Here is a 230,686-nt window from a genome sequence, read left to right as displayed (position 1 = left end):
AGGCTGTCTGAAATGGTGAAATGATATCAAGTTTTGCTACAGCAAATTATTTTGGTTGTTGGTTTCCACTGCAAGCATTTCTTTAAGTTACATTAAAATTGGGATTATACATAGATATAGGCAGCGTTCTGATAATCCTGCTAGGTTGATTTCTGCTGCAGGCGCTCGCTTTCCTTTGGGAGTAGCGGAACCACATTGGGTATTAGTATGTCTGCTCCGCGCTATTCGTTCTACCTGTTCTTTTCTGCTCAAATAAAATTACAACAGAGATCCATGCTACTGTTCGCTCCAAATGTTCTTCTCTCCTTTTCCTTTTTCTGTCCTAAAATAAAAAAGAGGTGACTCAAAAGGCTGTTTATCATCGCCATTTGAGTCATCCTCTGGATTAACTGTTTATTAAACTGTAATTTCTCCGTGAATCAGTACAGGTGCAGGAACTTTTTCTTTTGTTATTTTAAGGTTTTCATACAATTTTTGTTTTACTTCTTCAATGTTTTCCGTATTGGAGAAGATAGTTAAAAGAGATTCTCCTTTTTTTACCTCGTCCCCTATTTTCTTACGAAGAACCAATCCGACAGCCAGGTCTATGGAGGATTCTTTTGTTGCTCTTCCAGCACCCAGCATCATGGCAGCAGTACCAATCTCATCTGCCACAATTTCCGCCACGTAACCATCTTCCTTAGCCTCAAGCTCAAAAGCATAAGCAGCCTGGGGAAGTTTATTCGTATCATCCACAACGGATGCATCTCCACCCTGTGAGCGTAAAAAGGTTTTAAAAGTCTCAAGTGCTTTTCCGCTCTTTATTGAATCCTGCAGCATATTTCGCGCTTCTTCTAAAGTCGAAGCTTTTTCTGCAAGATAAACCATATGGCTTCCAAGTGCCAGGCAAAGTTCTGTGAGATCTTCCGGCCCATTTCCCCTCAAAGTATCAATGGCTTCTTTCACTTCCAATGCATTTCCGATTGCATAGCCCAGAGGCTGGCTCATATCAGATATGACTGCCATTGTTTTTCTGCCTACATTATTCCCAATTTCAACCATTGCTTTAGCCAGGCTTTTGGAATCCTCTAATGTTTTCATAAACGCACCAGCGCCGGTTTTAACATCCAGACAAATGGCATCTGCCCCAGCCGCAATCTTTTTGCTCATTATGGAGCTGGCAATTAAAGGAATACTGTTTACGGTTCCTGTCACATCTCGAAGGGCATACAGCTTTTTATCTGCAGGAGTAAGATTACCACTCTGTCCAATTACCGCAATTTTGTTTTCATTTACAAGCTTAATAAATTCATCATTTTCTATTTCTACATGGAAGCCAGGTACAGATTCCAATTTGTCAATCGTACCGCCTGTATGGCCAAGCCCCCGCCCGCTCATCTTTGCTACGGGTACTCCAACAGAAGCAACAAGCGGCCCTAAAACCAATGTCGTTGTATCGCCGACTCCACCGGTTGAGTGTTTATCTACTTTTATTCCTTCAATTTTTGTTAGATCAATTGTATCACCTGAGTTCACCATTGCCATAGTCATATCTGCCCGTTCCCGGTCATCCATATCCTGAAAATAGACAGCCATTGTGAGTGCACTCATTTGATAATCTGGAATCGAGCCATCTGTATAGCCTTTAATGATAAATTGAATTTCTTCCGTGGTAAGAGACTCTCCATCTCGTTTCTTTTCAATCAGGTCTACCATTCTCATTGTATATCACCTGCTTTAATAGAGTTTACCAATTCCTTAACATAGGTAAGGAAATTTTCCCGAACCTTTTCGGTCGTTTCCATTACTTCCTGATGAGTTAACGGCTGATCCAAAATGCCTGCAGCCATATTGGAGATGCAGGAAATGCCCAGAACTTTAATAGAAGAATGCCTTGCTACAATGACTTCAGGTACCGTTGACATCCCCACTGCATCAGCACCGAGTACTCTCAGCATCCTTACTTCTGCAGGAGTTTCATAAGAAGGGCCTGTATTCCCTGCGTAAACGCCGTTTTGTACTTTTATTTGAAGATTTTCTGCTACTTCTTTTGCCAGCTGCCTTAATTCTTTGTCATATGCCTCCGACATATCTGGGAACCTGGCTCCCATCCTTGAATCATTTGGTCCAATTAATGGATTTGTCCCCATGTTATTAATATGGTCACTAATGATCATTAGGTCTCCCGCTTGAAACTGCTCATTTACACCACCAGCAGCATTCGTAACAATCAGCACTTCAATTCCCAGCTCCTTCATAACCCGAACCGGGAAAGTTACCTGATCAAAATGATAGCCTTCATAATAATGGAAGCGTCCCTGCATAGCGACAACTTCCTTATCGCCAAGGCGCCCAAATACCAGCTGGCCTGCATGGCCTTCTACAGTGGAAACCGGAAAGCCGGGAATCTCTTTATAAGGAATTCTAACAGGATTTTTAATTTCATCTGCCAAAACCCCAAGGCCAGAACCTAAAATCAGACCAATATTCGGCCTGCCAGTATATTTATTTTTCAAAAAATGCGCTGCATCTTCTATTTTTGTATAATCCATGACTTTAATCCCCTTTTATTTCAATTCATTCAAAAAGCTGGTTCCGTATTCAGGCATTTTAACATGGAAATTTTCCGCTACAGTCGCCCCGATATCTGCAAATGTTTTTCTTAAAGGAAGCTCACTGCCGCCATTAAAGCGTTTTGAATATACAAGAAGGGGCACATATTCCCTTGTATGATCAGTGCCTGCATGAACCGGGTCATTTCCATGGTCAGCTGTAATAATAAGGAGATCATCCTCTGTCATCTTCTTGAATACTTCAGAAAGGCGTGCATCGTACTCCTCGAGAGCCTTTCCATATCCAATTGGATCGCGGCGATGTCCATACAGCGCATCAAAATCCACCAGGTTTAAAAAGCTTAATCCAGTAAATGTTTGATCAAAGGTTTCAATAAACTTATCCATGCCATCCATGTTGGACTTTGTACGGATTGCCTGTGTTACACCTTCCCCGTCGTAGATATCGGAAATTTTCCCAAGTGCAATCACGTCAAAATTTTGGTCTTTTAATTCATTCATGACTGTTCTGCCAAATGGCTTTAAAGCGTAATCATGGCGATTAGGGGTTCTTGTAAATTCTCCAGGTTTTCCAATGAATGGGCGCGCAATGACTCTGCCAACCATGTATTTTTCATCCAGTGTCAGCTCACGAGCAATTTTGCAAATCTTGTAAAGCTCCTCAAGCGGTACAATTTCCTCATGAGCGGCAATTTGCAGCACTGAATCCGCAGAGGTATACACAATAAGAGCTCCTGTTTCCATATGCTCTTTCCCCAGTTCATCCAAAATCTCGGTTCCACTTGCTGGTTTGTTTCCAATTACCTTACGCCCCGATTTTTCTTCCAGCTTATGTATCAATTCGGATGGAAATCCTTCAGGAAATACTTTAAATGGAGTTTTGATATTCAGTCCCATTATTTCCCAATGTCCTGTCATCGTGTCTTTTCCATTTGAAGCTTCCTGCATCTTCGTATAATAAGCCAAGGGTTTTTCCGCTTTTTCAATTCCTTTTAATTCCCGGATATTTGATAGGCCAAGCTTCCCCATATTCGGCATGTTTAAGCCATTCATTTCCTCTGCAATATGTCCAAAGGTATCCGAGCCTTTATCACCAAATTTCTCAGCATCCGGAGCTTCCCCTATTCCAACTGAGTCCATAACAATTAAATGAATTCTCTTATATGTATTACGATCCATTTCTAATCCTCCTATTTGATAAAAATTCCCGTCATTAAAGGAAAATATGATGAAGCGTTTACAAACCGCTCCTATTAAAGTAAACGAATTTTCTTAGCTATCATACCCTATTTTAGAAGGTTTAATAGCTAAATCGATTTGTAAGAGGTCTGACATCTATAGTTTACTAAATTAAACCATAAGAAGACAAGAAAAAACCGCTCCCATTAAAGCGGTTTTCTTTTTAAGCCCGCGGATGATGCTTTGAATAGACATCCTTCAGCCTTGTTCTCGAAACATGCGTATAGATTTGAGTGGTCGAAATATCAGCATGTCCCAGCATTTCCTGTACTGCCCTTAAGTCAGCCCCGTTTTCCAATAGATGTGTAGCAAAGGAATGCCTCAAAGTATGGGGTGTGATTTCTTTTTCGATATTAGCCTTTTTGGCAAGCCCCTTTAATATTTTCCAAAAACCCTGCCTTGTTAGGCGATTTCCATGATGATTCAAAAACAGAGCATCTGTTGAATGATTTTTAGATCTTAATTTGAGCCTTCCTTCACTAAGATATGTTTCGAGAACAGCTGCAGCTGTTTTTCCAATCGGTATAATTCTTTCCTTGTTCCCTTTACCAATGCAGCGTATAAATCCCATCATAAGATGCAGGTCATCCATATTAAGCTGGATCAGCTCGCTTACCCTGATTCCCGTAGCATATAAAAGCTCTAGCATGGCACGGTCTCTCAAGGCAAAAGGATCTGTGCCCTTTGGAGCTTCCAGCAAGGCTTCCACTTCTGATAGACTGAGTACCTTCGGAAGGCTTCTTTCTGTTTGTGGAGTTTCTATATGTACAGTAGGATCCTGTTCTACCGCTTTTTCCCTTAAAAGGAATTGATGAAAGGACCGTATGGAAGCTACATGCCTTGCCATTGTTTTTGCAGATTTCCCCTGCTGTTTTAAATGATTGAGAAAATGTAAAATATGAAAACGAGTAATGTCATTTAAAGAAGATATTTGTTCTACATTTTTACTATACGTTAAATAATGATTCAAATCTCTTTCATATGATACAATCGTATTTTTAGACAGTCCTTTTTCAACCACCATAAAGTGGATAAAATCTTTTAGCCTTTCTTCCATTCCTATTACTCCCCATCTGAATAGTACAAAAGCAGCCGGTTAAACCAATTTTGATTTTCCTGCGGTTCCGTACTGACTTTTACAGCAGCGCCGCTCGGCTTATCATACTGGTGATAGCCTTCATACTCCTGGTTTACCCACATGATACCATAATAAAAAAGGAGCGTGCAGCCTGTAAACAATATAAATACCTTAATAATTCCAAAAATGATCCTTATCCCTGCCATCTAAACCGTCCCCTTATCAAATCTTTGAAAAAATATCATTAATACAAGCTATGACAGAGAATCAGAAATTTATACCTTAAAGAAGAAAAGCGGAGGGCGACGTTTAGCGGCGTACAGACTTTTTAGGCTTCGACTGAGATAAAGGATACACGAAAAACGATAGTTTTTCGATGTAGAATTATCGCATGGAGAAGACGGAAAGTCTGCTAGCCGCTGGAGCCTGGAGCTAGACACAATAGAAAAGCGGAGGGTCCCTGCTTATCGGTGACCAGCATAAGACGAGCCGGCATGAAGGTTTGTTATTTTAACCTTCTTGACGGATTGGCTTATGACCTCGAGCCGATGGGACCTGGAGCTAGACAAATAGAAAAGCGAAGGGACACTGCTTATCGGCGGCCAGCATTAGGGGCAAAGCCATAATAAAAAACCTTTTCTGGTTTCGAAAAGGTTTCTGGTTACTCTTCTCCCCTGTCATCGGAATGTTTTTTCTCCTGGCAACGAAAACATATCCCATGAAAGGTTAGACGGTGATCTTTTATTTTAAAGTTCCAGCGGTCTTCTACAATTTTCTCAACATCTTCAAGCAAGTCTTCCTGAATTTCATCGACTGCACCGCACTCAATGCAAACAAGATGATGATGGAAATGTGCAGCACCCTCCTGACGCAAATCATAGCGGGACACGCCATCGCCAAAATTTATTTTATCTACTACCTTTAATTCCGTTAAAAGTTCAAGCGTACGATATACCGTTGCAAGTCCAATCTCCGGCGATTTTTCTTTTACAAGGAGGTATACATCTTCTGCGCTCAAATGATCCTCTTCATTTTCAAGTAAGACCCGAACCGTTGCTTCTCGCTGGGGAGTCAGCTTGTAGCTTGCTGAGTGCAATTGTTTTTTTATTCTTTCAATACGATCTTCCATATATGTTCCTCCCTCGCCACTCTCTGTCCTATTATAGCAGAAGGAATATATTATTCAAACTAAAATTATTTTAAACTACTAAATAGAATGATTATATTTTTAAATTAAATACCTTTTAATAATTATTATAATTAATTTACGTTTTACTCTTTAAATTGTACTGTGTTTTAATTAGGATTTTTTTGTAAACTTTGTTAATGGACACAAAAATAATGATTGAAATTTAGGAGAAAAACCTGGCTTAAGAAAAGATGCCGCGAAGACAGACACATCGTATTGATTCTTTGTACGTAAAACAGCAATCTATGCGAAAACGCCTATTTAACATGTGCCATCACCGTCTTCATTAAGGAAGGAGAAAGATAAGCTTCTACTCCTGCAGCTACACAGACAACTCCCATTGCAATGCACAATGCTGCTGCATACCCCCAAAATGCCGGGAGAATATGGAAGCTGGCTGTTTGCTTTATAAACACTTTACGAATTAGCTTTAAAGAAAAGCCAACCGATACAACAGCAATGAAGACAAACATAGGAATGATAAACATGTTTTGAGGGAGTACAGAGACAAATGAAAGGAGAAAGCCTCCCCAGCCCATTTGGTTAACCAAGAATCCGACAGAGAATCCTACTACTACACCCTTTAAAAAAAGCAAAATCAATATTAAAGGAAGACCAATAATGGATATTCCCAGAATCCACATAAACCCGAGAAATTTTGCATTATGAAGAAAACTTAACTTAAAAAGATCCTCAGAGGAAGCCATTTTCCCTGCAGAAATTTGTCCAAAAAATTGATTCAAATAGTAAAAAAGATCATCCTTTTGAGAGACTGATAAACTATTTACGATTACCGCACCAAATATGACCCCCATTAAAAACAACACCATTATGAACCAATAAATCGAGGAGTATTCTAGTAAGTGACGATTGATAGGATTAGACAACGACCATTTTTTCCTCATTTTTGACTTCCTCCCGCTTTTCAAGTACATATCCTGACATTAAGAATGCTGTACTAAACTCTATGCCAAAAAAAGAGAGGTTATTCTAATTCTAGCAAACTCTTTATAGAGAAATGGCTGCTGCAAAGAAAAAGGAAAAAGGAATCGGGTACTGCAAATCATTGCAAAGTACCCGAGTCCTTAGGGTCTATTCTTCTACCAGCTCGTCAATGGAAACCTGTGATCTTTCTTCAAGCGGACCTCTCAAATGAACCGTAGCTGTTTTACCATCTGCCTCTAATTTATCTATCCAGACGGAAGTCCCTTGGTAGGAAACCTTAATATCCGCCGGAGAAGAGATGATTTGTTTTACGCGGTTTACATCCATTTATTACCCTCCCAAAACAGTCGTCGGTATAGTTTGTGGCAATAAATTATATCTATACAGCCGTTTTGGGTTGATTTTGAATTTTTTCTGTAAGTATACAAATTCCTCACATGCAGAAAACGGCAGAATTAAAACCCGCTCCATTCAATCTCTTTAAAGCGGTGAAATCCTGCCGTAGCGTCCACCACCGCCGGATAATACATGAAGTCTTCCCTCTCTCGCCATTATAATCAGCGCTGCCAGCTCAGGCTTAATGATTTTTTTCAATTCTTCTTTCGGAACACAGTGGAGGATATGCATTTCTGTCCCAAAGTGATTTAACAGCTCATCCATTGTTTTTTTGCCTAGTCCAGGCAGAAAATCAAGTGGTACTTGATGAATGTACGGAGGTCTCACAGGCCCATTTTCAGAATCTGAAAGCTCCGAAATCCTTTCGGAAACCCCTTTTGTAAATTGCTTTGACCCACAACGCGGACATATATCTCCTTCTTTAGGGGTAAGGCATTTTGAGCAAACCGTTTTATAATATTTACCTAATAGAGGATTAAGTCCATAGTTTGCAACTACTTTATGACCCTTTTGCCTATGCAGGGCCTCCTTAACGGCATTAAAGTCAGGAGCGTTTAAATGCATTATTTGGTACTCACGAGCCATTTTCCCTAGTGAATGGGCATCTGAATTAGTCACAAAAGTGAAGTCATGAAGCTCGCTGATGTGATCTGCCATGGCAGAGTCCGAACTTAACCCCAGCTCTACTGCGTCTACTAATGAAGGATTGAAAATCTCTGTTAGAGAGGTTTTCACACCTTTTCCATAAACGCTTTTAAAAGGAGTGAATACATGTGCTGGTATAAAAATACCGCCAAGTGAGATGATCTTCTCCTGAAGAGTACGTGCATTTTCACGTATTCGTTGGGTGCTTAAATGTACATTGGTGACTTTATCTCCATACCATTTTGAAAAATGCTTTAATGACTCGAGATTCGGAAAATAACCGAGAACATGAATGGGCCCTTTGCAGTTCTCATCCTTTACTTCAATTTCAACACCTGGAATCAGCGTAACTGATTCTTCAAACCGAAATCCCCCCTCTGAAAGCTCTTCAAGAAGGCTTTTTTCTAATAACTCTTCCATCTCCATTATTACTTCCGGTGAATGGCAATCTATAACCCCTACAATGTCAAGGCCCTTTGGAAACTTCGCCGCTTTTAAAATATTGGACAATGTAAGGGATTTAGATCCTGTTATTTTGACAGGTTTACCCGATTTTGTACGCCCAATATGAATATGAAGGTCTACAAAATAGTCTTTCATTTTGCATTTAAAACCTCTTGTAATTGAGCATACTGGATAGCAAAGGTTGTTTTGGCATCACAAATTTTATTCTCTGTTACCAGCTGTACCGCTTTCTCCAAGGTAACTTCCATTAACTCTACAAATTCGTCCTCGTCAGCTGTTTTTGGCTCTTCCAGCTTTTTCAGCCCCGTCGCTTTATAGATGTGCAAAATTTCATCTGCAAATCCGGGAGCCGTATAAAAGGAAGTAATAAACTCAAGCTTTTCACATCTATAGCCAGTCTCTTCCTCAAGCTCTCTTACTGCTGTAAGCTCAGGCTTCTCCCCTGGCTCAAGCTTACCTGCTGGAATTTCTATTAACGCTTGATTCGCCGGCTTCCGATACTGCTCTACCAAAACAATCTTTTTATCATCTGTTATTGCCAGAATAGCTACTGCACCTGGATGCTTAATCATTTCGCGCTTTGAATATTTTCCATTTGGAAGTTGGACTTCGTCTACCTGAAGACTAATCATTTTTCCTTTAAAAATTGTTTCAGACTTAACCGTTATTTCTTCAAATTTATGCATGGTTTCACACTCCTTGTTCTAATCCACATATCACTTTTCATACACATTTTAACACAAGTGTTTCAGAAAGCTGCATTTTGCCCGTCTATTCAATCTTGAAGTAAAATGGAGGAATTTTATGAAAGTCTACGTTTACGATAAGAAAATCGTTTTAGCAGGAAAAGCCTGGGAAGTAAGAGAACAATTAAAAGCCTACGGAAAGCATTTTACCTATGTAAAGGATTGGATTAATTCTTCAAACTCCTAGCCTTTTTCTTGTCCTTTGGCTCTTGCTTTTAATAAAATAGACGAGAGATTAAATGAAAGGCGGGAGCTCATTTGGAAAAAAGAAAACTGGGAAACTCGGACCTATATGTTTCTGAGCTGGGTTTAGGCTGCATGTCCATTGGAACGGATGAAACAAAAGGGAAAGCAATTATTTCTGCTGCATTGGAGGAGGGCATTAATTATTTCGATACAGCAGATCTTTATGATCAGGGCATTAATGAAAAAATTGTGGGAAAAAGCTTAAAATTCGTAAGAGAAAAGGTTGTTATCGCTACGAAAGCAGGCAATCGCTGGAATGAGGATGGTAAGGGCTGGCACTGGGATCCATCTAAGAATTATATAAAAGAAGCAGTTAAATCAAGCCTGCACAGACTTGGCACCGATTATATCGACCTCTACCAGCTTCATGGCGGAACGATTGAGGATCCTATCGACGAGACCATTGAAGCCTTCGAGGAATTAAAAGAAGAGGGCCTCATTCGATATTACGGAATTTCATCCATTCGTCCGAATGTTATTCGGGAATATGTCAAGAAGTCTTCCATTGTCAGCGTGATGATGCAGTACAGCCTTCTTGACCGCCGCCCGGAAGAAACGGTTTTCCCTTTGCTTTCAGAACATAACATTAGTGTTGTAACAAGAGGACCTCTTGCCAGAGGAATTTTAAGTGATAAGATGCTGGAAAAGGCATCGGTACAAGGCTACTTAAATTATTCCTATGAAGAGTTGAAAGATTTGCTTCAAATCATACAGCAAAAGCTGCTAACTCGGGACAGATCCATGACGGAACTGGCTATCGGCTTCAACCTTTTCACAGATCCAGTCGCATCTGTTATTGCGGGAGCAAGCTCTGTTGAACAGGTAAAAGAAAATGCCAGGGCCGCAAATGCAAGCAGATTAACGGAGCAGGAACAGGAAATGTTAATGGCCTTGTTCACAGCCAACAAGTACGAAGATCATCGCTAAACACAGATACGCTTACCAGTGGTATTTAATGTTTATGTCGATAATCCTTTTATCTCCTCGACAAATTATACGAGATTCATACGGCTGTTTTCCTTATACTTTTAGTACAAAGGAATTAGACTGGTGGATGAGTCACCTGTTTATATTGGTCGGATCATATTTTTATAAGGGGAGAAAAGAAAGGACATGAAAAAAGGAAACCAGAGAGTATTGGACAAAGATTGGTTGGAATTAATTTTATCTGCAAAACAGCTCGGCTTAAGCATCCAAGAAATTAAAGATTTCCTCAGCATTGAGACTCATGAACAAAGAAAAGATAATAAACAGATCATTTAGGCCTCTACATGTTCTCAATAATTTCAAATGAATAAGGTGGACATGAATTACTTTAAAATTTTTATTAATATAAAAAACAACACTTTCGTTCTGTGCTATAATGAGACGAAGGAGTTGACACTTGGATGATTGGCCAACGAATTAAAAAACATCGTTTACAAAGAGAGCTCTCTTTATCTGAACTTGCTGAAAGAGCCGGAGTAGCGAAGTCATATCTTAGCTCCATTGAGCGAAATTTGCAATCCAACCCATCTATTCAATTTCTTGAAAAAGTTTCGTCTGTTCTCGGTGTTTCTGTTAAAATCCTTTTAAATGATGAAGCTGAACAAGAAACTCAGCAACTTGACTCTGATTGGGAAGGACTTGTCGTGGAAGCGATGAATTCCGGCATCTCTAAAGAAGAATTTCGTGAATTTCTTGAATTTAATAAGTGGAAATTAAAAAACAAATAAAAGCGTTTACCAGGTGACCCTGTCATCAGGAACGCTTTTTTACGTTAATGAAAGCAGCCAAATACTATGTAAAATGACTACAAACGTATAAATGGTTGCAGCTCCCACCGTAATGGCTTTAAACATATTTTTTACAGGGATTTTTTCAAAATAGAGTAAGGAATATAAAATCACTGATAGCAATAACTTTGCAGCTAAGAAAAACAGCGGTTGAATATTGTACAAACTTTCCATTAAAGGATTCATTTCTCTTATATAAGAATGATTAAGCCCAAAATACGTGGCAAGCGCATCGATGATATTTAGAAAAGCCAAATAATGAATAATCCATTTCAACGTAATCACCCCCTGCACTCTTACTATCTTCCCCTCTCTCCTTTGTTTTAAGACTAGCTCCCCTTACATTTTTTTAAAATTCACAACTGAATGTCAACTTTTTCAAAACAGGCATTGCTTTTATTATTATATGAAAAGAATCCCGGTAAATACTTGGTGCCTTAGTTCAAGGATGAAAAAGTATTTGGCAAGTTCAATGTGCTATACAATAACAAAGGTGTGGAAATATATCATTTCCACACCTTTGTTATTGTATAGTGAAGCCTATTTAAAGGCGCAATCATTTCTAATCCTAATGTTACTGTTTGATAACAATAAAACTTATTTAAAGCTTTTCCAGTCCATACTGCTTTCAGCCAGAAGCTCCTCAAAGGATTTGTTTTTCTCCCGTTGTTTCCTTTCCAGTCTTTTTCTTTCTTCTTCTTGAATCTTCTTTTTCTCTTCTGCTTCTTTTAGTTGATTCTGGGCTTGCTTTAGCTTTTCAACAATGTTTTGATCCAGCGCATCCTTTAGCGTTAATTTTTCTTCCGGTTTATTTTTTTTCACTACTTGCTTTTTTTTCGCCATTATTCTTTCTCCTTTTTAAAATGTAAAGAAGGAGAACCCGCTCTCTCTGAGGGATTCTCCTTTCATTCTACTATACTTCCTTAGTAGGCTTCTAGTTTTACATCTTCCTGGATTGTTAATCTCGGCTCTGTCGAGGCGATAATCTCTTCTACTGTGTATCCTTTTGCTACCTCTCTAAGCATAAGCCCTTCTTTTGTCACATCAATGACGGCTCTCTCTGTAATAATGCGATTTACAACACCTTTCCCTGTCAAAGGAAGGGTGCACTTTCGAAGGATTTTTGACTCGCCGTTTTTATTCACATGGTCCATTATCACAATGATTTTGCGGGCACCATGAACAAGGTCCATTGCTCCGCCCATTCCTTTGATCATCTTACCTGGAATCATCCAGTTTGCCAAATCTCCGCCTTCTGAAACCTCCATGCCTCCAAGAATAGCAATATCAATATGACCTCCCCTGATCATGGCAAAGGATTCAGCACTGTCAAAATAAGAAGCTCCCGGTATTGCCGTTACCGTTTCTTTTCCTGCATTAATTAAGTCGGCATCTACTTCTTCCTCAGCCGGATACGGACCGATTCCAAGCAGTCCATTCTCCGATTGAAGGACTACCTGCTTATTTTCAGATATATAATTCGCTACTAGAGTCGGCATTCCAATCCCCAGGTTTACATAAAAGCCGTCTTCAATTTCCTTTTCTGCTCTTATGGCAATCTTTTCACGGACTGCCGCTTTCGTTTCTGCCATCATGTCAGCCCTTCCTTCTCTATATATTTACCTGTTTTTGAACGGTTCTTCTTTCAATTCTTTTTTCCTGGTTTCCCACAATAATACCTTGTATATAAATGCTTGGTGTATGGATAAAATTTGCATCCAGCTCGCCAATCTCATATAACTCTTCAACTTCTGCAATGGTGGTTTTTCCTGCTGCAGCAATCATGGGATTAAAATTTCGTGCTGTTTTGTTATAAACCAGGTTCCCCATTTTATCGCCCTTCCATGCCCTGACTAAGCTAAAGTCAGCCGTAAGCGCTTCTTCGAGGACGTAGTCTTTTCCATTAAATGATCTTATTTCTTTGCCTTCAGCAATGGGAGTTCCAACGCCTGCAGGGGTGTAAAAAGCCGGAATGCCAGCGCCCCCCGCCCGGATTTTCTCTGCCAGTGTCCCTTGCGGAGTAAGCTCTACCTCAAGCTCGCCAGCTAGTACCTGGCGTTCAAATTCCTTATTCTCCCCAACATAAGAGCCAATCATCTTTTTTATTTGCTTATTTTGCAGTAATGGACCAAGTCCCCAATCATCAATTCCGCAATTATTAGAAATAATGGTTAAATTTTTTACACCTTTTTCAACTAGCGCCTGTATAAGGTTTTCGGGAATTCCGCAAAGGCCAAAGCCCCCTACCATTAACACAGCACCATCAAATATATCCTTGACTGCCTCTTGAAAGGATGTATAAACTGTTTTCAATTTGTCTCCTCCTTTTCTTGCATTTGAAAAAGAAAGGCTGTTATGGAAGCTAAAAGCTCCATAAGAACCGCCTTTTCATTAATGAATTTATTTATTGCCTTTTTACCTGACACGATCCTGGCATCAGGCTAACTCTACTACTGTCGCAACTCCCTGGCCTCCGCCAATACACAAAGCAGCTAACCCATTTTGCGCTTGACGTTTCACCATTTCATGAATCAACGTCACAAAGATTCTTGCACCGCTTGCACCAATTGGATGTCCAAGTGCAATGGCACCTCCATTTACGTTTAAAATATCGCGGTTCAATTTCAGTTCACGATCGACCGCTAAGGATTGAGCTGCAAAGGCTTCATTCGCTTCTATCAACTGAATATCATCCAGTGACAACTGAGCTTTTGCCAGCGCTTTTTTTACAGCTGGAACCGGACCAATCCCCATGATGCTCGGGTCCACTCCTGCACTTGCATTTGCCTTAACCGCAACCATTGGTTTAATGCCCAACTCTTCTGCTTTCGCCCTTGACATCACCACAACTGCAGCTGCTCCGTCATTGATGCCGGATGCATTCCCCGCTGTTACGGAGCCATCTTTTTTAAATGCAGGACGCAGCTTGGAAAGAGACTCTGCTGTTGTCCCATTTCTTGGATGCTCATCCCGGTCAAAAACAATATCGTCTCCCTTTCGCTGAGGAATGGTTACCGGAACAATCTCATCTTTAAACCTCCCGCTTTCGATCGCCCTTGCAGCCCTCTCTTGGCTGACTGCTGCAAACTCATCCTGTTCTTCACGGCTGATCTCATAACGGTCACAAAGATTTTCTGCGGTGATTCCCATGTGATAATCATTAAAAGCACACCATAAGCCGTCCCGGATCATACTGTCAACCAGTTTTTGATCTCCCATCTTAAATCCGTCACGGGCATTCATAAGCAGATACGGGGCCATACTCATATTTTCCATGCCGCCTGCTACAATGATTTCTGCATCTCCTGCCAAAATGGCCTGGGTTGCCAAATGAACCGCCTTCAGCCCAGAACCGCATACTTTATTTATCGTTGTCGAGGAAACGCTTTCAGGAACACCCGCTTTTATGGCTGCCTGGCGTGCCGGGTTTTGCCCAAGTCCTGCCTGCAGCACATTGCCCATAATGACCTCATCTACTTTACCTGCCTCAATGCCGGCTCTTTTCAATGTTTCTTTAATTACCACAGCTCCCAGTTCAACAGCTGTTACATTTTTTAATGCGCCATTAAAAGTACCGATTGCTGTTCGCACAGCACTCACGATGACTGCTTCCTGATTAACCATCTGATTTCCCCCCTGCTGTATTTAGTCCCGCGAATAAGCTATATCCACAGTCCCTTTATCTACCTTTTTCGTCAAGAGACCTTCTTTTCCCTCTTTTTTTCACAGATTTTGAAAGCGCTTTGCAAAATTTATCGTTTATAGATGACCTCCCTGTCTTTATTTGGCTTCCATTATTTGTTTTGGTTTTTTATAATAAAAGGAGAAACTCTTTAAGAGCTTATTCGTATGTACTAATGATCAATGGAATTGTCGAGCTTTTTTATCATCAATTCTTTAGATAGGAGCCATGAAAATAATGATAAATCCTTTCCTTTCTTTTTTTATACGTGCCGCTGCAGCCGTACCCGTAATGGCCATAGTTTGGATGATATGTTTTTTCCTCTACAGCCAAGGGGCAATGCTTGCTTCCTTGATTGCAGCCATAGCCGGTATTGCTGTTTCCTATATAGCAAAATGGGTAACTGTTAGAAAATGGGTGAAGAAGCATGGACTGACCCGCAAGGATTATGCTTATATTTATAGAAACCTTAAAGAATCCAGAAAAAAGATCAAACGGCTTCAAAAGCTTTTCTTCCGGGTTCGTAATATCAAAGCGTTTAAACAAATTTTTGATTTAAACCGCCTTGTTTCTAAAATTTATAGCATCGTAAAAAAAGATCCTAAGCGTTTCTTTCAAGCTGAGAAATTTTTCTTTTATCACTTAGATTCTATTGTAGAGCTATCCGAAAAATACACCTTTCTTCTGGCCCAGCCAGTCAAAAATGATAAACTCTACCATAATCTATACGAAACACGCGATACACTGGAGGAATTAACAGAGTCCCTTGAAAATGATCTTTACCATATTCTTTCAGATGATATAGGTCATTTAGAATTTGAACTCGACGTTGCGAAGCATTCTTTAAAAACAATGACACATCCACATCTTGAGGATAAAAGGAGTCCGATAAAATGAGTGAAGCCAAGCATTCTTTATGGCAGGAAGATACCGGTAATGAGTTGGACGATCTGCTCTCCAATCCCTTTGGGGAAAAAGAGATGATGATTCATGATACACCTCTCCAAACAACTGAGTCTAAGCCTTCAAAACTAATTGATGTCCTTCCGGAGGAAAATCGTAAAAAAGCTATAGAGCTTGCTGAACAAATAGATCCCAAAAACCAGCAGGCTATTATTCTGTACGGAACTCAGGCTCAGTCCAAGCTTTTGAATTTTTCCCACGCAATGCTGGACCATGTTCAGCAAAAGGACATTGGCGAAATAGGCTCTATATTAAATGACTTGATGGGCAAGCTTCAAAATGTAAACCCCGATGAACTTCTTCCTGAAAAGAAAAACTTATTTTCACGGATGTTTGGGAAGATTTCGCATTCGGTTCAAGAAATTCTTTCTAAATATCAGAAAACAGGCGCTCAAATTGACCGGATCAGTGTGAAGCTTGCTCATTCCAAACGGGCATTAATGGAAGACATTAAAATGCTGGAACAGCTGTATGAAAAAAACAAAGATTATTTCCATGCTTTGAACATTTATATTGCTGCAGGGGAAATAAAGCTTGAAGAACTGCATGAAAAAATCATTCCTCAATTAAAAGAGAGCGCACATGCCACTGGCGACCAAATGGCTTTCCAAGAGGTAAATGATATGGTCCAATTTGCAGACCGTTTAGAGAAACGTCTGCACGACCTCAAACTCAGCCGCCAAATCACGATACAAAGTGCACCACAAATCCGATTAATCCAAAATACCAACCAAACACTGGCGGAAAAAATCCAATCTTCCATCATGACGGCGATTCCTCTCTGGAAAAACCAGGTGGCAATCGCCTTAACGCTGATCCGCCAGCGCAGTGCGGTTGAAGCTCAAAAGCTGGTCTCCAAAACAACCAATGACCTTCTTTTAAAAAATGCAGAGATGTTAAAGGTAAATACGATTGAAACGGCAAAAGAAAACGAACGGGGACTTGTAGATATAGAAACGTTAAAGAAAACGCAGGAAAATCTGGTTACGACCTTGGAAGAAACCCTGCGCATTCAGCAGGAAGGCCGTGCAAAACGCTACCAGGCAGAACAAGAGCTTGCCACAATGGAAAACGAATTGAAGCAAAAGCTCTTAAACCTGAAAAGCAGGGAATAATGAAATGCAGCGGGTCTTTATGAAAATTGCAAACGCCTTGCTTTTCGGCGAATGGCTTTGTTAAGATACTATATTGTTATTTAGCTCATTCGTGTGAAAAAGAAGTTTCACACGCCTTTCAGCACAGCTGAAAGGTTCCTTTTTTTACTGTAAAATGAGCTAAAAAACCTTTTCTTGTTAGAAAAGTCACATAAGTCTTGCATTTCTTTCTCTTCTCTTTCTACAATAGAATACGGGGAGGGAGAATAATGAATTTACCAGAAAAAGTGACCATGGTTGAGGTAGGCCCGCGTGATGGACTTCAGAATGAAAAAAATTTTGTGCCAACGGAAGTAAAGCAGCTTTTTATCCAGAAACTTAAGAATGCCGGAATACATGAAATGGAAATCACATCCTTTGTTTCACCCAAGTGGGTGCCTCAAATGAAGGATGCAGCTGATATTGCAGCAGCCCATATCCATAACGGCCATACAATTGTTTTAGCACCAAACCGAAAAGGCGTAGACCTTGCGATTGAACAGGGTGCAAAAGCCATCGCTCTTTTTGTCGGGGTAAGCAACCGCTTTAATCAAAAAAACATTAATAAAACGACCAGGGAAAGTATGAAAGAAATACTCCCAATTATAAAGGAATTGAAACAGCGCCGTATTTTTGTCCGTGCCTGTATCTCCACAGCTTTTTACTGTCCGTTTGAAGGGAAAATTTCTGAACAGGCTACATTGCAATTATGCGAGGAGTTTGCAGCAGCGGGAGTGGATGAATTAAGCGTTGCAGATACGATTGGACTTGCAGCACCAACTGAAGCCTATTCCCTTTTTTCTCAGTTAAAAGACCGGCTTCCGGATGTTCTGTTAACTGCCCACTTCCATGATACGAGGAAAATGGCTCTCGCCAATATCTATGCGGCTCTCCAAGCCGGCATTGATCGCTTTGACTCTTCTGCCGGCGGTCTTGGCGGCTGCCCATTTGCTCCCGGAGCAACAGGAAACGTCGCAACCGAAGACGTTGTTTTTATGCTGGAGAGAATGGGAATCAAAACCGGCATTGACCTGCCTGGGCTGGTTGAAGCCATTGATGTTGTGGCTTCTTCCCTTTCCCGCACTATCGATACAGGCTACTATACACTATTAAAAAAGTTGACTTCAGCCGTATAAATTTTCCGGTTTAGCTCATATTAAAATGATCTTACTTTAAAGGAGGTCTTTAAATGAGCCAGAAACGGGATAAAGGATACAGTCAAAAGGGAAAAAATCATTCTGACAGCGTCCATCCTGTAATAGCTGCGGAAGAATTAAAAAAAGCCATTCACCCGACTAAACGCAGCAACAGTGAATCTTAATTCTATTTTTTTTGACAGATTTTTCAAGATGCGCCTCTCAAGGCCGCATCTTTTTTTATTGTTAGTGCAAATTTATTGACGTGAATATTTTTCTTGCCAAGTTCCATACGGTTTTCCCTTTTTTTATATGATAAAATAATCAAAAAGAGGTTGGAGGGATAGCTGCTTGAAGAAAATTCTTTCAGTGTTCGGCGGGGCTGCGCTTGCTGCTGCAGGCTTAGGCTTGTACATGTCCCAGCGTCTGCTTTATATGAGAAAAAAAGATGTTGATTTCATTTATCAGCGGGAAGTAGATGCTATGCGCCTGGATCCTCTGGCCTTGGAATCACTTCCAAAGTCAGAATTATGGATTCCGTCCCCTCATGGGTATTCTTTAAAAGCGATTGTTTTTCGGCCGCATCCTTCTTCTAATAAATATATGGTTTTTTGTCACGGTGTGACAGAAAACAAGTTAAACTCTATTAAATATATGAATATCTTTATTAAAAGAGGGTTTAATGCGATTATTTATGACCATCGCCATCATGGAGAAACCGGCGGTACAATGATCAGCTACGGATATTATGAAAAGGATGATTTGAAAGCGGTCATTGATTACTTGGTTGATTTGGAAGGAAAATCTCTCTTTATTGGTGTGCATGGTGAGTCGATGGGTGCAGCTACATGCCTTTTGTATGGAGGATCACCTGGTTCACGTGCTGATTTTTATATTGCTGATTGTCCATTCTCCGACTTCAGTGAGCAATTAGCTTATCGATTTACGAAGGAAATACGGCTGCCTGGTAAATACTTTGTTCCCCTTGCAAATTTTTTTGTCCGGCTCCGGGCCGGTTTTTCTCTAAAAGCGGTATCCCCCATCGATGTTATCGAAAATATTACAGAGCCTGTTCTCTTCATTCACTCTGAGAAAGATGACTACATCCTTCCCTCGATGTCAAAATCTTTATACGAGCGAAAACAAGGACCTAAAATGCTGTTTATAGCAAAGAATGGTGTCCATGCAGAATCACTGAATGAGAACCGTGAAGAATATGAACAGATCATTGATGAATTTTTAATTTCGCTTGTCTTTAAGGATCAGCCATCTTAAAGAATAATAATGTAAGGCAGACGTTCTTGTACTGAGCTTATTCAGCTTTTTGCCCTTTTCTAACAAAAAGGAAAAAACTGCAAAATAACTCTTGTTACGTTTTTTTCTAAACATTTGCCCTACCTCTGAATAGAATATCTTTAGAAATCATTTAGGAGGAGATCGAGATGCAAATACATAGTGTTGTAAAGGGTGAAACATTGAGCAGCATATCCAGAGACTACGGTGGAGATCTCAGCCAGGTTATTGCAGCTAATCAGCTGGCTGATCCCCATAAACTTACCATCGGCCAGGCTATCATGATCCCTGCCCCGCATAGAGAGTACATTGTTCAGCCTGGCGATAATCTTGGAACAATCGCTCAGAAATTTCACGTGTCAGCCCCCGCCCTTGCTGCCGCAAACCAGCTTCGTCCCCAGGATAGTCTTTATCCAGGACAGCTTCTCATCATTCCGATTTCTTACCATATTGTGCGTTCCGGAGATACTCTGGTGAAAATTGCCCAGCAATACGGGGCCACAGTGAATGCGCTCATAGAACTCAACCACATTTCCAACCCTTCTGCACTTGCTATCGGGCAATCAATCAGAATTCCCGATTACGCCCGGCCTACAAAAGAAATGAATGCCTATATTGTGAATTTTAATCAATCAGGAGCAGCTGAAACCCTAAAACTCGGACGTGACCTTACTTACCTTTCTCCCTTCCGATATTCATTTTCAAAAGATGCCAGCCTTTCTCAATTAAGGGAAGAACCTATTTTGGCTGCAGCTCGTTCCAGCAGAACAGCAGCCTTGATGGTGCTTGCCAACATTGGGGATAATGATGATTTTAGTTCCGATCTTGCTGCCACTGTTTTGCGGAGTTCAGCTCTCCAAAATCGCTTAATTACCAGCATATTGGCCGTTTTAAAGCAAAAAGGCTATTCGGGCGTCAATTTTGATTTTGAGTATATTTATCCTGAGGATAAATTAAATTACAACAATTTTCTAAAGCTGGTGGTTTCGCGCCTTCGTCCGGAAGGCTATGTTGTTTCTACCGCTCTTGCCCCCAAAGTCTCCGGCACCCAGAAAGGCATCTTATACGAAGCGCATGATTACCAGGTTCACGGAGAAATTGCCGATTTTGTTATCCTGATGACCTACGAATGGGGCTGGGCTGGAGGGCCACCTTTGGCTGTCGCCCCGGTGAACGAAGTGAAGAGAGTATTGGACTACGCGGTCACGGTCATTCCTCCCAATAAAATTTTAATGGGCATGCCGTTGTATGGACGAGATTGGGAAATTCCCTGGAAGCAAGGAACAACCGCCCGGACGATCAGCCCGCAAACAGCCCTTTCGCTTGCACTGGAATACAATGCAGCTATTCAATATCACCCTACTTACCTGGCCCCTTATTTTCAATACACTGAGAAAACTGGACAGCAGCATGAGGTTTGGTTCGAAGATGCCAGAAGTGTTCAGGCAAAATTTAATGTGATGAAGCAGTACGGTCTACGAGGCGGCAGCTATTGGGTGCTGGGCTATCCCTTTCCTCAAAACTGGGTTATGCAAGAGAGCAATTTGCTCACTGAAAAAAAGCTTTAAAAACCCTCTTTTTTTAATAAGCGACGCTGCAGCCTGCCCTCTGAAGAGGGTGACTGCAAGCTTCAGCTGCCGTCGGCTAAGCGAATGTCAGCAACCCTTTTCAATAAAATAGAATGGACCTCATCAAATTTGTCTGTTACTCTCAATTCCTGCTTGTATGGATCAGCATAATGAATCGTACCAATTACCAATTCATGCTGAAAGCCATTGAAATGAGTGATAGCTACCTCTTTATTTTTTTCCATTGCCTCTGCTGCAATTTCATTCATCCATTCGAGCTGCTGTTCATCCAGCTGCTTCGGCTGTTCATAGCTGTCCTCCTTTGCCCAGTTCCGCAGCATTTTAACATGCTCAGGAAGCATTAATGAATTCCATTTTATTCGTCCGCGATCCCGGATCATACGTCTTTTCCTCCAATTGCGTTCAGATTTTTTAAGTTTTCACATAGATTGCTGTTTTTCGTACAATGGGTGAGTATTTTTGTCCGTCTTTACGGTACCTTTTCACGCTTCAAAATTTGCATACAAAATCATTTATTTTCTTATTTTTTAGTTCAAATAACTGCAAAGCCCACGAAAAGTACCTTAGGCTTTATGTCCTCCGACTAGCGCTGCTCGCTTCCTTGCCGTTCCAGCCTCCGTATAAGAGACCGCTCTTAGTAAGGAAGCAGAACCAAAACGATTCCGAATACCGTCTACCACATAACCGAGTTCATGCTCTTTTATCCTGTTTGGATCAAACAAACTGAGCTGTATAAGGTTGTCATCTTGAATATTGGATAAGGCAATCGAAATTTGCCGGACATGCCTTCCTGTATAATGCTTCCGGAACAGCTTTAAGCATGTGCGATACAGTTCCATTGTCACATTTGTTGACTCCTGAATCGTGTGGGAGCGGTAAAACCCCCCTCCGAAATCCGATTCACTGTAGCCGAGCCCAAAGCTAATGGTTCTTCCGGCCTTGCCATGAGCGCGTGCTCTTCTTGCCACTTCCTCGCACATTTCAAGAATGACATGCTTGATTTCATATTCCTTCTTGTAATCCCTCAATAAAATTTGGCTTTTTCCAAAGCTGATCTGCCCTTCCATAATAGGAGCTCCTATATCTGATAAATCCACGCCCCATGCATGGTAATAAAGCTGATTGCCCATGACACCAAATGCAGCCTCCAGTTTTTCTAGATCATAATGGGCAAGCTGACGGACTGAAAAAATCCCCATACGGTTCAGCCTTTTCTCTATTCTCCTTCCAATGCCCCACATTTCTCTTAATGGAGAAATAGGCCAAAGCTTTTCGGGAATATCAGCATACGTCCATTCGGCAATTCCTTCTTTTTTGGCTTCAAGATCAAGACACAGCTTTGAAAGAAGCATGTTGGGGCCAATACCTATAGCACACGGCAGCTGAAATTCACGCTCCAAATCGTTTTTAATCTGAGCTGCGATTTCTTTTGCACTGCCCCACAGAAGGTCTGCCTTATCCACCTTTATAAAGCTTTCATCCACACTGTATACGTGAATCGCTTCTTTTGGTACATACCGGTTAAATAAACGCGTAATCTCAGTGGAAATCCGCAAATAAGAGGCCATTTTTGCTTCCTCCAGATGAATTCTCGGATCATCCGGAATTTCAAATAATCTGGAGCCTGTTTTTATTCCAAAATCTTTTTTCAACCGGGGTGATGCCGCCAGCACTACGCTTCCTTTCTGCTCCAAATTCCCTACAACAGCCAAATAGCAATCCAATGGATCCAAGCCGAGCATGACTGCAGAGCAGCTCGCATAAAAGCTTTTCATATCCACACATAATATTTTGTGCTGCGGCATAGCCGTATAATCTACAGCCATACTATCCACTCCTCTCGATACGAACTTTTGTTCTTATTATATTCCTCATTTTATTCGAATATACGTTCTGTATCAATCATATTTTTTTTGCAAATCCGTTACTCCTTTCCATCGTTAGTAAAACCTGTATAATAAAAAGGAGTTAGGATGAATGCTACTTTTGAACGGAGCAAGAAATAATGCAGACACAATTTACGGTAAAAATGATTCGGAAGTGCTTTGAGCAATATCAATATGAATTTGAGGTGCCCCCTTTAAGCAAAGAAGAATACGAAACTCTCTCAAAGCGGGCATTGGCTTCATTACAGGAAGATCCCGATACAAGCAACTAAAGTATTTAGCCAATGTAATCTCTGTATAACTCCAGCGCCTATGAGCAAGGCGCTTTTGCTTTCTTACGTTTCCTTTTTTTGAGCACTGCTACTGTGTAAGATACTCATAAATTACGTCATGTATATGGTCCGAACTGTTAAAATTCTATATTGAAAACTGCTCGTTTTTTAGCTCATTATTCAGCTGAGCTGAAAGGCGTGTGAAACGGAAGTTTCACACGAATGAGCTAAAAAACAACAGAACCCTTTACAAAGCCATTGATAAAAAAGACAGACAATCTGCAGCTTCAATGAGCTTGGAGCGTACAATAAAAAATCCATGCACGGATAATACCGGCATGGATTTTACTATATGAAACCTATGAATGTTTTTTTGGTAAAGACTGCCCGCTGTCCAAAACGGTGCTGCAGGCTGTCTGGCAATTGTCCTGTAAGGAGCAATGGGCACAGGCGCCCTGTTTGCTCTTTTTAAAGAACTTAAATAAAGTAAAAGCGGCATAGCCAAAAATAAGTAATCCAAGAATAATGCTTGCAGCCATCTTATCGCTCCTTTTCAGCGTTTTCTTTCAAGCAGCAAAAACTTATAAACCCAATAGCCATTTTCCTCCTTGATAAATCACCAAAGAAAGACCATAGGCAATAACGAGAGAATATCCGACCCCAAACCAGGTCCATTTCCTCGAACCCGATTCATTGCGTATTGCTGCAACTGTCGCAACACAGGGAATATACAGAAGTACAAACACCAGAAAGCTGTAGGCTGAAAGCGGTGTAAAATAATGCCCCAAAGCTCCCTGCAGAGCAGCTGTATCCGGCATGTGATAAATAATGCTCATAGTGGAAACGACTACTTCTTTAGCAAGAAATCCCGGTATTAAAGCGGCACCTGCCTGCCAAAAACCAAATCCAAGCGGAGCCAGAACAGGAGCAAGGATTCCGCCAATGAAAGCCAAAAAACTGTGATCCATATCGACTCCAAAACCGCCCGGTCCCGTATAAGAGAGCAGCCATATCGCAACAGACCCTCCAAAAATAAAGGTTCCTGCTTTGCGTACAAACCCTTTTCCTTTATCCCATGTGCTTCTCCAAAGAGTTCCCGCATGAGGAATCCGGTATGGAGGCAATTCAATCACAAACATGGAAGGATCATTTTTCATCAGGACTTTCGAAAATAATTTTGCCAATACAAGCGCAACTATAATCCCCAGCACATATAGTGAAAGGACAATGATTGCCTGATTTTTATGGAAAAAGGCGCCTACAAATAAAGCATAGATGGATAAACGTGCTGAGCATGACATCAAAGGAGTCAAAAGAATCGTCAGCAGCCGTTCTTTCGGCTGTTCAATCGTCCGTGCAGCCATAACTCCTGGTACATTACAGCCAAACCCGATAATCATGGGAATGAAAGCTTTGCCGTTTAGTCCTACACGTTCCATTACGCGGTCCATAACAAGAGCAACCCTTGCCATATATCCGGAGTCTTCCAAAAACGATATAAAGAGAAAAAGGATAAAAATCTGTGGAACAAAAACCAGTACACCGCCTACTCCTGCAACTACTCCATTCACCACCAGATCGCGAATAAAATGGCTTGTGCCGACCGCTTTGAGACCAGCCTCAATCCAGCCGCTTACAGGACCGGATATAAATGCATCAAGTGTATCAGACAAAGGGGTTCCAATCCAGTTAAAGGTTGCCGTGAACATGAGATACATAAACAGCAGGAAAATGGGTATCCCCAGCCAGCGGTTTGTCACGACTTTATCAATTTTCTCTGTCCAATTTTGCTTTAAGTTGGTGTATTCGACCTTGCTTTCTTCAATAACCTGCTCAATCCATCTTTTTCGCTGTTCGAAAATAAAACGGGAAGCAGACGGGAAATCCGTGTTATTTTTTATGCTGTTGTTTACAGCTTCCAGTATTTCATCGATCTTGCCGTGATCTGCAAAATCCTCCAGATACGTCCGGGCAGCAGGATTTCCTTCCAGCACCTGCAGTGCAAGCCAGCGTATTGGAACATCCAGCTTTTTCCCAATCAGCAGCTGAGTAATTCTCATAATTCCATTTGTAATATCCGGTCCGTATTGAATGGGCGGGACCTGGGAATGAGGCACTTGGTTTGCCGTCAGCTCTTTGATGAGCTCGCTGCAGCCCTTTCCATTCCGGGCGGTAATGGGTACAACAGGCACACTTAACTGCTGAGAAAGTGCAGCAGGATCGATACGTAATCCGCGCCTTTCTGCGACATCTATCATGTTCAGTCCAATCAGCATAGGTTTTCCGAATTCCAAAAGCTGAATGGTTAAGTGAAGGTTTCTTTCCAGCTGTGATGCATCAACAATATTAATAAGGTTTGTAAAAGAGTCATTCAAAAGAAACTGGATGACAACTGCTTCGTCCTTTGAAAAAGGATAAAGGGAATAAACCCCCGGCAAATCAATAAGTCTTCCGCTCATTCCTCTAAATTTGCCTACCTTTTTTTCTACGGTTACGCCGCTCCAATTCCCTACATATTCATAAGAACCGGTTAAATGATTAAATAAAGAGGTTTTCCCTGTGTTGGGATTCCCCACTAAAGCAGTATTCATTGTTCACTTTCAATCCTAATCATTTTTGCGTCTTTTTGGCGTATACCAATTAATTGACCCTGGCACTCTACCATACATGGACCGCCAAATGGCATCCGGTTTTTCAATTGAATTGGACAACCTTCACAAACCCCAAAATGCAACAGACGTTGCTTTAACGAATCATTTAAGTGAGAAAGATCGGCAATGCATGCAGTTTTTCCTTCTGTTAATTCTAATAAAGTCGCCATCTTTGCTTCCCCGTTCCATAATGTTATCTATATAAATATACTCTACTTGAGAATGATAAACTTTCTCATTTACAAATTTATTTTATCACGAAAATCTGCCCAAGTCTCGGTATTTTACCTATTTTTCATAATTTTTTATTTTTAGGCAGCCTGTTAAAATTCTATATTGAAAACTGCTCGTTTTTTAGATCATTCGTGTGAAACGTAAGTTTCACACTCCTTTTAGCACAGCTGAAAGGTTACAGTAAAGAAAGAATCTTATGTATTCTAAAAAGCAGCTGCGCTAGTGATGAACTTTGGAAATGAAAGCAGAGAAAGCACATTCGAAACAGAATGTGCTTTCTCCATTATTTTATTCTAATTTTCACATTCCCACTTATATAGGAAGGGTAATCCAACAATTTCAGCGTAATAGGTTTCTTTGCATCCGGTTCCGTTAATGAATAAGGGAAGGCTACAGAGTCATTTGTGTCCATAAAGGATTGAATGGCATGAACTTTCCCCGCGCCATCCGTATACTGATTGAATAATTGGCGATGCCATCCCTGATGTTTAACATTAAGCTGAAGGTATCCGGGTAAATCAACCGGATTCATTACAACGTTCAAGATGCGGCCGTCACGGGGAGACTTAAGTATCTTTTGGTGTAAAGGATCCACCCTGACCAGCAGTTCATCTTTATCGAGAGCACGAATAAGATTAAACTCTAAATAAAGCTTTTTAGGCTTTTCAAAATAGTTGCTTTGTAAATAAAAGGTCTTTTCTTGATCCCCTCCCGCAGAAACAACCCCTTCCTTTCTCCGCCCCCATATCTGGTTATGTTCATCCACCAGCCTCAAATCTTCCAGGTCAAAAATTTGTTTTGAGTTTCCCTTAGAAAAATTTACCGTCACTCCTATCTGAGTGGGTGACGTTGTAATGCTTTTCACCGTTATTCTTTGCTGATCGACTGTCACAGTTTTATGAATGGCGACCGTTCTTTTGCTGCCGATTTTCTGCTGATTTATCTTAAAGGGAATTCTCCATACTGTCTTGTTTAAATCAAGAGATTTCGGCCCTTCAAGCGTCATGACCAGAGTTAGATTCTTATCTTTAATGGGAGACATAAGACCAATTGGATTCGAATAAAGGCGAGATTTTCCTTTTAAACTGGCGTTTTCCCCACCGACCGTCCAAGAACCAAGTTCAACCTTTTGACCGTTCGGCCTTTCCAGCGCCAAATTTTTAACGGATACTTCGCCTGACTCCTTTTTATCCGACTGAAAGGAATAAAACAGCACAAGCTGTTCCTGGTCTAGAATAATAGAATCCAATGTCACCTTGATTCCCTTATGGCTGTCAGATACATTTATTTTCTGAGCATAATCATTTTGGATAACAGACACCAATCCTTTATCACCACGAACAAGCTCTACTACTTTTTCCAGACCTGGAATAGCACTTACATAGTCGGCAAACGTATCAGATGTTCGGAGCACAACAAAGAACAAAAGCAATAGTGCCGCCGTCGAGACAGATAACTTCATCCAAAAGGTATGCTTTTTCTTTTCCTGCTTGGCTTTGTGAATTCCTGCCATAATCGCAGCGTCCAGTTGATCATTCGGAACCGTCTTGCTATATAGGTACTGCTTGAACCCGAGAAATGAATTTTCATCCAAATTAGGCAATTGTATCTCCCCCTTCCTCTGTCCATTGCTTTCTTATTAACTGCAGTCCTTTTTTAAGCCAAGTTTTGATGGTGCCTTCAGGGCATTCCAATATCCGGGCTATGTCAGCTATTTTTAAATCATGGTAATATTTCAGCATGATGACATCCCGATATTTTGGATGTAACGCCTCCACAGCTTCATACAATTCAATAAAAGAGGTATCTTCTTTAGCACCGGCTAATTCTGCCATTTCGCTGCTCAGTACTATCCTCTTTTGTTTCCGGAGTTCATCGTGGCAGTAATTTAATAAAATCCGGATAAGCCATGTAGAAAAATACTCTGCTTTCTTAAGCTTTTTTAGAGATTTATAACAGCGGTATGTGATTTCTTGAATGGCTTCTATTGCCCCTTCCTCTGTTTTCAAATACGAGATCGCAATTCGGTACAGCTGTTCTTTATGCAGCAGCATAGCCTGATAAAATGCTGTCTCATCCCCCTTTTTTGCTTTCTCTACTAGGGAAACCTCATCCATATGTTTCCTCCTCTAATGTTCCTTTTCTATTAGACGCTCACGAGCTAAAAAAGGTTTTATCGTTTTGTTATTTTTTTGATTCAATTACAGTTCAATGAAGCTGTCCCAAAAGGTCAACTGATGTCAGATGACCTTGGATACAGCATCTTTTTTCCTGCTGGTTGATTTCCACTTCAGGCACTCGCTTTCCGCGGGAGATAGCGGAGGCAGGATTTAAGAAAAGCTAAAACGCCTTGCTCATCGGCGTACGGATTTCAGAGCCTTCGACTGGGATAAAAGTAACTAGGTGTTAACTTATCGCCGGGAGGAGACATAGAAATCGGCTAGCCGATAGGCGCTGGAGCTAGACAGAAAAAGGCATAAAAAAAGCCTGGACATTTTTAATCCAGACATTCATATCGTGAAGGACTCTTTTCTTAGCCCTTTATCATTATATATGGTTTGCTCCAACAAAACGCGGTTTCCAATAAGGATTGCTCAAGGATGCAATGGAAACGCCTCTTGATGAGGCAGCATTGATAAATTCATTGTTTCCTATGTATATCCCTACATGTGTCGGCTTTTCGGCACGGATTGTTGCAAAGAAGACAAGATCTCCTCTTGTCAGCGAGTGAGTACGATAGCCTACATAAAACATATCGCCAGCTGTACGCGGCAAGTACTTACCTGCTACATTGTAAGAATATTTTACAAGACCAGAGCAGTCAAATCCTCTTGGGCTCATTCCGCCCCAAACATATGGAACTCCAAGATTACTTTCAGCAACCGATATAGCCTTTGATCTTGTGTAAGTGGAAGTTGAAGCCTGCGACAAGACTGGTGCAACAGAACCAAGCATAGCAGCTAGTGCTAAAGCGGCAAAAATTTTCTTTAACAAAGTTGTATACCCCCTGATGGCTTTTGATAAACCTATCATAATGAAAGCGTATAACAGCTTCATAACAGAAATATTACAATTGTGTTAAAAATTTAAATAATAGGTCTAAAAACCTAGAAAAAACCATAAAATAATTGGTTATACTTGACCAAAGAAGCAGAATTTTGTCGGTTATTAACAAATAACGCTAAGGATTTGGTCGTATTTTAATTCCACGTTCAGGAACAGAAATAAAAATGTAAAAAACCTTCCTTTGCTAGGAAGATTTTTTCTCGTTGTTTATTGTATTTCAAATTGATTAATTCCAAGAGAATGGATGGCTTTCTTTTTATAGGAATAATGAACTCGTTTTTAATTCCTATAAAAATAGGCCGTTCGCTTTTGGCGAATAGGCCCATGTTCACTATAGCCGCCGTTAATTTACACAGTATAACGGATAGATTTTATCTTCCTTTTTCTATTCTATAAATGTTGAATTTAAGTTATATTGGAGCGGAAGGCACGAGACTCCTGCGGGACAAACAGGCTTCAATTTATATAGTAAACCTTTTACTTTATTAAAGAGCCCTTTTGTTTTTTAGCAAATTTGTGCGCTACGCTAGTTTCATACGACTATTAGTCCAGCCTGAAAAACGAGCTGAACTTAGCCTATTTTTTAAAAAAAGCCCTTTTCCCCACTTTTTCCACCAGCTTAGGAAACAAGGTATAAAAAATGCTCCCCGCATTCATCCATCCTGGTGCATTGATTTCCCTGCGGTTTGTCAGCATGCTGTCGACAATTTTATCAGCCAGCTTATCTGGCTGAAGCATAAAGCGATCAATATTTTTTATATACTCCCCCGATTTATCAGCAATAGTAAAAAAGTTGGTAGCAATCGGCCCGGGATTTACAGAAGTGACATACACCCCATGCACCGACACTTCCATTCTGAGGCTGTTGGTAAAACCTAATACTGCATGCTTCGTTGCGGAATATATACCGGATTTTGGTGTAGCAATTTTGCCTGCCTGAGAAGCGATATTAATGACATGTCCTGATTTTTTCGCTTGCATATCTGGAATAACGGCCTTCGTACAAGCAATAAGACCAAGGACATTTACATTGAACATGCCTGTAATATCCTCCATGGATGCCTTTTCCACCTCATCAAAAATGCCATACCCGGCGTTATTGACAAGAACATCTATCAACCCCAGTTCTTTCTCGATTTGTTTAAAGTATCCAGGGATGGATTCGTACTTTGAAACATCCAGGCTAATGGCAATACATCGAACAGAATATTTTTTTTCAATATGATCTTTAATTGCGTTTAGCCTCTCCGTATTTCGTGCTAGCAAGGCAAGATTGGCCCCGCTTCTGGCACAGCTATAGGCAATTTGCTCGCCCAGCCCTCCTGAAGCACCTGTGATGACAATATTTTTGCCTTTAATTCGGTCATTTGCCATTTTGCCGCCCCTTTTCTTTATTTTGCAGAGAAGTACATAACCTGATCATTGACCTGGCATTCCGCCTGTTCAATGGAAAGAAGATAATCCAACTGGGCCGTTGTTTCAGATATAGTTAATCCTATTTCTTTTTGATAGACAGCCGGGAAGAGCGTCCGGCAGATTTCAAATGTCGTCATCGGCTTTTCTGCAATCATTCTTTTTACCTGCAAAGCCCTTGAATGCTGCCTCTCAATTCTTCTGTTAACAAGATCATGTACTTTAAACACCTCATTCCCATGTCCCGTGTAGGCGAGCTGAATTGGATATTCCAGAAGCTTTTTCAGAGAATGATTGTATTGAAGCTGCGGCTTTGGCCTAGGCTCTTTCTCACCAAGAGGGGGCTCCAGCAGCGGATTGGAGGAGATGGTGGCCAAAATATGATCTCCTGCAATCAGGCATGCATCCGATTCTCTGTAAAAAGACAAATGGCTTTGCGCATGTCCTGGAGTTTCAAGGACTTTCCACTCATTCAATCCAGGAATAAACTCGCCTTCCTTTAAAGTCTGAGTCAGCGGTCTATGCGAAGCAAACTTCAAGGCGGATTTCATATTGTCTAGATACCGCTGCACATCTCCTTCCACGCCAGACTCTTGGAATCTGTCAAAATAAAATTGATCGTGCCGCTTGAAAAACTCCGTGTCACGTTTTAGCCAGGGTACACAATAGGCATGGCCAAGAATGTGAAGTTGATCTGGCAGCCATTCAAGAAATCCCACATGGTCCGGATGATGGTGAGTTAAGACGACCTGGTCAATATCCTCTACAGCCATTCCCAATTGTGCCAATTGAAATTGAAAGACCTCCCATGCCTCTTTAGTTTTTACTCCAGCGTCTATTAAAGTGAGTGCGTCCCCCTTCACAATATAAACATTTACATCCCCTACTGCAAAGGGAGTAGGCAAAGAAATTTTTGCTATATTACCATTCCAGCCTGACATTTCTCCATCCCCTTTACTCTATGAAATACGTTTTTTCCTCATCATGTGCTACTGTACATTTTAACGATTAATCAGCCAAATGTCATTATATTGGTATAAAGTAAACAAAATACAAAGTATCCGATTTTCTTCTCCCTAAGCAAGTTTCTTTTATTCTCATAACACCAATTGTATAATGAAGCATATTTATTCCATGCATTGCCTATCCTAAAAGGTACTTATCTTTAACCACTCGTGTTAAAAGCAATGCATGGATACATAAGGGAGGATAACAAGTTGACAGTTAAATTATTTGAACCCTATACCATCAAGGGCCTTACATTAAAAAACCGGATCGTCATGGCGCCAATGTGCATGTATTCTTGCCCTGATGAAGACGGAAAAGTACAGGATTGGCATTATACCCACTATACAAGCCGGGCTGTCGGCCAAGTTGGCTTAATTATCTTGGAAGCAACAGCTGTAACCGAACAGGGGCGAATTTCTCCGAATGACCTCGGTATCTGGAGCGATGATCACATTGAGGGGCTTTCAAAGCTTACCGGTATGATTAAATCCCATGGAGCTGCGGCTGGAATTCAACTTTCCCATGCTGGCAGAAAAGCAGAATTGGAAGGAGAAATCCTTGCCCCTACTGCTCTTGCTTTTAATGAAAAAAGAAAAACACCAAAAGAAATGAGCAAAGAAGACATTCGTGAAACCATTGAAGCTTTTAAACTGGGGGCAGACCGCGCCAAAAAGGCTGGATTTGAATTAATTGAACTCCACGGGGCTCATGGCTACTTAATTAATGAGTTTCTCTCTCCTGTTTCCAATCAGCGTACAGACGAATATGGGGGATCAGTTGAAAATCGTTATCGCTTTTTATCCGAAGTGATTGAAGCCGTAAAAACAGTATGGGATGGACCATTATTTGTACGGGTTTCGGCTAATGACTATCATCCTGAGGGCCTTCGCCCAGAGGATTACATTCCATATGCTAAGTGGATGAAGGAACAAGGCGTAGATTTGATTGATGTAAGCTCCGGTGCTAATGTCCCTGCCCGGATTCCTGTTTTTCCTGGCTACCAGGTTCCATTTTCTGAAGTGATCAAAAACGGAGCAGAAATTCCAACAGGTGTTGTGGGACTCATTACCGAACCAAAGCAAGCCGAAGAAATATTGCAAAACGGGCGGGCTGATTTGGTTTTATTAGCACGTGAATTATTAAGAGATCCGTACTGGCCGCGTACGGCAGCAAAAGAACTTGGTGAAGAGATTAAATCTCCTGTCCAGTATGAGCGCGGCTGGAAATAAATAACACAAGAAACCCTCCATGCATATTTAGCAGGCGGGTTTCTTGTTTTTTACTGCAGCCAAATCCGTTTCCATTGACGGCCAGTTTCGTCTATATTAATTTCATATACATCAGGATTGGTTAAGGAAAACAATTCAGTTACACCGAAACAGCTATCTATATGCCGTAAAAGCAGGGTCATCAAATTCCCATGTGTAACAAATACAATGTTCTCGGATTTCCCTGTTATCGCCTCATCCAAAATGGACCCTGCACGCTCAAATCCGCTTCCGCAGGATTCTCCTCCATCATATACAAGAGTAAAGTCTTCAAAGCTTAAACGCAGCATTTCTTTCCAATCAGGATGCATATTAGAAGAAAGCACCCTTTCCTCCAGGCGTTTATCTTTTTTGACCTCCAGTCCCTGTAATGCTGCGAACGGCTGGATTGTTGAAAGAGCCCGTTCAAAAGGGCTGGAATAAATGCAATCGATCTGTTTATCATTTAAAAACTCTGCGAGCTGCTGCGCCTGCTCTTCGCCTTTTTTTGTCAGCCGGGCTTCTCTTGGCTGCCCTTCTGCTTGCGCATGCCGTATAAAATAAATCGTCTTCATTTCCCCGCCCCTTAACTATCTTTTTTAACAGGCTTGTTTTTAGCTCCTTCGTGTATGAAATATCCGTTTCACTCACCTTTCATAATCACTTAAAAATGAGCTGAAAAACGAGTCATTACAGTATAAAATTCTAACAAAGACTTTTAGTAAAATCAGCCAATAGGAATCTCTATAAAATCATGCACAATCATTGAATGGAGGAAAACGTTTTTGGCTTCCTGTTCTAGCTGCGCCCATTCTTCTTTTCCATAACGCGAGCTGATATGTGTTAAACAAAGCTGCTTTACATTCGCCCTGACGGCAATCTCAGCTGCTTGAACCGTAGTGGAATGAAAATAATCATACGCCATTTTTTCGCTATCCCCTGAAAAAGTTGCCTCATGTACAAGGCAGTCAGCCTCATTAGCAAGAAGAACAGAATTTTCACATGGGCGAGTATCGCCAAGAATAGTAACGACTCTCCCTTTTTTATCAGGTCCCACATAATCCTTTCCAAAAACAACCCTGCCATCTGCAAGCTGTACCTCTTTGCCTTCTTTCAAAAGCGAGTATACAGGGCCTGGAGGAATTCCGTCTTTCCTAAGCTTCTCAGCATCCAATGTTCCCGGTTTGTCCTTCTCCACTACACGAAAGCCAAAGGTTGGCAGCGCGTGTTGCAAAAGTCTTGCCTCCACGATAAACTGGCTATCCTCAAAAATAACACCAGGTGAGATTTCCACGATGGTGAGCGGGTATTGAAGATGGGTTTCGCTTACCTGAAGAGATACTTCAATAAAGGATTTGATCCCCTTTGGTCCGTATACTGTCAGTTCAGTATCACCCGACTGGAAGGATCTGCTTCCGAGAAGTCCAGGCAGCCCGAAAATATGGTCGCCATGCAAATGAGTAATAAAAATTTTTTCAATTCGCCGAGGCTTAATTGATGTATGCAAAATCTGGTGCTGGGTGGCTTCACCGCAATCGAACAGCCAGATCGCTTTTCTTTCTTCCAGCAGCTTTAACGCAATGGAGGTCACGTTTCTTAATTTTGCCGGAATTCCTGCCCCTGTACCTAAAAATAATAGTTCCAAATGTGATTCCTCCTATAGTAAAAAGGGATATGCTCCCTTTCGCTAACTTAAATGCATACGCAAATGTCATTGTATGTCCTCCAAAACTGATGAAATGTCCATGAACAACATGAAATCTCTCTTAATAGGGTATGCAGTGGAATAGGACGGATAACCAGGACAGCATGCATTTTTTCCAATATGTACAAACCCAAACCATTATGTATACATTTTTAATACTATCATATCATTTTTGTCAAAATATTTGCTAATTCAAATATGAATCGATAGAATGAAAATCTAGATGGATTCATTTTATCATTTTTAACAAGCACAGGGTTTCAAAGAAGATAATGCAATGACTAGATTGGTATCCAAGGATTACATCTTAAAAAAAGAGAGGTCTTTTAAACATGATGAAAACTAGTGAAACTCCAGCCTCATTGATTATGATTTTCGGTGCAACAGGCGATTTAGCTAAAAGGAAGCTGTTTCCCTCTTTGTATAATTTGTATCAAAAAGGCAAGCTTTCTGAAAACTTTGCCGTGATCGGGACAGCAAGAAGAGAATGGTCCCATGAAACATTTCAATCCCATGTCTATGATTCAATTAAAAGTGCTGGGGGCGAAAATGAAGGCATTGATCAATTTGCTTCCCATTTTTATTACCAGGCCCATGATGTAACCGATTCTGATTCTTATCTCGGACTGAAAAAACTGGCAGACCAGCTTGATAAAAAATATGAGCTTGAAGGCAACCGGATATTTTACCTATCCATGGCGCCCGAGTTTTTTGGAACCATCGCCAGCCATTTAAAAACAGATGGTTTGACCGACACAAAGGGATATAAACGGTTAATCATCGAAAAACCTTTTGGCCATAACTATCCTTCTGCAAAAGAATTAAATGACCAGCTCCGCCATTCCTTCTCTGAGGAGGAAATTTATCGAATTGACCATTACTTAGGAAAAGCCATGGTGCAGAATATTCAAGTTATCCGCTTTGCCAATGCTTTATTTGAGCCTTTATGGAACAATCGTTATATTTCCAATATCCAAATTACTTCAAGCGAAGTGCTTGGTGTAGAAGAACGAGGCGGATATTATGAAAAAAGCGGTGCTTTAAGGGATATGGTACAGAACCATATGATTCAAATGGCTGCCCTTTTAGCCATGGAGCCTCCTATTAATCTTTCTACTGAAGAAGTCAGAAGTGAAAAGGGACGGGCTCTCAAATCCCTCCGGCCTGTAGAGGGTGATGAAGTAGAGAAGAATTTTGTAAGGGGACAATACGGCAAGGGGACAATCGACGGAAAAGAATTGCCCGGCTACCGGGAAGAAGCCAATGTGGATCCAGCGTCCAATACTGAAACCTTTGTTGCCGGGAAGCTTTTATTTGACAACTTCCGATGGGCCGGCGTTCCTTTCTATATCCGTACAGGAAAAAGGATGAGTTCAAAGGACACTAAAATTGTTGTTCAATTTAAAGATATTCCCATGAACCTTTATTATAAAGCGAAAAACGAGCTTGCTCCCAACCTATTGGTCATCCATATACAGCCTGATGAAGGCATCACCCTCCATTTAAATGCAAAACGCATTGGCCAGGAAATGGAAACAACACCTGTGAAATTGAACTTCTCCAATAAAGGACTACATGGTATGAATACACCTGAGGCTTACGAAAAGCTGATGTATGATTGCATGAAAGGAGACGCAACCAATTTTACCCACTGGGACGAGGTCTCCCTTTCCTGGAAGTTCATTGATAATATCTCTGCTGTATGGGAAACTAAAAAAGCCGATGATTATCCAAATTATGCATCAGGCACTATGGGACCAAAGGCGTCAGATGAATTGCTTGAAAAAGACGGTTTCTTCTGGTGGCCGGTAACCAGCCTGGATGTGAAGGATTACTGAGCTTGCTAAAACATGTGTTTTCCTTTAAAGTAAAATGCGAAAGCTCGTGCCAAAACGGCATGAGCTTTTCACGTTGTTTACTACGAATTATTCAATGATGTCCAGCTACAGCGCCTATCGGCTTGCGTATTTCTCCGTCTCCTCCCTGCGATAAGTCTACATCAGCTCGTTCCTCGCTGTGTTTCCTTTATCTCAGTCGGAGACTCTGAAATCCGTACGCCGATGAGCAAGGCGCTTTCGCTTTTCTTATTTGGAACACATTCAACGTATTTCGCTTATGTTGTAACAGAGTGATTAAGGGGTGAAAAACATGGCTCAAAAGCCCGATATAGAAGATTACCTGCAAAAAGGGATGTATGGAACAAAGGAAACGAAGCCGGAAGAACGCAAGAAATTTTTAGGGACTCTGCGTGAACGAATTGTCATCGCCCTTTTAAAAAACCAGATCTACGAAAATGGAACATATCCTGAAATTGAAGAAAATATGAAAAAACATAAACAGGCAACCCTCTATCTCAATGGAGATGTAAACTATAATTATTTATCAAAATATATTGCCATAGCAAAAAAACACAGTATCCCCTTCTCCATTGTTTCCAAGCATACAGGCGATACCAATATAGGCCTGGTGCTTGCATACAACTATGCCATCGATCAGGAGGAGATATACCTTACGAAAAAAAATCAGGCAGCCAGCACGGCACCCATCAAAAAAGGAGGAGTGCTCTCCTCCTTAAAAAAAATGATAAAAAAACCCAAAAAAACTACTTAAAAGGCTTTTCAGATGAAGGTTTCTGTCTTTCTGTTACACCATTTTGAAGGGCTTTTACGCCAAACCTTTGCCTAATATCATCTATAGCGCGGTAGAGCGGTTCTTTTTTGGCCGCTTCTTCGTAGGAAAAGAGATCAAGCTGTTCCACTGCATCCTGTTTCTCAACCAAATCCTGTCCTGTCACACCTAACAGACGGACGGGATTCCCGTTCCAATGCTTAAGAAACAAAGCCCTTGCTGATTGAAAAATAGCCTCTTTGCTTTGAATCGGATTTTCTAATTTTCGGCTTCTTGTAATTGTCTTTCTGTCTTTGTATCGAATGGCAACCGAAACATTCGCAGTTAAGTAGCCTTTCCTTTTTAAGCGCTGAAAAGTTTCTTCAGACAATTTTTCAAGCTGCTGCAGGAGTTCTGCTTGATTGGTCATATCTCTGGGCAAGGTGCGGGAGCTGCCAACACTTTTAAACTCACTGGCAGAATCAGGATCAACATGACGATTATCAATGCCTCTTGCCCGTTCCTTTAAAAATGCTCCCCTAATTCCCAAAAGCTTTCGAATCTGAATATCATGGACTTCTGCCAGATCACGAATGGTTTTAATACCAGCCAATTCAAGTTTTTCAGCTGTTTTTTTCCCCACACCATGCATTTCGATAAGCGGGAGCGGCCAGAGGACCTCTTGAATGTCCCTTTTTCTCAGGATTGTAATCCCCATCGGTTTCTTCATGTCCGATGCCATTTTTGCAAGAAATTTGTTAGGCGCAATCCCAATGCTTGAAGGAAGATCGAGTTCTGAAAGCAGCTGCTCCTGAATCGTTTTTGCAATCTCTATAGGCGTACCCAGCTCAAAGCAATCTGTGATGTCTACATAGCCTTCATCAATGGATACAGGCTCCACTAATGTAGTAAATTCACGCAGGACTTCAAACAATGCATGCGATGCATTACGGTACCTCTCAAATGTTGGCGTCCGTATAATCAGCTGTGGGCAAAGCTTCTTAGCTTCCCAAAGAGGCATGGTAGTTTTTATGCCGAATTTCCTGGCCTCATAGCTACATGTCACAATAATCCCTTTTCGTTCCTCCGGGTTGCCGGCAATGGCAAGCGGCTTCCCTTTTAACGATGGATCATATGCCATTTCGACAGAAGCAAAAAAACTGTTCATATCAACATGCAAAATGACCCGCCCATTTTTGGGATAGTATTCTTTCAAGGTTCTCACTTCCTGTATAATCTCTCTTTATTATATCAGGGATAGAAAAAAAGGAAAATATTTTAGAAACAAACGTTTGGGTCGATTCTTTTTAAGAGGCACTTCAAAAAATGGGGATGGAGATAACTAATCATTGATTTCATGCACTATGACCATCTGATATTCACATATAGCCTTCATTTTGCACTTGGAAAATGATTTTACGGGCGAAAATATTGGGTTTACGGGCGAAAAACAACACTTTTTGGGCGAATCAGGCACAAATACCTATGCACACACACAACACACCACCCTATTTACTTTACTCGACTAAAGGGGTCAGACCCCTTTAATGAACTACCGTGTAAAAGTAATCAAAAATGCATGTATCCCTACATGCATTTTTCTTCGCAATTATACTTCTTGTTCTGCCCGATATTCGCTCATGTAATGTTTGATTTCCTTAATTCCATCCAAAGCTTCTATGAATTTTTCTGTATCCACCATGGTGATAAGACGGCTGTCTAAATTGGCAATGCCTGATAAGTAGCTTGTTTTCTGATAGGCAATCAATCCGATCTGCTTAAGCTGATGTTCGGAAATGTCAATAATCTCCTTTGCATCCTTTACAAGTAGGCCATAAACGAAGGATTGGATATCCAATACAATTATTCGGGAAGAACCCCCGATATCCAATTGATGGCCATACAGCACATTTTCAAAGTCAATAGCCGGTATCAACTCATCCCTCACCTTTGCAACGCCCTTCACAAAACCAGGAAGCTGCGGAATGGGAGTAATATTTTCAAATTTTTCTATAGAAATCACATTCGGGATAGGGATGCCATATTCTTCATTCCCCGCTGTAAAAACAAGTGCTTTGCTTAAACCCTCCACACACTTTCCTCCTTCATTCTTTCCTTTTGAATAAGGAAACAGACCGCCTAAACGGTCTGTTTGTAAATACTTATTGTTCTGCAACTTCCTTAATGATGGCTACAACCATTTCTGAAAGCTTTACAAGCTCTTCAACCGGCATACGCTCGTTCGTTGTATGAATTTCTTCATAGCCGACAGCCAGATTGACAGTCGGGATGTTGAATCCGGCAATCACGTTAGCATCACTTCCGCCTCCGCTTTGTTCCAGCTTGCTTTCTCGGCCAATCTTAGCCGCAGCTTTTTTAGCGATTTCCACTACCTGGTCACCATCTGCAAATTTAAAGCCTGGATACATTACTTGCACATCCACTTCCACTTTGCCGCCCATTTCATCTGCTGCTTCATGGAATGCTTTTTTCATTTTTTCTACCTGTGCTTCCATTTTTTCAGGGACAAGCGAACGTGCTTCTGCCAGGATATCTGCACGGTCTGCCACAATATTCGTTGCCTTCCCGCCTTCAAAACGGCCAATATTGGCAGTTGTCTCAGAATCGATACGGCCAAGCGGCATTTTAGCGATAGCTTTGGAAGCAATGGTAATAGCAGAAACACCTTTTTCAGGAGCTACGCCTGCATGTGCTGTTTTCCCATAAATAGCAGCTTTAACTTTTGCTTGAGTAGGAGCCGCAACTACAATAGTTCCAACCTTTCCGTCACTATCAAGGGCAAAACCGTATTTTGCTTTTACAAGAGAAGGATCAAGTGCTTTTGCGCCGACCAGACCTGACTCTTCCCCTACTGTAATAATGAACTGGATGGTTCCATGCTCGATGTTTTCTTCTTTCAGTACACGAAGGGATTCAAACATTGCCGCAAGGCCTGCTTTATCATCGGCACCCAGGATTGTTGTTCCATCTGTTACAACGTAGCCGTCTTTAACAGATGGCTTTACCCCTTTGCCAGGTACAACTGTATCCATGTGGGACGTAAAATAAATGACATCCGCCTCTTCTTTTGTTCCTTTTAGGGTACAGATCAGGTTGCCGGCACCATGTCCGGTTTGAGCAGTTGTATCGTCCTCATAAACCTCGACGCCCAGGTCCTCAAATTTTTTCTTCAGTACTTTTGAAATTTCTCCTTCATTTCCTGTTTCGGAATCAATTTGAACAAGTTCTAAAAATTCATTAAGTAATCGTTCTTGGTTAACCATCTATAGGACCTCCAGATTGTATGTATTAACCATACTAGTATACTGCTAATTTTTTCAATGGACAAATATTCGTATTTGATGGCGGTTTTTCGAGCTATTTATATGTGGTTAAATTCTGCAAACCATATTACAACGGGATATTCCCATGCTTTTTCCATGGGCGCTCTTCCTGTTTATTGCGAAGCATTTCCAAAGCCTGGATGAGTTTAATCCTTGTATCCCTAGGATCAATGATGTCATCTACCATGCCGCGTGCTGCTGCAACATACGGGTTGGCGAATTTTTCCCTGTATTCTTCAATTTTTTGTGCCCTTGTGGTTTCCGGATCCTCACTTTTTTGAATTTCTTTGGCAAAGATAATATTGGCTGCACCTTCAGGACCCATAACGGCAATTTCTGCATTTGGCCATGCAAAGACCAGGTCAGCCCCGATGGACTTGCTGTTCAGCGCCACATATGCCCCTCCAAATGCTTTTCTCAGAATCACAGTAATTTTAGGAACGGTAGCTTCAGAGTATGCATATAGAATTTTAGCTCCATGGCGGATAATGCCTCCGTGCTCCTGCTTGATGCCTGGGAAAAATCCTGTAACATCCTCAAAGGTTATGATTGGGATATTAAAAGAATCACAGAAACGGATAAACCGAGATGCCTTGTCTGACGAATCGATGTCAAGCCCTCCCGCCATCACCTTAGGCTGATTGCAGACAAGACCAACGACTTCACCGCGGATTCTGGCCAATCCAATGACCACATTCCTTGCAAACTCCTCCTGGATTTCCATAAATGATTGCTCGTCCACCACCTGTTCAATAACTTTTCGGACATCATATGGCCGAATCGCATCAAATGGGATGACATCTGTTAAATTTGCCCGGTAATCATCTTCCCCAGGAAACTTCTCTATAAGAGGCTTTTCCTTATTGTTTTGCGGCAGATATCCTAAAAGCCTGCGAACCTTTTTCAGTACTTCTTCTTCGGTTTCTTCACGAAAATGGGCATTTCCGCTTATCGTGTTATGGACCCGTGAGCCGCCGAGGTCTTCAGACGAAATCTTCTCACCTGTTACGGTCTCAATCACCTTTGGTCCTGTAATAAACATTTGGCTGGTTTTGTCCACCATGAACACAAAATCCGTAATAGCAGGTGAGTACACTGCTCCCCCTGCGCATGGTCCCAAGATGACGGAGATTTGAGGAATAACTCCTGAATAAATCGAATTTCGGTAAAAAATCTGCCCGTATCCGTCCAGAGAAACAACACCTTCTTGGATGCGCGCTCCTCCTGAATCGTTTAGACCAATAAAGGGTGCACCATTCTTTGCTGCAAGATCCATCACATTGGCAATTTTTTGGGCATGCATTTCACCAAGCGCTCCGCCAAAAACGGTAAAATCCTGCGAAAACAAATAAATAGGGCGTCCATAGACCTTAGCATAGCCTGTTACAACACCATCACCCGGTCCTTTGACCTGATCAAGGCCAAAATCGTGGCTCCTATGCTCCAAAAAAGGGTTTAATTCAATGAATGAACCTGGATCGACAAGTAATTCAATGCGTTCACGCGCAGTAAGCTTCCCCTTTTCATGCTGTTTTTCAATTTTTTCATCGCCGCCGCCAAGCTCTACTTCACGCCGTTTATCATAAAGCTCATTTAGTTTTTCATAAATGTCCGTCATTTCCATCACCTGCTTTTTAAATTGACTTTGTTAAAGGAGTGGAACGGCCTTTTCATCCGCCTTTCAGATAAACTGAAAGATTATGTGCAAAAAGCCGCTATCAACATAGAAATTTAACAGAGCCTTTAAATTAAGTATCTTTTTCCATTCAGTGGCTTTTGTTTTGTTTCTCACAAAGCTCATACAGGACTCGATGGCCTGATACGGGATGCATAAAAGCAACTAATGCTCCGCCTGCACCCGTTTTTGGTTTATCCTGAAGCATTTTAATGCCCTTTGTCTTTAATTCCTCAATTCTTTCCTCAATGGACTCCACTGCAAGTGCAATATGGTGGATTCCTTGTCCCCTTTTAGCCAAAAAGCCCGCGACAGCGCTTTCTTCAGATAAAGGCTCAAGCAATTCAATTTTCACATTTCCTGCATCAATAAAAGCAACCCTAACCTTCTCAGAAGCAACTTCTTCGAGCCCTATACATGAAAAACCCAGTACTTCTGTATAAAAAGGCAATACTTCCTGGATGGATTGAACTGCTACACCAATATGATCCACTTTTTTCATCCCGCGTCCCCCTTGGAGTGTACTTGCTGACAAAAGAAGGCTCTATTTATTCATCCCGTTGATTGCAGCTTTAGACAGACGGTAATAAAGCCCTGGTATCTGCTTCCATCACTATTGCGCCAAATCAACCTTAAGCAGAATAAAGCCGATAGATAAAACATATATGTATTCTCTATAGAAGGACAGAAATCCTTCTTTTTAGACAAAGAAATCCATTTCCTTCACAAAATCATCACTTGTTAGAAAAACGCATTCCCGATACAATATATAGAAAGAATAAAATGGACAAGGAGTGGTCTCTATGTCTAAAAAAACCACAAGAATAGTGGTATTTATTATGCTTTTTGCTATGCTTGCCACAACCATATTATCAGGCATTGCCATGTGGCTATAAAGGCTGAAACCCCCTAGGACAAATAAATACTGAAACATGAAAAACCCCCGTACATACGGGGGTTTTGTTCATTTAATAACTCCTAGTTCCTTTCCTAGCTGCTCCAATGTTTTGGATGAACGGGTAATGAAAATCTTAGTCCCAAGGGGAACTTCATCATAAATGGTTTCCAGTTCTTTTTTGGGGAGCCGAATACAGCCATTTGAAATATACTTACCAATAGACCAAGGCTTATTCGTACCATGAAGACCATAAATTCTCCCATCCGTGCCGCGTGCATCAAAACCAATCCACCTTGAACCAAGAGGGTTTCTGGGATCTCCGCCTGGAATATTCTCCTTTCGGAAATAAGGGTTCTTCGCTTTCACGATAATCGTGAAAAATCCTTCAGGCGTCAGGTCGTCTGTTCTCCCTGTCGCAATTCTCGTTTGAACAGCGATTTTCCCATCGCGAATCCAGGCAAGCTCATTTGTTTTTTTATTGACAATGATATACGGATCTCCCAGCAGGGCCCTGTCACCTAATGGCCAGGTTGGTGATCCAATCAAAAAAAGGATGGCTAAAAATAGTTTCATTATGATCACCTGAAAAACAATTTTTGTTTAGTTTGCTTTCCCCAGGCGAATTTCATTCCTTTTTTGTTTTTCCTTAAAGGTGCTTTTAATAATTAGATAATCTTCCATTTCCCGCAGAAATTGAAACAAAGCTGCCCTCGCTTCAAATTCCTCCCGCGTTTTTGGCAGCTCCATATCCTGAATGGATTCCTGCAGCTGTTCCAATTTTTCAAGCCTCTTTAAAGCAGTATTGCGGGGTTTTATATTCTCTTTTAGCTCTTCAATAAAGTCAGCAACCATTTGGCGCTGCTCCACCATGTGTGAAATAGATGTGATCAGCCTTAAATTACGCTCAATAATTTCAAATTGCTGCTGCCGCATTTTAAAATAAGTATAGTAATAGGATTCATTTGTCATTAAATGATTTTCTACATCCCGAAAAGCTAGCTGAATGCCCTTTTCAAGCAAATCGCCCGTTTCTGTTATTTCACGGCCGTCCCACGACATACTGTTGGTTCGCAGGTAACAGATGATTTCCTCAAAAATCTTGCGAAAATCGTCTTCAATTTTCTCCTGATACTGTTTTAGCTTAGCCTCAATACTTGGCATATACAAGTTTACAATTAGTGCTACACTGAGCCCAATAACCACAATAGAGATTTCATTGATGATAAAGTGCAGTGAAATGCTTCCTTTTGCAAAAAAATGCAAAATAATGACACTGCTTGAGACAACCCCCTCTTTTGCTTTTAACAGGACTGTTGTCGGTATAAATAGAAGAAGCTCTATCCCAATGGCAATGGGGTTATAACCCAATATTTCAAAGAACACAGTGGAGAATATCATAGCTGTAATACAAGCTACAAAGCGCGTCCATGCAGCATGAATAGATTTCTTTTTCGTATTCTGTATACAAAGTATTGTAAGAATTCCTGCTGAGAGGAAATTTTGAAGATGGAAAAGCTCTGAAATAAAAATCGCAATAGGTGTTCCCAGCGATGTTTTTAACGTTCGGTATCCAATTCTGAACATAAATCTCTCCTGTAAATAAAGCTTTTGGTGACTACTATACCATAATGAAAGGCATAAAGAACAAAAAAAATCCGGCTGAATGGACCGGATCTTCTTTGTAAGCATTTACTTTTTATATTTCTTCACAATATTTATCAAAACTGTCTTGAAGCTTGTTCACAACAGACATTGGATCATGCCCTTCAATTTCATGGCGCTCAACCATTGTAACAAGCTTGCCGTCTTTTAATAAAGCAAATGAAGGAGAAGATGGAGGGAAGCCAGTAAAATAACTGCGTGCTTTTGCTGTTGCTTCTTTATCCTGTCCTGCAAAAACGGTTACTAAATGGTCAGGGCGTTTGTCTGTATGAATGGCATGTGCCGCAGCAGGGCGGGCGATTCCGCCTGCACAGCCGCAAACGGAGTTTACAAGCACAAGGGTTGTCCCTTTTTGATTAAGTGCATTATCCACTTCTTCAGCGGTTTTCAATTCCTGATAGCCAGCATTTACAGCTTCTTCGCGCGCCTGGCTAACGACATCATTCATAAAAAGATTGAAGTCCATGTTCATCTTCTATCTTCCTTTCCAGTTCAATATAATACTATTTAATCATAACAGGAGAAAAACACAAATGACAAATTTTTAACCCGAAACGTTTATAAAAATATTGAACTGGGTAAACTGGTATTACATCTAGATCCATACCCCTAAACTCCCTAGATGTTTTGGATAGCGTTTTGTGGTACGCTGTCCTTTTTTATTGCCGCTTGCTTATTGAGGCAGCCTTTTGTTAGAGGCTGTTTTTTTTCGTTCTGTTTATGTTTTCGTTTATTGATGTGTAAAAGGCATCTTTAAACACGCCTTTTAAAAAGTGAAAAGGCTAGAAATGAATGTAAACCAAAGAGGCTGTCCAAAATGGTGCGATGATATCAAGTGACCTTGGCTATAGCAACTTTATTTGCTTGTTGCTTTCCACTGCAAGCACTTCTTTTCACTTCAATTAACCTTTGAGTTAATTCCAAATTGGGATTGTACATAGATAAAGGCAGCATTCTTATCATCCTCTGCTGGGTTGATTTCCGCTGCAGGCGCTCGCTTTCCGCGGGCGGCGGGGAGCCTTATCATAGTAAGCTCCTGAGGAGGTCTCCCTATAGCCAGCTAATCCCGCAGGAGTCTTTTACCTTCCACTCTAATTAACGTTGAATCCAAACGATCATTGGGTATTACTAGGTATGTTCGGCGCTATTCGTCCTGCCTGTTCATTTCTGCTCAAAGCCATAGAGACACCTTGCTAATATTCGCACCAATTGTTCTTCCCCCTTTCTCCTTTTTCTGTCCAATAATAAAAATGAGGTGACTCAAAGCAGCTTATAACCGCCTTTTGAGTCACCCTCTTTTGTTCCTTCCTTTACTAAAATGAGCTATATTCATAGAAACTGGAGCATTATGTTGCCTGGAATCACTGTCTCAAACTTCCGGTTTATTCTGCTGAAACTCCTGAAACAATGAATCCACCGCTTTAGAAACAGGAACATCCCCCTTGATGACAGATGCTTGCAGAGATGGAAGAATGCGTTTAACACCGGGATGATCAAAAAAGGCATTTTCAAGCTTTTCTCTAATCATCGAATAAAGCCATTCTTTTTCTTGGAGATGGCGCCTTTCTGTAAATACACCCGATTCTTCCCCTTTTTCCTTAAATTTCTGAATAACAGACCAGAGCGCTTCTAATCCTGTTCCATGGAGTGCAGAACAGGTAAAAGCTCTTGTTTGCCAGCCTTTAGTTGCCGGCAGCAGAAAATGGAGAATTTGATTATATTCGCGGCAGGTTTTTCTGGCCAATGTTACATTTTCACCATCTGCTTTATTAATAACAATGGCATCAGCCAGCTCCATAATTCCCTTTTTCATCCCTTGCAGTTCATCTCCAGCTCCAGTCAGAGCAAGCAGCATAAAAAAGTCAACCATTCCTCTGACCATTACTTCGCTTTGCCCAACACCAACAGTTTCAATCAGTAAAACATCATATCCTGCTGCTTCGCATGCAATCACCGTTTCGCGAGTTTTCCGATGCACTCCTCCAAGTGTGCCCCCCGATGGAGAAGGACGGATAAAAGCATTTGGATGTCTCGCGAGATTTTCCATTCTCGTCTTATCGCCGAGTATACTTCCGCCTGTCACCGTTGAGCTGGGATCCACAGCTAAAACAGCAACTTTATAGCCCATTTCACATAAGAGAATACCAAAAGCTTCAATAAACGTGCTTTTACCAGCACCAGGCACTCCTGTAATTCCAATCCGGATGGATGGGACAGCCAGTGGAAGCAGATAGGTTAAAAGCTCCTGGGCTTTTTGATAATGGTCTTTGGCATTACTTTCTATAAGAGTAATCGCCTTAGAAAGGGCTATTCGGTTTCCACCCACAAGTTTAGCTGCAATTTCTTGAATGTCCAGCTCTGCATTATCTTTTTTTTGAAATCTTTTCCGATTGGTTTGTTCCATTCCATCGTGCTTAGACTTTAATCCTGGCATGTACGTTGTGGTAAAATTCTCTTCTTTTTCTGGGTCTGTCCATTCAGGACGGTTCTGGTCACCCATTCCCATCCACTTCCTCATATCCCAAGCGGCGATAAATTTCTTCAATCACCCTTTGCGCAGCAACTGGAATGACAGTACCGGGGCCAAAAATAGCAGCTGCACCACTATCCAGCAAATAAGCGTAATCCTGTGCAGGTATTACACCGCCAATGACAACGACAATATCTTCACGGCCAATTTCGTTTAATTCCTTTATCAGCTGGGGAAGGAGCGTCTTGTGGCCAGCCGCTAAAGAACTGAACCCTATTACATGGACGTCGTTTTCCGCTGCCTGCATCGCTGTTTCTTCGGGTGTCTGGAATAAAGGGCCGATGTCCACATCAAATCCAAGATCGGCAAAAGCAGTCGCAATAATTTTAGCTCCCCGGTCATGGCCGTCCTGACCCATTTTTGCAATCAGGATGCGCGGCCTTCTGCCTTCGTTTTTTAAGAACTCCTCCGCCATCTCTTTCACTTCTTCAATCTCTTCCTCATTCGAAAAGCTTGAACTGTATACACCGCTCACAGACCGGATCACCGCCTTATGTCTTCCGGAAATCTTTTCAATAGCTTCCGATATTTCTCCAAGCGTGGCTCTGGCGCGTGCAGCTTCCACTGCAAGCTCTAAAAGATTGCCTTTCCCTGTAGAGGCCGCTTCTGTCAAATCAGCCAATGTACGGCTCAACATAGCAGGATTCCGTGTCTTTTTCAGCTCATCCAAACGCTCAATTTGCTTTGTTCGGACAAGGGTGTTGTCGATATCAAGAATATCAATAGGCTCTTCCTCGTCAAGCCTATATCGATTTACCCCAATAATGGTTTCCTTACGGGAATCAATGAAAGCCTGCCTGCGTGCAGCCGCTTCTTCAATTCTCATTTTCGGAAGCCCTGTTTCTATGGCCTTTGTCATTCCTCCCAGCCCTTCAATTTCCTCAATATGCCCCCATGCTCTCTCCATGAGTTCATTTGTCAAGGACTCTACATAGTAAGAGCCTCCCCATGGATCTATCACATCAACGATACCCGTTTCCTCCTGCAAATAAAGTTGTGTATTGCGGGCAATCCTGGCCGAAAAATCGGTCGGCAGTGCAATGGCTTCATCCAAAGCATTTGTATGCAGGGATTGTGTATGGCCCATAGCAGCCGCATGGGCTTCTATAAGAGTTCGAATGACATTATTAAAAGGATCCTGCTCTGTTAAACTCCAGCCAGAGGTTTGGGAGTGTGTTCTTAAAGCCAATGATTTTGGGTTCTTGGGCTCGAATGTCTGAATCAGCTGTGCCCAGATTCTTCTGGCAGCCCTCATTTTAGCCACTTCCATAAAATAATTCATCCCTATTGCCCAAAAAAACGACAAGCGCGGTGCAAAGGAATCAATATCTATGCCTGCTTTTAAACCAGTCCTCACATACTCCAGCCCATCTGCAAGCGTATAAGCAAGCTCAATGTCAGCAGGGGCTCCTGCTTCCTGCATGTGATACCCTGAAATCGAAATACTGTTAAACTTTGGCATATGCCTGGATGTATATTCAAAAATGTCCGCAATGATTTTCATTGAAATTTCAGGAGGGTAAATATATGTATTCCGAACCATATATTCTTTTAAAATATCATTTTGTATGGTACCTGACAGCTGGCGCTTCTCTACTCCCTGCTCCTCGGCCGTAACAATATAAAAAGCCAAAATAGGCAGTACAGCACCATTCATTGTCATGGAGACAGACATTTTGTCCAGCGGAATGCCGTCAAAGAGAATTTTCATATCCAAAATCGAGTCAATTGCAACACCCGCTTTCCCAACATCTCCGACAACTCGGGGATGATCGGAATCGTATCCACGGTGAGTGGCTAAATCAAATGCGACGGAAAGCCCTTTTTGTCCCATGGCAAGATTTCGCCTGTAAAAGGCATTGCTTTCTTCTGCAGTGGAAAAGCCTGCATATTGGCGAACTGTCCAGGGACGGTTCACATACATGGTTGAATAAGGCCCTCTGGTATATGGAGGAATACCAGGCAAATCCTTTAGATGCTCAGCCTTTTCAATATCTGCTTTCGTATAGATGGATTTTATTGCAATGGATTCATGCGTTTGGATGACTTTCGGATTGACATTGGACGCATTCCATTCAGTTTTTTTCTCCACTAGAGGCTTAATAGCATGGAAATTCGGTTTTTTATTCATGTACTTGCCCCTCCCATATACCTAAAAGTGAATCCAGTTTTTCAATCATGTTTTGCCTTATATAAATAGAGCCGTTAAACCCGGCTTCCTGAAGGTCTTCCCATTCATCTGTAGGAAACAGACCCGCAATATCAAGTAACACTCCCTGCTTGTTCGACTTCAGCCACTCAGCTGACTGCTGCGCAAATTGTGCATAGCTTTCATTCTGGCCGCAAAGGCAGTAATAAGGGTAAGAGTGCTGTTCAATAAACGAAGTGATATCCTGCATCGATAAGCATGGACCGCTGCAGTCTGCTTCGATTCCTCCTACAGCAAGAAATCCGCTGACATAATCCAATCTTGCCTTATGATCCTTTAGTGCTCCCAAACAAATGATGCCGGCTTTTGGGTTTTTGCCGTTTTCCCTAAGCTTCAAGGAACGGCGCCTCAGCTGCTCAAACGCCTCAGAGCGCCTTGTTTTCGAAAGAGCGAGCGGATTGTTTTGCTCACTAAAGTGCTCGGAAGGATGATCCTGTATGAATGTATCCTGGAGATTTGCATAAACATTTGTACCAATAATGGAGGACTTCCGAGTGTAAGAATCTTCCATTCTTACATTTAGCGTTTGTTTAATATCCGCCTGGATCCCCCCAGACATCAACGACTCCAGCAGGCCCCCTTGCTTCTCAATCTTTAAAAAATAATCCCATGCTTTTTCGACTAGCTCAGAGGTTAAGGCTTCCACATAATAGGAACCTCCGGAAGGATCCGTTACGAAACCTAAATGAGCTTCTTCACGTAAAATAAGCTGCGTATTGCGGCCAAGGCGTTCTGATAGACTGCCAGGATTTTTGTATACTCCATCAAAAGGAGCTACATGCAGATAGTCGACACCGCCGATAATCGCCGCAAAAGCCTCGTTTGCAGACCTCAGAATATTGACATGGGGGTCAAGGGCAGATTTGGTAAAAGAAGAGGTTTCGCAGCTAACTGTTACCTTGGATTCTTTTTGTGTTAAACCATATGCAGACGCTGCTGTTGTCCAAAGCCTGCGAAAGGCTCTCAGCTTAGCTGCTTCCATAAAAAACTGGCTTCCCATTCCAAAATGAAACACCATTTTTTGAACCGTTTTCGCTGGCTCCCAATTCGATTCCTTCATAGCTTCCATATATGTGACCGCAGCCGCAAGGGAGATTCCCAGTTCTTGAACTGCATTTGCACCGGCATTATGATAAGGTACCGTATCAATTAAGATGGTACATACATTCGGTAATAATTGATGCGCCCTTTCAATCACTTGCCTCCAATCGGCTATTTCTTTACTGCCGGCACGGACAATATGCCCCTTAGAAAGTTCATATGAGATTAAATCAGAGGCTGCTGTACCTCTCAGAACAAGGGCTTCCCTCTTCTCTCCCAGCTCCTTGAGCCATTTACTGAAGTTTTCATGGATTCTTAGAAAGATTGGAACATTCTTTTCATTAGCAAGCTTTATCAGTTCTTGGGAGTCAATTTTCTCTGCTTGCAGACTCTCAGTCTTAAAAGATATTGCATCCTGCCCATTTTCAAGAGCTGCTGTAATGTTCTTCATAAGCTCGTCTTCATTGTTTATCCATATTTCTTGTGCGATAGCCCATGTTTTTTGGCCGGTTGAAAATCCTCTTAGATTCGTATCTCCACCGGGAAGCTGTTCCATTTCCTCTAAATTAATATCCTCATGTGTGTATAAAGGCTGCAGTTTGATGCCTTCATAGGTAGAACGGCTGAGAGATTCAAATGGCTTTCCTTTTAAAGCTGCTTCAACAGTTTCTTTCCACGTACTTTTTGAAGCCTCTTTAAAGGCATGCCCTCTAACCGGCTGAATAGGTGATGTCATAATGCTCCTCCTTTCCATATGTAAACGATTGCAGTTTTTTGAAAAAAATTTTTGTTTTAATTATTCAATATTATTTTAGTATAAATAAAGAGTGGAAGCTAGAGTTTTAAATAGTCTTTTGGCAGAAAATGTGCTTATAAAAAACATCAGTAAAGAAAGAATTTATGTGGTTGTTGCGGAGGATGGAAAAACAATTTCTTTTAAAAAGGCACTGTTAATCTTGCCTGTTGATTTCACTTTCAGGAACTCGCTTTCCGCGCGTGGTTGGCATGCAGTTATAGGCGACAAGCAGCCTAGAAGGTTAAGAGGCAAATCTTCTAGGCTGCAAGGCTTAATTTTATTATTTCATAAACTATAAAAAACGCCTGATAAAGGATGTACCCTTTACCAGGCTATTTGAGATTAATAAATGGATGTTGTTTCTTTAGATGTTGCTTCAAGAATTTCTTTCACTCGCTTAAGGAACTTGCCGCAAATTAAGCCGTCCAATATGCGATGGTCAAGAGACATACAGAGGTTGACCATATCACGAACAGCAATCATGCCATTATTCATCACCACAGGGCGTTTAACAATAGATTCAATTTGCAGAATTGCCGCCTGAGGATGATTGATGATTCCCATGGATTGCACAGAGCCAAAAGAACCTGTGTTATTGACTGTAAACGTACCGCCTTGCATTTCATCGGCTTTTAATTTTCCAGTGCGGACTTTTTGGGCCAGCTCTGTAATTTCCCTGCCAATGCCCTTAATCGTTTTTTCATCCGCATTTTTAATAACGGGAACGAACAAGGCATCATCTGTTGCTACAGCAATGGAAAGGTTAATTTCTTTCTTCTGGATGATTTTATCGCCTGCCCACATGGAATTAATCTGCGGGAATTCCTTTAAGGCTTGGGCGACAGCTTTCACGAAGAACGCAAAATAGGTAAGATTAAATCCTTCTTTTTGCTTGAATTCGTTTTTAAGACTATCACGATAGGAAACCAAATTGGTGACATCTACTTCCATCATCATCCATGCATGCGGAGCTTCATGTTTGCTTTTTAGCATATTGGCTGCAATGGCTTTTCTCACGCCCGTAACGGGAATTTCGATATCGCCAGGCATCGTCGGAACGACCGGAGCAGGTGCAGACGGTGCTGCTTTTGGCTGAGAAGCAGCTGCAGAAGATTCTGCAGGTTCTGCAGCAGGCACAGACGGCTTTTCTTCTGTATGCGCAGCAGGTGCCGGAATAGCTCCCGTTTCAATTATTTTTAATAAGTCTTTACGTGTAATGCGACCTTCTCTGCCTGAACCTTTCACCTGTTGAAGATCGATATTGTGCTCTTGGGAAAGTTTCAGTACAGCAGGGGAATAACGTACCTTGCCCTGTTGTTCAGAAGGAGGAGCTGGATTAGCAGCTTCTTGAATCCCAGCCTGAGCACTGCTTGCTGCCGGAGCAGGAGCAGGTGATGCTGCAGCCTTGGTTTCTTCATGTGCAGTTGTGCCCGCAGGCTCGCTTCCTTCCACTTCAATCGAGCAAATTACTTCCCCCACCGCCAAAGTGTCTCCTTCTTCAGCAATCAGTTCTTTTATCACGCCCGAAAAAGAAGATGGTACTTCCGCATTTACTTTATCAGTCATGACTTCTGCGAGCGGATCATATTTATTTACTTTATCTCCAGGGGACACCAGCCATTTGCTGATCGTTCCCTCTGTTACACTTTCACCCAATTGAGGCATAGTAATCTTTTCAATTGCCACTATTGATTCCTCCTTAAACCATCCTTATCCGATCATCAATCCTCTAATTCTTGCCTATACTTAAAATTCAGCAAGCTCACGAATAGCTTTTTCGACTTTGTCAGGGTTTACCATAAAGTACTTCTCCATTGTCGGTGCATAAGGCATAGCAGGGATATCAGGACCGGCTAGGCGCATTATCGGTGCATCCATGTCAAAAAAACAGTTTTCAGCAATAATGGCAGCTACTTCTCCCATGATGCTTCCTTCTTTATTGTCTTCTGTTAAAAGCAGGACTTTTCCTGTTTTCGATGCAGCTTCCATGATGGCTTCCTTGTCAAGCGGATATACTGTACGAAGGTCAAGAATATGCGTCTCAATTCCATCCTGGGCCAATCTTTCGGCTGCCTGAAGTGCAAAATGGACACATAAGCCATATGTAATAACCGTTACATCATCGCCTTTTCGTTTAACATCCGCCTTGCCAATTGGCAATACATAGTCATCCTCAGGCACTTCTCCCTTGATTAAGCGATACGCTCTTTTATGCTCAAAGAACAACACGGGATCTTCGTCACGAATGGCTGCCTTTAACAAGCCCTTCACATCATAAGGAGTAGAAGGCATGACAATTTTCAGGCCTGGCTGGTTGGCAAACACGGCTTCAACGGATTGTGAATGATAAAGGGCGCCATGGACACCGCCGCCATAAGGCGCACGAATGACAATCGGGCAGCTCCAGTCATTGTTCGACCGGTAACGGATACGTGAAGCTTCTGAAATAATCTGGTTTACAGCAGGCATAATAAAATCAGCAAATTGCATTTCAGCAATCGGCCTTAAGCCATACATGGCAGCTCCGATTCCCACTCCGGCAATCGCAGACTCCGCCAGCGGTGTATCAATGACTCTCTCTTCTCCAAATTGTTCATACAGGCCATGAGTCGCTTTAAAAACTCCGCCTTTTTTCCCAACATCTTCACCTAACACAAATACTTTAGAATCGCGTTCCATTTCTTCGCGGATGGCCAATGTTACTGCATCAATATAAGATATTACTGGCATGCTTTTTCCCCCTTACTTCTCAGCGTACACATATTTTAACGCATGCTCTGCATCTGCATATGGAGCATTTTCCGCATAATCTGTTGCTTCGTTAACTTCCTTCATGACCCTGTCGTTGATTTCTTTTTCAAGCTGGTCATCCATTACGCCCACTTCCTTTAAATAAGCGCCGAACGTAATGATCGAATCCTTTGTTTTGGCTTCTGCTACTTCATCAGGTGAACGGTACGTACGGTCATCGTCGTCAGAAGAATGGGCAGTTAGACGATAAGAAACAGCTTCAATTAATGTCGGGCCTTCACCTCGGCGTCCGCGGTCTGCTGCTTCTTTAACCGCTTTATATACCTCTAACGGATCATTGCCGTCTACCGTTACGCCAGGCATTCCATAACCAATCGCACGGTCCGATACCTTTTCACACGCAAGCTGCTTTTCAATCGGTACGGAAATGGCATATTTATTATTTTCACACATAAAAATAACAGGAAGTTTGTGGACACCTGCAAAGTTCGCTCCTTCATGGAAGTCTCCCTGATTGGAAGATCCTTCTCCAAAAGTAACAAAGGTAACAAGATCCTTCTTCTCCATTTTGCCTGCAAGCGCAATCCCTACAGCATGAGGAACCTGGGTCGTAACCGGAGATGACCCTGTTACAATGCGGTTCTTTTTCTGGCCAAAGTGGCCTGGCATCTGGCGTCCTCCGGAGTTTGGATCTTCAGCTTTAGCAAATCCTGAGAGCATTAATTCCTGTGGAGTCATACCGAATGCTAAAACCACTCCCAGATCACGATAGTAAGGGAGGGCATAGTCTTTTTCTCGGTCAAGCCCAAAGGCTGCTCCAACCTGTGCTGCTTCTTGTCCCTGGCAGGAAATAACAAATGGAATTTTCCCAGAGCGGTTCAACAGCCACATTCTTTCATCAATACGGCGGGCCATCAACATGGTTTCATACATTTGAATTACTTGTTCATCGCTTAAACCTAAAGCTTTATGGCGATTCTCAACCATTTTTTTACCTCCAAATAGTAAATTTATCGTCATCATCCAATTAGCATTTTACATAATAATCATGCATGAATTGCTTTGCCGTCAACAGCCAATGCCGCTTCCCCAATTGCCTCACTTAATGTCGGATGAGGGTGAATTGTATGAGCGACTTCCCATGGAGTTGCGTCCAGCACTCTTGCAAGTCCTGCTTCGGAAATCATATCCGTAACATGTGGACCTATCATGTGAACTCCAAGGATATCATCCGTGTCCTTATCAGCAATGATTTTAACAAACCCATCTGATTCACCATGGACAAGTGCTTTTCCAATTGCCTTAAATGGAAATTTTCCCACTTTAAGATTTAAGCCCCGAGCTAAAGCTTCTTCCTCTGTATAACCAACGCTTGCCATCTCCGGATTGCTGTAAATACATTTTGATATCATAAAATAATCGATCGTTTCAGGATTTTTTCCAGCTATGTGCTCAACAGCCATAATTCCCTCATGAGAAGCTACATGGGCTAATTGAAGGCCCCCAATAACATCCCCAATCGCATAAATGTGAGATTCTTTTGTTTGATAGTAAGGGTTGACCTGAATGACCCCTCTATCGACCACAATGTCTGTGTTTTGCAGGCCGATGTTTTCTGTATTGGCCATTCTTCCTACAGAAACAAGCAGTTTGTCAGCTGTAAAGATTCTTTGTTCTCCCTTTACTTCAGCGCTAATGGATACTGTGCCATTCTCAATATTCAGCGTTTCAGAGAGAACTTTGGCATTTGTTACAATCGTTACGCCCTTCTTTTTAAGAAGACGCTGCATTTCTTTTGAAATATCTTTGTCTTCAGTAGGAACAATTCGATCTGCATACTCTACAACCGTTACATTAACCCCAAAATCAGAAAGCATAGAGGCCCACTCAATACCAATTACACCTCCGCCAACAATGATAATGGAATTCGGCAGCTCCTTCATGGAAAGTGCATCATCAGAAGAAAGAACAAATTCCCCGTCAAACTCCATTCCAGGCAACGATCTCGGTCTTGAGCCAGTGGCGATGATCACATTCTTTGGAATGAGCATTTCGTTTTCTTCCCCTGACTCGAACTCCACTGAAATGGTTCCAGGCATAGGAGAAAAAATAGATGGCCCCAGAATTCTTCCAAAGCCCTCATAGACATCAATTTTCCCTTGCTTCATTAAATGCTGGACCCCTCTGTGAAGCTGATCAACAATACCTTGTTTTCTTTCCTGCACACGTTCAAAGTTAAGAGTGACATCAGATGCGATTACCCCGTATTCCTCGCCGCGTTTAGAGGTTGCAAACACTTCAGCGCTTCTAAGCAGGGCTTTACTCGGAATACAGCCGCGGTGAAGGCATGTTCCGCCAAGCTTTCCTTTTTCAACGATGGCCGTTTTTAATCCAAGCTGAGATGCACGAATGGCTGCTACATAACCGCCGGTACCACCGCCCAAAATGACTAAATCATATTCGGTTGCCAATTTGTTTCCTCCTTTTCAAATAGGTTTTACAATTCTTATTTTGCTTAAATGTCTTTTAAAGGAGCATCCTAAAGCTCTATGTATTTATCCTTAGCACATTTACAATGGCTGTTTTCTCAAAGATTGTTGTTTTTTCGTACAGATATCTAAACCCGTATTTAGTTAGTCATCGTGACATCTTTTCGTCCACTTTTCAAAAGTATACAGGCTGAACCTTTTGTTTTACTTGGTTATTTGTGCATATGGCAACAAAGTTTACAAAAAGAGCCTTCACAATTTAAAAAGAGGGCGCTTAGCTTCTACGCATGAGCGGTCAATAAGCCTCTTCCATGCATATGAGTAAGACTCATTTAGAAGCAAAGCGCCCTAATGCAGCATTAAATTCTATTAGAAAGAGTATGCTTGCTGTTTAATAAAAACTGGCTTCTAGATTTTGAAACCTTCGCTATTCTTTCTTCAGCCATGCGGTCTGCAGCCACATAAGTTGGAATACCGTCGCGTTTGGAAATGCCGATAATCTTTTCTATGCTGTTATAAATTTGTTCAACTTTCTTCATAGCGCGGTCACGGTTATAGCCATACAGCTCGTCCGCGACATTAATAACACCGCCTGCGTTAATAACATAATCAGGTGCGTAGACAATACCCATTTCATGGATTTGGTCGCCGTGACGTGTTTCTTTTAATTGGTTATTTGCAGATCCTGCAATCACTTTAGCTTTTAGTTGCGGAATGGTTTCATCATTAATAATGGCACCAAGAGCACAAGGAGCAAAAATGTCACAGTCTACTCCATAAATTTCATCCGGATCTACGGCTTTTGCACCGAATTCTTCAACTGCTCTTTGAACTGCTTCCTTGTTGATATCCGTTACAATCAATTGTGCCCCTTCTTCATGAAGATAACGGCACATTGCATATGCAACATTTCCCACTCCCTGTACTGCTACGGTAATTCCTTCAAGAGAGTCTGTTCCGAAGGCTTCTTTCGCTGCTGCCTTCATCCCCACATAGCATCCATAAGCTGTTACTGGAGATGGGTTTCCTGATGAGCCGAATGCCGGAGAAATACCGGTTACAAAGTTTGTTTCTTCATGGATTAAATCCATGTCTTCAACCGTTGTACCTACATCCTCAGCTGTTATGTAACGGCCGTTCAGCCCTTGAATAAAGCGGCCAAAAGCACGGAACATTTCTTCATTTTTATCCTTGCGCGGATCTCCGATAATAACCGTTTTCCCGCCGCCAAGGTTAAGGCCAGCTGCTGCATTTTTATATGTCATGCCTTTAGCCAGACGAAGAGCATCCTCAATGGCTGCATCTTCAGAAGCGTAAGTCCACATTCTTGTTCCGCCAAGCGCTGGTCCAAGAGTTGTATCGTGGATAGCGATAATGGCTTTTAATCCTGACTGTTCGTCCTGGCAAAAAAGCAATTGTTCATAATCGTATTTACCCATGTATTCAAAAATTTTCATTTGTTGATCCCCCTTAATAGTCTAAAGTTGCGGTGTTACAATTTATCTGTGTGTAAATGATTTTACTATAAGCACAGATATTTCGGAAGACAGGATATGGAAGCGTCTGCCTTAAGGACTATCTCCCCTTTAGTATTTTATATAAGATTTACTATGCTTGCACGTTTTACGTAAGGAAATCTCCCCTATTTAATGTTTTCATTTCCATTTAGAACAATACCAATTTAGAGAAGCACCAATAAATTCAGATATAAATACAGCTATCCGCATCCATATAAAAACTTTCTACATTTTCGAAAAGACTAACTTTAAAATGCTTCATCCATAATAAAAGCAAGAATCATGCCAACAAGAAAAGCGGAAGTGCCTTGGTCATCGGCGTACGGATTCCGTAATAATTCTCACTAAATAGTGTGCATTTTTTTGCATAGTGTGCAATTTATTGCATGCTGTTATTTTCAAGATTGAACTTCTCCAGCTTATAATAAAGATTTCTTACAGAAATGTTTAACTGCCTGGCAGTTGCTGTTTTATTTCCTTTTTGATGGCGAAGTACTTGTTGAATTACTTTTTTCTCATGTTTTTCCATAATGGAAGCAAGATCCTGATTTTCTATTATATTATGAGGCTCCTCTATTCCGATTCTACCGTGGCGATTAGCCGTCATGATGAATAGATGTCTTGAATCAATGAATGTTTCACTGAAATTCATAAAAATAATGGCTCTGCCCAATATATTTTCAAGCTCACGCACATTGCCCGGCCATTCATACTCCATCAGCTTTTGAATAGCACTTGCCTTCAACCCTTCCACATTCCTGCCGTAATCCTGATTAATTTTTTGAATCAGCCTTTCACACAAAGCTGGAATATCCGACTTTCTTCTATTTAGCGGCGGAATATAGATGGGCATTCTGTTCAACCGATAATATAAGTCTTCACGAAAGGTGCCGTCTGCTATACCTTTTTCTAAATTTACATGGGTCGCCGCTATAATTCGTACATTGATCGGAATGGGTTTGGTCCCTCCAACCCGGACAATCTCATTTTCCTGTAGCACTCTTAATAATTTAGCCTGGGTATTGGCATTAAGCTCACCTATTTCATCCAGAAAAATGCTGCCATTATGGGCCTCTTCAAACAACCCTTTTTTCCCGCCTCTTTTGGCTCCGGTAAAAGCTCCTTCTTCATAACCAAACAGTTCGCTTTCCAGCAGCGAATCCGAGATTGCTGCACAATTAACCCGGATAAAGGCATTGTATTTTCTCTCACTTGCATTATGGATGGCATGCGCAAAAAGTTCTTTTCCCGTACCAGATTCCCCCCTCAGTAAAATGGTAACAGGGGTTCTTGCCGCAAGCTTTGCCTGTTCAACGGCAATGTTCATTTCTGAAGAACCGCTGATAATATCTTCAAAGGTATACTTAGCTTCCAGCTTTCGGATAATCTGCCTTGCCCGGTCCAATTCATTTGTTAGACGCTGGATTTCAGATACATCATGGACAACACCGACACTGCCTTTTAACTTCCCATTTACAATAACAGGAGCCACATTTACGATTACTTCTTTTTTTGCCGGCCCTAATCTCATTTTCACACCGCGAACAGGCTTCTTTGTTTGGAGAACTTTTAAGTGTACACTTTCTCCTTCAGAAATATCAGCAGTCGCAGGCTGACCGATTACACCTTCCTGTGTCATTCCAGTAATTCTGGTATAGGCAGGATTAATTAATATTCCTTTCCCCTTTTCATCGACAACCGATATTGCATCATCACTTGACTGGATAATAGCTTGAAGCATCGTTTGAATTTCTTTTAAGTTGGTAATTTCTTCGGCCAGCTCTACTACTTCCGTAATATCCCTAAAAACCGCAATGGCCCCGAGAAGTTCTCCTTTATCATTGATCATCGGCATTCTAGTGGCAATGATTTTCAATCCATTTTTGAGGATTACTTCCTGATGAGATTCTATTTTTTTTGTGCGGATGACTCTTGGAAGCTGACTGTTGGGAATGATTTCAAGAATGGGTCTTCCTACCGCTTCATGGGAAGGTACATCATTCATCCGCTCTGCACTTTTATTTAGAAAAATGACCTTCCCTTCCTTATCTATTACAATCATTCCTTCATCCGTCGAATTCAGGATTAAATGATGCTTATACGTTTCATTTTGAAGCTGTTTTATCAGTTCTTCTTTTTCCTCTATCAGCCTTGCTACCATATAGGCTACGCTGCCAGGAATAATCAGCGTATTTTTATCAGTAGCAGAAAGCATCTCTCGAAAAACATCCTCATCCCCTGTTACATCTATAATGATATCAACTGAATCATTTATATAGTCCTGCCAACAGGTGCCGGTTGCAATGCCCAGTTCCTTTGCAAAAAGAATTCCTTCTGCTGTTTCTTTTTTATCCAACACCGCCTTAATAGTCAGGACCGTACTTTCCTTTAATATTTTCACAAGAGCCTTCCCGCCCTTGCCCCCGCCCACGATTAAAACGCTCTGCAAAATAATTCCCCCTTACCATGCAAACCTTTTCATACTTATTTTAGGGGAAAAGCGGCCTCTTGACAAACCAATACCAGAATCTATATGATTTTGGAAAAGAAGGTAACCTATCTGCGTGAGGAGAATTCAGATGATTCGGATAATCGCTCTTCTTATTTTAGTCATCCCTGGTTTTTGTGCAGCATTAGGGATTAAGCTTATGCGGGATATGATGTTTGGTATCCTGCAGCCTCCATTTATTTATTTGTGGACGCAGTTTTTAACAGGCTTTTTGCTGTTTGCAGGCGGTTTATTCTTTGTAGGGGGATTTATTTTTTATCGGGACAGAAAGAGAAATAAGGTACAAAAACGATTTAAAAGGGGCGCCTGATATAAATTAGGAGATCACTCCATGTTCACAAGCACACTTTCAGCCGGAAAGTGTGTTTTTTATTCAGATGGTCTATTCATCATGCTTGTTAATCATTCACCCGCCAATGAATTAGGTTCAAACAGAAAAGCCCCATTAAAGGGACTTTTTCCTGTATGGATATCATATCGTCTAAATTCTGATTCTAAGCTCATAGGCTTTTTCAGGAAAGTCTGTTATTAACGCAGAGCATCCAACTGAAAAAAGCCTCTTCATCATTTCTTCTTTATTTATGGTATAGGGGCGTACGGCAATCCCTTCCTTCATCGCGGCAATAATGATTGAATCCGGAGTTATTCTTATATGGGGATGAATCCCTTTAGCGTGCAAGGACTTTGCATATACCCATGGCATATACAAGCCATTTGAATATAATGGTGCAATTTCTATCTCAGGATCAAGACGATAGCTATGTATAATGGAATAATGGTTAAAAGAAGAGATTATAATGCGATCCTGAAAACCATATTCATGAATTAATTGAATGACTTTTTCCTCCAGCATGGGATAAGCGATAATGCCTGTTTTTAGTTCCACATTGCATAAAAGGCGGTTTCCGCTCATCCATTCGAATACCTCCCTAAGAGACGGGATCTCCGTATGTTCTATAGAAGTAAATAAAGAATGGGCATTCAGCTTTTTTAATTCACTAAAGGAATAATCCTTTACAAACCCTTTGCCATTCGTCGTTCGATCGACCGTTTCATCATGAATGACGACTACCTCTCCATCCTTTGTCAGCTGTACATCCAGCTCAATGCCATCAGCCCTGCTTTTTTCTGCAGCGAAAAAAGCATCCATCGTATTTTCGGGAAAAGTCCCTGATGACCCGCGGTGGGCAAAAATAAGTGTCATGCTGTCACGTCCTTTGAATGATTTCACTCATTATAGGATATTTTGAATCTCCTTTGTCCTAAACCATCCTTTTTCAACTGCCTCTTTTTTAGATAAGTATCATACTTGAAAAGGCAAAGCTGAAATTAGTCCTCCTTACAAATAAAACTTATCGATACCTTATTTTATCAAATTAGAAATTATTATCTGTCTTTTTAAATATTATTTACAACTTCTTAATCTTTTCTTTAAATTCAGGCTCTGTTCTTGCTATTGATTTCAGATTCAGGTGCTCGCTTTTAACAAAATTAAAGAAAGGATTTCTGAAGGAATATTTCTGCCTGTTCATTCATATTGTCAAAATAGAATGAGTGAATAAAGGGGCATTGTATGAAAACGATTATTGTTAAAGCAGTTGTACTTATTTGCCTAGTGTTCTTACTTGTTTTCCTGCTATTTAAACTCCATTATTCAAAAAATAACTACCATTATGTAACGATTACAGAAAAATATTATTCCCAGCATACGAATGGCGCAGCTAGGGGGGTTATATCAGGAAAAGAGATTAAGCTTACAATCATTAAAGGGGAAAAAGAAGCGTGCGGGATGGAGTTTAGCAACGGAAAAATTTTCACATTAAAGTGTGAGGATTATTTGGATTATCGGATTGGCCAAAAAGTTTACATTTATTATAAGGGTTCACAATTGATAGACATTCGAAGCAAACAGTAAAGGACAGGAAAGATCTTTTCCCCGCCTTCACTGTTGCTCAATAGTTTATTGAACCATCTTAACTAACATATGGGAAAGCTTATGCTGCTCCTCTTCTGTTCCTGATTTCCATAGTTCTTGAAGCAGCTTTTCTTCCCTATTGCGCGGTTCTTCATGCTCAGCCAGGAAATTGGCAACTTTTTGAGCTGTTTGCGCAAGCTTTTCTTCATCCATGCCCAATCTTTGTCCAGCTTCGACTTTTTTTCCTAGATAATCCTTGAAGGAATCAAAGCTTGATAAAATTTGGTCTTTTTGGTCTTGTCCAAGGTCATTTAATTTGTTATCTACTTTTTCTTCAGCATTCACATTTTGATTGGTTTCAGTCATCGCCATCATTCTCCTTTGTAAGTGGAATACTCTTTTTTATCCGTTTATCTGCCTGCTCAAACTTTGTTTCTAAAAATGGAATAATTAACCGCTTGATTTGTATTAAGAGATGAAGAAGATCAGCTTTAAGCCTTAAAGATTTATTCTTCAATTTTATGGAGCTTCTTATTTTTACGCCATACACTATCTTCATACTCCGTCCAAAAAGATAGCTGTAGACTTCACTATAATGATTGAACTTAGAGTTTTCTTATAAATTGGCTATTGATTTCTGTTTCAGGCACTAAACGCGCCTGTTGAGTCTCCCTTTGCCTGTAAGTCTTGTTGGAGTCTCGTTTATTCGCTCCAATTAACAGAGCAGAAACCAGAAATATTTATATTTTTAAGTTCAACAAATATAGATGAAAAAAACAAGAAAAAACCACATAAAAAAATGTCTTATCCCTTTTGGATAAGACATTTTAATTAGTTATGTAAGGCTGCATGTTGCCGTATGAACAGTAAGAAAGTTTTAAACCACCACTCCTCAAAGTGGGTGTTCGCAGAAACGTTCTTGTTTACCTCCATGTCTGATAGACAGAGGCCTAACATTCCGGTTTCGATGTAAAACTCCCTATTACAGCTTAAAGGTTAAAACTTTATTATCAATACGTACAACGCAGCTTGTAGATTAATATTACTACCCGATACCCCAGAATGCAAGTGAAAAAAATTCCATTTTATTATTTTTTTGCAGCAGTCAATGTTTTTTGTGTTTTATCTGCTTTATCCACTTTCCATTTCTGTACACCGTCATCCTCATCGAATTCAATGATAACATCTGTGACACTGCGCTCCTTCATGATTTTATCTTCCAGGCGATCCCGTATGTCATCTGCTTCCTCTATTGTTAGTTTAGGATCCACTTCAATCTCCAGCTCAACATGAAGAGCTTCCCCTTCCTTAAAAACACGGAGCTCTTGAATATCACTCACATCAGGATCATCAATCAGAAGTCCGCCAATTTTTTCTTCCATCTCCTCATGTGATTCCCCCAGTACGCCTGCTGCATTATCCATGAACACTTTCCCCACCACGACAAACATCATGAACCCGATTAATGCAGAAGCAATTCCTTCAGCCTGATGAAAAGCCGTAAAATGAGAAATAATAATCGAAATAATAGCAAGCAAACCTCCTGATGTTGATACTGTATCCTCTAAAAAGACCAGCTTGGTTGCAGGCTTTGCCACTTTAATATTCTTGATGCTTTCAATAAAGATCCTCATTCCCTTCGTTTCCACTCCTGCTTCGTGTATGATTTCTCTCATCGCTTTTGACAAAACAAATGACTCAAGCAAAGTAGCTGCAGCCAGCACTGAGATATTAATATAGAATCCTGCTGACTGTGTCGGATGAAAAATATGCTGGAAGCCTTCTTTTACCGTTTCAAATGACATAATTCCTACTATTAAAACGGCACCTAAAAGAACAAGATTAACCAGTCGGCCAAATCCATCCGGAAAACGGTTTGTGGGCGGCTTTTTACTTAAAGCCGATCCGACAAAAACAAAAAGTTGATTGGCTGTATCCCCAAGACTATGCATGGTTTCCGCAAACATGGCAATATTTCCGGTATATAAATACGCAATTAATTTAATTATAGCTACCGCAGCATTCACTACTGATGCCAGAAAAGCTGAACGGCTCCCCTTTTTTAATAAAGGAAATAGCTCCTTCATTCCAAATCTCCTCTTTCTCATTCAGAAATGATTGATTCACTTTTTAAAAAATCTACCCTTTTCATCATTTTTTAACCATGTTCAAAGAAGGATTTAACAATGATGCATTATTATTTTTTGTGTAATGTTATTACAAAAAATCTATATGTATGCACGGGAAAGGTCTGGCGGATGCGCCAGGCCTTTCCTTAAAATTGTCAGATTTCCATAATGAATCATCTAATATCCTGAATTCACTTGTGGAAAAGTAAAGGAAAATAATGAATAATAGATGGAAAAGGATTGATGAAATAGCGATGAGCATACAAACGGAATTGGAAACAATAAGCCGTAGGAGCTTTTTAAAAAAAGCGGGGGCAGCCTTTATGGCAGTCTGTGCATCCTTACCAGTCTACTCCTTTTTTTTAGAAAGATTCTGGCTTGATATCACTTCAGTCCACATCACATTTAATGGGCTTCCAAAGGCTTTTTCTGGAATGCGCATTGTACATATCAGCGATTTGCACATGGGGAATTTTTACCACACCAATCATTTGAAAACAGTGGTTGAAAAGGTTAATCAGCTTAAACCTGATTTAATTTGCTTTACAGGGGATTTAGTAGAGGACAAAATTGATATGTTAAAAGATTGTATTCCACTTCTCAAAGAATTGACTGCACCCTTAGGTAAAATTTCCATTTTAGGAAACCACGATTACAGAATTGGAAAGGAAAGAGAGATAATTAAATGCCTGACATCCAGCGGTTTTATTTTTTTAAAAAATAGTCATACTTCCATTACAAGGATGGGTGGCACGGTTTTCATTGCCGGAGTGGACGATATGTTCGGCGGAGATCCCAATATTCCAGAAGCTCTTCAAGGAATCCCTAAAAATCAGTTTACTATTTTACTAGCTCATGAACCTGATGTAGCTGATACAGCTTCCAAACATCCTGTCCACTTACAGCTTTCTGGACACAGTCACGGCGGTCAAATCCGGCTGCCAATTGCAGGTCCTCTTTTCACTCCAGCTGGAGCACAAAAATATGTAAAGGGCCTTTATTCTATCAACTCATCAAACTTTCTGCTTTATGTAAATAGAGGAATTGGAACCACCTATCTTCCCTTTAGATTCGATTGCCGCCCGGAGATTACAATGATCACATTAACTTCTGCTTTTCATTAATTAAGCCGGCATTCTATAGCCGGCCATTCTGTACTATGTTTATCATTTTTTCTTTATTAGGGTAGTCTGATTGTGCCCATTGTTCGATTACTTTATTAATATCATAACGGACACGGATAATTGAAGCTTGAACAGCTGCATCTTCTATATCGAGTAATGCATACGATGCTTTATTTAAGCCATCAAACGGCAAGCCAATACTTCCAATGTTCACAACACATTTGCCGTTTAAATATTTTATATATGATCGGTGAATATGACCGTACACATATACATCTGCTTCTTTTTTCATCAGTGTGCTTATGATTTTTTCTTCTTCATTTGATTGAATGACATCAAATAAATTATCAGGTGCAGCGTGAAAAGCATGAAGTTTCATTCCATCATAGGATTGTTCAATTTCAGCAGGCAAGTGTTTAAGATAATGGATACTTTCTTCATCCAGGCGTGAACATGCCCATTCTCTCTCTTGCTGCATCATAGCAAAGTCACAATTTGGAACCTCCCCCTCTTTTATACCGCGAATAATCCACTCATCAGCATTCCCTTTAATTACAGTGGCATTAAGAGATTGTACTAGCTGCAAACATTTTTGTGGATTTGGACCGCGAAAACAAATGTCTCCTAATACAAAAATATGGTCAGTCCTTCTTTTGCGTAAATCTTCTAAAGCAGCTTCAAGCGCTATCGAATTCCCATGAATATCAGAGAGGAATGCCAATCTCATTTCCAACACCTTCTTAGGTTTTTAGTCTTTCGAATCATCTATTAGTTTTAAATACTTTTTTATTTATTAGTGTTAAATTTTAATGGTAATATTTGCTCGTTTTTAGTGTCAAATAGCAACAAAGTTTACGAAAAGAACCTTTATTACAATATGACTCAGATATTAAAGCCGGCAAATAAACGAAAGAAATCTGCACTTACCCTAGTAAAACAGATCGTTAATCTTTCTTTTTCTTATTACTCTATTCTTTCTTATCTTTCCCTGTAACTTAATCACAGCATTTTTGCCCATTTTGAGTGAAGGAGTTTCAATAAACAGCCATGCATAATAAGCTATAAATAAAGTGACAGGTATAGAAATTGAAAAAATGAGCCAAAGCGGCAGCCGATTGTATAAACTATAAATTAATGTAAATAGAACAGGCAAATGATACAGGTATAGACTATATGATATTTTTCCTAAATGACAAAGAGGTTTAAAAAGCAATAGCATTTTAGCAGTAGGAGAAAATAGTGCAATTATAATCAAAATACCTGTACCCAGTGCAACAGAATAATCACTCGCTGCTTCTCCAAAATAATAAATCCTTGCATAGTTGGAAAGAATGGTGGCGAATTGATTGTAGTTAATAGAGATAAAGCTTATGATCAGTAAAATCATTTTCGCATACTTTGTTAAAGCACGATAAAATTTCTCCAAATCATGTAAGTGTTTTGCGACTATACTTCCCACAATAACCATATTTATATACTGCAAGGTAAAAAAGAAAGTAGTATGGTAGCCAAAGCTTTTTTCCCAATGAAACAAGTTATTCAGCCCGCTTATTATAGACAGAGAAAAGCCTATAAAAAAGACGAGCTTCCAATTATAACGAAAAATTATAATTGCGATGAAAGGATATACAATTGATATTCTCATATCTTGTACCAAGTACCAAATAGCATTATTAAACAAATCCGAATTAAAGTTGCCAATCAGTATGATATGTTCAAAAAAATTGTGCAGGGTTAAAGGATGTGTCCACATCGCGTTAAACCAGCTGCTTAATTGCGGAATTCCTCCTTTAGAAAAACAAACATATAGAATCATAGAAATCACTATAGCAAGTAAATAAGGCAAATATACTCTGAAAAATCTTTTGACTAAGTATATTCCATAAGGAGGAGCATCTCCATATGTATAAGGCAAAAAAAGAACGAATCCACTTAAAATAAAGAATACATTGATAGCGGCATCTCCCTGGAACAGCATATTGAGGGGAAAATAAAAAGAAAAAAATAAAGCTATAAGCGGTGTAACAGTCACCATGGAAATATGGTTAAAAAAGACTAGTATTGCAGCTATACCGCGAACTGAGTCCAATTGATCATATCGCATTTTTATACTACCTCTCCCACCTTTTTAGTTGAATGCGCTGTTCTTATTACAGATGACTTCCACTCTAATCTCTTGAGTTTATGGAGGCGGCTTTTTTTAGCGGGAACCCCTTACTCTCAAAAAACTATGGAGGCAAAATCAATATTCCAACGTAAAACAGGGCCCTAAAAAATTAATAAACTCTTTTTTCAGAATGTCGATGAATGCGGCAATCTTTCCAGCCGTTATGCCATTTTCAATCAGACTATACTTTTATTTGCCGTTCTCAGGCTATTAAAATAAGACTATTTCAAACTTTGACTTTTTCTGAGAAAAACTCAATGACCGGACTATCAACCTGCTGGTCAAATTTTCTGGCAAAAAACTGATTGGAGCTTTGGATCGTACTAATATGTTCCATCCTTAAGGTAACTGGATTATTCCTTGATTTTAATGAAACGCCAAACTGAATATACATTAAATTATCATTCACTACCTGGGACTTAAAGTGTGAATTCATAATAAGCGTTTGAAAAAAGAATTCATCTGGACACAAGCTATCGATAAAAGCCTTGTAATACCAGTCGTTTTTCTCTATAAATTCAATAATATATTTCACTGCCTCCAAAGGCATACAAAACCAGTTGGAACCATTAAAAAGCTCAAACACCTTTGGTAATATGTACCTATTCGGCAATAAATTAACCCCATAGCCATACAGCACCATAATTGACCTTCTAAATAAACGCTTTGGATGAAGCGGGTTAATATACAGTTTTCTTGCAAATCTTGGCCATTTAACATTCGCAAAAGCAGCGTGCGGTTCTTTTTTATCAACAGGATATGCATTCATAAAAATCTTATCGCTATTTTGAAATAAAAACTCACTAAATCCATTTTTAACTAGTAAATCCTGACCGCTTCTAAAGCATATCTGATTATAGGGAATTCCCTTCTTCATAACTTCCTTCATTAATAAAAGCGTTGCATCTACCTGTGTAATATCTCCCCAAATCACCTCAATACTCTTTCTTAAAATGAATACATTAGGATGTTTAATAATTCGATCCTTTATTTCATCAAAACTTTTTTTATCTATATGAATATAGACATCCCCCTGATTTTCAGACACCATTTGCATAATGAACTTATTTACTTGCTCTGGATTCTTATGAATAGCTAAAATGTACGCAGTCTTAGTCTTAGCATGCGGGCCCATCAATATCTTCTCCTTCTTTATTGTTTAAGTTGTGTTAAATTTCAATGTTAATAACTGCTCGTTTTTTAGCTTATTTTACAGAAAAGAAAGGAATAAGCTAAAAAACAACAATATCACTTAACACAGCCATTTTTATAATGAATATTCCCAAATACAAACCAGTCTGATAAGGACTAAAAATAAAAGCTGACTTAGCAGTCCCAGGTTTCTTTTTTGCAGCTTTTTACTTGTACCCACATTCTGAACCGTCATTATTTTTTTTAGTTTTGGCAATTGCATTAACAATCTTAAGTCACTAATTTGATTTTTTTCTATATTAATTTCCTCTAGATTCAGGAAATATTGAACCCCATCCAGGTTTGAAATATTTTTATCAAATAAATTCAGCTTCTTAATCTCCAATAGTTCCGATATTTCGATCCACTTTTTATTTGGATCAGGCAGTAACTCCCGCACTGCTTTTTCAAAATTTACATCAATAAAATTGGCGATCCCGGCGATTTCAGATGCTGTATAAAACTCTAAGTCATTTTTTTTGGCTTCCTTTATTATGGTCTTGAGAACACGGGGAGATATTCGCCATTTCCCTGATTTTGCTGCTGTTTCTCCCCATCCAAATTTATCCCATTTCACCTCTTCGGGAAGAATAGAATGACAAGTAAACATGATATTTTTCCCTGATTTTTTCGCGAATTTCATTATTTTTTTCAAATAAAAAAGGTTACAGGAATAGTAACCGTCTAAACTAATAGATGGCGTTAATCCAGAACTGTTAAAATTACATAGATTGTCATTTTCCAAATGTCCCCTTACTAGTTTAAAATAGGAAGGAACAAGAGCATTTACGTGTTTTTTGGCGTACATAAAATTTGGAAAGGCAAAAGTAACGGGCTTCCTGAATCTTTCTTTTGTTGTAGAATGCATCTGATCTTTCATCCAATGGAATAATGATTCGACTTCATCTTCCAGCCATTTATCAATTCCAAATTCCCGAGAATAAGTTGTTGCTTTTCTATGATTAAATCCGTGGTGGGCGATTTCATGACCGTTGGATTGCAATTCTATCAACATATCTATTTCATTTTGCGTATGCTTTCTTCTTTCCTCAAATGGGTGAATACCATTTATATTAAACGTTACCTTCACATCGTAATAACCAAATAATTCTTTTCCAAATACGGTCCAGTCCTTCACGCGATAACTATCATCAAAAGAAAAAGCAATACCTGGTTTATTTATGTAGGGTATTAGCTCCTCTTTTTTTCGTTTTTCAGTTTCCTTCTCCGTATACATCACCATATTTTTATAAATGCAATGCCAATACCTCCATCGAAAATATGATTTCCTTAGGCTTGTAAAAGGATGGGCAAGTTTTATTTTCATGGCTTATTCCCCCATATTTCTTATTATGCCCGAAATATCTCGGCTAATTTTGTTACAACACTATCCAATTTCCATAATAGATAATTCTTATATTCCAATTTGTGTCCATCCACTGCAATTAACCATTTGTTTTCATCAATTTTTAATTGATCGATAGAGTGCATGCCGTCCTTTCGCCAATCTAATTCCTTCTCAGTACCTTTTAATATTAAATTGACTTCTTTTTCTTCATATTCTTTTTCGCTGAGAAGGGTAATCTCAAATGCTCTTACAGCACTTCCATAGGCTGGGGTGCCATCTTGTGTGTATCTATAAATTCTTTTCCCCTCCTCAATAACTCTTCCACCAGGCCTGGTAATAGTAAAATCATCGGTAATAATGGGGCTTTTTGGGTGTTCTTTCCAACCACTTTCAAGATGGTCGGAAAGAAATAAATGCAGCTTGCCATTTTCCCCTGAGAACATCCACCATTTATCCATATATCGAAAGAGACTGGAATCAACATATTTACCTGTTAGCAGTTCACTTGTTTTTTCCCAATCATAGGGAAAATTTTTTGATTTATACAAAAAAACACCCGAAGCTTCACTTGACTCAGGTATCATGTAAAAATCCCCATTATGTTTAAAAACATAAGGGTATGATAGATGATAATTCTCTTTTAATACAATTTTGTCATATGTCCATTGTTCTCCATTCATACTTTTTGCTACACTTATAATTCCCTTTCCTCTCGCTTTGTCAAATACTTCGAAAAACATGAAATACGTATTTTCATTTTCGATGATAAAGGGATCTGCAATAAATTCAGCATGAACATCTGTAACATTGGCAGCTTGAATTGTAGGCATTTGAAAGTGATTTGAATCCGGGGGATCGGATATAATCGAAGGAGAGTGAAATACCTTAATGGACCATATCCCCAACTCGATCTCTTTACTTATAAGCTTCATAAAAAAAACAGCCAATACAATTAGAAGAATGCTGTAAAAAAAAACCAAAAAATCACCCTTTCTAACAATTTTCCCTAAATCTTTTTACATCAGCTTTCATAAGACTTGGAAGCAATCGTATTACTTCGCAGTTTGAGATAATTCAATGCAGCATTTTTCAAATATTGGAATTCCTCCGTTCTATAGAAAGAAATAATATAGAAAAATGAAGGTATCAATATGCATATAACTCCTTTTAATGACAAATTCACAAGTTCATTATCAACCCTTACCCCCTTACAAATAAAAGTTGTAAAAAAACAGGTGAATAGGGTAATCAGAAAATAATATACATATTTTTTAAAATAGGCACTCAAAGGAACCTTGAATAAATATTTATAAACCAAGCGCGGAACGTTCCAAAATCCAATGCTGAGAGTACTTATGGTAGTTCCAAGAAAGATACCGGTTATTCCTAAATAATGAGCTAAAATAAAGGCAGCCCCTAAATTAATAAATGCCTCCACCAGAGGCATATATTTATCCTGGATAAAAATCCCGGCTTTCGTTTTAAATGTTGCAATAGATGATCTTAAACCAGAAAGATAAAAATTGAATAATAATATGAGAAAAGTAGCTGAACTTAATAGATAATCGGTTCCCAGCCACCATGTGATGAATTCCTCCAGAATATTGTACAAAAAGATTAATGAAATCGAATAAGTGCAAAAATTCAAGAAGTAAATGACGTTAAAAACTAAATAACTTTTATCCTTGCTTTCAACGGCTATTAGATTGCCTACACTTGCACCTATTCCATTTACCACAGATGATAATAAGGAAGCTAACTGCCCCATAATCATAGAATAATTTGAATATAAACCAACCGCTACCACTCCAATAAAGGAGGAAATCAATAAATTGTCTGTTCCAAAGATACAATAAGTGCCCACATTATATAAAAAGATCGCTTTAACATTCTGAATAATGATCTTTTTTTCTTTCTCATCAATCTGAAATCTTGCCTTTGTTTTAATATAGCTATACTGCTTATTCACTATAAAACCATTAAGCGAATACTGAATAACAAATATCATGAGTTCCAGCAATAAAAACAGAATATAGTTTTTGGTTGTAACCAAAATAATTATTTTCAGAACGGTTGTCAATAATTGGAAAACAAAATTTATTCTTGCCAATATATATCCTTTTTGATCTGCATTGATCAACGCAACCTTATGGGCATTAAAATAATATGGCAGGTTTTTTATGACAAAGATGAAATACATCAGGTTCAAAAATGAAATATTTTGGGTTCCCTTCATCAAAAACCCAAGAAATGGATACAGACAAAGAGAGAGGACTAATAATAAAATGGCAATGACTGCATACGCTTTTTTGAAAATATGAATTAAGGCAATGATTTTGGGCCTATCGTTTTCGGCCAATGGTTTGTAAAGGTTAAAGATAATGCTGGCACCGATTCCCCCTTCTATTAATGATATCATTGATAAAACATTATCAAATAAGCCATTTATACCGAGATAATTTGCGCCTAAATTATCTAAAAATACTTTACGTGATATGAAACCGAGCAAAGTGATTATTAATTGAGAGCAGATGGCTATTGATATATTTTTAATTGAATTTTGTGTCCTCATATTTTCCAACCTTCTTTTAAAATTTTGGCACGTTAAATTTCTTTTTTTGAAAACTGCTCAAAAACTTTGTTGCTATTGGACACAGTAATATCATTTAATATATATTCAGTATTAAAACTTCGGAATAGCACACGAAAAGATGCCACGAAGACAGACAACATACGGAACAACCCTTTGTACGTAAAGCAACAATCTATGAGAAAACAGCCTTATTAAAAATATATTCAGTAGCCGATAATCTCTTTTATCTCCATTTCTGCACTTATCTCGGCTTTCACATCATATATCTATTTATTTATCGAAGAAGATTTAAAAAGAAATAAAAACTGATCCAATTCTTCGAAATGCCTATGCGCCTGTAAAAGAATGTTCTGGTCCACTTTATTTAAGCATGCAGCCTGAAAAACTTTTTTACTTTCCAATTTATGAATGTCTTTTATAAAAATACAATTTTTATCCATTTTCAAATCCACTAGCGTATGATAGGTCTTATCACTGTATATGATTGGATATACATTCTGATTGAATAAAAAAGCTAAAATAATAGAATGAAATCTGGCTCCTATGATCAGTTCACACGTTTTATATTCCTCTAAAAAAGGGTCTATCTGGCCATCGTAATTGATAATCCTGATCATGTTTTGATCTTCTTGGGGAAATTTCGCCAATATCTGCTGGCATGCTTTCAAATCACCTTCATATTGGCAAAATGAAAATAGTTTAATTTTATATCCTTCGGCTATGTACTCATTCATTAAGTCAACCATTTTTTTGTTGTAAGCATGATTGTATGCTTTTAATTCCTCTCTCTTTTCCAAATTAATCAAGGATAGTCCTACACATTTTTCTTTCACCTGAGCCTTTTTTACCTCTAAACTTAATACGGCATCGGGAGCAAGTCTGACATTTTTTAAATGTTTAAATAGCGTATAGGAATAGCTGTCTCGAAAGCATATATCATAACATTGTGAAAAAAGAAGGTCATATTTTTTCATAAAACAATAATCCTCATATGGACCAAAATTGGCACTTATGATAAACACCTTTTTATTCAATTTTGAAAAAGAATGTAATATATTCCTGCGCTCCTTATATCTGTTTTCCCAGCCTTTATTTTGTTTAAATATTGAGCCGCCAATAAGAACTAATGCTTCATACTTTTTATACTTCAGTAAAACATCATTCATTTTTATAAATAGATTTACTTCCCGTTCTCCCCAAAAAACTCCTCGGTATGAGTAAAGAATATTTACATTTTTATAATTTCGAAAAACCTTTTTATAATTCCTATTTGCCGTTAATAAGTCCCATTTCACTTCTGGATATCTGTCGAATAATGTTTTTAAAAACAAGTCATCCCCTATATTGACCGAAAAATATGCCCATACAAGTATTCGTTTTTTCACTCCATTACCTCCGGCCACTCGGATTGTCTTATCGGTTACCCTCTATAGGAGCCATTTTTATTCTATTTCTTTATCTTCTCCATTAGAGAAGGGTGGAAGACAAATACAAGAATTGCAATTTTTTGTCTCCACCCTATGAAAGGATTTCTAATTAAACCAGGAAGGGTTTTGTTAAATGATTTTTTTATGTATATCAATTCCGCGCGAACACCTGACAATTCATGCTTAGCCTTAAAATAATTCCAAAAAAATGCATTCATATAAGACGTTATTGCTTGATAATAAAGTTCCATATGATTAATACACTTGAAAAACTCTGCTCGTTCCCTTAATGCATCCACTTTGTCCAATCTTTGAATGGTAAAATGAGAATGAATAATGCTGGAGCTTCTTTGAACATAAAAATACAGTTTAGAAGAAATGAAGATGATTTTTTTACTGGAATACAAAAGTTTGTGTATGATAAATTCATCTTCACAAATCCTTCCTTCTTCAAAGCGAACATGTTCAAAGAGCTTTCTCCTAAACAATTTATTACAAACAATAATCCAGGTTATATTATTACCTGCACCGGTAACATATGATAAATCATTCTTGCTAAATAATTGCTGTAAAGCTTCTATATTTGTAAAATACTTGACTGGACTATTCCCCTCTGACTCTGACACTATGGAAGGTCCCTGGTCTTCTACTTTTAAAAAATTACAGATTGCGATATCTGCTTTATACTCTTCAGCTTGATGATAAAGAATACGGTACATATCTTCATGTATATAGTCATCACTGTCCACAAATCCAATATAGTCGCCCTTCGATGCCGCAAGGCCAGTATTTCTCGCACTGGATAACCCTTTATTTTCCTGGTGAATAACCCTTATCCGTTTGTCCTGTTTTGCGTATTGATCACAAATGTGTCCGCAATTATCCGGAGAGCCGTCATCTATAAGAATCAATTCAAAGTCACTGAAGGCTTGGCTCAATATTGAATCAATACACTTATTTATATAATTTTCCACTTTATAGACGGGGACAATAATGCTTATTTTGGGATTCATTTGATTTATGCAATCCTTTTCTTTTTATCTTATTATGAAAATATTTTAGTTGACGAGAGACGATTATAAGCCTGTAATCAAAATAAAATAATGTGATTACATTTTTGTACGTCATAGAAAGCGAAGGATTTTTGATAATTGGCCTATAGTACTTCCTAAGACATTTTTGTATTTGCTTTAAATGATAATAGATTTCTTTTTTTTCTCTCACTTGATTTAAAACATAATAGATATTATCGACTGCCCAATAAGCAAAACAAGAGACAGCCTCTCCATACAAGGCTGGATATTTTTTCTCTATAAATGGTAATATTTCATCCCAGGCAAAAAAGGCATCGAGCCGTTTTGCATTATAATTAGAAGTCAAGATGCTGTTTGGACGTTTAATGTAAATGTATCCCTTCATACTTGTAAATACAGCCTTTTTAGAGTTTGCAAAAAGCTTGTAGGTAGTGGCTAAGTCCTCATGAATATGTCCGTTTGGGAAACGCACATTTTTAAAGCAGCTTTTTTTAAATAGTTTATTGCATAAAGAGAACCTGTAAAGCGTTCCCTTAAAAAGCTCCCTAATAGCTTCCTCATGGCTTAGCTCTTTCATAATCACTTCTTTTGGAGCATTATCCACAATCCCATTTTGTTCTCTCTTCAGCCCGCAAATAGCAATGTCACTTGCTGTGTTAACAGAAAGCCTATATAGCTCGTGAAACATATCTTTTTCGATACGGTCATCCCCATCTACAAAGCCGATATATTCCCCTTCTGCTCGATCTAGTCCTGCATTTCTAGCCACACTTACTCCGCCATACTTCTGATGCAGGACTTTGACTCTTTTATCGATGGCTTTATATTTTTCACAGATTTGGCCGCTTGCATCTTCAGAACCATCATTCACAAGGATTATTTCAAATGATGTAAAACTTTGATTCAATATACTCTTAATACAATCTTCAAGATAGCGGCAAACGTTAAAAACAGGAACAATAATGCTTATAGTTGGCTTCATTTCCCCTTTATTTAATTCCCCTTTCTTTTCTAGCATTGTTCATTTCAACAAAACTCGTTCGCGAAGAATTGTCGATGAAACTCCTTTTGTATAGGGCAGATAGACAAGCGCTATACCTCCTTCACTAAATTCTTTATCCAATTGGTTAAAAAGGGGGGTGCCTTTCCAATCATCGCCAACAAACATGGCGTCAAATCTAAGCTCATTCCAAGCTGACCATTTATCCCTGTTTATTTGCGGAACAACTCGATCTACATATCTAACACCATCAACGATTGCCATTCGATCCGCGTGTGAAATAACTGGTTTTTTCCCTTTATATTCTACAACTAGTTCATCAGTACTGACCCCGACAATTAACGTCTCGCATAGCTCTTTTGCTTTTTGTAAAATATTTAAATGACCGACATGAAATAAATCAAAAACTCCAGTTGTATAACCCGTTTTAAACTGCTTCATTTTGCTTCCTCCCATCTTAACTCCCACAAACTTTAGTTATAATGTTCACAAGAGATTCACACGCTCTTCCATCCTCAAAAGTTCCGGTCCATTCCATAAAGGCTGCCAGTGTCTCTTGATAGGTCTTTTCGTCAAAAAAGTGAATTCGATTGAGCATTTCTTCATTATTGAGCGCTGTTACAAATGGTAAATCATTTAAAGAAAAATACAGCTTTCTATCATTAGCTGTGTACTCCTCCTGATCGGGAATATAAAGAAAACACGGACGCCGAGTAATGGCATAATCAAAAATAAGGGAAGAATAATCTGAAATCAGGATATCAGAAGCCATTAATAATTCTTGAGTATCATGATAGCCAGTTACATTTTTAACATGGGAATTTCCAAGAAGTTGTTGCGATAGTTCATGTAAATGCGGGTGCAGCTTTACAAGAAAGATCCATTCACCTCCAAACTTTTCATTTAGTTTATCTAAAACAGCCTGGTAATCGATATTATAAGCTTGTAAACTATGATTCTTCCTAAATGTGGGAGCATAGAGCACGATTCTTGTATCACTGGAAATATTTAATTCATTTTGGACGTTTGCCTTTGTATCTTCAGTATTAAGAAAGAATGCATCATTTCTTGGAGTTCCTTGCTCAAGAATTTCACCATCATACCAAAAAGATCTTCTAAAAATACTTGTACTCAATTGGCAGCCTGAGATTAACAGATCAATTTTTTGTGAATCTTTCTTTGCCATTTTGATATAGCTTGATGGCAGATTTGCTTCTGCATCTTTTTCAATTTGCTTTAATCGTAAGGAACTATGCCAGGTTTGAATATAAAATTGATGTTTTCTTTTGATAAAGAATTCTGTTGTTCTAAAATTTGTAATAATGACTTTTGATGTACTTAATTCAAATAAGTATTTAATCGACATCATTTTAACCATGCGGATACCTGATAAGTGTTCCTTGCCAGATAGATCATTAAACCCCCAAACAATATCAAAATCGTTTTTCTTATGTTTCTGTATATACTGTGATATATATTTTGGATTGCAGCCGTATTGGCTGCCATAATAACTTAAGAAGAAAATTTTATTTTTCTTAATTGGCAGCAGATTAAAAAGCCATATACATATTAGTAAAATATATTTTTTCATTTTTATAGCCTGTAATCTTGACATACCAGAATAACTCCCTTTACATTGCATTTTCTTTACAGATTCGCTTTTTCCATCCCTATTTCTTTAGAACGATACCTCAGCTTATTTGTAAATTTGCATAAGGCTAAATAAAAAATATTAATATAGGGATGCTGTGCAAATAACTTAAGCTGATTTTCAAGGTGTTTCTCATTATAAGAAGCAAGCAAAAAGGTTTCATAATCCTTTAATATAGCCGTTTGTATTTCCTTTCGATATCTTCCATCTTTATCTTTTTTCTTATTCATGACGAGAAGGTTATAATGAATGAGCAAAGCTTTTAAAAGAACTTTGTACGCCTCCAGTGATAAATCCTTGTAATGCTTTTCAATAAATTTCTGCCTTTCCTGCAACCCTTTAATCATGTCCAGATGCTTCAAGCTATATGTTGCAACAATACTGCTGTTTCTTTGGAGATAATAATAATAGGGCTGCTGCACCATGGCATATGTGCCAACCCGATGCAGCACTTGATGTGACCAAAAGACATCTTCAAATAATACGCCTTTTTTAAATGGAAGATCCCGAATTAATTCCGTTTTATACAGCTTTCCCCAGGCAAAATCTTTAACTCTTTCATTTATCACCAGTTCTTTCATTAATTGATGATTATCTAATAGAATAGGCGGAAGCTCCTGTCTGAAATTCCTATTATCAAAAAGAGTATAATGATTATAGGCATAATAAAAAGCAGACTGGACAACATCTGCGTTCCATTTATTCGCTGTATAAAGCATTACTTGTATCATGTCAGGTTTTATCCAATCATCACTATCAATAAAACAGGTAAATGCTCCTGTCACCTGTTTTATCCCCGTATTTCTAGCATCTGATAATCCTCCGTTCTTTTGATGCAGTACTTTAATTCTGCTATCAGCTTTAGCAAAATTCTCTGCGATCCGTCCACTGTTATCAGTTGAACCGTCATTTACCAATATGATTTCCAAATTAGAATATGTCTGGTGTAAAATTGATGTAATGCATCTGTTTACATAATCTTCAACGTTATAGATTGGAACCACAATACTGACTTTTTGATCCATTTTTAAACCCCTATTTCTCATTTTTCCATTTAATAAATTCGATCAGCGTTTTATATTCTTCAATCTGCTCCTTCTCGATTCCTGTTTCCTTCATCTTATTTACAATTTCCATCCATTCATTGTCAGGAATATCTTCTTTTTTTGGCCGGCTGTTCACATCATTTCCAACCAATGTTACGAGATCCACTTCCAAGATCTTAGCAATTTTATTCAAAACCTGAATGGATGGATTTTGATGCACATTTCTCTCAATATTACTTAAATAGGATTTTGAAATTCCTGCCCGCTCGGCAAGACTTGAAAGTGACAATTTCTTTCTCTTTCTTATCTCATAAATATTTTTTCCTATCATACATTTACCCTCATTTATCATATTTTTTTATTTATAGATACATCTCTTCTTTCGTTTCTATATTTATCCTGTTTTGAATACAATGGATGATTCGTACTTGATCTTCTTTTTGCAAATTGGAACCGGATGGCAAACATATTCCTGTAATAAATAGTTCTTCACTAATACTTTCTGAATCACTGTGCCGATAATACTTGTTCTCTTTAAAAAGGGGCTGCATGTGAAGTGGTTTCCAAATGGGTCTTGCTTCTATATTTTCAGACTCTAATATCTTCAGCATTTCAGCTGCAGATACACCGCATACTTTTTCATCAATGGTCAGTGCTGTTAGCCATCGGTTTGAAAAGGTACCCTCTAATTCGGGCATAAACTGAATACCTGGCAAATGCCCTAGATGCTCCTTATAGAATTCAAATACAGATCTTCTTGCAAACACACGGTCTTCAATCACTTCCAATTGGCCTCTTCCAATACCCGCTAAAATGTTGGACATCCGATAATTGTAACCGACTGAGCTATGTTGATAGTGCGGAGCCGGATCTCTTGCCTGAGTGGATAAAAAGCGTGCCTCTCTGATTGCTGAGTAATTATTTGAGAGAAGCATTCCGCCCCCGGATGTAGTAATGATTTTATTTCCATTAAAAGAATAGACTCCAAATGTTCCTAATGTTCCACTTGCTTTCCCCTTATAGACAGATCCTAGCGATTCTGCAGCATCTTCAATTATTGGAACATCATACTTCTCACAAGTCCGTCTAATTTCATCCCATTTAGCACTTTGACCGTATAAGTTCACCACTATAACAGCTTTGGGAAGCACTCCATTTTTTAAACTATCCTGAAAAGCAAGTTCAAGTGCTTGTGGAGACATGTTCCAAGTATCGGGTTCTGAATCAATAAAAACGGGCTCAGCTCCCTGATATAAAACGGGATTGGCGCTTGCAATAAAAGTTAGGCTTGAACAGAAAACCACGTCTCCCTTGCCTACCCCCAATAAAATCAGTGCCAAGTGAATGGCTGCAGTACCTGAAGTAACAGCAGCTGCTTCCTTTACTCCAACGTATTGACACATCTCTTTTTCAAAAGCATCCACATTAAAGCCAAGCGGGGCAATCCAGTTCAGCTCGAACGCTTTTTGGACATATTTTTCCTCATTGCCGCTCATATGAGGAGGTGATAAAAATATCCTTTCTTTGGTCATATCTTTTCCTCCCATCTACCTAAGGGCATTTAATTTTCGTTCCTGGATTCCTCGATACAAAGGGAAATAATCATGATTCAATATAAAATCCTCTTGGATACTTTCAATCAACGATCTGTAACGGCTTTGATCATGTATTTTTTTTCCCATAAAGTAAAGAAAACAATTATTATTTGTAAAAGATGTTTTAAATTTAAATAGTCCATCTAATTCCTTATATCCCCCGCCCAAATGAAGAAGCTTCGTGTTTTTTTGTTTACAAAACTCTATCATAAAATCAAAGAGGAGATTGTTGGGCTTTAAATGTAAGTACTCTGTTTTAGAAGCTCCTAAATGATAATGAGCATATTCTTTTCCTATAAAGACCAAAACACCTGCAAGGACATCCCTATCTTTTTTTGCAAAAAGTAAATAGGTCTTACAAAACTCATTGTCTTTCAATTGATTGTTGAAATACGATTCATTAAAATAGTAAAAACTGTTTGCACCATTACGATCCATTGTCTCTTTATATAGGTCCATAAAAACACGAATGTTGTCATTGCTCTTTTCAACAACACTGCAAGTAAGATGATGCTCGCTTGCTTTATGAATATTTCGTTTATTCATGGTTGAATAATTTGATCTTATCTCCTCAATTGAACGGGATAAATCCACTGCTGTAGTCTGCCGTATATAATCTACTTCCATATCATGAACAAAATATTGATAATTTTGATATAAAGGATGGAACCGGATTGTTTCTGTAATAATGTTATTTTTTTTGCAGTATTCATTAAACATTTGACAAAACCGTGTTACAGAGCCTTTTTGCCCCTGGATAAAGGGCCCTCCATATCCGTAAGGAGTGACAATATCAAAAATTTCCTCCTTGGCTGAACTAATTTTTCTTTTGATCACAGGATAAAAGATTTTGCTTTGTTCTTCTTCAAAATAGGCGCCTAATAGGACTCCATCCTCCATTTCAGCAAATAATTGACCGTATTCAAAAGAATAGTAACAATCAATTGAAGGGAAAAACTCCAGGATTTTTTTCCACTCTGTATGATCTTCAATGATCTTGAATGTTCTCATTTAATTATCCTTTCTCAGATTACAACAGATTTGTTTCGCTTTTTTCCTTTTGTTTCAGGCTGCCTGTAAATAAAGGCATGGTAACCTGTTCACTGCTTTGAATACCGTCAGACCTCAGTACTTTTAACAGGGTAATAGCTATTATTTTTAAATCTAAAAAGAAGCTCCTGTTCTCTACATACCAAACATCAAGTTTGAATTTTTCATCCCATGATATGGAATTGCGTCCATTAACCTGAGCCCATCCGGTTATTCCAGGCTTTACCTTATGCCGTTTGGACTGTTCAGGACTATATAGGGGAAGGTATTCCATTAGTAAAGGCCTTGGCCCTACAAGACTTACATCTCCTTTTATGACATTAATCAGTTGTACAAGTTCATCGAGACTGTACTTCCTTAAGAATATCCCCAAGGCAGTCAGTCTTACATGATCCGGCAAAAGCTCACCGTCGCTCCCCCTTTCGTTTGTCATGGTGCGGAACTTATAAATATAAAAGGGTTTCTCATTAAGACCTGGACGCTTTTGTTTAAAAATGATCGGTGAACCTAAATTAATTCTTATAAGTAGAGCAATAATAATCATGATTGGAGAAAAAAACATGAATATAAGGAGAGAGATTGTTAAGTCGAATAATCGCTTCATAAAGAAATTCTACCTGCCTTTTTCAGGATATTTAATAAAGCTTTATCAGCTCTCATCCTTGGTTAAGCTTAATACTTCCTGCTTAATCACTTCTACCAGCTCTATTGCATTGATTTTCTTTGATTCTGTTCCCTTTTCATAACAATCTTTAAGTAATTTTAATAATCTTTCTTGTGTCAGCTTTCTCGTTATAGGCTCCATGACTTCATCCTTGGTTTATTTTTAGGGTGTGATAAAAGCACCATACGTCGATACGGTGGTTGTAGAACATTTTCAATGAGCAACTCTTTAAAGATGTAAACAAGAAATCTCTGCAGCTTCAGACAACACTCTTTACTTTCAAATATTTGGAGGCTAACCTGGAATAGATAGGGATTTTAAAATTCATCTTTATCATTTCTTCTAATATCTCTTGCATGTATTCATCTGAACGGTGGCGTGCTAATATCTTTGCTATATACTTCTGCCTTTCCCGATAATAGTTTTGAAGATTAAATATTCGAGAAAACTCATTTAACTTTCCGAAAAGCTCCAGTGTAAAAAGAGTCCTTACACATTTTTCACAGCCGCCGCAGTTTTGCCCATCACGAATGCAGACATTTAGATATTTATAGGCCAGTTTAAATTTTGATACCATTTTTGTTTTTTCAACCCTTGTATGATATGGGCATGCTGAAAAGAAACTCATGCCCTCTGTTGACAGCATATTCATATTGAAAAAATCATAGTGTCCACAACTGTTGGGTTTTAATTCAAAATGTTTAAGCGAGTAGGAAGAGGAATAATAATATGTTTTGAAAAGCTTTTGCAATGCTAGACTGGCAGATAGATTTCTGTATGTATGGGTTTCATAAAAACCCAGTTCTAATACTTCACTTATGTTGCTATCTACCGTGATAAGCTCTAACCCAAGCTCCTGCGCACATGGTTTTACCATTTCCACCCTCTTCTTAAATAGCCTTCTCGCTTTTTCTCCTCCAAGACTTCCATTTGATCCAGCATTAAAAAAAGTAAAATGTGTAATTTTGTAGTTGGGGGGACATTGCTCCGTTAAATGATTGCAAATCGTACTAAATGAATCAATGCCGCAAGAAAGCCCCGTTCCTACAGCTTCTAAATTATCCAACGGTTTATTTATCGCGAAATCACAAAAAATTTTGATTGGTTTTAAGTTGCGGACGTCCGCTGTCAATGGAAGCAAGTATGTATTAAATGTATACATAAGCCTTTCAGACAGCGGTGCTTCCACACGAATATCACATTGATTTTTAAAAGCTAATAAAAACAAGGCGACAAGAAATGCATCCGCCCTTTCATACGTAAGGCAATGTTTATACTGTTTATCAACTTCATACCATAGAGTATCTTCTTTGCCATTTATTTTGAAAGAGGCCTGCAATCTGAATCCGTTTTTACTTTCTAAGATCTCTGGCTGATAAATGGTCAGCAATCCCATATTCGTGCTCCTTTAGTTCGACATCTATAAGTCAACCCTCTATTAAATGGATAAAATTTGGTAAAATTTATTTAATTCTTCCTGGTTTCTTTCACTGTTTCTTTGCAGATTTTCCGTAAACTCCCACCTTAGCTCCTTTGAATCAATAAGTCTCCTAACTCCTTCCGCAATGCCTCTGGAGCTTCCCTCTGCAATAATGCCAGTTTTATTATTCTGTATCTGACTTTGAAAAGAAGGAATATTCGTTACTACTATTGGACGGAAAAGTGCAATGGCTTCTTCCACCGCCACACAATGAGCTTCCGTTTTGGACGGCTGCACATAAATATCAGCCATCGCCATAAAAGGATAGGGATTCTCTTTCTCTCCCAGCAGGACAAAATGGTGTTCAATTCCCAATTCCACTGCTTTGAAGCTTAATTCATCCAAAAGCGGTCCCTTGCCGATAAGATACCAGATAATAGGATAATTTTGTTTCACAAGTATCTGGCAGGCTTCTAATGCCCAAAAGACTCCTTTTTCATCAACGAGCCTGGCAACTGTTACGATTTTGATTTTATGAGGATCTTTCATTAAATGCGTATCGTTGGATTGCTTTGCCATTTCTTGTACCGTTTTTTTCGAAACCCTATTATGAATCACACGGATTTTCTGTGAACACTCCGGAAAAAATTTTTCAAGAGTTTTCTTTGATGATTCTGCTACGCTCACAATATGGTCGCTGGCAGCAAAGCATTTTCGATCAAGGGAAGGCGATGGCCACCCCTTTTCTTTGCTATAGGCATAATCCAAATGGTTATACACAACTTTTTTTGTCGCACTCACCATTTCTGTTACATAGTAATTGCAGAAAAAATCAATATAACTTATGGCAACATCATATCTTTTTCTTTGGCATTCTAATATTCTGCGATATACTTTCCATCTGATTCCTGTCCCAACTCCTGGTGCAAGCTTTGATAAAACACCAGCCAAAAGCTTTCCAATCAGCAGACGATAGTTTTTGGATCTGATTAATGTTGGTACTGCCTTTATAAGAGGGGTAGAAAAAGTTTCAAATAACGGAGGCAAAATGTTAACTTCTCTCGGAACCTCCTTTAAAAGTAAACCACTGTAATCAAATAGCAGGAGATCTACATCATATTGTTCATAGTTAAGATCTGAAAGAAGGGTTAATAAACTTTTTTCTATTCCTCCTGTATGCAAATACTGGGTTACAAAAAGCAATTGTTTTTTCACTCTGGAATTCTCCTTCTTTTTACATGCTTCATTTAATAAGGCTCTTTTTGTAATGTCTGATGCTATTTGACTTAAAAATTGATTAAGACTGCAGATTTAGCATAAAAACTTATAATAGCTTACAAAAAGATGCCATAAAGGCAGGCAACATACAAAACGTCCTTTGTACGTAAGCAACAATCTATGCGAAAACAATCTTTAATAGAGTGAAAGCCATTTTGTCATGTTGTCCTGAATGCAGTAGTTGCTTTTCTGAAAATAACTCTGGATGGTTTGAATGGTCGGCTCCGTAACCTTCATTGCCTTTTTGATCTGGAAAGCCCATACTGAAACATCATCTGAGAGATCCAAAAATGTCATTAATCCCAATCCAATATCGGTTTTGGCAGGCACCTCTTTGGATGCAACACAAGGAGTGCCGGCACATTGAGCCTCTATAGTAACCATTCCAAATCCTTCAAAGAGAGAAGGAAACAACAAAACATCAAATGCTTTCATTAGCCTGGGGATATCTGATCTTACTCCCAGAAATCGAATATTCTCTGTAAGCCCTAATAATTTTGCTTCTTTCTCAATTTTTGCTCTTAATGGACCATCCCCTACCAACAGTCCTACAAAGGATGAATCCTGTTTCACTAAGTGTTTTAATACTTTCAAAATAAAAATATGATTTTTGGAAGGAGAAAGCCTGCCCACATGACCAATTATTTTTGCATTTTCAGGTAAATTGCATTCCTGAATAAGCTCTTGCCGCTTGTTTTCCACGCTAAGAAAATCTTCTATATTGATCCCATTTTCGATAATTTCGACTTTGGATCGATTCACTGCTTTTTCTCCGTATAAAAATACTCCAGCTTCATTGCTGCAGCTGCAAAGCTTGGTGGCTGATAATTTGATCATCACTTGTAAAACCTTTAATGTCAGAGGATATTGAAATCCGCTGCTCTCCGGCCAATTACTGCTATGAGAATGGCTAATTCTATTATTTATACCGCTTAACCATGCAGCAAGTGCAGGAAATCCGTTTTGGTAGTCAGTATGTGAATGAACAGCAATGTAACGGTTATTCTTCATAATATCCATTAAAGCTTTTATATACTTGACAGGTCCCTGAGATCCAAGACTCTTTATTTTGTGGACATATCCGCCAAGCGATTGAATTTCCTCATCAAAGTCTCCGGCAGCATTGGTATGTGCAATAAAATCAAATTGATGCTTAGTTTTATCCAGATTTCGATAGACATTCATTAACAGCGTTTCCGCTCCACCTCGGTCCATTTTGCTTACAACATGGAGAATGCGCTTTGGCTGTGCAGCTTTTTCACTCATAGATTCACCCCCTTTTTTATTTCTTAATTTACTAATAAATTGATAAAGGAACTGGAATATTGAATATTTAGGGTAATGACATTTTCGTAGTAATGGTAGATAAAGTAAAAGAAAATAATTAAATAGTATATGAATCTTTGATTATTTGATTTAAACAATTTAATAATCCAGGAAATTAATATAAGCTGATATAAACTGAAATAAATAGAAAATCTCGCAAAAATCCAATCTTGTGTCGATACAATCATAAAAACGATTCCGATAATTGATAGATTTACAATACAATCACTATTGGGTAGAATTTGTCTGAGACGGTGCCTGCCCAAAAATGCAATTAATAGTGGGGCTGCGTCAACTGCTACCCTTAAAATATTTGCGCCGCCCTCTGAAAAATTATTATAGCCTCCATACTGGGTATCCTTTATTACAGAGTATAAGACTTCAGAAAACTGGTTAAAACCTAATACAATCACGATCGCCATCATAATAATGACAAGTGTCGTCCATGTCCATGCTTTTCTTCTGACTATGAAATAAAGAGGCAAAAGAATGAAGGCAGTTTCATGAATAGTTGATGCCAGAAGCACAACAATAAAATATTTTTTCCAGCTGCCATCAAATAAAAATTTTGTAGCAGCAAAAATAATGGCAGCTGCCAAACATTGCCTCATGCCATTCATGGAGGTTAGAAACCAGCCATTCGTAATATAAACATATAAACTTAATTCAAATAGCCTAGAATATTTGTATAAAACAATTATGATCAGAACATTGGTTATCAAAGCCGTAAGAAATATTAAAACCTGAGCATTATTTGTAAAGTGCTTTAATATTGCTTGAAAAATTCCAAAGCCAATATCTTTTTGTGATGTAATGTATCCCCAAGTAAAATTATTTATGGTATAAGCATGCCGGTAAGCCCCGGTATCGCCAATCCCTTCTCTCAGCCCTGACACGATCACTAGTGAAAATAATGCGCCTGCCACCAGAAGTTTATTGGGTTTTATGAATTCTATTGTTCCTTGGCTTGGTACTGCAATAGCAAAGTATCTGGCTAAAAATGCCAAAAAAAATACTATGGCTAAATTTATCCATAGAATCGTCATCTTATCTTTTCCTTTCAAAAAAATACATTCCATCATCGCAGTGCATTTTGTCTCATAAGAGAAGTATCGCTAATATGCAGGATTTTCCTGGTGTTCCATTAGAATTAAAACTTACGATAAAAGCCTCGACAATTGTTGGATATATACATACAGTAAAAAACCACAAGGAATGGCTAACACAGTTACGGCTTTTCTAGGCGATTCCGAAATGAATTTTTTGTTTCTGGAAAGAATACTGCTTGATACATAATGTACGGCCTGCCTGAAAATAAATAAAAAATCGGTAAAAGGAAGTTTCATTAACTCACATCGGTAAAAGGCAAAGCCTTTAGGATTTTTACGGTACTGATTCAGCATATTACGGGAGGATCCATCCTCTAAGTATTCGACATAACACAGGACCTCATTCATGAGAAGCATATCAAAATCCTTGTCCAGCATGTAATACTTATACGCTAATCCAACATACTTCTCTCCTTTAAAAATGGGATAGGGGTATTTTTTAGTCAGCTCTGTTCGATAAACAAGCTTTTTATCTCCTGTGACTTTATGTTTATAATATAGGTCAAATAAAGTGGATGTCCTTACATCAGCAGGCAGCTCTGTTCCAATAATTGTATGGTCCTTAAAGGCATCCAGTCCAATGATTCCACTGATATTTTTTGACCCGTGTTGTTCCCAGAAAGCCAAAATTTTTTCAACTGCTTGCTCAGGCATAAAATCATCTGAATCTATGCATACGTTTAATTCTGTATCAATGGCTTCATAAGCAGTATTATGTGCCCCGTGCATGCCCTGGTTTTCCTGCCATATATAATGAATTTCCAGCCTGCTCTCCCTCATCCATCGGCTAATTAACTCTTTTGTATTATCTGTTGAACCATCATCAATAATTAACCATATAAAATTTTGATTTGTTTGTTTTAAAAGACTGTTATAACAGTTTTCCAAACAATATCCCCGATTATAAGTAGGAGTAAATATTGTTAGGGCTTTCAACCGCTGTCACCTCCGATTTTATCCAAGTAAAATTGTTCCAGTCGGCTGGCGGTTTTTTGGATATCGTAGCCTTGGCCTGCAATCGTCTCCGCGTCTGAAACCCGATTCAAATTTGTTTCTTTTATCTTTTTCAATTTTTCTGCCCAATCTGCATGATCATTCAAAGCCGCAAACTCGACTAAACCTAAATGTAAATCTGCTTCTTTAGAAATAACGTCAGATATTACACAAGGTAAACCCGCGGCCTGTGCTTCAATCAAAGAGACGGGGATACCCTCATGCAATGAAGGAAAAAGAAAGATATCAAATGCCTGCAACAATAAATGAATATCACTTCTAGGTCCCAAAATGATGACACGTTCTTCAAGCTGGAAATCCCTTACTTTCTTCTCAATGCCATTACGTAAAGGACCTTCTCCCACTAATATTAGAATTGAATTTTTATCTTCTTTTTGAAATTGAGCAAATAAATCAATTAAGAATGAATGGTTCTTTTGCTTGTTAAAACGACCGACATGTCCTAAAACAAACGCTTCATCTCTGATATTTAGTTCCGTACGGATCTGTTTTTTCGTTTTTATAGAAAACACAAATCTTTCAGTTTCAATTGCATTTTTCAGTATTTCAGCAGTCCCGGATTTTTTAAAAAGCCATTTTGCAGCATCAGTAGAACATGCCATTAAATGGGTTGCATTTTGTTTAATAAAATGGCCAGCATACCATTTATACAGCCTCACTGCACCATTTCCCTCGCTTCTGGTATTATGGCTATGGGCAATTCTGACTGCAACACCCTCAGCCTTTGCCACTCTTAGAACAAGGCCGCTCATGCGATCCATATGGGAATGTACAACTTTATAGTTGTTATGTTTCTTAAAAAAAGTGTGTAAGTCCCTTAAATACTTAATATGGCCGCTCTCTGATATGTAGGGAATTTTATAAATTGTTCCGCCTAAACTCCTAATTTCTTGATCAAACTCACCTTCTTTACTGGTAAGAAAATCAAATTGCACCTTTGAACGGTCGATATTTCTGTATGCATTCATAATGAGCATCTCAGCCCCGCCCCTGTTCATATTAACTACGGCGTGGAGAACTCTTAATGGGCTGCCCATTGGAACTCCCCCCATTCCTTCCAGTACTGGTCATATATTAATGATTGTTCTACTAGCACTTTATCCACAGCGTATTTATTTAAAATCCTCTTTCGCCCATTTTTTCCAAATTGCATTCTCAATTCCTCATGATCATAAAGCAGCTTTATCTTTTCAGCAAAATTCACCAGATCCTTTTGCTTCACTGTCCAGCCATTTATACCATTTTGTATTAATTCGTTATGTCCTCTATTTTCACTGGCAATAACGGGGAGCCCGCATGACATTGCCTCCATGATATTGACTGGAAGGCCTTCGCGAAAACTCGATCCTAAAGCAGCATCAGACATTTTTAATAGCTTTTCCACATCATTCCTGTAACCAAGGAAATCAATATGGTGTTGAAGTCCCAATTCAGCTGCCAAATTTTTGCACGTCTCTACTAATGGTCCATGCCCTGCAAGAAGCAGCTTGACATGCGGTATATCTCTTTTTATTTGACCCATCAATTTTATTAGGAGCTGCTGATTTTTATTTTTGTTGAATTCCGCAGTGTAAATCATTAAAAAGTCATGAGGCTTATACCCATACTCTGAACGGAGTAATTCCTTCTCATTCCTTTCTGCAGGACGATAGATGCGAGTATCTACTCCCACTCCATGGACATGTTTGATCTGACATGCAGTAAAAGGATGCTTTTTAGCCAGTTCATAATCTTCCTTATTAATAGTAATTAAACAGTCTGTAAAAGATGAGAGATAGATTTCAATTGGATAATAAATGAACCAGTTTTTAAGAGGTGCCCCCTTACTAAAGTGGAATCCATGGGCTGTGTAAAGTATCTTTGTTCCCAGTTTCCTGTTTTGACGTGCTGCCAAACGGGTGATCACACCGCCCATGGGGGTATGGCAATGAATGATTTGATATTGATTTTTTTCGATAATTCCCTTGAGTTCTTTATAGGCTTTCACATTATTCTTGCTCAATGGCGATCGTTCAATGGGAATATGGTACTTTTTATCTACGAACGGAAGCTCCATCTCTCCACATGCAGCAACATGAACTTCCCAGCCCTGATCCTTGAACCATTTTAAATAGGGTAGATGAAAGGCTTTAAAATGCAGATCAACCGTTGCAGTGAATAAAACTCTTTTCATATTCTCAACATCCATTCATACAGTATTTACTCTTTTGTCTCAGTTTTTATTTGAACTTAAAACACCAAACTTCTTGAACAAAGCCAGTATTCATTTCACTAAAACTTAAATTTACTAGGAAACAGACATTGAATATAAGGCAGCCTCAGATTCTTTCTTATTAGCAAGCATTATCAATCTATGTCTTAACTCTTCCTCATCGAGTTGTCCATAGATAGATATCATCTCTTCAATTTCTTGCATATATAAACTTGCTGCTTTTCCTATATAAATATTAGGGTGAATTTGTTTTTCATGGACTTCTTCATTATTCAGCAGCTCTTCAAATAACTTTTCTCCCCTCCTCATTCCAGTGAATAAAATACCTATATCATCCAGCGAATTTCCTGATAGCTTTATTAAGTTTTTTGCAAGGTCAACAATTCTAACTGGTTCTCCCATATCTAAGACAAATATCTCTCCGCCTTTTGCAAGAGCCCCGGCCTGAATTACTAATTGTGATGCTTCTGGTATAGTCATAAAATATCGAACCATTTCCGGATGGGTAACCGTTACAGGACCTCCATTTTCAATTTGCTTTTTAAAAAGCGGAATCACAGATCCCCTGCTGCCCAGAACATTTCCAAAACGTACAGCAACAAATTTAGTCGGGCTTTCTTTATCCATATGTTGTATAACCATTTCTGCTAACCTTTTTGTTGCACCCATCACACTGGTTGGATTCACAGCTTTATCTGTAGAAATCATAACAAAGGTCGTTACATCATTCATTTGGGCAGCTTCTGCTGCATTCCATGTTCCTATAATGTTATTTTTTATTGCTTCCTCTGGATTTTCCTCCATTAGAGGAACATGCTTATGAGCAGCAGCGTGATACACAACATCCGGTTTGTATTCTCTCATGACTGCCATCATTTTTTTAATATCCTGAATATCTGCAATAACAGGAATAAATTGAATGTCGCTTTCAGCATATGCATCTTTAAGCTCATAATGTATGGAATAAATACTGTTTTCTCCATGACCCAATAGTATTATTTTTTTCGGATGAAACTTTGACACCTGCCGGCAAATCTCTGATCCTATCGACCCGCCAGCACCAGTTACTAATACCACTTTATTGCTAATGTTTTCTGAAATACTCCCGATATTTAATTCGACGGGTTGTCTGCCTAATAAGTCTTCTACCCTGACATCACGAAAATGGCTTAATGAAACTTTTCCTATGAGTAAATCCTCTAACATAGGCAGTATTTGTGTTTTTGCAGTTGTTTTAGCACATTCATTGAAAATAGTATTTAATTCCTTCTTATGTAAGGAAGGAATAGCTATGATAATATGATCTATTTCAAACAAACGTACAATTTCACCTATTTTATCCACTCCGCCCAACACTGGAATTCCTAAAATGTCCAGTTTTTGTTTTTTGCTGTCATCATCTATAAAACCAATTGGCATTAAATCAGCATCGTTTCTTTTTTTCAGCTGTCTTGCGACCATCACACCTGCTGAACCTGCACCAATAATTAATGTCCTTTTTATACTGCCTGGTCTATTAAGAATGGTCTCACGAAAAATTCTAACGCAATATCTAGAAGCTCCAATCAGCATAATTGTAACTAGCCATGCTACAACAATCTCCCGAAGATAGAGACTCTGTGTGATCAATGTCTGAACTGAACCGCCTGCAAGGATTGATAAACTTACCGCTTTGCAAATACTAAGGATTTCTCCTGCACTGGCATACTCCCAGGCTTTTTTATATAACTTTAAATGAAATGACATCACATGATAGCAAATCAATATAACGAAAAAACTATTCATGACTGGAAACGTTAATTTTAATAAGGCATTAGAAACTAATAAATGACTGAAAAAAAAAGCTATAATAATGATAAACGTATCAATAAGCATGAATAATGATATTCTTTGTTTATACGTCACTGTCATCACCCTTTTCAATTACTTTTTTCTTGACTTCGTTAAATTCCTTTGATGATAACCACTCATTTTACAGTTAGGCTCTTTTTTGAAAACGTTATTGCTATTTGTGTAAATAAATCTAGGATACACAACCTTCAAGCTTGAGGACGCCACGATGACTCACTTAATACGGATTTAACTTTTGCGAAAAACAACAATCAATGCGAAAACAGCCTCCAGTTAAGAAAAAACAAAATGCAACAAGTTTGTTATTATTTCTTAATTGGATATCGTCAAAAGATAAAAAAACAAATTACATTCTCACGTATGGAAGAGAACATAATTTGTTTTTTTATGAGGCTCTTATCGTAAACTTTACTATTGACATGCAAAAAAAAATTGAAATGCCAGGTTCTATAATAATTAGAATTAGATTAAGAAAAGATGCCCTGAAGATGGACAAAATAAGGATTTATCATTTGTTCGTCAAAACCATAATCAGTGGGGAAACAGCCTTCTATAATGAATTGGGGCATCTAACCCCCCCTCACAACACACTATCGACGACCGGCGTCTAAGGTTTTTATACCCACAGCATGTCCGAGTGCCTTCATGTAATAGCGGCAAGAAGGCATCACCGAAATATTTTAAAACGAACTTTTTTGTTCATTATATGGAACGAAGAGTTCAACAGCATTCCTTGCGCTTTGCACCTGATGTATCTGTCTCTTTCTTTAACCCTAGGGATATAAAAATTGGGATCCTTCAGTGCCTACTCATTGAAAATGACACCTACAAGATTAGCTTTTGCAAATTCCAAAACCTTTCTGGTTTGAGCTGCTTTTGACAACGAAGTTTTTCCCTTTTTTAAAACTAATACGACTCCGTCACATTGACTTGCCAAAAGCTTAGTATCCGTTAGATCTAAAATTGAATGTGAATCGATAAGAATGACATCATAAGCATGTAGGGTGGAATTTAATATGGACTGCATCCTATTGGAATCCAATTGCGTTCCTATATTGGAATACATACGACCTGAAGCCAAAATATCAAGTCCTGCAATACCAGTGTGGTGTACTGCTTCATAAAAGGCAGATTTATTATTTAATATATCAGTCAACCCTGGAGAATTGGGAACATTAAATACGGTATGCATTACTGGATTACTAAAGTTTGCATCGATTAGAAGGACTTTCTCATTATTCAGGGCCATTGTTACCGCCAAATTTGCAGCACTAGTCGATTTACCTTCTCCGCTGCTTGGCGAAGTTATTAAAAATGCTCTGCTTTTCATTGTATCCATAGAAAATTTTATGTTTGCCTCAATCATTCGATACTGTTCTGAAATAATAGAATCAGGATGTGTATAGGTAATAAGAACGTTATTTTTTTGCGGTTTGATTCTCCTGCTATAACCCAATTGTTCCACCCCTTGAATACATAGGCTTGATAATTTTCTTCTTAATGTTTTTTTTGCTCATTCTGGATATTTCCCCCAATATAGGAAGACCAAGTACAAGTTCAATTTCCGTTTCTGCCTTAACTGTTTCGTCAAGTGACTCTAAAAGAAAGACTAAGCCAACACCTAGAAAAATTCCTGCTGCCAAAGCAATCAAAATGATCCGGTATTGATTTTGATTAATCGGCGATGGATTTACTTTAGCAGGCGATAACAAGGCAACTTTGTTAAACCCCACAATATTTGGAATCTCATTTTTAAATATAGTTGCCGTTGTGTTAGCAATTTGAGCTGCACGATTAGGATTATTATCCGTTACCACAATACTTACTACCTGGGAACTGTCGATACTTTCAACATCAATTTTATTGGCCAATGCTTCAGGAGTGGTTTGAAGTCCCAACTGTTCAACGACTTTTTCCAGCACAGTAGGGTCCTTAATAATTACTTGCAAAGTTGTCCTGTAATCAGGATCTGCACTGATGATAATTCTGGAGGAAGTTTGATAAAGAGGAATATGAGTTGTGTAGCTATAAAACCCTCCCGCTAGTGCTCCTATTACTGCCATGGCAAAAACAACCCACATTCTTCTTTTTAGTACAGCATATAACTCCTTTAAATTGATTTCCTTTGTTTTTAAATGGTAGGTTTGATCCCTAAGGTCAACATTTTTCATGACAGGCACCCCTCAAATAGAAGTTAATAAATTTCTTTTGAAGACAGCAAAATCACTAAAAGAAGCATTATATATATCTTAAATTAATAATAGTTCTTTATAAAGAACAAGTCAACAATAAATAGTATAGATTATTCCGAATATATGCATATTCTCATTCTCATTGGCTCTGTTATTCTTGCCTGTTGGGAGCATTCACGTAGCATGCTCCAGCGGGTCTCCCCTAACACGCTGTTCTAAGCAGGAGCCTTATGCCTTCCTCTCCAATCAAAATAGGTTTGAAATCTGCATTGGTCCTTATTAAAGTCATCCCATTAAGTACCTTCATACTAATTATGCGATATTTATTCTATCAAATCATATATTGTCGTATTTTTTAAAGAACGATTGGTATTTAAAAAATATCATCGCTGTCAGTTTATGTAAACTATCTATATTCTAAAAATTTTGTTATTTACGCATAAGAAAGGCGTAAGCGCCTTGCTCATCCACGTACGAATTTCAGAGTTTTTGACTGGGATAAAGGAAAAACAGAGAGGTCGTTCACGAGCTGAAGTTAATTTATTGTAGGGAGGAGAGACCTAGAAATTCGCTGGCTAATTGTGCTGGAGTTAGAAAGAGATTGGTTAAATACTTATAAAAAGGATTTTTACAACCTTTAATAAGGCTCTTTTCGTAAACTTTGTTGCTAATTGACATAAAAAAATGTTTTAAAATCATGATTTACTATTAAAAGATGTGAATAACTTACAAAAAAATGGCACGATGACTGATAACATACGGAATGTTGCCTTGTACATAAAGAAACAATCTATGCGAGGTCAGCCTTTAATAAAAAACACCTGTATTTTTCGAATGGCTTCAGATTCGAAAAATGCAGGTGTTTAAAGCGGATTCCCTTTAACTCGCCTTATGCTCCAATCTCAGCTTATCTGCAACCATGGCAATAAACTCAGAATTGGTCGGCTTCGCCTTTGTCATGCTGACCGTATAGCCAAATAAAGAGGAAATGGATTCAATATTTCCACGGCTCCAGGCAACTTCAATAGCATGGCGGATAGCCCTTTCCACACGGCTGGCAGTTGTATTGAACTTTTTGGCAATATCAGGATAAAGGACCTTAGTAATAGATCCCAGCAGTTCGATGTCGTTATAAACCATTGAAATGGCTTCCCTTAGATACATATAGCCTTTGATATGGGCAGGGACGCCAATTTCATGGATAATGCTTGTGATGCTGGCATCAAGATTTTTAGGTTTTTGCTCGCTGGAACGCAGTGGAGTGGATTTTTTAATCATTGAACTGGATTTGCCGCTGACTTGTCTGATTTGATTTACAAGGTTGTCCATATCAAATGGTTTTAATACAAAATAGGAAGCCCCTAATTCAACCGCTTTCTTTGTCACGTCTTCCTGGCCAAAGGCAGTAAGCATAATAACATTTGGTAGTGTCGGAAGGCTGGATTCGCGAATCTTTTGTAATACTCCCAATCCGTCTAAATGTGGCATAATAATATCTAATATTAATACATCCGGAATGGTTTCTTCTAAAAGCTCCAAACATTCTTGTCCATTATGAGCGATTCCTGTGATCTCCATATCCTCCTGAGATGATATATATTCCTCCAATAAACCCACAAGTTCGCGATTATCATCCACGACAAAGACTTTTATTTTCTTCACTACAGTTCCTCCTCAACAATATATCACAATGATAAAGCTCTTTTTTATCTAAAGAACATTTTCGACAAGTGAAGTTAAAATCCTTCTATTTCTTTAATTTAATTCAAAAATATAAAGTTTTCTTTGATTTTCTTTAAAATACTCGTGATTTCGACTATATTCGCTACATATTGAGTGATTGTCGAAAAATCTTTAAGCTTATCATAGCATACATCCCTATGGGAATCTATGTTTAAATATTCAAAAAAATAAAAGAAGATTTATGAACAGTGACTTCATGTATTGTTGGACGATGTGACGCCAAAACAATGAGATCCAGATCATTTTCTCATATGTAAAGATTTTGTACCTCTTAAACAGCTTTTAGGATTAACAAAAGAAAAGCAAGCTAAAATCGATTAGCTTGCTTGCTCGGTTTGGTTTTTGTATATGTTGATTCCTGCTTCGTGCAGCATCCATTCAATATGGACTCCATAACCTGAAGTCGGATCATTGACGAATACATGAGTTACTGCACCAATGATTTTCCCATCTTGAATGATTGGGCTTCCGCTCATTCCCTGTACAATACCGCCCGTTTTCTTTAGAAGCTTAGGGTCTGTTACCTTAATAACCATCCCTTTTGTAGCTGGAAACTTTTGCGGAACGGTACTGACAATTCGTATATCGTATGCTTCAACTTTATCGCCATTCACAACTGTAAGGATTTTTGCTGGACCATCCTTCACCTGATTGGATAATGCAATGGGCATCGGTTTATCATACTGTCCGTTTGTTAAAGTAGTATTGAGCTTTCCAAAGATGCCAAAAGGGCTGTTTCGGTTGATATTGCCAATCGTCTTGTTATCCGCTGAAAAACGTGCAAGCTTTTCTCCTGGATTTCCATCCTTCCCTTTTTCAATGGAAGTCACAGTTGATCGAACAATTTCACCGTCTTTTACAACAATCGGTTTTTTTGTATCCATGTCCGATATTACATGGCCCAATGCGCCATATTTTTTTGATTGGGGATCTATAAAGGTCATAGTTCCGATTCCTGCTGCAGAATCTCTGATATAAAGACCTAATTTATATGTGTCCTCTGAAACATCCTTTAATGGCATTAAATGCGTTTTAAAGGTCCCCTGTTCTCTTTGAATGGTAATATTGAGCGGCTTGTTATCCTGGCCTGCTTTCTGGACAAAAGGAGCGACATCTGACATGTCTTCAATTTTCTGCCCATTTATCATCGTGATAATATCTCCCACTTGTATGCCTGCCTTTTCGCCTGGAGAGACATTGCCTTTTTTTGTTTCAACGAGATGATGGCCGACAACCAAAACACCGAGAGTATTAAGCTTGACACCAATTGATTGTCCACCGGGAATCACTTTCACGCTGCGCAAAACATTTACATCTACCTTCTTGATTGGCAATCCTGCAAATTCAAGAAACACCTGGTCTTGTCCAATTGCTTTTCCTTTAATGGAGACTGAATCAGGACTCTCGTGTACATTTATATTTTTTCCTGTTGTCATAACAGCAGCTGTGACTGCAGATGACTTGCTAAATTGAAACTTATCACCCTGCAACATGGTGATTGTATTTGGAATGTGGAGATATTCTTGAAAAGGTTTTGAAAACCCGATAAAACATAATGAAACAAGGAGAAATCCACCTATCATTTTCCTAAGGAATTCCCAACTCAAACTCTTCACTCTCCTCGCTTCTAGTCCACACTTTTCTTTGGCCTACACCTTTTTCTTTATATACGTGCATCCTCACAAATGAGGAAAGGATCTTCTCAGGATTATTTCATTCCGATTAGATAATTGGCTACAGTCTTAGATTAGCCTTGAAAGCTGAGAAATATAACATGAGGTCAAGAAAAAAACCTGCACGAAATGGATAGTGATGCCAATTAAGCATTATAATATTACTATGCAAAAAAGGAATAATAAAAATGCTTCAGGTTTAAATACAGGAGGATTTCTGCACTCTCTTTATACCCTAAAGATTCATTTTATTATTCCTTTATCTATTGCTATTTATGTTTAATGGAATATGCCAGGCCTAATAATTCTCTTGCATGCTCTTTTGTCAGGTCTGTTATTTCCACACCGGATATCATACGGCCAATTTCTTTAATCTTATCGTTTTCTCCCAACACCTTTACAGCAGTGCTTGTTCTCCCTTTTTTCGTTTCTTTCATAATAAACAAGTGAGTGTCAGCCATTGCCGCAACCTGAGGCAGGTGAGAAATGCATAAAACCTGGGAATTTACTGATACAGAATGAATCTTCTCTGCAATCGCTTGTGCCACACGTCCACTTACACCTGTATCCACTTCATCAAATATAATGGATGTTATACCTTGATGTTTTGAGAAAATGGTTTTTAAAGCAAGCATCATTCGGGAAAGCTCTCCACCTGATGCTACCTTAGACAATGCTTTTAAAGGCTCTCCAGGATTCGTGGAAATATAAAACTCAAGCTGGTCAAGTCCATCCTTTCGAAAAGGCGGATTAGCTGTATTTGCAAAATCATCAGCAGACGAATGGAAGTGTACCTCAAAAATGGTTTTAGCCATATAAAGCTCTTTCAATTCGCGGTGAATTGCGGCGGTTAATTTATGGGCCCATTTTTCCCGAATGTCTGTCAGCTGTTTGGCTTCAAGATGTAAATCTTTTTGCAGCATTTGGAGCTTTAATTGAAGCTGTTCAATATGGCTTTCTCTGTTTGTGATGGTTTCAATTTCTTCTTCAATCTTTGCACTGTATTCTAATATCCCTTCTATGTCGTCGCCATATTTTCTTTTTAACTGATTAATTTCGTTTAACCGGCTTTCAATTATATTTAAACGCTCTGGATCAAACTCAAGATTATCAAGATCATTACGTATCGTATGGGCAGCATCTTCAAGGATATAGAAAGAATTTGAAACCGATTCTAAAAGAGACTGATAATTGTTGTCCAGCTCAGCAGCTGTTTCAAGCTGATCCATAACATGTCCTATCCAATCAAGACCGCGGCCTTCACCACTAAGGGCTTCATAGCTGGTATGGAGACCTTCGTACAGTTTTTCAAAATTCATCAATTTTCTTTTTTCTTCTGTAAGCTCCTGATCTTCGTGAATCTGAAGATTTGCATTTTGTATCTCTTGAAGCTGAAATTGGATAAGATCCAGACGATGTGCCATTTGTTGTTCATTTTCACTTAGACCTTTTAATCGTACTAGCGTCTGCTCGTATTCCTTATAGACTTCTCGATAATTCGCCGCAGCTTGTTCAATTTCAGACGAGCCATATTGGTCCAGTAATGGTAGATGGAATGCTTCATTCATTAGCTCCTGATGCTCATGCTGGCCGTGAATATCCATAAGGGTGCCGCCTATTTCTCTAAGTGTGGCAATCGTCACAAGCTTTCCATTCACTCTGCAGACACTTTTCCCGGAACTAGATATATCCCTGTGCAGGACAACCATGCCCTCCTCAACATCAATGCCAAATTCACGGGCTCTTTCTACGCATGGGTGATGATCATTATCCAGTACAAAAAGACCTTCTATCTCAGCCTTCTTTTCACCATGGCGGACAAATTCAACTGAGCCTCTTCCTCCGACCAATAAGTTAATGGCATCAATAATAATGGATTTTCCTGCACCTGTTTCCCCGGTAAGCACTGTCAGGCCTTTTTCAAAAGAAAGGAATAACTCATCTATAATTGCAAAATTGCGTATCGAAAGTTCTTGTAGCACAGAACACTCACCTCTCCATTAAAGCATATCTATAAATCGCTGAGAAATGACCCCGGCTTGTTCAGGTAATTTACAAATTATAAGACATGTGTCATCCCCGCATAAAGTGCCTATAATTTCATCCCAATCTAAAATATCAACCAACGCGCCGACAGCATGGGCATTTCCTGGCAGGGTCTTCATGACAATCAAATGCCCCGCTGTATCCACACTCACAAATGAGTCTGTTAACGCTCTCTTCAATTTTTGCATAGGGTTAAACCGCTGATCAGCAGGCAAACTATATTTATATCTTCCGTCATTCATTGGAACCTTAACTAAATGCAGTTCTTTAATATCACGAGAAATGGTAGCCTGAGTTACAGGAAACCCGTAGCTTTTCAAGAAATCCACCAGTTCATCCTGTGTTTCGACTTCATTATTTGCAATAATTTCTCGAATTTTAATTAATCTTTGCCCTTTGTTCATCCGCTTCACCTTTCTACAACATGGATAAATATTCATGTATATGTTAGCTTATTTTCAGCTAATTGTATACTATCCTCTTCCTTACAACGTCAATCCTCTATCATTAAGAAAATGAGGTAAAAAATATTTCCCTTATATACTCTGGACATATTTCCTACTGTTTCCCATTCAGCCGTTCACTTTTTTTGTGGCATGCAGGTCCGTGAATCGGTTTGATGCTTTGCACCTGCTAATCGGAATGCCTTAAACAAATTTTTCAAAAGGCATTGCTTTTCTCTCCATTGACCACAGGACCTAAAATAACAGCTTTTAGAAAGCCTTATTTTTATAAGAAATGGAAAAAGAGCAGCTATTCCCTGCTCTTTTCCGCTAAAGTGGCATGTGCTTCAGCGACAACATCCTGAATCGATTGGGATAGATGATTCTGCCCTCCGATATTTTCACCAGGCCATTTTAAATGAATTAAAAACTCGATATTTCCCTCGCCTCCCGTAATTGGGGAGAAGGATAGATTTTCGACATGATAGCCCTCAGCTAAAGACAAGTGAACAATTTTTTCAATTACCCCTTCGTGTACTTTTTTATCCCTGACAATTCCCTTTTTCCCAACCTGCTCTTTTCCAGCCTCAAATTGCGGCTTAATTAGCGCAACCACGTCCCCGCCAGGGACTAATAACGTCCTTAAGACAGGGAGGATTAGAGAAAGAGAAATAAACGAAACATCAATACTTGAAAAATCAGGCATGTCCCTTACTAAGTCTGCAGGAGTTACATAACGGAAATTTGTCCTTTCCATTACGACTACCCGATCATCCTGCCGAAGCTTCCATGCCAGCTGGTTATACCCAACATCCAGGGCATAGGACATTTTTGCACCATTTTGAAGTGCACAATCCGTAAAGCCTCCCGTGGAAGATCCAATATCCAGCAGTACTTTCCCTTTAATGTCTACATCAAAAACATTTAACGCTTTTTCGAGCTTAAATCCGCCTCTGCTCACATATGGCATCACATTGCCCTTTACAGTGAGTTCTGCATCCTCGTCCACTTTTTCACCGGGCTTATCCAGCCGAGTCTCATTTGAATACACCAGACCTGCCATAATAGCCCGTTTTGCTTTTTCTCTTGTTTCAATTAAACCGCGTTCCACTAGAAGTATATCTACTCGTTGCTTTTTTGTTTTCATACCGATGCCCTTTTTTGATTTTTAGATAGCATAGTAAGCAGACGATTCACCGTATCCTCGGTCGTCATGCCTATTTCCTGGAGAAGCTCGTTCACGCCTCCGTGCTCAATAAATTGGTCAGGAATTCCCATGCGCTCAATTACATTGTGATAATACCCCTTATCATGGGCGTACTCTAATACTGCGCTTCCAAATCCGCCTTGAAGGACGGCTTCTTCAATGGTTAAAATCGGCATACTGCTGTTTAGCAGCTCAGCCATCATTTTTTCATCCAGAGGCTTAATGAAGCGAGCATTAATGACTTTTATAGACAATCCTTTTTTCTGTAAAAGATTTGCGGCTTCCAATGCCATAGGAATCGTAGTGCCAAACGTTAAGATGGCAGCATCTGTTCCATTTCTTAAAACCTCCCACGTCCCGATTGGAATGGCTTTAAGCTCTTCATCCATCGGTACACCATATCCATTACCGCGGGGAAATCTCATGGCGATTGGTCCGCTGTTATATTCTATAGCGGTCTGGACCATGTGCTGGCCTTCATTTTCGTCCTTTGGCATCATTATCACCAGATTCGGAACGTGGCGTAAAAAGGCAATATCAAATACTCCCTGGTGCGTTTCACCATCCGCTCCGACCAGCCCTGCACGGTCAATTCCGATAAATACGTTTAAATTCTGGCGGCAAATATCATGTACGACCTGATCATAAGCACGCTGAAGAAATGTCGAATAGATGGCCAAAAATGGCTTCATATCCTGGGTAGCCAATCCTGCTGCCAGAGTAGCTGCATGCTGTTCGGCAATCCCTACGTCATACATGCGGTTTGGCAGCTCCTGTGCAAATTTTTCCAACTTTGAGCCAACAGGCATAGCTGGTGTGATTGCAACAATTCTCGGATCCTTTTTGGCTAGTCTTAACACGGTATCACTGACAAGTGCGCTCCATGCAGGTGGAGCATTAACCGGCTTAATTAAGTCACCGGTTTCAATTTTATATTGACCCGTACCGTGCCAGGTTCCTTTTTTGTCGTTTTCAGCAGGTTCATACCCTTTGCCTTTTTTCGTAATCACATGTAAAAGAATCGGACCCTTTGTTTTTTTAGCGTATTGGATGTTTTCAAACAGAGCCTCATAGTTATGACCATCAACAGGGCCTAAATACGTAAATCCAAGCTCTTCAAAAAACACGCCGGAAACCAAAAGGTACTTTAGGCTGTCTTTTACCCTCTCAGCCGTTGCGGCTAGCTTACCGCCGATCGCAGGGACCTTCTTCAAAAGAAGCTCCAATTCATCCTTTGCCCGCTTATATTTACCTGCTGTCCTTAGTTTTCCTAACACGTTGTGAAGGGCACCCACATTTGGTGCAATAGACATTTCATTATCATTCAGAACGACAATCAAATCCTTTTGTTCATGCCCAATATGGTTCAATGCCTCAAGCGCCATGCCGCCTGTTAATGCTCCGTCGCCAATTACAGGGATAACAAAGGATTTTTCTCCTTTTAAATCCCTTGCAATTGCCATGCCCATGGCAGCAGACAAGGATGTTGAGCTATGGCCTGTTTCCCAGACATCATGTTCACTCTCACATCTTTTAGGAAAGCCGCATAGCCCCTTAAACTGCCTCAATGAGTCAAATTCGCCTGCACGCCCCGTTAAAATTTTATGGACATAGGATTGATGCCCGACATCCCATAAAATTTTGTCCTGCGGGCTGTTAAAGCATTTATGGAGAGCAATGGTTAGCTCTACAACACCTAAATTTGGCCCGATATGGCCGCCCGTTCTAGATAGCTTTTCTATTAAGAATTGGCGAATATCATCACTTAACTCTTTGAGGTCTTCAATATCCATTTTCTTAAGAAAAGACGGGTCCTTAATTGATAAAAGATCCATAATGGATCACTCGCTTTCGTTTCTGAGTATAAGCAGTACTAATGCTTCGTTCATCTAATATATTTCCATACAGCAGTGCATTTGGTATATTTTCTCATATTATTTTCTTTCCTGACAAATTTTAACGATACCATTAGAATTCCCTCTAAATGTGATGTTAACCTTTTCACCGGGGCTAATTTCCTATTTAAACAACTTTTTCTACTAAGGCACTTTATGTTAAGTAGATAAAAAGATAAAAACCATTGGAAAAGAACCTTTCATGAAAAAACCGCTAACACAATGTGATAACGGCATGCCAGTACTCGTATTATGGAGTTTTACTGCCTCTTTGCACCAGTTATATATGGACAATGTTTTTTATAATCCTATTCATACTTGGAATTTTATTAGTATTATAGCATAGAGCTGACAACTGCTCAATGAAGGATCAATTATCTCTTACAGCGATTAAATCTGTCATTTGTTCGAGCAGATGGGTATTTACCTCAATATTGTTTAATGCAGTCTTTGCATGTTGAATATGGGCCATTAGCTTATCCTTGGCACCCTGCATATTCAATAATGAAGGATAAGTACTTTTGTGATTCGTCACATCACTGCCAATCGGCTTGCCCATTTTTGCCTGGTCCCCTTCAATATCAAGAATATCATCACGGATTTGAAAGGCAATCCCAAGATTCCTTGCAAAAATATCGAATTGCTCTAACTGGGAACGGGAGGCACCGCCAATAATGGCTCCTGCTAATACACTGTAGGTCAATAGCTTACCAGTTTTATTAAGGTGGATATATTCAAGGTCCTGCAAAGTCAGCTTACGGTTTTCTCCCTCCATGTCTGCTACCTGACCCCCAACCATTCCTTCAGGTCCCGACATTTTTGCTAAAAGAGAAACCAATTGCACTTTTTGCTCATTTGTAAGCCTTGTATCCTCAGTGATAACCTGAAAACTGTACGTCAAAAGCCCGTCTCCAGCCAAAATGGCCATTGCCTCTCCATATACCTTGTGATTAGTAGGCTTTCCGCGTCTAAGATCATCATTGTCCATTGCCGGAAGGTCATCATGGATTAAAGAATAGGTGTGAACCATTTCCAGAGAACAAGCAGCTGCCAGTCCTTTCTCAATTTCCTCTTGAAAGGCAGCAATGGTTGCTAAAAGCAAAATAGGACGAATTCTTTTCCCTCCTGCTTGAAGAGAGTAATCCATTGCACTTTTAATCACATCAGGACCTTCCAGCCTGGAAATGTATTTTCCAAGCTCCGTTTCAACGATCTTAATATTTTTTTCCATAAAAGAATTTAATGCTTCCATCAGAAACCCTTACCCTTCCTCTTGAATAATAAAATCCTCTTCTCCGTCCTCGGTAATAACTTTTGTCAGCTGTTCTTCAATTGTTTTCAGCTTATCATGGCAAACCTTTGAAAGCTCCATCCCTTTTTTATAAATGGAAATAGCTTCTTCGAGAGGAACATCCCCTTCTTCCAAACGCCCCACAATCGTTTCCAGCTGGTCCATCGCTTCTTCAAATGAAATTTTATCCGTCATGATTTTTTCTCCTCTCAATCTGGTCTACTGTACAAGATAGTGTACCGTCAGACAGCATAACTTGGATTTGATCTCCTGTTTTCGTTTGGTCAACACTTTTTAAAAGATTTTCATTTTCACTGTACGCCAGGCTGTAACCCCGTTCCATAACTTTTAATGGACTTAATGCTTCAAGCACAGTCAGCTTCCTGGAAAACTCCTGCTGTTTTTCTTTCAATATTCTTTGAGTGTTTAGAAGCAGCTCTTTTTTCGTCCTGTTAAAGCGGTCACTCTGCTGTTTAATCTGCAAAGACGGGCTTTTAAATACCAGCCGCTGCTGGAGTGAACTTAATGTTCTAGATTTATGGTCAACAATTTGCTTTGTATCCCTCGTTAACCTTTCATTTAAACGGTCAAGCTGCTGCAGCTTTGGTTCATACAAGCGGTATGGATTTCGAAATATATAGGACCGCTCAATAAATTCGAGCCTCTTTCGCTGGTGGCGAAGTATATCCGATACACTCCGGATTAAACGGGCTTTTCGATTCAAGACTCTCTCCATCAATTCATCAATATGCGGAACAGCCAGTTCTGCTGCACCAGTCGGGGTTGGTGCCCTAAGGTCAGCTGCGAAATCAGCAATGGTAGAATCAGTTTCATGGCCAACTGCTGATATAATTGGGATTTCAGAATGATGAATGGCACGGGCAACGATTTCTTCATTAAAAGCCCATAATTCTTCTATGGATCCTCCGCCTCTGCCCACAATTAATACATCTGCCTGTCTCATGTCATTTGCTTTTTGGATAGCTGCAGCAATGGACTCTGCAGCTTTTTCTCCCTGGACAAGCGCGGGATGGAGAATGATTTTTCCAATTGGGTACCGCCTTTTAATGGTGGTGATAATATCCCTTACAGCTGCGCCAGTTGGAGAGGTAATTACGCCGATCACATTTGGATAGGCAGGAAGCGGCCGTTTCCTTTCAGGAGCGAATAAGCCCTCCTCAGAAAGCTTTTCTTTTAGTTGTTCATAGGCAAGGTATAATGCACCGACTCCATCAGGCTGCATGTCTTTGGCGTATATTTGGTATTGGCCGCTTCCTTCGAAAACAGATATGGATCCACGCAGCATTACATTCATTCCGTTTTCAGGAGTGAATTTTAGCTTCCGGTTTGCAGCAGCAAACATTACAGCAAGAATTCGCGCTTTATTATCCTTAAGAGTAAAGTACATGTGTCCGCTCGAATGCTGCTTAAAGTTTGATATTTCCCCTTTGACATAGACGTCGGCTAGATGGGGATCGGCATCAAATTTTCTTTTTATGTATTTGGTTAATGCATGTACAGTTAAATATTGTGGATTAGACATGGTAACACCCTTTACTTTTATATAGGCTGTTTTCGCATGGTTTTTTTCTTTACGTACAAAGGATAAATCGATGTTTTGCACGTATTCATAGCACCTTTTCGTAATCAATTTTTTGCGTCAAATGGCAAAGAGCAATTATATAAAAGACATTATTTAAAAACTCTGTTGTTTTTCAACTCATTCATGGGAAACAGCCATGCTTCGTTCCTGTTGCCGCCAATTTATCATTTAGTAGAAGAAAAGCTGCTTCCTGACAATGGAAGACAGCTTTTTTTCTTATTATACAACGACTGACATGATTTTACGACAAATTAACTGTTTTTGGCTGATATAAGAGTATTGTAAAGAAGCATCGTTATCGTCATAGGTCCTACCCCGCCTGGAACAGGAGTAATATAGGCGGCTTTTTTTTCTGCTTCTTCAAAATCTACATCCCCGCATAATTTCCCGTTTTCATCACGGTTCATCCCTACATCAATCACTACCGCTCCTGGTTTAATAAAAGACTCTTTGACGAACTTGGCCAAGCCCACTGCCGAAATGAGAATATCTGCTTCTCTGGTATAGGATGCAAGCTCTTTCGTTTTTGAATGACAGTATGTTACCGTGGCATTTTCATTTAAAAATAATTGCCCCACTGGTTTGCCGACGATATTGCTTCTTCCAATAACCACAACATGTTTTCCCTCGACTTCAATTCCTTCATATCGAATCATCTGCATAATGCCAAAAGGCGTACATGGCAAAAAAGCATCCTGCCCTGTCATCATTCTTCCGATATTGATAGGATGGAACCCATCCACATCTTTTTTGGGGTCAATGGCTTCTATGACTTTTGATTCTGCAATGTGTTCTGGCAGTGGAAGTTGGACCAGAATGCCATGAATAGAGTTATCACTATTCAGCTCTTGTATTTTATCTAGCAGCACATCTTCAGAGATGGAAGAGGGGTATTCTATCAGAACAGAATGAATGCCTGCCTCCTTGCAGGCTTTTTGCTTATTGTTTACATACGTACGGGAAGCAGGGTCATTTCCGATTAAAACAACCGCTAATCCAGGTACAAGCGCCTTTTCAGAAAGCTCATGGACTTCTTTCCTTATATTTTCCCTTAAGTCTGCTGCAATTTTCTTCCCATCAATCCGTCTGGCTTTCATACAACCACCCCTTGCAACATTATTTTCCGCTTGATTCCTTCACTTTTGAAAGAATGCCGTTGATAAATTTACTCGATCTTTCGTCACCGAAGCGTTTGGAAACTTCCAGCGCTTCATTTATCGCTACATTTGCTGGTACATCTTCGACAAAAAGCAGTTCATATACCCCAAGACGCAGGATATTTAAATCTACCTTTGCTAAACGGTTTAATGTCCATTTTTCCAAATGCTCTGAAATGGCTTTATCGATTTGCTCCAAGTGTTCAACCGTTCCTTCAACCAGTTGATTCAAATAAGGATCCGAGGCGGATTCTCCTAACACATTTTCAATTGCTTCGTTCGTTTCTGCCTCATTAATGTCTATTTGAAATAAAGCCTGGAGAGCTTTTTCACGTGCGATTCTTCTCTTCATTATTTAAATGGCTCCTTTGGTCATTGAATTCTTCTTTTTATTCTACTTTTAATATGCCAAATGGAAGATAAATCATGTTTAAAAATGAAATACCGGACATAACTAAGCGGAATGTTTTTTCCATACGTTTATTTATTTTACCAAAATGATTTTAGCATATAAAGAGCATGTTACGCACTGTTTAAACAAAAAATCGTAGCGAACGGATGAAATTCCAGCGTTTTTCTATGAAGGGATCCATACGGGAAGACTTGCTTTGAGGAAAGGAACAGAAAATAAGCACAACAGCTATTTTTAGCAGCAGGAGGATCCATTCACCCTTTGGTGCTTTAGTGTACAAAAGGGGTCTGGCCCCTTTTTTGCTTTAACGCGCTAAAACACTGAGACCATTAAAAAAGCCAAAGGTTTACCCTTTGGCCTTTTTGAGGCTTACATTTCCATTTGCAAGTCATTTTCTGCTTTTTGGTTCTCAAATTGGATGCCAACAATGTGGACGTTGATTTCATCGGCTTCGAGCGCCGTCATATTCAATAAGGCCTGGCGAATATTGTCCTGTACTTCCTGGGCAACGGCAGGAATGGATACACCGAAGTTCATGCTGCAGTAAACATCCACTTTAATGCCTTCCTCAGTAAGCTCGACTTTTACGCCCTTCCCATGGTTTTTTTTGCCAAGGCGCTCTGCAACACCGCTTGCAAAATTGCCTCGCATTTGCCCAACACCTTCGACTTCGGAAGCAGCTATGCCTGCTATTACTTCAATCACTTCCGGTGCAATTTCTACTTTACCGTAGTCGTCGCCTTCTTGTTCCATTTCTAGCATTTGATTCATTTCAGCCATACAAAGACCCCTCCACTATTAAAATTATTTCATCACATCGTATTTCTCAAGGAATTTCGTATTAAAATCACCTTTAACAAATGTTTCGTGTTCCAATAGTCTTAAATGAAAAGGGATAGTTGTGTGAATGCCTTCAACAACAAATTCACTTAAAGCACGTTTCATTCTGGCAATGGCTTCTTCTCTTGTTGCACCATAAGAAATAACCTTTGCAATCATAGAGTCATAATACGGCGGAATACTGTATTCAGGATATGCAGCTGAATCAATGCGGATGCCTATCCCTCCCGGCGGAAGATACATATTGATTTTACCAGGTGAAGGCATGAAATTTTTCTCAGGATTTTCAGCATTAATACGGCATTCAATGGCCCAGCCGTTAAATGTCACGTCTTCCTGAGCGAGAGTTAATTTTTCACCGGAAGCCACCAGGATTTGCTGTTTAATAAGGTCCGTTCCCGTTACCATTTCTGTAACTGGGTGTTCCACTTGTATCCTTGTGTTCATTTCCATAAAGTAAAATTTTGCATTGTTGTAATCATAAATAAATTCAACAGTACCTGCTCCTGTATAGTCAACCGCTTGGGCAGCCTTGACAGCTGCTTGTCCCATCTGTTCCCTGATTTCACTGTTCAGCGCAGGGGAAGGCGACTCCTCCAGAAGTTTTTGAAGCCTTCTTTGAATAGAGCAATCGCGTTCGCCAAGGTGAATGACATTGCCGTATTGATCAGCCATAACCTGAATCTCCACATGGCGAAAATCTTCAATATATTTTTCAAGATAGACACCCGGGTTACCGAATGCAGTAGCCGCTTCCTGCTGGGTAATATTGATTCCCTTGATCAGCTCTTCTTCATTTCTTGCAACACGGATACCTTTTCCGCCACCGCCGGCTGTTGCTTTAATAATGACTGGATATTCAATCTTATTCGCAATTTGAATTGCATCTTCAATATCTTTTATTACCCCTTGTGAACCTGGAACAATCGGAACTCCAGCCGCTTTCATCGTTTCACGGGCAACATCCTTAGTCCCCATTTTCGAAATTGCTTCAGGGCTTGGACCAATAAATGTTACATTGCACTCACGGCATAGTTCAGCAAAATCCGCATTTTCGGCTAAAAAGCCGTATCCTGGATGAATAGCATCACATCCAGTAAGTGTTGCAACACTAATAATGTTGGTAAAGTTTAAATAACTGTCTTTTGATGCCTTTGGTCCAATACAGTATGCTTCATCAGCAAGCTGGACATGGAGAGCCTCTTTATCTGCCTCGGAATACACTGCTACAGTTTCAATATCCATATCCCTGCATGCTCTGATAATACGGACCGCGATTTCACCGCGATTGGCGATTAGTACTTTTTTAATCATATCAGTTCGCTCCTTACTTGGACTTTACTAGGAACAATGGCTGTCCATATTCTACAAGCTGTCCATCTTTAACAAGGACTTCAACGATTTCGCCATCTACCTCTGCTTCAATTTCATTAAATAGCTTCATCGCTTCAACAATACAAACAACTGTGTTTGCTTGGACTTTGGAGCCTTCTTGTACATAAGGATCACTGTCCGGTGATGGAGATACATAAAATGTTCCTACCATAGGAGAAACAATTTTATGTAGATTTGCATCATTCACTGCTGAAACAGATTCTTGTTTCTGAACCTCAGAAATAGCCGGAGCAGGGGAAGCTGCAATACTCTCATGATGGATTGGCTGTGCAGGAATAACAGCTGCAGGAGGGGCTTGTACTGCATACTGAGGTTCTACAACCGTCACACCCGTATTTTTTTTCATCTTAATGGATGCACCCTCATGTTCGTATTCAAATTCATCAATGCTTGATTGGTCAATAAGCTTGATTAATTCACGAATTTCTTGCACTTTCAACATAATTACACCTCTTCATTAAATTTGTAAGAACAAGCTCTTGTTTTTCTTGTCTTATGAAGTATTTACCGTCACAGATTCAATTACCGTGAGCTTTCATTTTATATTATACCAAACTTTTTTTTATGTATGGCACCAGTTCTCTTTAAAAAGACGAACTACTAATATCATACGATAAGAGTGAACCTAAATTCAATATTTGAATCAGTTATCATCATTTCTATATAAATTAAAATTAGTTTTTTCTAATAAATTGATTGCCGGTGAAACCTGCTCCTTTGGGGTCTCCCTTAGTCTGCTCATCCCGCAGGAGTATCGTTTATCCGCTTCAATCTTCAAGGTAAAAACTTAAATTCAGCCTAGCTATACACTTTTAAACAGTTGGCTTTGTTAAAGGAATTTGTTGTTTTCTTTCTGTACTGTAAAATGAGCAAAAAAACGAGCAGTTTTCAACATAGAAAATTAACAGAGCTAAACAATAAAAAAACTGAGGAAAACTTCCCCAGTCCTATTTTTGAAATACTACTGCTATATTTTGTGCAGCATTCATTTCTTCCGATACCAGCCGTACGATATTATTTGCAGCTGTTTTGCTATGGCTGTTTGATTTTACTGTTACATGAACTTCATTTCCAGGATCTACTTCTACTAAAGCATCTGAATAGCCCTGAGACTTAATCATGCTCTCTAAAACCTGTTCCTTTTGGGCATTGGCCGTCAGCTGCTGCATTTCATCTGCTGCTTTGCTTCTTTCCTCTGCTGATAGGGACGTAGAGGCTAATTTATTTGTCAGTTCTTCTTTTTGCTTGCTGAATTTATCCTGGCGGTCCATCCGAATGGTTTCAAATACTTCATCAGTAGCATTTGTAGTATCGACTTTAATATTCTTCTTATTATCGGCAGTTGTTTGAGTTTTGTTTTGACTTTTAGTATTTTGGGATACCTTGTCCATCGCTGACAAATCACTTGATTTGGGTTCTGAAGTAACATAATAGACAGATAACACCACAACTAGACTTAGCATTGTCAATAACCAAACTGTTTGCTTTTTAAGTAACATGTAAAATTCCCCCTTAATTTTTTTTAGGCATAACAGATACTCGATAGGATGGCACATCCAAAGCGGTGGAAACAGCCTCTTTTATCAGTGCCTTTATAGCTATATCTCCAGCTCCCTCAGCAACAACGAGTACACCTGTTATTTTCGGCTTTTTCGTTTCTGTAACTAATGGCACTTCTTTATCACCTTCTCGAACGATGGCAAGCTTTTCATCTTTTGATAAATCCTCTATTTTTCTTTGTCCGCCTTTTTGGTCGCTCTCAGTAGTAGTTTGATTGTGGATGGTTGAATCTTTTTCATACACTTTACTCTCGGATGCATCCACATTTACAACGACGTCTACAGAACCAACCCCGGCAATTTGACTGAGAGCATCCTTTAACTCATTTTCATATCGCACCTCATAGTCTTTGCCGGTTAATGCATTGCTTTGCTTCTTTGAAGTAGTGCCAAAGGCAGCAACGGACTTTGGCGGCGCAGATGTATTCAGTGAGACAGCGCTGCTTTTCTTCGAGCTGCTTTGCCATATATTTGTTATGAGCATAAAGGCAACTCCAGCTAATAAAAGAATAAAAAAATACTGTAGTTTACCTCCTTTTTTTTCATTCACCTTTTGTTCCCCTGATTGAAAAAGCTTATCCTTGATCCAGTCGAACGGGCCCTTTTTATCATTCATTTGATGCGGGAACCCCCCCTTCAGATTGAAGTTGTATCTGATTACGGCTAATATTCCAACAATTGGACAGCAATGAAATAATATTTTTATCTTCTGTGTTTGTCTGAGTTTGAACTGGTTTTTCAGGATTGATCACGATTGGCTTTACTGCTGGAATCACCTTTTGGTCATCAGCATCTTTTAAGCTTACAATCACTTTTTCAATGTTGTTGGGATCCATGGATGTTTCTGCTCCACTTTTCATTTCTACCTTAATGGTCTGTATACTTTTTTGATATTGGTCCACCAACTCCCCATTTGCCTCTTTTTTTAATTGGACAGCCATTTGTTCTAATATATATGCATGCTGTGTCTTTTCTATTTCTACTTTTTTCATTTCTATTGAACTTTTCATTTCGCCATCATTTATTCCGTTTGCAGAAGACAGCGCTGCAAACATATTATCCATATTTTCAGAAGTCAGTTTTACAATAGGCGTAAGAATGATCGCAATAAGTAAAAGACCTGTTACCATTTTGGTGTATTTTTTCATAGAGGAATCCGGCATAAGCATGTCCACAATCATAGCTAACAGAATGAAGACAATAATATTTGAAACCCATTGTGTTAAATAATGCATGGGTTTATCCTCCTGTTATTGAATAATAGATTTTTCATCTCATCATCATCGTAATGTTTCCAGCGGTTATAATGATCGTAATGCTTAAAAAAAACATAAAGGCCACAATGGCAAGGGATGCAAAAACATAGACCATGTTCTTGCTGATCACATCCAGACAATTAATGATCGGGCTGTTGCCCAAAGGCTGCAATAGAGCTGCTGCAAATTTAAACATGAAGGATACTGCCAGAATTTTGATTGCCGGAAAGGCCGCTATAAGTAGTACTATGGCTACCCCGGCAATTCCAAGTGTGTTTTTTAATAGAGAAGAAGCCGTTATAACGGTATCAGCAGCATCTGTAAACATTCTTCCAATGACTGGAATGAAGTTTCCGGTTACAAATTTTGCGGTTTTTATGGTAATACCATCTGTTACTGCGGTTGCTGTCCCTTGTACAGAAATGACTCCCAGGAAGATTGTCATAAAAATACCAAGAATGCCTACACCTGCATTTCTGAGAAGCTTGGCCAGCTGTGTGGCTTTGTGATGCTCTGAAAGTGAGCTGACTATACTGAGAAGAGTCGATAAGAGAAGAAGAGGAAGAACAAAATATTTGATAAGCATGCCGCTGGTATTCATGAGGAATATGATGACGGGATGGAAAAATGCCGCAGATGTAATTCCTCCTGAAGAGGATATCAATGCCAGCAGCAAGGGTATTAGCGCAAGAATAAAACCCATCATTTTATTTACCGCTTCTTCAGTATAATCAATGGCTACGTGAAAACTGTTAAGTGCAATGATTATCAAAACCATAAAAACGATTGCATTGGCCACTTTGCTGATGGCTCCATTTTCAAAAGAAGTCTGTAGTGATTGAAGAAACATACTAAAAATGGTAAGAACGATTAACGATCCGAGAAGCTTTCCGTTCATCATTAATTGTTGAAAGGTAAATTTCAACAGTCCTTGAAACCATTCATTCAAGGAAAATTTTTTATCTCCTTTGATAAAATCCATAAGGCTGCCTTTCTGGCTGTCTGGGAGATATCCTCCGTATTGTGATTCAATGTTTTTCCAAAATGTCTGTAAGTCATCAAGTCCCAGCTGGTTCATTTGATTTTCCACTATGCTGTCTTCTACTTTTCCTGCAATCCCATTGTTTGTTGCTGCCTGTACGCTTATTTGTCCAAAGAAAAGGAGGATCGTTCCAATTATTAAAATCTGCATCCATTGCCGCATTTTTTCACCTCGGACAACTACCCCTTAGGGATTAGATTTAAGACTGTTTCTATGAGGACCGTTAGAATGGGAACGGCCATAGCGAGAATTAAAATTTTTCCTGCAAGCTCCACTTTTGCTGCCAATGCACTTTGACCGGCGTCTCTGGTGAGATGGGAAGCGAATTCAGCGATATAAGCAATGCCGATTATTTTTAAAATAGTTTGGACATACACCATATTGACATTGGCATTTTCCGCAATTTTTTCAATGAGCTGGATAATTTCATATACCTTGTCCACTAAAAAAAGAAAAATAGCAGAACCGGCAAATAAAACCAGCAGGAAAGCAAAATTAGGCTTTTGCTCTTTAATAACCAGCGATAGAAATGTAGCAATCAGCGATACTCCAACTATCTGTAAAATCTCCATTCTATACCTCCTTCGCTGTTTGGAGCCTGCTTATTCTACTATTATTTATTGGAAGAGAAAAACTGACTTGATTTTATCGAAAAGATCCGCCACGATTGATGCCACCATAAAAAGAATATAAATAAAACCGAATAACGTGACCCACTGGGCGTATTCCTTCTTGCCTACCTGATCTAAAATGGTGTGTAAAAAAGCGACTACGATTCCGACACCAGCAATTTTGAATATGACGTCTACATCAATTCCCATTGTAAGTCCCTCCCAAATGTCCAACCGCTAAAACTGCTAAATATCACATTTTCATTCATCCTTACATGCACGGAAACCGCTCAGCTTCAATCAGGCATGATATGTGCAATAAGGTTAAAATAATAGAATAATAATAAATAACCCTGTAAGAACCCCTATGCTTTTTGCCATTTTTTCATAGCGATGCTGACGGTCTCTGGCCTCTTCTTCCTCTCTCTCAAGATGGGTAAGAGCAAGAATGATTTGTTTTTGTTCGGTATATTTATCATGCTTTCCAAGATTCTCGCCTAACTGTTGAAGGATTTCATATTCCCCCTGTTTTAAAGCAGTCGTTTTCCAAATTTCTTTGAGGCTTGTTTCCCATGCTTCTTTTACAGTGGTGTTCATTGTTGTCAGCTTATTTGAAAAGGAAGCAAAGAAAGTTGAAAGCGGTTTTGGGAGCTGGGATGAGAGCTTCCGGGCTGCTTCATGCAGCGGTGTATGTCCGTACATAATCTCGGTCTCCAATGATTGGAGGCCATAGCGAAACATTCGCAGCTGTTTCGGCCTGTCACTAAGCCTCCTTGAAACTTCAAATCCTGCCCAGGTTGTTGAAAAAAGAATAAGGATTGCGCCTATTATTTTCAACACTGCTGAACACCTGCATTTAAAGGAATTCCGTTCCCTTTTTCGTCATAGATTCGGTGTATGGTTCCAGGACCATTGCTCCTGGTCAATTCTATAAACCTTTCAAAAACAGACTCCTGAATAATTTTTCTTAGAATCGGGCGTTTATGAAGATCTTCATATGAATGACCATGTGTAGTCATAATCAAAGTGACTCCTGCATTGACAGCTTCCATAATGGCTTGACTATCTTCCTCCCTGCCAATTTCATCTACAATGAGAACATCGGGACTCATTGATCTGATCAGCATCATCATTCCTTCAGCTTTTGGACAAGCATCCAATACATCCAGCCTTGGGCCAAAATGAAGCTGTGGGACACCCCGGACACAGCCCGCAATTTCTGATCGTTCATCAACTATTCCAACCTTCAAAGGAGGTATTTTTTTTTCAGGGATCCCGGAGGAAACGATACGGGCTAAATCTCTAAGAACGGTCGTCTTTCCGGTTTGCGGAGCCCCGATAATCATTGTGTGGCGCCACCTGCTTTTAAACAGCTGCGGAACAAGAGGCAAGGCTGCCCCTATTTTTTCACGGGCAATTCGAATATTAAATGAAGAAACATTCCGGATTGCTTTAACATGCCCTTCTTCTAGTATTACTTTTCCTGCAAGGCCAACTCGATGGCCGCCTTCTACAGTGATATATCCCTTTTTCAGTTCTTCTTCAAGTGTATAAAAAGAGTAGTTCGCCAATTTGTCGAGAAATTGCTCTGCATCTTTCTCCTGCAACCTATATGGCAGAAAAAAAGAATTTCCTCCTGCCATCAGTTCAATAGGCCGGTTAATGCGCAGCCTGACTTCTTCAAGTTTTTCTAAATTGTTATCCGGAAGCCGATGTATCATTTCTGAAATGGAATGCGGCAATATAGCAAGAATATTATCCACATACACTCCTCCTTCACCTGGTACGAATTAGCTGCAATCGTCTGTTTCAGCATCTTTGGGTTGTCCCTTAACCAAATAAGTACAAGCTCGTTAGTAAAATGTATTCAAACCATAACGATTTATGCGTAAAGGATTATAAATAATATTTGACATGGCTGTGGCTTTTAATAAGGTAAAGATTCGGAGTATGGTTAACTATGAAGGCAGCACAAGCCTCAACAGAACAAAAGGCTCTTGTTGAGATTGGAGAGGAATTCAACCTGCAGGATAACCAGGGCACTCTCCGTGTCTCTCGTAAACACCTATGTTGAACTGAAGTCATAGTTGTGGAGCGGAAGGCACGAGACTCCTGCGGGGAAAGCAGGCTTAGGGAGACCCCACAGGAGCTTGCGACGAGGAGGCTCCCGGCCGCCCCTCGGAAAGCGAGTGCCTGCAGCGGTAATCAACTTGCAGGATGACCAGGGCACTCACCATTGTCTCTGTTACATCCCATGTTGATTTGAAACCAAAGTTGATTGATCGGAAAGCACGAGACTCCTGCCGGGGGTACAGCGTGTTGGGGAGACCCTCGAAAGCTTGCGACAGCAGGCTTCACAACTGCCTGTGTAAAGCAAGTACCTGCAAAGGAAATTAAAATCAAATAAAAAAACTGATTGGATTCTCCAATCAGTTTTTCAAAAGGTTACAGCATTATGCTCTGGAAACGTATGAGCTGTCTGTAGTGTTAATGATTAATTTATCTCCCTGGTTCACAAAGAAAGGAACTTGAACAGTAAGACCCGTTTCCATTGTTGCAGGCTTTGTACCGCCGGAAGCAGTATCGCCTTTAATTCCAGGCTCTGTTTCAGTTACAGTCAATTCAACTGTATTAGGCAACTCCAAGCCAAGGGTTTCTTCCTGGAACATCATAATAAATACTTCCATGTTCTCTTTTAAAAATTTCAGTTCATATTCAATCGCATCTGAACTCAATTCAATTTGTTCATATGTTTCGTTATCCATGAATACGTGCTGGTCGCCGTTTGCATATAGATACTGCATTTTACGGTTATCAATTTGTGCTTTCTCCACTTTTTCACCTGCACGGAAGGTTTTTTCCTGAATAGCCCCTGTGCGGAGGTTTCTAAGCTTAGAGCGTACGAACGCGGCTCCTTTACCAGGCTTAACGTGTTGGAAATCAAGAACACGCCAGATTGCGCCGTCTACTCCGATTGTTAACCCTGTACGAAAATCGTTTACTGAAATCATGCTAATTTTCCTCCTGTAATCGGGCTCCATCTGTTTTATCAGATTATAAGCCCATATTCCAATCTACATTTTACTATAAAAGTCTTCTTTTGATATATATAAAAATCATTAACTAGAGATATTTCCCTAAAAAAACACTCCATTTCCTTCATAATTAGAGGAATTTTATAATATTATCAATTCTTTTGTCGAATGTGTGAGCAGTTCAATCGACTGATCCGTAATTAAAGCATCATCCTCAATCCGGACTCCGCCAACACCTGGGAGATAGATGCCTGGTTCTATCGTTACAATCATATTGGGCTCTAGGGCAAATTCAGAGCGGACGGAAAGACTTGGTCCCTCGTGAACCTCCAATCCGATTCCATGGCCAAGGGAGTGACCGAAGTATTCACCGTACCCATGATCTAAAATATATTTTCGTGAAACGGCATCCGCTTCTATGCCTGACATGCCAGGTTTAAGCGTGTTTACAGCCAGCAGCTGTGATTCAAGGACAATATCATAAATTTCTTTCAATTTAGCTGAGGGCTCTCCAACCGCAACAGTACGTGTAATATCTGAGACATACCCATTATAAAGGGCTCCATAATCCAATGTGACAAAGTCTCCTTTTTCAATCACCTTTTCACTGGCCACTCCATGCGGCAATGCTGACCTTGTTCCTGATGCAACAATCGTGTTAAAAGAGGAAGAAGATGCACCGCTTTTTCTCATAAAAAACTCAAGCTCATTTGAGACTTCAAGTTCTGTCAGCCCCGGCTTTATGAAACCTAAAATATGCTTGTAGGCCGCGTCTGCAATATCTGCAGCTGTTTTTATCAGTTTAATTTCAGACTCCGTTTTAATCAGACGCAGGCTTTCAATAAGATTGGACACCGGTATTAATTCGGATTTAATGGCTTTTTGATACTGTGTAAACGCTGAATAGGTTACATCCGTTTCTTCAAACCCCAGCTTCTTGATTCCCAGCTTTTCAGCCTGAGCGGCAATCTCATCAAGCAATATACCTTGGTGCTGAACAATCTCATATCCTTCTGCCTGCTTTGATGCCTGCTCAGCATAGCGGAAGTCTGTGATAAAAAGCGCTTTCTCCCCTGAAATTAAAGCAGCTCCTGCCGTCCCTGTAAAGTTTGTGATATAACGGCGGTTATACGTACTTGTAACAAGCATTCCATCAATGCTATTCTTGGAAAATTGCTCTCTCAGTTTAGCTAGTTTTCCCATACTATTCTCCCCTATTTATGTATTCTGCCAGCGCCTTAACAGCAAGCTCATATCCAAAAAGGCCAAACCCAACTATTTGACCTGCTGTAACCGGTGCAGTAACAGATTTATGACGAAACTCTTCCCTGGCGTGGACATTTGAAATATGTACTTCAATGACAGGTACATCAATGCTTGCTATCGCATCTCTGATTGCATAGCTGTAATGGGTAAAAGCCCCCGGATTCAGGATAATTCCGTCATATTCGTTCATTGCGCTATGCAATTTGTCAATTAAAACACCCTCATGATTGGATTGAAAGGGATCAATTACAACCTGGAAGCTGTTCTCCAGCTTTTTCAAGTTTTCTTCCAGGACTTCAAGGGATTGTTTGCCATATATCTTTGGCTCCCGCTTCCCTAGCATATTTAAATTTGGGCCATTTAAAACTAGAAATTTTTTCATTGCAACACCTTATTTTATAAAAGATTCATTCATAAGCTTATCATATATATTGGAAAACTTCCATAAACGGTGCTGCTGATATTTGTGCCCAATACGTTGTAGATCTGAAGGGGATCCAGATGACTAAATGAACTTAAGCAATTGCTGCTTTTGTTCAAGGCTGTTTTCACATAAATTGTTATTTTTTCAAGAGTGTTAAATCCATATAAAGAACCTTGTTCAATGAAGACTGTCTTCTTTCACATCCGATTTTTTTCCTTCTGCCTTTTCCGATGGACTATATTGCTTTGTTCGAATGAAATGGAATACCCGATAAAAACACCATATAAAACATAAATGCAAACACTCGTAATAATGGTATTTGAATCTATCCTGAAAAAGGGCTTCATACTTGGAAATATTGGATTTAAAATAAAAAACACAATTAAAAACAGAGCAACTCCATAAAAGACCCCTACCCACATAGAGTACAGCTTTCTCAAAATCAAAAAGTAAAGAAATGCAACTCCAATGGAAAGAATGCCATAAACAAAAATAGTGATCACAATTCCTATCCAGGTTTCTTTCCAGTTTCCTACTGTAAACGGTTCTAATAAGATATTAGGTTCAATTTTTGTAAATTGAAAAAAGTAGGCTAAATAAGCAATTAAACTCCACATAATTCCGCCCACAAAACCTGTAACCACTACCAGCTGCATAAAAGAAATGGAATGTTCATTCTCTTGTATCATATTCTCATCCATGAATTTCACCTCAAAATATTGTTCTTTTCCTTATGCTAACCATCTATATTAGGTCTAGTCGTTTTTTTTATTTTTTAGTAAAATAGAATTATCGAATTTTTTACAAACCGCGTAATGTTAAACGACTCGGTAAGAAGGATTCTTAAACTAATTAGGTTGGTGCTAAATATATGAAAAAATCTCAAGTTCCCGCATATGGCGGCCAGGCGGTAGTCGAGGGTGTTATGTTTGGCGGCAAAAGCCAAACGGTTACAGCAATCCGACGAAAAGATCAATCGATTGATTATTTTTATTTGCCCAGAAAATCTTATCCTGTCCTGCAGAAACTGAAAAAGGTTCCTTTCCTTCGTGGAATTATAGCCATTATAGAGGCTAGCGCCAATGGTTCTCAGCATTTAAATTTCTCAAGCGAGCGTTTTAATGTGGACCCTTTGGAGGATGATAAGATTTCTGAAGAAAAACCATCCAAAGCCACAATGGTTTTAAGTGTGGCTGCCTTAGGTGTTTTATCCTTTTTATTCGGTAAATTTATTTTTACACTTGTACCTGTTTTTCTTGCCAGTCTCCTGAGCCCCGTGTTCTCGAGTCCGGTATCCCAGATTCTGATTGAAGGATTATTTAAACTGCTCCTTCTAATAGGCTATATTTTCTTTGTTTCTTTAACTCCTATTGTTAAACGTGTATTTCAATATCACGGCGCCGAACATAAGGTCATTAACGCTTATGAAAACCAGCTGGAGCTGACAGTGGAAAATGTTCAAGCGCAGACCCGTCTACACTATCGATGCGGGAGCAGTTTTATTCTATTTACTGTGGTTGTCGGCGTCTTCATTTATCTGCTGGTGCCTGTAAATCCTTTATGGCTGCGTCTTGTGGATCGTATATTATTAATTCCTGTTGTACTTGGCGTTTCTTTTGAGGTGCTTCAGGTTACAAACAAACTTAGGAATGTGCCGGTTTTGCGTTTCCTTGGCTATCCTGGCCTATGGCTGCAGCTTTTAACAACAAAAGAACCTGATAATGATCAGGTAGAAGTAGCGATTGCTTCTTTTAATGAATTACTTCGGGTTGAAAAGGAAGGACTGCCTTCCGCAGAGATGCCAGAAAGTTCTTCTATTAGTATCTAAAGGGTTTTAAAAGCGGAAGGCTGTGGAATTAAATTGTTAAGGCTTTCCACAGAATGAACTTTTTATAATTTCATGCAATGTTTTTCTTCTTTTATGGAAAATTGGAATAGAAGGTTTAATTTGCGGGAAAAATGCTTATGATGCTCATAAGGAGGTGGCTTTTATTGAGAAGCAGCAAATGGATCGTTGGTATTGTATCGATACTTGCTATAATAGGTCTCCTATCCTCAATTGGAACCTTTCTTAAATCAGGGCTGATCTTCATTTTAATTGCAGCGGCCATCTATCTTTTATACCGATTTGCCTTTGGAAACGGAGAAAACAAAAAAGAACAGCAGGCTTTCTTAAAAGCTGCTCGCAAATCGAGAAAACGTTTGAAAAAACGTCACGCAGATGGCACTGTTCGAGCCCACTTACGCAAAAAGCCGATACGGAAGAAGTCAGAAGTCCAATTGACAGTGATTGAAGGAAAAAAAGGGAAAAAGAAAAATCGAGCTGTATTTTAGCCCGAAGATTTTTCCTAATAAGTCCAGGTTTTTAAAAACTCATTTGTTTTCATGCGCCCAATCTCAATTAGGGCGTCTTTTTTTTCTGGCGTAATAGTGAATTCTGTCGTTAAGTCTTCCTTTATAGAGATGAACACAATATCCTTTTCATGCTTTCTGGAAATATAACGGGCATCATGGGCTTCTTTCATCGTAATGAATAAAGCTTCGAAAAGCTGAATTGCGTTTTTAATGACACGCTTAGGCCGTTCCCGCTGACTTGAAGACAATGTGATACCTAAAACAGGGCGAATTTTCGGTTCCCCCTCCTTTACAAAAATCCACATTGGAAAGTTGCTTAACACGCCTCCATCTACTATCGTATTGACCCCGCTTAGGCTTCTAAGCTTAATAGGTTCAAAAAAATAAGGCAGACTCGAACTCATTCTAATTGCCCGGGCAACAGGGAAGGTTTCTTTTGGAATACCATACTCTTCTAAATCATCAGGAAGGACCAGCAGCCGGCCGTTTGTTAAATCAGATGCTACCACGTAAAAGGAATTGGGAGGCAAATCAGAAAACGTATAAACGCCTTTTGCCGCAAGCTTTTTTTCAAGCCATTCTTCAAATACATTTCCTTTATAAAGACCCATTCTCCAATAAAGCAGCAGCCACTTTGCAATCGGCATAGGAAGCAACACGTTTCTCGAGTCCAGGAATTCCTTTAATTCTGTTTCATTTAAGAGCATTTCAATCTCATTACTCGAATAACCGGCCGCTGCAAAGCCGGCAAGAATCGACCCTACACTTGTACCAGCAACCCGTTTAAAACGAAACCCTTTTTTCTCCAGCATTTCATAAGCACCTATGAGCGCCAGACCTTTTATTCCCCCGCCGGAAAACACAACATCGATGTCCATACGTCCTCGCCTCTGCTTTCCTCTCCTCATGTTGGAGGTTTCAAGTCATACTCATTGCTCCTGCCCTCATGAGGATATTTCGGAAAAGGGATAATTTCCATTATTCTATTTTTAGGTAAGGCAGAAGAGATTTAGAACAGAAACCTCTCTGCATAAAAAAGGGATATCGTTTTATCCAATAAAAAAAGCCTGCCTCTTTATATTTAAAAGCAAGCTTTTTACAAAGTCTGTGTTTTTGAAGCTTGTTACGATCCGTGCTACAAATACATCACACCTCTCCATTTTGTTTTCGAATAGTTGCATTTCATAAGAAATTGTTTACATTTATTATTTACATTTATTGACATTTCCGAATAAGAATTATGGCAGCTTCCGCGATATCAATAATTCATTTTATCCGGTTTTTGCTCCCACAATTTATAAGGAGCCAGTGAATTATAGAGCTGATAATAATTGAACTACTCAGGTTTTTCACACACATATAATTCCTATTTTTCTAATGATAAGTTGCGATTTGTCCCTCGTTTGCTGCATCTTTGATTAAACCTCAAAAAAAAAGAAGAGGGAATGCATTCCCTCTTCTTTTTACAATCCGCATTTCAGCTGGGCATGGCAATTATCACATGTATTGCATCCACCATGCTCTTTCACTTTACCTGTGCGGCAAACAGGGCAGGTATCCCCTATTTCAGAACCATATGTGACGCTGGTTGATTGAAGCGCCTGAATAGTTTCCACCAGGACGACCTGCTGTTTTTCAGGTTTAAAAGCAACCTCTTGGCCAGTTGTATTTTCTTCTGCCTTTAGGGTCAGTACCTGAGAATCGCGGCTGCCGTCTACATACACTGTACCCCCTTTTGCACCGCCATTGTAAAGTCTTTCGTATACTTTTTGAACCTGCTCCACTGTATAGCCGCTTGGCGTATTAACAGTTTTGGAGATTGAACTGTCAATCCAGCGTTGAATTACGCACTGCACATCTGCATGGGCTTCCGGGGCCAATTCCATTGCCGTTACAAACCATTCTGGGAGCTGGTTAGATTCAGCAGCAGGGTTTGCATCCAGGTACTCCTGTACAATGTCAGCTTTTACTTCAATAAATTTACCAAGACGGCCGCTGCGATAATAAGTAAAGGAGAAGTACGGCTCAAGCCCAGTTGAGCACCCTATCATCGTTCCTGTTGAGCCTGTTGGGGCAACAGTTAACAAATGGGAGTTGCGTATGCCTGTTTCAAGAATCGATTGTCTGATTTCTTCCGGCATTTTTTTCATATAGCCTGTAGAAATGAATGCTTTTCTCAGGCGGGCAGTTTCTTCCTCTGTTTCACCTTGCAAAAAGGGAAAGCTGCCTTTTTCTTTTGCCAGCTCAACGGATGTATTATATGCCGTTACAGCAATTGTTTCAAATACTTTGTCAACAAGCTCATTTCCTTCTTCGGAACCATACTCTTTTTCACAATAGATTAAAAGATCGGCAAGACCCATTACGCCAAGTCCAACTCGTCTTTCACCAAGTGCCTGCTTTTTATTTTCAGCCAGGAAATATGGTGTAGCATCAATGACATTGTCCTGCATACGGACACCAATCTCCACTGTTTTCCTAAGCTTTTCAAAATCAACTGTTTTTGTTGTTTTATCTGCCATCTGCGCGAGATTTACTGCAGCAAGGTTACATACACTGTATGGTGCGAGTGGCTGTTCACCGCATGGATTTGTCGCCACTACCTTTTGTCCATAAGCTTTGGCATTGGTCATGTCATTGGCGTTATCAATAAAGAAGATGCCGGGTTCTGCCGAATAGGTAGCACAGATATTGATCAGATTCCATAGCTCTCGGGCTTTCATTGTGCGGTAAGTACGTACCTTATGCCCAAGTTTTTCCCATTCACGAACGTCTCCTACTTCATGCCATTCATCATTATATTTTGCCATTTCTTCCTTGGTGTAGCTCTCAACATCTGGGAAGCGAAGTTCATAGTCCATGTCTTTTTCTACAGCTTCCATAAAATCGGCTGTTAGGCAAACCGAAATATTGGCACCTGTTAAAAATTCAGGATTATGCACTGTATACGTTCCGCCTGTGTTCAGCTTTTCTTCTGCTTCAAGAATGATGTCGGAGCTGAACCCTCCCTGTCCAGAAATCGGCTTATAGTTCAGGATGCCCTGATACATATCTGTTTCTATTTGTGTAAGAGGAGTAAATTTAAGTTTTTCTCTTGCGTGTTTCTTAATAACCGGGTCACTTGTGTTTTCAATCAGGAATCGAAGAATGCGAGGGTTTTGCATTTTTGAGATGATAAACTCCACAATATCCGGATGCCAAGAGGAAAGCATAATCATTTGGGCGCCTCGGCGAGATCCGCCCTGTTCAACAAGGTGTGTCAGCTTCGCAATATCATCCAGCCATGATACGGATCCTGAGGATTTTCCATTTACGCCTTTTGCAAGAGTATTCCTAGGACGAAGGGTTGAACCGTTTGTACCGACTCCGCCGCCGCGGCTCATTATTTCCATCACTTGTTTTCTGTGCTCTGAAATACCTTCGCGGGAATCCGGGATGAAAGGCATAACATAACAGTTAAAATAAGTTACTTCAGTGTCTGCGCCAGCCCCATATAACACCCTTCCTGCAGGGACAAAGTTTAGGTTTACAAGCTCCTCATAGAACTTTTCAAACCATTCTTTCCGCTTCTCTTCTGTTTTTTCGACGGAAGCCAAGCCTGTTGCGTTTCTTTTTGCAATTTGCTCATAAAAGATTTCAAGAGGCTTTTCAATCACATCTAACGGCCTTGTAATCACTCCTGTTTCAAGCTCACCGGGCTGGTCCAAAGCTGTTCTGTATTCTTCATCAATTAAAATATCAGCTCGGTTATTTTCCCAATCTATATTTTGAATTACCCCCATGCCGCGTGCTGGAAATTTCGGATCTTCTTTTATCGTTAATACCACAAAGTCCCCTTCCGTAAGAGTTACTTTTTCTGTGTCTTTAAAAGCATAACGATCAATCATGACAAGTCTTGAAACACCTTTGTGAGTAATATACATGTCAGGAGTGATAGGGTGTACCTGCGGAAATAAGGAGATGTCCTTATTCAACCTTTCCACATTGATTTTCAGTATTTTTGCAGACGTAACAGACATTCTGATTGCCAACTCCTTCAATCTTTCTTCTACTCTATTTTTTATTTACTATATCTTAAATTATCATGTACTCATCTAAGAAATCAACCGTTTAACACAATATATAGTGGATTATTTTCTTCAATTAACACTACATATAGAAAATAAGGTCAAGGATGTCTGCGTTTGTCAAATAATGAAATACATAATATTAAGCGTAATTTAGAGAGATTGGCAGAATTTGTAGTTATTTTAGAAGAAAATAGGGCAATATCGGGGTTGCGAAAAACCCGAGCAGGAACAAAGGCTAAGAAAAAGGGAAAAAGCTGTATTCTCGCTTCCTCCCCTAAAAAAATATTTTTAATTTTTTCTCTTCCCATATCTTACTTTGCTAACTGAAGCACAGAAATCGTTCATCTCTATTAATGGCAAGGCTCCTGAATTAAAATCTAGGACTGATGCAATTAGTTCTTATTATCTCTTAAAATTCCATTCATGAGACTCATAACGGGATTTCGCCAGATTGTTGACATACTCCAATTCTGACGCAGCCAGTTCATACGGCTCCAATTCAATATTTAACCCTTCTTCAAAGCCCTTTTTAAAAGCTGCTTTTGCTTCATCAAATGAAACGGGCTCATTCCTGATTTCATTCATGGCAACGGCTTTATTTTTAAAGGCTCTTTGCATTCTTTCTTTAACGCGGTCACTTGGGTATTTAAAGATACTGAATAATTTATCTTCATCCAGATCAAGAAGGATGGAACCATGCTGCAAGATGACACCCTTCTGTCTTGTCTGTGCACTTCCAGCTACTTTTCTGCCTTCCACCACAAGTTCATACCAGCTTGGTGCGTCAAAGCATACGGAGGATCGGGGATTTTTAAGGCCCTCTTTTTCTTCCTGAGTTCTCGGCACTGCGAAATAAGCTTCAAGTCCAAGTCCGTGAAATCCCTTTAAGATTCCTTCAGATATCACCCTATACGCTTCTGTAACCGTTTTAGGCATTTCAGGATGCTCTTCGGAAACGATTACACTATATGTAAGCTCATGCTCATGCAGGACGCCGCGTCCTCCTGTAGGGCGTCGAACAAATCCCAGACCATGCCGCTGGACGGCATCGAAATCAATTTCTTTCTCCGCCTTCTGGAAATACCCTATTGAAAGAGTAGCAGGATTCCACCCATAGAATCGAATGGTAGGAGGAATTTTCCCTTCACTATGCCAATCCAGCAATGCCTCATCCAAAGCCATGTTAAAGGACGGGGAACAATGCCCTGAATCAATAAAGCGCCATACCTCTTTTTTCATTTTCATAACCTCTCTATTGTCCAGCTGCGAGCACCATCGGCTCGAGGTCATAAGCCCAGACGTCCGAGAGGTTATAGTGCGATCCTCTCTGCCGTCTAGTCTTATGCTGGTCGCCGATACCCAGGTGCTCTCAGCTTTTCTATTGTCCAGCTGCGAGCATGAAGGTTAAAATTCAAACCTTCCCTTACCATCGGCTCGAGGTCATAAGCCCTGCAGCCGATAATTAGGCGCTCTTTGCTTTACTGAATAAATTTCCACTTATTCAGTTTATCAAATCAAGTCTAGTAAAACAAAGAAAGTGAAACTTTTAATAAAATAATTTTGATTCATTCCCCTATCATGAATATAATAGATTTAGTGCAACATCTTAGAAAGGGGAAAAGAAATTGACTAACTATATTGTACTTATTATCCTGATCGTGGCTGTAATTGCCTACTCAGTATTCACCTACTTCTTCCAAAAGAGAACTGTTAAATCCTTAACAGAAGAGGAATTTAAAGTAGGTTACAGAAAGGCTCAGCTAATTGACGTGAGAGAGCCGAACGAATTTGAAGAAGGACATATTCTGGGTGCTAGAAACATCCCTCTCTCACAGCTTAGAATGAGAGGCAAGGAAATTCGGACTGATCAGCCGGTTTATTTATATTGCCAAACCGGAATGAGAAGCGGACGTGCAGGCCAGACACTTTATCGTAAAGGGTATAGGAACCTTTATCATTTGCAGGGTGGATTTAAAAAATGGACAGGAAAAATTAAAACAAAAAAATAAACCTGCTACAGCAGATTGCTTCAATATAATAATACAATTGCAAACTTATACAGAAGAACCGCAGTCCGTCTGCGGTTCTTTTTGCTTTAGCCTGCCTGCCTGCCTCCATTTCAAATGCTATTCTTATTAGCTATGTATTCTGAATCAGCCCCCTCCCCCTACGATTTGGCAATGAGATATTCTAGAGCCCTGCTTTTTAGAAAGGAAAACGTTATAATAGAATCAAAATATTTTTTGCGCCAATTACATGAATGAAAGGGGAATGTCCTATCCATTTGAAAAGCATTTCATTGAAAACTTCTTTTAAAAAAGATAGCTACCCTTTTACTTTGCCTTTATTTCAATCATTCCACTCACTGTCATTTGATGCCCCTATCATAATATTTGCAGGAGAAAATGGAACCGGCAAGTCTACTCTCCTTCAGGGAATAGCTGCAGCAGCTCAAATCCCATCAGCAGGCGGTTATGAAATCGAAGACGATACTGACTTTATGAATTCAAAAAAGCTTGCTGCTGCTCTGAAATTGAGTTGGAACAATCGAACCAGGAGTGGTTTCTTTTTGCGCTCTGAAGACTTTTTATACTTTACAAAAAGAATATCTCGCATGAAGCAGGAAGCAATAGAAGAATTACGTCTCATACAAGAAGACTATAAAAATAAATCCGATTATGCCCGGAGTCTGGCTGAAATGCCGCATAAGCGGACATTGCATGACCTCAAGAAACTGTATTCAGAAGGTTTGGAGACACGGTCTCACGGAGAAGGTTTTCTTGATTTTTTCAAATCAAGGCTTAAGTCCAATGGCATTTATCTGCTTGATGAGCCAGAAACACCACTTTCTCCTATGCGCCAGCTAAGTTTTATGAGTATGGTAATGGATGCAGTAAAAGAAGGCGCCCAGTTTTTTATCGTAACCCATTCCCCTATTCTGATGGCACTGCCAGGTGCAGAAATTTATTCGTTTGACAGTCATTCTATTGAAAAAGTATCTTATTCCGACGTAGAACACGTCCAAATTACAAAGCAATTCCTCGAAGCACCGGAAAGATTTATTAAGTATTTGTAGGAAGGAAAGTGTATCCTCATAGGACATACAGACTTGTAGGGCATCAATGGAAGTTAAGAAAACGAGTTGTTGACCTATTGCAGAGATTAGATGCGGCGAAGATGGACAACGTTTGGATTGATTTATCTTTTGTACGTAAAGCAACAATCTATGCAAAAACAGCAATAAAAACAACCCCTTGTCCATGGTAATAGGACCAGGGGTTGTTTTTTTAATGATTAGACTGATAACGCAGAACAGGTTTTCTTGCCGCCTGCGCTTCATCAAGGCGCTTTACAAACGTGTTGTAAGGGGCATCCTGAACTACTTCTGGATTTTCTTCAGCTTCTTTTGCAATCTGAATCATTGTATCAATAAAGGAATCAAGCGTTTCTTTTGATTCTGTTTCTGTCGGTTCAATCATAATGCATTCTTCAACATTAAGCGGGAAGTAAACGGTTGGCGGATGGAACCCGAAATCAAGCAGCCTTTTCGCAATATCAAGGGTCCGCACACCCAATTTCTTTTGTCTCCGTCCACTTAATACAAATTCATGCTTACAATGTTGATCGTAAGGAAGATCATAGTATTCAGCCAATCTCCTCATCATGTAATTTGCATTGAGTACTGCATTTTCCGTAACAGCCTCAAGGCCATCAGGACCCATAGATCGGATATACGTATAGGCCCGGACATTGATACCGAAATTTCCGTAGTATGGCTTCACGCGGCCAATAGACTCGGGTCTATCATAATCCAAAATAAACTGTCCGTCTTTTTTTGTTACAACCGGTTTTGGCAAAAATGGAATCAGTTCCTTTTTCACGCCAACTGGTCCGGAGCCTGGGCCGCCGCCTCCATGCGGACCAGTAAAAGTTTTATGAAGATTTAAATGCACAACATCGAATCCCATGTCCCCTGGACGAGCCTTCGATAATACAGCATTTAAATTGGCTCCATCATAATAAAGCTTTCCGCCTACACCGTGGATGATTTCAGCTATCTCTACAATATCCCTTTCAAAGAGACCGAGTGTATTTGGGTTTGTCAGCATAAGCGCAGCTGTGTCCGGTCCGGCAAGGCGCCTCAAATCCTCCAGATCTACCAAGCCTTCTTCATTTGATTTAACCGTAACAGTCTCAAGACCTGCTACTGTAGCAGATGCAGGGTTGGTACCATGTGCTGAATCCGGGACAATGACCTTTGTTCTTTTCATGTCTCCATTAGCCTCATGGAAAGAACGAATCATCATCAGCCCTGTCCATTCCCCATGTGCACCTGCTGCAGGCTGAAGTGTAACCTCGTCCATTCCGGTAATTTCAATTAAGTGCTCCTGCAAATCATACATTAATTCAAGAGCACCCTGTACAGAGCTTTCCTCCTGCAAGGGGTGGATATGAGCGAAACCAGGAAAGCGTGCTACAGATTCATTGATTTTAGGATTATATTTCATAGTACAAGAACCAAGCGGATAAAAGCCTGAATCCACACCATGATTATTTTTCGACAGAAGTGTATAATGTCTCATAATATCCAGCTCTGAGATTTCAGGAAGACCTGGCTCTTCCGTACGTATATAATCAGATGGAATCAACTGGTCAACATTCACTTTTGGCACATCCAGTTCAGGAAGGCTGTATCCAATACGCCCTTCCGTTGATCGTTCAAAAATTAGCGGCATTTCTTGGTTATTATTCATGGCGATCCCCCAATTCCTTTACGAACTCATCAATTTCTTCTTTCGTACGCATTTCTGTTACTGCTACAAGCATATGATTCTCTAATTCTTTATAATTACGGCCTAAATCATAGCCCCCAATAATGCCTTTTTCTAGAAGCTGCTGATTTATTTCCTTTACAGGACTTCGGGTATTAATCACAAATTCATTGAAATTGCCATTTTCAAAAACAACCTCAATTCCCTTTTCCTTGAACTGTGATTTGGCATATTCTGTTTTATAAATATTTTGTAGAGCCATTTCTTTTACGCCTTTTTTTCCAAGAGCTGTCATTGCTACAGATGCAGCAAGAGCATTTAATGCCTGATTTGAACAAATGTTTGAAGTAGCCTTATCCCGGCGGATATGCTGCTCACGAGCCTGCAATGTTAAAACAAAGCCTCTTTTACCATTTTCGTCAATCGTTTGCCCAACGAGTCTGCCTGGTAACTTTCGCATTAGCTTAGATGTAACTGAGAAATATCCGCAGTGTGGACCACCATAGGCAGCCGGAATACCAAAAACCTGTGCGTCGCCAACTACAATGTCGGCACCAAGCTTTCCAGGAGGCGTAAGCGCACCTAATGCAAGAGGATTGCTGGACACGACCATCAGCGACTTCATTTCATGTACAATCGGTTCTAAATCCTTTAACCTTTCTATTTGTCCAAAGAAGTTAGGATATTGGACAACCACTGCCGCCACATTTTCATCCATTAATTCTTTTAATGCATGGATATCCGTTAAGCCGTTTTGATGGGGTATCTCAATTACTTCAATGCCCTGGCCCTTTGCATATGTAAAGAGAACATCTCTTGATTCAGGATGAACTGTCTTCGATACAAGCACCTTTTTTTTGCGTGTATGGCCGCATGAAAGCATTGCTGCTTCAGCTAACGCTGTTCCGCCGTCGTACATGGAGGAATTGGCCACGTCCATCCCGGTAAGTTCACAAATCATGGTTTGAAACTCAAAAATGGCCTGCAATTCACCTTGAGAAATCTCAGGCTGATATGGTGTATAAGCAGTATAGAATTCAGATCTGGAAATAACGTGATCCACAATCGTTGGAATGTAATGATCATATACACCTGCCCCTAAAAAAGAAGCATGGCTTTTTAGGTCTGCATTTTTAGAAGCAAGCTTAGACAGTTCTTTTAATAATGAAGTTTCGGATTTTGCCGGTTTAATATTGTATTGCCCTTTAAAGCGGACTTTTTCCGGAATATCACTAAACAATTCATCAACAGATGAAACCCCTATTGTTTTTAGCATCTCGTTTTGGTCTTGTTCTGTCATTGGTAAGTAACGATGCTTTGCCATACGTGAATTCTCTCCCATCCTACTGTTTTACTATTTTATAAAATGGTGTTGATATAACGGCTGCTTTCAGACGTTTCCCGCGTATTTCCACCTCGAGCTGGCTGCCAATTTCACTATACTCTGCTTTTACAAGAGCAAGCCCAATGCTTTTCTCAAGAGTTGGAGACTGGGTGCCTGTTGTCACCTCGCCGATCTCCTGACCATTTGCAAAGACTTTATATCCATGTCGTGGAATTCCGCGTTCCAGCATTTCAATCCCCACAAGCTTCCTTGGCACTCCATTTTCTTTCTGGCTTTTAAGTGCTTCTTTTCCAATAAAGTCACTGTCTTTATCCAATTTCACAGCAAAGCCAATTTTTGCTTCCAGCGGACTGATATCTTTGGATAGTTCCTGCCCATAAAGTGCGAGAGTTGCTTCAAAGCGAAGCGTATCCCTTGCGCCCAGGCCGCAAGGAAGAATTCCTTCTTCTTCTCCGGCAGCAAGCAGTGCCTTCCATAAATGGACTGCATCACCTGACTGGGAATAGATCTCAAACCCGTCTTCTCCGGTATAGCCTGTCCGGGAAACCAGGGCAACAGCTCCATCCACATTTACTTTTTCTTTGAATTTAAAGGGCTTGATTTCAGATAAATCCGTGTCTTTGACAAGCTTTTGAAGGATACGCTCAGCCTTTGGACCCTGTATAGCTAACTGCGAGATTTCAGCTGAGATATTTGTCAGGATGACATCTCCTTCAATATGCTGTTTTAACCACTCAAAGTCTTTTTCAATATTAGAAGCATTTACAACTAATAAATAATCCTGGTCCTTGCACTTGTAAACAAGTAAATCATCTACCGTTCCGCCGTTTTCATAGCACATCGCCGTATATTGCGCCCCGCCATCGGATAGCTTGGAAACATCATTTGTCAGCATCTTCTGTAAAAATGACAGACTGTCTGCACCCTTTACCGTAAATTCTCCCATGTGTGATACATCGAATAAGCCGGCATTTGACCTTACTGCCTGATGCTCCTGTTTAATGCTTGAAAATTGAACAGGCAATTCCCATCCTCCAAAGTCAATGGTTTTTCCGCCATATTCCTTGTAGACTTCAAATAGTGGTGTCCTTTTTAATTCTTCCACCGAGCTTCCCCCTGTCGCATCCCGTATTGTTTGTGTTTGGTTCAATTATCAAACCTGTGTTTAGCTGACATCTAAAGCTGCATTTGTTTTAAAATTTAGACATAAAAAAAGACAGAATAACCCCTAAGTGTTTTCTGTTCTCTGTCCTGGCACCTGAAAGTTTACCAAAAGGTTTTCCTCGTGGGTGGCTTTCTTTCATAAGAAAGCTCTCTCCAGAGCTGCGTCCGACATGTGTCTTTTTGCCTGAGAGATTCACAACCATGTTGCTTGCTCCTTCGGCGCTGCATACGCAGTCTCTCCCCATGTCATCATTCGCCTATATTTAATTTAATAATGGGCATACTGATAAAAAACACTAGCAAGAAAGTCTTTTGATATGTCCTTTATTTATAAGCTTTAAAACTATTTTCATCCTATCATTAAACATCTATTTTTAGCAATCTTTTTTTAAACTTTTCATAAAATTTCTACCTAATTTTCGCCGAAAAACCGAATGTTTTTCATCAAAAAACCATAAACATTCGTTTATTTTTAAAAAAGGAGAGTCTCAGCATGGATATTAGCATTAATTTTGACCAATCCTGGGGAGAAGAGTTATTACAGCGCTTTCAAAACGATGGTCCATGGGGCAATTGGGAGCTTTATAAACTGGCCATTGAAATGGAAAAGCACCATATTATTCCAGAATTCGAGGGATTGCAGGCTCCAAAGCATTTATCCGGCCTCAAACCCCTTCCCCATCAGCTGGAGGTCGCCAAACAGGTAGTCGAAAATATGAATGGGAAAGCCATTCTTGCAGATGAGGTGGGCCTCGGTAAAACGATTGAAGCTGGCTTAATTTTAAAGGAATATATGATTCGCGGACTCGTTAAAAAAGTATTAATTTTAGTTCCCGCTTCTCTTGTTTCCCAATGGGCATTTGAATTAAATACAAAATTTTATATTCCCGCAATAGCCCAGAAAAAAAGCTATGTCTGGGAACAGTGCGATTGTGTGGTGTCCTCTATTGACACTGCCAAGAGAAGCCCTCACCGAGAAATCATTTATGAACAAAATTACGATCTTGTAATTATTGATGAAGCCCATAAGCTAAAAAACCATAAAACTAAAAACTACGAATTCGTTCAAAATCTTAAAAAGAAATTTTGTTTATTGTTAACCGCTACTCCAATTCAAAACCGTATCGATGAGATTTTCCATCTTGTTTCCTTATTAAAACCCGGCCACCTTGGAAATGAATCCTTTTTTATGGATAAATACAAAAAAGGAGACCGTTCGATTAATGAGGATGAACATTTACGTCACTTGGTAAATAAAGTCATGATTCGAAATCGCAGGGCTGATACCGGGATAGAATGGACAAAACGCCATGTACAGACGGTGCTGATTGACTTTTCTAAAGAGGAAAGGGCGCTTTATGATGCCCTGCAAATCCTCCGTGATTCGGAAAGCCCAGCAGCAAATGCAGGTTTTTCATTAATGACCCTCCAAAGAGAAGCCTGCTCAAGCAGAGAAGCTGTCTACTATACTTTAAAAAATATGTTAAAGAAACAGGAAGCACCCTCTCCTGCTTATGAAGAGAAAATTGCCTTTTTAATAAAAAAAATTGAAGATATCACCAAAAACTCAAAGGCAGAAAAAACACTTGAATTAATAAAAAACATAAATGATAAAGTCATTATTTTCACAGAATACAGAGCTACTCAGCTATACCTGCAATGGTTTTTAAGACAAAATGGCATCAACTCGGTTCCATTTCGCGGAGGCTTTAAAAGAGGGAAAAAAGACTGGATGAGAGAGCTATTTCAAAAGCATGTACAAGTTCTCATTGCAACTGAGGCTGGAGGAGAAGGAATTAACCTCCAATTCTGCCACCATATGATTAATTTTGATCTTCCTTGGAATCCAATGCGACTAGAGCAAAGAATCGGAAGGGTTCACCGCCTCGGGCAAACGGAGGATGTACACATCTATAATTTTGCAACGAAACATACAGTGGAGGATCATATCCTTAAGCTGTTGTATGAAAAGATCCACTTATTTGAACGTGTTATCGGAGAATTGGATGATATTTTAACAAAATTAGATTTTGGAAAATTAGAAGACCATTTATTGGACATTTTCAAGCACTCGAAAACAGAGGGTGAAATGAAAATTAAAATGGACAACTTAACAGAAATGATTCAATTCGCAGAAAGTCTGGAACAAGGAATGGAGGAAGATTACCGTGCAGCAGGAGGAAATTCATCAATATCTTGAAAAATATTTTCATGCCAATCAATGTGAATTTCTCGAGAATAAGGCGGGTTACTTAACCGTTCAATTAACGATTGATTTAGATAAGGAATTAATGAACCGTCCTTTTTACTGGCATTATCTTGAAAAGACAGGAGGAATGCCCAACCCTATGAAGCTGACCCTCATAACGGACAGTAACAAAGCCGATGAGACAATAAAGGGGGAGGCACTTCATTTTGGTGCTCCGCGTCTTCATCAAATTTTTCAGTCAACCAAAAAATTTGCCCATTATATTCGTTTATACGAGGAAGACGTTCTTCAAAAAGAAAGGCAGAAATCTTTATTTCCCTGGCTTGGATTGAACTTGAAAGTATCCTATCAATGTGACCGTAAACGGGATGTTTTCCGTTCTTTTGGTTTAAATTTGATTAATGGTGTTTTAGTCGAAGAATTCCAAACACACCTTGAAGGGAAAACACTATCTCCCAAAATTCCGGATCTTTATTTTACCTTGAGTCCGATTATTATGCCTAAGAGCGGTGTGATGCGAATAGAAAAATTTTTACAAACAGAAATCACCAATGAAGATGCCTCATGGGCAGAATCCGCCATTCAAAGATGGGAAGAAGATTTGGCATTATTGAACCATTTTTACGAGGATATGGATGAAAAGCCGGAAGCCTTCGAAATAGAAAAGCAGGCTTTAAGAGAGCAATATGAGCCTAAAATTCACATTGAAATTATTAATGGCGGTTTATTTTATCTTATAGACAGCCATATTCCGCAGCAGAATTAAAACAAGGCAGTTTTTGCTTGCGTTCATGAGATACCCCTTAAATAAATGAACCAGCCGTACCCGGCTGGTTCTACTTTCGTTTCAGTAACATTAGAAAAGCGTAAGGCAATAGCCCAAACCAATTGAGCAGAAATGGAGGCTTCTCCTCTTTTTTCTGAATTCTTTTTTGTTTTCGTTCAGATTTTGGGACGCTATAATGCTGCACGAATGTTTGTGTAATATATTTAATATAGTCATTTGTCGACACTTTGAGGACACCACCTTTAACCGGAAGTATGCCCTATACTTTATTTATTTAAACGATCCATAATTTTTCCGACCGTATCTTCTACGCTGTCCAAAGAAGTATCAATAATGATATGTGCACAATTTTCATAAAAAGGCTCTCTCGCTAGATAAAGCTCCTTAAGCTCCGTAAAGGATCGATTTACGGCATTCGGTCTGTCAGGATCGCCCATGATTCTATCAATGGCCACTTCAGGAGGACACTTCAAAAAAACGGTCAAACCATTTTCTTTAAGCCATTTTCTGTTCTCTTCTTTCAGAATGATACCGCCGCCGGTGGCAAGAATGCCATTAAATTCTCGCGTCTCTATCAGTTTTTCTGTTTCCTTGTTCCGAAAATATTCTTCTCCAAAAAGCGAAAACATTGCTGATATCTTTTGGTTTTCATCTTTTTCAATCAACTCATCCAAATCAGCTGCAGGGTACCCAAGAGATTGAGAAAGAGCCTTTCCGACAGTTGTTTTTCCTGCTCCCATAAAACCTATTAAATAGATAGGGGCCATAAATATCCCCTCTCCTTTCATTTAACCACCCAATTATAAAGTCGTTTTTGTTTTCTATTATAAAGTACATCCGTGAAAATTTCATTGTTTTGGCCATAATGAATATCTAAAGAAAATTTGTATACATCCCCTCCCTCCTGCTGAGTAGAGTAAAATACTGAATCACGTCCAAATGACACTCTTCCGCCTGGGGGAATCCTGCTGCTCTCTACCTCCTCCATTTGCTTCTTGATTGTTAACAGAGCCATGCTGTTTTGATGATAATAACTCAATGTCTCATAAGAAAAACGTTTCTCAGCCATATAAATCTGCACTGCAGAAAGGACAATGGCAATCGAAAGACTAACGAAGATAAGTGTTAAAGGAAAGATAAAACCTCTCTCACTTTTCAATGCTGCTCCCTGCCTTTTCTATTGTTTTCCCGATTGGGCTGCTGCTTGGTTCAAAAGCACAAATCGCTATATGTGCTTCCCGTTCGCGCCCATCCTGAAACGTCACCAAAACATTAAAACCAGCTGAATCCGGAAGGAAAGATACAGTATCTACCTTTTGCAATACAACCTCATGCCCAGTATTCTCCACTCTCCGTCTTATGCTATTGGCATATTGTTCATAGGATACCTCCGCACCCTTTACTGTGAGCTTTAATTGGGATTTGCCCGCAATGTAATCCGTGCTATACATTATTTCCTGCCTCATCTCAATCACAAAAAGATTCCATTCATAATTTTCTTCAGGGGCAAAAGCACGGTCCATTTGTTTAAATGCCTGGATAATAAGAGGGTAAAAGCTTAATATCATGGCTGCAGTCATCATTGTAAGGATACTTTCTACTAACGTAAAGCCGTCTTGATTAGAAACCTGTTTCCATACATTCTTGAAAATCTTCATACTTTACACATGCCCTTTCCCCTCTTTGGTCCTGAATAAAATAAGTGGTATATTCAGTTTTATCCTCTTTAATGCTTTGATCCTTCGTATCATCAGACATGACCGCTCTTTCAATGGCTTGATATAAAAATCGCTCTGCCGTTGTCAGCTTTTTTGATTGCTCGAGCTGAAGCATCATTTTAAACAGGATAGGAAATAGGGTAACAGTCACAATGAGAAGAAATCCAAAAGCCAGCAAGCTTTCTGCCAGCGTAAAGCCTTTTTCATTATGAAACACTGAACCTCCCCCTTCCTATGTTCACAACAAGCTTTATCTTTTCATTTCCAGCTTTAAAATACATGGTCCCAAATCGGCTTATATTTCCGTCAGGTGTAATGGAGAAAGCCGTTAAATTGGTCCCCGATAAGATTTTGGTACTTGGTGAGAAAGTACGGTCTATGATTCGGACATGGTTAGAATCCGTGGCTACATACCTGCCTGCTTCGGCATAGAATTGAACATACACCTCTATCCTCCTGTTTATTGCATACGACTGGGCATAATATAGATCTGCCTCCAGCTGAGAAATAAACATTTTTCTATCCATCATAAACGATAAGGGTTTAAAACTTAGTCCCCCCAAGGAAATGAGAATGACAGTTACCGAGAGAACGACAAGCATTTCAATGAGAGTAAAGCCTTTTCTGGACCTTAAAATGGTCATCAATTAGAGGTATCCTCACTTACATGGCCCGTTGAATCGATTTTTACGCTGTTCCCATTCGGGCACACGGTCTTGGTCAAATAGCCTTCATCTTTTAATTGACTTGCACTTGCCGGCCATGAATGGTAATCCATTTCATATGTGTCGGTTTGTCCCTGCACCATCTCAATGAATGCATCGCATCCTTTTTTATTAATAGTTTGGCTGTGTTTTGATATATTGGGTATTGCCAAAAAGAGCAACACCGTAATAATCATTAAAACAACAAGCATTTCAATCAACGTAAAACCTTTTTCATTTTTCAAAATGGTTCCTCCATTTGGATTTAGGTATATTTATACATGGTTCCCCTTCAAAATTCATTTCTTGCCTTTAGACTGCATCAATCATTTGAAACATGGGATAAAGAATCGAAATATAAACAGCAACAATCATTAATCCAATCACAATGAAAATGGCAGGCTGCAGACTTCGAAAAATTTTTTGTAGCTTTTCTTCCATTCTTACAAAGCTGAACTGGCTGTAATAAAGCAATTCATGATCCATTCTTCCATTTTTTTCTCCGTGCTTGACAACCATGGTAAATTCCTTTTCGATAAAGCGAACATCAGAGAGAATGACGGAGAATGGTTCCCCGAGCTGCAAACGATTCATTACTGTTTCTGCCGTATCCCTTAATAAAGGGCGGAAGCTTTGATTCTTCATATGGCGGAGCACTTCGTTAATGGAAAATCCGCTTCTTAAGAGGAAACTCCACTCCCGTGCGAGAAACTGACTAATATACAGCTTGTAATAAAATTGAAATATTGGAATTCTTGAAAGCCACTCAGCTTTTTCAATCGGACTTTTTTTGCGGAAATACAGGTGGCTAATAAGAAGGCAAACCAGCAAAAAGAGAGTGAAAAGCAGTACATAGATTGGAGTGTTCTTTAGAAAGTCAATTAAGAAGTGGATATTGCGGGAAGAATTGTAGCCCATGGATTGATAAAGATTATTAAATTGAGGCAGAAGCAAATTTTTCAGTAAAATCATGACAAAAAATAAAATAATGATTAAAATAAGAGGATATTGCAGCAGCTTCACAACGGTTTTGCGATCCCGGGCCTTTTTTCTTAAATAGTCCCCTGCACCAATGAGAGCTTCTGACATATAACCGTGCTTATCTGCAAAGAAAATTTGAATGCATGCATTCTGATCAAAATGCTCCCGAAATAATATTTCGTGGATTGGCACTCCATTATGGAGCTCTGCCACAATATTTTCTGTAACAAGGCGGCTGCGGCCATCCAACCTGCTATAAAAGTCAATCGCTTCTGATATGGAAAAGCCATTTTCAAGCATTTCTCCCAGCCTTGTTAAAAAATTTCCCTGTTCATTGAGGGGTTTCCGTTTTTTCCATTTCGTGAATCCAGCGATCAAATTCGTTTTTAGAAATATAGCCAAGTGCTATCCCCTTTCGTAAGTATTCCTTTAGAGTTGGATAATAATATTGACTGCTTTCACCATTCGCTTCTTTAATGACATTTTGCAGCGCCTTTCCATGGAGCAGTTCATAAACCGCTGTCCTTTTCATCCTTCTTTTATTTGGGCAGAAGGCAGAGCAGTGCTCGCCGCAATAAGGACAAAGCATTGTAACAAGCCTCTGTGCACTCGCTGCAATAACCGTTTGCTCAATCTCATACCATTTTACTCCAAATTCCAATAAACGATATACAGCTCCCCTTGCATCTCTGGCATGAAGCGTTGTCAATACTAAGTGACCCGTAAGTGCTGCCCTGACGGCAATTTTGGCAGTTTCTGAATCTCTGATTTCCCCTACCAGTATGATGTCGGGATCATGACGTAAGATGGCTTTCAATCCCGAACTGTACGTAATGCCCGCCTTTTCATTTACTTGAACCTGCAAAAACTGCTCGCTTTGTTTTTCAACGGGGTCCTCCAAAGTAATTACATTTCTCTTTAATTCTTTAGCACAGTGCTCAACAAGCGTATACATAGTGGTAGTTTTACCGCTGCCAGTAGGACCTGTAAAAATAATCATTCCATGGGAATGCTTTAAAAGAGAAATCAGCTTTTTTGAGATGGTTGGAAATAAAGAGATTTGCTGGACAGTAAGTGTGTTTTTTTGAGGAAGAATTCGAATGACAAGGCTTTCTTTCGATGTGGATGTAGGAAGAGTTGAAATTCGCAATGCAATAAGCTGCTCATGAAGTTCCAGCTGAAATGCGCCGCTTTGAGGCCTTCTTTTTTCGCTGATATCCATCAGTGCTACAAACTTAAAATGCGCTATCAGTCTTTCACCTATTGGGACCGGAATATTACGATGGGGAGAAAGCCGTCCATATAAACGAAATTGTACGAGGTAATCACTGCTTCTTGGAATAATGTGAATATCCGTTGCACTATGCTTCAGAGCCTGGCTGAGTATGAGATCAGCAACTTTTTCTATGGACATTTGACATATAGCACCACCTTTCATAATTGTTCATTCTTAAATTTCGACACTCCCTTTCAAATTCCTTCCAGTTTACAAAAATGTATAAAAATTTTTTTACTGTTCATACTAAGTTTTACAATGGGCTATAGCCAAGCGGTAAGGCAACGGACTTTGACTCCGTCATTCGTTGGTTCGAATCCAGCTAGCCCAGTATTTTAAAAGATTGACTCGGTCAATCTTTTTTTTGTTATTTTAGAGGTTGGCTCTGTTAAAATTCTATTTAGAAAACTGCTTTTTTTAGCTCATTAGTGTAAAACTATCGTTTCGCACGCTTTCAGCTCAGCTGAAAGCGTACAGTAAAGAAAGGAAAATGAGCTGAAAAACAACAGAATACTTTAACAAAACCTAGAGATTAAACTTTTTTCCATTTTCCATTGGTCAAAATATTAACTTTAGCAAAGCTCATATGGTTCTGTTGACAGCAGGTCATTTTCAGCTGGACTTAACGACTTGCGAAAGGTTTTACAAAAATAAAAGCACCACTATACGATTGATTATTCAGAAATATTAAAAAGTAATCCCTTGGATATATTTACATCCTGCCTCTCTTTACCTTATAATTAGATATTGATGGACATTTGGGATAATAAGGAGGGATTGTTTATGGATCGCATGTACAGAGTACTGGGGTTTTGGACCGGTATTTTTACTGTCATGTTTTACATTGGGGGCATGAAAGAAACGGCCTTGATATTTCTTGGCCAAACAGGCTTTTTTGTATTACTGAGCTATCTAAAACTGTCAGAACGTATGTATTTGTACATCTTCGGTGCATATTTAACGATTTTCTTCGCTGGGTTTACATATTACACAACGTTTTTACTTGTGCCGAGTATAGGGGAATAGACTGAGAGAAGCGTAGACGCTGGGGCTATACAGAGACTGAAAGTGTTAGTTACTTTAATAAATACCTATCCATTAAAAAAGCTCTCATAAAGTGAGAGCTTTTTTCCTTTGTTTAATACCCATTTAAAAACGGATTGCCGTCCATTTCATCCTGGACTGTCGTAACAGGGCCGTGCCCCGGTAAAACATAGGTTTCTTCAGGAAGAGACAGCAGTTTGTCATGAATGCTTCTGAGCAGCTGCTCCGCATTGCCATCCACAAGGTCTGTCCTGCCGATCCCCTCTTTGAACAGAGTATCTCCCGCAAAAACTACCTCTAATTCTTTAGAATAGTAGGAAACACTTCCTGGTGAATGTCCTGGAGTTTCAAAAACCTCAAGTGAAAATGGACCGACCTCAAAAACTCCTTCTTCCGAAATGAACTTATCAGCTGGTTTAGCCGTCACAGGGTGATTCGGAACAAAATGGGCAGAACCATTAACCGCAGAATTCCCAAGCCACCCTGCTTCCTTTTTATGTACATATACAGGGATTTGATATTCATCCCGTATCTCATCTACAGCTCCTATATGATCAAAATGAGCATGGGTTAAGAGGATGGCAAGAGGATTAAACCTTTCCTTTTTTAAAAAAGAAAGAAGCTTTTTTCCTTCTGCACCAGGATCAAAAATAACACAATCCTTTTTTTCGTTATACAAAAGATAACAATTTGTTTGCAGTATTCCTAATGGTATCTGTCTCCAATGCATAATGGGTCTCCTTTTTTAAACTATTGTACCCTGATTTGGCACAGTCATATAATGTGTTGTATGATCTCATTCATCCAAGCTAAGAGGATATTTTTAAAGTGATTGCTGTTTTCCTGATAAAGGAATAAAACAATCATTTTAAATAAAACGCCAGAAAAAACAATCTCGAAAAATAAATCCGACTTTTAAATCCAATCCTTTTTTAATGTTCTCAACACCGCTTTATCGCAGCAGGTTTCATGAAAATTAGACTCGACAAAAAGGATTCGGAATTGTAAAATAATTAGTAGTGCATAGCTCATTACATAAAGACATTATCTTCAACTGCTAATATTTTTACAAAGGGGATGTTACGTTGGGGACAGTCATTATTTTTGCTTTAGTGACGCTATTGGCGATTTTTGGTACAGTCAGTTCTATTAGAAAGAAAAATCTCCTTGGAGCAGCTTTCGGACTCATCACTTTGGGAATTTTCGGCTGGTTCACTGTCATGACCGTAATTTATTCCGGATATCCGGCAACTACCATTTAATACGGGAAAAAGAGCTGGTATGCAGCTCTTTTTTTGTTGGAGATACATTTCCTCAATTTTATCGCCAGATTGCCCTCATACATTACATGCCTATAGTTTATTTTTCACAAGCCATGCTGCACCAATTACACCTGCATCATTGCCAAGTGTAGCCAAAACCAGCTTTGTGGACTTTGCAACCGTTGTAAAAGCAAACTTCTCAAAATGGTATTGAAGCGGCCTTAATAACGTTTCTCCTGCTGCTGATACTCCTCCGCCGATCACGATATATTCCGGATTTAATACATTGCCGACGTTTGCAAGCGCAAGACCTAAATAAGAAGTAATTTCATCAATAATTTCTTTAGCTAATGCATCTCCATCTCGTGCAGAATCAAAAATAAGCTTTGATGTCATTCCGCCTTTTTCATCGATTAGTTTGTTTAGTACACTTTCAGCCTTCGTTTCCTTCATTTTATCGTAGGCAGCACGTACGATGCCTGTTGCAGATGCAATAGTTTCAAGACATCCAGTATTCCCGCAATTACAAAGGTATCCATTTTCCGGCTTTACAGTAATATGACCGATTTCCCCTGCTGCACCTCTAATTCCATGAACAATATCTCCGTTAACGATAACACCGCCGCCAACACCGGTTCCTAAAGTCACGCAAACGAGATTTTTAGATCCAAGGCCTGCCCCTTTCCACATTTCCCCTATTGCTGCACAATTTGCATCATTATCTACAGCTACAGGCAAACCCGTTAAGCTGCCAAGCTTTTCAGCAAGAGGAAAATTATCTTTCCAGCCAAGATTTACTGCTTCATAAATGACTCCTGTTTCAAGATTTACTGGTCCAGGTGCTCCCATCCCAATTCCAGCAACACTTTCTTTAGATGTCTTAAAATAGTTTAATTTTTCATCAATGGATTTAGCAATATCCTCAAGGATATTATTTCCGTTATCAGAAACATCAGTAGGAATCTCCCATTTATGAAAAATTTCACCCCCATCATGGATAAGTGCCATTTTTGTGGTTGTGCCACCTAAATCTACCCCAATTAAGATGTTCTTCTCCAAAATCTTCACCCTCAATTTCTTTTATCTTTTTCTTTTTGTATCTCGTTTCTTATAATTAAACGTGCTTTCTGATAGTCCATAATGTCTATCATATTTGATTGGTACATTTCTTTTAATTCCCATTCCATTAGTTCTAAATCGGCTATACGATCACCCAGATAGATGATGATTCCGAACCTTTTTAACAACTGCTGGACATCGTATAACGTTCTCATTTAGCACCATCTTTCAAAACAATTAACCTAGTAAGTATAAACCAAATTTAGCACCCTAACAAGAACCCCGCCTGATTTCTTACCTCTTTATAAAAGGCTGTTTTCGCATAAATTGTTGCTTTACGTACAAGACATCATTCCGTATGTTGTCTGACTTCGTGGCAGATGACCTTGGATACAACATCATTTTTCTGTCTGGTTGATTTCCACTTCAGGCACTCCCTTTCCGCGGGCGATAGGTAAACCTCCACGTCGCTTACTCCAGCGAAGTCTCCCTAATACGCTTTTGTACGCAGGAGTCTCTTTTATCAGCTTCAATAAACATCGGTTTAAAATCAACATTATTCCTTGGCATAGCCTATAAAAATGGAATCTTGCATTAGCTAGTCATGTTTTTAAAGATAATTTGCATATATATAGTAGAAACCTCTAAATTGGGACAAAACCTTTGTAAGGGTGTGGCTTATGAACAGAAACCGGAATCTTTATTTTCTTTATCTAATAACGATTATGATTTCTTTTTGTATTGGATGCTACCTTGTGAGACCCGATAAGGAAACCATTATTTATTTTCCACTGCATCCAAAAGCCCATTTTTTAAACGCAAAAACGCAACTTTCTGCAGAACCCTTAAATAACTCTCCTTTTTACAACATAAATTGGTCAGTAACCTCCTTACTCGATCGCAAAGCCTATCTTCGCCAGGATGCTGGACTGCTTTTTGAAGATGGTAAATTAAAATCAATCATAGGACCTGCAGAATGGAAACAAACTGCTGATACGATAAACGAGACCAGAACGTTTACCGATAAATCTTCTCATTTGTTTCAGGCCATTGCATTTCATTATGGAGAAATACACGAAAAACAAAAAATAACCAGTGTCCAGCAAATGTCCCATGACTCCTTATATGTCATTCAAACGGCAAATAACAGCCTTTATTCTTTTCGACAAGCGCAGGACTCTGTACAAGTTCAATGGGAAAGGGAATTAAATCAAAAATCCCAGCGATATTTACATTTATTATGGAAAAAAGGAATGGAGCAATGGAGCCTAAAGGCAGACTCCTATACGTCCATTCCCTTAACAGATTTGTACCAATACAATAGTGAGCCATTACCCGGGTTTACACGCACTCAATCCGACCAGATTATCGGCAGGCTTTGGGAAGGACTCTATAAACAATATATTACCGGTATAAAAAAAGAAGATGGCACTGTCATAAGTCCCATTAACAGCGCCGTTCCTCTTGTCTTAATCAATCCCACCCTGCGGGAGCTGCTGGTTCTGATCCCAACTGAGCAGTATGGAGACTTTCTCTTAAAGCAAAGGATCCCTTAAGACTGTTTGGTTATTATAAAACGAATCTTGCTGAGAAAGGCTGCAGGCCATCCTATCGTGGCGGTCAGTACACTTTTGCTAAGATGCAATTATAATGTATTGGCTGCCCCATGATAACCGATAAAAAGCATCCAAAGCGTGATAACCCCCGTGATAACCAGAGCAGCAAGCTGCGTAGACAACTTCCTTTTTTTAGGGAAGTGAACAATCGCTGCAGCAAGAAACCCGCCAGCCAGTCCGCCAATATGGCCAAAGTTATCGATACCGCCTGCAGTAAAACCAAATACTAAATTGATTATGATTACAACAATTACATCTCTTCCCATTGTTCTAAAGAAAAGCTTAGGATAGACGGCTCCAAGGTAAAGCAAGGCCCCAAAGCATCCAAAGATAGCCCCGCTGGCACCAGCCGAAATACTGTTGCTGAATAAAAAGCTTGCAAGAGATCCCGTGAAGCCGGCAAACAGGTAAATCCACAAAAAGCGGCTTCTGCCGAAGATTTTTTCAATTGTTGGCCCCAGATAATACAAAGCAAGAGAGTTCATTAGAAGATGTATAATACTTACATGTAAAAAAATCGGAGTAAAAAAGCGCCACCACTGACCGTCTATTATCAGAGGATTCACTTTAGCACCAAAGCGGATCAAATTTTGCGTCGTGTCTCCGCCTGCAACTGTCATACTAAAATAAACAACCACCTGGATAAACAAGAAAATGTAGGTAAACAGCGGTTTTCCAAACTCAAACAGCTGCCGCTCTTCCTGCACCTGATTCGCCGCGTGGGATAAAGCAGTCCGCTTAATCATTTGAATATCGATGTCCTCATAATTCTCCTTCAAAGAAAAGGCCAGCTGGTCCTTCATTAATATGGACAAGCGTTTTGTACTTTCGGACAGCCGGTCACTTGCAAATAAGATGGAGTGAACCCTCGTCCTGCCCTTATCTAATTCTAAAGGCTGCTTTAGTGTATCTTCAAAATCGTCCACTGGAGGGTACATGCTTACATAAAGATTCAGCATCTGGAAATCACGCTTGCCAAAGTGTCTGCGTATGTTTTCAGCCTGTACACCGATTTGCTGAATATCCCGTTTCATCCAGTTTCCCCAATCCAAATCATATCTCAGTATACGAACCATTTGAGCATTTCGATTTGATTGATTTTCCAGCCAAATCTCTTGTTGGTCTTCACTCATTTGAATGAGACGATATTCCTTCTCTATGATAAAGTAATGTACAATCCTCCAGAATAAAAAATCAACTTGCCTGTTCTCCAAGCTTTCCCCCGCCTTTTTATGTATTACCAATAAGATTTGATCTAACTATAACGAAAAACAAGGCCAGCTGTAAAGGAATACCCATTCCTCTAAGCTGGCCTTTAAACCTATTCTTTATCTGAACGTACTTTGAATAAATTTGGATCGGATGCCTGGAATATTCATTGCTAAATTCACAGCCCATTTTCGCAGCCAATAGCTCCCGAGCAAGGTGTTTAAAACTTTATAACGGTATCTGATTAATAGAGATACTGCCAATATAGACAGCAGCCATTTCATTAATCCGTTCATTCTTACTCCTCCTATCCAAAAATTGATACTGACTATAGTTTGTGAATAGAAGGGATGAATTATTCCTAGGCTTACTTTTTCCTTTCCATGCACGAAATCCATCCTTTTTCCGTAATGATTGCCCCTACTCGACAGTCATGTTTTTCTGTTGGCAAGTCCTCTACCATCTGTTCTGAAAAGGCAAGAGATAATGTTTCTCCCTTATAATCCTCCAAATAACGATCATAATAGCCGCCGCCAAACCCTAAACGTGATCCATTCGCTGTATAGCCTAATCCAGGTACAATGATCATGTCAATGTCAGTCTTTAAGACCTCTTTAGTAAGCTTGTCAACAGGTTCAAGCAATCCAAAATAAACCTTCTCTAGCTGGTCAAAAGAAGTGATTTCCTTAAAAATCATTTGTCGTTGCTCCGGCAGGCACTTGGGAACAACAACTTTCTTCCCCTTTTCCCAGGCTTTTCGTATGATTGGCCAGGTATCGACTTCCGGGAACCTGGATATTGTTAAAGCAATGGTGTCATGTTTCTCCCACATATTGTGATTGAATAAGTGGCTTGCAATAAAAGAGGAATAGCGATGATACGTCTCTGGATTCATTGTGTCCAGCTTTTGTTTCAGATATTTCCGCAATTCTTTTTTATTCAACCTCGTATCCTCCTTAAGAAAATGACTTGATAAGAAAAGTGCAAGCGCCTTGCTCATCGGCTTACGGATTTCGGAGTCTTCGACGAGGTAAAGAAAACACAGCGAGGGAGTTTTGGAGCTGATGTTGACTTATCTTAGTGAGAGAACGTAGATATCCGCTAGACGATGGGCGCTGGAGCTAGATAGAAACTATATTGGTAAAATACATTCTTACTTACTCTTCCTCACATAAAAAAGCAGCAGGAAGATTCCTACTGCTTACTTTGTTTCACGGTGTGCTGTTACACGTTTTTCTCTTGGACAGTATTTTTTAAGTTCAATACGGTCTGGATTGTTACGTTTATTTTTTGTTGTAATATAGTTACGCTCACCGCATTCTGTGCAAGCTAATGTTAAATTTACACGCATGTCTTTCCCTCCAAACTTCATTACATTCTTCAACTATTCATACGACTTTTCTATAATATCATTATTCTTTTGGAAATGCTAGTCTGATTTTTATTTTGATGGATTTAGTCCCATATGCCTCTCCTACTACCTCTTTTAAGACATTTATTCCCCTTCTCACTACATATCTTAGGACTTCGTATGAATTACTTCTGCCGTACTTAAAATTTTATGATATAAAAGAAAGAGGAATATTTTTCAAAGGAAAGGTTGGAACAAATGAGTATACCTGTAATCATTTTATTAAGTGCAGCGATATTATTATTTATCCTTTCTTTTTTTCAAAAGGACCGGACGTCCATATTGGAAAAGGAACTGGAGGATTTGACAATGAGCTTCCACCAGGAAACTTATCAATTAAGAAAGAGAATGGGCATTTTAGAAGAAGAACTAATGGGAAGCAGCTTCTCTTTTGCACAAGATACTGATTCCCCTAAAACAGGGGTACACGAAATACTAAAAAATCAAGTGATTTCCCTATTTCAGCAAGGACTGGATCTTGAACAGATTTCCAGGCAGTCGTCTTTATCCTTGCAAGAGGTAAAAGAAGTATTATCAGAAATACGCAAACCATAAAAAAGGAGATAAAAATGGATAAGCGGACATTAAGAGCTTTTGCAGCCGGACTTTTCCTTGCAGCCATACTGTTTTTAGGGTATCAGTTCATTAAAGCTGAACCTCCACAAACAAAAGGGAACTTAAGTGCAGAGAGTACAGCTAATTTGAAGAAGGATGTTTACTATTGGCAGACTAAATACACAAAGCTTCTTCAGCAAAAAACGGCTAAAAATAATCAAGAATTAACACGTTACCATTTGACGATTTCCAGCGGGATGACTCCCGGAATTATTGCGGATAGATTAAAGACAGGTAAAATCCTTTCCGATCCTAGTGCTTTTATGCAATACCTCGTTGATCATAAAGATGAAAATAAAGTCCAGCCGGGCGAATATGATTTAACCAGCCAGATGACTGTTTCTCAAATCGTAAATGCCATCACGAAAAATAAGTGATGGCATTTTTTGTTTCTTCCTTATAAAGAGACCGCGGTAGCATCTATAGCGGATGTATCTGTTTTTGCTGTACTCTCTGTTTCTTCAAATCATAATAGGCCTTTAAGGCTTTATTCCCGACTAATAGATTTAGATGAGGATCTTTCTGCTCTCCTTCGTATGCCCAGGGTATGACAACAGAGATTACCACTTCCGGATGATTAAAAGGAGCGTATCCTGCAAAGGTTGTGTTCCATGTCATCGGAGGAAGTACATTCCGCTTCCAATAGGTACCTGCAGCCGGTCCATCATATAATCCCTGGGCAGTACCTGTCTTCCCCGCCACTTTAAATCTGGAATCAAAGTAGCCATAGGCTGTACCTCCTGCCTCGCTTGTCACTTTCCTTAATCCCTCTTTTATCCTTTCAATCCATCTAGGTTTCATTTCCACCCGGTTTAATATTTTTGTCTCCATTTCTTTGGCTACAGAACCCAGCTCGTTTTCCCTGCTGCCCGGATAATGAATTTCCTTGGCGATGTGCGGCTGAATGCGATACCCCCCATTTGCAATCACAGACATGTATTGAGCTATTTGTAAGGGCGTATATGTGTCATATTGCCCAATCGCATAATCCAGCACTTTCCCTGGTTCACCTGGATTCATCCCCCCGAATCCCGCCTGTTCACCAGGCAAATCGATGCCTGTTTTTACACCAAGACCAAATTCAGCAAATTGCTTGCGTAACGTGCGGATAGCCGCCATTTTGTTAATTCTTAAATGGCCATCCGGAATATAATCCATCTGACCGCCAAGCTTCATCGCTGTCCTAAACATATAGACGTTTGAAGACCTTTTTAGAGCCATTAGATCGTTTATCGGTCCCATGCCTTCATCTACCCAGGATTTCTTCACTTTGGTTCCTCTGAATTTCAGCGGCTGGTCCACTAGTACTTCTCCGGGTTTCAATGCCCCAGTCTGATACCCAGCCAGGAGCGTCGCCCCTTTTACGACAGATCCCATTGAATAAGAGGTTGTCAGGTTTCCGAATGCCGCATCTGTTAATTTCAAATGTCCATTCTGCCCTCTTATCAATTGTTTACCTGCCATTGCTAGTATTTCTCCTGTATTGGGATTCATCATTGTTACAAAGGCTCTATCAAGAAAACGGTGGCCTGGCCGTTTTTTAATCAACATATTTTGAAGTATTTTTTCGACTTTTTTCTGCAATTCGACATCAATCGATAACATCAAATCGTACCCTCGTCTGCCCGGACGAATAATCTCTGAATGCAGAACCCCTCCATCTTTTCCTGTGATATTTTTCATTTTTTGTTTATGCCCTTGTAAGACATCTTCGTATTCGTACTCAAGATAGCTTTTTCCTATACGGTCGTTTCTGCTGTACTCATGGGCTAGATAATAATCAAGCAGTTCTTTTGGGAGCCCTTCTTTAGAAGAAGAGATAGTGCCAAGGATTGATTCGAGCACACCATTCTCATTAACAGCTTTAAACGGATAAACACGTTCCCAATCTGTAGTTGTATTGATTCCCGGCAAAGAAGATAAATTTTCACTTACTTCTGCGTACTCCTTTGGTGAAACATTATGATTTTTTATTACATGAGGAAAAAGAGGATAACCGTTTAACATTTCCCGGAAAATAGCTACGTTCTTTAATTCTTTCCCATGAATTGAATATAGGTCTTCTTTTGCAATTCTTGAAAGCTGCTTATGATATAAGGCAGTATTATCCAGATTTTTCATTTCAGAACGAGTGACAAGATTGGCTGCTTTTTGTGGGTTTTTTAGTATCCAATAATCCTTCCGGTCACGAAGTGTGACCAAATTCATCTCTTTTTTGTCCATATCGACATACTCCGACAATTTCTCAGCAAGTTTTAACATATCCCGCTGTGCAATCGTTTTTGGCCTTGCGTATGTAATAGCATTCAACGGTTTATTCCCCACAATAAGTGTTCCGTTTCGATCAAAAATTTCTCCGCGCGGGACAGAGGTATTAACGGTCACATCCTCTGTTCTTTCCACTTCTTTTTTATAGTCCTCACCATTTACAATCTGGATAATGCCTAAACGAAGAATCAACACAGAAAACAAAATAAAGACAATAAAAAACAACATGTTCATCCGTGAAGGTACATGAGTTCTCTTCTTTTTTTGTATTTTTTTCAATGTCTGCAATCTCACTTTCATCCTTTCAATTAGTATGAAGATGCAAGAAATGTGCAAGCGCCTTGCTCATCGGGTACGGATTTCGCAGTCTCCGAATGAGACAAGAAAACTCAGTGAGTCAGTTCATGAGCTGATGTTGACTTATTGTAGAGAGGAGTGCAGAAACACGCTAACCGATGTTAGACCTACATTGATAAAACATTGATTTAATAATAAAGCTCTATGAAAGAACAATGTTGATTCAAACCTTTTTAGATTGAGTCTGATAAGCAATACTCCTGCTGAAGAAGCGTGTTAGGGGAGACCCCTCTTGCGCCTTTCGGAAAGCGAGTGCCTGCAGAGGAAATCAACAGACAATAGTAACAGAGCCAATAAGTAAGCAATCGAATACTATCAATTGCCAGTTATGCAGAGAGTGTGTTTACTCTGCGAATAAGCAAGGATGCGCAAAGATGACCGGCACCAATGAACATTAAAAGAACAGGTATGCTTTTTGCTTCATTAAAAAAGGTAATGGCACCAATAAATAAGAGGATGGAAACAATCCTGCCGCCATTAATATACAGTTCTCTAACAACAATATATTCAATGCGCGCTTCTGCAGCCTTCCATGCTTTTCCAATGACATCATACGTCATTGAATTATAGGGCACTAATAAGATGGGATAAGCAAGAGCAATGACTCCAGCATAAAGCAAAAGTCTCGGATAGCTCACTTGAAATACGATAATAAATATCGCCGCATACAGTAAAAGTCCGCCCAATAATATTGCTTTTTTCCGGTATTCATTCTTTATCAATTTAGCCACTAATGAATACCCGATAAAAGAAATACCCGAATTGATTAAACCAAAGGTTCCAAGGGCCAGTTCACTGCCTGTTGAAATGAAAACAAATACCGAAATAATAAAAACAAACGTCCCATCCCTTAGGCCCTGACAAAAATGTGCATATGTTACATATCGCCAATTTTTATTCGTTTTTCTCTCTTCCAATACCCGCGTCAAAAGATATTTACCGTGTGCCGGCCTTCTCTCTATAGAAAAACTCATGATAACTGCCAGCGTAAACAGGGATAATGATATCCCAAACACAATGGTATAGCCAAGATTCGATACAAACTGAGAAATGATATACCCCGAGACAATAGGACCAATCATCCCTCCTCCTGAATTTAAAGTACCGAGAAAGCCATTGAAAAAATCTCTTGTTTCCGGCTCCGTAATTTCAAATGTAAGCACATTAAACGCCAGCCAATAAAAACCATACCCAATGCCTAACATAGCTCCTAAAACAATGAGATAGTGTGAAGCCTGAGGACCAAAAAACAAGACGGACAAATAAAATAACGCAAGGAAAATCACTCCAATTCGAAGAACAATAACCCTGTCTACTTTTTTGGCAAATCTTCCTGCAAGAATAAATGTGATCGGCTGCATTACAACTACCGAAAGATTATAAATTGCAAGATCTAAAAATTGCCCCGATTGCTTCCACAAATAAATATTAACAAACGTATTAGATAAAGAAATGCTGAGGGAATAAAGTCCCCCGATTACAATTAACAAACCCAGATCTTTAGTCAATTGAATATCGCCTAACCACTTTTGAAGTATGCTCATAATAAACTCCCCTTTGTATCACCTATTTTTTGATAAAAAGGAGAGTTTATTCATTGAAAAAGGAACAAACCCGTTTTCATGTTTTTAAGCCTTGCAAAGAAGTAAGATACGATTAGGAAAATGCAAAAAAAAAAAAGAGGCTTCAGCCTCTTTTTTTGGATAGAAATATTTATTATTTCGCTTCTGAATATAATTTTGAAACTTCGTCCCAATTTACAACATTCCAAAATGCATTGATATAATCCGGACGGCGGTTTTGATAGTTCAAGTAATAAGCATGCTCCCATACATCCAATCCAAGTAAAGGTGTTTTACCTTCAGAAAGAGGATTGTCCTGGTTTGGAGTGCTTGTAATTTCAAGCTCGCCATTATTTAGTACAAGCCAAGCCCAGCCAGAACCAAAACGGCCTGCAGCTGCTGCAGCAAATTCTTCTTTAAATTTTTCAAAGCTTCCAAATTTGCTTTCAATCGCTTGTGCAAGATCACCAGCTGGTTTGCCCGCACCGTTAGGAGTAAGCAATTTCCAGAATAAAGAATGGTTTGCGTGGCCGCCGCCATTATTTCTTACTGCAGTACGGATATTTTCAGGAACTGCATCCAGATTAGAAACAATCTCTTCAACGGATTTATTTAATAATTCATCGTGTCCTTGAAGGGCTTCATTTAATTTTGTTACGTATGTGTTGTGGTGTTTAGTATGATGAATATTCATCGTTTCCTTGTCAATGTGAGGCTCAAGAGCGTCATAAGCGTATGGTAATTGCGGTAATTCAAATGCCATTTAAAATTCCTCCCTTATGTATTTGATTGGTTTTCAATTTTAGATTACCAAATGCGGACAAATCAATCAAATAAATTGATTTATTCCTAAAAAAAATTTTTAGTGGACCCTGATTAAAAAGTATAAAACCATAAGAATCTGTATGAGTCCCTTTGCTGCAATACTGCTAAAAAAGCCAATTAAAGACCCAAAACCAATTTTAACTGCTTTTGATAATGAGGTTCTATTGATCAACAGCTCCCCTGCCACAGCACCAATAAAAGGCCCGATGATAAGGCCAATTACCGGAATGATAAACGGTCCTGCCAACAGGCCGATTGTACTCCCCCATACCCCTGCTTTGGATCCTCCAAATCGTTTAACTCCAATAAGATTGGACAGATAATCTGCTGAAAACAGAAGAGCAACAAACAAAATTTGTACTGCCCAGAAAATCCAGTGGAGAGGAGAAAAAGTAAAGAACACACCATAAAGCACAAAGGCTGCGACGAGAAATAGAACACTCGGAATAATCGGATAGACGAGGCCAATAAAGGCAATGATGATAAATATGCTGATAACCGCCCAATAAAGATATTCCATTCATAACCACCTTCTTTGCTGATTTTTTTCATTTTACCCTTTTTCACCTGAATTACGACTCTTCATTTCATTGAAGGAATTCTTTTCAATGTTTTTCCTTAACATTTAATAAAAAACTGATTAGAATGAAATTATTATCGCTGCTTATATTGCATGCAGCAAAGGATGTGATTGCCCATGAATATTTTCAAACAGTTTATTAAAAGCATTTATTCACCTAAGGATATCGCAAAATTCCGATTTCAAGGAATAGGAAAAACCATTCTATATGTTTTCTTCATTATGCTGCTGTCCATTATTCCAGGGGTCATTTATATTACGAAGCTGGCCTATACCGTATTGGATGAAGGCCAGCAAATTATTACTCATGACATCCCCTCTTTTTCCATACATAATGGAACTCTTTTTTCAAAAGAAAAAAAACCTCTCATTATTGTAAAAAACGATCTAACAGTACTATTTGACTCGACAGGCAGCATCCAGGAAAATGATGTTCAAAAAGGCGGAACAGTCATCGCTCTCCTAAAACATACATTTATTTTTAAATCAGACGGTAAAACGCAAGTAATGGCATATTCCACATTGGAAAACCAAAATTTAAACAACTCGAACATCCAAAGCTTTCTACGTTCCTTGCAAGGGGTAATGTGGGTAGGCATCCCGGTATTATTTATTTTCTACTATTTAATGACTGCAGCTGGGGGCTTTATCAAAATCTCGATTTTTGCCCTGTTTGGCCTTTTATTGGCCATAAGACTCGAAAAAAAAGTTAACTACCGGCAGAGCTGGAGACTGACAGCGTATAGTATTACGCTGCCTTCCGTTTTTTTTACTATTATGGCTGCATTAAAAACAACGGTAGCAGGAGCTATTTACATCGATTGGATTATTACTTTGATTGTCATGCTGCTAAGCATTCGGGAAATCCCATCTCCAAAAAAAACATCTGTTTAAGACTCTCGAGGTGACTCAAAAGGCGGTTATAAGCGGCCTTTTGAGTCACCTCTCTTTTATTTTTGGACAGAAAAAAGTAAAAGTGGAGAAGAACAATTGATGAGAATAATAGCCTGGTGTCTATCTTTTAAGAAGCCATTTGTGAAGAAAAGAACAGGCAGGGCGAATAGCGCTGAGCATATTTAGTAATACCCAAAGATCGTTTGGTTCAACGTTTATTAGAATGGAAGGCAAAAACTCCTTCAAGTTATGCAGGTTATTGGGGGATTCCCATAAGAATGCAACAATGTGGTTCCACTACCGCCCGTGGAAAGCGAGCGCCAACAGTGCAAATCAACCAGCATGGGGCACTCCACCATATCTCTGTTAGAGCCAGGAGTACAAACGAATCTAAAGTTGATTGAATTGGATACACGAGACTCCTGCGGGATCAGGTGGCCTCTGGTAGGCCCCGCAGGAGCTTGCTATGATGAGGCTCCCCAACCGCCCCCGGAAAGCGAGTGTCTGCAGGGCAAATCAACCAGCAGGATGATCAGAACACAGCCTATATCTATGCAAAATCCAGCTTTGATTTCACTTAAAGGTTAATTGAAGCCAAAATAAAGGCTTACAGTAGAAATCAATATATAGGACTCTGTTATTTTTAACATAAAAATTTAACAGAGATTTTTTAAAAAATAGTCATATTTCTTTCTGGACAAGCATATACATATACCACATTAAAAGGAGGGCGTTTTTTTGAAAAAATTAATTGGACTCATAGCCGTTCTAATCGTTTTATACAGCGTCTACTTTGATTTGAAATTCGGGACAATCCCTAACGCCACAGTTGCTTCCGCTGCCAATAAGCCTGATGTAAATCAAACACAGCCAAAGCCTGCCTCCCAGAAGTCAAATTTTAAAATTATAGAAGTGAAACCAGGCGATACTGTATTATCTATAGCAGCAAAACTTGAGAAAAACAATAGCAAAATAGAAGTAGCAAAGGTAATAAAGGATTTCACAAAATTAAATCCGGGCATCCAGCCTAAAGATATTCAGATTGGCCAAATCTATCGTTTTCCCATATATCAACAACACTGATTCTGTGCAAATTCTTGTCAATTTCAAAGGAATATTGGTACAATGATAATAGTTCTTATATAATTAACATGAATGAATTTTGTTTTTAAAAGGAGCGAATTACCCTTGGGTGAAATTACACATCGTTCACAAACCCGCCCTGTCAAAGTAGGTAATTTAACGATTGGCGGGAATGATGAACTAATCATACAAAGCATGACCACAACGAAAACACATGATGTGGAAGCTACAGTTGCCCAGATCCACCGCCTGGAAGAAGCAGGCTGCCAGATCGTAAGGGTTGCAGTACCTGATGAACGTGCAGCCAACGCCATTCCAGACATTAAAAGACAAATTAATATCCCTTTAGTAGCGGATATTCATTTTGATTATCGCTTAGCTTTAAAAGCCATTGAAGGCGGTATTGATAAAATCCGTATTAATCCTGGAAACATCGGCAAAAGAGAAAAAGTTGAAGCAGTTGTAAAGGCGGCAAAAGAAAAAGGGATTCCTATTCGAATTGGCGTAAATGCCGGAAGTCTTGAAAAGCATATTCTAAATAAATATGGCTATCCAACTGCTGACGGCATGGTTGAAAGTGCTCTTCATCACATTAAGATCCTTGAAGATCTTGATTTTCATGATATTATCGTATCCATGAAAGCATCTGATGTGCAGCTTGCCATTGAAGCATACGAGAAAGCTGCAAGAGCATTTAATTATCCATTGCACTTAGGCATTACCGAGTCTGGAACTCTTTTCTCCGGAACCATCAAAAGTGCTGCCGGCCTTGGCACTATCTTAAGTAAAGGCATCGGAAACACACTTCGTGTCTCCCTTAGCGCTGATCCAGTGGAGGAAATTAAGGTTGCCAGAGAACTGTTAAAAATATTTGGTCTTTCTTCCAATGCTGCAACCCTGATTTCCTGTCCTACTTGCGGGCGAATTGAAATTGACCTTATCAGCATTGCAAATGAAGTGGAAGAATATATACAAACAATCAAAGCACCAATAAAAGTCTCTGTTTTAGGATGTGCGGTTAATGGTCCCGGAGAAGCACGTGAAGCTGATATCGGAATAGCTGGCGCACGCGGAGAAGGATTATTATTCCGCAAAGGCCAAATTGTGCGCAAGGTACCGGAAGAAACAATGGTTGAGGAACTAAAGAAAGAAATTGACCTTGTAGCAGAGGAATATTTCAAAAAACAAGAAGAAGAAAAACAAAATGCATAAATAAAGCGGGGCAGCTGCCCCGCTTTATTTATTTCTAAAGGACACCCTTTATCGGAGTAGGGTCCCACTCTCATGAAACCCTTAGAAAAAAGGGAGCACAAAAATTCCAATTATAACAGATACTGCTCCTATCCCAATGCTCCAGGCACCCAATGAATCAGCCCCTCTTCTGCGAGCCATAATTCCCAAGACAACAGCTGCTGCTCCGAAAATGACAGGCAGTACAAACAATGAGATTAAGGAGATGGCTAATGCAATCCATCCCAAAACACTCGCTCCTGCCCCTGTACCCAGTGCAGTTTGTCTATCTATATCACCATGGTTATAGTCCCGTTTTAAAGATACAGGTGCATGAATTTCAGCTGCAGTCTCTTCACGATAATCATGGGAAACAGCAGTATTGATTGAATTGCCTGTTTCTTCTGCCTTCATTTCTCTAAACGTTTCACTCGGTGCATCCGTCCTATTTTCCTGTTCCAATTGACGATTATTCTTGATTTCGTCCATTTGATTCCCTCACTTTCAAATAGTTGGAGCACTATTTATTTTGCACGTAAGCTTCGCTTTTCACTATAACAATCTTTGGTATGATTGGCCTCACTCGAATGTCTTTTCCAACAAACCTTGATATGGTAAACTGCAGTAGAGGCAGAGAACCTGGTTAGAGCGCTGTCTATTCACAAAGTTCGCTGTTTAATGCAGATAAAGGGGAATATAGAATGAAAAAACGATTTGGCATTGATATAGATGGAACAGTTACACATCCCTCTTCCTTAATTCCGTACATAAACGACCAATATCATTTAAACATTACACTTGATGACATTACAGAATATAACTTATCCGCTGCGTTAAATTTAGAGCCCAAGGCTTTTTACGAATGGTTTATTGATACAGAGCCCAAAATCTATTCAGAATCCCCTCTTGCTCCTGGCGCAAAAGAAATTTTAACCAAATGGAAAAATCAATATCATCTTTATTTCATTAGTGCGCGCAGTTCTCATTTATTGGAACTTACCCGGAACTGGTTCACGAAAAATGACTTGCTTTATGATCATATTGAACTAATTGGTTCCCATTATAAAGTAGAAGCAGCTAAAAAATATGAAGTTGATCTGTTCTTTGAGGATAAGCATGATAATGCTGTTATGATCCATGAAGAGCTTCAAATTCCTGTAATCCTCTTTGATACACCTTATAACAGGGATCCTATTCCTGAAGGCGTTATTAGGGTGAAAAACTGGAGCGAAGCAAACGAATGGGTTGCAAACTGGGACAATAAAGCATAATTCGTTTACCCTTTTGGCTTTGTTAAAGGCTACTGTTGTTTTTTAGCTCATTCTTTTTTTACTGTAAAATGAGCTAAAAAATAAGCAGTTATCAACATTGAAATTTAACAGCCATCCTTTTAAATAGCCTAATAAAAAACATGGATTTATATCCTAACGGGTTCGGTTTTGAAGTAGAAAAACTTAATTCACATATCAATTCGCACCTTAATTAGCAATCTAAATCTTAATAAATTCCACACCAGAAAACGCACAGTGATTAGTTCGCTGGGCGTTTTTCACCCTGTCAGAATTGTATGTTTGAATCTTCTGAATATTTTATGGGTAATTATGTTAAATTAGAAATGAGAGTCTTGTAAAGGTTTACACTTATATCGGAGGTGTGAATTATGATTCAACTTGCACTAAAAATGTATGACTATCATGTTTGGGCAAATCAAACACTATTTAATCGATTAAAAGAGCTATCTAATGATGTTTATCATCTAGAAATTCAAAGCGTTTTTCCCACTATATCCAAAGTGGTTTCTCACATGTATATCGTCGATAACTTTGGTTTCACATTATTTCTGGTAAAAACATGCCAGAAGCATTGGAAATAGACAAACAATCAGGAGAAGGAAAAGATATTGAAGAAATGGATAGGTTATTTTACGACTTATCACAAAAATATAAAGAAGTTCTAAACAAGCAAGATGATTTTGAAAAGATAGTAGTACTGGACATTCCATGGGACGGAAAAAGGGAAACTAGTCTTTCTGAAATGGTCATGCACATTGTCACTCATGCAACTTATCACAGGGGAAATATCACTTCGATGTTACGCCAAATGGGTTACCCATCTGTCACAACTGACCTTACGCGTTACTGGTACTCGGAACAAAATTAAGTACTGTATATGGTGTATATCAAGGCTATATAAACACCTAAATGAAGAATAAACCGATTATTATTTAAGCGGTCCTTTTTAATGTCCTCGGCATAAAAATCTGCAGAGGTTTTAACAAGTCAATTCGCAGGTGTCTGCCAATCAGCAGACTGTTGTGAATTGGTGTGTGAATTATGGTGTTAAAATAACCCAAACGTTTTAATACCAACAAATATAAGGGATACCAATCCATACGCGAATTAGTATCCCTTTTAGCTTGTTATTTGATGTTTTCTACCTCAAAACCGAACCCGTTATTTATATCCAAGCTTTTTTATTTATGCTTATCCCTATTTAATGACAATCCGCACAAGTGCCATAGATTTCAAATTTATGTCCTGAAACTGTAAAGCCATCAAAGCCTTCTTCTATCTGCTTCATCGGACAAACTTCTATTTCCTTTGTTTTTCCGCATTCTAAACAAATTAGATGATGATGATGTGTCTTTATTGAACAACTGAAACGAAAGTGCTTCTCCCCAGAAAGCTCGGTTGTCTCCAGTATTCCTAATTCTGCAAACAAGCTTAGGTTACGGTAAATCGTATCAAAGCTTAAACCAGGGTAGTCCTGCTTCATGCCTTCTAGTACTTCCTTAGCTGTTAAATATTTATTATTAGAAGAAAACAATTCAAGCATCTGTTCTCTTTTCCCAGTATATTTATACCCTTTGTCTTTTAAGATGTTTATGGCTTCTGACGTCTTCATTGTACTGCACCCCTTATTTACTTATTGCTGATGCACCCCTCAACCGTTTAATCATCATGGAAACAAACAATAACAAAATGGAGATGACTACGATTGCTCCTCCGGGAGCAAGATTTAATTCATAGGCACTTGTCAGTCCGCCAATTACCGCTATTTCACCAAAAATAATGGAGAATAATATGGTTTGTTTAAATCCCCTTGAAATGCGGATGCTCGCAGCTACTGGAAGTGTCATAAGTGCCGATACCAGTAATATTCCTACAATTCGCATGGCTACAGAAATAACAAGCGCTACAAGAACGATAAAAATAAAGTGGATCGTTTTTGCAGGAAGCCCTGACGCTCTGGCATATTCCTCATCAAAAGAAAGGAGAAAGAGCTCCTTATATAATAAGAAAATGGTTACAATCACAACAATGCTAATGCCAATGATCAAATAAAGATCTGTTTGGCTGACAGCACTCACACTCCCAAATAAGTAATTAAATAAGTCCGTATTAAAACCATTTGCAAGGGAAATAAAAATCAAACCGATCCCAATCCCCCCTGACATAATAATCGGAATCGCCAATTCCTGATAATGCTTATAAATACTTCTCAGTCTTTCGATAAAAAGAGAAGCAAGCAAGGAAAAACCTGTTCCAATGTACAGAGGGTTAAGATTTGAAAGCGGTGCACATGTTTTACTGATGAATAAGCTGACTGCAATACCTGCAAGTGTAATATGACTTAGCGCATCAGCGATAAGCGATAGTCTCCTAACCACAATAAAACATCCTAAAAGCGGTGCTATGATACCAATGATGATTCCTGTTAAAAATGTGTCTTGCAAAAATCGGTAGTGTATTAAATCTGAAAGCATGATTAAACTCCTTCTTTTTCATGGTCACGTGACAATACACGGACATTAAAATGATAAAGTGAGGAGAGTTCATGCTCATCTAGCTTTTCAAATTCCTCTTTATCTCCATGAAAATGTAAATGCTTATTCAAACAAGCTACCTGTGATACCTTATTTGTAATGGTACCTGTATCATGGGTGACTAAGATAAGTGTAATGCCTAATTCACGGTTCAGCTTTTCCAGTATTTCATAAAACGACTGCACATGTTTTGCATCAATACCGACAGTGGGCTCATCCAAAATTAACACATCCGGATGGCTTACAATGGCTCTGGCAATAAATACGCGCTGCTGCTGCCCCCCTGATAATTCTCCAATATTTCTGTCAGCATAATCTTCCATTCCAAGAGAAACAATCGCCTTCATAATTTCTTCAGCCTGCTTTTTTCCTATTCGGGAAAATAGCCCTGTTTTTTTTGCCAGACCACTAGCGACAACTTCATAGACAGTGGCAGGGAAACCGGTGTTAAAAGAATTGGCCTTCTGTGATACAAAACCAATTCTCGACCAATCCTTAAACTTGGACAACGGCTGTCCAAATAAAAGAATTTCCCCCTTCTGAGGCTTCAGTAAACCCAGCACCAGCTTTAATAGAGTTGACTTGCCAGAACCATTTGGGCCTACCAGTCCTAAAAAAGTACCCTTGGGTATTTCCATATTAATATGTTCCAGTACATTCTCTTTTTCATATCGAAAACTTACATTTTTTATGTCAATTACATTATTGCTCATTTTGCAAACAGACTCCCTTGATAAGAATCATTACGATTTAAATCATAAATGAGTATACCTGAATTTTTTTCTTCTGTAAACTATTGCGCTGTCCATACATTTTTCTGGAACATTTTTCATGTCCCTTACATATGTTTCATTGAGGAGTGATGAGCGATGAAGCTAATACAAAATATGATTAACTTCAAAGTAAACAGTATTTCCGGCGATGAGTTATTTAAATACGCCAAACAATTCAATGTCTCATTAAATCAAGGAGACGCTGACAAAATCGCTACGTATCTCAGGGGAAAACGTGTCGACTTATTTAACGATCAGGAAAGGACCAAAGTAATAAAAGAAATAGCCAAAATTACCAGCCCTGAGACCGCCAAACAAATTAACCAGGTGTTTATACAGTTCACTAAGTAAAAAGAAACTGGAATTTCTCCAGTTTCTTTTTATTAGGCTCTTTTAAAAAGATCTTTTACAATAACAATTATTTTACAATTTTTTTTAATAAATCTGGATCAAACTGTCCGCTTCTGAGCATATCTATTTCATACTTATAAGGCGGTTTTTTATTATTCTTATCTTCCCCCACATATGGAGTTTCAAGAATTTTCGGAACATCCTGAAGCTGTGGATGATGAACGATATAATTTAACGCTTCAAAACCTATATGGCCAAAACCGATATTTTCATGCCGATCTTTTCTCATGCCTCTCTCATTTTTACTGTCGTTAATATGGAGAACTTTCAGTCTGTCGATACCGATGATTTTATTAAATTCATCTAATACACCATCAAAATTTTGCTTTACATCATAGCCTGCGTCGTTTGTATGGCAGGTATCAAAGCAAACAGAAAGCTTATCATTAAAATGTACACCATCAAAGATTCTAGCAAGTTCTTCGAAGGATCGTCCGCACTCGGAACCTTTTCCCGCCATTGTTTCAAGTGCAATCTGGACGTTTTGCTCGGCTGTCAGCACTTCATTTAAGCCTTCAATAATTTGGGCAATCCCTTTTTCCTCCCCCTCACCAACGTGTGCACCGGGATGAAGAACAATTTGTCTGGCACCAATGGCCTCTGTGCGTTCAATTTCAGATCTTAAAAAATTCACACCGAGCTCATAGGTTGCGGGATTGATGGTATTGCCAATATTGATGATATAAGGAGCATGGACAACAATGTCTGTAATACCATGCTGCTCCATAAAGGCACGTCCTGCTTCAATGTTCAAATCCTCAATTTTTTTCCTTCTCGTATTCTGAGGTGCCCCTGTATAGATCATAAAGGTATTTGCTCCGTAGCTTACAGCCTCCTCTGCTGCAGCTAAGAGCATCTTCTTTCCGCTCATGGATACATGTGAACCAATTTTCAACATATCAGCCATCTCCCTTGCTTTTCCTTAACGTTTTTTAAGTCTTCTTTCCCTCTTTTTCATTTCTTCCACTTTCCAGTTAATTTTTCTTTTATATCCCGGCTTAACCTTTTTCGGTTTTTTCACAAGATTTCTTGCTTTTTCCTCTATTTCATCGGTTTGCTTAATCCGCTTTTTTCTTCGGTTCCGATCCGTCGCCTGTTCCAGTACGCCCTTTTGCAAATCCATCGTTTGGAATTCAATCCCTATTTTCTCTAGACGGGCTAGTGCATCGTCGTCAGATGGTTCGTAAATGGTTACAGCAATCCCTGCATATCCGGCTCTTGCCGTTCTTCCTACACGATGGACATAAAAATCCAAATCCTGAGGCAATTCATAGTTAATGACATGGCTGACGCCTGCTATATCTATTCCTCGAGCAGCCAGGTCCGTCGCAACAATATATTGGAAATCTAAATTGCGGATTTGTTTCATCACTTTCGTTCTTTCACGAGGAGAAAGGTCTCCATGTATGCGGCCTACCTTTAATCCCTTCTCTATTAACTGGTCTGCCACCTGGTCTGCCATTGTTTTCGTATTGGTAAACACGATGGCGAGGTAGGGATTATAGACAATCAATAAATCATGGAGCAGGTCTATTTTTTGTCTGCTCTTTAATGGAACCAGGACATGTTCAATATTTTCAGCAGAAATTTGTTTTGGCTGCACATGCTCGTATGCAGGATTTTCCATATATTTTTTCAAAAATGGCTTCAATTTTTCAGGAATTGTGGCAGAAAATACTAGAATTTGAAGATCCTTAGGCATTTTTGCAGCTATTTGATCCACATCAAAAAGGAATCCCATGTCAAGCATTAAGTCGGCTTCATCCACTACAAGCTTTGAAGCAGTATGTACAAATAATGCCTGTTCTTTTACTAAGTCGTTAATTCTGCCCGGAGTACCTACCACAATATGAGGCTGCTTTTTCAGCTTTTCAATTGTTCTTTGTTTATCCGTGCCTCCAATATAACAACGTGCTTTAATGGACTGCTCGCCGCTATCAGCAAATTTTGCGATCTTTAAAATTTCCTGATAAATTTGGTTAGAAAGCTCGCGAGTTGGGGCTGTAATGACTGCCTGGACTTCATCCAGATCAGGATTGATTTCATTAAGGATTGGCAGCAAGTAAGCATGTGTTTTTCCTGTTCCGGTCTGAGATTGTCCGATGGCACTTTCCCCGCGCATAATAGTGGGAATCATTTTCTTTTGGATTTCTGTAGGCTCGTGAAAACCTAATTCGTCGATTGCGCTGATAATGTATGATTTAAACGGATATACGTCAAATTTATTTGTTGACAATATCTTCACTCCTTTTTTTCTTGCTTTCATGTACGTTCTATCTTTATAACAAAGTGTTGTTATTTTAAAAGTCCATTTTGTTATTATAATCGACAATAACTAAAACTTCCACCTAAGTCTATATTTCCTTTCCATTCGGATATTTATGATAAGGCTTTTTTCGTTTTTGCTGCTAATTGACTCCCTGAAATAATTAGGATCTTTTTGTAAACTTTGCTGCTATTTAACAAAAAAATGATGAAATTCACGGGCTCTGTAGTAAACCTGTGAATTACTTACGAAAAGATGCCACGAAGACGGACAAAATACGGATATATTTCTTGTACGTAAAGCAACAATCTCTGCGAAAACAGCCAAAAATTAATAATCAGTTTCAGTATGAAAACTTGTGTATCGATTATGATTTCAGCTTTCAAGTTTCCCCATAGGCCATATTTAGTTTGGCAATTCCGGTCAATCAGACAAATTTTCAGCATCAGTAGACGTTTTGCCATATATGTGCATATGGTATAGTGATTCATTATGTTTTTGAAAGGAGGAAAATCTATGCCGCCAGGAATGTTTCCGCCTTTTTCAGGACAAATGCGCAATGGCCCTATGCAAATGATGGGCGGAATGGGCAGAAATCCATTACAGACGATGACGGGTATAGCCAGAAATCCCATGCAAATGATGGGCGGGATGTCCGGTAATCCTATGCAGGCAATTGGCCGTTTGTCGTCTTTAAGGCCAGGAATGTCTGCAGGAGGAACAGGTGCCAATGCAGCAGCAAGCGGCGGCCGCGGGCTCTTGTCAAGGCTGTTTCAACGGGGCGGAACAGCTGCTGCGGGAAATGTGGCCAATGCAGCAACAGGCTTTCAGAGAGCAGCAGGAGGCGGATCGTTACTTAGAGGTTTAACAAACCCCGGCTCTATTAATTCATTCCTAAGCAACACCCAGAATGTCCTTAGAACCGCGCAGCAATTTGGGCCTATGGTGCAGCAATACGGACCACTTGTACGGAATCTTCCTTCCATGTGGAGGATGTATAGAAGCCTTAAAAATACCTCATCTGATGACGAAACCCCGGTTGATCAGACAGATGACAGCACACAATCAGAGGTTTCAGCCGCTGAATCGCAACAAGTGGAGAGTGCAGATAAGACAGAAGCTCCAGTAAAAAATACTGTTAAGAAAAAAACACGTTCTACAAATACTTCCAAAAAAGCAACTGTGCAAAAAAGCACTGGAAATTCAAGCTTCACAAAAGGCAGTTCCATGCCAAAGCTCTATGTATGATTAGCAGTTGCAGCAAACATGCTTAAGGCCTGCCTAAGCAGAAACATATTCAATAGCCCTTCCCTGCAGCCGTTTGTTGATATATACGTATCATAAACGGTTTTTTCTTTATTTTGTAAGGCTCTTTCTGTAATCTTTACTGCTAATTGTGTAAAATACACCTAGGATACACAAGATTCAAGCTTGCAAACGACTTGACTTAAGACGAAAAGATGCCGCGATGACTCACGGAATAAGGATTTAACACTTTTACGAATAACAACAATCGATGCGAATACAGACTTTTGTAATGTACAGCATTTTTATATATAATAATAGTCGTATAATACAAGATTTAAAGGGCACCGTTCCTTTAGTCAGGAGGATTTTCATGGAGGTTATTAAAATTTCCCCCCGTGGTTATTGTTATGGCGTTGTCGATGCAATGGTAGTTGCAAGAAACGCAGCTTTAGATAAAACGCTCCCCCGCCCAATCTATATCCTGGGGATGATCGTTCATAATAAACATGTTACAGATGCGTTTGCTGAAGAAGGAATTATTACTCTTGACGGGGCAAACAGAAAGGAAATTCTTGAAAAGGTTCAAGAAGGCACCGTTATCTTCACTGCCCATGGCGTTTCTCCAGAGGTTAGGGAAATTGCCAGCAAAAAAGGCTTAGTAACAATAGATGCAACCTGCCCGGATGTAACCAAAACACATGATTTAATCAGGGAAAAAAAAGCAGCAGGATATGATGTCATCTACATTGGCAAAAAGGGCCATCCTGAGCCTGAGGGTGCAGTTGGTGTTGCCCCTGATATTGTCCATCTTGTTGAAACAAAGGAAGACGTTCAGGAGCTTTCTATAGAAAATAATAAAATTATCGTAACAAATCAAACGACTATGAGCCAATGGGATGTTTCAGAGATTATGGAAGAGGTACAGCTGAAATACCCGCATGCCGAAAAGCATAAAGAAATCTGCCTTGCCACGCAAGTACGCCAAGAAGCCGTAGCACAACAGGCCGGGCAGGCAGATGTACTCATCGTTGTCGGAGATCCGAAAAGCAACAATTCCAATCGACTGGCACAGGTTTCCGAGCAAATTGCCCATACAAAGGCTTACCGTATTGCCGATATATCTGAAATAGAAATCGACTGGATTAAAGGTGCAGGCACTGTAGCGATTACAGCAGGTGCTTCAACACCTACGCCGATCGTAAGAGAAGTAGCAGCCTTCCTCGAACAATTTGATCCCGAGGATGAATCAACATGGGTCAGAGAAAAAAAAGTGCCATTAAACAAAATTCTGCCAAAGGTCAAGAAATTAAGCGCAAAGCAATAATTTCGATTTACAATGACGGTTTGGCACAAATAAGACAGCCTGTCCAATATACGGACAGGCTGTCTTATTTATTATTGAATTCACTTTAGCCTTTTACTGCACAAAAGGGGTCAGACCCCTTTTGTGCTTTAATGTAAAAAAGATTTTATCTATCCGTTGTCTATCAGCAAAAACCCTCTTAATGGGTTTTTTAGTTCTATAAGAAAATAAATGGATCTGTGTTCAGCTCTGACACGATAAATTGAACATTAAATCCTTTTTCCTTACTCATTTGGGCTAATTTGTTCGCTACTCCTTTTTTCATAACCTTCTCCACATTATGACCGGGGTCCACAATATTCAAGCCAAGGTTCATGGCATCATGGGCATTATGATAATAAAAGTCCCCTGTTACAAATACATCTGCACCCATGAATTTTGCCTGGGAAAAGAACTTGTTTCCGTCTCCTCCGAGCACAGCCACTTTCTTCACTTTTTCCTTTAAAGCCCCCACTACTCTGACACCCTTAACATCAAGGCTGTTCTTTACATGAATCGCAAACTCTTCCAGTGTCATTTCCTCACTCAGTTCCCCTATTCTTCCCAGCCCTAACGCTTTGGCTTGATTTGCAAGAGGAATAATATCGTAAGCTACTTCTTCATACGGATGGGCTTTTAACATCGCTGTTAAAATCTTTTTTTCCAGACTTTCAGGATAAATGGTTTCAATCTTTACTTCTTTAACTGTCTCCACCTTGCCGGGCTTGCCTATGTGCGGGTCAGTATTTTCACCTGGTAAAAATCGTCCTTCTCCGTTTGTAGAGAAAGAGCAGTGACTGTATTCCCCAATCGCACCAGCACCTGCCTCTGCCAATACTGCCCTAAGTGCTGTCGCATTCTCTTCAGGAACAAAAACAGCCAGCTTCTTTAATGCTTCTTGGTAGGTTGGCGCCAGTACTTTCGTATTTTGAAGCTTTAACGCTTCCGCCAATAAATCATTCACGCCCCCAGGAGCCACATCTAAATTCGTGTGGGCGGCATAAACAGCGATATCATGCTTAATGAGTTTCTCCAGCATTCTCCCCTGAGGCTGATCAGTCACAAGCTTTTTCAAAGGGCGGAAAATCGGAGGATGATGGGCAATAATTAAATCTACTTCTTTTTCAATAGCTTCATCCACGACTTCTTCCAACACATCTAAGGCTATCATTATCTTATGTACAGGCTTGTTTAATTTTCCTATCTGAAGTCCAATAGGATCTCCAGGTTCTGCATATTTTTTGGGTGAATAGGCTTCGAAAAGCTGGATTATCTCATGTCCGTTTACAGTTTTCATAATAATGCCTCCTTTACAGCTTCAATACGCTCTATAAGGGCTTTTTTCTTATTCAACACCTCATCTGAATTCAGAGCTTTGTCTAATTGATTTAACACGCTTTGCCATTGATCCAGCTCTTGTGTCCACTTCTTCTTAAAAGCTTCATTTTTTTCTTCCAGTAAAAAAGGGCCCATCAAGATTTCCATTTCATTTAAGCTTTTTGATACATGCGCAGGAAGTGCTCTCTCCACGACAATGATTTCGTAGATTTTTCCATCCTCCTCCAAAATCTCTTCCGCAATAATATCCCAGCCATTCTGCAAGCACCAGCTTCGAATATGTTCTGAGCCCATATTTGGCTGTAAAACTAAACGCTTAGAGTCTGCCAGTTTTTCTTTTCCGCGTTCTAATATAGAAGCAATCAGCGCACCACCCATTCCTGCAATGGTTATGCAATCAACTTCACCAGGAGAAAGCACATCCAGTCCGTCTCCCTTGCGGACTGATACCTTGGATTGAAGCCCTGCTCTTTTTACTTGGTCCACTGCAGATTGATATGGACCTTCAACTACCTCGCCTGCGATAGCAAAGGAAGCCTTTTTATGATTAATGGCATAGCACGGAAGGTAGGCATGGTCTGAACCAATATCAGCCATTGTGGACCCTTCAGGTATGTAGTTATAAACACATTCTAATCTTCTTGAAAGCTTTTCTATATTCATTCTTTCACCACTTAATACATTATTTTATTATATTGTATCTTTTTTTTTGATATAAAAAAAGTTCTCTGCAGAAATCAGAGAACTTATCTATCTTATAATTGGAATGGCTATTTATTTTAAGCTCATTACATATTTAGCCATCGCATCTGCATTTTCAGGTTGAACAATCCCTTTTGGCATATTGCCTTTTCCATTTACTACAATATTTTTAATTTCTGCTAAGCTGAGTTTCTTTCCGATTCCGTGAAGATTTGGACCGATATTCCCCTCTAAATTCTGTCCATGGCATGATGCGCAGGTTGATTTTGCTACTCCTTCTGGATCAAACTTTGCACTTGCCTGCTGCTCGGTATTTGCTCCTCCGCCTTTTTTCCCCTTCGCTATTTCTTTTGAGTCATTAAGTCCTTTAATGGAGAGGAAGAAAACCAGTACGATCCCCAGAATAAAAATTAATATGTAGGGAGTTACAGGATTTCGCTTCAATTCATTAACCTCCTTATGTAGAAACAAAAATAAAAGCATCCCCTTGAAATATCTTTATTTTACTTGAAAAACAACTCAAGGGAAAGTCCCTCAACTCCTATTTTATGATTTTTTTGTAAATTTAGACAAAAACTCCATCCCTCGGATGAAGTTTTTTTATTGTATGGCTAAGTTAGGCTTGCCTGTTGATATCCGCTGCAATCATATCAACAATGTTCTTTAACAGGACTATTGTAAAAAGTTTAATAACACCCTACTTCTCTTGATATAACCATACGTTGAACTTCAGATGTACCTTCACCAATTTCCAAAAGTTTTGCATCTCTCATCATTCTTTCAACATGATAGTCCTTCATATAGCCGTTGCCACCATGCAGCTGTACTGCCTGATTGGTAATTTCCATACAGACCTCTGACGCAAAGAGCTTGCACATGGATGCTTCTTTTGAATACGGCCTTCCTTGATCCTTCAGCCATGCTGCTTTATAAACCATATTTCTCGCAAGCTCAATTTTCATTGCCATATCTGCAATTTTAAATTGTGTAATTTGAAAGCTTGCCAATGGACGTCCGAACTGCTTACGTTCCTTGACATATTGCAGTGTCTTTTCATAGGCTCCCTGTGCAATGCCTACAGCCATAGCACCAATACCAATTCTTCCTCCGTCCAGCGTAACGAGAAATTGTTTGAAGCCGTTTCCTTTTTTCCCTAGTAGATTCTCCTTTGGCACCCTAACGTCCTCTAACACCAGTTCGGTAGTATTGGAAGAATGGAGCCCCATCTTTTCGTAATTGTCAATTACAGAAAAACCGGATGCATCAGTAGGGACAATAATGGCGCTAATTTCTTTTTTCCCCTCATTCACTCCTGTTATAGCGGTCAAAGCAAGATGCTTTGCGTAGCTTGCATTTGTAATGAAGCATTTATTTCCGTTAATTATAAAGTCATCCCCGCTTGCATCCGCTGTAGTCTTCGTACCTCCAGCATCTGACCCCGCATTCGGCTCTGTTAGACCAAAAGCTCCCAAGGATTCCCCTGAACAGATAGGTACAAGGTATTTCTTTTTCTGTTCATCTGTCCCAAATAGATTAATCGGTGCACCTCCAAGAGAAATATGTGCTGAATAGGTAATTCCAGTCGAGCCGCAAACACGGCTAAGCTCTTCTACCACGATTGCAAAGCTGACGGTATCTCCTCCAGCCCCTCCATATTCCTCAGGAAAAGGAAGCCCCATCATACCCATTTCTCCCAGTTGTCTAAAAATTTCTCTTGGAAATTCCTTGTTTATATCACGTTCAATAACACCGTCAGCCACCACTTCATTTGAAAAGTCGCGTATGGTCCTTTGTATCATGATTTGTTCATCGTTAAGATCAAAATTCATGTTCATCCCCCTCAATTCGTCGCTCTTGTAGGCGCTTTCATTTTCTATTATAATGGAAACAGAATAATTTTCTCAACTTTTAAAAGCTTTCAAAAACTCCATTAATATACTGAAATAGAAATAGCGATAGTGATAATGCCAATTATCCCTGCAAATAAAAAGGACCTTAATTTAAGCTTCCAACCCGCAAAAATCCAAATTGTGCAATTTAATATAAGAGTTGTGACAAGTACTCGCGAATCGTTATGAAACAACTTATCGTTTAGAAAAATGGAAAGCAGAAGTAATAACAGTGCGGATCCCAGGAAGAAAATGAAATACCAATATTCTTTTTTAAAATAATAAATCCCTAAAATTAGAAATAAAACGACAAAAACTGTCAAAAACACTGTTTGCAAAATGAAAGCCAATTCAGTAAAATAAATGACAAATACCGCTATACACAAAATTAAGCAAATCACGGAAAGATATATCACTAACTTATTTTGTTTTTTCCCTGATTCTTTGATCAGCGATTCGGTATCATCCTGATACATGGCCAATAAAAAGTCACAATAATTTCCTGGGAGCATATTGTGTTCCTTCCAAAATAAAATTTCTTTTATGATTGTTTTTTTTCGTGAATCATTCATATATGCAACACATCCTATATAAACATTCGAGAAAACAGGTAAAAATTCCTTTTTTTAAGGTATAAAAGTAAGGAAAAGTAAAAGCGCCTTGCTCATCGGCGTACGGATTTCAGAGTCTTCGACTGAGATAAAGGAAACAGATGTTGACTTATCGAAGGGAGTAGACATAGAAATCCGCTACCCGACAGAGACTGGAACTGAATAGAGACAACATTACTTTCTTATACATCAAAAAAAATAGTTTACTTCAATAATGAAGTAAACTATCCTGGCACTGTTATAGAAAGAAATCAGACACCAGCAAAGGGTTGGGATTTACTCTAAAAAGTCCTTCAGTCTTTTGCTTCTGCTTGGATGGCGTAATTTACGAAGTGCTTTTGCCTCAATTTGGCGGATACGCTCACGAGTTACACCAAACACCTTGCCTACTTCCTCAAGTGTTCTAGTACGGCCATCATCCAGTCCAAAACGGAGACGAAGCACATTCTCTTCGCGATCTGTTAAAGTATCCAGAACGTCCTCCAGCTGCTCTTTCAACAACTCATAGGCCGCATGCTCAGAAGGAGATGTAGCATCCTGATCTTCAATAAAGTCTCCAAGATGGGAATCGTCTTCTTCACCAATTGGTGTTTCAAGAGAAACAGGCTCCTGTGCGATTTTCAAAATCTCACGAACCTTTTCAGGAGTCAGATCCATTTCTTCCGCAATTTCTTCAGGTGAAGGTTCTCTCCCAAGATCCTGAAGCAGCTGTCGCTGTACACGTATTAACTTGTTTATTGTCTCAACCATATGAACCGGTATACGGATGGTTCTTGCCTGATCGGCAATAGCACGAGTAATCGCCTGGCGAATCCACCATGTTGCATACGTACTGAATTTATATCCTTTTTGATAATCAAATTTCTCAACGGCTTTTATTAGGCCCATGTTACCTTCCTGAATTAAGTCAAGGAATAACATTCCACGTCCAACGTATCTTTTAGCAATACTGACAACAAGACGCAGGTTTGCTTCTGCAAGACGTCTTTTTGCTTCTTCGTCTCCTTGCTCAATACGCTTTGCCAATTCGATTTCTTCTTTAGCTGAAAGAAGATCTACACGTCCAATTTCTTTTAGGTACATACGGACTGGATCATTAATTTTCACACCCGGAGGAACGCTTAAGTCATTAAGATCAAATTCTTCTTCATCATCTTTTTCTAATTCAAGAAGGTCAGGTGCATCCTCATCATCTTCATCATTATCTTCAAGAATTTCAATGCCCTGCTCACCTAATTGTTCATAAAATTCATCCATTTGATCAGAGTCCAGTTCAAAATGACTTAACTTTCCTGAAATGACCTCGTATGTTATAGTACCGCGCTGTTTACCGCGTTCAATTAACTGCTCTTTTGCTTGATCTACTGTTAATTCTGATTCTACTTCTTTGGAACGAGCTGATTTTTCAGCCATATGTTCCCCTCCTTCCAACTATTTCAAAACGTGTTTAGGCAGCTATAAAGTCTTGCGAAGCTGAATAATTTCGTTTGCCAGATGCAAAGCCCTTGCCAAGTCATTTTCCCTCTCGGCTGCTTTTTGGTCGTTTTCTTTTTCTTTTATCTTTAACATTTTATGTTGTTTCAACACTTGCTTCACATAGTCTTCAAGTTCGCCTTCGCTTATTTCAAGGTTTAAAGACATCATTTCGATATTTGTAACGACTCTGCGAAGCTTTTCGTCTGGTAAATAATTCAAAAATGAACTGGCGCTCGGCTCGTTTCCGTCTTCATAATATCCAAGAAGATAGGTAAAAACGGCCTGGTGCTCATCATAGTGAAACGTGGAACCTTGCAGCATGTCATTTATTTTAAAAGCCAGCTGGTCATCACGCAGCATGTGTGCAAGCAAGCACCTCTCCGCATTATGATGGGCTGGAAAAAGCTTTGATTCATTCTGTATATATATTCGGTTAGGCTTTATTTCTTGATATCCGTTTGGATTTTTTTTCTTTTCCTTGAAATAAACCTGCTGTTGCTGAGCGCTTAATGCTTCCAGCGAAATATCAAATTCGTCTGCAAGCTGTTTCATATAATGCTCGCGCTCTATGGCTTTCTCCAGCTTAGCTATTTCTTTAATTATTTCTTCTATATACTGCAGTTTTTCTCCTTCATTTTGAAGATTTTTTCCCATACGAAAATACTGCATTTTAAACGCCATGAACGTAAGGCTCCCGCCAATTACATCATGCTGGAATTTTTCAGGTCCAAATTTTTTAATATACTCATCAGGATCAAGGCCATCCCGCATCCTGGCAATCTTCACCTGGCAGCCATTTTTTATCAGCATTTCAGCTGCTCTGTATGCTGCATCGGTCCCTGCCTTATCGGAATCGTAGCTTATAACAACGGAATCAGTAGTACGGCGGATAAGCTGCACATGCTGATCCGTGAGGGATGTACCCATAGTTGCTACCCCATTATGAATACCTGCCCTATCAGCAGATATAACGTCTGCAAATCCTTCAAAGAGAATGATCTGCTGCTGTTTTTTAATGGAGCTTCGGGCATGGTTCCAGTTATAAAGGATGGAACTTTTATTAAATATATCTGTTTCAGGACTATTTAAGTACTTCGGCTGATCATTTTTTTCAATCGCACGGCCAGCAAATGCCACCGGTACTCCTTTAGGATCCAATATCGGGAACATTATCCTATTTCGGAACCGGTCAAAAAAAGAATTTTCCTCTTCACGCTTAATGATTAAGCCTGCCTTTTCCAAGACTGATAAGGAATATCCCCGCTTTTGCAAGAGCTTCACAGTAAAATCCCAGGTGGGCAATGCATAGCCTATTTGAAATTTATCGATGCTCTCTTTTGTAAAACCTCTTTCTAATAAATACTCTAGTGCGTGCTGGCCCTCTTTTGTATTTATTAACAAATGATGGTAGAATTTACGTAACAACTCATGTGCTTCAATCATTTGCCTGGCTTCACTTGAAACCCTTGCGCTGCCTGCGTCTTGATCACCGAGAGTCACGCCAATATCGATATCGGCTCTTTCGGCCAGTTTAACAACGGCTTCTTGAAAGCTTGCACCGTCAATATCCATAATAAAGGAAAAAACATTTCCTCCCATTCCGCAGCCAAAGCAGTGGTAAATTTGTTTATCTGCTGAAACAGAAAAGGAAGGTGTATTCTCACCATGGAATGGACATAAGCCAAAATAATTTCGGCCTTGTTTTTTTAGATGAATATAATCTCCTATTACATCTACAATATCATTTGCTTGTCGTATCTGATTGATTTTTTCATCAGGAATCATTCCTGCCACGAAAACATCCCCATTGCTTAAATGTTTCTTTCTCCGCTTACAATTTTCGACAAAATCTCAGCGAACTTTTTTGTAAAAGCCTTTCGATCCTCCGTCTTAAACGCTTTTGGCCCTTTGTCATATTTGCCTTGCCGCCTTGCTTTTGCGGACAAATATCTTAGATCAAGCGCTGTCGCTATCATATCTTCCTTATATTCCCTTCCCCTGGGAGATATGGAATAAACCCTTTTTGGAAGAAGCATGCTGGCTAATCCGATATCCTGTGTGACCACAACATCATATTTCCTTACATGGTTCAGGATATAAAGATCCGCAGATTCCTTATCAGGGTCAACATATATCCATTTTCCATATTGGGATTCTGCAGTCTTATGAGCATAGGATGCTACAAAGACAACATGCAAACGAAATTCCATTGAAATATGAGCAATTTCGTTTTTAACAGGGCAGGAATCAGCGTCAACAAATATGGCGGGCTGAGTTAATTCTGTAATAGTATCTATTCTACATCACTCCACAGAATCCTTCTTTCTTTGCAAACTCTCTCTAAAGTAATTTAGGCTGTGTCGAATACTTTTTTTATTTTCCCCTTGACATATACCAGTAATTAGTTTATTCCTTAAATCTTCACTCTAAACCTAGTTTCTATACATTTTTATCACAATTTTTTATTATAGTATATTTAATTGCATTTGACTACTTTTTTTTACTTCGTTAATGGACTTTTTAGCATATTAACAGACGTTTCACATTTCCTTAAGAATGACTGAAAGAAAATGAGCTGAAAAAAGGCTAATATCAACATGGAAATGAATCAGAGCCTTTTATTTTAGGCTCTGTTAAGCAGGAATCTCGCTAATCATCTCCATTCAACATTGGTTTAAAGTCAACATTGAGCTATTTTTTAAAAACCTTCGCACAGAAAGAACAAACAGAAAACAAACACATAACCGGACAGATTATGTGCTATCGTTTGTTTTGTACCTCGCTAATAATAATATTAGCCGTTTCTTCCACAGCTTTATTGGTTACATCGATGACCTGGCAGCCAATTTTTTGGGATATCTTATCAAAATATTCTATTTCAGCTTTAATACGTTCAATATTTGCATAGCTTGCTTCATCATTCAAGCCTAAGGAAATCAGCCTTTCTTTCCTTATATGGTTTAGTTTTTCCGGACTGATTCTTAATCCGAAGCATTTTTCAGGCGATACTTTGAATAATTCCTCTGGCGGGTCTACTTCCGGAACAAGAGGCACGTTCGCCACTTTCAAGCGCTTATGGGCCAAATATTGTGACAGCGGCGTTTTGGATGTTCTGGAAACACCAATCAGAATAATGTCTGCTTTTAAAATCCCTCTTGGGTCCCTGCCATCGTCATATTTTACAGCAAACTCAATGGCTTCCACTTTTTTGAAGTAATCTTCATCAAGTTTTCTGACAAGCCCCGGCTCATATAAAGGAATTTTCCCATATATGTTTTGAAGTTTATCCATTAAAGGTCCAATAATATCCAACGTCCATATATTATAGCGTTCAGCCTGATTATTTATATACTTTCTAATGTCAGGCTTTACTAATGTATATATTATGATTCCATTATTAATATTCGCCAATGAAATGACTTCATCAATGTGCTGGAAATCTTCAATATATGGAAAACGCTTGATTTCCGCATCTTTCCCGTTAAATTGGCTGATTACTGCTTTTGCTACTAGTTCCGCAGTTTCACCGACCGAATCTGACACGACATAAACAAATGGTCTTGTCATCCATGTTTCACCGTCCTATGAAAAACTATAAATCGTCATCCGCAAGGGCAACAAAAGCTTTTGTGATATTGGTTTTTGTTACGCGGCCAATCACTTCAAATCCTGCCTCTGATTCCTTTACAACAGGTACAGAATCTATTTGCTTTTCTATTAAATTTTTTGCAACCTCTATTAAAAGGTCTTCCTTCTGGCAAACCGTAATATTTGGCATTCTGGTCATAATTATATTCACTGGAAGGGATGAGAGTTCATGCTTCCCAATGCTTGCTCGTAACAAATCCTTACGGGAAAGAACACCGACTAAGCAGGAATTTTCGTCAACAACAAAAAGGGTTCCTACATCCTCCAAAAAAACGGTAACAATTGCGTCGTACACAGACACATTTTCTTTCACCACAACAGGAAGGGATTGGAAGTCCTTCACAAAAATATTATTCAGGTTCTCTGTTAAAAGCTGTGTTTTCGTTTTCCCTGTATAAAAGTACCCGACACGAGGACGAGCATCCAGATATCCAGCCATTGTCAAAATGGCCAAATCCGGGCGAAGTGTTGCTCTCGTAAGATTCAATTGGTCCGCGATATGTTCTCCTGTTATCGGACCATTGTCTTTTACAATTTGTAAAATTCGTTCTTGCCGGCTATTTAATTGTATTGTCCCCACCACCTAACTGCACTTGATAAGGTGAACCTGCCCATACTTTAAAATGGATATTTAAAATTGGACACTTTTTTTGCCTTAATTTTTTATAGGCAGTTTTTGCATAGATTATTGCTTTAACACATGGGTAAAATCGTTATTCTATCCTTTTTAGCGGCTAAAGAATATTCACATCAACTTTTAGCCTATACCACCGAAGGCAGTTTTTACAAAAAGTGTCCAAGGGGGACCTATCTCCATTTTCTATTATTTATAAGATAGGCTCTGTCAATCTTCCTGTTGATTTCCGCTGCGGGCGGACGGAGTCCTGAGCCTGCCGCTCCAATCAAATGAATGTAAAATCAACATTGATCATTAACAGAGCCATAAGATAATGGAGATGCCCTGTTTACTTCACTATAATTTCATTCAGTGATGCAAAGCGTTCAATGATGTCGGCAAGACTGCGCATTTGCGAAAGCCTGTTTTCTTTTACCCTCACATCATTTGCCATTACCATCGTGTTGTCAAAATAATCATTGATCACAGGAGTCAGGGCGGCCAGATCTTTAAACACCTTTTCCATATTTCGTTCTGAATCTGTACTGTGTGCTATCTCAAGATAACGGTTATACAGCTCCTGCTCCTGGGGAGTTTCAAACAAACCTGAATCTATTTCTTTCACATTTTCTGCTTTACTTGCAATGTTTAAAACCCTGCTTAAAGCCTCAATCTCCTGTTTAAAGTCTTCCCTGTCTTTTTCTTTATTCAATACGGAAGCACGCTCAAGGAAGGCAGGTACGGAATCAAGCGGGCTATTTAGTATAGCCTCTATAATATCATATCTGATTTGGTTTTCTTGTAACAAGTATTTTAAACGCAGCTTAAAGAATGATTTTAATTCTTCAAATAACACAGCTTCATTTTTGCTGCCAATGCCGCTAGTCGTAACAACACGGATAGCTGTCTTCAAAAGCTCTTCAAGTGAAATCTCCCAATTCTTCTCCAAGAGCGTTTGGACAATACCAGAAGCCTGTCTTCTCAGTGCAAAAGGATCCTGAGAACCCGTTGGAATGATATCAATGGCAAAACTCGAAACAATCGTATCAAGCTTATCAGCTATCCCTACGATTGCTCCAATCACTGTAGAAGCAGGAGTGTCTTCTGCATCACGCGGCTTGTAATGTTCATTAATAGCCGCAGCAACTTCTTTTGCTTCTCCTTTTTGAAGGGCGTATTTTTCTCCCATAAACCCTTGCAGTTCAGGGAATTCATAAACTACTTGCGTCACAAGGTCAAACTTACAAATTTCAGCTGCTCTGTCAGCAAGTGATTTTTCCTGAGTGGATACTCCTACTAAAGACGCTATTTCCCCAGTAAGGCTTCGGATACGGCCAACTTTTTCGGAGAGTGTACCAATTTTCTCATGATAGACAATGGTTTCCAACTTTTTAAGGGCATCGGAGATCTTTAGCTTTTGATCTTCATTAAAGAAGAAATCTGCATCCGATAAGCGTGCCCGCAGCACTTTCTCATTGCCTTTCGCTACTTTATCAAGATGCTGATCGTCACCATTGCGAACTGTTACAAAGAATGGAAGAAGATTTCCGTTGTGGTCTTTCACCGGAAAGTACCTTTGATGTTCCTTCATGGAAGTGATGAGAATTTGTTCAGGCAATCTTAGGAAATCCTCATTAAAGGTTCCATATAAGGCAGTTGGATATTCCACCAGGTTTGTTACCTCTTCCAGCAAATCTTCATCCACTGGGATAACCCAATTATTCTGTTTCTCCAGCTGATGAAGCTGCTCCAGAATAGATTCTTTCCTTACTTTTGGATCGACAACTACGTATTGCTTCAGCATAAGCGCTTCGTATTCAGAAGGCTCATGAATTTCTGTTTCATGTCCAAGGAATCGATGTCCGTATGTGATGCGGTCAGAGGATACATTTGTAATTTCAAAAGGAATCACATCTTTTCCGAATAAAGCTACCAGCCATTTGATTGGACGGATGAAACGAAGATCATAATCTGCCCACTTCATATTCTTTGGAAAATTCAAGCTGGTAATTAACTGTTCTACGTTCGGTAAAAGAGAAGCTGTTTTTTGACCTTTTATAAATTTTTTAACATGGGCATATTCTACACCCTTTATTTCTTTAAAATATATATCGTCCGTTGACATTCCCTGTCCCCGGCAAAAACCGATTGCTGCCTTTGACCAATTGCCGCTTTCATCCTGAGCAATTTTCTTGGCTGGTCCCTTTGCTTCTTCATGAATATCTTCTTGTGATTCCGCCATTCCTTTGACAAGAACCGCTAGTCTTCTTGGAGACGAAAAGCTTATGACTTCGGAAAAAGAAATTTTATTCTCTTCAAGCCATTTTTCGAGTTTTTGGTTTAATTGATTCATGGCATCCGTCACAAATCGTGCAGGCATTTCTTCTAAACCAACTTCCAATAAAAAATCGCGCTTACTCATGATTTTCACTCTCCCCCTGTTTTAGCATTGGAAATCCAAGTTTCTCCCGTTCTGCATAAAAGGTTTTGGCTACTTTACGTGCCAAAGTTCTCATTCTGCCAATATAAGACGTTCTTTCGGTAACAGAAATGGCTCCTTTTGCATCGAGAAGATTAAAGACATGAGAGCACTTTAGAACATAATCATATGCTGGATGGACCAATCCTTCTTCCATCTGTGCAATCGCTTCTTTTTCATATACATTAAACAAATCAAATAGCATTTCTTGATTAGATGTTTCAAACGCATACTTGGAATGCTCATATTCAGGCTGATAGAAAATATCACGATAAGTAAAGCCTTCGGTCCATTCTAGATCGAAAACATTCTCTTTATCTTGAATGTAAGACGCCAGACGTTCAATTCCGTAGGTAATTTCAACCGATACGGGTTTACACTCTAATCCCCCTACTTGCTGAAAATAGGTAAATTGAGTGATTTCCATTCCATCGAGCCATACTTCCCAGCCCAGTCCTGCACAGCCCAGAGAAGGATTTTCCCAGTTGTCTTCAACAAATCGTATATCATGTTCTAACGGATTAATACCAAGCTTCTCTAATGATTGTAAATAAAGCTCTTGAATGTTATCGGGAGACGGCTTAATAATAACCTGAAATTGATGATGCTGATAAAGCCTGTTAGGATTTTCTCCATAACGGCCGTCTGCCGGTCTCCTGGATGGCTCTACATATGCTACTTTCCATGGCTCAGGCCCGATTGCCCTTAAGAATGTATACGGACTCATAGTCCCTGCACCTTTTTCAACATCGTATGATTGCATGAGCAGGCAGCCCTGTTCAGACCAATGCTTTTGCAAGGTTACGATCATATTTTGAATATTCATCCTGCACCTCCATCATAATTTCCGCAAAAAGACGATAAATTGGGAAAGGACTGCCGCAGATTCTCTGTTTTCTATAGAAAAACTAAAAAACTCTCGTCCCTATGCTTATAACAAGCATAGGGACGAGAGTTACCCGCGGTTCCACCCTATTTGCCGCACACCTTGCAGCCACTTTAAAAATCTGCTCCAAAGCGCCTTCCCTGCTGATTTCATGGCCCGGCTTCCACTGTCCCGGGTTCGCTTAACATGAGTTCAATAGGTACTCCTCTTTATCAAAGCAGTCATATTCACTATAACTTGTAATGTCAAATATTATAAAAGTTTTCACCAAAAAAAGCAATGTATTCAATGTAAAAGTATTATAATAAGTCCTTAAAACGATCAAGCTGGTCCAAAAAGCGTTTGGATTTAAGATGTAACCCTGAATATTCATCGTAATACATGGATATGGCTGTTCTCAATTCCTTTTTTGTTTCCGGTTTAACGGATATAGCACCCAGTCTGTTAATATCCAATAAGTAAAAAAGGCGCAAGAGCCTAATCGAAGCCTGTGACATAGGGAGATGATAGGGATCTTTTTCAAAGCATCTATGGCAGATGAGCCCATTTTCCCGAATGGAAAAACCAAATTTCCCTTCCTGGCTGCCGCATACAGCACATTGATTTAAGGTTGGATACAACCCTAAAACAGGAAGCATTTTCATTTCAAAAATATGGGTTAAAATATCAAGATCGGTATCTTCATTCATATAATTTAGTGTTTGGGATAAAAGTTCAAACAGATACGGATTCGCCTGTTTGTCGTCCACACTTTTGTCCAGCAGGTCAACAATATAGGAGGCGTAGGCGGTTTTAAAAATATCCTCACGTATGCCTCTCATAGATGATATCATTTCACCCTGCTGTAAAGTACCGAGTCCGTTTCCTGTCTGCACAAGATAATACCCATAGGTAAAAAGCTGGGAAACTGCTGCTAAACGGCTGTTCGGCTTTTTTGCGCCTCTAGCCATCATGCCCAGTTTCCCAAATTCTCTTGTATATATGGTTACTATTTTATTCGATTCACTATAGTCAGTTGATCTTATAACGATGCCTTCAAATTTTTTTAGCATGTTCCACCCTCCAAAGCATTTCCTAGCTTCATTCAGGTGATGCAGTTCTTTAGGTCATGAGATGGGAAAATCAATCTCGGAACCATCATGTGCCGCATTCATAGGATCATCGTGCCCTTCTTTTTCAAGCTCTTTAAATAGCAGATACGTATCAATGCATCCAGTTTCAGCAAAGACTTTCCAGGTAAATTCTAACATTTCAAACCCCGCCTTCCATGTTGTCAATATCATGAAAACAATAGTAAAGTCCTTTAAAAATAGGTTCACCAGGGACACCCAGAAACATGCAACGTAAATATTGCTAATAAAAAGATTGCATAGTGCTTTCCCTATATGAAATTAATACTCATCTTCCCTAAAGCCAAAGTCACGCAGCTGGACTGCTCTATTGCGCCAGTCTTTCTGTACCTTGACCCATAGCTCCAAAAACACCTTTGTACCCAAAAGGTTTTCAATATCGATACGAGCCCGTTTACCAACTTCTTTTAACATGCTTCCTTGTTTCCCAATAATAATCCCTTTTTGGGAGGAACGCTCCACAATTATGGTTGCCATGACGTGAATGGTTTCCGAGCTTTCGTTCTTTTCAATTTTATCAATCAGAACAGCAATGGAATGAGGAACCTCTTCCCTTGTTAAGTGCAGAACTTTTTCACGTATGAGTTCCGAAATGATAAATCTTTCAGGGTGATCGGTAATTTGGTCTGCAGGATAATACTGAGGGCCTGCAGGCAAATATTCCTTAATTGCACCTAAAAGTCTTTCGGTGTTATTCCCTTCGAGCGCAGATATTGGTATAACTTCAGCAAAATCAAATAAATCTTTATACTGGTCTATTACTTTCAACAATTCTTCGGGATGGACCTGATCAATCTTATTTACAACTAAAAATACCGGCGTTTTTACAGATTGCAATTTATCAATGATAAATTCGTCTCCTCGCCCTAGACCCTCCACTGCGTTGATCATAAATAAAACGATGTCGACTTCTCTTAATGTATTCATCGCAACTTTCATCATAAAATCGCCCAGTTTATGTTTAGGCTTATGAATACCGGGAGTATCGATAAAAATCATCTGAGCATCATCTGAAGTTAAAACTCCCTGTACTTTGTTGCGGGTGGTCTGGGGCTTATCACTCATAATGGCAATTTTTTGGCCCACTACACGATTTAAATAAGTTGATTTCCCAACATTAGGACGTCCAATAATGGATATAAAGCCCGATTTATATTCTGTATTTGTACTATTATTCATGTAAATCCTCCGGTGTAAATGCTCCTGGCAGTAATTCTTCTACTGTTACCTTTTTAATATCCCCTTTTAGGTTGGTTAAAACTATAGGCATCGATTTTGGGCATAATTCAGAAATAACCTGACGGCATGCTCCACAGGGAGGAACTGGCCGTTCTGTATCAGCCGTAACAACTAAAGCGGTAAATTCCGTGTCCCCTTCTGATATTGCCTTGTATAAAGCAGTGCGTTCTGCACAATTTCCTACTGTATAAGCAGCGTTTTCAATGTTACATCCACGATAAATTTTTCCATCCTTCGTTAAGAGTGCAGCTCCTACAGGGAATTTGGAATAAGGAGCATACGCTTTTGTTCTTGCAAGCTTTGCTTCTTCGATCAAGAGTTGTAAATCCATGTTTATATCCCCTTCAACTATATTTTACTACAAATCCATTCTAAAGTTAGTCAATATAGTTAATTTGTTTTGAAAATTTAAAAAAATCTCAAACAGCCCTTGAAAACTTATAGACATATTTTAACCTAAAAAAAATCTGGTTACAAATTCCTAAGAAAAGCGGAAGCGCCTTGCTCATCGGCATACGTATTTCAAAGTCTTCGACTGAGATAAAGAAAACACAGCGAGGGACGAGCTGATGTTGACTTATCGCAGGGAGAAGACGGAGAAATTCGCTAGCCGATAGGCGCTGGAGCTCGACAGTGAAAAGCGGAAGCACCTTGCTCATCGGCGTACGTATTTCAAAGTCTTCGACTGAGATAAAGAAAACACAGCGAGGGACGAGCTGATGTTGACTTATCGCAGGGAGAAGACGGAGAAATTCGCTAGCCGATAGGCGCCGGACAGTATAATTTATTTTAAAAACTTTTTACGCTTTCCCTTTAAGAAAAGCCTCCTGTATTTGGAGGCAGTTTCAGCAAATTTCAAAAGAAAATATCGTTAAAAAACTAGCCATTTTTCAAACAGCTGAATGACCTTTGGCAAAAAGATAACAAGACCGATAATCACGGACATAAAAGCATACACAAGTACAGACGCAGCCGCTATATCCTTTGCCTGCTTTGCCAGCGGGTGGTATTCCTTGGTGACAAGGTCGACCACACGTTCAACCGCTGTATTCATCAGTTCTAATGCAATGACGCCAAAAATAGAAAGAATAACAAAAAGCCATTCTGTTCTTGAAATGGAAAAGATAAATGAACAAACTACCATAATACTTGCAAAAACAAAATGGAATTGTAAATTTTTCTCTTTACCAAGAGCATCCATTAATCCTTGCCAAGCATACACAAAGGTTTTTCGCCATCTTGACCCTTTAGATGTCTTATCTTTTAAGCCCATAACCGTCCAATATTTCCTTTTGTCTTCCGAACATTTCTTTTTCATCCTCTTCCGTCATATGGTCGTATCCAAGAAGATGAAGAAATCCATGAACAGCTAAAAATCCCAGCTCCCGCCGAAATGGATGGCCATATTCCTCTGCCTGCTCATGCGCTTTAGAGACAGAGATAATGATATCACCAAGGACTCGGGGCATGCCTTCACCTTTAATCTCCATTTCCCCCTCCCCCATTTCTTCCAAGGCAAAGGAAATGACGTCTGTCGCACGATCTTTATTACGGTATTCCCGATTAATTTCTTGAATACGGTCATTTGTCACAAAAGTTACGGATACTTCGCTTTCTGCTTCTACTTCTTCTCTTTCTGCTGCATAATTGAGCAGGTTTTCTACAAGTTGAAAATCCCCATCCAATACTTCCTCTGTTTCATCTATAAAATCAATAACTAATGCCATTAATTTTCACCCTTTATTTTTTTCATTAGGATATTCGATTCTAGAATGAAATATCCCGTTTAATGTTTCACAGAAGGTTTTCTTTATCACTTCAAGCTCTTTTAAGGTTATATCACATTCATTTAATTGTCCATCCTCCAGGCGGTCCTGAACGATATTATTTACAAGCCTTTTAATTTTGTCTGCATTAGGTTTGGGCATGGATCGCACAGCTGCTTCCACACTATCGGCAATACTGATAACTGCTGTCTCTTTTGTTTGCGGCTTCGGACCCGGGTAGCGAAAGCTTTCTTCATCCACATGAGGGTCTTTTTCCTTTGCTTTATAGAAGAAGTACTTTAATAATGTCGTCCCGTGATGCTGCTCTGCAATATCTTCCAACTCCTTTGGCAAACGGTGCTCTCGGAGCATTTCTGCACCATCTACTGCATGGGCTATGATGATTTCCTTGCTTGTCTCAGGATCAAGATGATCGTGAGGGTTTTCGATATTTAACTGATTCTCAATAAAAAAATGCGGCCTTTTTGTTTTTCCAATATCATGATAATAGCAGCCCACCCTTGCGAGCAAGCCATTAGCTCCAATGGCCTCACAGGCAGCCTCTGCCAGGTTGCCAACCATCAGGCTGTGATGATACGTGCCGGGAGCCTCCGTCAGAATTCTTTTTAGAAGCGGATGATTGGGATTGGAAAGCTCAATCAAACGCATTGTGGACAAAATCCCAAAAAGAGCCTCAAAAAACGGCAATAATCCCATCGTGAGAATCGATGACAAGATTCCTGAACCAAAAGCAAAAATAATATAGTATACATACTCCATTTTGTTATATTGGCCGTTCCCAATCAAAATTAAAAAGAATATAACCAGAACATTAGCACAGGAAATAAAAATACCTGACTGAAGAATGTTAGAGCGCAGCTTTTGATTGGTCAGAAATAATATTCCTGCCGTACCGCTAAATAAAATATAAAGGGCCATTTCAACATTGATGGTTCCCGCCATTTCATCATGAAAGACTATGCTTCCGCACGCTGCAAGAAATATGGTTACAATAAATGCAAAGCGTTCATTTACCAAAAACCTTAACAGCATAGGAGCTAATGCAGCAGGAAATATATAGGCAGCTTCCGGCAGATTTAAATCATCCGTTAAACTGACGATTTTCATAAGGATTAGTGAAATAATAAAAATAAAGCTTAGCATAAGCAGTTCGTTTTGTTTCTTTTCTTCAGGCATCCGCATTTTAGCAAAGTATATGTACAAACCTCCAATGATCAGAAGAACAAAAACAGCAAGTCCAACAAACGGCTTTATACTTTGGTGACTTGTTAACAAACCTAAAAGCTCAAGCTGACGATAGGTCTCTCTGTCAATCAACTGTCCTTCCTGGACAATGACTTGTCCCTGAAGAATTTTGATGGGTTCTACATTATCCATTGCTTCCTTCTTTCTCTCTGCCGTTAGATCCGCATCATAAAGATCATTTGGAACGATTGCATACTTTCCAAGCTCCACTGCAGACCTTCTTAACGATCCATTTAAATTATAATGATCTATTTTATCAGAAATCATTTCCTTTACCTGAAGAACCTTATTTTCCCGTATTTTATCATTCATAAAAAATTCTATTTGGTTGATAACAATGTTTCTCGCTTGCTCCAATTCGTTATTGTCAGCCTCTAATAATCCCTCAAATATATCATCGGGCAAAGATTTCGTGACATTTTCATTCACATTTGCAGACAGCGAAGTCTTTAATCGGGAGAGCTTTTCACTCATAGTCGGAGATTTCTTTTTTTGGTCCGTGTTATTGGATACGGCGGAATTGTTCTGATTTATGTCTACAACAAAATCAAATATCGAATTAATAAGAGAAACACGATTGTACACCATATCTTTATTATACGTATATACTTGTCCTGCTTCTAGAGCAGCTTTTTGTTTCTCTTCATCCGTCTTTGCCTGATCTTCAATAGTTTTTGGAGAGCGTACCGTTTTGTCCGCAACAGAAAAAAGCTCCATGTTATAGGTTTGAGGCTTTATATTCTGATAAAGCACTCCAAATAACAGCAGAGCCAGCAGGATAAAAATAAGTGTATTAAATACTTTTGTGCCTAAAAAAGCTTGAATGCGATTTAATCCAGTCTGAATTTTCATGTTCAACCGCCACTCCTCAATCGTGTCTGCAAACCTATCCTAATTATGTAAAATGATATCAGTTTTCCCGCTAAAATGCACCCCATATTCAGAATGTTTAAAAACAAACCAAGAAAAGCGCAAGACATACCGAGTTAAGAGACAAGCATAAGACAAACCGGCTTCAAGGTTTGCCTTATAACATTTAGACGGCTGGGCTTATGGACCTACCCAATTGTCAGGAAGATTGGGTTTGCATTCTTCCAACCGGGCAGAGAATGATTCAATAAAAAATTTTATACTTATGCTCAGAAAAAAACCGGACTGTATAGACTGTCCGGTTTAAGATTTCTGTTGATTATAGGCTTCTATAATTCGTGCCACAAGCGGATGGCGAACAACATCTGTTTGTTCAAGATAAATAAATGATATTCCCTTAACGTGATCGAGTACTTTTTCAGCAGCAACAAGCCCGGATTGAGCGCCTTTTGGAAGGTCTACTTGTGTCCTGTCACCTGTTATAACCATTTTCGAACTAAAACCCAGCCTTGTCAAAAACATTTTCATTTGTGCTTCTGTTGTATTTTGTGCTTCATCCAGGATGACAAAGGCATCATCCAATGTGCGTCCTCTCATATACGCAAGAGGCGCAATTTCAATCGTTTCCCTCTCAATAAGCCTTTGGGTATGTTCGCTGCCTAAAATGTCGTTAAGGGCGTCATACAAAGGCCTCAGATAGGGATCCACTTTTTCTTTTAAATCACCAGGCAAAAATCCAAGGCTTTCTCCAGCTTCCACTGCAGGCCTGGTCAGAATAATTTTTTTTACTTCGCCACTCTTTAATGCATTTACGGCCATAACCACTGCCAGATAGGTTTTACCCGTTCCTGCAGGGCCTATCCCAAAAACAAGGTCATGTTTTTTAATAGCTGATATATAGTGTCTCTGGCCGAGTGTTTTCACCCGTATTGATTTACCCTTTGCATTCCTGGTTATTTCTTCTTCATACAGATCAGATAAATATTCAAGCGTGCCCTGCTTTTCCATTTGGATCGCGTATAAAACGTCCCGCTGGCTGATTTGAATGCCTTTTCTAATTAAAAGAATTAACTCATGAAGAACCCTGTTTACTTTCCCTACCATCTCTTGCGGACCAGAGACGTGAATGCTTTCTCCTCTGGTGATAATGGAAACATTAAATTCTTGTTCAAGTACTTTAAGATTCATGTCTGCATTTCCAAATAATGCAACAGCCTCATTTGGATTTTCTAATTCGAGGTTCGTTGTTTTAATCTCTTCTGTCATTCTTTATCTCCTTGAATGATTGGTTTCGCTTGTGCAATGTTTTCTATGACTTGGAAATATAATGCTAATTTCACTTTACCATTCTCTACTTTTTCATGCAAAGTATATTCATCCACGATCTTCGCATCTTTTGGTATTTTTGCTTTTAAATCATTACGTGCAAGACTTTCGGCAGCCTTTACTGCCTCTTCTTTGGTATATTCACGAGCAACCATTTGCTTTTCTCTCGCTGTTATCTCTACATATTTTAACGGCAGCTGCCAGCCAAGAAATTTCACGGGATAGCTTTCTTTCTCTTCATCATACTTAGCATATTTTATTTTTCCAAATCCCCAAAAAGGAATTCTTAAAGATCCAATTTCGATTGCGTGCTTTCTTTCTTCTTTCCCTGTATATACCTGAAAATCTGATTTCATTGGCATTTCAACAGTAGATTGGTACCAGATTTTCCCCATTACTTCTCCTGTTGCAGCAACGGCGACCGGCTTATCCTCGCTTCCTACAAGGCCCGATACTAGAAGCTGTCCTTTTTTAACAAATTGATGCAGTTTTACTACAGGTTTGCCCGATTGAACGAACATATCTGTAATAACAGCCTTTTGATTTGCCACGAGATGTTGGGGAGCAAGAGGCTTAGGGGGTTTGGGAGTGGTTTTTTCAACCACCTGAAAATGGAAGGTTGTCCCTCTTAATTCAACACCTACCCATGTAATATTAGAAATTCGGTTCGTCAAATCATGCTGGATGGTCTCAACATCGTTTATAAAAAATTGGAGTTCTCCCACATGGATGCCCATCCGTGTCAGTTCTTTTCTTATCTGGTATTCCGTCTTAGGGCTTGCCCCTTTTATTTGTATGCCCCAAACCACATTGGATAGAATGGTGATAATAATGAAAAAAAGGATTAATCCTGCTAGAAATCCTCCATTCTTCAAAATCCTTTTCCATAAAAATGGTGCACCTTGTCCCCTTAAAAAAGAAACGCGGCATTCATATTTTTTGACATGATGTCTTAGTTGATGGATATCATTCAGTCTTATAAAGAATGTAATGGCTGATGTTCCTTGTCTTTTTACATTCCAAATCACCAGGTCAGAGCGGGTCAGCTGATTTATAAAACGTTCTACACCTTTCCCCTCTACCAAAACCTGTACTGTTCCTCCCAAAAAAGTAACCCAATGATTTTTCAAGAATGTCACTCCCTATTCATTTAGATACATAACAGCATCTATTTTCCCTTCCAATAAAATCTCTTCTGGCAAAATCGTTCTAATCACAAATGAACTGCCCTTAATTAGTAGCTGTCCTTGTTTCAAAAGAAGCCTCACTTCCTGATCGGTAAAGGTAAGGAGTCCTCTGTGATTTTCTATGTAAATATGAATTTGCCCAATCATTGTAATGCGGGGGAGATCCATCATGACATCTTGCGGAAGCTCCATTTTCTGTGTCATCCAACTTCGAAGTAACCGGCCCCATTTTTTTGCCATAAAAAAGAACCCCCTTTCATCTCATATGTATGAAACAAAATAGGGATTCAGCACTTAATTATCTTGGTTTTTAAAAGAATACATTCATATATGTTTCTAATCCTTTTGCAGCCCAAGATCCAGCCATTTACAGCTACTGTCTGTAGGGACGCCTTGACCTTGGCGGGCCCAGGACTTCAGACATGATGATTCCTTTCACAAAATCTTCTCCTTCAAGCGAGCCCTCTGTAAGTGAAGGAGAAACCTCTTGGTTTTCCTGGATTTCACGTTTCATTGCCGCTTTAGACTTTTTCTGATAGTATTCTTCTGCAGACATATCAAATGCAGATGCCGAATTCCGGTCATATTGCCGGGATGGTCTTTCTCTTTCTTCTTTAGAATTCATTTCATAATGGAGTTTTTTGGAGCCCTGTGTATGCTGTGGTGCCCCTTGCTCCAAAATGGCTTTTTTAAAGGGCGGTTTAGCGTTTCTCGCGGTATCACCTGCAATGTCACGTATCTTTTTCGCTACCCACCCAATTCCCGCAATAAGAAGAAAGAAAATGATTGAATTCATAGCTTCCCTTCTTTCTCTGCCGCTTCATGCACAGTGTGTTTTTATAGCCATAATCCTTGTATACTTAATTGTCTCTAAGCGGCAGCGACGATTTTAAAAAGGCTTCATGATTTATTTTTCGTTCTTTTTATCATCGGTCATTTTTCCGATTGAACCGCGCATCTCAGTATCTGATTCAATGTTTTTTAAGTTGAGGTAATCCATTACTCCGATATTCCCTTCACGCAGCGCCTGAGCCATTGCCAGCGGGACCTCTGCTTCCGCTTCCACCACTTTTGCACGCATTTCCTGAACCCTGGCTTTCATTTCCTGCTCCGTTGCAACAGCTCTTGCTCTTCGCTCTTCCGCCTTTGCCTGTGCAATTTTTTTATCTGCTTCCGCCTGCTCGGTTTGAAGCTCTGCCCCAATATTCTTGCCCACATCCACGTCCGCAATATCAATCGAAAGAATCTCAAACGCTGTACCGGCATCCAGGCCTTTTGTCAGGACAGTTTGGGAGATTAAATCTGGTGTTTCCAGAATTTTTTTATGACTGTCAGATGAGCCAATAGTTGAAACAATCCCTTCCCCAACACGGGCAATGACCGTTTCTTCACCAGCTCCCCCTACCAGTCTTTCAATATTCGCACGCACGGTAATTCTGGCTTTTGCCTTTACCTCAATACCATTCATTGCTACCCCGGGTATAAAAGGAGTTTCAATTACTTTAGGATTAACACTCATTTGAACAGCCTCAAGTACATTTCTTCCAGCAAGATCAATCGCTGCACATCGTTCAAAGCTCAATTCAATATTCGCTCTATGGGCAGCAATTAATGCATTGACCACTCTATCCACGTTTCCCCCTGCCAGGTAATGGCTTTCTAGCTGATTAATTCCTACTTCAATTCCCGCTTTCCTTGCCTTGATTAGCGGATTAATAACACGGCTTGGAATGACACGGCGCAGCCTCATTCCCACTAATGTAAAAATGCCAATTTTCACTCCGGCTGCAAGGGCTGAGATCCATAGCATAACCGGTACAAACGTTAATAAAATACCAATCAAAATAATGGCAATGACGATAGCAAATATCACCAAAACCGTTCCGGGTGTTAATACCATCCAAAATACCTCCTTGTATGCTCATTTATTAAAGCTGTTTTCAAATAGATTGTTGCTTTAAGTCCAAAGTGTCATTCCGAACGTTGTGTGTCTTCTTGACATCTATTCATCACTAGAACAGAAACATTAGCTGTATTCAAACGAAAATAACAACACGCTTCACGCATTTTCATCCTTTTTTAACGGGCGCACCACAATACGTGAACCTTCCACCTTTATTACACTTACCCATTCATCCTTCGGAATAAAGCTGCCCTCACTTACTACATCCAGCCGCTCCTCTCCAATATTCATCATTCCTGCAGGTCTTAAAGGTGTAAGTGTTTTTCCTGTTTTTCCCAAAAGATCTTTTCGATTAATATTTGATACGTATCCTCCTTCTGTGCTGGCAAAATCATCCAAAACAATTTTTTTAAATAATTTCATTCTTTTTTTCAGCACCTTTATCATAAAAATCACGCCAAGTAATGTCACTAAAAGTGCAATTAAAAGAGAAATAGCTGTATACTTTATATCCCCACCCGCAAGCAGTAGACTGGCAAGTATAGAGGCAATCCCTAAAATACCGGCAATCGCGCCAGGGAGGAAGAATTCTGCTGCCACAAGCAATATGCCTATAATGAATAAAAGTATAACATCGAAGCCTGCCAGACCTGCAGCAAAATGTCCGTAAAAATACAAGAGTACGGCAATCAAGCCAATAGAACCTGCTATCCCGAATCGAGGAGAAAATAATTCCAGCGCAAACCCTAAGCACGCAATCGTTAAAAGGAGCGTAACGATAACCGGGGTGTTTAGGAATGCAGTAAAACCGCTTGAAAAGGTTGCGCTTTCATATCTTGTATGGCTATTGCCTAAATCATTTGCCAGAGCCTGCTCTGAATAAAACTGCTTCTGATTCAATTCATGCTTTGCGCTTAAAGCATGATTATTGGAATACCTGCTGTCAGCATTCGCAGAAATACACATGATACGGGAAAAGCCTAGTAAAGCGGTCATAAAAACAACAAAGAAAATCAAAACCGTCCATTTCACTTTTGTCCCCCCTTTTTGTAAAAATTGCTTTTGAATCCATTATTGCCATCTAAATTTACGATTAATTTTCAAAAAAGTTTCAATCTGTGCCTTAAAAGTGTTCATACATACTACATATATATGTATATGCGATTAAAATAAAAAACCAGGAAGTATAAACTTCCCGGTTTTTTATTTACCTATTCGATAACTGCTGAATAACGACCTTGTTTACAGTAGAACCATCAGCTTGACCTTTAACCTTAGGCATGATGGCACTCATGACTTTGCCCATATCAGCTTTTGTAGAAGCGCCAACCTCATTAATCGTTTCTTCCACTAATTTGGTGACTTCATCTTCCGAAAGCTGCTTTGGCATATATATATCGACATAAGTCAGTTCTGTGCGAATTTTTTCAGCCAGATCTTCGCGATCCGCTTTTTCAAATTCAAGGAGGGAGTCTTTGCGTTGCTTCACTTCGCGAGAAAGGACAGTCAACTCTTCTTCTTCAGTTAATTCTGAATTCCCTTGCTTAATGGCTTCATTCTGAAGTGAAGCTTTAAGTAGCCGGATGACAGAGAGTTTTTCTTTTTCTTTGTTTTTCATCGCTTGTTTCATATCTTCATTTAAACGCTCGAGAAGACTCATTATTCCACCCTCTCTTAGTACTTACGTTTTCTAGCAGCTTCAGACTTCTTCTTACGTTTTACGCTTGGCTTTTCATAAAATTCGCGCTTTCTAAATTCTTGCAACGTTCCAGTTTTAGAAACTGTACGTTTGAAGCGGCGAAGAGCATCTTCAAGCGATTCGTTTTTACGAACAACTGTTTTTGACATCTCTCTTTCCCTCCCTCCGAACACCGAACACACTACGGTTACATCATGTTCAAGCCATGGTAAAACCATGTACTTTGCCATTATAATATAACCTTTATGCAAGGTCAACAATCTTTGCACTTATTAGTACTAAAAATGGATTATTTCTCTATTAATCCATCTTTATTTTAGTTATTTGCTGTAAGAACAAAGGTTGTAAAACGTTAGTTTAACACGAATAAGCTAAAAAATAAGCAGTTAACAACATAGAAATTTAACATTTATGAAATAAAGCAATTAACCTATGCAAACAAAGTCTTTTAAAGCTTTTAAAAGATCTGCAGCCTGGTCACTCCCAGGAATTTTAACGGCTTGTCATGTTCCGTACATTTGGCCCATATATGTAAAAGGAGGTGATGGACGTGCTTTATTTTATCTTATTTATTCTATTAATTATTAGCTTTTTAATAGGAATTAAATGGCTACGAACGGGGCTTTTTATGCTATCGGGAAAAGCAATGGAAAGCTGGATGAAGAAAATTACCAGCACCCCTCTAAAGGGGATGGCTGCCGGAATCCTGATGACAGCGCTTATGCAAAGCAGCGCAGCAGTTATGGTCATCACGATTGGTCTTGTTGCCGCAAAAATATTGGCCTTCCCTGAAACGATCGGCATTATCCTGGGCACCAATATCGGTACCACCTTTACACTTGAATTTCTCTCTTTTGATCTATCTCGTATTGCCTTACCTTTTTTTATCATTGGTGTTTGCTTATTTTTATTCACTTCGAAACGCCTGAAAAGCATCGGGTTTATTTTAACAGGCTTTGCGATCATTGTAGCGTCCATGAGGGCGTTTGAAAGACTTGCAGTCCCTTTAACACAGTTAAGCTTCATTCAGCATCTCCTGCAGCTTGTCAGCAGCCATACCGTCCTCTCATTCCTTTTGGGCATAGGCTTGACTGCCTGCATACAATCCAGCACCGTTATGACAGGAATAGCTATGAGTTTTTTAAGTGCAGGCATATTTCCTTTGGAAACAGGCATTGCCATTATGCTTGGGGCTAATATTGGCACATGCATAACAGCACTTTTAGCGAGTCTGGGCGGAGGAGAGGAAGCACGATTAACTGCGTATGCACATGTTTGGCTGAATGTAACCGGTGCACTTATCTGCATGCCTCTGATCCATTATCTAGCATTGTTTTGTAAAAGCTTAACAATCAATCCCGAAGCCCAGCTTGCCCATGCAAGTGTCCTATTTAATTTGATTAGTTCATTGCTGGTCTTGCCTTTTGCTACAAGATTCGGAAGCTTTATCGTTTGGCTCCATGGAAAAAGAAAAGCGTAAGCGCCTTGCTCATCGGCGTACGGATTTCGGAGTCTGCGACTAAGATAAAGGAAACACAGCGAGGCCGTTTACGAGCTGATGTTGACTTATCGCAGGGAGGAGACGGTGAAATCCGCTAGACGATAGGCGCTGGAGCTAGACAATAAAGAAAAGCGTAAGCGCCTTGCTCATCGGCGTACGGATTTCGGAGTCTGCGACTGAGATAAAGGAAACACAGCGAGGCTGTTTACGAGCTGATGTTAACTTATCGCAGGGAGGAGACGGTGAAATCCGCTAGACGATAGGCGCTGGAGCTAGACAGAGGCTAGATTAATTCATTTATTTGACAAGAATTTTATACGTTTATCCAACAAAAAAACTGCAGAGGCTCTGCAGTTTAAATGGCTGTTTTTTCAGCTTCAGGGGCAAGGTTGTCCAAAACGCGGACAAACTGCCCTTCGTTATATGGATATCCTGCTTTTGTTATTTTTACTTTCACTAATTTCCCTACCATATCTTCATTAGCCGGGAATACTACCTTTAAGTAGTTATCTGTATATCCCTCATAAAGACCGCTTTCTGGATCTTCCTTAAATCTTTCTTCAGGAATCACTTCAAGTACTTCATTTTCAAATTTAGAAGCATATTCTTTTGCAAGCTGGTCAGACAATTCAATTAAGCGATGAACGCGATTATTCTTCACGTCTTCTTCTATTTGATCTGTCATTCTAGCAGCAGGTGTGCCTGTTCGCTTGGAATAAGGAAACACATGGAGCTCTGAAAATTGATGCTCTTTTATGAAATCATAGGTTTCCTGAAACTCTTCTTCTGTTTCACCCGGAAAGCCGACAATGACATCTGAAGTAACAGCAAGGCCAGGCAATGCTTTTTTCAGCTTGGTAAGACGTTCTGCAAATTCAGCCATTGTATATTTCCTTCTCATTCTTTTTAAAACAGTGTCCGATCCAGATTGAAGAGGAATATGCATATGGCGGACAATAAGCTTAGAATTCTCGATAACTTCAATTACTTCATCTGTCAGCTGGCTTGCCTCTATAGAAGATATACGAATTCGTTTCAGGCCGTGAACCTGTTTTTCAAGATCTGTCAGCAGCATAGCAAGATTATAATCCTTCATATCCTGTCCATAGCCGCCAGTGTGAATGCCTGTTAAAACAATCTCTTTATATCCTGCATCAACAAGCTGCTGAGCCTGGCGAATAACCTCCTGAGGATCACGTGATCGCATCAAACCTCTCGCCCATGGGATAATGCAGAAGGTACAGAAATTATTGCAGCCTTCCTGGATTTTCAAGGAAGCGCGAGTTCTGTCTGTAAAAGCCGGTACATCCAGCTCTTCATATACACGGTTTTTCATGATATTTCTAACACCGTTGATCGGCTGGCGTTCGTTTTTGAATTGCTCGATATATTCAAGCATTTTAACGCGGTCCTGTGTACCTACAACAATGTCTACACCAGGAATCGCCATAATTTCAGCTGGAGATGTTTGAGCATAGCAGCCAGTTACACAAATTACTGCATCCGGATTTTTCCGCACAGCACGCCGAATCACCTGGCGGCTTTTTTTATCTCCTGTATTCGTTACCGTACATGTATTAATGACGTACACATCCGCTGATGAATCAAAATCAGTGCGTTCATAGCCCTGGTTTTTAAAGATTTGCCAGATTGCTTCCGTTTCATAATGATTTACTTTACAGCCTAATGTATGAAATGCCACTGAGGACATATAATCACCTCATTAATTCTAAATGATAGGAAATGGCAGATAGTGCGTATAAAGGGGCGGTCTCCGTTCTTAAAATTCGAGGCCCCAGGCCGCATACCATATATCCCTTGTTTTCTAATAACGCTATTTCTTTGTCGGACAGTCCGCCTTCCGGACCAAATACAGCAAGCACACGCTGACCAGGCTTGAACTCGGATATCGCTTCAGCAAACCGGGAGGCTTCTCCCTGCTTTGCGCTTTCTTCAAAAGCGACTAATTTATGCTCATACATATCGCTTAATTGAAGAAGCTCCTTAAATGAACATGGAGCCATTACTTCAGGCAAGTGCTGCCTATGTGATTGTTCTGCAGCCTCTTGTGCAATCTTTTGCCAGCGCTCCACTTTTTTCTTTTCTTTTTTGGCATCCCACTTTACAATGGAGCGATCCGCGATAAAAGGGACAAATTGAAAAGCGCCAAGTTCAGTGCCTTTTTGGATAATCAGCTCTAATTTATCCCCTTTGGGCAGTCCGCTCGCAATCGTTACACGGACAGGCATTTCTTTATTTGTTTCTTCCCATTTTACAATGTCTGCGAATATTTCTTCATTGGTAATTTCCGTAATTTTCGCTTCAGCCGCTTTTCCCTCTAAGAAGACAAGATAAATGGAATCGCCGGCTTTCATTCTCATTACACGGGAAATATGATGGTATGAATCCCCTGTCAGCGTTATGGTATGGTTACCATCATATTTTTGCCCGATAAAATATCTTTGCAACATTCTTCACCCGCGCTTCGCTATAAATGCAACCCAATCTTCCATTACCAGTGTTTCTACTATGGTAAAACCAGCTTCAATAATAGCATCCTTCACCTGGTTTTTCTTTTGCTGAATGATTCCTGAAGCAATGAAATGGCCACCAGGCTTTACCACTCTTCCTACGTCTTCTGTAAAACGTAAGATTACTTCTGCTAATATGTTGGCTACGACAATATCTGCCTGAGACTCTATCCCTTTTAGAAGATCATTCTGGCGAACGTCAGCAATATGATGAACTTTGTTCAGCTTAAGATTCAATTTGGCAGACTGGACTGCGACATCGTCAAGATCCAGGGCATCCACTTTTTCTGCCCCCAAAAGAGCTGCTGCAATACTGAGTACTCCTGAACCTGTACCGACATCAATAACCGTATCACCTTTTTTCACCGTGCGCTCCAAAGCCTGTATACACATAACGGTAGTAGGATGAGTTCCTGTACCAAAAGCCATGCCGGGATCAAGCTCGATAATTAATTCGTCACTGCTTACTGGTGTATAATCCTCCCATGTAGGGACAATAGTAAACTTCTCAGAAATTTTAACTGGATTATAGTACTTCTTCCATGCAGTGGCCCACTCTTCTTCGTTTACTTCACTTATTGTTACATGATTCCGGCCGATATCAATATTAAAGGATGTCAAATTACTTATTGCGAGTTTTATTTCCTCAACTGTTTCACCTAAAAAGCTGTTAACGGGCAAATAAGCTTTCACAATAACTCCTTCTTCAGGATAATCATCCGGATTGAGTTGGTAGATTTCCCCAAATTGATCCTGCCGTTCTCTCACCAGTTCAAACGGATCTTCAATAACGACTCCGCTGGCTCCAGCCTCATGCAGGATATTTGAAATCGGTTCTACCGCTTCATTTGTTGTATGAATCATAATTTCAGACCATTTCACTATCTACCAACTCCATTTTTGATTATTCCCCTTTAAAAGCTCTTTTCATTTTGTCAAAAAAGCTTTCATTGTGTTCGTCTGGTATTTGCCCGCTGATTTCCGAAAACTCTCTTAATAGCTGCTTCTGTTTATCTGTCAGCTTGGTTGGCGTCATAACCTTTGCAAATATATGCTGATCGCCTGTGCCATATCCTCTTACATTTGGTACCCCTTTGCCGCGGAGCCTGAATTTAGTGCCGCTTTGAGTTCCTGCAGGGATTTTCAGTTTCACTCTTCCATGCAGCGTAGGAACTTCAATTTCATCACCTAGTGCAGCCTGAGAGAATGTTATAGGTACTTCACAATAGATATCGTCTCCATCTCTCTCGAAAAATTCGTGTTCACGAACATGGAAGACTACGTATAAATCTCCTGAAGGCCCGCCATTTATGCCTGGCTCACCCTGGCCTGAGACACGAAGCTGCTGGCCATCGTCAATTCCTGCTGGAATTTTCACGTGAATTTTCCGACGTTTTTTCACTTTACCGGATCCTCCACAAGTCTTACACTTATCTTTAATCAGTTTGCCTGTTCCTTCACAATAATGACAAACTCTTCTATTCACAATTTTTCCAAATGGCGTGTTTTGTTCTGTATTTAATTGGCCGCTACCATGACAATGCGGACATGTTTCCGGCTTTGTTCCTGGCTGTGCCCCTGAGCCATGGCAGGTATCACACGTTTCTTCTTTAGGAATTTCAAGGTCCGTTTCCTTGCCAAAGACAGCTTCCTCAAAAGAAAGAGTCATCGTATATTGAAGGTCAGCTCCTTGGCGTGGAGCATTTGGATCACGGCGCCTTCCTCCCCCGCCTCCAAAGAAAGTGCTGAAGATATCTTCAAAGCCGCCAAAACCTCCGAAGTCTCCAGCGCCCCCAAAGCCTTGATTTGGATCCGTATGGCCGAACTGGTCATAATGGGCACGTTTTTGATCATCACTTAATACTTCATATGCTTCTTTTACTTCTTTGAATTTATCCGCTGCATCCGCTTCTTTATTAATATCCGGATGATACTTTTTTGAAAGCTTTCTGTAAGCTTTTTTAATTTCTTCTTTCGAAGCACCTTTTTGCAGGCCTAATACTTCATAATAATCCCTTTTATCCATTCAAACACACTCCCGATTCCTTTCACATAAAGGTAATTTTAGCATTGTCACATGTAACAATCAACAAGAAAAGCATAAGCGCCTTGTTCATCGGCGTAAGGATTTCAGAGTCTTCGACTGAGATAAAGGAAACACAGCGAGGTAGTTCGCGAGCTGATGCTGACTTATCGCTGGGAGGAGACGTAGAAATCCGCTAGCCGATAGGCGCTGGAGCTGGACAACAAGAAAAGCGCAAGGTGTACAGCTTTAGGCGACAAGCATAAGACAAGTCGGCTTGAAGGTTTGCCTTTTAACCTTCTAGACGGCTGGGCTTATGACCTCGAGCCGATGGTGCCTGGAGCTGGACCCTTGTTCATCGGCGTACAAATTTAAATTCATAGAAAAAGCCAAAGCCAAGATTGACCTGACTTTGACTTTTAAAGATAAGTACAGCATCGATGCCCTGCCTAACATTCTATGCAAAGGCTTGCTGAGAATTTCTTTTATTTCTTATCGTCCACTTCTTCAAATTCTGCATCTACAACATTATCGTCCTTTTTGCTTGTGCTTTGGCCTTCTGCACCTTGTTGAGCCTGCTGCTGTTTAGCTGCTTCTTCATAAAGCTTTACAGAAAGATTTTGAACGATTTCTTGAAGAGCTTCTTTCTTTTCGCGAATTTCATTAAGCTCATTCTTCTCAATTGCAGCTTTTAAAGCATCCTTTGCTTCTTCCGCTTTTTTTACTTCTGCTTCTTCTACTTTCCCTTCAAGATCTTTGATTGTTTTTTCAGTTGCAAAGATCAGCTGGTCAGCTTCGTTGCGAAGTTCTACTTCTTCCTTGCGTGCCTTATCTGCTTCAGCATTTTCTTCTGCTTCTTTCACCATGCGGTCAATTTCTTCATCAGATAAAGTTGTGTTTGATTTAATCGTAATGTTTTGTTGCTTGCCAGTTCCTAAATCCTTAGCACTTACATTTACGATACCGTTTTTATCAATATCAAATGTTACTTCAATTTGCGGTATTCCACGTGGTGCCGGCGGAATATCGGATAATTGGAAGCGTCCAAGTGTTTTATTGTCAGCAGCCATTGGGCGTTCCCCTTGCAATACATGAATATCCACTGCTGTTTGGTTATCAGCGGCTGTTGAGAACACTTGAGATTTTGAAGTTGGAATTGTTGTATTGCGTTCAATAAGCTTTGTTGCAACTCCGCCCATTGTTTCAATTCCTAAAGAAAGTGGTGTTACGTCCAGAAGAACAACATCTTTCACATCACCAGTCAACACACCGCCCTGGATTGCAGCACCCATTGCCACAACTTCATCAGGGTTTACACCTTTGTGCGGCTCTTTGCCAAGTGCTTTACGGATGGCTTCCTGAACAGCAGGGATACGTGTAGAACCCCCAACAAGGATAACTTTATCTATTTCATTAGCTGATAAGCCTGCATCCTTTAATGCCTGGCGTGTCGGCCCCATTGTACGCTCAACAAGTTCTGCAGAAAGTTCTTCAAATTTCGCACGGGAAAGAGTTACTTCTAAATGAAGCGGACCTGCTTCTCCTGCTGTAATGAATGGCAGTGAAACTTGTGTTGAAGTAACACCGGAAAGATCCTTTTTCGCCTTTTCTGCTGCATCCTTTAAGCGCTGTAATGCCATTTTATCTTTTGAAAGGTCAATGCCATTTTCTTTTTTAAACTCCTGTACTAAATAATCAATAATAACCTGGTCAAAGTCGTCACCGCCAAGTTTATTGTCACCAGCAGTAGCGCGAACTTCGAATACGCCGTCTCCCAATTCAAGGATAGATACGTCAAATGTACCGCCGCCAAGGTCATAAACAAGAATGGTTTGGTCTTCATCCATTTTATCAAGACCGTATGCTAATGCTGCTGCAGTAGGCTCATTGATAATACGTTCAACTTCCAAACCGGCAATACGTCCGGCATCTTTAGTAGCCTGGCGCTGTGAATCATTGAAGTAAGCTGGAACTGTAATAACAGCTTTTTCAACTGTTTCTCCAAGGTAGTCTTCTGCAAAAGACTTTAGATACTGAAGGATCATTGCAGAAATTTCCTGTGGAGTATAATCTTTTCCCTCAACAGTAGTTTTATGGTCTGTACCCATATAACGTTTAATAGAAATGATAGTGTTAGGATTTGTAATTGCCTGACGTTTTGCTACCTCACCAACCTGGCGCTCGCCATTTTTAAACGCAACAACAGAAGGTGTTGTTCTGTTGCCTTCTGGATTTGGAATAACTTTTGGCTCTCCGCCTTCCAGAACAGATACACATGAGTTTGTTGTACCTAAGTCAATCCCGATAATTTTGCTCATGTTCAATTGCCTCCCTTACGAATATGTAGTTTTCTAGAATTATTGATTTACCTTCACCATGGAAGGACGAATGACGCGGTCTTTCAGAATGTAGCCTTTTTGGAATTCTTCCACTACTACATTTGATCCATAGCTCTCATCCTCAACCTGCATAATGGCCTGGTGATAATAAGGATCAAATTCTTTTCCCACTGACTCAATTATTTCAATGCCTTCTTGTTTAAGAGCTTCCTGAATGCTTTTATAAACCATTTCTACTCCCTGGAGCAATTGTTTTGTCTGCTCGTTATCAGGAGTAATCTGCATGGCACGCTCAAAATTATCAATGGCTGGTAAAAGATTTGTAATTAAGGCTTGTGCTCTATATTTTTCACTCGCTTCACGGTCCAATTGCATCCGGCGGCGGAAATTGTCAAAATCAGCACGAAGACGTATATAGCGGTCTTCACTCTCATCAAGCTTAGCCTGTAATTCAGCCAATTGCTCAGATTGCTTTATATCATCAGCAGCCTCTGTTTCAGCTTCAGGTGTCCCTTCAGCAAAAATAGCCTCTGCCGCTTCTTTTTCTTCAGTTTCCTGATGAATGGTTTCTTGATCTTCCATTTGTTTTTGCTCATCTGCCATTGTTTTCACCCCCTTTAAAGGAATCATTCAGCTCTGTTTTTAAAGTTCATGTGTTTGTGCATGGGAAAACACTAGAAACCATTAATTGCTGCACAATGGTTTCCAGTATTAATTTTCTATACTCAATATGTCCACAATGTTTAGCCTTGATACAATCTTGTCAAAGCTCTGGACATATCATGACTTAAAAAATCAACAATGCTGATAACCCGTGAATATTCCATTCTAATCGGTCCCAGTAAGGCAATTGTGCCTACAGGTTCTTGTCCGATGGAATAGGTCGCAGTAATGATACTGCAGTCTTCCATCTCAGACAATTGATTTTCTTTTCCAATTTTAACATGAATGCCTGCAGGAGTATGCTTAAATAACTCATAAACTCCTTTTTCCCCTTCAATCATTTCCATTAAAGAGCGAATCTTGTGAATATCATTGAATTCAGGCTGGTTTAAAATATTGCTTTTTCCGCCAAAGAAAATCTTTTCGTGCTGATGGACGTTCAATGCATCAGAGAAAGAATGAAGCATTGCATCATAATTCTCAATATGAGCCCTCAGGATTTGAACAACTTCTTTATAGATTTTATCTCGCAGCTCATTAATAGGGACATCAGCCAGCTTTGCATTTAATATATTCACCAGCTTTTCCAAGTCTCCTAAATTAAAGCCGTGCGGAAGAGTAAACATCCGGTTCTCTACGTGACCGGTGTCCGTAATGATGATGGCCACCGCTGTTTCCTGATTTAAAGGAACAATTTGCAGCCTTTTTAATTTATTTTCTTTTACTGCAGGCCCTAATAGGATAGCAGTATAATTCGTTAATTCCGATAAAATTTGCGCTGATTTTTGCACCAGCTTTTCCATTTCATAAATCCGGTCAATGAAAATAGAATGAATTTGTGAAATGATTTGCTTGTCGAGCTTTTGCGGAGATAAAATGTTATCGACATAATATCTGTACCCTTTCTCAGAAGGTATTCTTCCTGAGGAAGTATGAGTCTTTTCAATAAAACCCATATCCTCCAAATCCGCCATTTCATTTCGTATGGTAGCAGAGCTGAAGGAAATTTCATCTTTTTTAGAAAGGGTCCTGGAGCCGACAGGTTGCGCAGATCGGATAAAATCGTCAATGATTACCTTCAATACAAGAAGCTGGCGATCTGTTAACAACGTTCATCACCTCTGTTAGCACTCATCAAAGCCGAGTGCTAATGATACTAATAAATTATCAAAATCGGCTGTTGATGTCAATGATTTTACATATGAATTAGCCAATTCCATAATCAATGACTCTGTTCATCATACCAGTTGATGTCTGCTGCAGGCACGCTTTCCACAGGCGGTCTGAAAGCTTCCCTGCAGCCTGCTCCTGCGGGGTCTCCCCTTTACCGGTTTTTCCCGCAGGAGTCTCGAACATTCGCTCAATCAATTTCGCCTTTACATCAACACAGGAATTTACTGTGACACTGTTTGCGCTCTTTCCTTCATGTTGGTTGATTTACACTGTATGCACTCGCTTTCCGCAGGCTGCAGGAAGCCTCCTCGTCACACGCTCCTACCGTCCCCTCAAATCCACATAGGATTACATTAATCTTATACAGAGACACGATGCTCATTATGTCTTCTCCCATTATGAAAAGGTCATAATTATTAGTAGTGGCCGGCTTGATGCTTTGAACCCGCAATAAAGTTATTTTAAGAGAAGCCTAAACAATTAAAAAGGCTTCAAACACTTCATTTCCCAGAAAACGGCCTTTTTTTGACAATCGCACTCGATCTCCACTAATTTCAATTAATCCCCTGCCATTCAGATCTTGAATCGGGTTGTTAAAAATGGTAATAAGCTGCTCATTAAATTTTTCTTTGAAACGGGTCATGCTGACACCTTCATTTTTTCTCAGGCCAAGAAACAGCTCTTCTTCCATTTTTTCTTTTTTGGTCAAAAGATGCTCTTCTTGAACCGGAAGCTCCCAGTTCTTCAACGGATCCATGTATTTTTTCAACGGGCCGTAGTTTGATCCCCTTACACCATTAATATAGCCATGGGCGCCTGCTCCAAAACCGAAATATTCCTCATTATTCCAATACACCAAATTATGCCGACTTTCAAACCCAGGCTTGGCAAAATTACTAATTTCGTATTGATGATAACCAGCTTTCTCCATTTCGTTCATTAGAAGACTGTACATATTGGCCTCTGAATCTTCCGTTGGCAAAGATAGTTTTCCTTTTCTTTGCAAATTAAAGAAGATAGTTTTAGGCTCAACAATCAAGGAATAGCTGGAGTAATGCGGAAGGCCGAGCTCAAGGGCTGTTTTTAGAGTGTTACGAAAATCATCTTCCGTCTGCCCGGGAAGGCTGTATATCAAATCAATGCTGATATTGTCAAAGCCTGCTTTTTCAGCTTTTTTAAGCGTTGAAAACACGTCTGCCGCACGATGTGTTCTCCCGATTTTCTTTAATAGTTCATCATTAAAGGATTGAACTCCAAAACTCAACCGGTTCACTCCATAATCCTTCAAGACATGAAGCTGTTCATCCGAGAGATCAGAGGGATTGGCTTCAAAGGTAAACTCCCCCTCTTGCAAAGGAAGGTACTCCCTTATTCCTTTGCACAGAACCTCCAGCTGGGCGGCATTTAATGTGGTTGGTGTCCCTCCTCCCACAAAAATCGTTTGTATTTGGCCTGGTGGATTCTGCTCTGTTTTTATTTTCATTTCACGAATAAGCATTTCAAGATATTCATCCACAGGCTGCCCTTTTAGAAATACTTTATTAAAATCGCAATAGTAGCAAATGTGTTCGCAAAATGGAATATGAATATAGGCTGCTTCCATTTCTATCACCCCTTCCTTGAAATTTTTCCATATCTTGTTTTCAGCTTTTTTACTTCGGCTGTTTTCGTTGCATCTTTTGATAGCAATTCACAAATTTTACTACTGAACTAGGCTTTATAATCATTTTTTATATCAACTAGCAACGAAAAGGTTCTTTTCTTTTCACACTGTCTGCGGAAATAGAAAGAGGAGGGCCCCCTAAATTAGAGCCTGCTCCCCGATTTTTCTTTATCAGATTTCATTATTTTTTCCCGGCATCTGTATCATCCATTTTTAAGATTGCCATAAATGCTTCTTGCGGAACTTCGACCGACCCTACTTGCTTCATGCGCTTCTTACCTTCTTTTTGCTTTTCAAGAAGCTTTCTTTTTCGGGAAATATCTCCGCCATAGCATTTTGCAAGAACGTTTTTCCTCATGGCCTTAATGGTAGACCTTGCAACAATTTTTTGGCCGACGGCTGCCTGTATCGGCACTTCAAATTGCTGGCGCGGAATGATCTCTTTTAATTTATCCACTATAACCTTCCCGCGTTCGTATGCAAAATCTTTATGAACAATGAAGCTGAGAGCATCCACTTTCTCGGCATTCAAAAGAATGTCCATTTTCACAAGTTTTGATGGTTTATAGCCTATTAGCTCGTAGTCAAAAGAAGCATAGCCTTTTGTGCTGGATTTCAGCTGGTCAAAAAAGTCGTATACAATTTCAGACAACGGAATTTCATAGACCACATTTACCCGAATATCATCCAAATACTTCATATCAATAAAATTACCGCGTTTTGCCTGGGAAAGCTCCATGACCGCCCCAACATAATCATTTGGAACCATGATAGAGGCTTTAACGTACGGCTCTTCTACTTGTGCAATTTTCTGGGGATCAGGCATATTGGAAGGATTGTCAACATCTACGATTGTTCCGTCTGTCATTTCAACTTTATAAATAACACTTGGCGCAGTCGTAATTAAATCGATGTTAAATTCGCGTTCAATGCGCTCCTGGATAATCTCCATATGTAAGAGCCCAAGGAATCCGCAGCGGAATCCAAAACCGAGTGCCTGGGATGTTTCTGGTTCAAATTGCAGGGAGGAATCGTTTAATTCCAGTTTTTCAAGGGCATCCCTCAGATCATTAAACTTTGCAGAATCAATCGGATATAGGCCGCAATAAACCATCGGGTTTAGTTTTCTATAACCAGGCAGAGGTACTGCAGCAGGATTTTTCGCACTTGTAATGGTGTCCCCTACACGTGTGTCCCCAACGTTTTTAATAGAGGCTGTTATAAAACCAACGTCCCCGACCGTAAGCTCGTCGCATAAAACAGGCTTTGGATTGCTGACTCCAACTTCCGTTACCTCAAATTCTTTTCCTGTTGCCATCATTTTGATCTTATCGCCTACTTTTACGGAACCTTCTACGATTCTGACATACGCAATAACACCGCGATAGGCATCATACAAAGAATCAAAGATAAGAGCTTTTAACGGGCCATCCGGATCCCCTTCAGGAGCAGGTACCTTTTCAACGATTTGCTCAAGTATATCTTCGATTCCAATTCCAGCTTTAGCGGAAGCAAGAACTGCTTCAGATGCATCAAGACCGATAACATCCTCCACTTCCTGCCTTACTCTTTCTGGGTCTGCGGCAGGCAGGTCAATTTTATTAATAACAGGCAGGATTTCCAGATTGTTATCAAGGGCTAAGTATACGTTCGCCAGTGTCTGCGCCTCAATACCCTGCGCAGCATCTACAACTAATATGGCCCCTTCACAAGCTGCAAGGCTTCGGGAAACCTCGTAGGTAAAGTCTACATGTCCCGGCGTATCTATTAAATGAAAGGTATAGACTTCGCCATCCTTTGCCTTGTATTTTAATTGTACTGCATTTAATTTAATGGTGATTCCCCGTTCACGCTCAAGGTCCATTGAATCTAGCAGCTGATTTTTCATTTCACGGGCTGTAAGGGCATTGGTCTTCTCTAAAATTCTGTCAGCCAATGTGGATTTCCCGTGGTCGATATGTGCAATAATAGAAAAGTTGCGGATTCTGCGCTGTCTTTCCAGTTTTTCTTCACGATTCATACTTCTTCACTCCTGTTAATCGACACGTATACACTATTTCTGATTATATCAGCAGGGGTTTTAAGATTCAATCATAACATTAAGCTTATGGAATAATAGTGTTAAAGTGGAATTTTTCTAATTTAGATTCCTGCTGGTTTTGGCTCATTTTACAGTACAGGGCAGACCAGTGGAGCAAACTAGTTTGCTCCACTGGTCTGCCCTGTACTGTAACCTTTCAGCTAGCTGAAAGGCGTGTGAAACGGTAGTTTCACACGAATGAGCCAAAACCATATAGCTTACTACTTTTTTGATGTTATAAAAAAGAGGAACAAAGCGTCACAAATGTTTTTGCCACAGAGGAAACAACAGCGGCAAGTGACTTTCCGAGCATTGAGAATAGGTTAAAGGATTTAATTTCCTGGAGCTTCTGCTTTTTCTGAACAATGGTATCAGCTGATATTTGCTTTCCCAAAACAGAAGCTTCTATATTGCCGTTTTTCGCCTTTAAATGGATAGGAGAAGAAAGAGCAGGATTAGTATAGCCCTTCATTTCTTTCATACTAGAATTGGCCGCCTGCATGCCAATCAGTACCCCAATAATTAAGGCAATAGTAAGAAGGATATTTTTCACCATAAACCTGCTCATAAAACTCATCCTTTTAATTACATTTATAAGATACAGAAACATGTCTCTTGCTATTCTTTCTAGTATCATTATGTATTTACTAGAATAAATAGAACCCCTTGTTTACTGATAGACCGTTCTCCTTATCTCGTCTTAAAGCCTGCATCCTCCTGATTAATTGAAGAGTGGAGCGCTGCATTTAAACCGCTCGCAATAAGGTTTGCTGTATCCTCAATAAAAATATCCACTTCTTTTGGCGTTACCATTAAATTGTGGCCGATCGGTGCCAAAACCTCATGGATCAGTTTCCGTTTTTCTTCCTCTTCCAGATTTCCGACAATCCCCATAAAAAGCTTTCTATGCTGTTCACCGGGCATATCCTCCTCTGTTAATTCTTTCTTTTCACCAAATGCCATGCTCGAAGGAACAAGCGAATGAGAAGGACGGTTTCCTTCTTTCATCTCACGGCCAAAATGTTTTAATAAAAAGTCAATCGTATCATTTGTTATTGAGACAGCATCCACTACTGTTGGCACACCGATGGCAATGACAGGGATGCCAAGCGTTTCTTCACTTAATTCCTTCCTTTTATTCCCAACTCCAGATCCTGGATGAATACCCGTATCGGAAATTTGTATAGTAGAATTAACTCTTGTTAAAGACCGGGATGCCAGTGCATCCACTGCAATGATAAAATCAGGCTTACTCTTTTCAGCAACACCGAAAATGATATCGCTTGTTTCTATCCCCGTAAGCCCCATTACACCAGGAGCTAAAGCACTGACAGGACGATATCCCTTTTCTACATTCTCGGGCTGAAGGGTAAATAAATGGCGGGTAACCAGTACATTTTCACAAACCATCGGCCCTAATGCATCTGGCGTCACATTCCAATTGCCTAAGCCAACAATTAAACAACTGGCATCCTTGGATATATTTAATTCATCCATAAACCGGCTGAACTCATCAGCAAAAATCTTTTCTACCTGCTGCTGCAGCTGTGAATCCTGTTCCCGAATCCCCTGTGCCTCAATGGTTAAGTAGTTCCCTGCCTTTTTTCCAATCGCCTTTTCACCCTCAGCCGTTACTTTGACCGTAGAAATAATGACACCATCTACTTTACGCTCCTTAATAATCACTCCTTCTATGCTCGAAGTATCCGAAGCATCCCTGCTTTTCTTTTCTCTCATCTCTGTTGCCATTTCGTGTGCTTCTATTGCCAAATCTGTTCTGACAGAATACAAACTTAAATCTAGTTCTTGCTTTTTTGTCATGTTCTATTCCTCCAAATCCGAACCTTCTTTTAAACCTATTTTCGCCTATAACCGAGAGATTCATTCCTAAAGTTATGTTTTTACTAAGGTGAGTATTGCATAATCAATGTTCATTTGATAAAATATCACTTGTTGTTATTGATAAGGTGAAAGTCGAGTAATCCCCGGATATACTCGTAGGAGGTGAAAGAAATGCCAAATATTAAATCTGCTATCAAACGTGTAAAAACTGCAAACGAAAGCAACGCACAAAACTCTTCTGTAAAGTCTACTATGCGTTCTTCCGTTAAGAAATTTGAAGCTGCAGTTGTAAATAATGACGAAAACTCAAAAGCACTTTTAGCAAATGCTGTTAAGCAATTAGATAAAGCTGCTTCTAAAGGTCTTATTCATAAAAACGCTGCGAACAGACAAAAAGCACGCTTAATGAAAAAATTAAACGCTGCTAATGCTTAATTAAGGCTTCCGGTCTCTGGCCGGATGTTTGTTACATAAAAAAACGATCCCATTGGGATCGTTTTTTTATGTCTTTTGTGAATTTAATTGAAAGAAAAACATTTCAACAACCATTTTTTTATCCAATCCGCTTGATTTCATCTGCAAATCGCTTTCGGCCAGCATATCCATAATTTTTTTTAGTTCGTGTTCTGAAAAAAGCTTTGCCTGTCCGGCTGCCAATTTCACTCTGAATGGATGCACTTTCAAGGTACTGGCAATTTGCTGCTGTCCGTATCCTCTCCTTGCAAGCTCTTTCGTTTGATAAATTAAGCGAAACTGCCCTGCCAGAATGGATAGTATTTTGATGGGTTCTTCATTTTGTTTTAATAAATCGTAAAAAATCCGTAGTGCTTCGTCTATTTTTCTGTGCACTACCTTATCTACAAGAGAAAAAATGTTTTGTTCGAGCGAACGGGCCGTTAGCTTTTCCACCATTTCCTGATTAATTTCATTGCCTTTACCAACATAAAGCGAAATCTTATCAATTTCATTTGTCAGCATCATTAAGTCGGTTCCGGCAAGCCCGCTCAGCATATCAGCTGCATCCTTTGTTATTCTTACACCATTTAATTCTGCCCTGCCTTGAATCCATGAACCAAGCTCCGCTTCAGTCAGCTTCTTAGCTTCTAGCACCTCTGCTTTTTTCTTTAAGAGTTTAGTGATTTTTTTACGTTCATCAAGCTTTTCATATGGTGCAGAAATGACCAGTATACTATAGGGGGCAGGCTCCTCCAAATAGGCCTCCAGCTTTGCAATATTGTGTTCAATTTTGCCTTTGGTTTTTTCAGCGGTTAAAAACGTCGGGTTATGTAAAAAGACCAGTTTTCTCTCTCCAACAAAAGGAAATGTCTCAGCATCCTCAAGAGTTAATTCCACAGGCATTTCTTCTAAATCATAAGAAGAAAAATTAAAATCCATTTCCTCTTCTGTCAGTGCATTTTGTATTAAAATTTGTTTTGCTTCATTGATTAAAAACCTTTCTGTTCCATATAATAAATAGACAGCTGAAAAATTTTTCTTTTTTATTTTATCTAAAACGTTCATGTATCCTTCTCCCTTTAAATATCCTTCCTCCTTCTATCCTAAGTAATGCTGTCCAATTTGACAACCCATAGAGAGGATTAACCCCTTCTGACTGATGAAGTTAATCCCCTGGATTTATTTGAACGCTTTTGGAAAAGGCCTAGGATTCTTTTCCTTAAAGCGGTGGTCCTTATTCTTATTATCACCTTTAAAAGAGAAAGTATAGGTGACAACTCTTGTCAGTAAAGGAAATCAAAATGAAAGTGGTAGATTTTTCTGAATAAATCGTCTATACTGAAGTGAACATAATAGGAGGGGTAATTGTGAACCAATTTGAAAAAGATGTTCAATCCAAACGGAATGATGCAGTTGATTCAGGAGTAGGATTTGGTGTCTCGTTTTTATTTTTCTTCATAATGTTCGTCATTGCCACTGTTATTAAAATGATGGGTTCTTAAAAACTAAAAAATCATGGGGTTTGCATCGGCAAACTCTTTTTTTATTTCTGTATTTCACTACTGTATCCTATGGAAATTCTACAGAAAAGGTTCCGTGATTCTGAAAAAATCGATAATGGACTGCTCCCATTTGATCCGTTCTCAAAATGAGCACATGATGGCTATTAAGTGTATCAAGGACTTCCTGATGCGGGTGACCGAATCGATTGTTCTTCCCAGCTGATATTACGGCAAGTTTAGGCTTTATCTGTTCAATAAATTTTTCCGACGAAGCTGTCCTGCTGCCATGATGGCCAGCTTTCAGGATATTCGCTTGAATATTATAGGCCTTCAAAAGCCTCTCTTCTCCTTTTTTCTCCAAATCTCCAGTAAATAACCATGTCTCTCCTCCAAAAGCGGCATATAGCACTAGAGAGCTGTTATTTCCTTCATATACATCTGTCAAAGGAGAGACAATCAGAAAGAATCCCGAGGCATTTTTCCATGAGTAGCCTGCTTTTATTCTCTCAATTGGAATGCGTTCATGTACGGCAGCTTTAACTGTCTGGTACATTAAGGGCTTTCTCCAGGCATTCGGAGAAATATAAAGCGTTTGAATGCCTATTTCCTTCATAAGTTCTCTTGCAGCGCCGATATGATCCTGATCGCTGTGTGTAAGAATTAGCTTGTCTATTTTACGAATTCCCTTGCTTTTAAGATAGGGTATTAAAATATCATTTCCTACATGGAATTGGTGCAGCCTTTTTTCCCAATTTTCCTGCTCAAAGCTGACTTCGCCTCCTGTATCAATTAAATAAATCCCTCTATTGAATGGAAGTTTAATGAGGATACTGTCTCCTTGCCCGATATCAATAAACGTAACTTCTCCAAAAGGATTAAATGTTTGAAACAGGATAAAGCCAGTCATTAAAACAAGGAAAGGTATGCCTGCCTTCCATAGCTTATATCCTTTTTCCCATAAGATATAGAATAAAAAGACACATGCAAAGAGTCCCAATAATAAAAAAACACATGGCTTTCCTGTAACTAGGACAGCCCACTTCTGATTAAATTGTTCAGCGATTATTTCTTCTGCCTTAATCAGAATAGTTAAAAGGTTTGACAACAAAAAAAACAACGGGTGAAGGATCATTGTTAAGCCTTTAACATCACAAATGAGAGAAAGAACGAAATTAATAAGGATTAGAGGGGTTAAAAGGAAGGAGTAGAAAGGAACAAAAATTAGGTTTGTTAAAAGGCTGATAACAGAAATCTGAAAAAAAGAATACATAAGTATAGGAAGCGAAACGACCTGTGATACAAGGGAAATTTTCATCATATTCACCAGGGCATTGCTTTGCCTGGCAAGAATGGTTCTGGATGACAAAAGAATGGACAGGCTCACCAAAAATGACAGCTGGAAACCTATATTAAAGAGAAGGCAGGGGTTGTAAAACATACATACTAAAAAGCTTATGGATAAGGCATCAAGCCCCGAAAGCATATTTTTCTTTGATCCTAAAAGCAGCATAGACATAAACACCGCCCTCACCACCGGAGGATTACTTCCGCAGATGATTGCATAAATCGGCAGGATAAGGAGAAGCACAGCTCTAGATGACTCCCTTGTAAAACCCAGCCGGATCAAAATAAAAAATAATCCATATGCAAGGATATTCACTTGCAGACCGGAAATCGCAAGAAGATGAACCACTCCTAATCGTTGAAACATCGCATATTGCTGGTCATCAAAATTGGAGCTGTCCCCAAAGAGCAGTGCTTCAGCATATGGAACAGTTGCAGGTATGAACGTTTTCTGAACTTGCTCCATCCCTTTTTCCCTCAAAGCCTCAATCTTTTCAGCCATTCCGGTTTTTCCTTGCTTACAAAAATCAAGTGAGCCCGCTTTAAAAGTCCAATGAATGTTTTCTTCTTCCAGATAGAATTTATAATTAAACAAGTTTTCATTTCGATTCTTTTCAGGTTCACTTAGTTTTCCTTCAGCGATACATTCAGTACCGGGACGTATCGTCCGCTGAAGTTCTGCTTTTTTCATTTGGGAGGGAATCGTGTATTGAAGTACAAGGCGCTCTTTCTTTTCAGGAAGGAATACTTTTGCTTTAAGGAGGTTTCCATCGATGGAAGGGCCATTTTGAAAGAGCATATGGAAGCTGGTATCACTGGCTTTCAAATGGGTTATATGGGTTGAATGGCTCCATAAGCCTGCCAAAATGGATAATATATAAACCGTTAATGCCTTAAACACAAGCTTTCTGTTATGGGTGCGTACTATCTGGATCCATATTAAATGAAAAAAGAAAACAGCTCCCCAAGGAACAGGAAGGATCACGGAGAAGCCGCTCAGGGATGCAAGTGCAATAAAAAGCCAAAGACCTTGAATGAATATCACCTGCCTTATCCAAAAAAACATATCCTTTTATATACTTTGTGTTATTTACACATAGACTCTTTATATTGCCTGTTGATTTTTTGCTGCAGGCACTCACACTACGCGGGCGGCAGCGGAGCCTCATCGGCTCATGCTTCTGCAGGCGCCTAACCCGCTTTTAAAAGCAGGAGTCTCGTTTATCAGCTCCAATCAACATAGGTTTAAAATCAACAATGGTCTTCAACAGAAGTTGAACATAATAAATGTTTTAAAAAGGCTCTTTTCGTAAACTGTGTTGCTATATTGGCACAAAAAAGTGAATGAAACAAAGGTTCAACATGTAAAATTTTGTATACAAAAAGATACCACGAAGACAAATCAAATGTACGAAAAGCAAGAAAATAGCCTATTTAAATAAGACTTCCGCTCTTTCCCGCAGCACTTCCAAGTCAGCATCATCTGTACCCGCTGCAGACAGCCTTTCAATTAAATTATCTACCATCTCATGTTTTTCTCTTGATTTTACATCTAAGACAGATTGGTTAAAAGGAACACGCTCTACCACTACACCTGCTTTTTCAAACAGCTCTATTGCATATGGATGGTTTTTATAATCTGCTGCGTAAAATACCGCTTTGATTCCCGCCTGAATAATCGCTTTGCAGCATTGAAGACAAGGAAAATGGGTTACATAAATTTCTGCATTATTCGTTGCAACCCCAAACTTTGCACATTGCAGTATGGCATTCATTTCCGCATGAACCGTTCTGATACAGTGACCGTCCATTACATAGCAACCAGCATCAATACAATGCTCCCCGCCGGCAATGGATCCATTATAACCGCCTGCAATGATGCGTTTGTCTCTTACAATAGTTGCACCAACTGTCAATCTCCTGCAAGTGCTTCTATAAGATAATAAATGGCTCTGAGCCATGAAATATTGATTCCAGGAAATCCTCTCCATTAAACTCATCCTTTCCTTGGTGTTTGTCCATGACGCTTATTATTTTAAGTTTATCGATGCTGGTAACTTCCCGTCAATGTTTATTTCACCGTGATGAAGTCAGCGAGCTTTTCATAGGTTTTATCTCCTATTCCCTTAACATTTTTTAAGTCTTCCTCCTGCTTAAACAATCCATTTTGTGTCCTGTAGTCAATTATGGCGTTTGCCTTGGAAGGCCCTACCCCGGGAATCTTTTGAAGCTCTTCTGCCGTTGCCGTATTAATATTGACTTTAGCCTGGCTGCTTCCGCCATTCGTTTGTTTAAGTTGACTGTTGCCGGCAGAAGGCATGCCTGAAGGGCCAGCCTCTAAAGCCCTCTCTCCTTTTTTAGGAATATAAATAACCATCTCATCATGCAGCTTCTCTGCAAGATTAATTTGGTTTACATCTGCACTGCTTTTAAATCCTCCTGCCAGGCCAACTACATCCTGCACCCGGTTATTCAGTTCTGCTTTATACACTCCCGGATGTTTGACTTCTCCCTTTACATCTACATAGCAAACTGTGCTGTCTGCCTGATTCGTGTGCGGAATAGAACTCAGTTTCTCTCCGGTTTTCGCAGCAGCAGTTGGAATATTACTTAAAATTTCTTGATCGTTCTTTTCAGTACCTTGTTTCTGATTCACCATGAAAATAATGATTCCAATAACGGCAATTCCAATAATGAATAACCATTTGTGTTTCTTTATAAGCTCCTTTGCATTCGCGTACAAATTCAATTTCCTCCTTTATCCATCAATAGTTCGCTAAAAGCTTATTTTCTTTTTGGAAAAAAACGTAAAATATCTCATATTTTTATATTGGCAATATCATGCTGGAGAACGCTGTCGTTTTCAACTCTGTATGTAAAAACAAATAAGGAAATCAACCTCACGAAAAGAATAGCAGTAAATATGGCAGCATATAGTTTTAAGAAGGCTGTTTTCGCATAAATTGTTGTCGTTTCTGTTTACTTCATTAGTGTTTTTTCCTGGGAATTCCTCTCCCCTTTAGCTATTCAATATGGAAGCATAACATTTATCTTATAAAAGTAAAAAGTGTAAGAAGGGATGTTTAACAGAGATTATTGCTTTTTGCACAATGAGTGAATTGAGCCTTATGAAAAGAGCACTTTCCTTGCAAAAACTTGTATAAGGAGCGGGTTATATATGAAAATAGGATTGATTGGAACCGGTAATATGGGGGGGATTTTGGCAGAAGCCATTGCAGATGGTCAAGGAATTTACCCTTCAAATCTATACGTTACAAATCGAACCCTGAGTAAAGCAGAAGAGCTTAAAAGAAAAATCCCTCAAATCCATGTCTGCCAAACGGCCTCAGAAGTCATAACAAACACAGATCTCATTTTCCTATGCATGAAGCCTTTAGATTTGTTTCCTATCCTGAATGATAATCAAGCATTATTTACGGATGATAAATGCGTAGTCTCTATTACAAGCCCCATCTCCGTTGAACAGCTGGAAACCATTGCAGGCTGTTCATGCGTCCGAGCAATTCCGAGTATTACAAATAGAGCATTGGCAGGTGTTTCACTCGTTACCTACGGAAAAAGCTGTACAGATGAGTGGAGAAAAAAGGTGGATGAACTTCTTTCGACCTTTTCATCACCTGTTGAAATCGATAATAGTATCACAAGGGTCGCTTCTGATATCGTTAGCTGCGGACCTGCGTTTTTCAGCTACTTAACGCAGCGATTTATAGAGGCTGCCGTTTCTAATACAGGAATTGATCATGATACTGCTACCATTCTCTCAGCGAACATGCTTATTGGATTAGGCGAATTGTTGAGGAAAGAATTTTATACACTGCCAGCATTGCAGCAAAAGGTGTGTGTAAAAGGCGGAATTACCGGTGAAGGGATTAAGGTCATGGAACAGGAATTAGGAGACGTATTTGATCACTTATTTGAGGCGACACATGAAAAATTCAGAGAAGATTTGGAGGCTGTAAAAAAACAATTTAATTAGGTTGGCCTACTCTCATAAATTCGACACGATTGCTTCTTTTCCTCCTATAATTTTCATAATTTAATGGAATAAACAAAACAAAAAACCGTGTATCCAAACACGGTTTTTCTTTATAAAGCTAACAATCAGGCTTTTACGCAGGTAAAGAAGATTCTTTCACTTGTTTCGTTCGGTGCTTCATTTGTAAAATCTGCCGTTACTTCTTTTACCGTAAAACCTATTTCCTCCAGCCATGATGTATATTGGTTCATTGGATAGGTTCTTTGGGTATGCCACTCATCCAGTCGTTCATAGAGACCATTCTCATTGTTAACAAAAAAAGTCAGCTCATGATCGACAGAATCCGGTTCATCTCCCGGATAGCTAGTCCAAATGTAAGAGACCTCATCTTCATTTTCTGCATAGGTTTGATTCATAAAAATTTCTTTAACTTTATACAAAGAGTGTGTATCAAATAAAAAGAGTCCGCCTTCTTTTAGATGGTTATGTACCTTTTCAAAAGTTTTTTTAACCTCTGTAGGGGAAGGAAGATAATTGATTGAATCACAAAAAATGGTTATAATATCAAAGGTTCCAAGACCTTCCAGTTCACTCATATCCTGTTGGAATAAGGATAGCCGGACGCGTTCTTCCATCGCTTTTTCTTGGGCAACCATCAGCATATCCTCCGATAAATCGACTCCTGTAACTTCAAATCCTTCTTTAGAAAGCCGGACAGAGAGCTCCCCAGTTCCGCAGCCAAGGTCGAGTACATGGTTTTCCTTTATTCTGTATGCTTCCTTCTTTTCTCTAAGAAATTGCATCCATTTTTCATATGGTACGTCCTTCATGAGGAAATCGTACACATAGGCGAATCCTTCGTAACTCATTGAGCAAGATCGCCTTGGATATCCTCAATAGGAGCGTCTCCCCAAAGTCTCTCAAGATTATAATAGCTTCTTTCATCGCGATGGAAAACATGGGCAACTACATCTCCCAAATCGATCAATACCCATTTGCCTTCGTCAAAGCCTTCCATTCTTTCTAAGTGATATCCATTCTCTTCTGCTTTTTCTTTAATTTCACGTGCAATCGCCTGAACTTGTTTATCTGAGTTCCCGTGACAAATTAAAAAATAATCCGCAATGAGGGAAATTCCTTTCATATTCAATACAACAATATCTTCTGCACGTTTGTCATCGGCAGCCTTTACTGCACTTACCAGTAGTTCACGATTTTCCATTATATATTCCTGCTTTCTTTAATATTAGCTTTGTTCAAGGACTCAGTTGTTTTTTAGCTCATTCCTGCTGCAGCCTCGTCGCATGCTCCTTCTAAGGGCCTCTCCTAAAATCGCTTTCCTAAGCAGGAGTCTAAGCGTATCTTCGAGTCAACATAGATCTAAAATCAACATTGATTTTTAACTGAGCCATTTAATAAAAAATTCAATACTTTCTTTCCTGTAAACGTGCTAAAAAAATGAGCACTTATCTTCATAGAAATTTAACTATGCCTTAAAATTAAGTCATTGTACATTGCAAATGTGTCAGGATAGACAGCCTGGTTTTTATTCATTAAAAAAGCGATTGTATTGCGCACTGCATAAATTAATGCTTCGTTTAAATCAATCTCAGCGAGCTTCCTTGCCTCTTCTACACCTTTGAACGTTCTGCCTGGTTCTATATAATCTGCCACATAGATAACTTTATCCAAAAGGGTCATACTTTCCCTTCCTGAAGTGTGGTACCGTATGGCATCGAGGATTTCCTGATCGAGTAACCCGGCTTCTTTCTCCACTAAATATGCACCTGCCGGAGCATGCCATAGCTCAGGGTTGTACTGCAGCAATCTTTCATCATAGCCCTGCTCTGCAATAATTCTTTTCATTTCCTCAACAGGCCGAAATTTTGCATAATCGTGAAAAATAGCAGCAAGCTCTGCTTTTTTTTCATCAGCCCCGTATTTCTTAGCTAAATGAATAGCTGTTTCCATAACTCCAAGTGTATGCTGATAACGTTTATCTGTAAGCTGGGCCTTGACAATTGAAAGTGCCTTACTTTGTTCCATAAAGCCTCGTCTCCTTAATATATTCCAGTACGCTATCCTTTAATAGGTACTTAACGGAACGATTTTCTGAAAGTCTTTCTCGAATTAAGGTAGAAGATAAATTAATTTCAGGAATTTCAATATGGAGGATGGGAAATTCTGTGTCGCTGGAATGGCTGGGCCTGTTGACCCCGACAAATGTAACCTGTTTGACCAGTTCATCGATTTTGTGCCATTTGGGGAGATACTCAATCATATCTGCACCAATGATAAAATAAAAATCCACATCAGGCTCGCGATTTTTTAAAAGCATAATTGTATCGTACGTATAGGATGGGCCGGATCTTTCCATCTCAATCGTTTCCAATTTAAACTGAGGATGATCTTTAATAGAAAGTGTCAGCATTTTAATCCGTTCTTCATCCGTTATGTTCTTCAGCTTTTCTTTATGTGGAGGTACATGGTTCGGCATGAAACGAATTTCCTCTAAATCCAATGCATGTAACACTTCATTTGCAATGATTAGATGGCCTAAGTGAGGCGGATTAAATGTTCCGCCTACTATTCCGATTTGCTTTTTGCTCATATTATGGCCTATCTTGGCAAACTTAATTGCTTATTTTCTTTAGACTCTTTATATAAAACGATAATATTGCCAATGATTTGAACAAGTTCTGCTTTCGTGCCTTCTACTAATTGATCAGCAATCACATCTTTATCTTCTTCACAGTTTTGCAGGACTGTCACTTTCATAAGCTCTCTGGCTTCCAGTGCCTCTGTGATTTGCTTTAGCATATTTTCATTCACTCCGCCCTTTCCAACTTGAAAGATTGGACTTAAATGATGAGCTTTTGAACGCAAAAATCTTTTTTGTTTTCCTGTTAACATTCCTATTTTCCTCCTAAACGGGCAGTAACCAATTTTCTCATTCTATCCATATCAGGGCTGACACCTGTCCATTTTTCAAAAGCAATTGCTCCCTGATAAATGAACATGCCAATTCCATTTTGTATTTCTGCCCCTTTTTCTCTTGCTTCCCGTAAAAACTTTGTTTCAAAAGGATTATAAATAATATCTGCTGCATAAGCATTATCATTCATATGTTCCAATGACAACGGGCTGTCATTAATCAAAGGATCCATTCCAATTGATGTTGTCTGGATGATTAATGTATACTCTGAAAGCTGTTTTTCAGCCTGTTCTATATTCATTATGTTTGATTCACAAGGAAACGGACAGGATGCTTTCATTGAAGCCGCCCTTTCGAGTGTACGGTTGCAAATGTCTATCCTCGGCATGCCTTCTTTGGCCATGGAATAGTAGATGGCTTTTGCTGCACCGCCTGCACCTATGATTAGCGTCTTTTCATTTTGCCACTCGCTTTTCCAGTCCTCTTTTAAAGACCGGACAAACCCGGGCCCATCGGAATTATACCCTACCCACTGATCTTCCTCAAGCACAACCGTATTGACGGCACCTATTGCCTCAGCAAGAGGATCAAGCTTATCCAAAAAAGGCATAACAGCGGTCTTATATGGAATGGTCACATTAAAGCCTGAAACTCCTAATGCCTTCATTCCTTTTAAGGCTGTACCAAGAAATTCTGGTAAAATTTTAAATGGATGATAATAAGCAGATATGCCTTTATCCATAAATGCATCATTTTGCATGAGCGGTGACATTGAATGCTCAATCGGATTTCCTATTACACCGTATAGCTTTTTCATTTTAACAACACTCTTTCTGCATTTTTTCCCTGTGCCCAAATAAAACTCTGCTCACTTACCTGTTAGTTTTGTACAGACGTTCATATTTTAGCGAGCGCTCAAACGGCTCTTCCCTCCCCGTTTTTTTGCAGGTTCTCATAAATCTGTACTTATCAACCTTGAGCTTAAATTAATGAAGGCCTCAGTGAAACTGTAACTCCCTTTGGTACATAAGCAGCTATTTGGGCTCCGGGTTCGTTAATCGTTACCCAGCCAAGGCCCGAAAAAACAATGTCCGTTTTCTTTTCTTTAATTATAAATTCATGGCGAATAAGTTCAGGAAACTCTTCCATTCCGTTTTTCCGCGGTGGATTCAGCATATCACCTACATGCTTCTCGTATAATGCATCTGCATTTTCTAATTTTGTCCTGTGTATCCCCAATTCATTTGATAAATAGCATGTAACAGAACGGCGTCCGCCCTTAATGTAATCAAATCTCGCTAATCCGCCAAAGAATAATGTCTGCTCTTCGTTAAGTTGAAAAACCTTAGGCTTAATTTCTTTTTTAGGCGTAATAATCTTTAAATCCTTCTTGTCTACAAAATGAGCCATTTGATGATGGTTTATAATACCCGGAGTATCAAATAATGCACTTCCATCATCCAATGGAATCTCAATCATATCAAGAGTTGTTCCAGGAAAATGGGAGGTTGTGATAATGTCCGCTTCACCTGTTACATTTTTGATTATCCGATTTATAAAGGTGGATTTCCCTACGTTTGTACAACCGACAACAAATACGTCTTTGCCTTCCCGGTACTTTTCAATTGCTTCCATCGCTTCTTCTATATAAGTACCCTTGGACGCACTCACTAGCAGCACGTCAACTGGCTGCAGTCCTAAATCTTTTGCCTGTTTTTTCAGCCATTGTATCATTCTTGGCCTTTTGGCGGATTTAGGAAGAACATCTTCCTTATTGCCAATTAGCAAAATAGGGTTTTTCCCCACAAATCGATGTAAGCCGGGAAGCCAGCTTCCATTAAAGTCAAAAATATCAACAATTTTAACAATTAATCCGTCCATCGTTCCCAGCTGGTTGAGGATTTTAAGAAAATCATCATCCGTCAAGGCTACATCCTGAACTTCATTATAATGCTTTAATCGGAAACACCTCTGGCATATAATCGTTTCGTTTTTCAAGGATGATTCGGGTGCATACCCCAGCTCACCCGGCTTGTCTGTTTGTATAGCTACACCGCAGCCTACACATTGTACCTCTGTTGTTTTCACAATGAATCCTCCCAATTAATTAATCCTTTTCTTCTAAAGTAATTCATGATTCTTCTTTCAATTTTCCGATTAAATCGTGTAGCAAACCCGTCCGACTGTGCTACAGGAACAACAAGTATGGTATAAAATCCACTTCGATTGCCTCCCAGTACATCTGTTAGGAGCTGATCTCCAATGACCACAGTTTCTTCTTTCTTTACATTCATTAATTCAACTGCTTTTTTAAATGCTCTGGTTAACGGCTTGCGTGCTTGAAATAGATACGGGATTCCCAGCGGGTCTGCGAAATCCTTCACTCTTATTTCTTTATTATTTGAAACAATCGTTACTTTAATAGCATGTTTTCTCATGTTTTCAAACCAATCAATTAGCTTAGGTGTCGCATGAGGGCGATCCCATTCTACAAGTGTATTATCCAAATCAGTGATGATCGCTTTGATTCCCTTTTCTTTAAGCTTAAGAGGATCTATTTGAAATACACTTTTCACATGTTCATTAGGCAAAAAACGATTTAACAATGACCGAACACTCCCCTCTGTATGCATATCCCCCTTACCAGGGCTATGCTTCTCAGTAAATAACATGTTTCTTTCGCAATTATATATAAATGCAGTTATCTTTTAGATATTGAAAAAGATTCATTTCCCCATTTAAAGCAGTCCTCATAATAATATCTGTCCGCAGCCTATGCGTCTTTTAAAAGGATATAAACAATTCCAAAAACTTTTCGACAAAATTCTACCTTCTCCTTAAATGTGGATAAGCTTATTCACATTTCCCACATTGTCTGACAAGCATTTTTTCCATTTATAAACAACTTAATCACAGGTTATCCACTTGAAACTGTGGATAAAAGAACGCTTGTTCCGTTCGTATATGTCTGATAGAGTAATGGTACAACATGATGAACTTACCGTTTGTCATATTATTTTAAAATGGATTATGTTTATTTTTGGGAGGTGAAGGCTTATGAGAAAGTTATCAGATGACTTATTAATTGAATCCTATTATAAAGCGAAAGAATTAAATCTAAGCCCGGATTTTATTCGCCTCATCGAAAAAGAAATTCATCGTCGTTCTTTATCTCAAAAAATAAAGATATCTTCCTGATTATTAAAATCCCTGTCATTTAACAGGGGTTTTTATTTGCATACAAGAGAAAATCTTTATTTATTCATGCATACTCCCGATGCTTTCACCCATTTTCACATGATAAGGTGTTTTGATTTTATTATTTAATGTGAAAGTGCCTTTTTCAAATAGCAGTACCACTGTAGATCCAAATGAAAAATAGGCTATTTCCTCTCCTTTTTTCCAATTCTCATTTTTATAGGTACATTCTATTGTGTTGATAAACATCGCCCCCACTTTTACCATCGCGATATGGGCTGAGTGATGTTTTAGCTCTGAGACAACCCGATAATTTTTGGATAAGGTGGATTTTCCGTATTTCAATCCGTATTTATTGACCGGATAAGATCTGTTCCCTAAAACGTACTGGTCAACTAAATGGGCATTAAGTGGGCTATGTATACGGTGATAATGGCTTGGGCTTAAATATAAAATCACAAAAGATCCATCCATGTATTTCTCCATTCGAGCAGGATCACCGAGCATTTCCTCGATGGAATACAATTTACCCTTTACCAGAATTTCTTTTGAGGGCAGAATCGTTCCAAATTCCTCTATAACACCATCTACAGGGCTTGCGACAGTTTCTTCAGCAGGATCAATTACCCTGGCATCCGATTTTAGCCTTCTTATAAAAAATTCATGGAGTGTCTGATAGGATTGGATATCATCCATCATTTCTTCCACATTAATTTTGTACGCTTTTGCATATGAATTAATGAACAGCCTGCTCATTCTGGAACGGGAAAAATTTTTCAAAAGATTGGATGTAAACTTGTGATTTGTTAATTCAATCAAGAAACGATAAAGCCATTTTTCCAAGATTTTCCCTCCATAATAGAAAAAATTTTCTACATCAGGCATACTGATAACACAGTAAAGTATTATTATATAATAAAATGACAAAAAGGTAATCCTTCTTTTCATTTTTTGCCCAATATGCACTTTGCCTTGCTGCCTTCTGATTGTTTTCAGGCACCAAGCAATCCAAGTGATCTTTCCTGCTCTTAATCCTTATTTTAACCATATTCATGTCACATCCTTACATTTGACTTTGTTTTTTAGCTCATTTTACAGAAAGGCTCTTTTCGTAAACTTTGTTGCTATAAGTAAAATGAATCTAGGATACACAAAGTTCAGGATTGAAAACAAAATGACTATAGACGAAAAGATGCCACGATGTCTCACTTATTACGAATTTAACACTTTTGCGAAAAGGCAACAATATATGCAAAACAGCCTACAAAAAAGAAAGGAAACCAAAGCAAACTTATTTGCTTTGGTTTCCTTTCTTTTCTATAACCTTTCGGCTGATCTGAAAGGCGCGTGAAACGGTAGTTTCACACCAATGAGCTAAATTTCCAATGTTATCCTCTAGTAAAAGGATGACATCATTAGCGATATTGTCCCAATGTCATCATCCTTTCACTGCTATTTTGTTAATTCAAGAAATTCCTCAACATCTTCAATACATAATTTAATTCCATCTTCCCAAAATTTCCTTTGAGTCAAATCAGCATTCAGATGCTTGAGTGCCAATTCTTCTACCTTCATCGAGCCAGTGTCCCGGAGCAGAGCCATGTATTGATTTTCAAACCCTTTTCCTTCATTCATTGCCTTTGCGTAAATCCCTAGTGAAAACAGGTACCCGAAAGTATAAGGGAAATTGTAAAATGGTGTCCCTGTTATAAAGAAATGGAGCTTAGACGCCCAGAATAAAGGATGATATTCCTCTAAAGAATCTCCATAGGCTTCTTTCTGTGCTTCCAGCATCAAACTGTTGAGTCTCTCCTTGCTGACCACTCCTTTTTTTCGTTCCTCGTAAAATCTTGTTTCAAACAAAAAGCGTGCATGAATATTCATTAACAGCGCTACTGAACGCTGAATTTTATCCTCCAGTAAATGTATTCGTTCTGCCTTTCCTTTTGCTGATTTTAACGATGCATCCGCTACAATCATTTCAGCAAATGTTGAAGCGGTTTCAGCCACATTCATAGCATAGCTGCGATTTAAGGCATGCACATCCTTTAAGGCATAGGAATGGAAAGCATGCCCCAGCTCATGGGCTAATGTTGAAACATTCGAAGGTGTCCCTGAATAGGTCATAAAAATTCTCGATTGACCGCTTACAGGAAAGGAAGTACAAAATCCTCCAGGTCTTTTGCCAGGTCTGTCCGCCGCTTCAATCCAGCGGTCCTCAAATGCTATTTCAGTAAAATCTGCCAGCTTGTCGCCAAACTCCCTAAAATGATGAATGATAAAGGCCGCCCCCTCCTGAAAGGAGTATCGATGGTCTGCATCGCCTACCGGAGCATCCAAATCAAACCAACTAAGATTCTCTACTCCTAAAAGCTTTGCTTTTCTTTCAAGGAATGCTTTAAAGGGCTCCTTAAGATCACTAATCACTTTCCACATTGTATCCAGCGTTTCTTTTTCCATCCGGTTATAGCTTAATGCTTCCTTTAAGATATCCGTGTCCCATTTTCTTTCTTTATAAACCGCAAGCCTAAAGCCGGAAAGATGATTTAATGTGGCAGCCAGAAGATCCGCCTGCTGGTCCCAGGCATTCTCCCAGCTTTTAAAAACCTCTTGACGGACCTTACGATTAGGGTGAGAAAATTTATTTGATGCCTGCCCTACAGAAAGTTCTTTTTCTTCATCATTATCTGAAAACGGGATTTTCACATGGCTTACTAATGCATCATACATTTCTCCCCATCCATGGTAACCATCCACACTCAAGGCATTAATAAGCGCTTCCTGTTCCTTGGAAAGCTTTTCCTTTGCTTTCTGCCTTCTTTCATTTAAAACAAATTGAATTGCGTTAAATGGTTCCTTCTCCATAATGTCAGACCAGAGATCTACTTCTATATTGCTGAGCTTTTCATCAAAATGACTAAGTGTTGTATTGAATTCAGCTGATAAAACAGACACTCTGCCTCTTAACTCATTGGCATGCGAATCCAGCACATCCTGAGCCTGCAGACACCCTACAAACGCCACTGCCTGTCTTAAATGCTGAGAATTTTCCCTAATTTCAGCCAGCAGCTCAGCCAGTTCCTGTACATCCTCTATTTTTGAAGCTGGTTTCCATTCATCGACTTCTTGTTTAAATGTCGCAAGAGAATGACTTAACTGTTTTAAATACTCGTGAAATTCCGAAGAGTGGCTTCCCCCCGAAAAAAAAACATCAAGATCCCATGTTTCTGAATAAGCAGCGGTATTCATATTTAGCCCCCTAAAATGTAATAAACCCATTTCATTATATACTTCTTTCTTTAATTTTTTCAATTTTTAAAACAAAACCAAATCCGAAGCATTTGTACCATAACGCTTCTCGTTTCTTAGTCAATAAATATTTTTAGCTCATTCCCTTTAAGGGAGCAGAAAGGGAATGAGCTAAAAAACAACATATTTGTTTAACAAACCTTATTAAGTATGATTAGCTTTGTAAAAATCCTTCAGAAAAAAAACCATTTATTCATATTGGCTCTTTTTCTTCTTTTCTTTTTCCGCACGATAAAATTCATGAAACATTTTCATTAGTGCTCTTTTTTCAATCCTGGAAACATAGCTTCTTGATATCCCCAGTTCCTTTGCAATTTCCCGTTGTGTTTTTTCCTTTTGAAGATCAAGGCCAAAACGTCCCACAATGACTTCTTTTTCCCTTTCATCTAATATACTGATAAACTCTTTTACCTTTTCCAGCTCCATATTAAGCTGAATCGTATCAAAGACATCCTCAGCCTCCGATTTTAAAACATCGATTAACGAAATTTCATTGCCCTCTTTGTCCTGGCCAATAGGATCATGCAATGAAACGTCTTTCTTTGTTTTTTTCAAAGCCCTTAAATGCATAAGGATTTCGTTCTCAATACAACGTGCTGCATAAGTCGCAAGCTTTGTACCCTTACCTTCAGAATAGCTTTCGATAGCTTTTATCAACCCGATCGTACCAATGGAGATTAAGTCCTCTACATCTTCTCCTGTGTTTTCAAATTTCTTGACGATGTGCGCAACCAGGCGAAGATTATGTTCAATTAATATGTTTCGGGCCTCCTCATCCCCATTTGCCATTCCTCTGAGATATTTTCTTTCCTCACTAGCAGACAACGGCTGTGGAAAAGCATTGTTTTTCACATAAGACACAAGGAAGACTATTTCCTTAAAAAAGTACCCTAATGCTGTTAAGATCCCGGACATTTTTTCACCTCCATTAGGCTTTTGCCTATACTCATGCTTATGTATCAGCCGGTTTGTTTGTGCATGTACTGTAATGAAAAACAAAAGGAAAAATATCCCATAATTCACACAAAAAATGGCAATCACTTCATTATTAGTGCTTTTTATCTCTCGCCAATCAATAAATGAGATGCATTGATTAATACATTAAGTAATAGCTTTATTTGAGAACTCTGTTGTTTTTTGGCTGATTATTTCAGCTGAGCTAAAAAGGTGTGCCAAACGGGAGTTTCAAACAAATGAGCTAAAAAAGAGCAGTTCTCAGCCATTATGATTTATACTTATTTTTTTTAAAAAAAGGTTCTCCTTCTTAAAATTTGTATCAGGTTTGCCCATTTCTCAATAAGATGAAACTAGCGTAATATACAGTTCCATTTCTAAACTGTTTAAAAACAAGGAGTGGCATCATGGGAATTCTGAATGGGAAAGATTTTATCGACCGATTAAATCAGCTTCAAAATGAAATTTGGTATGACGGGAACAAAATTGAGGGAAATATTTCTGAGCATCCTGCTTTTAAAGGGCTCCTTCAGACAAAAGCCTCTCTTTATGATTTGCAGATAGCGCCGAATATTAAGGATGAAATGACATTCTTCCATGAAGGCAAAAAAGATCCAATAGGACTCTCCTACCTCCAACCCCGAACAAGGGAGGATTTAAAAAAAAGAAGAAAAATGATTGAACACTGGGCACGACACACACATGGATTAATGGGAAGAAGTCCAGATTATATGAACACAGTCATTATGAGCTTTGCCTCTTCAGCCTCTCTGCTAAATGGAATGGAGAATTGCTTCCCGGAAAACATTCAATCTTTGTACGAAAGAGCAATGGAGCAAGATCTCTCCTTTACACATACGTTTATTACTCCACAGGTAAATCGTTCACAAATCAATCTGGGGTTTTCTGATGTACCTATTTCAGCAAAGGTAGTGGAAAAAAATGAAAAAGGCCTGGTCATTAAAGGGGCCCGCCTCCTTGCTACCCAAGGAGGATTAACAGATGAAGTATTGGTTTTTTCTGCTCCAAGACTGTTTTTTGATCCGGATGAAGCATTTGCCTTTTCCATTTCTTCAAATACGAAAGGACTAAGATTCATTTGCAGAGAATCTTTTGTATTAGGAGAATCTCTTTTTAATCACCCATTAAGCTCAAGATATGAAGAAATGGATTCCATCGTTGTCTTTGATAATGTTTTAGTACCATGGGATCGTGTATTTTTTTACAATAATGTGGATGCCTCTACTGATTTCATCACTCAAAGCTCTTTTCATGCCTTTGCCTACCATCAAGTCGTTATTAGACAGATTGTTAAAACAGAATTTATTCTTGGAATTGCTCAGATTCTTGTGGAAACCATTAATGTTAGTGAATATCAGCATATCCAGGAAAAGCTTTCTGAAATGATTATTGGTCTTGAAACGATGAAAGCATTGCTTGAAAAATCGGAAGAGGATGCTAAGACTGATGAATGGGGATATATGCGGCCAAGTATTATACCTCTTCAAGTCGTTAGTAACGTATTCCCTAAAATCTATCCTCGTTTTTGCGAAATTATCCAGCTAATTGGAGCAAGCGGAATGGTTACATTACCTACTGAAAATGCTTTTCAAACTAACGTCAGAAGAGATTTGGATCTCTATTTACAAGCGGACAGTAAAAACGCTGAAGAACGGGTGAAAATATTCCGTCTTGCGTGGGATCTAACGATGAGTTCCTTCGGTACAAGACAAACTCAATATGAAAGATATTTTTTTGGTGATCCAGTTCGGCTAGCGAGTAATCTTTACAGGCAATATGACAAAAGAAAGCATGTTGAAGCAGTTTATAACTTTTTAAACCTATAAGCTAATGCAACAAAAAAGCTGACTTATTTCAGTCAGCTTTTTTGTTTACGAAAATGAACCGTAAAAATCAGTATATTTAAAAACATGTTATCCTCTCCCGTTGCAGTCGTTAGGCAGAGTCCTTCTCTACCCATAAAGAATTCAGCCTTTTCATTTGATAAATTGTCATTATACATTCTCCTCTCATCTTATTAGGATGTTTCATTACTCACTATTAAAATACGCGTATCCCTATTTCAGTTTGCTTGTTTTTGTATTCGTCATACAAACGATGTACGTTTTCTTCGTGCTGGTATTGCTCAATTGTCTTGTTCTTCAATTTAATGGTCACAGTAACAAAAAGTAAATTCAATGTCATATTTCTCACCTCCTTACATAAAAAATACCGCAAGAGAGAATATCCTCCTGCGGCATAATGATTCCTTTATGGAAACAAGCAAAAAACCGCAGGAAAGGACCACATTCTCCCGCGGCATTGGATTTAAAGTTTAAATAAGTTCCAATCCTTTAAAGGTCGAATGTGTTTGATAATGATTGTTTAGTTCGATGACTGCAGATAGATATAACATGTGAAACGACCTCCTTTTAAAGAATTTCTCTTACACTGGTAAGTATATCCATTAATACCATAATTGTAAACCCCTTTTTATGCCTATTTTAAATTTTTAATTTTTTTCTTAGAAGAGGATGTAAGGCGCTCCCCCTATAACTGAAGAAACAAGTTTAAGGTTCCCTTCTAATTTAATTGAACTTTTTCTTAATCATTGTTGGTATTTGCGTTAAAAACATTAATTTTTAACTGAGCTTTTGAAAAAAAAACATAAAAAAAGCCAAAGAACATTACAGTATATTCTTTGGCTCTAAAAAAATTCTATTTTTTTATTGGTGATTTAGCCCTTTTTACAAAGAAGGCTAATATTAATGCTATCGTTGTTATGCCTGTAGCATAGAAGAAGGCATCATTAATTCCTTCAATGGTTGATTGCTTTACAACATTTCCGTATAGCGTATAAAGTGCAAGAGCATTTCCGGATGGAGCAGGCAGTCCTGCAGTTTGTGCAATGCCTTGTCCCAGTGCTCCAAGCTGGCTGGTAAGATAGCCGTTTGAACTGTTAATGATGTTTCCAAAGTTATTCGTATGGAAATCAGACCGGGTTGTCATAACCGTAACCAGGAATGCGGTACCGATACTTCCGGCAACAGTCCGGGCTGTATTGGAT

General features: G+C 39.4%; 235 protein-coding genes, 1 tRNA gene, 1 other RNA gene, 1 pseudogene and 2 riboswitches. Of the genes and pseudogenes, 48 read left to right on the top strand and 190 right to left on the bottom strand.

What is annotated here, in order from left to right; genetic code table 11:
- Positions 1 to 396 precede the first annotated feature (396 nt).
- The 5 genes from A5N88_RS02260 to A5N88_RS02240 all read right to left on the bottom strand — a co-directional run bounded on the left by A5N88_RS02260 (position 397) and on the right by A5N88_RS02240 (position 5,075).
- On the bottom strand, positions 397 to 1,701 hold the full coding sequence (locus tag A5N88_RS02260; protein WP_066262511.1) for a pyrimidine-nucleoside phosphorylase: 1,305 nt from the start codon (positions 1,699 to 1,701) through the stop codon (positions 397 to 399).
- Complete coding sequence (locus tag A5N88_RS02255; protein ID WP_066262509.1) at positions 1,698 to 2,531, bottom strand: purine-nucleoside phosphorylase; 834 nt, start codon at positions 2,529 to 2,531, stop codon at positions 1,698 to 1,700. The genes A5N88_RS02260 and A5N88_RS02255 overlap by 4 nt, the downstream gene beginning before the upstream one ends.
- A 15-nt stretch (positions 2,532 to 2,546) precedes the next feature.
- Positions 2,547 to 3,731, bottom strand: coding sequence for a phosphopentomutase (gene deoB / locus A5N88_RS02250; protein WP_066262507.1), 1,185 nt, complete (start codon positions 3,729 to 3,731; stop codon positions 2,547 to 2,549).
- A 223-nt stretch (positions 3,732 to 3,954) separates the two neighbouring features.
- Positions 3,955 to 4,848, bottom strand: a complete 894-nt coding sequence (gene xerD / locus A5N88_RS02245) for a site-specific tyrosine recombinase XerD (protein ID WP_066262506.1) — start codon at positions 4,846 to 4,848, stop codon at positions 3,955 to 3,957.
- Positions 4,849 to 4,853: 5 nt separating this feature from the next.
- Positions 4,854 to 5,075, bottom strand: a complete 222-nt coding sequence (locus tag A5N88_RS02240; RefSeq protein ID WP_083952984.1) for a YqzK family protein — start codon at positions 5,073 to 5,075, stop codon at positions 4,854 to 4,856.
- A gap of 264 nt (positions 5,076 to 5,339) precedes the next feature.
- On the opposite strand from A5N88_RS02240, the gene A5N88_RS24645 reads away from it, so the two are divergent.
- A complete protein-coding gene (locus A5N88_RS24645; protein WP_157090578.1) occupies positions 5,340 to 5,495 on the top strand; it encodes a hypothetical protein in 156 nt (51 codons plus the stop codon).
- Positions 5,496 to 5,530: 35 nt separating this feature from the next.
- Here the strand turns inward: A5N88_RS24645 and fur are convergent, their stop codons facing one another.
- From fur to A5N88_RS02215, 5 genes are all read right to left on the bottom strand, one after another.
- Positions 5,531 to 5,998 carry a ferric iron uptake transcriptional regulator gene (gene fur, locus A5N88_RS02235; protein WP_066262504.1) on the bottom strand — a complete coding sequence of 156 codons (468 nt, stop codon included), beginning with the start codon at positions 5,996 to 5,998 and terminating at the stop codon, positions 5,531 to 5,533.
- A 317-nt stretch (positions 5,999 to 6,315) separates the two neighbouring features.
- On the bottom strand, positions 6,316 to 6,963 hold the full coding sequence (gene spoIIM, locus A5N88_RS02230; RefSeq protein WP_066262501.1) for a stage II sporulation protein M: 648 nt from the start codon (positions 6,961 to 6,963) through the stop codon (positions 6,316 to 6,318).
- 187 nt (positions 6,964 to 7,150) lie between these two features.
- Complete coding sequence (locus A5N88_RS02225) at positions 7,151 to 7,330, bottom strand: H-type small acid-soluble spore protein (RefSeq protein WP_066262494.1); 180 nt, start codon at positions 7,328 to 7,330, stop codon at positions 7,151 to 7,153.
- 153 nt (positions 7,331 to 7,483) lie between these two features.
- Complete coding sequence (locus A5N88_RS02220; RefSeq protein ID WP_066262489.1) at positions 7,484 to 8,644, bottom strand: endonuclease Q family protein; 1,161 nt, start codon at positions 8,642 to 8,644, stop codon at positions 7,484 to 7,486.
- Positions 8,641 to 9,195, bottom strand: a complete 555-nt coding sequence (locus tag A5N88_RS02215; protein ID WP_066262487.1) for an NUDIX hydrolase — start codon at positions 9,193 to 9,195, stop codon at positions 8,641 to 8,643. The genes A5N88_RS02220 and A5N88_RS02215 overlap by 4 nt, the downstream gene beginning before the upstream one ends.
- Positions 9,196 to 9,313: 118 nt before the next feature.
- On the opposite strand from A5N88_RS02215, the gene mciZ reads away from it, so the two are divergent.
- The 4 genes from mciZ to A5N88_RS02205 all read left to right on the top strand — a co-directional run bounded on the left by mciZ (position 9,314) and on the right by A5N88_RS02205 (position 11,216).
- Positions 9,314 to 9,442, top strand: coding sequence for a Z-ring formation inhibitor MciZ (mciZ, locus tag A5N88_RS24000; protein WP_083952983.1), 129 nt, complete (start codon positions 9,314 to 9,316; stop codon positions 9,440 to 9,442).
- Positions 9,443 to 9,513: 71 nt separating this feature from the next.
- On the top strand, positions 9,514 to 10,428 hold the full coding sequence (locus A5N88_RS02210; RefSeq protein WP_066262485.1) for an aldo/keto reductase: 915 nt from the start codon (positions 9,514 to 9,516) through the stop codon (positions 10,426 to 10,428).
- 186 nt (positions 10,429 to 10,614) lie between these two features.
- On the top strand, positions 10,615 to 10,764 hold the full coding sequence (locus tag A5N88_RS23995; protein WP_083952982.1) for an anti-repressor SinI family protein: 150 nt from the start codon (positions 10,615 to 10,617) through the stop codon (positions 10,762 to 10,764).
- A 125-nt stretch (positions 10,765 to 10,889) separates the two neighbouring features.
- Positions 10,890 to 11,216 carry a helix-turn-helix domain-containing protein gene (locus tag A5N88_RS02205; protein WP_066262482.1) on the top strand — a complete coding sequence of 109 codons (327 nt, stop codon included), beginning with the start codon at positions 10,890 to 10,892 and terminating at the stop codon, positions 11,214 to 11,216.
- Positions 11,217 to 11,255: 39 nt separating this feature from the next.
- On the opposite strand, the gene A5N88_RS02200 is transcribed toward A5N88_RS02205, so the two are convergent.
- The 5 genes from A5N88_RS02200 to A5N88_RS02180 all read right to left on the bottom strand — a co-directional run bounded on the left by A5N88_RS02200 (position 11,256) and on the right by A5N88_RS02180 (position 14,900).
- Positions 11,256 to 11,552 (bottom strand): DUF5658 family protein, encoded by a 297-nt coding sequence (locus A5N88_RS02200; protein WP_066262480.1) that lies wholly within the window; start codon positions 11,550 to 11,552, stop codon positions 11,256 to 11,258.
- Positions 11,553 to 11,873: 321 nt separating this feature from the next.
- The gene (locus A5N88_RS02195; protein ID WP_066262478.1) at positions 11,874 to 12,119 is read right to left on the bottom strand and encodes a YqkE family protein; all 246 of its coding nucleotides are present in this window, start codon (positions 12,117 to 12,119) and stop codon (positions 11,874 to 11,876) included.
- Between the two features lie 80 nt (positions 12,120 to 12,199).
- Positions 12,200 to 12,868 (bottom strand): CoA transferase subunit B, encoded by a 669-nt coding sequence (locus A5N88_RS02190; protein WP_066270161.1) that lies wholly within the window; start codon positions 12,866 to 12,868, stop codon positions 12,200 to 12,202.
- A 19-nt stretch (positions 12,869 to 12,887) separates the two neighbouring features.
- A complete protein-coding gene (locus A5N88_RS02185; protein ID WP_066262475.1) occupies positions 12,888 to 13,589 on the bottom strand; it encodes a CoA transferase subunit A in 702 nt (233 codons plus the stop codon).
- A gap of 123 nt (positions 13,590 to 13,712) precedes the next feature.
- Positions 13,713 to 14,900, bottom strand: coding sequence for an acetyl-CoA C-acetyltransferase (locus tag A5N88_RS02180; protein WP_066262473.1), 1,188 nt, complete (start codon positions 14,898 to 14,900; stop codon positions 13,713 to 13,715).
- 295 nt (positions 14,901 to 15,195) lie between these two features.
- On the opposite strand from A5N88_RS02180, the gene A5N88_RS02175 reads away from it, so the two are divergent.
- The 6 genes from A5N88_RS02175 (at position 15,196) to A5N88_RS02155 (ending at position 21,051) form a co-directional block, all read left to right on the top strand.
- Entirely contained in the window at positions 15,196 to 15,855 is a 660-nt protein-coding gene (locus A5N88_RS02175) for a 5-bromo-4-chloroindolyl phosphate hydrolysis family protein (RefSeq protein ID WP_157090577.1), read from the top strand.
- The gene (locus tag A5N88_RS02170) at positions 15,852 to 17,036 is read left to right on the top strand and encodes a toxic anion resistance protein (protein ID WP_066262467.1); all 1,185 of its coding nucleotides are present in this window, start codon (positions 15,852 to 15,854) and stop codon (positions 17,034 to 17,036) included. The genes A5N88_RS02175 and A5N88_RS02170 overlap by 4 nt, the downstream gene beginning before the upstream one ends.
- A 248-nt stretch (positions 17,037 to 17,284) precedes the next feature.
- Positions 17,285 to 18,190 (top strand): hydroxymethylglutaryl-CoA lyase, encoded by a 906-nt coding sequence (locus A5N88_RS02165; RefSeq protein WP_066262465.1) that lies wholly within the window; start codon positions 17,285 to 17,287, stop codon positions 18,188 to 18,190.
- A 53-nt stretch (positions 18,191 to 18,243) separates the two neighbouring features.
- Positions 18,244 to 18,375 (top strand): hypothetical protein, encoded by a 132-nt coding sequence (locus A5N88_RS26045; RefSeq protein ID WP_260525538.1) that lies wholly within the window; start codon positions 18,244 to 18,246, stop codon positions 18,373 to 18,375.
- Positions 18,376 to 18,541: 166 nt separating this feature from the next.
- A complete protein-coding gene (locus A5N88_RS02160) occupies positions 18,542 to 19,465 on the top strand; it encodes an alpha/beta hydrolase (RefSeq protein ID WP_066262462.1) in 924 nt (307 codons plus the stop codon).
- A gap of 167 nt (positions 19,466 to 19,632) precedes the next feature.
- A complete protein-coding gene (locus A5N88_RS02155) occupies positions 19,633 to 21,051 on the top strand; it encodes a glycoside hydrolase family 18 protein (protein WP_066262460.1) in 1,419 nt (472 codons plus the stop codon).
- A 62-nt stretch (positions 21,052 to 21,113) separates the two neighbouring features.
- Here the strand turns inward: A5N88_RS02155 and A5N88_RS02150 are convergent, their stop codons facing one another.
- On the bottom strand, positions 21,114 to 21,452 hold the full coding sequence (locus tag A5N88_RS02150) for a YolD-like family protein (protein ID WP_066262457.1): 339 nt from the start codon (positions 21,450 to 21,452) through the stop codon (positions 21,114 to 21,116).
- A gap of 183 nt (positions 21,453 to 21,635) precedes the next feature.
- Complete coding sequence (locus A5N88_RS02145) at positions 21,636 to 22,898, bottom strand: Y-family DNA polymerase (RefSeq protein WP_066262455.1); 1,263 nt, start codon at positions 22,896 to 22,898, stop codon at positions 21,636 to 21,638.
- Between the two features lie 179 nt (positions 22,899 to 23,077).
- Here A5N88_RS02145 and A5N88_RS24640 point away from each other — a divergent pair, with 179 nt between their 5' ends.
- Entirely contained in the window at positions 23,078 to 23,230 is a 153-nt protein-coding gene (locus A5N88_RS24640) for a YqzH family protein (RefSeq protein WP_157090576.1), read from the top strand.
- Positions 23,231 to 23,589: 359 nt separating this feature from the next.
- Here the strand turns inward: A5N88_RS24640 and A5N88_RS23990 are convergent, their stop codons facing one another.
- From A5N88_RS23990 to A5N88_RS02105, 8 genes are all read right to left on the bottom strand, one after another.
- The gene (locus A5N88_RS23990; protein ID WP_083952981.1) at positions 23,590 to 23,769 is read right to left on the bottom strand and encodes a FeoB-associated Cys-rich membrane protein; all 180 of its coding nucleotides are present in this window, start codon (positions 23,767 to 23,769) and stop codon (positions 23,590 to 23,592) included.
- A gap of 42 nt (positions 23,770 to 23,811) precedes the next feature.
- Positions 23,812 to 25,821, bottom strand: a complete 2,010-nt coding sequence (gene feoB, locus A5N88_RS02135) for a ferrous iron transport protein B (protein ID WP_066262453.1) — start codon at positions 25,819 to 25,821, stop codon at positions 23,812 to 23,814.
- On the bottom strand, positions 25,818 to 26,051 hold the full coding sequence (locus A5N88_RS02130; protein WP_066262451.1) for a FeoA family protein: 234 nt from the start codon (positions 26,049 to 26,051) through the stop codon (positions 25,818 to 25,820). Before A5N88_RS02130 ends, feoB begins: the two co-directional genes overlap by 4 nt.
- 347 nt (positions 26,052 to 26,398) lie before the next feature.
- Positions 26,399 to 27,718, bottom strand: a complete 1,320-nt coding sequence (locus tag A5N88_RS02125) for a DUF4179 domain-containing protein (RefSeq protein WP_066262448.1) — start codon at positions 27,716 to 27,718, stop codon at positions 26,399 to 26,401.
- Positions 27,711 to 28,232: a sigma-70 family RNA polymerase sigma factor gene (locus A5N88_RS02120; protein ID WP_066262446.1), complete on the bottom strand. Its 522-nt coding sequence runs from the start codon at positions 28,230 to 28,232 to the stop codon at positions 27,711 to 27,713. Before A5N88_RS02120 ends, A5N88_RS02125 begins: the two co-directional genes overlap by 8 nt.
- A gap of 430 nt (positions 28,233 to 28,662) precedes the next feature.
- Positions 28,663 to 29,109, bottom strand: a complete 447-nt coding sequence (locus tag A5N88_RS02115) for a C40 family peptidase (protein ID WP_066262444.1) — start codon at positions 29,107 to 29,109, stop codon at positions 28,663 to 28,665.
- Positions 29,110 to 29,757: 648 nt separating this feature from the next.
- Positions 29,758 to 30,555 (bottom strand): SDR family NAD(P)-dependent oxidoreductase, encoded by a 798-nt coding sequence (locus tag A5N88_RS02110; RefSeq protein WP_066262442.1) that lies wholly within the window; start codon positions 30,553 to 30,555, stop codon positions 29,758 to 29,760.
- Between the two features lie 17 nt (positions 30,556 to 30,572).
- A complete protein-coding gene (locus A5N88_RS02105) occupies positions 30,573 to 31,535 on the bottom strand; it encodes an MBL fold metallo-hydrolase (RefSeq protein ID WP_066262440.1) in 963 nt (320 codons plus the stop codon).
- Positions 31,536 to 31,811: 276 nt separating this feature from the next.
- On the opposite strand from A5N88_RS02105, the gene namA reads away from it, so the two are divergent.
- A complete protein-coding gene (gene namA / locus A5N88_RS02100) occupies positions 31,812 to 32,831 on the top strand; it encodes an NADPH dehydrogenase NamA (protein ID WP_157090575.1) in 1,020 nt (339 codons plus the stop codon).
- A gap of 50 nt (positions 32,832 to 32,881) precedes the next feature.
- On the opposite strand, the gene A5N88_RS02095 is transcribed toward namA, so the two are convergent.
- Together A5N88_RS02095 and rnz are read right to left on the bottom strand one after the other, a co-directional pair.
- The gene (locus A5N88_RS02095) at positions 32,882 to 33,424 is read right to left on the bottom strand and encodes a histidine phosphatase family protein (protein ID WP_066262436.1); all 543 of its coding nucleotides are present in this window, start codon (positions 33,422 to 33,424) and stop codon (positions 32,882 to 32,884) included.
- Positions 33,425 to 33,576: 152 nt separating this feature from the next.
- Positions 33,577 to 34,494, bottom strand: a complete 918-nt coding sequence (rnz, locus tag A5N88_RS02090) for a ribonuclease Z (RefSeq protein WP_066262434.1) — start codon at positions 34,492 to 34,494, stop codon at positions 33,577 to 33,579.
- A gap of 395 nt (positions 34,495 to 34,889) precedes the next feature.
- On the opposite strand from rnz, the gene zwf reads away from it, so the two are divergent.
- Entirely contained in the window at positions 34,890 to 36,392 is a 1,503-nt protein-coding gene (gene zwf, locus A5N88_RS02085; RefSeq protein WP_066270157.1) for a glucose-6-phosphate dehydrogenase, read from the top strand.
- A 310-nt stretch (positions 36,393 to 36,702) separates the two neighbouring features.
- Positions 36,703 to 37,164, top strand: a complete 462-nt coding sequence (locus A5N88_RS02080; RefSeq protein ID WP_066262432.1) for a YueI family protein — start codon at positions 36,703 to 36,705, stop codon at positions 37,162 to 37,164.
- On the opposite strand, the gene A5N88_RS02075 is transcribed toward A5N88_RS02080, so the two are convergent.
- From A5N88_RS02075 to mce, 5 genes are all read right to left on the bottom strand, one after another.
- On the bottom strand, positions 37,157 to 38,377 hold the full coding sequence (locus A5N88_RS02075; RefSeq protein WP_066262430.1) for a DNA polymerase IV: 1,221 nt from the start codon (positions 38,375 to 38,377) through the stop codon (positions 37,157 to 37,159). The two genes, A5N88_RS02080 and A5N88_RS02075, sit on opposite strands and share 8 nt — an antisense overlap.
- A gap of 393 nt (positions 38,378 to 38,770) precedes the next feature.
- A complete protein-coding gene (locus tag A5N88_RS02070; RefSeq protein WP_066270156.1) occupies positions 38,771 to 39,253 on the bottom strand; it encodes a chemotaxis protein CheW in 483 nt (160 codons plus the stop codon).
- A gap of 70 nt (positions 39,254 to 39,323) precedes the next feature.
- Positions 39,324 to 40,445 (bottom strand): tripeptidase T, encoded by a 1,122-nt coding sequence (locus tag A5N88_RS02065; RefSeq protein WP_066262428.1) that lies wholly within the window; start codon positions 40,443 to 40,445, stop codon positions 39,324 to 39,326.
- A gap of 127 nt (positions 40,446 to 40,572) precedes the next feature.
- Positions 40,573 to 42,123 carry an acyl-CoA carboxylase subunit beta gene (locus A5N88_RS02060; RefSeq protein ID WP_066262425.1) on the bottom strand — a complete coding sequence of 517 codons (1,551 nt, stop codon included), beginning with the start codon at positions 42,121 to 42,123 and terminating at the stop codon, positions 40,573 to 40,575.
- 148 nt (positions 42,124 to 42,271) lie between these two features.
- On the bottom strand, positions 42,272 to 42,682 hold the full coding sequence (mce, locus tag A5N88_RS02055; protein WP_066262423.1) for a methylmalonyl-CoA epimerase: 411 nt from the start codon (positions 42,680 to 42,682) through the stop codon (positions 42,272 to 42,274).
- A gap of 301 nt (positions 42,683 to 42,983) precedes the next feature.
- On the opposite strand from mce, the gene prli42 reads away from it, so the two are divergent.
- The gene (prli42, locus tag A5N88_RS24635; RefSeq protein ID WP_157090574.1) at positions 42,984 to 43,076 is read left to right on the top strand and encodes a stressosome-associated protein Prli42; all 93 of its coding nucleotides are present in this window, start codon (positions 42,984 to 42,986) and stop codon (positions 43,074 to 43,076) included.
- A gap of 68 nt (positions 43,077 to 43,144) precedes the next feature.
- Here prli42 and A5N88_RS02045 read toward each other — a convergent pair whose 3' ends face one another.
- The 7 genes from A5N88_RS02045 to A5N88_RS02020 all read right to left on the bottom strand — a co-directional run bounded on the left by A5N88_RS02045 (position 43,145) and on the right by A5N88_RS02020 (position 51,256).
- Entirely contained in the window at positions 43,145 to 43,651 is a 507-nt protein-coding gene (locus A5N88_RS02045) for a L,D-transpeptidase (protein WP_066262420.1), read from the bottom strand.
- Positions 43,652 to 43,678: 27 nt separating this feature from the next.
- Positions 43,679 to 44,662 carry an aromatic acid exporter family protein gene (locus A5N88_RS02040; protein ID WP_066262414.1) on the bottom strand — a complete coding sequence of 328 codons (984 nt, stop codon included), beginning with the start codon at positions 44,660 to 44,662 and terminating at the stop codon, positions 43,679 to 43,681.
- Positions 44,663 to 44,774: 112 nt separating this feature from the next.
- Positions 44,775 to 45,212: a BrxA/BrxB family bacilliredoxin gene (locus tag A5N88_RS02035; protein WP_066262411.1), complete on the bottom strand. Its 438-nt coding sequence runs from the start codon at positions 45,210 to 45,212 to the stop codon at positions 44,775 to 44,777.
- A gap of 426 nt (positions 45,213 to 45,638) precedes the next feature.
- On the bottom strand, positions 45,639 to 45,767 hold the full coding sequence (locus A5N88_RS26040) for a hypothetical protein (protein ID WP_260525537.1): 129 nt from the start codon (positions 45,765 to 45,767) through the stop codon (positions 45,639 to 45,641).
- A gap of 342 nt (positions 45,768 to 46,109) precedes the next feature.
- Positions 46,110 to 47,240, bottom strand: coding sequence for a methylmalonyl Co-A mutase-associated GTPase MeaB (gene meaB, locus A5N88_RS02030; RefSeq protein WP_066262409.1), 1,131 nt, complete (start codon positions 47,238 to 47,240; stop codon positions 46,110 to 46,112).
- The gene (scpA, locus tag A5N88_RS02025) at positions 47,233 to 49,401 is read right to left on the bottom strand and encodes a methylmalonyl-CoA mutase (protein WP_066262407.1); all 2,169 of its coding nucleotides are present in this window, start codon (positions 49,399 to 49,401) and stop codon (positions 47,233 to 47,235) included. Before scpA ends, meaB begins: the two co-directional genes overlap by 8 nt.
- Positions 49,394 to 51,256 carry a methylmalonyl-CoA mutase family protein gene (locus A5N88_RS02020; RefSeq protein WP_066262400.1) on the bottom strand — a complete coding sequence of 621 codons (1,863 nt, stop codon included), beginning with the start codon at positions 51,254 to 51,256 and terminating at the stop codon, positions 49,394 to 49,396. Before A5N88_RS02020 ends, scpA begins: the two co-directional genes overlap by 8 nt.
- 91 nt (positions 51,257 to 51,347) lie before the next feature.
- On the opposite strand from A5N88_RS02020, the gene A5N88_RS02015 reads away from it, so the two are divergent.
- Positions 51,348 to 51,614 (top strand): hypothetical protein, encoded by a 267-nt coding sequence (locus tag A5N88_RS02015; protein ID WP_157090573.1) that lies wholly within the window; start codon positions 51,348 to 51,350, stop codon positions 51,612 to 51,614.
- Between the two features lie 44 nt (positions 51,615 to 51,658).
- Here the strand turns inward: A5N88_RS02015 and A5N88_RS02010 are convergent, their stop codons facing one another.
- From A5N88_RS02010 to A5N88_RS01985, 6 genes are all read right to left on the bottom strand, one after another.
- Positions 51,659 to 53,002, bottom strand: coding sequence for a dihydrolipoamide acetyltransferase family protein (locus A5N88_RS02010; RefSeq protein ID WP_066262396.1), 1,344 nt, complete (start codon positions 53,000 to 53,002; stop codon positions 51,659 to 51,661).
- A 60-nt stretch (positions 53,003 to 53,062) separates the two neighbouring features.
- The gene (locus A5N88_RS02005; RefSeq protein ID WP_066262393.1) at positions 53,063 to 54,046 is read right to left on the bottom strand and encodes an alpha-ketoacid dehydrogenase subunit beta; all 984 of its coding nucleotides are present in this window, start codon (positions 54,044 to 54,046) and stop codon (positions 53,063 to 53,065) included.
- A gap of 12 nt (positions 54,047 to 54,058) precedes the next feature.
- Positions 54,059 to 55,054: a thiamine pyrophosphate-dependent dehydrogenase E1 component subunit alpha gene (locus A5N88_RS02000; protein ID WP_066262391.1), complete on the bottom strand. Its 996-nt coding sequence runs from the start codon at positions 55,052 to 55,054 to the stop codon at positions 54,059 to 54,061.
- Positions 55,055 to 55,113: 59 nt separating this feature from the next.
- Positions 55,114 to 56,538, bottom strand: coding sequence for a dihydrolipoyl dehydrogenase (gene lpdA, locus A5N88_RS01995; protein WP_066262385.1), 1,425 nt, complete (start codon positions 56,536 to 56,538; stop codon positions 55,114 to 55,116).
- 377 nt (positions 56,539 to 56,915) lie between these two features.
- On the bottom strand, positions 56,916 to 58,013 hold the full coding sequence (bcd, locus tag A5N88_RS01990) for a branched-chain amino acid dehydrogenase (RefSeq protein WP_066262383.1): 1,098 nt from the start codon (positions 58,011 to 58,013) through the stop codon (positions 56,916 to 56,918).
- Positions 58,014 to 58,452: 439 nt separating this feature from the next.
- Positions 58,453 to 60,522 carry a sigma-54 interaction domain-containing protein gene (locus A5N88_RS01985; RefSeq protein ID WP_066262382.1) on the bottom strand — a complete coding sequence of 690 codons (2,070 nt, stop codon included), beginning with the start codon at positions 60,520 to 60,522 and terminating at the stop codon, positions 58,453 to 58,455.
- A gap of 130 nt (positions 60,523 to 60,652) precedes the next feature.
- Here A5N88_RS01985 and A5N88_RS01980 point away from each other — a divergent pair, with 130 nt between their 5' ends.
- Positions 60,653 to 60,892 carry a DUF2627 domain-containing protein gene (locus A5N88_RS01980; protein WP_066262379.1) on the top strand — a complete coding sequence of 80 codons (240 nt, stop codon included), beginning with the start codon at positions 60,653 to 60,655 and terminating at the stop codon, positions 60,890 to 60,892.
- A gap of 171 nt (positions 60,893 to 61,063) precedes the next feature.
- Here the strand turns inward: A5N88_RS01980 and A5N88_RS01975 are convergent, their stop codons facing one another.
- A complete protein-coding gene (locus A5N88_RS01975; protein ID WP_066270153.1) occupies positions 61,064 to 61,786 on the bottom strand; it encodes a glycerophosphodiester phosphodiesterase in 723 nt (240 codons plus the stop codon).
- Positions 61,787 to 62,155: 369 nt separating this feature from the next.
- Here A5N88_RS01975 and A5N88_RS01970 point away from each other — a divergent pair, with 369 nt between their 5' ends.
- Complete coding sequence (locus A5N88_RS01970; protein WP_066262377.1) at positions 62,156 to 62,497, top strand: hypothetical protein; 342 nt, start codon at positions 62,156 to 62,158, stop codon at positions 62,495 to 62,497.
- Positions 62,498 to 62,542: 45 nt separating this feature from the next.
- Here the strand turns inward: A5N88_RS01970 and A5N88_RS01965 are convergent, their stop codons facing one another.
- From A5N88_RS01965 to A5N88_RS01950, 3 genes are all read right to left on the bottom strand, one after another.
- Positions 62,543 to 62,863: a DUF3243 domain-containing protein gene (locus A5N88_RS01965; RefSeq protein WP_066262375.1), complete on the bottom strand. Its 321-nt coding sequence runs from the start codon at positions 62,861 to 62,863 to the stop codon at positions 62,543 to 62,545.
- Positions 62,864 to 63,335: 472 nt separating this feature from the next.
- Positions 63,336 to 63,531, bottom strand: a non-coding RNA gene (ssrS, locus tag A5N88_RS01955) — 6S RNA.
- A 54-nt stretch (positions 63,532 to 63,585) separates the two neighbouring features.
- Positions 63,586 to 64,584 carry a cation diffusion facilitator family transporter gene (locus A5N88_RS01950; RefSeq protein ID WP_066262371.1) on the bottom strand — a complete coding sequence of 333 codons (999 nt, stop codon included), beginning with the start codon at positions 64,582 to 64,584 and terminating at the stop codon, positions 63,586 to 63,588.
- A 260-nt stretch (positions 64,585 to 64,844) separates the two neighbouring features.
- Here A5N88_RS01950 and A5N88_RS01945 point away from each other — a divergent pair, with 260 nt between their 5' ends.
- Entirely contained in the window at positions 64,845 to 65,750 is a 906-nt protein-coding gene (locus A5N88_RS01945; protein ID WP_083952978.1) for a metallophosphoesterase, read from the top strand.
- 13 nt (positions 65,751 to 65,763) lie between these two features.
- Here A5N88_RS01945 and A5N88_RS01940 read toward each other — a convergent pair whose 3' ends face one another.
- From A5N88_RS01940 to A5N88_RS01675, 53 genes are all read right to left on the bottom strand, one after another.
- The gene (locus A5N88_RS01940; protein WP_066262370.1) at positions 65,764 to 66,477 is read right to left on the bottom strand and encodes a metallophosphoesterase family protein; all 714 of its coding nucleotides are present in this window, start codon (positions 66,475 to 66,477) and stop codon (positions 65,764 to 65,766) included.
- Between the two features lie 201 nt (positions 66,478 to 66,678).
- On the bottom strand, positions 66,679 to 67,854 hold the full coding sequence (locus A5N88_RS01935) for an acyltransferase family protein (RefSeq protein WP_066262367.1): 1,176 nt from the start codon (positions 67,852 to 67,854) through the stop codon (positions 66,679 to 66,681).
- A 289-nt stretch (positions 67,855 to 68,143) separates the two neighbouring features.
- Positions 68,144 to 69,052 carry a beta-1,6-N-acetylglucosaminyltransferase gene (locus A5N88_RS01930; RefSeq protein ID WP_066262364.1) on the bottom strand — a complete coding sequence of 303 codons (909 nt, stop codon included), beginning with the start codon at positions 69,050 to 69,052 and terminating at the stop codon, positions 68,144 to 68,146.
- Positions 69,053 to 69,184: 132 nt separating this feature from the next.
- Positions 69,185 to 70,435: a polysaccharide deacetylase family protein gene (locus tag A5N88_RS01925; protein WP_066262361.1), complete on the bottom strand. Its 1,251-nt coding sequence runs from the start codon at positions 70,433 to 70,435 to the stop codon at positions 69,185 to 69,187.
- 23 nt (positions 70,436 to 70,458) lie between these two features.
- On the bottom strand, positions 70,459 to 71,388 hold the full coding sequence (locus tag A5N88_RS01920) for a glucosamine inositolphosphorylceramide transferase family protein (RefSeq protein ID WP_157090572.1): 930 nt from the start codon (positions 71,386 to 71,388) through the stop codon (positions 70,459 to 70,461).
- Positions 71,389 to 71,477: 89 nt separating this feature from the next.
- Positions 71,478 to 73,028: a lipopolysaccharide biosynthesis protein gene (locus A5N88_RS01915; protein WP_066262357.1), complete on the bottom strand. Its 1,551-nt coding sequence runs from the start codon at positions 73,026 to 73,028 to the stop codon at positions 71,478 to 71,480.
- 287 nt (positions 73,029 to 73,315) lie between these two features.
- Positions 73,316 to 74,434 (bottom strand): polysaccharide pyruvyl transferase family protein, encoded by a 1,119-nt coding sequence (locus A5N88_RS01910; RefSeq protein WP_066262355.1) that lies wholly within the window; start codon positions 74,432 to 74,434, stop codon positions 73,316 to 73,318.
- 62 nt (positions 74,435 to 74,496) lie between these two features.
- Positions 74,497 to 75,489 (bottom strand): glycosyltransferase family 2 protein, encoded by a 993-nt coding sequence (locus tag A5N88_RS01905; RefSeq protein ID WP_066262353.1) that lies wholly within the window; start codon positions 75,487 to 75,489, stop codon positions 74,497 to 74,499.
- Positions 75,452 to 76,492, bottom strand: coding sequence for a glycosyltransferase family 2 protein (locus tag A5N88_RS01900; RefSeq protein ID WP_066270151.1), 1,041 nt, complete (start codon positions 76,490 to 76,492; stop codon positions 75,452 to 75,454). Before A5N88_RS01900 ends, A5N88_RS01905 begins: the two co-directional genes overlap by 38 nt.
- Positions 76,493 to 76,531: 39 nt before the next feature.
- Positions 76,532 to 76,951 (bottom strand): FAD synthase family protein, encoded by a 420-nt coding sequence (locus A5N88_RS01895; RefSeq protein WP_066262352.1) that lies wholly within the window; start codon positions 76,949 to 76,951, stop codon positions 76,532 to 76,534.
- 16 nt (positions 76,952 to 76,967) lie between these two features.
- On the bottom strand, positions 76,968 to 78,125 hold the full coding sequence (locus A5N88_RS01890) for a CDP-glycerol glycerophosphotransferase family protein (protein ID WP_198160161.1): 1,158 nt from the start codon (positions 78,123 to 78,125) through the stop codon (positions 76,968 to 76,970).
- A gap of 32 nt (positions 78,126 to 78,157) precedes the next feature.
- Positions 78,158 to 79,186: a glycosyltransferase family 2 protein gene (locus A5N88_RS01885; RefSeq protein ID WP_066262345.1), complete on the bottom strand. Its 1,029-nt coding sequence runs from the start codon at positions 79,184 to 79,186 to the stop codon at positions 78,158 to 78,160.
- A 10-nt stretch (positions 79,187 to 79,196) separates the two neighbouring features.
- Positions 79,197 to 79,538, bottom strand: a complete 342-nt coding sequence (locus tag A5N88_RS01880) for a helix-turn-helix domain-containing protein (protein ID WP_066262343.1) — start codon at positions 79,536 to 79,538, stop codon at positions 79,197 to 79,199.
- A gap of 31 nt (positions 79,539 to 79,569) precedes the next feature.
- On the bottom strand, positions 79,570 to 80,739 hold the full coding sequence (locus tag A5N88_RS01875) for a DegT/DnrJ/EryC1/StrS family aminotransferase (protein WP_066262342.1): 1,170 nt from the start codon (positions 80,737 to 80,739) through the stop codon (positions 79,570 to 79,572).
- 15 nt (positions 80,740 to 80,754) lie between these two features.
- Positions 80,755 to 81,813 (bottom strand): lipid II:glycine glycyltransferase FemX, encoded by a 1,059-nt coding sequence (locus A5N88_RS01870; RefSeq protein WP_083952976.1) that lies wholly within the window; start codon positions 81,811 to 81,813, stop codon positions 80,755 to 80,757.
- Positions 81,814 to 81,832: 19 nt separating this feature from the next.
- Complete coding sequence (locus tag A5N88_RS01865; RefSeq protein WP_066262340.1) at positions 81,833 to 82,456, bottom strand: sugar transferase; 624 nt, start codon at positions 82,454 to 82,456, stop codon at positions 81,833 to 81,835.
- A 45-nt stretch (positions 82,457 to 82,501) separates the two neighbouring features.
- Positions 82,502 to 82,657 carry a YwzD family small protein gene (locus A5N88_RS24630; protein WP_157090569.1) on the bottom strand — a complete coding sequence of 52 codons (156 nt, stop codon included), beginning with the start codon at positions 82,655 to 82,657 and terminating at the stop codon, positions 82,502 to 82,504.
- Between the two features lie 118 nt (positions 82,658 to 82,775).
- Positions 82,776 to 83,912, bottom strand: a complete 1,137-nt coding sequence (locus A5N88_RS01860) for a hypothetical protein (protein WP_066262338.1) — start codon at positions 83,910 to 83,912, stop codon at positions 82,776 to 82,778.
- Positions 83,913 to 83,954: 42 nt separating this feature from the next.
- Positions 83,955 to 85,151: a glycosyltransferase gene (locus A5N88_RS01855; RefSeq protein ID WP_066262334.1), complete on the bottom strand. Its 1,197-nt coding sequence runs from the start codon at positions 85,149 to 85,151 to the stop codon at positions 83,955 to 83,957.
- Positions 85,152 to 85,349: 198 nt separating this feature from the next.
- The gene (locus tag A5N88_RS01850; protein WP_066262331.1) at positions 85,350 to 86,480 is read right to left on the bottom strand and encodes a glycosyltransferase family 1 protein; all 1,131 of its coding nucleotides are present in this window, start codon (positions 86,478 to 86,480) and stop codon (positions 85,350 to 85,352) included.
- A 23-nt stretch (positions 86,481 to 86,503) separates the two neighbouring features.
- A complete protein-coding gene (locus A5N88_RS01845; RefSeq protein ID WP_066262329.1) occupies positions 86,504 to 87,586 on the bottom strand; it encodes an EpsG family protein in 1,083 nt (360 codons plus the stop codon).
- A 111-nt stretch (positions 87,587 to 87,697) separates the two neighbouring features.
- Entirely contained in the window at positions 87,698 to 88,585 is an 888-nt protein-coding gene (locus A5N88_RS01840; RefSeq protein WP_066262327.1) for a glycosyltransferase family 2 protein, read from the bottom strand.
- Positions 88,582 to 89,700, bottom strand: a complete 1,119-nt coding sequence (locus A5N88_RS01835) for a glycosyltransferase family 1 protein (protein ID WP_066262323.1) — start codon at positions 89,698 to 89,700, stop codon at positions 88,582 to 88,584. Before A5N88_RS01835 ends, A5N88_RS01840 begins: the two co-directional genes overlap by 4 nt.
- A complete protein-coding gene (locus A5N88_RS01830; protein ID WP_232317504.1) occupies positions 89,685 to 90,836 on the bottom strand; it encodes a glycosyltransferase family 4 protein in 1,152 nt (383 codons plus the stop codon). Before A5N88_RS01830 ends, A5N88_RS01835 begins: the two co-directional genes overlap by 16 nt.
- 114 nt (positions 90,837 to 90,950) lie before the next feature.
- Complete coding sequence (locus A5N88_RS01825) at positions 90,951 to 92,780, bottom strand: polysaccharide biosynthesis protein (protein ID WP_066262319.1); 1,830 nt, start codon at positions 92,778 to 92,780, stop codon at positions 90,951 to 90,953.
- 751 nt (positions 92,781 to 93,531) lie between these two features.
- A complete protein-coding gene (locus A5N88_RS01815; RefSeq protein ID WP_066262311.1) occupies positions 93,532 to 94,182 on the bottom strand; it encodes a CpsD/CapB family tyrosine-protein kinase in 651 nt (216 codons plus the stop codon).
- Complete coding sequence (locus A5N88_RS01810; RefSeq protein ID WP_066262309.1) at positions 94,172 to 94,897, bottom strand: YveK family protein; 726 nt, start codon at positions 94,895 to 94,897, stop codon at positions 94,172 to 94,174. The genes A5N88_RS01815 and A5N88_RS01810 overlap by 11 nt, the downstream gene beginning before the upstream one ends.
- A gap of 900 nt (positions 94,898 to 95,797) precedes the next feature.
- Positions 95,798 to 96,580: a sporulation transcription factor Spo0A gene (spo0A, locus tag A5N88_RS01805; RefSeq protein WP_066262307.1), complete on the bottom strand. Its 783-nt coding sequence runs from the start codon at positions 96,578 to 96,580 to the stop codon at positions 95,798 to 95,800.
- Positions 96,581 to 96,978: 398 nt separating this feature from the next.
- Entirely contained in the window at positions 96,979 to 98,268 is a 1,290-nt protein-coding gene (gene spoIVB, locus A5N88_RS01800) for a SpoIVB peptidase (RefSeq protein ID WP_066262305.1), read from the bottom strand.
- 335 nt (positions 98,269 to 98,603) lie between these two features.
- On the bottom strand, positions 98,604 to 100,316 hold the full coding sequence (recN, locus tag A5N88_RS01795) for a DNA repair protein RecN (RefSeq protein ID WP_066262301.1): 1,713 nt from the start codon (positions 100,314 to 100,316) through the stop codon (positions 98,604 to 98,606).
- 18 nt (positions 100,317 to 100,334) lie between these two features.
- Positions 100,335 to 100,784, bottom strand: a complete 450-nt coding sequence (gene ahrC / locus A5N88_RS01790; protein ID WP_066262299.1) for a transcriptional regulator AhrC/ArgR — start codon at positions 100,782 to 100,784, stop codon at positions 100,335 to 100,337.
- Between the two features lie 349 nt (positions 100,785 to 101,133).
- Complete coding sequence (locus tag A5N88_RS01785; RefSeq protein WP_066262296.1) at positions 101,134 to 101,970, bottom strand: TlyA family RNA methyltransferase; 837 nt, start codon at positions 101,968 to 101,970, stop codon at positions 101,134 to 101,136.
- A complete protein-coding gene (dxs, locus tag A5N88_RS01780; RefSeq protein ID WP_066262292.1) occupies positions 101,967 to 103,865 on the bottom strand; it encodes a 1-deoxy-D-xylulose-5-phosphate synthase in 1,899 nt (632 codons plus the stop codon). The genes A5N88_RS01785 and dxs overlap by 4 nt, the downstream gene beginning before the upstream one ends.
- Before the next feature lie 430 nt (positions 103,866 to 104,295).
- Positions 104,296 to 105,177, bottom strand: coding sequence for a polyprenyl synthetase family protein (locus A5N88_RS01775; protein WP_412733846.1), 882 nt, complete (start codon positions 105,175 to 105,177; stop codon positions 104,296 to 104,298).
- A 9-nt stretch (positions 105,178 to 105,186) separates the two neighbouring features.
- On the bottom strand, positions 105,187 to 105,411 hold the full coding sequence (gene xseB / locus A5N88_RS01770) for an exodeoxyribonuclease VII small subunit (protein WP_066262290.1): 225 nt from the start codon (positions 105,409 to 105,411) through the stop codon (positions 105,187 to 105,189).
- Entirely contained in the window at positions 105,401 to 106,759 is a 1,359-nt protein-coding gene (xseA, locus tag A5N88_RS01765; protein WP_066270141.1) for an exodeoxyribonuclease VII large subunit, read from the bottom strand. The genes xseB and xseA overlap by 11 nt, the downstream gene beginning before the upstream one ends.
- A 311-nt stretch (positions 106,760 to 107,070) precedes the next feature.
- Positions 107,071 to 107,916 (bottom strand): bifunctional methylenetetrahydrofolate dehydrogenase/methenyltetrahydrofolate cyclohydrolase FolD, encoded by an 846-nt coding sequence (gene folD, locus A5N88_RS01755; protein ID WP_066262285.1) that lies wholly within the window; start codon positions 107,914 to 107,916, stop codon positions 107,071 to 107,073.
- Positions 107,917 to 107,935: 19 nt separating this feature from the next.
- Positions 107,936 to 108,328 carry a transcription antitermination factor NusB gene (gene nusB / locus A5N88_RS01750; RefSeq protein WP_066262283.1) on the bottom strand — a complete coding sequence of 131 codons (393 nt, stop codon included), beginning with the start codon at positions 108,326 to 108,328 and terminating at the stop codon, positions 107,936 to 107,938.
- Between the two features lie 429 nt (positions 108,329 to 108,757).
- Complete coding sequence (locus A5N88_RS01745) at positions 108,758 to 109,168, bottom strand: Asp23/Gls24 family envelope stress response protein (protein WP_066262281.1); 411 nt, start codon at positions 109,166 to 109,168, stop codon at positions 108,758 to 108,760.
- Between the two features lie 24 nt (positions 109,169 to 109,192).
- Positions 109,193 to 110,542, bottom strand: coding sequence for an acetyl-CoA carboxylase biotin carboxylase subunit (gene accC, locus A5N88_RS01740; protein WP_066262279.1), 1,350 nt, complete (start codon positions 110,540 to 110,542; stop codon positions 109,193 to 109,195).
- Between the two features lie 13 nt (positions 110,543 to 110,555).
- A complete protein-coding gene (accB, locus tag A5N88_RS01735; protein ID WP_066262276.1) occupies positions 110,556 to 111,065 on the bottom strand; it encodes an acetyl-CoA carboxylase biotin carboxyl carrier protein in 510 nt (169 codons plus the stop codon).
- Positions 111,066 to 111,570: 505 nt separating this feature from the next.
- Complete coding sequence (locus A5N88_RS01730; RefSeq protein WP_066262275.1) at positions 111,571 to 112,122, bottom strand: SpoIIIAH-like family protein; 552 nt, start codon at positions 112,120 to 112,122, stop codon at positions 111,571 to 111,573.
- Positions 112,123 to 112,135: 13 nt separating this feature from the next.
- Positions 112,136 to 112,798 carry a stage III sporulation protein AG gene (gene spoIIIAG, locus A5N88_RS01725; protein WP_066262273.1) on the bottom strand — a complete coding sequence of 221 codons (663 nt, stop codon included), beginning with the start codon at positions 112,796 to 112,798 and terminating at the stop codon, positions 112,136 to 112,138.
- Complete coding sequence (spoIIIAF, locus tag A5N88_RS01720) at positions 112,791 to 113,417, bottom strand: stage III sporulation protein AF (protein ID WP_066262272.1); 627 nt, start codon at positions 113,415 to 113,417, stop codon at positions 112,791 to 112,793. Before spoIIIAF ends, spoIIIAG begins: the two co-directional genes overlap by 8 nt.
- A gap of 34 nt (positions 113,418 to 113,451) precedes the next feature.
- Positions 113,452 to 114,642, bottom strand: a complete 1,191-nt coding sequence (gene spoIIIAE / locus A5N88_RS01715) for a stage III sporulation protein AE (RefSeq protein ID WP_066262269.1) — start codon at positions 114,640 to 114,642, stop codon at positions 113,452 to 113,454.
- Between the two features lie 17 nt (positions 114,643 to 114,659).
- Positions 114,660 to 115,052, bottom strand: coding sequence for a stage III sporulation protein AD (gene spoIIIAD, locus A5N88_RS01710; RefSeq protein ID WP_066262268.1), 393 nt, complete (start codon positions 115,050 to 115,052; stop codon positions 114,660 to 114,662).
- A gap of 45 nt (positions 115,053 to 115,097) precedes the next feature.
- Positions 115,098 to 115,301: a stage III sporulation protein AC gene (gene spoIIIAC, locus A5N88_RS01705; RefSeq protein WP_066262266.1), complete on the bottom strand. Its 204-nt coding sequence runs from the start codon at positions 115,299 to 115,301 to the stop codon at positions 115,098 to 115,100.
- A gap of 114 nt (positions 115,302 to 115,415) precedes the next feature.
- Positions 115,416 to 115,931 carry a stage III sporulation protein SpoIIIAB gene (spoIIIAB, locus tag A5N88_RS01700; RefSeq protein WP_066262264.1) on the bottom strand — a complete coding sequence of 172 codons (516 nt, stop codon included), beginning with the start codon at positions 115,929 to 115,931 and terminating at the stop codon, positions 115,416 to 115,418.
- Positions 115,925 to 116,854, bottom strand: coding sequence for a stage III sporulation protein AA (gene spoIIIAA, locus A5N88_RS01695; protein ID WP_066262259.1), 930 nt, complete (start codon positions 116,852 to 116,854; stop codon positions 115,925 to 115,927). Before spoIIIAA ends, spoIIIAB begins: the two co-directional genes overlap by 7 nt.
- 690 nt (positions 116,855 to 117,544) lie before the next feature.
- Positions 117,545 to 118,102: an elongation factor P gene (efp, locus tag A5N88_RS01690; RefSeq protein WP_066262256.1), complete on the bottom strand. Its 558-nt coding sequence runs from the start codon at positions 118,100 to 118,102 to the stop codon at positions 117,545 to 117,547.
- 165 nt (positions 118,103 to 118,267) lie between these two features.
- Positions 118,268 to 119,329 (bottom strand): M24 family metallopeptidase, encoded by a 1,062-nt coding sequence (locus tag A5N88_RS01685; RefSeq protein ID WP_066262253.1) that lies wholly within the window; start codon positions 119,327 to 119,329, stop codon positions 118,268 to 118,270.
- A gap of 1 nt (position 119,330) precedes the next feature.
- A complete protein-coding gene (gene aroQ / locus A5N88_RS01680; RefSeq protein WP_066262250.1) occupies positions 119,331 to 119,774 on the bottom strand; it encodes a type II 3-dehydroquinate dehydratase in 444 nt (147 codons plus the stop codon).
- A gap of 239 nt (positions 119,775 to 120,013) precedes the next feature.
- A complete protein-coding gene (locus A5N88_RS01675) occupies positions 120,014 to 120,517 on the bottom strand; it encodes a YqhR family membrane protein (RefSeq protein ID WP_066262248.1) in 504 nt (167 codons plus the stop codon).
- Positions 120,518 to 120,687: 170 nt separating this feature from the next.
- Between A5N88_RS01675 and A5N88_RS01670 the strand changes: the two genes are divergently transcribed.
- Both A5N88_RS01670 and A5N88_RS01665 read left to right on the top strand, forming a co-directional pair.
- Positions 120,688 to 121,644 (top strand): DUF1385 domain-containing protein, encoded by a 957-nt coding sequence (locus A5N88_RS01670; RefSeq protein ID WP_066262243.1) that lies wholly within the window; start codon positions 120,688 to 120,690, stop codon positions 121,642 to 121,644.
- A gap of 164 nt (positions 121,645 to 121,808) precedes the next feature.
- A complete protein-coding gene (locus A5N88_RS01665) occupies positions 121,809 to 122,150 on the top strand; it encodes an SA1362 family protein (protein WP_232317502.1) in 342 nt (113 codons plus the stop codon).
- A 14-nt stretch (positions 122,151 to 122,164) separates the two neighbouring features.
- Here the strand turns inward: A5N88_RS01665 and A5N88_RS01660 are convergent, their stop codons facing one another.
- A complete protein-coding gene (locus tag A5N88_RS01660; protein ID WP_066262241.1) occupies positions 122,165 to 123,049 on the bottom strand; it encodes a patatin-like phospholipase family protein in 885 nt (294 codons plus the stop codon).
- A gap of 585 nt (positions 123,050 to 123,634) precedes the next feature.
- Positions 123,635 to 126,190 (bottom strand): vitamin B12-dependent ribonucleotide reductase, encoded by a 2,556-nt coding sequence (locus A5N88_RS01655; RefSeq protein ID WP_066262238.1) that lies wholly within the window; start codon positions 126,188 to 126,190, stop codon positions 123,635 to 123,637.
- A 165-nt stretch (positions 126,191 to 126,355) separates the two neighbouring features.
- On the opposite strand from A5N88_RS01655, the gene A5N88_RS01650 reads away from it, so the two are divergent.
- Positions 126,356 to 126,568: a hypothetical protein gene (locus A5N88_RS01650; RefSeq protein ID WP_066262236.1), complete on the top strand. Its 213-nt coding sequence runs from the start codon at positions 126,356 to 126,358 to the stop codon at positions 126,566 to 126,568.
- 75 nt (positions 126,569 to 126,643) lie between these two features.
- Here A5N88_RS01650 and A5N88_RS01645 read toward each other — a convergent pair whose 3' ends face one another.
- Positions 126,644 to 127,480 carry a lipoate--protein ligase family protein gene (locus A5N88_RS01645; protein ID WP_066262230.1) on the bottom strand — a complete coding sequence of 279 codons (837 nt, stop codon included), beginning with the start codon at positions 127,478 to 127,480 and terminating at the stop codon, positions 126,644 to 126,646.
- A 386-nt stretch (positions 127,481 to 127,866) separates the two neighbouring features.
- On the opposite strand from A5N88_RS01645, the gene A5N88_RS01640 reads away from it, so the two are divergent.
- Both A5N88_RS01640 and A5N88_RS01635 read left to right on the top strand, forming a co-directional pair.
- Entirely contained in the window at positions 127,867 to 128,250 is a 384-nt protein-coding gene (locus A5N88_RS01640; protein ID WP_066262227.1) for a rhodanese-like domain-containing protein, read from the top strand.
- 275 nt (positions 128,251 to 128,525) lie between these two features.
- A complete protein-coding gene (locus A5N88_RS01635; RefSeq protein ID WP_198160160.1) occupies positions 128,526 to 129,317 on the top strand; it encodes an AAA family ATPase in 792 nt (263 codons plus the stop codon).
- Between the two features lie 211 nt (positions 129,318 to 129,528).
- On the opposite strand, the gene gcvPB is transcribed toward A5N88_RS01635, so the two are convergent.
- From gcvPB to gcvT, 3 genes are read right to left on the bottom strand one after another with little or no spacing between them, the layout of a single operon-like run.
- A complete protein-coding gene (gene gcvPB / locus A5N88_RS01630) occupies positions 129,529 to 130,995 on the bottom strand; it encodes an aminomethyl-transferring glycine dehydrogenase subunit GcvPB (protein ID WP_066262225.1) in 1,467 nt (488 codons plus the stop codon).
- Positions 130,988 to 132,337, bottom strand: a complete 1,350-nt coding sequence (gene gcvPA, locus A5N88_RS01625; protein WP_066262223.1) for an aminomethyl-transferring glycine dehydrogenase subunit GcvPA — start codon at positions 132,335 to 132,337, stop codon at positions 130,988 to 130,990. The genes gcvPB and gcvPA overlap by 8 nt, the downstream gene beginning before the upstream one ends.
- A 19-nt stretch (positions 132,338 to 132,356) precedes the next feature.
- On the bottom strand, positions 132,357 to 133,463 hold the full coding sequence (gene gcvT / locus A5N88_RS01620) for a glycine cleavage system aminomethyltransferase GcvT (RefSeq protein WP_066262221.1): 1,107 nt from the start codon (positions 133,461 to 133,463) through the stop codon (positions 132,357 to 132,359).
- 139 nt (positions 133,464 to 133,602) lie between these two features.
- Positions 133,603 to 133,681: riboswitch (glycine riboswitch) on the bottom strand.
- A gap of 3 nt (positions 133,682 to 133,684) precedes the next feature.
- Positions 133,685 to 133,775: riboswitch (glycine riboswitch) on the bottom strand.
- 240 nt (positions 133,776 to 134,015) lie between these two features.
- On the opposite strand from gcvT, the gene A5N88_RS01615 reads away from it, so the two are divergent.
- Both A5N88_RS01615 and A5N88_RS01610 read left to right on the top strand, forming a co-directional pair.
- Positions 134,016 to 135,722: a DEAD/DEAH box helicase gene (locus A5N88_RS01615; protein WP_066262219.1), complete on the top strand. Its 1,707-nt coding sequence runs from the start codon at positions 134,016 to 134,018 to the stop codon at positions 135,720 to 135,722.
- Positions 135,691 to 136,497 (top strand): YqhG family protein, encoded by an 807-nt coding sequence (locus A5N88_RS01610; protein WP_066262216.1) that lies wholly within the window; start codon positions 135,691 to 135,693, stop codon positions 136,495 to 136,497. Before A5N88_RS01615 ends, A5N88_RS01610 begins: the two co-directional genes overlap by 32 nt.
- 70 nt (positions 136,498 to 136,567) lie before the next feature.
- Here A5N88_RS01610 and A5N88_RS01605 read toward each other — a convergent pair whose 3' ends face one another.
- From A5N88_RS01605 to comGA, 9 genes are all read right to left on the bottom strand, one after another.
- Positions 136,568 to 136,744: a YqzE family protein gene (locus tag A5N88_RS01605; RefSeq protein ID WP_066262214.1), complete on the bottom strand. Its 177-nt coding sequence runs from the start codon at positions 136,742 to 136,744 to the stop codon at positions 136,568 to 136,570.
- Between the two features lie 40 nt (positions 136,745 to 136,784).
- Positions 136,785 to 137,285, bottom strand: coding sequence for a shikimate kinase (locus A5N88_RS01600; protein WP_066270132.1), 501 nt, complete (start codon positions 137,283 to 137,285; stop codon positions 136,785 to 136,787).
- Between the two features lie 17 nt (positions 137,286 to 137,302).
- Complete coding sequence (gene comGG, locus A5N88_RS01595) at positions 137,303 to 137,677, bottom strand: competence type IV pilus minor pilin ComGG (RefSeq protein ID WP_066262212.1); 375 nt, start codon at positions 137,675 to 137,677, stop codon at positions 137,303 to 137,305.
- On the bottom strand, positions 137,667 to 138,176 hold the full coding sequence (comGF, locus tag A5N88_RS01590; RefSeq protein WP_066262210.1) for a competence type IV pilus minor pilin ComGF: 510 nt from the start codon (positions 138,174 to 138,176) through the stop codon (positions 137,667 to 137,669). Before comGF ends, comGG begins: the two co-directional genes overlap by 11 nt.
- The gene (locus tag A5N88_RS01585) at positions 138,139 to 138,453 is read right to left on the bottom strand and encodes a type II secretion system protein (protein WP_066262205.1); all 315 of its coding nucleotides are present in this window, start codon (positions 138,451 to 138,453) and stop codon (positions 138,139 to 138,141) included. Before A5N88_RS01585 ends, comGF begins: the two co-directional genes overlap by 38 nt.
- A complete protein-coding gene (gene comGD, locus A5N88_RS01580) occupies positions 138,443 to 138,880 on the bottom strand; it encodes a competence type IV pilus minor pilin ComGD (RefSeq protein ID WP_066262203.1) in 438 nt (145 codons plus the stop codon). The genes A5N88_RS01585 and comGD overlap by 11 nt, the downstream gene beginning before the upstream one ends.
- A complete protein-coding gene (gene comGC / locus A5N88_RS01575; protein ID WP_157090568.1) occupies positions 138,880 to 139,185 on the bottom strand; it encodes a competence type IV pilus major pilin ComGC in 306 nt (101 codons plus the stop codon). The genes comGD and comGC overlap by 1 nt, the downstream gene beginning before the upstream one ends.
- 67 nt (positions 139,186 to 139,252) lie before the next feature.
- On the bottom strand, positions 139,253 to 140,323 hold the full coding sequence (comGB, locus tag A5N88_RS01570) for a competence type IV pilus assembly protein ComGB (RefSeq protein WP_232317501.1): 1,071 nt from the start codon (positions 140,321 to 140,323) through the stop codon (positions 139,253 to 139,255).
- Positions 140,253 to 141,335, bottom strand: a complete 1,083-nt coding sequence (comGA, locus tag A5N88_RS01565; RefSeq protein WP_066262200.1) for a competence type IV pilus ATPase ComGA — start codon at positions 141,333 to 141,335, stop codon at positions 140,253 to 140,255. Before comGA ends, comGB begins: the two co-directional genes overlap by 71 nt.
- A gap of 121 nt (positions 141,336 to 141,456) precedes the next feature.
- Here comGA and A5N88_RS01560 point away from each other — a divergent pair.
- Both A5N88_RS01560 and A5N88_RS01555 read left to right on the top strand, forming a co-directional pair.
- A tRNA-Gln gene (locus tag A5N88_RS01560) sits at positions 141,457 to 141,528 on the top strand.
- A gap of 452 nt (positions 141,529 to 141,980) precedes the next feature.
- On the top strand, positions 141,981 to 142,223 hold the full coding sequence (locus A5N88_RS01555) for a DUF2626 domain-containing protein (protein WP_066262197.1): 243 nt from the start codon (positions 141,981 to 141,983) through the stop codon (positions 142,221 to 142,223).
- A 112-nt stretch (positions 142,224 to 142,335) separates the two neighbouring features.
- Here the strand turns inward: A5N88_RS01555 and A5N88_RS01550 are convergent, their stop codons facing one another.
- Positions 142,336 to 142,971, bottom strand: a complete 636-nt coding sequence (locus A5N88_RS01550; protein WP_066262194.1) for an MBL fold metallo-hydrolase — start codon at positions 142,969 to 142,971, stop codon at positions 142,336 to 142,338.
- Between the two features lie 355 nt (positions 142,972 to 143,326).
- Between A5N88_RS01550 and A5N88_RS01545 the strand changes: the two genes are divergently transcribed.
- On the top strand, positions 143,327 to 143,503 hold the full coding sequence (locus tag A5N88_RS01545) for a DUF2759 domain-containing protein (protein ID WP_066262192.1): 177 nt from the start codon (positions 143,327 to 143,329) through the stop codon (positions 143,501 to 143,503).
- A gap of 90 nt (positions 143,504 to 143,593) precedes the next feature.
- Here A5N88_RS01545 and A5N88_RS01540 read toward each other — a convergent pair whose 3' ends face one another.
- Both A5N88_RS01540 and A5N88_RS01535 read right to left on the bottom strand, forming a co-directional pair.
- Complete coding sequence (locus A5N88_RS01540) at positions 143,594 to 144,562, bottom strand: ROK family glucokinase (RefSeq protein WP_066262189.1); 969 nt, start codon at positions 144,560 to 144,562, stop codon at positions 143,594 to 143,596.
- 11 nt (positions 144,563 to 144,573) lie between these two features.
- A complete protein-coding gene (locus A5N88_RS01535) occupies positions 144,574 to 144,777 on the bottom strand; it encodes a YqgQ family protein (RefSeq protein WP_066262186.1) in 204 nt (67 codons plus the stop codon).
- A 465-nt stretch (positions 144,778 to 145,242) separates the two neighbouring features.
- Between A5N88_RS01535 and A5N88_RS01530 the strand changes: the two genes are divergently transcribed.
- Positions 145,243 to 146,118, top strand: a complete 876-nt coding sequence (locus tag A5N88_RS01530) for a hypothetical protein (protein ID WP_066262184.1) — start codon at positions 145,243 to 145,245, stop codon at positions 146,116 to 146,118.
- A gap of 89 nt (positions 146,119 to 146,207) precedes the next feature.
- On the opposite strand, the gene A5N88_RS01525 is transcribed toward A5N88_RS01530, so the two are convergent.
- From A5N88_RS01525 to rpmG, 4 genes are all read right to left on the bottom strand, one after another.
- Positions 146,208 to 147,392, bottom strand: a complete 1,185-nt coding sequence (locus tag A5N88_RS01525) for a rhomboid family intramembrane serine protease (protein ID WP_066262179.1) — start codon at positions 147,390 to 147,392, stop codon at positions 146,208 to 146,210.
- A 114-nt stretch (positions 147,393 to 147,506) separates the two neighbouring features.
- On the bottom strand, positions 147,507 to 147,683 hold the full coding sequence (gene yqgO / locus A5N88_RS25395) for a protein YqgO (RefSeq protein ID WP_198160158.1): 177 nt from the start codon (positions 147,681 to 147,683) through the stop codon (positions 147,507 to 147,509).
- Between the two features lie 71 nt (positions 147,684 to 147,754).
- Entirely contained in the window at positions 147,755 to 148,330 is a 576-nt protein-coding gene (locus A5N88_RS01520) for a 5-formyltetrahydrofolate cyclo-ligase (protein ID WP_232317500.1), read from the bottom strand.
- Positions 148,331 to 148,588: 258 nt separating this feature from the next.
- Positions 148,589 to 148,738 (bottom strand): 50S ribosomal protein L33, encoded by a 150-nt coding sequence (gene rpmG / locus A5N88_RS01515; RefSeq protein WP_066262174.1) that lies wholly within the window; start codon positions 148,736 to 148,738, stop codon positions 148,589 to 148,591.
- Between the two features lie 258 nt (positions 148,739 to 148,996).
- Here rpmG and A5N88_RS01510 point away from each other — a divergent pair, with 258 nt between their 5' ends.
- Both A5N88_RS01510 and A5N88_RS01505 read left to right on the top strand, forming a co-directional pair.
- Positions 148,997 to 149,353 (top strand): hypothetical protein, encoded by a 357-nt coding sequence (locus A5N88_RS01510; protein ID WP_066262172.1) that lies wholly within the window; start codon positions 148,997 to 148,999, stop codon positions 149,351 to 149,353.
- Between the two features lie 14 nt (positions 149,354 to 149,367).
- Entirely contained in the window at positions 149,368 to 149,790 is a 423-nt protein-coding gene (locus tag A5N88_RS01505) for an endolytic transglycosylase MltG (RefSeq protein ID WP_066262170.1), read from the top strand.
- Positions 149,791 to 149,833: 43 nt separating this feature from the next.
- Here the strand turns inward: A5N88_RS01505 and A5N88_RS01500 are convergent, their stop codons facing one another.
- From A5N88_RS01500 to A5N88_RS01485, 4 genes are all read right to left on the bottom strand, one after another.
- Positions 149,834 to 151,969: a peptidoglycan D,D-transpeptidase FtsI family protein gene (locus A5N88_RS01500; protein ID WP_232317499.1), complete on the bottom strand. Its 2,136-nt coding sequence runs from the start codon at positions 151,967 to 151,969 to the stop codon at positions 149,834 to 149,836.
- 395 nt (positions 151,970 to 152,364) lie between these two features.
- Positions 152,365 to 153,582, bottom strand: a complete 1,218-nt coding sequence (locus A5N88_RS01495) for an MFS transporter (protein WP_066262167.1) — start codon at positions 153,580 to 153,582, stop codon at positions 152,365 to 152,367.
- A gap of 172 nt (positions 153,583 to 153,754) precedes the next feature.
- Positions 153,755 to 154,363 (bottom strand): superoxide dismutase SodA, encoded by a 609-nt coding sequence (sodA, locus tag A5N88_RS01490; protein ID WP_066262164.1) that lies wholly within the window; start codon positions 154,361 to 154,363, stop codon positions 153,755 to 153,757.
- A 99-nt stretch (positions 154,364 to 154,462) separates the two neighbouring features.
- Positions 154,463 to 154,945: a DUF456 domain-containing protein gene (locus tag A5N88_RS01485; RefSeq protein WP_066262161.1), complete on the bottom strand. Its 483-nt coding sequence runs from the start codon at positions 154,943 to 154,945 to the stop codon at positions 154,463 to 154,465.
- A 177-nt stretch (positions 154,946 to 155,122) separates the two neighbouring features.
- On the opposite strand from A5N88_RS01485, the gene A5N88_RS01480 reads away from it, so the two are divergent.
- The 3 genes from A5N88_RS01480 (at position 155,123) to ispG (ending at position 158,194) form a co-directional block, all read left to right on the top strand.
- Positions 155,123 to 155,899, top strand: coding sequence for a DUF1189 domain-containing protein (locus A5N88_RS01480; RefSeq protein WP_066262158.1), 777 nt, complete (start codon positions 155,123 to 155,125; stop codon positions 155,897 to 155,899).
- Between the two features lie 738 nt (positions 155,900 to 156,637).
- The gene (gene yqfZ, locus A5N88_RS01470; RefSeq protein WP_066262155.1) at positions 156,638 to 156,982 is read left to right on the top strand and encodes a protein YqfZ; all 345 of its coding nucleotides are present in this window, start codon (positions 156,638 to 156,640) and stop codon (positions 156,980 to 156,982) included.
- A gap of 114 nt (positions 156,983 to 157,096) precedes the next feature.
- Positions 157,097 to 158,194 carry a flavodoxin-dependent (E)-4-hydroxy-3-methylbut-2-enyl-diphosphate synthase gene (ispG, locus tag A5N88_RS01465; protein WP_302466999.1) on the top strand — a complete coding sequence of 366 codons (1,098 nt, stop codon included), beginning with the start codon at positions 157,097 to 157,099 and terminating at the stop codon, positions 158,192 to 158,194.
- Between the two features lie 81 nt (positions 158,195 to 158,275).
- Here the strand turns inward: ispG and A5N88_RS01460 are convergent, their stop codons facing one another.
- Entirely contained in the window at positions 158,276 to 158,701 is a 426-nt protein-coding gene (locus tag A5N88_RS01460) for a DUF308 domain-containing protein (RefSeq protein ID WP_232317498.1), read from the bottom strand.
- A 212-nt stretch (positions 158,702 to 158,913) separates the two neighbouring features.
- On the opposite strand from A5N88_RS01460, the gene A5N88_RS01455 reads away from it, so the two are divergent.
- The 3 genes from A5N88_RS01455 (at position 158,914) to A5N88_RS26330 (ending at position 160,372) form a co-directional block, all read left to right on the top strand.
- Positions 158,914 to 159,483 carry a 5' nucleotidase, NT5C type gene (locus A5N88_RS01455; RefSeq protein WP_066262151.1) on the top strand — a complete coding sequence of 190 codons (570 nt, stop codon included), beginning with the start codon at positions 158,914 to 158,916 and terminating at the stop codon, positions 159,481 to 159,483.
- A gap of 389 nt (positions 159,484 to 159,872) precedes the next feature.
- A complete protein-coding gene (locus tag A5N88_RS26335) occupies positions 159,873 to 160,085 on the top strand; it encodes a DinB family protein (RefSeq protein WP_328006966.1) in 213 nt (70 codons plus the stop codon).
- Entirely contained in the window at positions 160,064 to 160,372 is a 309-nt protein-coding gene (locus A5N88_RS26330; RefSeq protein WP_328006965.1) for a DinB family protein, read from the top strand. The genes A5N88_RS26335 and A5N88_RS26330 overlap by 22 nt, the downstream gene beginning before the upstream one ends.
- A 333-nt stretch (positions 160,373 to 160,705) precedes the next feature.
- Here A5N88_RS26330 and A5N88_RS01445 read toward each other — a convergent pair whose 3' ends face one another.
- Genes A5N88_RS01445 through A5N88_RS01435 form a run of 3 tightly spaced genes read right to left on the bottom strand, consistent with a single transcriptional unit; the run spans position 160,706 to position 162,751 of the window.
- Positions 160,706 to 161,116, bottom strand: coding sequence for a Fur family transcriptional regulator (locus A5N88_RS01445; protein ID WP_066262150.1), 411 nt, complete (start codon positions 161,114 to 161,116; stop codon positions 160,706 to 160,708).
- Positions 161,117 to 161,129: 13 nt separating this feature from the next.
- Positions 161,130 to 161,978 (bottom strand): metal ABC transporter permease, encoded by an 849-nt coding sequence (locus tag A5N88_RS01440; protein WP_066262148.1) that lies wholly within the window; start codon positions 161,976 to 161,978, stop codon positions 161,130 to 161,132.
- 2 nt (positions 161,979 to 161,980) lie between these two features.
- Entirely contained in the window at positions 161,981 to 162,751 is a 771-nt protein-coding gene (locus A5N88_RS01435; protein ID WP_066262146.1) for a metal ABC transporter ATP-binding protein, read from the bottom strand.
- 156 nt (positions 162,752 to 162,907) lie between these two features.
- Here A5N88_RS01435 and A5N88_RS01430 point away from each other — a divergent pair, with 156 nt between their 5' ends.
- Entirely contained in the window at positions 162,908 to 163,162 is a 255-nt protein-coding gene (locus A5N88_RS01430) for a DUF2624 domain-containing protein (protein ID WP_066262144.1), read from the top strand.
- Positions 163,163 to 163,229: 67 nt separating this feature from the next.
- On the opposite strand, the gene A5N88_RS01425 is transcribed toward A5N88_RS01430, so the two are convergent.
- A complete protein-coding gene (locus tag A5N88_RS01425) occupies positions 163,230 to 164,120 on the bottom strand; it encodes a deoxyribonuclease IV (protein ID WP_066262141.1) in 891 nt (296 codons plus the stop codon).
- A 24-nt stretch (positions 164,121 to 164,144) separates the two neighbouring features.
- Positions 164,145 to 165,458 (bottom strand): DEAD/DEAH box helicase, encoded by a 1,314-nt coding sequence (locus A5N88_RS01420; RefSeq protein ID WP_157090567.1) that lies wholly within the window; start codon positions 165,456 to 165,458, stop codon positions 164,145 to 164,147.
- 546 nt (positions 165,459 to 166,004) lie between these two features.
- Here A5N88_RS01420 and A5N88_RS01415 point away from each other — a divergent pair.
- On the top strand, positions 166,005 to 166,736 hold the full coding sequence (locus A5N88_RS01415; protein ID WP_232317497.1) for a VrrA/YqfQ family protein: 732 nt from the start codon (positions 166,005 to 166,007) through the stop codon (positions 166,734 to 166,736).
- Positions 166,737 to 167,106: 370 nt separating this feature from the next.
- Positions 167,107 to 168,060, top strand: coding sequence for a 4-hydroxy-3-methylbut-2-enyl diphosphate reductase (locus A5N88_RS01410; RefSeq protein ID WP_066262136.1), 954 nt, complete (start codon positions 167,107 to 167,109; stop codon positions 168,058 to 168,060).
- Positions 168,061 to 168,256: 196 nt separating this feature from the next.
- On the opposite strand, the gene A5N88_RS01405 is transcribed toward A5N88_RS01410, so the two are convergent.
- The 26 genes from A5N88_RS01405 to rpsU form a co-directional block, all read right to left on the bottom strand.
- Positions 168,257 to 169,375 (bottom strand): Nif3-like dinuclear metal center hexameric protein, encoded by a 1,119-nt coding sequence (locus tag A5N88_RS01405; RefSeq protein WP_066262131.1) that lies wholly within the window; start codon positions 169,373 to 169,375, stop codon positions 168,257 to 168,259.
- Positions 169,372 to 170,079, bottom strand: coding sequence for a tRNA (adenine(22)-N(1))-methyltransferase (locus tag A5N88_RS01400; RefSeq protein ID WP_066262129.1), 708 nt, complete (start codon positions 170,077 to 170,079; stop codon positions 169,372 to 169,374). Before A5N88_RS01400 ends, A5N88_RS01405 begins: the two co-directional genes overlap by 4 nt.
- Positions 170,080 to 170,190: 111 nt before the next feature.
- Positions 170,191 to 170,562: a cytochrome c550 gene (cccA, locus tag A5N88_RS01395; protein ID WP_066262128.1), complete on the bottom strand. Its 372-nt coding sequence runs from the start codon at positions 170,560 to 170,562 to the stop codon at positions 170,191 to 170,193.
- A gap of 242 nt (positions 170,563 to 170,804) precedes the next feature.
- Positions 170,805 to 171,947, bottom strand: coding sequence for an acyl-CoA dehydrogenase family protein (locus A5N88_RS01390; protein ID WP_066262125.1), 1,143 nt, complete (start codon positions 171,945 to 171,947; stop codon positions 170,805 to 170,807).
- Between the two features lie 947 nt (positions 171,948 to 172,894).
- Positions 172,895 to 174,031, bottom strand: a complete 1,137-nt coding sequence (gene rpoD, locus A5N88_RS01380) for an RNA polymerase sigma factor RpoD (protein ID WP_066262119.1) — start codon at positions 174,029 to 174,031, stop codon at positions 172,895 to 172,897.
- A gap of 42 nt (positions 174,032 to 174,073) precedes the next feature.
- Positions 174,074 to 175,888: a DNA primase gene (gene dnaG, locus A5N88_RS01375; protein ID WP_066262117.1), complete on the bottom strand. Its 1,815-nt coding sequence runs from the start codon at positions 175,886 to 175,888 to the stop codon at positions 174,074 to 174,076.
- A gap of 17 nt (positions 175,889 to 175,905) precedes the next feature.
- Positions 175,906 to 176,358 (bottom strand): YaiI/YqxD family protein, encoded by a 453-nt coding sequence (locus A5N88_RS01370; protein WP_328006971.1) that lies wholly within the window; start codon positions 176,356 to 176,358, stop codon positions 175,906 to 175,908.
- A gap of 496 nt (positions 176,359 to 176,854) precedes the next feature.
- Entirely contained in the window at positions 176,855 to 177,661 is an 807-nt protein-coding gene (locus tag A5N88_RS01365; protein ID WP_066262112.1) for a pyruvate, water dikinase regulatory protein, read from the bottom strand.
- Positions 177,662 to 177,686: 25 nt separating this feature from the next.
- Entirely contained in the window at positions 177,687 to 178,325 is a 639-nt protein-coding gene (gene ccpN / locus A5N88_RS01360) for a transcriptional regulator CcpN (RefSeq protein ID WP_066262109.1), read from the bottom strand.
- 382 nt (positions 178,326 to 178,707) lie between these two features.
- The gene (gene glyS / locus A5N88_RS01355) at positions 178,708 to 180,780 is read right to left on the bottom strand and encodes a glycine--tRNA ligase subunit beta (protein WP_066262106.1); all 2,073 of its coding nucleotides are present in this window, start codon (positions 180,778 to 180,780) and stop codon (positions 178,708 to 178,710) included.
- The gene (gene glyQ / locus A5N88_RS01350) at positions 180,773 to 181,663 is read right to left on the bottom strand and encodes a glycine--tRNA ligase subunit alpha (RefSeq protein WP_066262104.1); all 891 of its coding nucleotides are present in this window, start codon (positions 181,661 to 181,663) and stop codon (positions 180,773 to 180,775) included. Before glyQ ends, glyS begins: the two co-directional genes overlap by 8 nt.
- Before the next feature lie 359 nt (positions 181,664 to 182,022).
- Positions 182,023 to 182,775, bottom strand: a complete 753-nt coding sequence (recO, locus tag A5N88_RS01345; RefSeq protein ID WP_066262103.1) for a DNA repair protein RecO — start codon at positions 182,773 to 182,775, stop codon at positions 182,023 to 182,025.
- Positions 182,776 to 182,829: 54 nt separating this feature from the next.
- Positions 182,830 to 182,973, bottom strand: a complete 144-nt coding sequence (locus A5N88_RS01340) for a YqzL family protein (protein WP_066270119.1) — start codon at positions 182,971 to 182,973, stop codon at positions 182,830 to 182,832.
- Positions 182,974 to 183,114: 141 nt separating this feature from the next.
- The gene (gene era, locus A5N88_RS01335; protein ID WP_066262101.1) at positions 183,115 to 184,032 is read right to left on the bottom strand and encodes a GTPase Era; all 918 of its coding nucleotides are present in this window, start codon (positions 184,030 to 184,032) and stop codon (positions 183,115 to 183,117) included.
- A complete protein-coding gene (locus A5N88_RS01330) occupies positions 184,025 to 184,423 on the bottom strand; it encodes a cytidine deaminase (protein WP_066262100.1) in 399 nt (132 codons plus the stop codon). Before A5N88_RS01330 ends, era begins: the two co-directional genes overlap by 8 nt.
- Positions 184,424 to 184,963: 540 nt before the next feature.
- The gene (locus A5N88_RS01325) at positions 184,964 to 185,365 is read right to left on the bottom strand and encodes a diacylglycerol kinase family protein (RefSeq protein ID WP_066262094.1); all 402 of its coding nucleotides are present in this window, start codon (positions 185,363 to 185,365) and stop codon (positions 184,964 to 184,966) included.
- Positions 185,349 to 185,819 carry an rRNA maturation RNase YbeY gene (gene ybeY, locus A5N88_RS01320; RefSeq protein ID WP_066262092.1) on the bottom strand — a complete coding sequence of 157 codons (471 nt, stop codon included), beginning with the start codon at positions 185,817 to 185,819 and terminating at the stop codon, positions 185,349 to 185,351. Before ybeY ends, A5N88_RS01325 begins: the two co-directional genes overlap by 17 nt.
- A gap of 6 nt (positions 185,820 to 185,825) precedes the next feature.
- Entirely contained in the window at positions 185,826 to 187,976 is a 2,151-nt protein-coding gene (locus A5N88_RS01315; protein ID WP_066262091.1) for an HD family phosphohydrolase, read from the bottom strand.
- 321 nt (positions 187,977 to 188,297) lie between these two features.
- Positions 188,298 to 189,260, bottom strand: a complete 963-nt coding sequence (locus tag A5N88_RS01310; RefSeq protein WP_066262090.1) for a PhoH family protein — start codon at positions 189,258 to 189,260, stop codon at positions 188,298 to 188,300.
- The gene (yqfD, locus tag A5N88_RS01305; RefSeq protein WP_066262089.1) at positions 189,257 to 190,450 is read right to left on the bottom strand and encodes a sporulation protein YqfD; all 1,194 of its coding nucleotides are present in this window, start codon (positions 190,448 to 190,450) and stop codon (positions 189,257 to 189,259) included. Before yqfD ends, A5N88_RS01310 begins: the two co-directional genes overlap by 4 nt.
- A 12-nt stretch (positions 190,451 to 190,462) precedes the next feature.
- The gene (gene yqfC, locus A5N88_RS01300) at positions 190,463 to 190,747 is read right to left on the bottom strand and encodes a sporulation protein YqfC (RefSeq protein WP_066262087.1); all 285 of its coding nucleotides are present in this window, start codon (positions 190,745 to 190,747) and stop codon (positions 190,463 to 190,465) included.
- Between the two features lie 133 nt (positions 190,748 to 190,880).
- Entirely contained in the window at positions 190,881 to 191,303 is a 423-nt protein-coding gene (locus tag A5N88_RS01295; RefSeq protein WP_066262083.1) for a YqfB family membrane protein, read from the bottom strand.
- A 111-nt stretch (positions 191,304 to 191,414) separates the two neighbouring features.
- Positions 191,415 to 192,407 carry a flotillin-like protein FloA gene (floA, locus tag A5N88_RS01290; protein WP_066262080.1) on the bottom strand — a complete coding sequence of 331 codons (993 nt, stop codon included), beginning with the start codon at positions 192,405 to 192,407 and terminating at the stop codon, positions 191,415 to 191,417.
- 159 nt (positions 192,408 to 192,566) lie between these two features.
- Entirely contained in the window at positions 192,567 to 193,442 is an 876-nt protein-coding gene (locus A5N88_RS01285; protein WP_066262078.1) for an NfeD family protein, read from the bottom strand.
- 175 nt (positions 193,443 to 193,617) lie between these two features.
- The gene (locus tag A5N88_RS01280) at positions 193,618 to 194,070 is read right to left on the bottom strand and encodes a GatB/YqeY domain-containing protein (RefSeq protein ID WP_066262076.1); all 453 of its coding nucleotides are present in this window, start codon (positions 194,068 to 194,070) and stop codon (positions 193,618 to 193,620) included.
- Positions 194,071 to 194,084: 14 nt separating this feature from the next.
- Positions 194,085 to 194,258, bottom strand: coding sequence for a 30S ribosomal protein S21 (gene rpsU, locus A5N88_RS01275; protein ID WP_066262073.1), 174 nt, complete (start codon positions 194,256 to 194,258; stop codon positions 194,085 to 194,087).
- Between the two features lie 401 nt (positions 194,259 to 194,659).
- Here rpsU and A5N88_RS01270 point away from each other — a divergent pair, with 401 nt between their 5' ends.
- Positions 194,660 to 195,589 (top strand): Na/Pi symporter, encoded by a 930-nt coding sequence (locus A5N88_RS01270; RefSeq protein ID WP_066262066.1) that lies wholly within the window; start codon positions 194,660 to 194,662, stop codon positions 195,587 to 195,589.
- 376 nt (positions 195,590 to 195,965) lie between these two features.
- Here the strand turns inward: A5N88_RS01270 and mtaB are convergent, their stop codons facing one another.
- From mtaB to gpr, 13 genes are all read right to left on the bottom strand, one after another.
- Complete coding sequence (gene mtaB, locus A5N88_RS01265) at positions 195,966 to 197,321, bottom strand: tRNA (N(6)-L-threonylcarbamoyladenosine(37)-C(2))-methylthiotransferase MtaB (protein WP_066262065.1); 1,356 nt, start codon at positions 197,319 to 197,321, stop codon at positions 195,966 to 195,968.
- 4 nt (positions 197,322 to 197,325) lie between these two features.
- Positions 197,326 to 198,078 carry a 16S rRNA (uracil(1498)-N(3))-methyltransferase gene (locus tag A5N88_RS01260; RefSeq protein WP_066262064.1) on the bottom strand — a complete coding sequence of 251 codons (753 nt, stop codon included), beginning with the start codon at positions 198,076 to 198,078 and terminating at the stop codon, positions 197,326 to 197,328.
- 6 nt (positions 198,079 to 198,084) lie between these two features.
- Positions 198,085 to 199,023 carry a 50S ribosomal protein L11 methyltransferase gene (gene prmA / locus A5N88_RS01255; protein ID WP_066262059.1) on the bottom strand — a complete coding sequence of 313 codons (939 nt, stop codon included), beginning with the start codon at positions 199,021 to 199,023 and terminating at the stop codon, positions 198,085 to 198,087.
- Positions 199,024 to 199,045: 22 nt separating this feature from the next.
- The gene (dnaJ, locus tag A5N88_RS01250; protein WP_066262057.1) at positions 199,046 to 200,167 is read right to left on the bottom strand and encodes a molecular chaperone DnaJ; all 1,122 of its coding nucleotides are present in this window, start codon (positions 200,165 to 200,167) and stop codon (positions 199,046 to 199,048) included.
- Positions 200,168 to 200,649: 482 nt separating this feature from the next.
- Positions 200,650 to 202,482 carry a molecular chaperone DnaK gene (gene dnaK / locus A5N88_RS01245; protein ID WP_066262054.1) on the bottom strand — a complete coding sequence of 611 codons (1,833 nt, stop codon included), beginning with the start codon at positions 202,480 to 202,482 and terminating at the stop codon, positions 200,650 to 200,652.
- A gap of 39 nt (positions 202,483 to 202,521) precedes the next feature.
- Positions 202,522 to 203,106 (bottom strand): nucleotide exchange factor GrpE, encoded by a 585-nt coding sequence (grpE, locus tag A5N88_RS01240; protein WP_066262052.1) that lies wholly within the window; start codon positions 203,104 to 203,106, stop codon positions 202,522 to 202,524.
- Positions 203,107 to 203,246: 140 nt separating this feature from the next.
- A complete protein-coding gene (gene hrcA, locus A5N88_RS01235) occupies positions 203,247 to 204,275 on the bottom strand; it encodes a heat-inducible transcriptional repressor HrcA (protein ID WP_066262050.1) in 1,029 nt (342 codons plus the stop codon).
- Positions 204,276 to 204,372: 97 nt separating this feature from the next.
- Positions 204,373 to 204,534 (bottom strand): hypothetical protein, encoded by a 162-nt coding sequence (locus tag A5N88_RS24625; RefSeq protein ID WP_157090565.1) that lies wholly within the window; start codon positions 204,532 to 204,534, stop codon positions 204,373 to 204,375.
- A gap of 55 nt (positions 204,535 to 204,589) precedes the next feature.
- A complete protein-coding gene (locus A5N88_RS26035; protein ID WP_260525536.1) occupies positions 204,590 to 204,721 on the bottom strand; it encodes a hypothetical protein in 132 nt (43 codons plus the stop codon).
- 90 nt (positions 204,722 to 204,811) lie between these two features.
- Positions 204,812 to 205,942: a radical SAM family heme chaperone HemW gene (gene hemW / locus A5N88_RS01230; protein ID WP_066262048.1), complete on the bottom strand. Its 1,131-nt coding sequence runs from the start codon at positions 205,940 to 205,942 to the stop codon at positions 204,812 to 204,814.
- Positions 205,943 to 206,183: 241 nt separating this feature from the next.
- Complete coding sequence (gene lepA, locus A5N88_RS01225; RefSeq protein ID WP_066262047.1) at positions 206,184 to 208,022, bottom strand: translation elongation factor 4; 1,839 nt, start codon at positions 208,020 to 208,022, stop codon at positions 206,184 to 206,186.
- 295 nt (positions 208,023 to 208,317) lie between these two features.
- Positions 208,318 to 208,650 carry a DUF3679 domain-containing protein gene (locus A5N88_RS01220; RefSeq protein ID WP_066262045.1) on the bottom strand — a complete coding sequence of 111 codons (333 nt, stop codon included), beginning with the start codon at positions 208,648 to 208,650 and terminating at the stop codon, positions 208,318 to 208,320.
- A gap of 122 nt (positions 208,651 to 208,772) precedes the next feature.
- Positions 208,773 to 209,903 carry a GPR endopeptidase gene (gene gpr / locus A5N88_RS01215; protein WP_066262044.1) on the bottom strand — a complete coding sequence of 377 codons (1,131 nt, stop codon included), beginning with the start codon at positions 209,901 to 209,903 and terminating at the stop codon, positions 208,773 to 208,775.
- 192 nt (positions 209,904 to 210,095) lie between these two features.
- Here gpr and rpsT point away from each other — a divergent pair, with 192 nt between their 5' ends.
- Positions 210,096 to 210,359: a 30S ribosomal protein S20 gene (gene rpsT / locus A5N88_RS01210; protein ID WP_066262042.1), complete on the top strand. Its 264-nt coding sequence runs from the start codon at positions 210,096 to 210,098 to the stop codon at positions 210,357 to 210,359.
- A gap of 66 nt (positions 210,360 to 210,425) precedes the next feature.
- Here the strand turns inward: rpsT and holA are convergent, their stop codons facing one another.
- On the bottom strand, positions 210,426 to 211,445 hold the full coding sequence (gene holA, locus A5N88_RS01205) for a DNA polymerase III subunit delta (RefSeq protein WP_066262040.1): 1,020 nt from the start codon (positions 211,443 to 211,445) through the stop codon (positions 210,426 to 210,428).
- 302 nt (positions 211,446 to 211,747) lie between these two features.
- On the opposite strand from holA, the gene A5N88_RS23985 reads away from it, so the two are divergent.
- Complete coding sequence (locus tag A5N88_RS23985; protein WP_083952973.1) at positions 211,748 to 211,882, top strand: YqzM family protein; 135 nt, start codon at positions 211,748 to 211,750, stop codon at positions 211,880 to 211,882.
- A gap of 67 nt (positions 211,883 to 211,949) precedes the next feature.
- On the opposite strand, the gene A5N88_RS01200 is transcribed toward A5N88_RS23985, so the two are convergent.
- From A5N88_RS01200 to A5N88_RS01190, 3 genes are all read right to left on the bottom strand, one after another.
- Complete coding sequence (locus A5N88_RS01200) at positions 211,950 to 214,271, bottom strand: DNA internalization-related competence protein ComEC/Rec2 (RefSeq protein ID WP_198160152.1); 2,322 nt, start codon at positions 214,269 to 214,271, stop codon at positions 211,950 to 211,952.
- A 385-nt stretch (positions 214,272 to 214,656) separates the two neighbouring features.
- A complete protein-coding gene (locus A5N88_RS01195) occupies positions 214,657 to 215,217 on the bottom strand; it encodes a ComE operon protein 2 (protein ID WP_066262038.1) in 561 nt (186 codons plus the stop codon).
- A gap of 80 nt (positions 215,218 to 215,297) precedes the next feature.
- Positions 215,298 to 215,969: a helix-hairpin-helix domain-containing protein gene (locus tag A5N88_RS01190; protein ID WP_066262035.1), complete on the bottom strand. Its 672-nt coding sequence runs from the start codon at positions 215,967 to 215,969 to the stop codon at positions 215,298 to 215,300.
- A gap of 435 nt (positions 215,970 to 216,404) precedes the next feature.
- On the opposite strand from A5N88_RS01190, the gene comER reads away from it, so the two are divergent.
- Positions 216,405 to 217,223: a late competence protein ComER gene (gene comER / locus A5N88_RS01185; RefSeq protein ID WP_066262028.1), complete on the top strand. Its 819-nt coding sequence runs from the start codon at positions 216,405 to 216,407 to the stop codon at positions 217,221 to 217,223.
- Between the two features lie 125 nt (positions 217,224 to 217,348).
- On the opposite strand, the gene A5N88_RS01180 is transcribed toward comER, so the two are convergent.
- The 8 genes from A5N88_RS01180 to A5N88_RS01145 form a co-directional block, all read right to left on the bottom strand.
- The gene (locus A5N88_RS01180) at positions 217,349 to 218,092 is read right to left on the bottom strand and encodes a class I SAM-dependent DNA methyltransferase (protein ID WP_066262026.1); all 744 of its coding nucleotides are present in this window, start codon (positions 218,090 to 218,092) and stop codon (positions 217,349 to 217,351) included.
- Positions 218,089 to 218,445 (bottom strand): ribosome silencing factor, encoded by a 357-nt coding sequence (gene rsfS, locus A5N88_RS01175; protein WP_066262024.1) that lies wholly within the window; start codon positions 218,443 to 218,445, stop codon positions 218,089 to 218,091. Before rsfS ends, A5N88_RS01180 begins: the two co-directional genes overlap by 4 nt.
- Positions 218,446 to 218,705: 260 nt before the next feature.
- Entirely contained in the window at positions 218,706 to 219,269 is a 564-nt protein-coding gene (gene yqeK / locus A5N88_RS01170) for a bis(5'-nucleosyl)-tetraphosphatase (symmetrical) YqeK (protein WP_066262022.1), read from the bottom strand.
- Positions 219,256 to 219,834, bottom strand: coding sequence for a nicotinate-nucleotide adenylyltransferase (locus A5N88_RS01165; RefSeq protein WP_066262020.1), 579 nt, complete (start codon positions 219,832 to 219,834; stop codon positions 219,256 to 219,258). Before A5N88_RS01165 ends, yqeK begins: the two co-directional genes overlap by 14 nt.
- 8 nt (positions 219,835 to 219,842) lie before the next feature.
- On the bottom strand, positions 219,843 to 220,136 hold the full coding sequence (yhbY, locus tag A5N88_RS01160; protein WP_066262017.1) for a ribosome assembly RNA-binding protein YhbY: 294 nt from the start codon (positions 220,134 to 220,136) through the stop codon (positions 219,843 to 219,845).
- A 2-nt stretch (positions 220,137 to 220,138) separates the two neighbouring features.
- Positions 220,139 to 220,975 (bottom strand): shikimate dehydrogenase, encoded by an 837-nt coding sequence (gene aroE, locus A5N88_RS01155; protein WP_066262014.1) that lies wholly within the window; start codon positions 220,973 to 220,975, stop codon positions 220,139 to 220,141.
- 164 nt (positions 220,976 to 221,139) lie between these two features.
- Positions 221,140 to 222,246: a ribosome biogenesis GTPase YqeH gene (gene yqeH / locus A5N88_RS01150; RefSeq protein ID WP_066262012.1), complete on the bottom strand. Its 1,107-nt coding sequence runs from the start codon at positions 222,244 to 222,246 to the stop codon at positions 221,140 to 221,142.
- Positions 222,243 to 222,764, bottom strand: a complete 522-nt coding sequence (locus A5N88_RS01145; RefSeq protein WP_066270112.1) for a YqeG family HAD IIIA-type phosphatase — start codon at positions 222,762 to 222,764, stop codon at positions 222,243 to 222,245. Before A5N88_RS01145 ends, yqeH begins: the two co-directional genes overlap by 4 nt.
- 451 nt (positions 222,765 to 223,215) lie before the next feature.
- On the opposite strand from A5N88_RS01145, the gene A5N88_RS01140 reads away from it, so the two are divergent.
- Positions 223,216 to 223,356, top strand: a complete 141-nt coding sequence (locus tag A5N88_RS01140) for a sporulation histidine kinase inhibitor Sda (protein WP_066262009.1) — start codon at positions 223,216 to 223,218, stop codon at positions 223,354 to 223,356.
- Positions 223,357 to 223,416: 60 nt separating this feature from the next.
- Here the strand turns inward: A5N88_RS01140 and A5N88_RS01135 are convergent, their stop codons facing one another.
- From A5N88_RS01135 to sigK, 3 genes are all read right to left on the bottom strand, one after another.
- Positions 223,417 to 224,199: a phosphatidylserine decarboxylase gene (locus A5N88_RS01135; RefSeq protein WP_066262006.1), complete on the bottom strand. Its 783-nt coding sequence runs from the start codon at positions 224,197 to 224,199 to the stop codon at positions 223,417 to 223,419.
- Between the two features lie 609 nt (positions 224,200 to 224,808).
- On the bottom strand, positions 224,809 to 226,605 hold the full coding sequence (locus tag A5N88_RS01130; protein ID WP_066262005.1) for a M3 family oligoendopeptidase: 1,797 nt from the start codon (positions 226,603 to 226,605) through the stop codon (positions 224,809 to 224,811).
- 249 nt (positions 226,606 to 226,854) lie between these two features.
- Positions 226,855 to 227,580, bottom strand: coding sequence for an RNA polymerase sporulation sigma factor SigK (gene sigK / locus A5N88_RS01125; RefSeq protein ID WP_066262002.1), 726 nt, complete (start codon positions 227,578 to 227,580; stop codon positions 226,855 to 226,857).
- A 446-nt stretch (positions 227,581 to 228,026) separates the two neighbouring features.
- On the opposite strand from sigK, the gene hpaB reads away from it, so the two are divergent.
- Positions 228,027 to 229,466, top strand: a complete 1,440-nt coding sequence (hpaB, locus tag A5N88_RS01120; protein WP_066261999.1) for a 4-hydroxyphenylacetate 3-monooxygenase, oxygenase component — start codon at positions 228,027 to 228,029, stop codon at positions 229,464 to 229,466.
- Between the two features lie 214 nt (positions 229,467 to 229,680).
- Here the strand turns inward: hpaB and A5N88_RS23980 are convergent, their stop codons facing one another.
- A complete protein-coding gene (locus tag A5N88_RS23980) occupies positions 229,681 to 229,824 on the bottom strand; it encodes a YrzI family small protein (protein ID WP_083952971.1) in 144 nt (47 codons plus the stop codon).
- A 513-nt stretch (positions 229,825 to 230,337) separates the two neighbouring features.
- Positions 230,338 to 230,686, bottom strand: a pseudogene (locus A5N88_RS25705) (MFS transporter); the annotation flags it as partial.

Source organism: Heyndrickxia acidicola (assembly GCF_001636425.1).
GTDB lineage: Bacteria > Bacillota > Bacilli > Bacillales > Bacillaceae_C > Bacillus_AE > Bacillus_AE acidicola.
Note: the sequence above shows the minus strand (reverse complement) of the source record. Positions and strands in the feature narration are given on the sequence as shown.

Bases quoted from the DNA above. Each gene is read 5' to 3' on its own strand.
- A5N88_RS02150 (WP_066262457.1), bottom strand. From the start codon at position 21,452: ATGATCCGGGATCGCGGACGAATAAAATGGAATTCATTAATGCTTCCT.
- A5N88_RS01965 (WP_066262375.1), bottom strand. From the start codon at position 62,863: ATGACTGAAACCAATCAAAATGTGAATGCTGAAGAAAAAGTAGATAAC.
- A5N88_RS01330 (WP_066262100.1), bottom strand. From the start codon at position 184,423: ATGGATTTACAACTCTTGATCGAAGAAGCAAAGCTTGCAAGAACAAAA.
- accC (WP_066262279.1), bottom strand. From the start codon at position 110,542: ATGATTAAAAAAGTACTAATCGCCAATCGCGGTGAAATCGCGGTCCGT.
- comGF (WP_066262210.1), bottom strand. From the start codon at position 138,176: ATGAAGATTTTCAAGAATGTATGGAAACAGGTTTCTAATCAAGACGGC.
- A5N88_RS01900 (WP_066270151.1), bottom strand. From the start codon at position 76,492: ATGAAGCCAACTATAAGCATTATTGTTCCTGTTTTTAACGTTTGCCGC.
- A5N88_RS26335 (WP_328006966.1), top strand. From the start codon at position 159,873: ATGATTCAACTTGCACTAAAAATGTATGACTATCATGTTTGGGCAAAT.
- comGD (WP_066262203.1), bottom strand. From the start codon at position 138,880: ATGACCATTTTAAGGTCCAGAAAAGGCTTTACTCTCATTGAAATGCTT.
- A5N88_RS01365 (WP_066262112.1), bottom strand. From the start codon at position 177,661: ATGACAAGACCATTTGTTTATGTCGTGTCAGATTCGGTCGGTGAAACT.
- A5N88_RS02180 (WP_066262473.1), bottom strand. From the start codon at position 14,900: ATGGTTAATCAGGAAGCAGTCATCGTGAGTGCTGTGCGAACAGCAATC.
- spoIIIAC (WP_066262266.1), bottom strand. From the start codon at position 115,301: ATGGGAATTGATGTAGACGTCATATTCAAAATTGCTGGTGTCGGAATC.
- A5N88_RS02155 (WP_066262460.1), top strand. From the start codon at position 19,633: ATGCAAATACATAGTGTTGTAAAGGGTGAAACATTGAGCAGCATATCC.
- A5N88_RS01785 (WP_066262296.1), bottom strand. From the start codon at position 101,970: ATGAAAACAAAAAAGCAACGAGTAGATATACTTCTAGTGGAACGCGGT.
- A5N88_RS01895 (WP_066262352.1), bottom strand. From the start codon at position 76,951: ATGAAGCAGTTTAAAACGGGTTATACAACTGGAGTTTTTGATTTATTT.
- nusB (WP_066262283.1), bottom strand. From the start codon at position 108,328: ATGAAGAGAAGAATCGCACGTGAAAAAGCTCTCCAGGCTTTATTTCAA.
- A5N88_RS01645 (WP_066262230.1), bottom strand. From the start codon at position 127,480: ATGAAAAAAGAGGTATGGCGCTTTATTGATTCAGGGCATTGTTCCCCG.
- A5N88_RS01975 (WP_066270153.1), bottom strand. From the start codon at position 61,786: ATGACACTTATTTTTGCCCACCGCGGGTCATCAGGGACTTTTCCCGAA.
- A5N88_RS02060 (WP_066262425.1), bottom strand. From the start codon at position 42,123: ATGACGGACATTTATGAAAAACTAAATGAGCTTTATGATAAACGGCGT.
- A5N88_RS26040 (WP_260525537.1), bottom strand. From the start codon at position 45,767: ATGATAAGGCTCCCCGCCGCCCGCGGAAAGCGAGCGCCTGCAGCGGAA.
- A5N88_RS01295 (WP_066262083.1), bottom strand. From the start codon at position 191,303: ATGAATTCAATCATTTTCTTTCTTCTTATTGCGGGAATTGGGTGGGTA.
- spoIIM (WP_066262501.1), bottom strand. From the start codon at position 6,963: ATGAGGAAAAAATGGTCGTTGTCTAATCCTATCAATCGTCACTTACTA.
- xseA (WP_066270141.1), bottom strand. From the start codon at position 106,759: ATGTCTAATCCACAATATTTAACTGTACATGCATTAACCAAATACATA.
- aroQ (WP_066262250.1), bottom strand. From the start codon at position 119,774: ATGAAAAAATTTCTAGTTTTAAATGGCCCAAATTTAAATATGCTAGGG.
- bcd (WP_066262383.1), bottom strand. From the start codon at position 58,013: ATGAAAATTTTTGAATACATGGGTAAATACGATTATGAACAATTGCTT.
- rpoD (WP_066262119.1), bottom strand. From the start codon at position 174,031: ATGGCTGAAAAATCAGCTCGTTCCAAAGAAGTAGAATCAGAATTAACA.
- A5N88_RS02220 (WP_066262489.1), bottom strand. From the start codon at position 8,644: ATGAAAGACTATTTTGTAGACCTTCATATTCATATTGGGCGTACAAAA.
- dxs (WP_066262292.1), bottom strand. From the start codon at position 103,865: ATGGATCTTTTATCAATTAAGGACCCGTCTTTTCTTAAGAAAATGGAT.
- A5N88_RS01535 (WP_066262186.1), bottom strand. From the start codon at position 144,777: ATGAGAACGTTATACGATGTCCAGCAGTTGTTAAAAAGGTTCGGAATC.
- A5N88_RS02175 (WP_157090577.1), top strand. From the start codon at position 15,196: ATGATAAATCCTTTCCTTTCTTTTTTTATACGTGCCGCTGCAGCCGTA.
- A5N88_RS01845 (WP_066262329.1), bottom strand. From the start codon at position 87,586: ATGACGATTCTATGGATAAATTTAGCCATAGTATTTTTTTTGGCATTT.
- A5N88_RS02195 (WP_066262478.1), bottom strand. From the start codon at position 12,119: ATGGCGAAAAAAAAGCAAGTAGTGAAAAAAAATAAACCGGAAGAAAAA.
- A5N88_RS01945 (WP_083952978.1), top strand. From the start codon at position 64,845: ATGAATAATAGATGGAAAAGGATTGATGAAATAGCGATGAGCATACAA.
- A5N88_RS01915 (WP_066262357.1), bottom strand. From the start codon at position 73,028: ATGAGGACACAAAATTCAATTAAAAATATATCAATAGCCATCTGCTCT.
- A5N88_RS02130 (WP_066262451.1), bottom strand. From the start codon at position 26,051: ATGGCGACTTTATTAGAATTAACAGAAGGAAAAACTGCATGCATTGCC.
- spoIIIAG (WP_066262273.1), bottom strand. From the start codon at position 112,798: ATGAATGATAAAAAGGGCCCGTTCGACTGGATCAAGGATAAGCTTTTT.
- A5N88_RS02120 (WP_066262446.1), bottom strand. From the start codon at position 28,232: ATGGATGAGGTTTCCCTAGTAGAGAAAGCAAAAAAGGGGGATGAGACA.
- aroE (WP_066262014.1), bottom strand. From the start codon at position 220,975: ATGAAAAAGCTATACGGTGTAATAGGAAATCCGATTGAGCATTCAATG.
- A5N88_RS01655 (WP_066262238.1), bottom strand. From the start codon at position 126,190: ATGTCTGTTACGTCTGCAAAAATACTGAAAATCAATGTGGAAAGGTTG.
- spoIIIAF (WP_066262272.1), bottom strand. From the start codon at position 113,417: ATGCATTATTTAACACAATGGGTTTCAAATATTATTGTCTTCATTCTG.
- A5N88_RS01130 (WP_066262005.1), bottom strand. From the start codon at position 226,605: ATGAATACCGCTGCTTATTCAGAAACATGGGATCTTGATGTTTTTTTT.
- yqfC (WP_066262087.1), bottom strand. From the start codon at position 190,747: ATGGCAAAAAAATGGGGCCGGTTACTTCGAAGTTGGATGACACAGAAA.
- lepA (WP_066262047.1), bottom strand. From the start codon at position 208,022: ATGAATCGTGAAGAAAAACTGGAAAGACAGCGCAGAATCCGCAACTTT.
- A5N88_RS01980 (WP_066262379.1), top strand. From the start codon at position 60,653: ATGATTCGGATAATCGCTCTTCTTATTTTAGTCATCCCTGGTTTTTGT.
- A5N88_RS01555 (WP_066262197.1), top strand. From the start codon at position 141,981: ATGGATCGCATGTACAGAGTACTGGGGTTTTGGACCGGTATTTTTACT.
- A5N88_RS23990 (WP_083952981.1), bottom strand. From the start codon at position 23,769: ATGGCTGCAAGCATTATTCTTGGATTACTTATTTTTGGCTATGCCGCT.
- A5N88_RS01280 (WP_066262076.1), bottom strand. From the start codon at position 194,070: ATGAGTCTTCTCGAGCGTTTAAATGAAGATATGAAACAAGCGATGAAA.
- A5N88_RS02145 (WP_066262455.1), bottom strand. From the start codon at position 22,898: ATGGCTGTAGATTATACGGCTATGCCGCAGCACAAAATATTATGTGTG.
- rpmG (WP_066262174.1), bottom strand. From the start codon at position 148,738: ATGCGTGTAAATTTAACATTAGCTTGCACAGAATGCGGTGAGCGTAAC.
- A5N88_RS01430 (WP_066262144.1), top strand. From the start codon at position 162,908: ATGAAGCTAATACAAAATATGATTAACTTCAAAGTAAACAGTATTTCC.
- A5N88_RS01885 (WP_066262345.1), bottom strand. From the start codon at position 79,186: ATGGATCAAAAAGTCAGTATTGTGGTTCCAATCTATAACGTTGAAGAT.
- comER (WP_066262028.1), top strand. From the start codon at position 216,405: ATGAAAATAGGATTGATTGGAACCGGTAATATGGGGGGGATTTTGGCA.
- A5N88_RS02040 (WP_066262414.1), bottom strand. From the start codon at position 44,662: ATGTTCAGAATTGGATACCGAACGTTAAAAACATCGCTGGGAACACCT.
- A5N88_RS26330 (WP_328006965.1), top strand. From the start codon at position 160,064: ATGCCAGAAGCATTGGAAATAGACAAACAATCAGGAGAAGGAAAAGAT.
- mce (WP_066262423.1), bottom strand. From the start codon at position 42,682: ATGAAAAAAGTGGATCATATTGGTGTAGCAGTTCAATCCATCCAGGAA.
- gcvPA (WP_066262223.1), bottom strand. From the start codon at position 132,337: ATGGCAAAGCATCGTTACTTACCAATGACAGAACAAGACCAAAACGAG.
- dnaJ (WP_066262057.1), bottom strand. From the start codon at position 200,167: ATGGATAAAAGGGATTATTATGAAGTATTAGGCCTGCAAAAAGGTGCT.
- A5N88_RS01425 (WP_066262141.1), bottom strand. From the start codon at position 164,120: ATGTTGAAAATTGGTTCACATGTATCCATGAGCGGAAAGAAGATGCTC.
- A5N88_RS02035 (WP_066262411.1), bottom strand. From the start codon at position 45,212: ATGAACATGGACTTCAATCTTTTTATGAATGATGTCGTTAGCCAGGCG.
- floA (WP_066262080.1), bottom strand. From the start codon at position 192,407: ATGGTATTAACACCCGGAACGGTTTTGGTGATATTTGCTATCGTCATT.
- mtaB (WP_066262065.1), bottom strand. From the start codon at position 197,321: ATGTCCTCAGTGGCATTTCATACATTAGGCTGTAAAGTAAATCATTAT.
- A5N88_RS24630 (WP_157090569.1), bottom strand. From the start codon at position 82,657: ATGGAGCCTATAACGAGAAAGCTGACACAAGAAAGATTATTAAAATTA.
- A5N88_RS01615 (WP_066262219.1), top strand. From the start codon at position 134,016: ATGGATATTAGCATTAATTTTGACCAATCCTGGGGAGAAGAGTTATTA.
- A5N88_RS01550 (WP_066262194.1), bottom strand. From the start codon at position 142,971: ATGCATTGGAGACAGATACCATTAGGAATACTGCAAACAAATTGTTAT.
- A5N88_RS01220 (WP_066262045.1), bottom strand. From the start codon at position 208,650: ATGAGCAGGTTTATGGTGAAAAATATCCTTCTTACTATTGCCTTAATT.
- A5N88_RS26035 (WP_260525536.1), bottom strand. From the start codon at position 204,721: ATGAGCATCGTGTCTCTGTATAAGATTAATGTAATCCTATGTGGATTT.
- A5N88_RS01435 (WP_066262146.1), bottom strand. From the start codon at position 162,751: ATGAGCAATAATGTAATTGACATAAAAAATGTAAGTTTTCGATATGAA.
- A5N88_RS01870 (WP_083952976.1), bottom strand. From the start codon at position 81,813: ATGAGAACATTCAAGATCATTGAAGATCATACAGAGTGGAAAAAAATC.
- A5N88_RS02105 (WP_066262440.1), bottom strand. From the start codon at position 31,535: ATGTCAGGCTGGAATGGTAATATAGCAAAAATTTCTTTGCCTACTCCC.
- hemW (WP_066262048.1), bottom strand. From the start codon at position 205,942: ATGGAAGCAGCCTATATTCATATTCCATTTTGCGAACACATTTGCTAC.
- A5N88_RS02005 (WP_066262393.1), bottom strand. From the start codon at position 54,046: ATGCCAGTAATATCTTATATTGATGCAGTAACATTGGCCATCCGCGAA.
- mciZ (WP_083952983.1), top strand. From the start codon at position 9,314: ATGAAAGTCTACGTTTACGATAAGAAAATCGTTTTAGCAGGAAAAGCC.
- A5N88_RS02000 (WP_066262391.1), bottom strand. From the start codon at position 55,054: ATGGTTGAGAATCGCCATAAAGCTTTAGGTTTAAGCGATGAACAAGTA.
- A5N88_RS02190 (WP_066270161.1), bottom strand. From the start codon at position 12,868: ATGGCAGAAACGAAAGCGGCAGTCCGTGAAAAGATTGCCATAAGAGCA.
- A5N88_RS01835 (WP_066262323.1), bottom strand. From the start codon at position 89,700: ATGGGCAGCCCATTAAGAGTTCTCCACGCCGTAGTTAATATGAACAGG.
- A5N88_RS01925 (WP_066262361.1), bottom strand. From the start codon at position 70,435: ATGAAAATAAAACTTGCCCATCCTTTTACAAGCCTAAGGAAATCATAT.
- A5N88_RS02065 (WP_066262428.1), bottom strand. From the start codon at position 40,445: ATGGTTAACCAAGAACGATTACTTAATGAATTTTTAGAACTTGTTCAA.
- A5N88_RS02080 (WP_066262432.1), top strand. From the start codon at position 36,703: ATGGCTCAAAAGCCCGATATAGAAGATTACCTGCAAAAAGGGATGTAT.
- yqeK (WP_066262022.1), bottom strand. From the start codon at position 219,269: ATGGAACAAAGTAAGGCACTTTCAATTGTCAAGGCCCAGCTTACAGAT.
- A5N88_RS01810 (WP_066262309.1), bottom strand. From the start codon at position 94,897: ATGAAAAATGTTGACCTTAGGGATCAAACCTACCATTTAAAAACAAAG.
- A5N88_RS01950 (WP_066262371.1), bottom strand. From the start codon at position 64,584: ATGAAGGAGCTATTTCCTTTATTAAAAAAGGGGAGCCGTTCAGCTTTT.
- A5N88_RS01875 (WP_066262342.1), bottom strand. From the start codon at position 80,739: ATGACCAAAGAAAGGATATTTTTATCACCTCCTCATATGAGCGGCAAT.
- A5N88_RS02260 (WP_066262511.1), bottom strand. From the start codon at position 1,701: ATGAGAATGGTAGACCTGATTGAAAAGAAACGAGATGGAGAGTCTCTT.
- A5N88_RS01495 (WP_066262167.1), bottom strand. From the start codon at position 153,582: ATGAGCATACTTCAAAAGTGGTTAGGCGATATTCAATTGACTAAAGAT.
- A5N88_RS01445 (WP_066262150.1), bottom strand. From the start codon at position 161,116: ATGAAGACGTCAGAAGCCATAAACATCTTAAAAGACAAAGGGTATAAA.
- A5N88_RS01340 (WP_066270119.1), bottom strand. From the start codon at position 182,973: ATGTTAGAATTTACCTGGAAAGTCTTTGCTGAAACTGGATGCATTGAT.
- A5N88_RS01865 (WP_066262340.1), bottom strand. From the start codon at position 82,456: ATGAAGCGATTATTCGACTTAACAATCTCTCTCCTTATATTCATGTTT.
- A5N88_RS02095 (WP_066262436.1), bottom strand. From the start codon at position 33,424: ATGAAGACGATTTATTTTATACGGCATGCGCAAGCAGAAGGGCAGCCA.
- A5N88_RS01930 (WP_066262364.1), bottom strand. From the start codon at position 69,052: ATGGGCCCGCATGCTAAGACTAAGACTGCGTACATTTTAGCTATTCAT.
- rpsU (WP_066262073.1), bottom strand. From the start codon at position 194,258: ATGTCAAAAACAGTTGTTCGTAAAAACGAATCGCTTGAAGATGCTCTT.
- A5N88_RS01325 (WP_066262094.1), bottom strand. From the start codon at position 185,365: ATGGGCTTAAAAGATAAGACATCTAAAGGGTCAAGATGGCGAAAAACC.
- era (WP_066262101.1), bottom strand. From the start codon at position 184,032: ATGAATAATAGTACAAATACAGAATATAAATCGGGCTTTATATCCATT.
- zwf (WP_066270157.1), top strand. From the start codon at position 34,890: ATGAAAACTAGTGAAACTCCAGCCTCATTGATTATGATTTTCGGTGCA.
- prli42 (WP_157090574.1), top strand. From the start codon at position 42,984: ATGTCTAAAAAAACCACAAGAATAGTGGTATTTATTATGCTTTTTGCT.
- sigK (WP_066262002.1), bottom strand. From the start codon at position 227,580: ATGTCCGGGATCTTAACAGCATTAGGGTACTTTTTTAAGGAAATAGTC.
- A5N88_RS01970 (WP_066262377.1), top strand. From the start codon at position 62,156: ATGAAAACGATTATTGTTAAAGCAGTTGTACTTATTTGCCTAGTGTTC.
- A5N88_RS01530 (WP_066262184.1), top strand. From the start codon at position 145,243: ATGAACAGAAACCGGAATCTTTATTTTCTTTATCTAATAACGATTATG.
- rpsT (WP_066262042.1), top strand. From the start codon at position 210,096: ATGCCAAATATTAAATCTGCTATCAAACGTGTAAAAACTGCAAACGAA.
- A5N88_RS01400 (WP_066262129.1), bottom strand. From the start codon at position 170,079: ATGAATATAGAAAAGCTTTCAAGAAGATTAGAATGTGTTTATAACTAC.
- spoIIIAE (WP_066262269.1), bottom strand. From the start codon at position 114,642: ATGCGGCAATGGATGCAGATTTTAATAATTGGAACGATCCTCCTTTTC.
- A5N88_RS23980 (WP_083952971.1), bottom strand. From the start codon at position 229,824: ATGACATTGAATTTACTTTTTGTTACTGTGACCATTAAATTGAAGAAC.
- A5N88_RS01920 (WP_157090572.1), bottom strand. From the start codon at position 71,388: ATGAAGCTTATAAGTAAAGAGATCGAGTTGGGGATATGGTCCATTAAG.
- glyS (WP_066262106.1), bottom strand. From the start codon at position 180,780: ATGAGTAAGCGCGATTTTTTATTGGAAGTTGGTTTAGAAGAAATGCCT.
- A5N88_RS02240 (WP_083952984.1), bottom strand. From the start codon at position 5,075: ATGGCAGGGATAAGGATCATTTTTGGAATTATTAAGGTATTTATATTG.
- comGA (WP_066262200.1), bottom strand. From the start codon at position 141,335: ATGTCCATAGAAAAAGTTGCTGATCTCATACTCAGCCAGGCTCTGAAG.
- A5N88_RS01830 (WP_232317504.1), bottom strand. From the start codon at position 90,836: ATGAAAAGAGTTTTATTCACTGCAACGGTTGATCTGCATTTTAAAGCC.
- A5N88_RS01410 (WP_066262136.1), top strand. From the start codon at position 167,107: ATGGAGGTTATTAAAATTTCCCCCCGTGGTTATTGTTATGGCGTTGTC.
- fur (WP_066262504.1), bottom strand. From the start codon at position 5,998: ATGGAAGATCGTATTGAAAGAATAAAAAAACAATTGCACTCAGCAAGC.
- glyQ (WP_066262104.1), bottom strand. From the start codon at position 181,663: ATGAATATTCAAAATATGATCGTAACCTTGCAAAAGCATTGGTCTGAA.
- A5N88_RS01390 (WP_066262125.1), bottom strand. From the start codon at position 171,947: ATGAATTTTGATCTTAACGATGAACAAATCATGATACAAAGGACCATA.
- A5N88_RS02170 (WP_066262467.1), top strand. From the start codon at position 15,852: ATGAGTGAAGCCAAGCATTCTTTATGGCAGGAAGATACCGGTAATGAG.
- xseB (WP_066262290.1), bottom strand. From the start codon at position 105,411: ATGACGGATAAAATTTCATTTGAAGAAGCGATGGACCAGCTGGAAACG.
- A5N88_RS23995 (WP_083952982.1), top strand. From the start codon at position 10,615: ATGAAAAAAGGAAACCAGAGAGTATTGGACAAAGATTGGTTGGAATTA.
- A5N88_RS02045 (WP_066262420.1), bottom strand. From the start codon at position 43,651: ATGAAACTATTTTTAGCCATCCTTTTTTTGATTGGATCACCAACCTGG.
- A5N88_RS01460 (WP_232317498.1), bottom strand. From the start codon at position 158,701: ATGGACGAAATCAAGAATAATCGTCAATTGGAACAGGAAAATAGGACG.
- A5N88_RS01730 (WP_066262275.1), bottom strand. From the start codon at position 112,122: ATGTTACTTAAAAAGCAAACAGTTTGGTTATTGACAATGCTAAGTCTA.
- sodA (WP_066262164.1), bottom strand. From the start codon at position 154,363: ATGGCATTTGAATTACCGCAATTACCATACGCTTATGACGCTCTTGAG.
- ybeY (WP_066262092.1), bottom strand. From the start codon at position 185,819: ATGGCATTAGTTATTGATTTTATAGATGAAACAGAGGAAGTATTGGAT.
- A5N88_RS02255 (WP_066262509.1), bottom strand. From the start codon at position 2,531: ATGGATTATACAAAAATAGAAGATGCAGCGCATTTTTTGAAAAATAAA.
- yhbY (WP_066262017.1), bottom strand. From the start codon at position 220,136: ATGTTAACAGGAAAACAAAAAAGATTTTTGCGTTCAAAAGCTCATCAT.
- A5N88_RS01440 (WP_066262148.1), bottom strand. From the start codon at position 161,978: ATGCTTTCAGATTTAATACACTACCGATTTTTGCAAGACACATTTTTA.
- A5N88_RS01140 (WP_066262009.1), top strand. From the start codon at position 223,216: ATGAGAAAGTTATCAGATGACTTATTAATTGAATCCTATTATAAAGCG.
- A5N88_RS24640 (WP_157090576.1), top strand. From the start codon at position 23,078: ATGCAGACACAATTTACGGTAAAAATGATTCGGAAGTGCTTTGAGCAA.
- accB (WP_066262276.1), bottom strand. From the start codon at position 111,065: ATGTTGAAAGTGCAAGAAATTCGTGAATTAATCAAGCTTATTGACCAA.
- recO (WP_066262103.1), bottom strand. From the start codon at position 182,775: ATGCTAAAAAAATTTGAAGGCATCGTTATAAGATCAACTGACTATAGT.
- deoB (WP_066262507.1), bottom strand. From the start codon at position 3,731: ATGGATCGTAATACATATAAGAGAATTCATTTAATTGTTATGGACTCA.
- A5N88_RS01505 (WP_066262170.1), top strand. From the start codon at position 149,368: ATGGATAAGCGGACATTAAGAGCTTTTGCAGCCGGACTTTTCCTTGCA.
- A5N88_RS01660 (WP_066262241.1), bottom strand. From the start codon at position 123,049: ATGGACATCGATGTTGTGTTTTCCGGCGGGGGAATAAAAGGTCTGGCG.
- A5N88_RS01905 (WP_066262353.1), bottom strand. From the start codon at position 75,489: ATGAATCCCAAAATAAGCATTATTGTCCCCGTCTATAAAGTGGAAAAT.
- A5N88_RS01455 (WP_066262151.1), top strand. From the start codon at position 158,914: ATGAAAAAACGATTTGGCATTGATATAGATGGAACAGTTACACATCCC.
- A5N88_RS02225 (WP_066262494.1), bottom strand. From the start codon at position 7,330: ATGGATGTAAACCGCGTAAAACAAATCATCTCTTCTCCGGCGGATATT.
- A5N88_RS01600 (WP_066270132.1), bottom strand. From the start codon at position 137,285: ATGGCCCCTATCTATTTAATAGGTTTTATGGGAGCAGGAAAAACAACT.
- hpaB (WP_066261999.1), top strand. From the start codon at position 228,027: ATGGGAATTCTGAATGGGAAAGATTTTATCGACCGATTAAATCAGCTT.
- A5N88_RS01675 (WP_066262248.1), bottom strand. From the start codon at position 120,517: ATGGATGAGAATATGATACAAGAGAATGAACATTCCATTTCTTTTATG.
- A5N88_RS02020 (WP_066262400.1), bottom strand. From the start codon at position 51,256: ATGACATCACCTATTCAGCCGGTTAGAGGGCATGCCTTTAAAGAGGCT.
- rsfS (WP_066262024.1), bottom strand. From the start codon at position 218,445: ATGGAAAATCGTGAACTACTGGTAAGTGCAGTAAAGGCTGCCGATGAC.
- spoIIIAD (WP_066262268.1), bottom strand. From the start codon at position 115,052: ATGGAGATTTTACAGATAGTTGGAGTATCGCTGATTGCTACATTTCTA.
- A5N88_RS02110 (WP_066262442.1), bottom strand. From the start codon at position 30,555: ATGGCAAATGACCGAATTAAAGGCAAAAATATTGTCATCACAGGTGCT.
- A5N88_RS01315 (WP_066262091.1), bottom strand. From the start codon at position 187,976: ATGAAAATTCAGACTGGATTAAATCGCATTCAAGCTTTTTTAGGCACA.
- A5N88_RS01310 (WP_066262090.1), bottom strand. From the start codon at position 189,260: ATGACAGAAGAGATTAAAACAACGAACCTCGAATTAGAAAATCCAAAT.
- A5N88_RS01685 (WP_066262253.1), bottom strand. From the start codon at position 119,329: ATGGGAAAACTAGCTAAACTGAGAGAGCAATTTTCCAAGAATAGCATT.
- ahrC (WP_066262299.1), bottom strand. From the start codon at position 100,784: ATGAACAAAGGGCAAAGATTAATTAAAATTCGAGAAATTATTGCAAAT.
- A5N88_RS02165 (WP_066262465.1), top strand. From the start codon at position 17,285: ATGAATTTACCAGAAAAAGTGACCATGGTTGAGGTAGGCCCGCGTGAT.
- grpE (WP_066262052.1), bottom strand. From the start codon at position 203,106: ATGGCAGATGAGCAAAAACAAATGGAAGATCAAGAAACCATTCATCAG.
- xerD (WP_066262506.1), bottom strand. From the start codon at position 4,848: ATGGAAGAAAGGCTAAAAGATTTTATCCACTTTATGGTGGTTGAAAAA.
- A5N88_RS01405 (WP_066262131.1), bottom strand. From the start codon at position 169,375: ATGAAAACTGTAAACGGACATGAGATAATCCAGCTTTTCGAAGCCTAT.
- yqgO (WP_198160158.1), bottom strand. From the start codon at position 147,683: ATGAACGGATTAATGAAATGGCTGCTGTCTATATTGGCAGTATCTCTA.
- A5N88_RS02215 (WP_066262487.1), bottom strand. From the start codon at position 9,195: ATGCATAAATTTGAAGAAATAACGGTTAAGTCTGAAACAATTTTTAAA.
- meaB (WP_066262409.1), bottom strand. From the start codon at position 47,240: ATGGGTGACCAGAACCGTCCTGAATGGACAGACCCAGAAAAAGAAGAG.
- A5N88_RS01180 (WP_066262026.1), bottom strand. From the start codon at position 218,092: ATGAGTTACGAAGGATTCGCCTATGTGTACGATTTCCTCATGAAGGAC.
- A5N88_RS01195 (WP_066262038.1), bottom strand. From the start codon at position 215,217: ATGGAGAGGATTTCCTGGAATCAATATTTCATGGCTCAGAGCCATTTA.
- gpr (WP_066262044.1), bottom strand. From the start codon at position 209,903: ATGACAAAAAAGCAAGAACTAGATTTAAGTTTGTATTCTGTCAGAACA.
- A5N88_RS01510 (WP_066262172.1), top strand. From the start codon at position 148,997: ATGAGTATACCTGTAATCATTTTATTAAGTGCAGCGATATTATTATTT.
- A5N88_RS01850 (WP_066262331.1), bottom strand. From the start codon at position 86,480: ATGAGTGAAAAAGCTGCACAGCCAAAGCGCATTCTCCATGTTGTAAGC.
- A5N88_RS01670 (WP_066262243.1), top strand. From the start codon at position 120,688: ATGAAAAAATCTCAAGTTCCCGCATATGGCGGCCAGGCGGTAGTCGAG.
- A5N88_RS01880 (WP_066262343.1), bottom strand. From the start codon at position 79,538: ATGATAGGAAAAAATATTTATGAGATAAGAAAGAGAAAGAAATTGTCA.
- A5N88_RS01860 (WP_066262338.1), bottom strand. From the start codon at position 83,912: ATGGGATTGCTGACCATTTATCAGCCAGAGATCTTAGAAAGTAAAAAC.
- A5N88_RS01485 (WP_066262161.1), bottom strand. From the start codon at position 154,945: ATGGAATATCTTTATTGGGCGGTTATCAGCATATTTATCATCATTGCC.
- feoB (WP_066262453.1), bottom strand. From the start codon at position 25,821: ATGAATACTGCTTTAGTGGGGAATCCCAACACAGGGAAAACCTCTTTA.
- A5N88_RS01890 (WP_198160161.1), bottom strand. From the start codon at position 78,125: ATGTCAAGATTACAGGCTATAAAAATGAAAAAATATATTTTACTAATA.
- holA (WP_066262040.1), bottom strand. From the start codon at position 211,445: ATGAACGTTTTAGATAAAATAAAAAAGAAAAATTTTTCAGCTGTCTAT.
- scpA (WP_066262407.1), bottom strand. From the start codon at position 49,401: ATGAATAAAAAACCGAATTTCCATGCTATTAAGCCTCTAGTGGAGAAA.
- A5N88_RS02205 (WP_066262482.1), top strand. From the start codon at position 10,890: ATGATTGGCCAACGAATTAAAAAACATCGTTTACAAAGAGAGCTCTCT.
- A5N88_RS01940 (WP_066262370.1), bottom strand. From the start codon at position 66,477: ATGAGATTGGCATTCCTCTCTGATATTCATGGGAATTCGATAGCGCTT.
- A5N88_RS01745 (WP_066262281.1), bottom strand. From the start codon at position 109,168: ATGGCTGAAATGAATCAAATGCTAGAAATGGAACAAGAAGGCGACGAC.
- A5N88_RS01935 (WP_066262367.1), bottom strand. From the start codon at position 67,854: ATGCGATATGATCAATTGGACTCAGTTCGCGGTATAGCTGCAATACTA.
- A5N88_RS01480 (WP_066262158.1), top strand. From the start codon at position 155,123: ATGAATATTTTCAAACAGTTTATTAAAAGCATTTATTCACCTAAGGAT.
- dnaK (WP_066262054.1), bottom strand. From the start codon at position 202,482: ATGAGCAAAATTATCGGGATTGACTTAGGTACAACAAACTCATGTGTA.
- folD (WP_066262285.1), bottom strand. From the start codon at position 107,916: ATGAAAGCCAGACGGATTGATGGGAAGAAAATTGCAGCAGACTTAAGG.
- gcvPB (WP_066262225.1), bottom strand. From the start codon at position 130,995: ATGAATAATAACCAAGAAATGCCGCTAATTTTTGAACGATCAACGGAA.
- A5N88_RS01415 (WP_232317497.1), top strand. From the start codon at position 166,005: ATGCCGCCAGGAATGTTTCCGCCTTTTTCAGGACAAATGCGCAATGGC.
- A5N88_RS01165 (WP_066262020.1), bottom strand. From the start codon at position 219,834: ATGAGCAAAAAGCAAATCGGAATAGTAGGCGGAACATTTAATCCGCCT.
- efp (WP_066262256.1), bottom strand. From the start codon at position 118,102: ATGATTTCAGTAAACGATTTTCGTACAGGGTTAACAATCGGAGTAGAC.
- A5N88_RS26045 (WP_260525538.1), top strand. From the start codon at position 18,244: ATGAGCCAGAAACGGGATAAAGGATACAGTCAAAAGGGAAAAAATCAT.
- A5N88_RS01775 (WP_412733846.1), bottom strand. From the start codon at position 105,177: ATGGAAGCATTAAATTCTTTTATGGAAAAAAATATTAAGATCGTTGAA.